At 72.6% G+C, this 178,259-nt stretch carries 151 protein-coding genes, 4 pseudogenes and 1 riboswitch (1 of these 156 running past the window's edge); of the genes and pseudogenes, 51 read left to right on the top strand and 104 right to left on the bottom strand.

The genetic code is table 11. The features are described from left to right. From ACFY3L_RS11750 to ACFY3L_RS11735, 4 genes and pseudogenes are all read left to right on the top strand, one after another. Positions 1-2,130, top strand: a pseudogene (locus ACFY3L_RS11750) (hypothetical protein); the annotation flags it as partial. 131 nt (positions 2,131-2,261) lie between these two features. Further along, positions 2,262-2,993 (top strand): ABC transporter ATP-binding protein, encoded by a 732-nt coding sequence (locus tag ACFY3L_RS11745; RefSeq protein ID WP_389321765.1) that lies wholly within the window; start codon positions 2,262-2,264, stop codon positions 2,991-2,993. A 1-nt stretch (position 2,994) separates the two neighbouring features. Further along, positions 2,995-3,732, top strand: coding sequence for an ABC transporter permease (locus ACFY3L_RS11740; protein WP_389321763.1), 738 nt, complete (start codon positions 2,995-2,997; stop codon positions 3,730-3,732). A gap of 29 nt (positions 3,733-3,761) precedes the next feature. Continuing rightward, entirely contained in the window at positions 3,762-4,376 is a 615-nt protein-coding gene (locus ACFY3L_RS11735) for a TetR family transcriptional regulator (protein ID WP_389321761.1), read from the top strand. A 46-nt stretch (positions 4,377-4,422) separates the two neighbouring features. On the opposite strand, the gene ACFY3L_RS11730 is transcribed toward ACFY3L_RS11735, so the two are convergent. The 3 genes from ACFY3L_RS11730 to ACFY3L_RS11720 all read right to left on the bottom strand — a co-directional run bounded on the left by ACFY3L_RS11730 (position 4,423) and on the right by ACFY3L_RS11720 (position 9,536). Next, positions 4,423-4,836, bottom strand: coding sequence for a hypothetical protein (locus tag ACFY3L_RS11730; RefSeq protein ID WP_389321759.1), 414 nt, complete (start codon positions 4,834-4,836; stop codon positions 4,423-4,425). A 229-nt stretch (positions 4,837-5,065) separates the two neighbouring features. Further along, on the bottom strand, positions 5,066-6,865 hold the full coding sequence (locus tag ACFY3L_RS11725) for an ABC transporter ATP-binding protein (RefSeq protein ID WP_389321757.1): 1,800 nt from the start codon (positions 6,863-6,865) through the stop codon (positions 5,066-5,068). 841 nt (positions 6,866-7,706) lie between these two features. Then, on the bottom strand, positions 7,707-9,536 hold the full coding sequence (locus tag ACFY3L_RS11720; RefSeq protein WP_389322606.1) for an ABC transporter ATP-binding protein: 1,830 nt from the start codon (positions 9,534-9,536) through the stop codon (positions 7,707-7,709). A gap of 123 nt (positions 9,537-9,659) precedes the next feature. On the opposite strand from ACFY3L_RS11720, the gene ACFY3L_RS11715 reads away from it, so the two are divergent. Both ACFY3L_RS11715 and ACFY3L_RS11710 read left to right on the top strand, forming a co-directional pair. Further along, on the top strand, positions 9,660-10,283 hold the full coding sequence (locus ACFY3L_RS11715) for a TIGR03085 family metal-binding protein (RefSeq protein WP_389321755.1): 624 nt from the start codon (positions 9,660-9,662) through the stop codon (positions 10,281-10,283). 154 nt (positions 10,284-10,437) lie between these two features. Continuing rightward, a complete protein-coding gene (locus tag ACFY3L_RS11710) occupies positions 10,438-12,279 on the top strand; it encodes an AMP-dependent synthetase/ligase (protein ID WP_389321753.1) in 1,842 nt (613 codons plus the stop codon). A 206-nt stretch (positions 12,280-12,485) separates the two neighbouring features. Here ACFY3L_RS11710 and ACFY3L_RS11705 read toward each other — a convergent pair whose 3' ends face one another. Then, positions 12,486-13,949, bottom strand: a complete 1,464-nt coding sequence (locus ACFY3L_RS11705) for a PLP-dependent aminotransferase family protein (protein ID WP_389321751.1) — start codon at positions 13,947-13,949, stop codon at positions 12,486-12,488. Between the two features lie 58 nt (positions 13,950-14,007). Here ACFY3L_RS11705 and ACFY3L_RS11700 point away from each other — a divergent pair, with 58 nt between their 5' ends. Further along, positions 14,008-14,676, top strand: coding sequence for a YitT family protein (locus ACFY3L_RS11700; RefSeq protein ID WP_389321749.1), 669 nt, complete (start codon positions 14,008-14,010; stop codon positions 14,674-14,676). Here the strand turns inward: ACFY3L_RS11700 and ACFY3L_RS11695 are convergent. Beyond that, a complete protein-coding gene (locus ACFY3L_RS11695) occupies positions 14,591-15,523 on the bottom strand; it encodes an EamA family transporter (protein WP_389321747.1) in 933 nt (310 codons plus the stop codon). The two genes, ACFY3L_RS11700 and ACFY3L_RS11695, sit on opposite strands and share 86 nt — an antisense overlap. Positions 15,524-15,595: 72 nt before the next feature. Between ACFY3L_RS11695 and ACFY3L_RS11690 the strand changes: the two genes are divergently transcribed. Beyond that, positions 15,596-16,522 (top strand): LysR family transcriptional regulator, encoded by a 927-nt coding sequence (locus tag ACFY3L_RS11690; protein ID WP_389321745.1) that lies wholly within the window; start codon positions 15,596-15,598, stop codon positions 16,520-16,522. 87 nt (positions 16,523-16,609) lie between these two features. Beyond that, on the top strand, positions 16,610-17,098 hold the full coding sequence (locus tag ACFY3L_RS11685) for a hypothetical protein (protein WP_389321743.1): 489 nt from the start codon (positions 16,610-16,612) through the stop codon (positions 17,096-17,098). A gap of 714 nt (positions 17,099-17,812) precedes the next feature. Here the strand turns inward: ACFY3L_RS11685 and hisF are convergent. The 9 genes from hisF to ACFY3L_RS11640 are packed head-to-tail and all read right to left on the bottom strand — an operon-like array spanning position 17,813 to position 24,112. Next, positions 17,813-18,574, bottom strand: coding sequence for an imidazole glycerol phosphate synthase subunit HisF (gene hisF / locus ACFY3L_RS11680; RefSeq protein WP_389321741.1), 762 nt, complete (start codon positions 18,572-18,574; stop codon positions 17,813-17,815). Continuing rightward, positions 18,571-19,302, bottom strand: a complete 732-nt coding sequence (priA, locus tag ACFY3L_RS11675; RefSeq protein WP_389321739.1) for a bifunctional 1-(5-phosphoribosyl)-5-((5-phosphoribosylamino)methylideneamino)imidazole-4-carboxamide isomerase/phosphoribosylanthranilate isomerase PriA — start codon at positions 19,300-19,302, stop codon at positions 18,571-18,573. The genes hisF and priA overlap by 4 nt, the downstream gene beginning before the upstream one ends. Positions 19,303-19,305: 3 nt before the next feature. Next, complete coding sequence (locus ACFY3L_RS11670; protein ID WP_389321737.1) at positions 19,306-19,620, bottom strand: hypothetical protein; 315 nt, start codon at positions 19,618-19,620, stop codon at positions 19,306-19,308. Further along, a complete protein-coding gene (gene hisH / locus ACFY3L_RS11665; RefSeq protein ID WP_389321735.1) occupies positions 19,613-20,236 on the bottom strand; it encodes an imidazole glycerol phosphate synthase subunit HisH in 624 nt (207 codons plus the stop codon). The genes ACFY3L_RS11670 and hisH overlap by 8 nt, the downstream gene beginning before the upstream one ends. Before the next feature lie 10 nt (positions 20,237-20,246). Then, entirely contained in the window at positions 20,247-20,396 is a 150-nt protein-coding gene (locus ACFY3L_RS11660) for a hypothetical protein (protein ID WP_389321733.1), read from the bottom strand. 43 nt (positions 20,397-20,439) lie between these two features. Continuing rightward, positions 20,440-21,054 carry an imidazoleglycerol-phosphate dehydratase HisB gene (hisB, locus tag ACFY3L_RS11655; protein ID WP_344503944.1) on the bottom strand — a complete coding sequence of 205 codons (615 nt, stop codon included), beginning with the start codon at positions 21,052-21,054 and terminating at the stop codon, positions 20,440-20,442. Then, a complete protein-coding gene (locus ACFY3L_RS11650) occupies positions 21,051-22,127 on the bottom strand; it encodes a histidinol-phosphate transaminase (protein WP_389321731.1) in 1,077 nt (358 codons plus the stop codon). Before ACFY3L_RS11650 ends, hisB begins: the two co-directional genes overlap by 4 nt. Further along, positions 22,124-23,416, bottom strand: a complete 1,293-nt coding sequence (hisD, locus tag ACFY3L_RS11645) for a histidinol dehydrogenase (protein WP_389321729.1) — start codon at positions 23,414-23,416, stop codon at positions 22,124-22,126. Before hisD ends, ACFY3L_RS11650 begins: the two co-directional genes overlap by 4 nt. Positions 23,417-23,446: 30 nt before the next feature. Next, entirely contained in the window at positions 23,447-24,112 is a 666-nt protein-coding gene (locus ACFY3L_RS11640; RefSeq protein ID WP_389321727.1) for a TetR/AcrR family transcriptional regulator, read from the bottom strand. 119 nt (positions 24,113-24,231) lie between these two features. Here ACFY3L_RS11640 and ACFY3L_RS11635 point away from each other — a divergent pair, with 119 nt between their 5' ends. Then, positions 24,232-24,972, top strand: a complete 741-nt coding sequence (locus ACFY3L_RS11635; protein ID WP_389321725.1) for an LON peptidase substrate-binding domain-containing protein — start codon at positions 24,232-24,234, stop codon at positions 24,970-24,972. Between the two features lie 1,063 nt (positions 24,973-26,035). Here the strand turns inward: ACFY3L_RS11635 and ACFY3L_RS11630 are convergent. Both ACFY3L_RS11630 and dnaE read right to left on the bottom strand, forming a co-directional pair. Next, a complete protein-coding gene (locus ACFY3L_RS11630; RefSeq protein ID WP_389321723.1) occupies positions 26,036-27,184 on the bottom strand; it encodes a DUF2567 domain-containing protein in 1,149 nt (382 codons plus the stop codon). 95 nt (positions 27,185-27,279) lie between these two features. Beyond that, positions 27,280-30,765 (bottom strand): annotated as a pseudogene (dnaE, locus tag ACFY3L_RS11625) (DNA polymerase III subunit alpha); the annotation flags it as partial. A 47-nt stretch (positions 30,766-30,812) separates the two neighbouring features. On the opposite strand from dnaE, the gene ACFY3L_RS11620 reads away from it, so the two are divergent. After that, positions 30,813-32,159 (top strand): transaminase, encoded by a 1,347-nt coding sequence (locus tag ACFY3L_RS11620; protein WP_389321721.1) that lies wholly within the window; start codon positions 30,813-30,815, stop codon positions 32,157-32,159. On the opposite strand, the pseudogene ACFY3L_RS11615 reads toward ACFY3L_RS11620, so the two are convergent. Both ACFY3L_RS11615 and ACFY3L_RS11610 read right to left on the bottom strand, forming a co-directional pair. Further along, a pseudogene (locus ACFY3L_RS11615) lies at positions 32,147-32,911 on the bottom strand (MinD/ParA family protein); the annotation flags it as partial. The gene ACFY3L_RS11620 and the pseudogene ACFY3L_RS11615 sit on opposite strands and share 13 nt — an antisense overlap. Positions 32,912-33,365: 454 nt before the next feature. Continuing rightward, positions 33,366-34,154, bottom strand: a complete 789-nt coding sequence (locus ACFY3L_RS11610) for a hypothetical protein (protein WP_389321719.1) — start codon at positions 34,152-34,154, stop codon at positions 33,366-33,368. Between the two features lie 98 nt (positions 34,155-34,252). On the opposite strand from ACFY3L_RS11610, the gene ACFY3L_RS11605 reads away from it, so the two are divergent. Next, positions 34,253-35,740 (top strand): glycosyl hydrolase family 18 protein, encoded by a 1,488-nt coding sequence (locus ACFY3L_RS11605; protein WP_389321717.1) that lies wholly within the window; start codon positions 34,253-34,255, stop codon positions 35,738-35,740. Between the two features lie 42 nt (positions 35,741-35,782). On the opposite strand, the gene ACFY3L_RS11600 is transcribed toward ACFY3L_RS11605, so the two are convergent. From ACFY3L_RS11600 to mraZ, 23 genes are all read right to left on the bottom strand, one after another. Further along, positions 35,783-36,706 carry an RluA family pseudouridine synthase gene (locus ACFY3L_RS11600; protein WP_389321715.1) on the bottom strand — a complete coding sequence of 308 codons (924 nt, stop codon included), beginning with the start codon at positions 36,704-36,706 and terminating at the stop codon, positions 35,783-35,785. After that, positions 36,699-37,265, bottom strand: a complete 567-nt coding sequence (lspA, locus tag ACFY3L_RS11595) for a signal peptidase II (RefSeq protein ID WP_389322604.1) — start codon at positions 37,263-37,265, stop codon at positions 36,699-36,701. Before lspA ends, ACFY3L_RS11600 begins: the two co-directional genes overlap by 8 nt. Continuing rightward, complete coding sequence (locus tag ACFY3L_RS11590; RefSeq protein ID WP_344503934.1) at positions 37,262-37,675, bottom strand: TraR/DksA family transcriptional regulator; 414 nt, start codon at positions 37,673-37,675, stop codon at positions 37,262-37,264. Before ACFY3L_RS11590 ends, lspA begins: the two co-directional genes overlap by 4 nt. A gap of 382 nt (positions 37,676-38,057) precedes the next feature. Further along, positions 38,058-39,560, bottom strand: coding sequence for a potassium/proton antiporter (locus ACFY3L_RS11585; protein WP_389321713.1), 1,503 nt, complete (start codon positions 39,558-39,560; stop codon positions 38,058-38,060). After that, positions 39,557-39,847: a DUF167 domain-containing protein gene (locus ACFY3L_RS11580; RefSeq protein ID WP_389321711.1), complete on the bottom strand. Its 291-nt coding sequence runs from the start codon at positions 39,845-39,847 to the stop codon at positions 39,557-39,559. The genes ACFY3L_RS11585 and ACFY3L_RS11580 overlap by 4 nt, the downstream gene beginning before the upstream one ends. Positions 39,848-40,007: 160 nt before the next feature. Further along, complete coding sequence (locus ACFY3L_RS11575; protein ID WP_389321709.1) at positions 40,008-40,766, bottom strand: hypothetical protein; 759 nt, start codon at positions 40,764-40,766, stop codon at positions 40,008-40,010. A gap of 195 nt (positions 40,767-40,961) precedes the next feature. After that, the gene (locus ACFY3L_RS11570; protein ID WP_389321707.1) at positions 40,962-41,750 is read right to left on the bottom strand and encodes a DivIVA domain-containing protein; all 789 of its coding nucleotides are present in this window, start codon (positions 41,748-41,750) and stop codon (positions 40,962-40,964) included. 49 nt (positions 41,751-41,799) lie between these two features. After that, the gene (locus ACFY3L_RS11565; RefSeq protein ID WP_344503930.1) at positions 41,800-42,105 is read right to left on the bottom strand and encodes a YggT family protein; all 306 of its coding nucleotides are present in this window, start codon (positions 42,103-42,105) and stop codon (positions 41,800-41,802) included. 18 nt (positions 42,106-42,123) lie between these two features. After that, a complete protein-coding gene (locus tag ACFY3L_RS11560; RefSeq protein WP_389322602.1) occupies positions 42,124-42,879 on the bottom strand; it encodes a cell division protein SepF in 756 nt (251 codons plus the stop codon). Between the two features lie 127 nt (positions 42,880-43,006). Further along, positions 43,007-43,708 (bottom strand): YggS family pyridoxal phosphate-dependent enzyme, encoded by a 702-nt coding sequence (locus ACFY3L_RS11555; protein ID WP_389321704.1) that lies wholly within the window; start codon positions 43,706-43,708, stop codon positions 43,007-43,009. A 92-nt stretch (positions 43,709-43,800) separates the two neighbouring features. After that, complete coding sequence (gene ftsZ, locus ACFY3L_RS11550; protein ID WP_389321702.1) at positions 43,801-44,901, bottom strand: cell division protein FtsZ; 1,101 nt, start codon at positions 44,899-44,901, stop codon at positions 43,801-43,803. A 226-nt stretch (positions 44,902-45,127) separates the two neighbouring features. Further along, positions 45,128-45,628, bottom strand: a complete 501-nt coding sequence (locus ACFY3L_RS11545; RefSeq protein ID WP_389321700.1) for a DinB family protein — start codon at positions 45,626-45,628, stop codon at positions 45,128-45,130. Continuing rightward, positions 45,625-46,389, bottom strand: coding sequence for a cell division protein FtsQ/DivIB (locus ACFY3L_RS11540; RefSeq protein WP_389321698.1), 765 nt, complete (start codon positions 46,387-46,389; stop codon positions 45,625-45,627). The genes ACFY3L_RS11545 and ACFY3L_RS11540 overlap by 4 nt, the downstream gene beginning before the upstream one ends. A gap of 17 nt (positions 46,390-46,406) precedes the next feature. Then, on the bottom strand, positions 46,407-47,858 hold the full coding sequence (gene murC, locus ACFY3L_RS11535; protein WP_389321696.1) for a UDP-N-acetylmuramate--L-alanine ligase: 1,452 nt from the start codon (positions 47,856-47,858) through the stop codon (positions 46,407-46,409). Further along, positions 47,855-48,961, bottom strand: a complete 1,107-nt coding sequence (locus ACFY3L_RS11530) for a glycosyltransferase (protein ID WP_389321694.1) — start codon at positions 48,959-48,961, stop codon at positions 47,855-47,857. Before ACFY3L_RS11530 ends, murC begins: the two co-directional genes overlap by 4 nt. Continuing rightward, positions 48,961-50,454 carry an FtsW/RodA/SpoVE family cell cycle protein gene (locus ACFY3L_RS11525; RefSeq protein WP_389321692.1) on the bottom strand — a complete coding sequence of 498 codons (1,494 nt, stop codon included), beginning with the start codon at positions 50,452-50,454 and terminating at the stop codon, positions 48,961-48,963. Before ACFY3L_RS11525 ends, ACFY3L_RS11530 begins: the two co-directional genes overlap by 1 nt. Positions 50,455-50,550: 96 nt before the next feature. Next, positions 50,551-51,672 (bottom strand): phospho-N-acetylmuramoyl-pentapeptide-transferase, encoded by a 1,122-nt coding sequence (gene mraY / locus ACFY3L_RS11520; protein WP_389321690.1) that lies wholly within the window; start codon positions 51,670-51,672, stop codon positions 50,551-50,553. Continuing rightward, positions 51,669-53,066: a UDP-N-acetylmuramoyl-tripeptide--D-alanyl-D-alanine ligase gene (gene murF, locus ACFY3L_RS11515; protein ID WP_389321688.1), complete on the bottom strand. Its 1,398-nt coding sequence runs from the start codon at positions 53,064-53,066 to the stop codon at positions 51,669-51,671. Before murF ends, mraY begins: the two co-directional genes overlap by 4 nt. Then, positions 53,063-54,559, bottom strand: a complete 1,497-nt coding sequence (locus tag ACFY3L_RS11510) for a UDP-N-acetylmuramoyl-L-alanyl-D-glutamate--2,6-diaminopimelate ligase (RefSeq protein ID WP_389321686.1) — start codon at positions 54,557-54,559, stop codon at positions 53,063-53,065. The genes murF and ACFY3L_RS11510 overlap by 4 nt, the downstream gene beginning before the upstream one ends. Positions 54,560-54,604: 45 nt before the next feature. Further along, a complete protein-coding gene (locus tag ACFY3L_RS11505; RefSeq protein WP_389321684.1) occupies positions 54,605-56,989 on the bottom strand; it encodes a penicillin-binding transpeptidase domain-containing protein in 2,385 nt (794 codons plus the stop codon). A 295-nt stretch (positions 56,990-57,284) separates the two neighbouring features. Beyond that, positions 57,285-57,842, bottom strand: a complete 558-nt coding sequence (locus ACFY3L_RS11500) for a hypothetical protein (protein ID WP_389321682.1) — start codon at positions 57,840-57,842, stop codon at positions 57,285-57,287. 35 nt (positions 57,843-57,877) lie between these two features. Continuing rightward, entirely contained in the window at positions 57,878-58,831 is a 954-nt protein-coding gene (gene rsmH, locus ACFY3L_RS11495; protein ID WP_389321680.1) for a 16S rRNA (cytosine(1402)-N(4))-methyltransferase RsmH, read from the bottom strand. A gap of 351 nt (positions 58,832-59,182) precedes the next feature. Further along, positions 59,183-59,614, bottom strand: a complete 432-nt coding sequence (gene mraZ / locus ACFY3L_RS11490; RefSeq protein ID WP_389322600.1) for a division/cell wall cluster transcriptional repressor MraZ — start codon at positions 59,612-59,614, stop codon at positions 59,183-59,185. Positions 59,615-60,054: 440 nt separating this feature from the next. Between mraZ and ACFY3L_RS11485 the strand changes: the two genes are divergently transcribed. Both ACFY3L_RS11485 and ACFY3L_RS11480 read left to right on the top strand, forming a co-directional pair. Continuing rightward, entirely contained in the window at positions 60,055-61,299 is a 1,245-nt protein-coding gene (locus ACFY3L_RS11485) for a MurT ligase domain-containing protein (RefSeq protein ID WP_389321679.1), read from the top strand. Beyond that, positions 61,289-62,002, top strand: a complete 714-nt coding sequence (locus ACFY3L_RS11480; RefSeq protein WP_389321677.1) for a type 1 glutamine amidotransferase — start codon at positions 61,289-61,291, stop codon at positions 62,000-62,002. Before ACFY3L_RS11485 ends, ACFY3L_RS11480 begins: the two co-directional genes overlap by 11 nt. A 68-nt stretch (positions 62,003-62,070) precedes the next feature. On the opposite strand, the gene leuS is transcribed toward ACFY3L_RS11480, so the two are convergent. Next, positions 62,071-64,908, bottom strand: a complete 2,838-nt coding sequence (gene leuS, locus ACFY3L_RS11475) for a leucine--tRNA ligase (protein WP_389321675.1) — start codon at positions 64,906-64,908, stop codon at positions 62,071-62,073. Positions 64,909-65,126: 218 nt separating this feature from the next. Next, on the bottom strand, positions 65,127-66,752 hold the full coding sequence (locus ACFY3L_RS11470; RefSeq protein WP_389321673.1) for a protein kinase: 1,626 nt from the start codon (positions 66,750-66,752) through the stop codon (positions 65,127-65,129). Positions 66,753-67,036: 284 nt separating this feature from the next. On the opposite strand from ACFY3L_RS11470, the gene ACFY3L_RS11465 reads away from it, so the two are divergent. Genes ACFY3L_RS11465 through ACFY3L_RS11455 form a run of 3 tightly spaced genes read left to right on the top strand, consistent with a single transcriptional unit; the run spans position 67,037 to position 71,882 of the window. After that, positions 67,037-68,092: an AAA family ATPase gene (locus ACFY3L_RS11465; RefSeq protein WP_389321671.1), complete on the top strand. Its 1,056-nt coding sequence runs from the start codon at positions 67,037-67,039 to the stop codon at positions 68,090-68,092. A 2-nt stretch (positions 68,093-68,094) separates the two neighbouring features. Further along, positions 68,095-69,393, top strand: coding sequence for a DUF58 domain-containing protein (locus ACFY3L_RS11460; RefSeq protein ID WP_389321669.1), 1,299 nt, complete (start codon positions 68,095-68,097; stop codon positions 69,391-69,393). Further along, a complete protein-coding gene (locus tag ACFY3L_RS11455; protein WP_389321667.1) occupies positions 69,390-71,882 on the top strand; it encodes a transglutaminaseTgpA domain-containing protein in 2,493 nt (830 codons plus the stop codon). Before ACFY3L_RS11460 ends, ACFY3L_RS11455 begins: the two co-directional genes overlap by 4 nt. Positions 71,883-72,470: 588 nt before the next feature. Here the strand turns inward: ACFY3L_RS11455 and ACFY3L_RS11450 are convergent. Both ACFY3L_RS11450 and ACFY3L_RS11445 read right to left on the bottom strand, forming a co-directional pair. Further along, positions 72,471-72,854, bottom strand: coding sequence for a DUF3040 domain-containing protein (locus ACFY3L_RS11450; RefSeq protein WP_363411903.1), 384 nt, complete (start codon positions 72,852-72,854; stop codon positions 72,471-72,473). Between the two features lie 151 nt (positions 72,855-73,005). Continuing rightward, positions 73,006-74,319 carry a DNA polymerase IV gene (locus ACFY3L_RS11445; protein ID WP_389321665.1) on the bottom strand — a complete coding sequence of 438 codons (1,314 nt, stop codon included), beginning with the start codon at positions 74,317-74,319 and terminating at the stop codon, positions 73,006-73,008. Between the two features lie 93 nt (positions 74,320-74,412). Here ACFY3L_RS11445 and ACFY3L_RS11440 point away from each other — a divergent pair, with 93 nt between their 5' ends. Continuing rightward, positions 74,413-74,829, top strand: a complete 417-nt coding sequence (locus ACFY3L_RS11440) for a hypothetical protein (RefSeq protein ID WP_389321663.1) — start codon at positions 74,413-74,415, stop codon at positions 74,827-74,829. A 7-nt stretch (positions 74,830-74,836) separates the two neighbouring features. On the opposite strand, the gene ACFY3L_RS11435 is transcribed toward ACFY3L_RS11440, so the two are convergent. The 9 genes and pseudogenes from ACFY3L_RS11435 to thiE form a co-directional block, all read right to left on the bottom strand. Next, positions 74,837-75,985: an alkaline phosphatase family protein gene (locus ACFY3L_RS11435; RefSeq protein ID WP_389321661.1), complete on the bottom strand. Its 1,149-nt coding sequence runs from the start codon at positions 75,983-75,985 to the stop codon at positions 74,837-74,839. Beyond that, positions 75,985-76,707 carry a class I SAM-dependent methyltransferase gene (locus tag ACFY3L_RS11430; protein WP_389321659.1) on the bottom strand — a complete coding sequence of 241 codons (723 nt, stop codon included), beginning with the start codon at positions 76,705-76,707 and terminating at the stop codon, positions 75,985-75,987. The genes ACFY3L_RS11435 and ACFY3L_RS11430 overlap by 1 nt, the downstream gene beginning before the upstream one ends. 20 nt (positions 76,708-76,727) lie before the next feature. Beyond that, positions 76,728-78,266 carry a phosphomethylpyrimidine synthase ThiC gene (thiC, locus tag ACFY3L_RS11425; protein ID WP_389321657.1) on the bottom strand — a complete coding sequence of 513 codons (1,539 nt, stop codon included), beginning with the start codon at positions 78,264-78,266 and terminating at the stop codon, positions 76,728-76,730. A gap of 119 nt (positions 78,267-78,385) precedes the next feature. Further along, on the bottom strand, positions 78,386-79,189 hold the full coding sequence (gene thiD, locus ACFY3L_RS11420) for a bifunctional hydroxymethylpyrimidine kinase/phosphomethylpyrimidine kinase (protein WP_389322598.1): 804 nt from the start codon (positions 79,187-79,189) through the stop codon (positions 78,386-78,388). Between the two features lie 207 nt (positions 79,190-79,396). Further along, positions 79,397-79,912, bottom strand: coding sequence for a thiamine phosphate synthase (locus ACFY3L_RS11415; RefSeq protein ID WP_389321655.1), 516 nt, complete (start codon positions 79,910-79,912; stop codon positions 79,397-79,399). Next, positions 79,906-80,652: a thiazole synthase gene (locus ACFY3L_RS11410; RefSeq protein WP_389322596.1), complete on the bottom strand. Its 747-nt coding sequence runs from the start codon at positions 80,650-80,652 to the stop codon at positions 79,906-79,908. The genes ACFY3L_RS11415 and ACFY3L_RS11410 overlap by 7 nt, the downstream gene beginning before the upstream one ends. A gap of 97 nt (positions 80,653-80,749) precedes the next feature. Next, entirely contained in the window at positions 80,750-80,956 is a 207-nt protein-coding gene (gene thiS / locus ACFY3L_RS11405; protein WP_389322594.1) for a sulfur carrier protein ThiS, read from the bottom strand. Then, positions 80,955-81,065, bottom strand: a riboswitch (TPP riboswitch). Its footprint overlaps the gene before it by 2 nt. Before the next feature lie 25 nt (positions 81,066-81,090). Next, a complete protein-coding gene (thiO, locus tag ACFY3L_RS11400; RefSeq protein ID WP_389321653.1) occupies positions 81,091-82,143 on the bottom strand; it encodes a glycine oxidase ThiO in 1,053 nt (350 codons plus the stop codon). Between the two features lie 443 nt (positions 82,144-82,586). Beyond that, positions 82,587-83,198: pseudogene (gene thiE, locus ACFY3L_RS11395) on the bottom strand (thiamine phosphate synthase); the annotation flags it as partial. A gap of 18 nt (positions 83,199-83,216) precedes the next feature. On the opposite strand from thiE, the gene ACFY3L_RS11390 reads away from it, so the two are divergent. Next, positions 83,217-84,191, top strand: coding sequence for an aldo/keto reductase (locus ACFY3L_RS11390; protein ID WP_389321651.1), 975 nt, complete (start codon positions 83,217-83,219; stop codon positions 84,189-84,191). Between the two features lie 64 nt (positions 84,192-84,255). Here ACFY3L_RS11390 and ACFY3L_RS11385 read toward each other — a convergent pair whose 3' ends face one another. Continuing rightward, positions 84,256-84,696: a hypothetical protein gene (locus ACFY3L_RS11385; RefSeq protein WP_389321649.1), complete on the bottom strand. Its 441-nt coding sequence runs from the start codon at positions 84,694-84,696 to the stop codon at positions 84,256-84,258. 247 nt (positions 84,697-84,943) lie between these two features. Between ACFY3L_RS11385 and ACFY3L_RS11380 the strand changes: the two genes are divergently transcribed. Both ACFY3L_RS11380 and ACFY3L_RS11375 read left to right on the top strand, forming a co-directional pair. Beyond that, entirely contained in the window at positions 84,944-85,309 is a 366-nt protein-coding gene (locus ACFY3L_RS11380; protein WP_389321647.1) for a hypothetical protein, read from the top strand. Beyond that, on the top strand, positions 85,302-85,700 hold the full coding sequence (locus ACFY3L_RS11375; protein WP_389321645.1) for a hypothetical protein: 399 nt from the start codon (positions 85,302-85,304) through the stop codon (positions 85,698-85,700). The genes ACFY3L_RS11380 and ACFY3L_RS11375 overlap by 8 nt, the downstream gene beginning before the upstream one ends. A gap of 15 nt (positions 85,701-85,715) precedes the next feature. On the opposite strand, the gene ACFY3L_RS11370 is transcribed toward ACFY3L_RS11375, so the two are convergent. From ACFY3L_RS11370 to ACFY3L_RS11350, 5 genes are all read right to left on the bottom strand, one after another. After that, positions 85,716-89,048, bottom strand: a complete 3,333-nt coding sequence (locus ACFY3L_RS11370) for an error-prone DNA polymerase (RefSeq protein WP_389321643.1) — start codon at positions 89,046-89,048, stop codon at positions 85,716-85,718. Then, on the bottom strand, positions 89,048-90,556 hold the full coding sequence (locus ACFY3L_RS11365) for a DNA polymerase Y family protein (RefSeq protein WP_389322592.1): 1,509 nt from the start codon (positions 90,554-90,556) through the stop codon (positions 89,048-89,050). The genes ACFY3L_RS11370 and ACFY3L_RS11365 overlap by 1 nt, the downstream gene beginning before the upstream one ends. A gap of 31 nt (positions 90,557-90,587) precedes the next feature. After that, a complete protein-coding gene (locus tag ACFY3L_RS11360; RefSeq protein ID WP_389322590.1) occupies positions 90,588-91,310 on the bottom strand; it encodes a hypothetical protein in 723 nt (240 codons plus the stop codon). 1,663 nt (positions 91,311-92,973) lie between these two features. Beyond that, entirely contained in the window at positions 92,974-93,504 is a 531-nt protein-coding gene (locus ACFY3L_RS11355) for an SAV_6107 family HEPN domain-containing protein (RefSeq protein WP_389321641.1), read from the bottom strand. A 404-nt stretch (positions 93,505-93,908) separates the two neighbouring features. Further along, positions 93,909-94,469 carry a helix-turn-helix domain-containing protein gene (locus tag ACFY3L_RS11350; RefSeq protein ID WP_389321639.1) on the bottom strand — a complete coding sequence of 187 codons (561 nt, stop codon included), beginning with the start codon at positions 94,467-94,469 and terminating at the stop codon, positions 93,909-93,911. A gap of 47 nt (positions 94,470-94,516) precedes the next feature. Between ACFY3L_RS11350 and ACFY3L_RS11345 the strand changes: the two genes are divergently transcribed. The 8 genes from ACFY3L_RS11345 to ACFY3L_RS11310 are packed head-to-tail and all read left to right on the top strand — an operon-like array spanning position 94,517 to position 101,562. After that, positions 94,517-95,416, top strand: coding sequence for a class I SAM-dependent methyltransferase (locus ACFY3L_RS11345; RefSeq protein WP_389321637.1), 900 nt, complete (start codon positions 94,517-94,519; stop codon positions 95,414-95,416). A gap of 42 nt (positions 95,417-95,458) precedes the next feature. After that, complete coding sequence (locus tag ACFY3L_RS11340; RefSeq protein WP_389321635.1) at positions 95,459-96,403, top strand: DMT family transporter; 945 nt, start codon at positions 95,459-95,461, stop codon at positions 96,401-96,403. 10 nt (positions 96,404-96,413) lie between these two features. Continuing rightward, the gene (locus ACFY3L_RS11335; protein ID WP_389321633.1) at positions 96,414-96,902 is read left to right on the top strand and encodes a YbaK/EbsC family protein; all 489 of its coding nucleotides are present in this window, start codon (positions 96,414-96,416) and stop codon (positions 96,900-96,902) included. Continuing rightward, positions 96,899-97,567: a monooxygenase gene (locus ACFY3L_RS11330; protein WP_389321631.1), complete on the top strand. Its 669-nt coding sequence runs from the start codon at positions 96,899-96,901 to the stop codon at positions 97,565-97,567. Before ACFY3L_RS11335 ends, ACFY3L_RS11330 begins: the two co-directional genes overlap by 4 nt. Beyond that, entirely contained in the window at positions 97,564-98,100 is a 537-nt protein-coding gene (locus tag ACFY3L_RS11325; RefSeq protein ID WP_389321629.1) for a GNAT family N-acetyltransferase, read from the top strand. Before ACFY3L_RS11330 ends, ACFY3L_RS11325 begins: the two co-directional genes overlap by 4 nt. Then, entirely contained in the window at positions 98,097-98,837 is a 741-nt protein-coding gene (locus ACFY3L_RS11320) for a carotenoid biosynthesis protein (RefSeq protein WP_389321627.1), read from the top strand. The genes ACFY3L_RS11325 and ACFY3L_RS11320 overlap by 4 nt, the downstream gene beginning before the upstream one ends. Beyond that, positions 98,819-100,114: a glycosyltransferase gene (locus tag ACFY3L_RS11315; protein ID WP_389321625.1), complete on the top strand. Its 1,296-nt coding sequence runs from the start codon at positions 98,819-98,821 to the stop codon at positions 100,112-100,114. The genes ACFY3L_RS11320 and ACFY3L_RS11315 overlap by 19 nt, the downstream gene beginning before the upstream one ends. Next, entirely contained in the window at positions 100,102-101,562 is a 1,461-nt protein-coding gene (locus tag ACFY3L_RS11310; RefSeq protein WP_389321623.1) for a phytoene desaturase family protein, read from the top strand. The genes ACFY3L_RS11315 and ACFY3L_RS11310 overlap by 13 nt, the downstream gene beginning before the upstream one ends. Positions 101,563-102,375: 813 nt before the next feature. On the opposite strand, the gene ACFY3L_RS11305 is transcribed toward ACFY3L_RS11310, so the two are convergent. Both ACFY3L_RS11305 and metF read right to left on the bottom strand, forming a co-directional pair. Then, positions 102,376-103,065, bottom strand: a complete 690-nt coding sequence (locus ACFY3L_RS11305) for a CDP-alcohol phosphatidyltransferase family protein (RefSeq protein ID WP_389321621.1) — start codon at positions 103,063-103,065, stop codon at positions 102,376-102,378. Further along, positions 103,046-103,963, bottom strand: a complete 918-nt coding sequence (gene metF / locus ACFY3L_RS11300) for a methylenetetrahydrofolate reductase [NAD(P)H] (protein WP_389321619.1) — start codon at positions 103,961-103,963, stop codon at positions 103,046-103,048. The genes ACFY3L_RS11305 and metF overlap by 20 nt, the downstream gene beginning before the upstream one ends. A 185-nt stretch (positions 103,964-104,148) precedes the next feature. Between metF and ACFY3L_RS11295 the strand changes: the two genes are divergently transcribed. Beyond that, positions 104,149-105,642 carry a hypothetical protein gene (locus tag ACFY3L_RS11295; RefSeq protein ID WP_389321617.1) on the top strand — a complete coding sequence of 498 codons (1,494 nt, stop codon included), beginning with the start codon at positions 104,149-104,151 and terminating at the stop codon, positions 105,640-105,642. A 440-nt stretch (positions 105,643-106,082) separates the two neighbouring features. Continuing rightward, positions 106,083-107,174 carry a polyprenyl synthetase family protein gene (locus ACFY3L_RS11290; RefSeq protein ID WP_389321615.1) on the top strand — a complete coding sequence of 364 codons (1,092 nt, stop codon included), beginning with the start codon at positions 106,083-106,085 and terminating at the stop codon, positions 107,172-107,174. Here the strand turns inward: ACFY3L_RS11290 and ACFY3L_RS11285 are convergent. The 4 genes from ACFY3L_RS11285 to ACFY3L_RS11270 all read right to left on the bottom strand — a co-directional run bounded on the left by ACFY3L_RS11285 (position 107,110) and on the right by ACFY3L_RS11270 (position 108,645). Continuing rightward, positions 107,110-107,445 (bottom strand): lycopene cyclase domain-containing protein, encoded by a 336-nt coding sequence (locus ACFY3L_RS11285; RefSeq protein ID WP_389321613.1) that lies wholly within the window; start codon positions 107,443-107,445, stop codon positions 107,110-107,112. The two genes, ACFY3L_RS11290 and ACFY3L_RS11285, sit on opposite strands and share 65 nt — an antisense overlap. Further along, entirely contained in the window at positions 107,442-107,774 is a 333-nt protein-coding gene (locus tag ACFY3L_RS11280; protein ID WP_389321611.1) for a lycopene cyclase domain-containing protein, read from the bottom strand. The genes ACFY3L_RS11285 and ACFY3L_RS11280 overlap by 4 nt, the downstream gene beginning before the upstream one ends. 2 nt (positions 107,775-107,776) lie before the next feature. Further along, positions 107,777-108,133, bottom strand: a complete 357-nt coding sequence (locus tag ACFY3L_RS11275) for an Rv2175c family DNA-binding protein (protein WP_389321609.1) — start codon at positions 108,131-108,133, stop codon at positions 107,777-107,779. 107 nt (positions 108,134-108,240) lie between these two features. After that, the gene (locus tag ACFY3L_RS11270; protein WP_389321607.1) at positions 108,241-108,645 is read right to left on the bottom strand and encodes a hypothetical protein; all 405 of its coding nucleotides are present in this window, start codon (positions 108,643-108,645) and stop codon (positions 108,241-108,243) included. Between the two features lie 170 nt (positions 108,646-108,815). On the opposite strand from ACFY3L_RS11270, the gene ACFY3L_RS11265 reads away from it, so the two are divergent. Then, positions 108,816-110,795: a PASTA domain-containing protein gene (locus ACFY3L_RS11265; RefSeq protein WP_389321605.1), complete on the top strand. Its 1,980-nt coding sequence runs from the start codon at positions 108,816-108,818 to the stop codon at positions 110,793-110,795. A 97-nt stretch (positions 110,796-110,892) separates the two neighbouring features. Continuing rightward, positions 110,893-111,753, top strand: a complete 861-nt coding sequence (locus ACFY3L_RS11260) for a deoxyribonuclease IV (protein ID WP_389321603.1) — start codon at positions 110,893-110,895, stop codon at positions 111,751-111,753. Between the two features lie 602 nt (positions 111,754-112,355). Here the strand turns inward: ACFY3L_RS11260 and ACFY3L_RS11255 are convergent. The 4 genes from ACFY3L_RS11255 to ACFY3L_RS11240 form a co-directional block, all read right to left on the bottom strand. Next, positions 112,356-113,396, bottom strand: a complete 1,041-nt coding sequence (locus tag ACFY3L_RS11255; protein ID WP_389321601.1) for a threonine aldolase family protein — start codon at positions 113,394-113,396, stop codon at positions 112,356-112,358. Next, a complete protein-coding gene (locus ACFY3L_RS11250; RefSeq protein WP_389321599.1) occupies positions 113,389-114,783 on the bottom strand; it encodes a class II 3-deoxy-7-phosphoheptulonate synthase in 1,395 nt (464 codons plus the stop codon). The genes ACFY3L_RS11255 and ACFY3L_RS11250 overlap by 8 nt, the downstream gene beginning before the upstream one ends. A gap of 125 nt (positions 114,784-114,908) precedes the next feature. Continuing rightward, entirely contained in the window at positions 114,909-116,300 is a 1,392-nt protein-coding gene (lpdA, locus tag ACFY3L_RS11245; RefSeq protein ID WP_389321597.1) for a dihydrolipoyl dehydrogenase, read from the bottom strand. Beyond that, entirely contained in the window at positions 116,297-117,262 is a 966-nt protein-coding gene (locus tag ACFY3L_RS11240) for a magnesium transporter CorA family protein (protein ID WP_389321595.1), read from the bottom strand. Before ACFY3L_RS11240 ends, lpdA begins: the two co-directional genes overlap by 4 nt. Positions 117,263-117,290: 28 nt before the next feature. Here ACFY3L_RS11240 and ACFY3L_RS11235 point away from each other — a divergent pair, with 28 nt between their 5' ends. Then, the gene (locus ACFY3L_RS11235; protein WP_389321593.1) at positions 117,291-118,079 is read left to right on the top strand and encodes a thioesterase family protein; all 789 of its coding nucleotides are present in this window, start codon (positions 117,291-117,293) and stop codon (positions 118,077-118,079) included. A 63-nt stretch (positions 118,080-118,142) separates the two neighbouring features. Here the strand turns inward: ACFY3L_RS11235 and ACFY3L_RS11230 are convergent, their stop codons facing one another. From ACFY3L_RS11230 to ACFY3L_RS11215, 4 genes are all read right to left on the bottom strand, one after another. Next, positions 118,143-118,466: a hypothetical protein gene (locus ACFY3L_RS11230; RefSeq protein WP_389321591.1), complete on the bottom strand. Its 324-nt coding sequence runs from the start codon at positions 118,464-118,466 to the stop codon at positions 118,143-118,145. A 53-nt stretch (positions 118,467-118,519) separates the two neighbouring features. Next, entirely contained in the window at positions 118,520-120,427 is a 1,908-nt protein-coding gene (locus ACFY3L_RS11225) for an endonuclease/exonuclease/phosphatase family protein (RefSeq protein ID WP_389321589.1), read from the bottom strand. Then, the gene (locus tag ACFY3L_RS11220) at positions 120,390-121,031 is read right to left on the bottom strand and encodes a winged helix-turn-helix domain-containing protein (protein WP_389321587.1); all 642 of its coding nucleotides are present in this window, start codon (positions 121,029-121,031) and stop codon (positions 120,390-120,392) included. Before ACFY3L_RS11220 ends, ACFY3L_RS11225 begins: the two co-directional genes overlap by 38 nt. Before the next feature lie 374 nt (positions 121,032-121,405). Continuing rightward, positions 121,406-121,822, bottom strand: a complete 417-nt coding sequence (locus ACFY3L_RS11215; RefSeq protein WP_389322588.1) for a hypothetical protein — start codon at positions 121,820-121,822, stop codon at positions 121,406-121,408. A 223-nt stretch (positions 121,823-122,045) separates the two neighbouring features. On the opposite strand from ACFY3L_RS11215, the gene ACFY3L_RS11210 reads away from it, so the two are divergent. Then, the gene (locus tag ACFY3L_RS11210) at positions 122,046-124,046 is read left to right on the top strand and encodes a diguanylate cyclase domain-containing protein (protein WP_389321585.1); all 2,001 of its coding nucleotides are present in this window, start codon (positions 122,046-122,048) and stop codon (positions 124,044-124,046) included. 252 nt (positions 124,047-124,298) lie between these two features. Here the strand turns inward: ACFY3L_RS11210 and ACFY3L_RS11205 are convergent, their stop codons facing one another. The 11 genes from ACFY3L_RS11205 to ACFY3L_RS11155 form a co-directional block, all read right to left on the bottom strand. After that, a complete protein-coding gene (locus ACFY3L_RS11205; RefSeq protein ID WP_389321583.1) occupies positions 124,299-125,594 on the bottom strand; it encodes an AAA domain-containing protein in 1,296 nt (431 codons plus the stop codon). Further along, positions 125,591-127,078: a hypothetical protein gene (locus ACFY3L_RS11200; protein ID WP_389321581.1), complete on the bottom strand. Its 1,488-nt coding sequence runs from the start codon at positions 127,076-127,078 to the stop codon at positions 125,591-125,593. The genes ACFY3L_RS11205 and ACFY3L_RS11200 overlap by 4 nt, the downstream gene beginning before the upstream one ends. Positions 127,079-127,081: 3 nt before the next feature. Beyond that, positions 127,082-128,209, bottom strand: coding sequence for a hypothetical protein (locus tag ACFY3L_RS11195; protein ID WP_389321579.1), 1,128 nt, complete (start codon positions 128,207-128,209; stop codon positions 127,082-127,084). Between the two features lie 34 nt (positions 128,210-128,243). Continuing rightward, a complete protein-coding gene (locus tag ACFY3L_RS11190; protein WP_389321577.1) occupies positions 128,244-129,038 on the bottom strand; it encodes a hypothetical protein in 795 nt (264 codons plus the stop codon). 133 nt (positions 129,039-129,171) lie between these two features. Then, positions 129,172-130,218 carry an acyltransferase gene (locus tag ACFY3L_RS11185; protein WP_389321575.1) on the bottom strand — a complete coding sequence of 349 codons (1,047 nt, stop codon included), beginning with the start codon at positions 130,216-130,218 and terminating at the stop codon, positions 129,172-129,174. A 130-nt stretch (positions 130,219-130,348) separates the two neighbouring features. Beyond that, positions 130,349-130,837 (bottom strand): DsbA family protein, encoded by a 489-nt coding sequence (locus ACFY3L_RS11180; RefSeq protein WP_389321573.1) that lies wholly within the window; start codon positions 130,835-130,837, stop codon positions 130,349-130,351. Positions 130,838-131,347: 510 nt separating this feature from the next. Further along, the gene (locus tag ACFY3L_RS11175; protein WP_389321571.1) at positions 131,348-132,430 is read right to left on the bottom strand and encodes an FHA domain-containing protein; all 1,083 of its coding nucleotides are present in this window, start codon (positions 132,428-132,430) and stop codon (positions 131,348-131,350) included. A 234-nt stretch (positions 132,431-132,664) separates the two neighbouring features. After that, a complete protein-coding gene (locus ACFY3L_RS11170) occupies positions 132,665-133,180 on the bottom strand; it encodes a DUF2199 domain-containing protein (RefSeq protein ID WP_389321569.1) in 516 nt (171 codons plus the stop codon). A gap of 55 nt (positions 133,181-133,235) precedes the next feature. After that, positions 133,236-134,072, bottom strand: a complete 837-nt coding sequence (proC, locus tag ACFY3L_RS11165; RefSeq protein ID WP_389321567.1) for a pyrroline-5-carboxylate reductase — start codon at positions 134,070-134,072, stop codon at positions 133,236-133,238. 39 nt (positions 134,073-134,111) lie between these two features. Then, positions 134,112-135,140, bottom strand: coding sequence for a 6-phosphofructokinase (locus ACFY3L_RS11160; protein WP_389321565.1), 1,029 nt, complete (start codon positions 135,138-135,140; stop codon positions 134,112-134,114). Between the two features lie 156 nt (positions 135,141-135,296). Then, complete coding sequence (locus ACFY3L_RS11155; RefSeq protein ID WP_389321563.1) at positions 135,297-135,947, bottom strand: MerR family transcriptional regulator; 651 nt, start codon at positions 135,945-135,947, stop codon at positions 135,297-135,299. Between the two features lie 97 nt (positions 135,948-136,044). Here ACFY3L_RS11155 and ACFY3L_RS11150 point away from each other — a divergent pair, with 97 nt between their 5' ends. Then, the gene (locus tag ACFY3L_RS11150; RefSeq protein WP_389321561.1) at positions 136,045-137,010 is read left to right on the top strand and encodes a hypothetical protein; all 966 of its coding nucleotides are present in this window, start codon (positions 136,045-136,047) and stop codon (positions 137,008-137,010) included. Next, a complete protein-coding gene (locus ACFY3L_RS11145; RefSeq protein WP_389321559.1) occupies positions 137,010-137,489 on the top strand; it encodes an ABA4-like family protein in 480 nt (159 codons plus the stop codon). Before ACFY3L_RS11150 ends, ACFY3L_RS11145 begins: the two co-directional genes overlap by 1 nt. 201 nt (positions 137,490-137,690) lie before the next feature. On the opposite strand, the gene ACFY3L_RS11140 is transcribed toward ACFY3L_RS11145, so the two are convergent. Together ACFY3L_RS11140 and ACFY3L_RS11135 are read right to left on the bottom strand one after the other, a co-directional pair. Further along, complete coding sequence (locus tag ACFY3L_RS11140; RefSeq protein WP_389321557.1) at positions 137,691-138,188, bottom strand: polyadenylate-specific 3'-exoribonuclease AS; 498 nt, start codon at positions 138,186-138,188, stop codon at positions 137,691-137,693. Positions 138,189-138,251: 63 nt separating this feature from the next. Next, positions 138,252-139,154: a phosphotransferase gene (locus tag ACFY3L_RS11135; protein ID WP_389321555.1), complete on the bottom strand. Its 903-nt coding sequence runs from the start codon at positions 139,152-139,154 to the stop codon at positions 138,252-138,254. Positions 139,155-139,448: 294 nt separating this feature from the next. Here ACFY3L_RS11135 and ACFY3L_RS11130 point away from each other — a divergent pair, with 294 nt between their 5' ends. Both ACFY3L_RS11130 and ACFY3L_RS11125 read left to right on the top strand, forming a co-directional pair. Continuing rightward, a complete protein-coding gene (locus ACFY3L_RS11130; protein WP_344506284.1) occupies positions 139,449-140,141 on the top strand; it encodes a Crp/Fnr family transcriptional regulator in 693 nt (230 codons plus the stop codon). Between the two features lie 91 nt (positions 140,142-140,232). After that, positions 140,233-143,865, top strand: a complete 3,633-nt coding sequence (locus ACFY3L_RS11125; RefSeq protein WP_389321552.1) for an AAA family ATPase — start codon at positions 140,233-140,235, stop codon at positions 143,863-143,865. 304 nt (positions 143,866-144,169) lie between these two features. Here ACFY3L_RS11125 and ACFY3L_RS11120 read toward each other — a convergent pair whose 3' ends face one another. After that, on the bottom strand, positions 144,170-144,871 hold the full coding sequence (locus tag ACFY3L_RS11120) for a lysophospholipid acyltransferase family protein (protein ID WP_389321550.1): 702 nt from the start codon (positions 144,869-144,871) through the stop codon (positions 144,170-144,172). A gap of 180 nt (positions 144,872-145,051) precedes the next feature. On the opposite strand from ACFY3L_RS11120, the gene ACFY3L_RS11115 reads away from it, so the two are divergent. Further along, positions 145,052-145,903, top strand: a complete 852-nt coding sequence (locus ACFY3L_RS11115; protein ID WP_389321548.1) for a DUF308 domain-containing protein — start codon at positions 145,052-145,054, stop codon at positions 145,901-145,903. Positions 145,904-145,965: 62 nt separating this feature from the next. On the opposite strand, the gene ACFY3L_RS11110 is transcribed toward ACFY3L_RS11115, so the two are convergent. From ACFY3L_RS11110 to ACFY3L_RS11085, 6 genes are all read right to left on the bottom strand, one after another. After that, positions 145,966-146,769 (bottom strand): alpha/beta hydrolase, encoded by an 804-nt coding sequence (locus ACFY3L_RS11110; protein ID WP_389322586.1) that lies wholly within the window; start codon positions 146,767-146,769, stop codon positions 145,966-145,968. Between the two features lie 32 nt (positions 146,770-146,801). Beyond that, complete coding sequence (locus ACFY3L_RS11105; RefSeq protein WP_389321546.1) at positions 146,802-148,205, bottom strand: flavin-containing monooxygenase; 1,404 nt, start codon at positions 148,203-148,205, stop codon at positions 146,802-146,804. Positions 148,206-148,487: 282 nt separating this feature from the next. Then, positions 148,488-149,162, bottom strand: coding sequence for an endonuclease/exonuclease/phosphatase family protein (locus tag ACFY3L_RS11100; protein ID WP_389321544.1), 675 nt, complete (start codon positions 149,160-149,162; stop codon positions 148,488-148,490). After that, positions 149,159-150,103, bottom strand: coding sequence for an ROK family glucokinase (locus tag ACFY3L_RS11095; protein ID WP_389321542.1), 945 nt, complete (start codon positions 150,101-150,103; stop codon positions 149,159-149,161). The genes ACFY3L_RS11100 and ACFY3L_RS11095 overlap by 4 nt, the downstream gene beginning before the upstream one ends. A gap of 26 nt (positions 150,104-150,129) precedes the next feature. Continuing rightward, on the bottom strand, positions 150,130-150,606 hold the full coding sequence (locus ACFY3L_RS11090; protein ID WP_389321540.1) for a hypothetical protein: 477 nt from the start codon (positions 150,604-150,606) through the stop codon (positions 150,130-150,132). Positions 150,607-150,691: 85 nt separating this feature from the next. Further along, positions 150,692-151,138: an SRPBCC family protein gene (locus ACFY3L_RS11085; RefSeq protein ID WP_389321538.1), complete on the bottom strand. Its 447-nt coding sequence runs from the start codon at positions 151,136-151,138 to the stop codon at positions 150,692-150,694. An 86-nt stretch (positions 151,139-151,224) separates the two neighbouring features. Between ACFY3L_RS11085 and ACFY3L_RS11080 the strand changes: the two genes are divergently transcribed. The 3 genes from ACFY3L_RS11080 to ACFY3L_RS11070 all read left to right on the top strand — a co-directional run bounded on the left by ACFY3L_RS11080 (position 151,225) and on the right by ACFY3L_RS11070 (position 155,343). Further along, positions 151,225-153,006, top strand: coding sequence for an AMP-dependent synthetase/ligase (locus ACFY3L_RS11080; protein ID WP_389321536.1), 1,782 nt, complete (start codon positions 151,225-151,227; stop codon positions 153,004-153,006). Positions 153,007-153,100: 94 nt separating this feature from the next. Further along, positions 153,101-154,642, top strand: a complete 1,542-nt coding sequence (locus ACFY3L_RS11075) for a GAF domain-containing sensor histidine kinase (protein WP_389322584.1) — start codon at positions 153,101-153,103, stop codon at positions 154,640-154,642. 32 nt (positions 154,643-154,674) lie between these two features. Further along, positions 154,675-155,343, top strand: a complete 669-nt coding sequence (locus ACFY3L_RS11070; RefSeq protein ID WP_033362529.1) for a response regulator — start codon at positions 154,675-154,677, stop codon at positions 155,341-155,343. Positions 155,344-156,408: 1,065 nt separating this feature from the next. Here ACFY3L_RS11070 and ACFY3L_RS11065 read toward each other — a convergent pair. The 4 genes from ACFY3L_RS11065 to ACFY3L_RS11050 all read right to left on the bottom strand — a co-directional run bounded on the left by ACFY3L_RS11065 (position 156,409) and on the right by ACFY3L_RS11050 (position 161,190). Beyond that, positions 156,409-157,548 carry a glycosyltransferase family 4 protein gene (locus ACFY3L_RS11065; RefSeq protein WP_389321534.1) on the bottom strand — a complete coding sequence of 380 codons (1,140 nt, stop codon included), beginning with the start codon at positions 157,546-157,548 and terminating at the stop codon, positions 156,409-156,411. Positions 157,549-158,211: 663 nt separating this feature from the next. Continuing rightward, positions 158,212-159,468 (bottom strand): M48 family metallopeptidase, encoded by a 1,257-nt coding sequence (locus tag ACFY3L_RS11060; protein ID WP_389321532.1) that lies wholly within the window; start codon positions 159,466-159,468, stop codon positions 158,212-158,214. A gap of 31 nt (positions 159,469-159,499) precedes the next feature. After that, positions 159,500-159,721 carry a hypothetical protein gene (locus ACFY3L_RS11055; protein ID WP_344506273.1) on the bottom strand — a complete coding sequence of 74 codons (222 nt, stop codon included), beginning with the start codon at positions 159,719-159,721 and terminating at the stop codon, positions 159,500-159,502. 71 nt (positions 159,722-159,792) lie between these two features. Then, positions 159,793-161,190, bottom strand: a complete 1,398-nt coding sequence (locus ACFY3L_RS11050) for an NYN domain-containing protein (protein ID WP_389321530.1) — start codon at positions 161,188-161,190, stop codon at positions 159,793-159,795. Positions 161,191-161,320: 130 nt separating this feature from the next. Between ACFY3L_RS11050 and ACFY3L_RS11045 the strand changes: the two genes are divergently transcribed. The 7 genes from ACFY3L_RS11045 to ACFY3L_RS11015 all read left to right on the top strand — a co-directional run bounded on the left by ACFY3L_RS11045 (position 161,321) and on the right by ACFY3L_RS11015 (position 170,850). Beyond that, positions 161,321-162,268 carry a GAF domain-containing sensor histidine kinase gene (locus ACFY3L_RS11045; RefSeq protein WP_389321528.1) on the top strand — a complete coding sequence of 316 codons (948 nt, stop codon included), beginning with the start codon at positions 161,321-161,323 and terminating at the stop codon, positions 162,266-162,268. 37 nt (positions 162,269-162,305) lie between these two features. Further along, positions 162,306-164,039 carry a DEDD exonuclease domain-containing protein gene (locus tag ACFY3L_RS11040; RefSeq protein WP_389321526.1) on the top strand — a complete coding sequence of 578 codons (1,734 nt, stop codon included), beginning with the start codon at positions 162,306-162,308 and terminating at the stop codon, positions 164,037-164,039. A gap of 2,128 nt (positions 164,040-166,167) precedes the next feature. Beyond that, positions 166,168-167,985 (top strand): RelA/SpoT family protein, encoded by a 1,818-nt coding sequence (locus tag ACFY3L_RS11035; RefSeq protein WP_389322582.1) that lies wholly within the window; start codon positions 166,168-166,170, stop codon positions 167,983-167,985. 18 nt (positions 167,986-168,003) lie between these two features. After that, the gene (locus ACFY3L_RS11030; RefSeq protein WP_389321524.1) at positions 168,004-168,519 is read left to right on the top strand and encodes an NUDIX hydrolase; all 516 of its coding nucleotides are present in this window, start codon (positions 168,004-168,006) and stop codon (positions 168,517-168,519) included. Beyond that, positions 168,516-169,361, top strand: coding sequence for an NDP-sugar synthase (locus tag ACFY3L_RS11025; protein WP_389321522.1), 846 nt, complete (start codon positions 168,516-168,518; stop codon positions 169,359-169,361). The genes ACFY3L_RS11030 and ACFY3L_RS11025 overlap by 4 nt, the downstream gene beginning before the upstream one ends. Positions 169,362-169,397: 36 nt before the next feature. After that, a complete protein-coding gene (locus tag ACFY3L_RS11020) occupies positions 169,398-169,685 on the top strand; it encodes an Lrp/AsnC ligand binding domain-containing protein (RefSeq protein ID WP_344506344.1) in 288 nt (95 codons plus the stop codon). A gap of 148 nt (positions 169,686-169,833) precedes the next feature. Then, entirely contained in the window at positions 169,834-170,850 is a 1,017-nt protein-coding gene (locus tag ACFY3L_RS11015) for an aspartate-semialdehyde dehydrogenase (protein ID WP_389321520.1), read from the top strand. A 55-nt stretch (positions 170,851-170,905) separates the two neighbouring features. Here the strand turns inward: ACFY3L_RS11015 and ACFY3L_RS11010 are convergent, their stop codons facing one another. Further along, positions 170,906-172,846 (bottom strand): alpha/beta fold hydrolase, encoded by a 1,941-nt coding sequence (locus ACFY3L_RS11010; RefSeq protein ID WP_389321518.1) that lies wholly within the window; start codon positions 172,844-172,846, stop codon positions 170,906-170,908. A 68-nt stretch (positions 172,847-172,914) separates the two neighbouring features. Here ACFY3L_RS11010 and ACFY3L_RS11005 point away from each other — a divergent pair, with 68 nt between their 5' ends. Next, positions 172,915-173,748, top strand: coding sequence for an alpha/beta fold hydrolase (locus tag ACFY3L_RS11005; protein ID WP_389321516.1), 834 nt, complete (start codon positions 172,915-172,917; stop codon positions 173,746-173,748). A 36-nt stretch (positions 173,749-173,784) separates the two neighbouring features. Here ACFY3L_RS11005 and ACFY3L_RS11000 read toward each other — a convergent pair whose 3' ends face one another. The 5 genes from ACFY3L_RS11000 to ACFY3L_RS10980 all read right to left on the bottom strand — a co-directional run. Beyond that, the gene (locus tag ACFY3L_RS11000; protein ID WP_389321514.1) at positions 173,785-174,081 is read right to left on the bottom strand and encodes a hypothetical protein; all 297 of its coding nucleotides are present in this window, start codon (positions 174,079-174,081) and stop codon (positions 173,785-173,787) included. Between the two features lie 50 nt (positions 174,082-174,131). Then, positions 174,132-175,766 carry a cytochrome bc complex cytochrome b subunit gene (locus ACFY3L_RS10995; protein WP_389321512.1) on the bottom strand — a complete coding sequence of 545 codons (1,635 nt, stop codon included), beginning with the start codon at positions 175,764-175,766 and terminating at the stop codon, positions 174,132-174,134. After that, positions 175,763-176,857, bottom strand: a complete 1,095-nt coding sequence (locus tag ACFY3L_RS10990) for a ubiquinol-cytochrome c reductase iron-sulfur subunit (RefSeq protein WP_389321510.1) — start codon at positions 176,855-176,857, stop codon at positions 175,763-175,765. Before ACFY3L_RS10990 ends, ACFY3L_RS10995 begins: the two co-directional genes overlap by 4 nt. Next, positions 176,854-177,720, bottom strand: a complete 867-nt coding sequence (locus tag ACFY3L_RS10985) for a c-type cytochrome (RefSeq protein WP_389321508.1) — start codon at positions 177,718-177,720, stop codon at positions 176,854-176,856. Before ACFY3L_RS10985 ends, ACFY3L_RS10990 begins: the two co-directional genes overlap by 4 nt. 76 nt (positions 177,721-177,796) lie before the next feature. Then, positions 177,797-178,259, bottom strand: partial view of a heme-copper oxidase subunit III gene (locus ACFY3L_RS10980; protein ID WP_389321506.1) — the 3' portion only. The gene runs 137 nt beyond the window's last position; only the last 463 of its 600 coding nucleotides appear in the window; its start codon lies beyond the right edge, outside the window; its stop codon occupies positions 177,797-177,799.

Genomic DNA, 178,259 nt, shown 5'->3' with positions numbered 1-178,259 from the left:
GCCGACCTCGCCGCCGAGGCCGCTGACGCCGAAGCTGACACCATCGACGAAGTCGCCGCCGAAGAGGTCGCCACCGACGACGAACCCGCCGCCGACCTCGCCGCCGAGGCCGCTGACGCCGAAGCTGACACCATCGACGAAGTCGCCGCCGAAGAGGTCGCCACCGACGACGAACCCGCCGCCGAAGCCACCGCAGACGACGACGCCGAAGGAGCCGAGACGGTCGAAGAGGTGGCAGCCGACGACGCCGACGACGCTGCCGGCGAGGCGGAGGCGTCCGAGGACGTGGCTGCTGAGGACGACGCCGCCACCGACGCCGTAGTGGAAGAGCCCGCAGCCGAGTCGGACTCCGACGACGAGCCGGAAGCCGTGGCCGATGAGGCCACCGACGACGAACCCGAGGCGGTTGCTGACGAGGTGGCTGCCGATGAGGAGGCTGCCGAGCCTGAGGCGGTCACCGAGGACGGGCCGGCTGCCGACGAGGCCGACGCTGCTGGCGATGAGGCCGACGCTGCTGGCGATGAGGCCGAGGCCGCCCTCGAAACAGAGGCCACGGACGACGAAGCCGGCGACGAAGCTGCCGAACCCGAGGCAGAGGCCACCGTCGAGGACCAGGCAGTTGCCGAGGACGAGGCCGCCGAGCCTGACGCGGAGGCCACCGTAGAGGACGAGGCAGTTGCCGGCGGCGACGAGGCCGACGAGCCCGACGCGGAGGCCACGGTCGAGGACGAGGCTGCCGATGCGGAGCCTGAGGCCGAAGCGGCGGTGGACGACGAAGCTCCCGCTGTCGAAGCGGCCGCCGAGGACGAGGCCGGCGAGGAGCCGGAGGCCGAGGCCGTCGTCGAGAGCGACGAGGTCGCGGCGGAGCCGGAGGCTGAAGCAGCCGCCGAAGAAGGTGCCGCTGAGGACGAGGCCGGCGGCGACGAAGCTGCCGAGCCCGACGCCGAGGCCGCGGTCGAGCACGTCGAGGACGAGGCCGTCGAGAGCGAGCCGGAGGCCGAGGCCGCCGCGGAGGACGCGGACGGTGACGGCGCCGAGGACGTCAACCTGGTCGCCGACGTCGACGAGGTGAGCGCCGACGAAGAGCCCGCCGCAGAAGCCGCAGCCGACAGCGACGACGAGCCCGCTGCGGAAGCCGACGCCGACAGCGACGAAGACGAACCCACCGCCGAGGCTGACGCTGAGGTCGAGGCTGACGCTGAGGTCGAGGCTGACGCTGAGGCCGAGGCTGAGGCTGAGGTCGAGGAGCCGGGCACAGTCGAGGAGGACGACGCCGAGGTCGAGCCTGCCGCTGCGGTGGAGGAGGCTGGAGCGGAAGACGCTGCGGGCGAGGTCGAGGAGATCGCGGCCGAGGTTGCGGACGGCGATGACGCTGAGGGCGAGACCCCGGCCGATGTCCTGGCCGACGCGATCGAGGCAGGGGTCGACAACACCGACGACGAGGACGGCAGCGCCGGTGACGTCAACCTGGTCGCCGACATCGACGAGCTGACCGCCGACGAGGTGAGCACCGACGAGGTGAGCGCCGACGAAGAGCCGGCCGCAGGGGCGGAAGCCGACAGCGGCGACGAGCCCGCCGCGGAAGCCGACGCCGACAGCGACGAAGACGAGCCCACGGCAGAAGCAGACGCGGACGCGGAAGGTGACGAGGACGACGACGAGCCCGTCGCGGAGGCCGACGCGGAGGACGAGGACGAGGACGCGGACGCGGACGACGAGCCGGTCGCGGAGGCCGAGGCTGAGGACGAAGGCGACGACGAAACCGTCGAGCCGGTGGCCGAGGTGGAAGCGGACGACGACGAGGAGCTCGAGTACGCGACCGCTGGGCCCCTCCCGCTCCGCCCCGGTGACCTCGCCGAGCAGCGGATCGTGCTGTGGAAGCCGAAGCGGGCGGACAAGTTCCGGTCGCGGCTGGTCAAGGCGGAGTCCAAGTTCGTCGACGACCCGGTGAAGGCGCTGACGCGGGCGTCGGCGGTGGTGAGTGACGCCATCGAGACACTTGCCGAGAAGTTGCAGGAGCAGCAGCTGGCGATCGACCCGCACCGGACGGCCAAGAACCCCGACACCGAGGCGCTGCGGGTGGCGTTGCGGCAGTACAAGGAGTTCCTGGAGCGCGTGCTCGCGTTGTGACGAGAAGCGCGAAACGGGGCGGACCGCAGACATCGGTCCGCCCCGTTTCGTGTTTGACGCGCGTTCAAGATTTCATCTACCGTTGAGTTCATCAACCGTTGAGTTCCAGGGAGTGACCGGAGGAATCCAAGATGGCCAACGCGATCGAGGTCGAACACCTCGTCATCGCGCGGGGCAAGCGGCGGGTGCTGCACGACTTCACCTGCACGGTGCCCAGCGGGAGCGTCACGGGACTGCTCGGACCGAGCGGCAGCGGCAAGACCACGTTCATGCGGGCGGTCGTCGGCGTGCAGAAGATCGTCAGCGGGACGGTGACGGTGCTGGGGCATCCGGCGGGGTCGAGGCCGCTGCGCGACAAGGTCGGCTACCTGACGCAGGCGCCGAGCGTCTACGCGGACCTGACCGTCCGGGAGAACGCGCGGTACTTCGCCTCGCTGTACGGGCTCGGCGCCGCCGCTGCGGACGAGGCCGTGTCCGACGTGGGGCTGAGCCAGGCCAAGGACCAGCTCGTCGGGACCCTGTCGGGCGGTCAGCGGGCCCGGGCGTCACTCGCCTGCGCGATCGTGAGCAAGCCGCAGCTGCTCGTGCTGGACGAGCCCACCGTCGGCCAGGACCCGGTGCTGCGAAACGAGCTGTGGCAACGGTTCCACGCCCTGGCGAAGGCCGGTTCGACGCTGCTGGTGTCGAGCCACGTGATGGACGAGGCGGGCCGCTGCGACCGCCTCCTGCTGATCCGCGAGGGGCTGCTCATCGCCGACGAGTCGCCCGCCGCCGTTCGGGAGCGGGCCGGCTCGGATGACCTGGAAGAGGCGTTTCTGCGACTCGTACAGGCGCAGGAGACGGAGAAGGAGAAGGTGGCCTGACATGTCCGCCCGTTTGACGTTCGCGACCGCCGGGCGCATCCTGCGGCAGCTCCGCCACGACCGGCGCACGATCGCGTTGATCCTCGTCGTGCCGACGGTGCTGCTCACGCTCCTGCGCTACCTGTACGACACCAATCCCCAGCTGTTCGACCGCGTCGGGCTCATCATGCTGGGCGTGTTCCCGCTGGTGATCATGTTCCTGTTGACCAGCGTGGCGATGCTCCGCGAGCGCACCACCGGCACGCTGGAGCGGCTGCTGACCACACCGATCGGCAAGGTCGACATCCTGCTCGGCTACGGCATCGCGTTCGCCGTCGCGGCCGCGGTGCAGGCGGCGATCGCGTCGGCCCTCGCGTACCTCCTCCTCGGCCTGGACACGCTCGGGCCGGCGTGGCTCGTGGGCGTGATCGCGGTCGGCAACTCCGTGCTCGGCATGGCGCTCGGCCTGCTGGTCAGCGCGTTCGCCAACAGTGAGTTCCAGGCGGTGCAGTTCATGCCGGCGGTGGTCCTGCCGCAGGTGCTGCTCTGCGGGCTGCTGCAGCCCCGCGACCAGATGGCCGGTTGGCTGCAGGCCATCAGTGATGTTCTTCCCATGTCGTACGCGGTGCAGGCGCTCACCGAGCTCGGTGCGCACACCGAACCGACCGGCGTCATGTGGAGGGACCTCGGCATCATCGTCGGGTGCGTGATCGTGGCACTCTTGCTCGGGGCGGCGACGTTGCGCCGGCGCACCCCCTGATCGAACACGGCACGACGGGAAGAAGGCTCATGGCACGCACCGGACGACGCCCCGGCAACCAGGACACCCGCCAGGCGATCCTGAGTGCCGCCCGCGAGGCGTTCGCCGAGCGTGGCTACGACGGGGCGTCCATCCGCCAGATCGCCACCAGCGCCGGGGTCGACCCGGCGCTGGTACACCATTACTTCGGGGCGAAGGACAAGCTCTTCCTCGCCACGATGGACGCGCCGATCGACCCCGGCGAGATCGTGCCCAAGGTCTTCGAGGGCGGCCTCGACGACGTCGGCGAGCGGCTCATCCGCACGTTCCTCGGCGTGTGGGACTCCCCCGCCGGCTCGTCCGCCGCGGCCCTGTTCCGCAGCGCGATGCAGCACGAGTGGTCGGCGCGGATGCTGCGCGAGTTCCTGGTGAGCCAGATCCTGCGCCGCGTGGTCGCGCAGCTCAAGCTCGACCCCGCGGAGGCCCCGAAGCGCGCCGCCCTGGTCGCGTCGCAGATGGCTGGCCTCGTCATGGTCCGCTACATCCTGAAGATCGAGCCGATGACGACCATGTCGCAGGACGAGATCGTGTACAGCGTGGCGCCGACCATCCAGCGCTACCTCACCGAGCCCCTGCCGGCCATCGCACCGGCCTCGAAGCGCTGACCGCCACGCCGGGCCTCGAAGCGCTGACCGCGGAGCGCCGGCTCGGCTACTCGTCGACGTCGGCGCAGTGGTACCTCGCCTGCGGGGTCAACAGCAGCGCCACCAGCACGCCGGCGCAGCAGACCGGCACGACCGCGAACGGCAGCGGGGCCGGCAGCAGCCACGTCAGCAGCGGCGCCATCGCCCCGACGAACGCCCAGAACACCAGGCTGGCCAGCCACGCCCAGTGCTCGCCCCGCTTGATCCGCATGCCGAGGAACACGAGCACCACCGCGAGGGGAAACAGGAACAGCACGGCGTTGAAGAACAGCACGAAGTCCAGGTAGCCGGTGCCGCCCTGGTTGGCCGGGTCGACCTGCATCCCGGACAGCAGCACGCCGAACGCCGTCAGCGCGAGGGTCAACATGACGCCCCCGATCGCGTTGAACCCCGTCACCGCGACCCGGACCTGCATCGGCACGTATCGACGCCTTACGGCTGGCACACCGCCACTCTAGGCCCTCCGCCGCAGTTCACCACCCCCGACGCGCGGCCTCCCGTCGATCCCCGGCAGCATGCACCACCCCCGGCGAACCCACCGCGACGAGCCGCGGGCCGCACAAGCCGCCGGGCACGACCCGCCGGGCCGCCAGGCGCGCGGCACACGAACTGGCGGGCCGCACGGCCGCACGAGCCGCGGGTGGCCGGTGTCAGCGGGTCTGTTCGAGCCACGACGCGTACAGGCGGCCGTAGATCGAGTCCGGATCGGCGACGAGCTCGGCGTGCGGGCCGCGCTGCACGACACGCCCCTTGTCCACCACGATGACCTCATCGGCGCTCTGCGCGGTCGACAACCGGTGCGCGATCGCGATCGTCGTCCGCCCCCTGGTGACCGCGTCCAGGGTCCGCTGCAGCCGGACCTCGGTCGCCGGGTCGACGGCGCTCGTGGCCTCGTCGAGCACCAGCAGGTCGGGGTCGGCGACGTACGCGCGGGCCAGCGCCACCAGCTGCCGCTCACCGACCGACAACGCCTCCCCGCGCTCGCCGACCTCGGTCCGCAGGCCGTCGCTGAGCCCGTCGACCCAGTCGAGCAGCCCGAGCTCGGTGAACGCCAGCTCCAGGTCCACGTCACTCAGGTCCGGCCGGCCGAACCGCACGTTGTCGGCGACCGTCGCGTCGAACAGGAACCCGTCCTGCGGCACCATGACGACCCGGCTGCGCAGCGAGCTGAACCGCACCTCGGTCAGCGGCACCCCGGACAGCAACACCTCGCCGGTGGTCGGGTCCATGAGCCGCGTCAGCAGCTTCGCGAACGTCGTCTTGCCGCTGCCCGTCTCCCCGACGACCGCGACCCGCGTACGGGCGGCGACCGTCAGATCGACGTCGGTCAGCACCTCCGGCCCGTCCGGGTACGCGAAGTGCACGTGGTCGAACCGCACGTCGACGGCGCCTTCGGGCAGGTCCCGGCCGTCGTCACCGGGGTCCGCGACGTCCGGCGACGTCTCGATGATGTCCAGGACACGGCGCCAGCCCGCGATCGCGTTCTGCGCCTCGTTGAGCACCTCGGTCGCGACCTGCACCGGCTGCACGAACAGCGTCGCCAGGAACAGGAACGCGGTCAGCTGGCCGATGGTGAGCTGCCCGTCCACGCCCAGCAGCGTGCCGACCACGACGACGCTGCCGAGCGCCAGCCCCGCCGCCAGCTCGCCGAAGCTCATGCTGACCACGTTGTTGGTCTGCGCCCGGAACTGCGCCCGCCGGCTGCGGTCGATCGCCGTGTCGAGCCGCTCCGCGGTGCGGTGCTGCACGCCATACGCCCGCACGACCGAAGCCCCGACGACGCTCTCCGCGATCGCCCCGAGCATCGCCCCGATGCTCTCCCGCACGTCCAGGTACAGCACGCTGAGCCGCCGCTGGAAGTGCCGCACCACGAACACCAGTGGCGCGAACGCGAGGATCACCACCAGCGTCAGCTGCCACGAGTAGAAGACCATGACGCCGGTCGTCACGAGGAGCTGCCCCAGGCTGATCAGGAAGATCAGCCCACCGAACTGCAGGAACTGGCTGATCTGATCCACGTCCCCGGTCACCCGCGAGACCAGCGCCCCGCGCCGCTCCGACTGCTGGTGCAGCATCGACAGATCGTGAATGTGCCGGAACGTCCGCGTGCGGACCCCCGCCAGCGCCGTCTCCGTGACCGTGAACAGCCGCACGTTCATCATCGCCGCGCTGAGCATCGTCAGGAACAGCACCCCGGCCGTGATCGCCACGATCGTGGTGAGCACCCCGACGTCGGGCCCACCCGGCGCCCGCAGCCCCTTGTCGATGCCCTGCTGGATGGCGACCGGCACCGCCACCCGGCCGGCCGTCGCCAGCACCGCCAGCCCGAGCGTGCCCGCCAGCCCGGTGAACAGCTCCGGCGACAGGCTCAGCCCGCGCCGCAGCACCCCCACCTTCGGCGCCCCGCCGGCCTTCGCCTGCTCCGCCGCCTCAGCAGTCGCCGCCGTCATGCCGACACCTCCGCCGTCCTTGAGCACCGACCAGACCCGAACCCGACCCCACGCACCCCAGCCCCTCCGCCGCGACCGCGCATCACCCCGGCCGCACGCCCGGCCCGCCGGGCGCGCCCCGGACCAGACACCCAACCCACCACCAGCCGAAGTCTCTGCCCAACCGACCCGCGACAACCACCACCGCCACGAAGCCCGCTCACAGACCCCGCCGAACACTCAAGGCGCGGGCCACGCCCCGGACCACACACCCCAGACTCGACGGCCCCGCATCGCTGACCTGCCAGGACGACGCTGCCCAGACGACCCTCGCGGCGCCCCCGGACCGGCAGGCCAGCACGGCCCCGGCCGGAACAACCGTGCGCCCTCATGGCGCCGCCGACACCGCGCCCGCGAACAGACCCCAAGCCGGCGACACCTTCCGCGCGACCGCTGACCGCAGCACCGCGTCCGCGAACAAGCCCCGAACCGACGGCGCCTTCGCAACGACCACCGACCGCAACGCCGTCGAAGCCCCGGTGATGCGGACGAGACCCGACCGCACGACCCGTCTCCCCGGCGACCCCCAAGCCCGTCACTTCACCGCGCTCCCGCACCCAGCCGCCCGCAGCCCGCCGCGCCGGCCACACCACCGGCCCGACCCGGTCGCCGGCACCTGCCGCAGACGGACCCGAAGCCTCAAGCCGTCCGACCGAACCGGCCAGACTGCACGCCGCCCCCTCCGGCACGTGCCCCCACCGGGACCAGCCAGCCGCCGGTGTCACCACGGCAAAGCCGGCGTCCGCGGCGACCACCGGACGAGCTGAAGCGCCCGGACGGGCCGGGGCGAGCGCGGAAACCATCATGCGGTCACGGACTCCTCGTCGTCGAAGACGTGCTCGCGTTCCTTCTCGGCCTCGGCCTTCTCATACGCGGTGACCAGGTCGGCGTAGCCGGGGACGGTGGCGAGGAGGTCGGCGTGGGTGCCGCGGGCGGCGACCCTGCCCCGCTCCAGCCAGACCACCTCGTCGGCCAGGGCGATCGTGGCCCGCCGGTACGCGACCACGAGGATCGACGCCTGCCGGTCGTCGTCGCGGCGCAGCGCGGCGAGGATCGCGGCCTCGACGCGCGGGTCGACGGCGCTGGTCGCGTCGTCGAGCACGAGCAGGCGCGGCGCGCCGGCCAGGGCGCGGGCGATCGTGAGCCGCTGCCGCTGCCCGCCGGACAGGGACGTGCCGCGCTCGCCGACCTTCGTGTCGAGCCCGTCGGCGAGCTGGTGGATGAACCCGTCGGCCTGGGCGAGGCGCAGCGCTGCCCAGGCCGCCTCGTCGTCGATGGCGTGGCCGGCGGTGGTGGTCCGGTCGAGCGTCACGTTGCCCCGGACGGTGTCGTCGAAGACGAACGGCACCTGGGCGACCAGCGCGACCGTGCCGACGAGCGCCTCCTGGCTGAGGTCGCGGGCGTCGACGCCGTCGACCCGGACGGTGCCGGTGTGCGGGTCGACCAGCCGGGCGGCGAGCGCGGCGATCGTCGACTTGCCGGAGCCGGTCGAGCCGACGAGCGCGACCGTGCGCCCCGCCGGCACGTCGAACGTGACCCCGCTCAGCACGTCGCCGCCCCGGTTGCCGTCGGCGTCGGCGTACGCGAAGTGCACGTCCTCGAACCGCAGCGCCGCCGGCTTGTGGACGTCCGGCAGCGTGGTCGTGCCATAGGCCATGTCGCCCTCGGCGTCCAGCACGTGCCGGATCCGCTCCCAGCCGACGACGCTGCGGGGCAGCTCGGCGAGCACCCAGCCGATCGCCCGGACGGGGAACGCGAGCACGGTGAACAGGAACGCGACGCTGACCACCTCGGCCACCTCGACGGCGCCCTGGCGGAACCGCAGGCCCCCGACGACGAGCACGGCCAGGGTGCCGATGCTCGGCAGCGCGTCGAGCACCGGGTCGAACATCGCCCGGACCCGCCCGACCTGGATCGTGGCGTCGCGCAGCTCGATGGTCTTCGCCGAGAACCGCTCGGTCTCCGCCGCCTCCCGGCCCATCGTCTTGACCACGAGCGCGCCGTCGAAGCTCTCGTGCGCGACCTCGCTCACCTCGGCGCGCAGCTGTTGCGCCTTCGCGACGCGGGGCGCCATGCGGCGCGAATAGGCGACGTTGACCCCGAGCAGCGTCGGGAAGATCGCGACGCCGACGAGCGCCATGGCCCAGTCGGTGGCGAAGAGCGAGACGATCGCGGCGACGAGCATGACGACGGTGCCGACCGCCATCGGGAACGGCGCGATCGGATACCACGCGGACTCGACGTCGGCGTTGGCATTGGACAGCAGCGTCCCGGTCGCGTGCCGCTGGTGCCACTCCAGGGGCAGCCGCAGGTAGCGCCGGGTGACGGCCTGCCGGTAGCGCGCCTGGAGGCGGAACTGCATCGCCCCGGCCCCGAGCCGCCGGCCGAAGATGCCGAGGATCTTGCCGAGGCTGACCGCGAGGATCGCGACGCCGCCGAGCAGCAGCGTGCCGAGCGTGACGTGCCGCTGGTCGATCGCGGGCAGCGCGATCTCGCCGACGACCCGCCCGGAGACGAACGCGGTCGCGATGGTCAGCAGGCTGAACACCACGCTGCCGGCCACAGAGATCGCGAACACGTGAGGCTCGTCACGGACGGCCCGGCCGAGCACCCACAGCCCCTTGAGGAGCACCTTGCCGCTGGTCACATCCGCCCTCCGTAGCGTCGGGCCGGTAAGTCGCCCCGACCGTCTGCAACCTTACCGACGGCGTACGACAGAAACCGGCTCTGCCGGAACCCGACTAGCGTTACGTGTATGACTTCATTCGCGCGGGCAGAGCGCCTGGCGCTCGCCGAGACGCTCCTGGCCGCGGGTCCCGACGCGCCGACCCTCTGCGACGGCTGGGCGACCCGTGATCTCGCCGCGCATCTCGTGCTGCGTGAGCGCCGCCCCGACGCCGCGGCCGGCATCCTGCTGAAGCCGGTCGCCGGGCACACGAAGAAGGTCCAGGACCGCCTCGCCGCGGGTGACTACGCGCAGCTGGTCGGCAAGGTCCGCAGGCCCGCGCTCTGGGTCAGGCCCGCCTTCGCCGAGGAGGCCGTCAACATCACCGAGTTCCTCATCCACCACGAGGACGTGCGGCGGGCCGTCCCGCAGTGGACCCCGCGCACGCTGGACGCGGCCTACGAGCAGGCCGTGGCGAAGCGGCTCAAGGCGGCCGCGAAGCTGTCCGCGCGACGGTTCCCGGCCGCGGTCACCGTGCAGGCCGCGGGCGGGGAGCCGTTCACTGTCGGTACAGGCGGAGAAGCGCTACGGGTGCACGGGAAGCCCTCGGAGCTGCTCCTGTTCTTCACCGGCCGCCAGGCGCACGCCGACGTGACCGTCACCGGCCCCGATGCGATCGCGGAGCGGCTCAGAACGGCGCGGCTGGGACTCTGAGTCTCGAATCTGGCCCCAGGCAACGGGATTCGGCGTTCCACTACGTTTCGGTTTCGGGTCTAGCCGGTAACACGACAGACCCTTTACCCTCCAGTAACCGACGGGACGTGATGCCAGTCACCGTTACGTCCACGCCAGCCCGGAGGCGCCCCACATGACCCAGACCCAGCGGCTCGAACTGCCCTACCGCTCGATCCCGGACATGTTCCTGCACCGTGTGGCCGAGACCCCCGACAAGCGCGCGTTCGGCAAGCCCGCGGCCGACGACGCCGGCGACCCCGCCTGGCTCACCTGGCGCGAGGTCGACGAGCACGCCCGCGCGATCGGCGCCGGCCTCACCACGCTCGGCGTGCGCCCCGAGGACCGCGTCGGCATCCTGGCCAACACCCGCCTCGACTGGATCCTCGCCGACCTGGGCATCATGCTCGCCGGCGCGGCCACCACGACGGTCTACCCGACCACCGAGCCCGAGGACGCCGTCTACATCGTCGCCGACTCCGGCTCGAAGGTCCTCTTCGCCGAGGACGCGGCGCAGGCCGCCAAGCTCGACGGCGCCGACCTGCCCGACCTGGCCGCGATCGTGCTCCTCGACGGCGTCCCCAACGGCGGCGAGCAGAAGAAGACCCTGTCCCTCGCGCAGCTGGAGGCCGCCGGTCGCGAGGCGCTCGAACAGGACCCCGAGCTCATCACCCGCATCGTCGCCGGCATCACCGGCGACCAGCTCGCCACCCTGATCTACACGTCCGGCACGACCGGCCGCCCCAAGGGCGTCGAGCTGATGCACGCCGGCTGGGTCTGGCAGGGCTACACGCAGGTCGACATGGGCCTGCTGACCGCCGACGACCTGCAGTACCTGTGGCTGCCGCTGTCGCACTCGTTCGGCAAGACGCTGCTGTGCGGGATCGTGTACGTGGGGCTCCCGACGTACGTCGACGGCCGCGTCGACAAGCTCATCGACAACCTCGGCAAGATCCAGCCGACGCTCATGTGCGCCGCGCCCCGCGTCTTCGAGAAGGTCTACAACCGGGTCGTCACCGGCGCGCAGGCCGACGGCGGCGCCAAGTGGAAGATCTTCACCTGGGCGATGAAGGTCGGCAAGCAGGCCTCGGCGGAGCGCCTCGCCGGCCGGCAGCCCGGCGGCATGCTCAAGGTCCAGGCCGGCATCGCCGACAAGCTGGTGTTCAGCAAGCTCCGCGCCCGCCTCGGCGGCCGGATGCGCGCCATGGTCTCCGGCTCCGCACCGCTGTCGAAGGAGATCGGCGAGTTCTTCTTCGCCGCCGGCCTGCCGATCCTGGAGGGCTACGGCCTGACCGAGACGTCGGCGGGCTCGTTCGTCAACCGTGAGGCGTCCCCCCGCATCGGCACCGTCGGCCAGGCCCTCGGCGACCTGGAGGCGAAGCTCGACACCGACGGCGAGATCCTGCTCAAGGGCACCCCGATCATGCGCGGCTACCACAACCTGCCAGACGAGACCGCCGCGTCGTTCACCGAGGACGGCTGGTTCCGCACCGGCGACATCGGCGAGTTCGACGCCGACGGCTACCTGCGCATCACCGACCGCAAGAAGGACCTCATCAAGACCTCCGGCGGCAAGTACGTCGCGCCGAGCCACATCGAGGGCCTGTTCAAGTCGGTCTGCCCGTACACCTCGCAGTGCGTCGTGGTCGGCCAGGCCCGCAACTACGTCACGATGCTCGTCACCCTCGACCCGGACGCCATCAAGGGCTGGGCCGACGGCACCCCCCTCGCCGGCAAGCCCTACGACGAGATCGCCGCGTCACCCGAGGCGAACGCCCTGGTCGAGGGCTACGTCAAGGAGCTCAACACCAAGCTCAACCGCTGGGAGACGGTGAAGAAGTTCACCATCCTCAGCCGCGACCTGTCCATCGAGGACGGTGAGCTCACACCGTCGCTCAAGGTCAAGCGCCGTGTGGTCGAGAAGTCCTTCGCCCCGGACATCGACCGCATGTATGCGGGGTCGCTCGCCGAACTCTGATCACACCCCACAGTGTCATGGCCTCCGGGAACCGCCATCCCGGAGGCCATGACGCTTTCCAGACCCGAAGAGCAGGACCAAGTGCAAGAGCATGGCTCCGGTCCGTCGTGCGCACGGCCGTCGCTGCCGTCAGCGCCCCCTCGTGATCCGGAAGACTTCTGGTCGCCAGAGCAGCAAGAAGTCTTCCGGATCACGGAAGCAGTGGGTCAGGCGACCACGACCGGGGACGACCAGGCGTGGCGGCGGGGGCGGTCCAGGTCGGCGCGCGCGGCGGCCAGCCTGCGGACCGCTTCGACGAGGTCGGCCTCCGGCAGCGTGTACGGCAGCCGCATGAACCGCTCCATGGTGCCGTCCGCACCGAAGCGGGGCCCGGGGGCGACCCGCACTCCGAGCTCCTCGGCCGACCGGGCCAGGGCGCTGGAGACCGGCGCGTCGAGCTCGACCCACAGCACCATCCCGCCGCCGGGCAGGACGAAGCGCCACTCCGGCAGCTCGGCGCGCAGCGCGGCGGCCAGGGTGTCGCGGCGGGCGAGCAGCTGCCGGCGGCGGGCCGACACGATCTCCGACCGGCGGCGCAGCAGCTGGACGGCGACGAGCTGGTCGAGCACCGGCGACGCCATGTCGACCCCGACCCGCGCCGCAGCGAGCCGCGCGATCAGCGGCGCCGCCCCACGGACCCACCCGATGCGCAGGCCGCCCCAGTACGGCTTGCTCATCCCGCCGATCGTCAGCACCCGGGCGCTGCGGTCGAACGCGGCCACCGACGACGGCAGCGGGACGTCGTCGAGGGCCAGGTCCACGAACGACTCGTCGATGATGAGGTCGGTGCCGGCGGCGTGCGCGGCGGACGGCAGCCGCTCCCGCAGCGACGCCTGCATGAGGTGGCCGGTCGGGTTGTGGAAGTCGGGGATCAGGTACGCGACCCGCGCCTGCGCCGCCCTGACCGTCGACAGCAGCAGGTCCTCGTCCCAGCCGTCGGGACCGATCGCGTAGGCGCTGATCCGGGCGCGGCTGGCGGTGAACGCGCTCAACGCGTTCGGGTACGTCGGCGTCTCGACCAGGGCCCGCTGCCCGGGCGCGACCAGCAGCCGCAGCAGCAGGTCGAGGGCCTGCTGGACGCCGCCGGTGACCATGATCTGGTCGGGGTCGGTCGGCAGGCCGCGCTCCGTGTAGCAGTGCGCGATCGCCTCGCGCAGCACCGGCAGCCCCATCGGCTGGTAGCCGGCGCCGAGCGTGTAAGGGCCGAGCTCGGCGATCGCCTCGGTGGCCGCCTCGGTGAGCTCCGCGGGGGCGGGCATCGCCGCGCAGCCGAGGTCGATGAGGTCCGCGTCGTCGCTCGGCGTCCACAGCCCGGACGTGCCGACGCGGTGGCCGGCGGGCAGCGCCGTCCAGCTGCCGGCGCCGCGGCGGCTGCTGAGGTGGCCACTGTCGCGCAGCTCACGGTAGGCGGCGGTGACGGTGGTCCGGCTGATGCCGAGCGCCGCGGCGAGCTCGCGCTCCGCGGGCAGGCGGACACCGAGCGCCAGCCGTCCGTCGATGAGCAGGCCACGGACCGCGCTGGCGAGCACCACGTACTCGGGGCGGCGGCCGGCCGGCCCGCGCACGCCGACGGCGACCTGCCAGGCATTGAGCATGCGGGCCAGTTGCGCACCCCGGACGATCGCGGACAAGGCCAGTCCCCCTCAATTGGCTCTTTGCTTGTGACGGATTGGCCCTAGGGTGGCACGCATGGACGCCCCAGGCAAGACCAATCCCATCCCACTGCGCCACCGCTTCGGGCGTCGCTTCGTGCAGCTGCAGCTGGGTCTGCTGGTGTACGGGGTGAGCATCGCCCTCCTGGTGCGGGCCCATCTGGGGCTCGATCCGTGGGACGTGTTCCAGCAGGGCATCTCGAAGCGCACCGGGCTGAGCCTGGGCACCGTGGTCTGCGCGGTCGGCGCGCTCGTGCTGCTGCTGTGGATCCCGCTGCGCCTGCGGCCGGGCCTGGGCACTGTCAGCAACGTGGTGGTCATCGGCGTCACCGCCGACCTGACCCTGCGGGTCGTGCCGGACGCCGGCGCGTGGTGGCTGCGGGGCGCGCTGATGGTCGCCGGCGTGGTCCTCAACGGGGTGGCGACGGCGCTCTACCTCGGCGCCCGCATGGGGCCCGGCCCGCGCGACGGGCTCATGACCGGCCTCGCCGCGCGGTACTCCTGGCTGTCGATCCGGGTGGCGCGCACGTCGATCGAGGTGACGGTGCTCGCCGCGGGCTTCCTGCTCGGCGGTTCGGTCGGCGTCGCCACCGTCCTGTACGCGTTCGGCATCGGCCCGCTCACGCAGCTGTTCCTGCCGGTGTTCGCGCTCCGGGACCCCCGGTTGCCGGACCCGCGGCCGGACCCGGCGGCGGCTCCCGCCTGACGCGCACCGCGCCGAGCAGCACCCCGCCGAGGATGGCGGCGCCGCCGGCGGCGTCGTACCAGTGCAGGCGCTCGCCCAGCAGGAGCGCCGCCGACAGCAGCGCGAAGACCGGGGCCAGGGCCGCGAACGGGGCCACCGTCGCCGCGTCGTAGCGGGCGATCAGCCTGCCCCACACGCCGAAGCCGAACAGCGTGCTGAGGTAGGCGATGTACGCGATCGCGCCGAGAGCGGTCAGGTCCAGGCCGCGCAGGCTGCGCCAGACCGCGTCCGGCCCGTCGACGGCGAGGGTCAGCACCACCAGCGGCGGGGTCGCGACCGCGCTGACCCACACCATGAAGTTCAGCATGTCGGCGGCCTGCGCCTTGCGCATCGCGATGTTCGCCAGTCCCCACGCCGCACCCGCGGCAACGACCAGCAGAAACGCGCCGAGCGGCCGGTCCAGGCCGAGCTGCGAGGCGATCAGCACGATCCCCGCCCCCGACAGCGCCACCCCGGCGAAGCGCCGGCGGCCCGGCCGGTCTCCCAGCAGTACCATCGCGAACATCAAGGTGAAGACCACCTGGCTCTGCAGGACGAGCGCGGACAGCCCCGACGGCAGCCCGGCCGCCATCCCGGCGAAGAGCAGCGAGAACTTCACGACGCCGAGCGCCACCCCGGTCGCGATCACCCACCGCCACGGCACCTTCGGCCGCCCGACCAGCAGCACCGCGGGCAGCGCCGCCGCCCCGAACCGCAGCGCGCAGAACAGCAGCGGCGACATGCTGTCCAGCCCCACGTGGATCACCACGAAGTTCACGCCCCAGATCGCCGAGACCAGGATCGCCAGCGCGACGTCACGATGTTTCATGCGTCGATCGTCTGCCCGCATAACCGTGAAGCACCATCGAAAGGTTCTACATGGTTGTTGTAGCATCGCTTCATGCTTGATCTGCCGAGGCTGCAGGCGTTGCGGGCCGTCGCCGTGTTCGGCACGGTCACGGCCGCCGCGGGCGCCCTGCACTGCACCCCGTCGGCGATCTCCCAGCACCTCGCCAAGCTCGAGCGGGAGACCGGAAGCACACTGGTGGAGAAGGACGGCCGGCGGCTGCGGCTCACCGAGGCCGGGCGGGTCCTGGTCGAGCACGCCGGCCGGATCCTCGCCGTCGTCGAGGAGGCCGAGGCCGCGCTCGCCGCCCACCGGGAGACGGTGTCCGGGCACCTGAGCATCGCCTCGTTTCCGACCGCGTGCCGCGGGCTGCTGCCGCACGCCCTGCGCAGCCTCGCCGTCGACCATCCGCAGCTGGAGCCGACCCTGCAGGAGGGCGACCGGGAGTCGTCGTTCGACGGCATCCTCCGCGGCACCGTCGACGTCGCGCTCATCGACGAGTGGCTCGACATCCCGGCGACCTACCCCACCGGCGTCGCCAGCGTGGAGCTCGGCCTCGACGTCGGCGACCTCATCCTGCCCGTCGACCACCCGCTCGCCGGCTCGTCCGGCCCGGTCGGCCTCGACGCGCTGCGCGGCGAGCGGTGGATCGCCTCCAAGCCCGGCACCGTCTGCCACGAGTGGCTGCAACGGATGCTGCCCGGCGCCCGCCCCACGATCCTCGTCAACGAGTTCGAGACGCAGCTGACCTTCGTCGCCGAGCGCCTCGGCGTCGCGTTCATCCCCCGGCTGGCCCGCAGCACCCTCCCGCCGGGGGTCGTCGCGCGCCCCATCACCCCCGAGGCCGCCCGCCGTGTCAGCGTCGCCTGGCGTGCCGCCGCCGGCGGCCGTCCCGCGATCGCCGCGACCGTCGCGGCCCTGCGCGACGCCTGGTCACACCGCGACCACTGGCCCGCAGACCACGGCATTCACGTCGTATAACCGCAGCTCAACATGCTTTTGGCGAGTTAAACGCTCACTCACTCATTCATTTCTGCGAGTTTTCCCGGCGCCCCTTACATTGATGCTATGGCCATCTTCGGACGCACCCGTACTGCCACCGGCGCAGGCGTCCTGGCGACGCTGCTCCTCGTCCTGCTCTTCGGCAACCAGATCTTCTCGGAATGGGCCGACCGGCACGCGGACACCAGCACCGTGTGGGGCTGGTTCCTGCACCTGCTCACCTGGCCCCGCTGGTGGCTCGTCCCCCACGACGACTCCGGCAAGGCCGCCCGCGAGCTGCTCGCGAACGACCTGAAGGCCCTCCTCCTCGTCCTCTTCACCGCCCTCATCCTGGCCATCGCCGGCCGCTCCATCGTCACCGGCGGCGGCGCCTTCATCCTCGGCTGGGCATCGCTGATCTTCGGCGCCGCCCTCGCCGGCTTCGCCACCGACTTCCTGCTCTCCGACCCCACCCTGCTCGGCGCCTTCAACGCCGCCGCGACCGCCGCCGGCTACGGCCTCTTCGTCGGCTGGCTCGTCGGCATCGCCGTCACCACCGGCAAACGCGGCGACTGACCCGGCCCACGACGCGTGTGCGATCCACCCCGGTAGATCGCACATCGCCGCTCGAACGTCGAAGCCGGGCCGCTCGACCAGCCCTCATGCGCGCAGCGCAGGTCCGGAGCAACGCCGTGGTGCGCGGTCCACGGCCACCCGCTGGGGCACGCCGCGCGACGCGGACCACAGCAACCAACGGCTCTGGGGCACCCGCCGCAACCGCGACCTGGCAACCGCCCCTACGCCGCCCATCGGGCCGCTGCCGCCAACCACCCATGGTCCGGAACACTCCGCGCAACCACGGGCACAAAACCCCAGCCGGACCACGGCAATCCACAATCGGCCACCCGCCGTGGGAACGCCCCCGCCCAACCCGCCCCACGCCGATCCGCCAACCACCGGCGCAAACCCGACCGGACCGTGGCAAACCACAACCCGCCGCTCACCCCGGGAACGGCCCCGCCACTTCCGTGGAGGCGACCGACTCGCCCATCCGGCAAGGCCGTCCGCCCGCACCGCCAACTCCGTGGAAGCTGCCACTACGCCCCGGGAACGGCCCCGCCACCTCCGTGGAGGCGACCGACTCGCCCACCCGGCACGGCCGTCCGCCCGCGCCGCCAACTCCGTGGAAGCGACCACCACGCCCCGGGCGCGACCGGACCGCCCGGGGCGGTCACCGGCCGGCGAACCGCCGGGCGGTCGCCGGCGGGCCGGGCTCGCCCACCGTGGTCGTCAGCGGACGGGGTGGCCGGCGTCCCGGAGGGTGGTCTTGACGTCGCCGATGGAGAGGTCGCCGAAGTGGAAGACGCTGGCGGCGAGGACCGCGTCGGCGCCTGAGGCCACCGCCGGGACGAAGTGCTCCAGGGCGCCCGCGCCACCGCTGGCGATGACCGGGATCGTCACGACCGCGCGGACGGCCTTGATGAGCTCCAGGTCGAAGCCGTCCTTGGTGCCGTCCGCGTCCATGGAGTTGAGCAGGATCTCACCCGCGCCGAGCTCGGCGACCCGGGCGGCCCACTCGACGGCGTCGAGGCCCGCGCCGCGGCGGCCGCCGTGGGTGGTCACCTCGAAGCCGCTCGGCTGACCGGCGGCCCGGCGCACGTCCAGCGACAGCGTCAGCACCTGGTTGCCGAACCGTTCGGCGATCTCGGCGATCAGCTCCGGCCGGGCGATCGCGGCCGTGTTGACCCCGACCTTGTCCGCGCCGGCGCGTAGGAGGGTGTCGACGTCGGAGACGGCGCGCACGCCGCCGCCGACGGTGAGCGGGATGAAGACCGTCTCCGCGGTCCGGCGGACCACGTCGAGCATCGTGGAGCGCCCGTCGGACGAGGCCGTCACGTCGAGGAAGACCAGCTCGTCGGCGCCCGCGGCGTCGTACGCGGCGCCGAGCTCCACCGGGTCGCCGGCGTCGCGGAGGTTGACGAAGTTGACGCCCTTGACGACCCGACCCGCGTCGACGTCAAGACACGGGATGACCCGCACCGCGACGGTCATGACGGCTGCTCGGCCAGGACCTTGAGCGCCTCGGTGACGTCGAAGGCGCCCGCGTACAGGGCCTTGCCGACGATGACGCCCTCGACGCCGGCGGGTTCGAGCGCGGCGAGCTGGCGCAGGTCGTCGAGCTTGGAGACGCCGCCGCTGGCGATGACCGGCCTCTTGGTGCGGCCGGTGACCTCCAGCAGGAGGGTCAGGTTGGGCCCGGTGAGGGTGCCGTCGCGCATGACGTCGGTGACGACATAGCGGGCGCAGCCGGCGCGCTCCAGGCGGTCGAGCACCTCGAACAGGTCGCCGCCCTCCTTGGTCCAGCCGCGCGCGGCGAGCTGGTGGCCGCGGACGTCGAGCCCGACCGCGACCTGCTCGCCGTACGTGGCGCAGACGTGGTCGCACCAGTCCGGGTTCTCCAGGGCGGCGGTGCCGAGGTTGACCCGGGTCGCGCCGGTCGACAGGGCCGCCCGCAGCGAGGCCTCGTCGCGGATGCCGCCGGAGAGCTCGACCTGCACGTCGAGGCGGCGGACGACGTCGGCGAGGAGCTCGGCGTTGGAGCCCCGGCCGAACGCGGCGTCGAGGTCGACGAGGTGGATCCATTCGGCGCCCTGCCGCTGCCAGGCGAGGGCGGCCTCGAGCGGGTCGCCGTAGGTGGTTTCGCTGCCGGCGGCGCCCTGGACGAGACGGACCGCCTGGCCGTCGGCGACGTCGACTGCGGGCAGGAGCTGCAGGGCCATGGGTCAGATCCTTCGGTCCAAGACGAGCACGGTGAGCGCCGGGGTGGCGACGATGACGAGGGCACTGAGGCCGATCCGGGCCGCGACGGTGTCGACGAGCAGCCAGATGAGCGTGAGTGCCACCAGGACGAGCAAGATGATGACGGAGCGCTGGCCGCGGGAACGACGTGCGAAAAGCTTACCGGTCCGGCCGATCTTGACCTTCGGCACCAGCCGCCGGGCGGCGATCCGCCGGCGGCGGCGGCGCTCGGCCTTGAGCAGGCGCTCGGCCCGCTCCGCCTCCAGCACCGCCCGCCGGCGGGCGCGTTCCTTAGACAAGGCTGCCGAGCCAGTTGGACAGCAGCGTCGCCCCCGCGTCGCCGGACTTCTCCGGGTGGAACTGGGTGGCTCGCAGTACCTCGGACTCGAACGCGGCGACGAACGGCTCGCCGTGCACCGTGGTCGCGACCTGGATGCCCGCGGCCCGCTGGGCCTCGACGGGCGTGGGCGCGTAGGAGTGCACGAAGTAGAACCGGGTGTCGGCGGGCAGGCCGGCGCCCAGGACCGTGCCGGCGGGCCAGGCCACCGTGTTCCACCCCATGTGGGGCACGACCGGGGCCCGCAGCACGGTCACCGTGCCGGGCGCGAGGCCGAGGCCCTTGGTGACGACGCCGTGCTCCTCGCCCTCCTCGAACAGCACCTGCATGCCGACGCAGATGCCGAGCACCGGCGCGCCGACGCGGACCCGCTCGGCGATCGTCGGGCCGGCGCCGAGCTCGTCGATGCCGGCCATGCAGGCCGCATACGCCCCGACGCCCGGCACGACGAGCCCGTCGGCCCGGGCCGCCTTGCCCAGGTCGGACGTGACCTCGACCTCGGCGCCGACCCTGGCGACGGCCCGCTCGGCGGAGCGCAGGTTGCCGGAGCCGTAGTCGAGGATGACCACCTTCTTCATGCCGTCCCCTTTACAGCAGCCAGAGCAGCCCGCCGGCCGCGGCGACGGCGGCGAGCAGCAGCGTGATCACGAACGGCACCTTCGACGTGCTCTGCTGTCGCAGCGACAGCGCGCCACCCACCAGCAGCCCGGCGAGTGCGAAGAGCAGGACGCTCACCATGGGCCGGCCACCGGCCCGGCGCCGCGACCGGACAGGACACGGCTCACAGGGCGCCCTTGGTGCTGGGCACCACGCCGGCGTTGCGGGGGTCGAGCGCGCACGCCTGGCGCAGCGCCCGGGCGACCGCCTTGAACTGGGCCTCGACGATGTGGTGCGCGTCGGGCTGGGCGCCGTGCCGGCCCGCCCGCAGGATGCTGACGTGCAGCGTGACCCGGGCGGAGTGGGCGAACGACTCCCAGATGTGGCGGGTCAGGCTGGTCGGGTAGTTGCCGCCGATGTGCGGGGCGATGTTCGCCGGCTCGTCGTGGACCATGTAGGGCCGCCCCGACAGGTCGACGACGGCGGATGCCAGGACCTCGTCGAGCGGGACCTGGGCGTTGCCGTAGCGGGTGACGCCCGCCTTGTCGCCGAGCGCCTCGGCGAACGCGGCGCCGAGCGCGAGCGCCGTGTCCTCGACCGTGTGGTGCGCGTCGATCTCGAGGTCGCCGACGGTGTGCACCCGCAGGTCGAACCCGCCGTGCTTGGCGATCTGGTTGAGCATGTGGTCGTAGAAGCCCACGCCGGTCGAGATCTCGCCGACCCCGGTGCCGTCGAGGTCGAGCTCCACGGAGACCTTGGTCTCCTTGGTGACCCGCTCGATCTTGGCGGTGCGACTCACAGCAACTCCTCCAGTGCGTTCAGGAAAGCGTCGGTCTCCTCGGGCGTACCGGCGGTGACCCGCAGCCAGCCGGGGACGCCGACGTCACGGATCAGCACGCCGCGGTCGAGCAGCGCCTGCCAGACGCCCTTGCTGTCGCCGCGGGGCGCGCCGAAGAGCACGAAGTTGGCGTCGCTGTCGGCGACCGTCAGGCCCCAGCCGCGCAGCGTCCCGACGATCCGGTCGCGCTGGGCCTTGACCACGTCCACGGTCGACAGGAGCGCGCCGGTGTGCGCGAGCGCCGCCCGCGCGGCGGCCTGGGTCAGCGCCGAGAGGTGGTACGGCAGCCGCACCAGCTGCACGGCGTCGACGACGGCCTCGCCGGCCGCGAGATAGCCGACCCGCCCGCCGGCGAGCGCGAACGCCTTGCTCATCGTGCGGGTGACGACCAGCCGCGGGAACTGCTCGATCAGCGACAGCGCGAACGGCGTGCCGGGGCGCGCGAACTCCGCATACGCCTCGTCGACGATCACCATCCCGGGCGCGGCCTCCGCGACGGCCCGCACCACGTCGAGGGGCAGCGCGGTGCCGGTCGGGTTGTTGGGCGAGCAGAGGATGACCACGTCGGGCCGGTGCTCGCGGACCTTCGCGACGGCGTGCTCGGCGGTCAGCGTGAAGTCGGCGTCGCGCCGCCCGTCGATCCACGCGGTGCCGGTGCCGGCGGCGAGCAGCGGGTGCATCGAATACGACGGGGTGAAGCCGAGCGCGGTGCGGCCCGGCCCGCCGAACGTCTGCAGCAGCTGCTGCTGGATCTCGTTGGACCCGTTGGCCGCCCACACGTTGCGCCAGGTCAGCCCGTGCCGCAGGTATGCGGCGAGGTCGGTGCGCAGGGCGACGGCGTCGCGGTCCGGGTAGCGGTTGAGGTCGCGCAGGACGGCGGAGAGCGCCTTCTCCATCTCCGCGACGGCCTCGTCAGGCAGCGGATACGAGTTCTCGTTGGTGTTGAGCCGCACGGCCACGTCGAGCTGGGGCGCGCCGTAGGGCGTCAGCCCGCGCAGCTCGTCGCGGAGCGGCAGGTCCTGCAGGCCGGTCACTGTGCGAACCTCACCTTCACGGCGGCGCCGTGCGCCGGCAGATCCTCGGCCTCGGACAGGGCGACGACGTGGTCGGCCACCTCTGCGAGGGCGTCGCGCCCGTATTCGATGAGCTGCACGCCGCGCAGGAACGTCTGCGTCGACAGGCCCGACGAGTGCCGGGCGCAGCCACCGGTGGGCAGCACGTGGTTGGACCCCGCGCAGTAGTCGCCGAGCGACACCGGCGACCAGGCGCCGACGAAGATGGCGCCCGCGTTCCAGACGCGCTCGGCGACGGCCCGCGCGTCGCGGGTCTGGATCTCCAGGTGCTCGGCACCGTAGGCGTCGACCACCCGCAGCCCCTGCTCCAGGTCGTCGACGATGACCGTGGCCGACTGGATGCCGGTCAGCGCCTCGGTGACCCGCTGCAGGTGCTTGGTCGCCGCGACCTGCCGGGCGACCTCCGCTTCGACGGCCTCGACGAGCTCCAGCGACGGCGTGACGAGGACGCTCGCGGCGAGCGGGTCGTGCTCGGCCTGGCTGATCAGGTCGGCGGCGACGTGCCGCGGGTCGGCGGTGTCGTCGGCGAGGATCGCGATCTCGGTCGGCCCCGCCTCGGCGTCGATGCCGACGACGCCGCGGAGCAGTCGCTTGGCGGCGGTGACCCAGATGTTGCCCGGGCCGGTGATCATGTCGACCGGCTCGCAGCCCTCCTGGTCGCCATAGCCGAACATGGCGACCGCCTGCGCGCCGCCCACCGCGTAGACCTCGTCGATGCCGAGCAGCGCGCACGCCGCCAGGATGTTGACGTTGGGCAGGCCGGTGTCCTTCTGCGGCGGGCTGGTGACCGCGATCGACGGCACGCCCGCGACCTGCGCCGGCACCACATTCATGATCACGCTCGACGGATACACGGCGAGACCGCCCGGCACGTAGAGCCCCACCCGGCGGACCGGGATCCACCGCTGCGTGACGGTGCCGCTGGTGCTCAGCAGCGTCGTCACCTCGGTGCGCCGCTGGTCGCCGTGGACCTTGCGGGCCCGCTTGATCGACTCGAGCAGCGCGGCGCGCACGGCCGGGTCGAGCCCGGCCTCGGCCTTGGCGATCGCCTCGGCCGGCACCCGCAGATCGGTCAGCTCCACCCCGTCGAGCCGGCGGGTGGCGTCGCGGACCGCGCTCGCCCCATGCTCGCGGATCGCCTCGACGATCGGGCGCACCTGCTCGGTGGCGACGGAGACATCCAGGGCGGCACGGGGCAGCAGACGGCGGGGATCCGTGGTGGAGCCGCGCAGGTCGATCCGGTTCAGCACCCTTGGGAGTCTAGGCGGAACCACTGACAATTATTCGGTCGCATCCCGCTGTGCGGGCTGTCGGGATTGCGCCCAGCGCCAGTTCAGCTCCGCCGCGTCCGGTGGCGGCCCGGGCAGCACCGACCGCAGGTCAGCGGCGTCCGGCACCCGCATCCCGTCCAGCAGCAGGGCCAGATGGCGGCGGCGCAGCTCCGCCGTGCGGTCGCGGTCCGGCACGCGGATCGCCGCGCACCCCTCCAGGATCAGCGTGACGTCCGCCACCACGACGTCCGGGCGCAGCCCGCCGTCCTCGTGCGCCCGCCGCACCAGGTCACCCGCGAGCGCGCCCGCCAGTACCGCATCCGCGCGCATCTCAGGGGTCGAGGTGAACGTGCCGGCGAGGTGCACGGTGAGCGAGTGCACGTCCGCCTCGACGACGCCGCGCAGGAACCGCACCAGCGCCGCCCACCCGTCCGGCTCCTCGGCGGCCGCCTCCGCCTCGGCGACGAAGGTGCGCAGACCGTCGTGGCACAGCGTGCGGAGCAGGTCGTCCTTGCCCTTGTACCGCCGGTACAACGCGCTGATCCCGACCCCGGCCCGCTCGGCGACGGCGGCGATCGGTGCCTTCGGGTCCTCCAGGAACACGTCGCGCGCCGCGGCGAGGATCACACCGTCGTTGCGGGCCGCCTGCACGCGCCGGCCGGACAGGTTCGTCATGCCGCCACTGTACCGCCTGAGCGGAACGGACCGTTCCGGTCTGGCCCGTTCGACGCCCGTCTGTTTCGCAGTGGCCGTCGCGGTGCGGCAAACGGGGTCCGCTCGGCTAGGCTTCGCCCGTGGAGGAAGCGAACGAACCCGAGCGGACCCTCCTGCCGCTGTTCCCCCTCGGCACGGTGCTGTTCCCCGGCCTGGTCCTGCCCTTGCACGTGTTCGAGCCCCGCTACCGCACGCTCGTCCAGCACCTCGCCGAGCTGCCCGCCGACCTCCCCCGCGAGTTCGGCGTGATCGCGATCCGCCGCGGCTGGGAGGTCGGCCGCGTCGAGGGCGAGCAGGGAGAGACCACCGACGCGTCGATCACCGCCGGCGAGGCCCTGTCGCTGTACGAGATCGGCTGCGCCGCCGAGATCCGCCAGATCACCGAGCTCGCCGACGGCCGCTTCGACCTCATGACCGTCGGCCGCCGCCGCTTCCGCCTGCTCGGCCTCGCCCGCAACGACGCCCCGTACCTCACCGGCGAGATCGAATGGCTCCCCGAGCCGAAGGGCGAGCCCGACCGCGAGGAAGAGCTGGCGGCCGGCGTCCTCGCCGCGTTCCAGCAGTACCTGAAGGCGGTCCGCAGCGACGAGGACGGCGACGGCGAGCAGCTGCCCGACGACCCCACGGTCCTGTCCCACCTGGTCGCGGCCACGGCGTCGCTGACCCTGGAGGACCGGCAGTCACTGCTCGCCGAGCCCGACACGACCAGCCGCCTGAAAGCCGAACGCGCCCTGCTCCGCCGCGAGGCAGCCCTCCTCGGCCAGGTCCGCGCAGTCCCGGTCGCCCTGTCGGACCTCGCCGTGCCCTCCAGCCCCAACTGACCCTCGCCGCCGTCACGTCGCCGGCACAGCGCAGCCCCCGCCTTGCCTCGCCGCGCCGCGAACACACCGGCCCGCCCGCGCACAGGAACACCCCACGACGCCCGGCACTCACGGCTCCGGTGGCCAGGTTCACCCTGAGGACGCGGGCCACTCTCAAATCCGCGCCTCGCTCCGCAAGCTGTCTCACGGCCGGAAACGTGGCCGCACCTGGGGCTGCGCATCGGCCGCACCAGGACGGCGCCCGCCCGCGACCGAACCACGCCGCCTCCGAGACGGGTCCGAGCACAAGGCCAGGGCAGCGCTCAAGCCGGGCCACGTCGAGCACGGGACAGGAATGAGCCCGGCCGGAAGCATGGCCACTCCCGAGACCGCAGACGGACCTGAACCGCGTTCGAAGACAACCCCGAGCGCGAAGACCGGGGCGGAGCCATGCCCAAACCACAAGCGGACCCGAACCGCGACCGAACACGGACCCAGCGCGAAGACCGCGCGGAGCCACGCCCGGGACCACGGACCGGCCCGAACCGCGCCCGCACCCGGGACAGGGATGAGCCAGCCCGGAGGCAGAGCCGCTCCCTGAAAACCGCGAGCGGCCCGAATCGCACCCCAGGGCGGAGCCGGATGCGAGTGCGAGGCGGGGCAGTTCCTGAAGACGGGGCCGAGTTCGAGAACAACGACGGGGCTGGGCCGGGGCCGCGTCTGGGGACGCGATGGGCCGGGGCCGGAGGCGGGGCTGCTTCCGCGGCCGCGGACGGATCCGGGCCGCGTCCGGGACCGAAGCCGGAGACCGCGCCTGAGCCCACGACCGAGGCTGAGGGACCCGGGCACGACCGAGACCACAGTCGGAGACCGCGCCGAGACCGCGGCCGAAGACCAGTGCGACCGACAGATCGGCACGACCGACGACCGGCACGACCGAGAACCAGTACAACCGAAGACCGGCGCGGCCGAAGACTCGCGCGGCCGGAGACCGGCGCGATCGGAGAGCGGCGTCGCCTTCCGGAGGGCGGGGTCGCGCTCTCGGGTTGTGTCACGAACTGGGTCGGGCCGGCCTGGTCGCGGGTCAGGGCGTGCCGGGTGGCGGTGGGGTCGGTGTGCCGGGGATGCCACCGTCGTGCTGGCCCGAGGAGGGCGGTCCACCCGCACCAGTGGCGCCGGACGTGGGCTTGCGGAGATCGGGGCGGCCGGGTGCCGGGTCACCGTATGGCTGGCCGGACGCGGGCTGGTCGCCGGTGGCCGGGTTGCCGGCGCTGGACCGGTCGCCGGTGGGCGGGCCGGGCCATGGCGGAAGGCCGGCCGAAGGGTTGCCCTCGGCGATGGGTTGCCCGAAGGGGGCGGTGCCGCCGCTCGGTGGGCCGTATCCGGACTGGCCGTGGCCGGGATGCGCATACCCAGGATGCTCGTGACCGGGCCCGGACTGGGCGGACTGCTCGAAGCCGGGCTGGGCGTGGCCAATGCCGGGGCCGGGCTGGGCAGGGCCGGGATAGACAGGGCCGGGCCGGCTGGGGTCGAGGGAGCCGAACGCGGGATGGGCGGGCCCGGCGTACGGGCCGCCGTCGTGCGGGTAGCCGGGGAAGTACGGGTCGCCGGTGGGCACGTCGGGGTCGGGGTCGTGGGTCAGGGTCGGCGACGTGTGGAAGCCCGCGAGGCACGTGTAGATCACGGCGGCCACGAGCGCCTGGATGAGCAGGGACCCGCGGACCCACGGGACGAAGCCGAGCCACAGGCCGGCCTCGCCGGCGCGGACCTTGGCGGGCCGGAAGATGTGGGTGTTGACGGGGGCGTGCTCGGCCAGGTCGAGGTAGTGCGCATAGCCGACCTTGTTGCCGAGCCACGCGGCGAGCGCCGCTGCCGCTGCCGAGCCGATGACGAGGCCGGCGAGGATGAACGGGCCCCGGTAGCGGCGCAGGACGATCCAGGCGGCGACCGCGAGCAGGATTCCGGCCGCCGCCCCGAGGATCATGAACCAGCCGTCGTCGGCGAAGTAGCCTTCGGGCGCGGCCTCGATGGGAGCGGGGCCATACGGCGTCTGGACCAGCTCCACCTTCGGCGCGACCCACGACCACAGCAGGCCGACGGGGGCGCCGAAAGCGACCACCACAGCGGCGACGACCAGGCCGAACAGGGCCTCCAGCCCGAGCGACCGGCGCCGCCGCGGGGACGGCTTGGGAAGCTCCGGCTGGTCGATCGGCTCGATCGGGGCGATGCTCACGATTCCATCCTGCCAGGCCCGGCGCCGGCGCCCCGACCCGCGCCGCCGCCGGAAGTCACACCGCCGGATGGACCACCGCCGGATGGACCACCGCCGGGCACCGCGGCCGGCCCCAGCAGCGACGTGAGCTCCCGGAGCAGCTCGGCGGTGACCGTGACCCGCTGCGGCCCGATCGAGATGAGGGTGCGGCGGGGGCCGTTGACCAGGTCGACCTGCACCTCGGTGGAGCCTGGATGCCGGCCGACGACCTCCCGCAGCCGCTCGACCACCGGCGTGGTGCATTGGTCCGGCGGCAGGGAGAGCACCAGCGGCCCGCCGGCCGGAGCGGTCAGGTCGGGGACGGCCAGGTCGCTGGCCATCAGGCGGGGCGCCTCCTCGCGGCGGTCGACGCGGCCCTTCACCGCCACCACCGCGTCCTCGGCGATGTGCTGCTCGACCAGCTCATACGTGTTGGGGAAGAACATGACCTCGACGGCGCCGTCGAGGTCCTCCAGCGTCGCCGACGCCCACGGGCGGCCCTGACGGGTGACGCGGCGCTGCACGCCGGAGAGGATGCCCGCGAGGATCACGGGCGTGCCGTCGGGCACGGTCTCCTCGTCGGCGAGGGCGGCCACGGAGCGGTCGGCGGAGCGGCGCAGCACCTCCTCCAGCCCGCGCAGCGGGTGGTCGGAGACGTAGAGGCCGAGCATCTCGCGCTCGAAGGCGAGCCGCTCCGCCTTGTCCCACTCGATGGCGGGGACGGGCGGCGACGCGACGAGCGCCGCGGAGCCGAAGAGGTCGAACTGCCCGATGGCCTCGTTGCGCTTGGTGGTCATGACGGACTCGACGGCGTCGGCGTGGACGGCGATCAGGCCGCGCCGGGTGTGGCCGAGGGAGTCGAAGGCACCCGCCTTGATGAGCGACTCGATCGTCTTCTTGTTGCACACGACCTGGTCGACCTTGGCGAGGAAGTCGTAGAAGTCGGCATACGGCCGGGCGCGCACGATCGCCGCGACGACCGCCGGCCCGACGTTGCGCACGGCGCTGAGGCCGAAGCGGATGTCGGCGCCGACGGCGGAGAACCGGCCCTGCGAGGCGTTGACGTCGGGTGGCAGGACGCGGATGCCCATCCGCCGGCACTCGGCGAGGTAGAAGGCGGAGCGGTCCTTGTCGCCGCCGATCGAGGTGAGCAGCCCGCTCATGTACTCGGCGGGGTAGTTGGCCTTCAGGTACGCGGTCCAGTAGGCGACGAGCCCGTAGGCGGCGCTGTGCGCCTTGTTGAACGCGTAGTCGGAGAAGGGCACGAGCAGGTCCCACAGGGTGCGGATCGCGCCGTCGGAGTAGCCGCGCTCGCGCATGCCGGCGGAGAACGGCGCGAACTCCCGGTCGAGGATCTCCTTCTTCTTCTTGCCCATGGCGCGGCGCAGCAGGTCGGCGGCGCCGAGGGAGTAGCCGGCGACGCGTTGCGCGATCGCCATGACCTGCTCCTGGTAGACGATCAGGCCATAGGTGTCGCCGAGGATGTCCGCCAGGGGCTCGGCCAGCTCGGGGTGGATCGGGGTGACGGGGCGGCGCCCGTTCTTGCGGTCGGCGTATTCGTTGTGCGCGTTGGCGCCCATCGGGCCGGGCCGGTAGAGCGCGCCGACGGCGGAGATGTCGGCGAACGTGTCGGGCGCCATGGAACGCAGCAGGGCGCGGACGGGGCCGCCGTCGAACTGGAAGACACCGATCGTGTCGCCGCGGGACAGCAGCTCATACGTCGCCTTGTCGTCGAGCGGCACGGTCTCCACGGCGAGGTCGACGCCCCGGTTCTGCCGGATCGCGTCGAGGGCGTCGTCGAGGATGGTGAGGTTGCGCAGGCCGAGGAGGTCCATCTTGAGCAGGCCGATGTCCTCGCACGCGCCCATGTCCCACTGGGTGATGATCGCGCCGTCCTGCTCGCGGCGCTGGATGGGCAGCACGTCGAGCAGCGGCTCGCGGGACAGGATGACGCCGGCGGCGTGCACGCCCCACTGCCGCTTGAGCCCTTCGAGGCCGCGGGCGGTGTCGACGACGGTGCGGACCTCCTGCTCGCTCTCGTAGAGCCGGCGCAGCTCGGCGGCCTCCTGGTAGCGCGGGTGGGCCGGGTCGAAGGCGCCGCTGAGCGGCATGTCGCGGCCGAGCACCGGCGGCGGGACGACCTTCGTGATCCGCTCGCCGACGGAGAACGGCAGGCCGAGGACCCGGGCCGAGTCCTTGATGGCGGCCTTGGCCTTGATCGTGCCGAACGTGATGATCTGGGAGACGCGGTCGTCGCCATAGCGCTCGGTGGCGTAGCGGATGACCTCGCCGCGGCGGCGCTCGTCGAAGTCCATGTCGATGTCGGGCATGCTGACCCGCTCGGGGTTGAGGAACCGCTCGAAGAGCAGCCCGTGCTCCAGCGGGTCGAGCTGGGTGATGCCGAGCGCGTAGGCGATCAGGGCACCGGCGGCGGACCCGCGGCCGGGACCCACCCGGATGCCCTCGCCGCGGGCGTATGCGACGAGGTCGGCGACGACGAGGAAGTAGCCCGGATAGCCCATGCTGCTGACCACCGACAGCTCATACTCGGCCTGGCGGGCGTGGTCGGCCGGGATCCCCGCCGGGAAGCGCCGGGCCAGGCCGCGCTGCACCTCGGCCCGCAGCCACGAGTCCTCGGTCTCGCCGTCGGGCACCGGGAACCGCGGCATGAGGTCGCGATGCGCGAACACCGACGCATAGGACTCGATGCGATCCGCGATGGAAAGGGTGGCGTCGCAGGCGCCGGGGACCTCGGCGTCCCACAGCGCGCGCATCTCCCCGGCCGACTTGAGGTAGAAGTCGCGGGCGTCGAACTTGAACCGCTTCGGGTCGGCGAGGGTCGTCGCGGACTGCACGCACAGCAGCACCTCGTGAGCGTCGGCGTCGCCGGGGTGCGTGTAATGCAGGTCGTTGGTGGCGACCGGGGTCAGGCCGAGCCGCTTGCCGAGCCGCAGCAGGTCCTGCCGGACGCGGGTCTCGATGCCGAGGCCGTGGTCCATCAGCTCGAGATACAGGTTGCCGGGGCCGAAGATGTCGCGCAGCTCGGCGGCGGCGGCGCAGGCCCGCTCGAAGTCGCCGATGCGCAGCAGCGTCTGCACCTCACCGGACGGGCAGCCGGTGGTGGCGATCACCCCGCGCGAATATTCAGCCAGCAGCTCGCGGTCGGCGCGCGGCTTGTAGAAGTAGCCTTCGATGCTGGACCGCGACGACAGCCTGAACAGGTTGCGCAGCCCGGTCTCGTCGGCGGCGAGCATCGTCAGGTGCGTGTAGGCGCCGCCGCCGGAGACGTCGTCCTCGCCGCCGGCCGCCCAGCGGACCCGGGTGCGGTCGCCCCGGTGGGTGCCTGGGGTCAGATACGCCTCGATGCCGAGGATCGGCTTGACCCCGGCGGCGACGGCCTGCCGGTGGAAGTCGTAGGCACCGAACATGTTGCCGTGGTCGGTCATGGCGAGCGCGGGCTGGCCGAGCCGGGCCGCTTCGGAGAACAGGGACCCCAGCCTCGCGGCCCCGTCCAGCATCGAATACTCGGTGTGCGCGTGCAGATGTACGAACGACTCCCCCACGTCGCAGAACCTATCCCCGGGGTACGACACTTTGCGAGACTCGCAGCATGATCGACCGTGACCGTCTGGGCGCACTGCTGCGCCGTGAGCGAGCCGCCTTCGCCGACCGTAACCCACGCTCCGCCGAGGAGTACGCGAACGCCGGGAACCTGTTCGGCCGCGTCCCGATGACCTGGATGAACAAGAGCGCCGCCGGCTTCCCGCTCTACCTGGCCGCGGCCCGCGGCGCGACGCTCACCGACGTCGACGGCCACGAGTACACCGACTTCTGCCTCGGCGACACGGCCGCCATGGCGGGTCACGCCCCGGAGGCGACCCGGGACGCGGTGCAGGAGCAGTTCTCGAACGGTGCCTGCGCCATGCTCCCCACCCCGGACGCGGCCTGGGTGGGCAAGGAGCTCACCAGGCGGTTCGGCGCCACCGAGTGGAGCTTCGCGCTCACCGCCACCGACGCCAACCGCTGGGCGATCCGGCTGCTGCGCGCGGTCACCGGCCGACCGAAGATCCTCTTCAACAGCTACTGCTACCACGGGTCGGTCGACGAGTCGCTGATCGTCACGAGCGACCAGGGCCCGCGCAGCCGCGAAGGCAACGTCGGCGCCCCCTGCGACGTCACCAGCACCAGCCGGGTCGCGGAGTACAACGACCTCGAAGGCCTCGAACGCGAGCTCGCGCACGGCGACGTCGCCGCGGTCGTCATGGAGCCCGCCCTGACCAACATCGGCATCGTGCTGCCGGAGCCGGGCTACCTGGAAGGGGTACGGGAGCTGACCCGCAGGTACGGCACGTACCTGGTCAACGACGAGACCCACACGTTCTCCGCCGGCCCGGGCGGCGCCACGAAACGGTGGGGCCTGGAGCCGGACGTGGTCACCATCGGCAAGGCGATCGGCGGCGGCATCCCGGCGGCCGCATACGGGCTCTCAACCGAGATCGCCCAGCGGATCAGCCGGAGAACGGACCTCGACCTCATCGACATGGGCGGCGTCGGCGGCACCCTGGCGGGCAACGCGCTGTCCATCGCCGCCACCAGAGCGACGCTGGAGCACGTCCTGACCGACGAGGCGTTCGCCAGGATGGAGGCCCTCGCGGAGCGGTTCGAAGCCGGGACGAAGCAGGTCATCGACGCGCACGGCCTGCCGTGGTCGGTGAGCCGGCTCGGCGCGCGCGTCGAGTACCGCTTCGTGAACCCGGCCCCGCGCAACGGCACCGACAGCGCGAAAGCCGCCGACGCGGACCTCGAGGACTACCTCCACGTGTACCTGGCGAACCGGGGCATCCTGCTCACCCCGTTCCACAACATGGCGCTCATGTCACCGGCCACCACGGAGCACCAGGTGGACCGGCACGCCGGCGTGTTCGCCGCGGCGATCGAAGAACTTCAGCGCGCGTAGGGGTCCATCATCACGGCCGCCGCCCGCAGCCACGCGCGCTTCGTCGCCGGCGCCAGCATCGTGTACTCGATGTTGGAGCCGCTCTCGAGCGCCGGGTCGTACGGCACGACGACGACGGCTCTGGTCCGGGAGCGGAAGTGCCCGGCCAGGTCGTCGATGAGCGGCGTCGGGTTGGGCGTCGGGCAGGACAGCAGGGTCACCGCGTTGGCGACGAGCTCGTCCATGCCGGCCTCGTCGAGCAGGTCGAGCATCCAGTCGGCCGTGAACGCCGCGTCCTCCCGCGGGACACTGGTCACGACCAGCTGGTCCGCGGCCTGCAGGACGGTCTGCCAGTTGGGGCTCTCCACGTTGTTACCGGTGTCGACGCAGATCACGTCGTGGGTGCGGCGCAGCAGCTCCAGGACGCGGCGCACCGTGTGCGGGTCGAGCCGCTGCGCGAAGCGTGGGTTCTCCTCGCCGGCGAGGACGTCGTACGAGCCGTCCGAGGCGTGCCGCAGGTAGTCGTCGAGCTGGTCGTACAGGTCGTAGCCGGAGGCGTTCTCCACCCGGACGAGGTCGGCGATGAGGTGCCGGATGGTGCGGGCGTGCCTGGCGCTGCCGGCGCGCAGGCCGAGGGTGCCGCGCAGCTCGTTGTCGTCCCAGGCGATGACGCCCTTGCCGCGCACGCTGCCGATGGTGGCGGCGGTCAGCACGGTCGCGGTGGTCTTGTGGACCCCGCCCTTCGGGTTGGCGAAGGCAAGGACCTTGGGGGCCGGGATCTCCTGGCGCAGGATCTGCACCATCTGCTCGGCCGGGTCCGCTGGGCGGGCCTGATATTCCACCTGAGGACCTCGACGACTCTCATAGGGGTCGACCCGACGCTGCGGCGGAGCGTCGGCGAGGGGGCGCGTGCCGTTGGGATGCATTGGCTCGTCATCGTAGGGCCGCGCGGGCGGATATGGGGCGCTGGGGCGCTCGAACCTTCCGTCGTAATCCAGATCACCCGGGCTTGACCGGCCGAGCAGAGCCCGGTCCAGCAGCGAGCGCCAACGGGCGGGCGGCTCCGAAGACCTGTCCCACCTGGCATCGGCCCGCTCAGCCACGCTGGCCCTCCCTCCGCACCGCAGCGTCCACCCGTACCCCAGGCTACGGACCGAACACTATTCGGACCACACCTGCGGGAGCATCCCCTGCATCAACTGCACGACAGGCCGAAGAGATATCGCCTCAGGGCGGACCGGGCGACGCGACAGGCCCCGCGACCTGTGCCTGCTCGGGCAGCGGCGGCAGGAACACCGTCCGGTCGAGGCGGCGCAGGTCGGTGATCGGATCGACGGCGCGGGTCTCCGGACGGGCCGCGACGGCCCGTAACCCGGCCGGTGCGGCATAGATCACCGCGGCGTAGACGCACGAGCAGTGCTCCCGGTACGCGGTCGCCTCCTTGTCGGCGATGATCGCCCCGTCGAGGTACACGGCGCGGACGTCGCTGGGCTGGTTGCCGGCCTTGTCGAGCAGCTGCCGGTAGCGCGCGGCCTCCTCGGCCTTGCGGGCGGCGGTCGCGTCCATCGCCTTCACCACGTCGGCCGGCACCTCGTAGGCGCCGAGGCGGACCAGCTCCGTCTGCTCGCCCGGCAGCGGCACCCGCGCGAAGACGCTCGACAGGGCGACGCCGGACAGCACCGGGGGCAGCCGGTCGGGGCCGAGGTACGCGGTGAACGACACCAGCGCGTACACGGACTGGTCACCCGTGAGCGCGGCCAGCTCGTCGGCGGAGCGCCGCACGTACGCCGGGATCGAGCCGCCCTCGTCGACGCCGACGCGCAGGACGTCACCCAGGGACGGATCGCTGCGCTGGTGCTGCTGCGCGCCGTGGACGACCAGCAGGGTCGCCGTGACCGCGACCAGCGCGACCACGGCGGTGAAGACGCGCAGCCGGACGGCGCCCCGGAACAGCCGGGCGAGGACATTGCCGGCGGCGGGGAGGAGCCGCTGGTCGAGCCGCTGGAAGAAGTTCATCGCGCGTCGAGCGTCGCACAGGCAAGTTGCACACCTCTTGACAGGGTTGCCAGTGAAGACTATCTATCAGGAAGGTTTCCTAATAGAAAGGTGCCTTCGTGAGAGCTCCCGCCATCGCGACCGCCGTCGCCGTGCTCGGCGCCGCCGTCGCGTTCATGGTCGCCGCCCCCGCCCGGGCGGCCGCCACGCTCCCCGCCCACGTCTTCGCCCCGTACTTCGAGGCGTGGACCGGCGACAGCCTCAACGGGCTGTCCCAGCAGTCCGGGGTCAAGCACCTGACCCTGGCCTTCGTCCAGACCGCGACCCGCGGCTCGTGCACCGTCTACTTCAACGGCGACACGTCCATGCCGATCGCGAACTCCACCTTCGGCGCCGACATCGCCGCGATCCGCGCCCGGGGCGGCGACGTCATCCCCAGCTTCGGCGGCTACGCGGCCGACAACGGCGGCACCGAGATCGCCGACAGCTGCACCGACGTCAACCAGATCGCCGCCCAGTTCCAGAAGGTGATCACCACGTACGACGTGACCCGCATCGACCTGGACATCGAGGACAACTCGCTGACCAACACCGCGGGCATCGACCGGCGCAACAAGGCGATCAAGCTGACCCAGGACTGGGCCGCCGCCAACGGCCGGACCGTGCAGTTCCAGTACACGCTGCCGACCACCACGACCGGGCTCGCCCCCAGCGGCCTCGCCGTGCTGCGCAACGCCGTCACCAACAACGCCCGGATCGACTACGTCAACCAGATGACGTTCGACTACTACGACAACCAGCCGCACCAGATGGCCCAGGACACGATCACCGCGTCCAACGGGCTGCACACCCAGCTCGGGCAGCTATGGCCGGCCAAGACGGCGGCGGAACGGTGGGCCATGATCGGCGTCACCGAGATGATCGGCGTCGACGACTTCGGCCCCGCCGAGACGTTCACCCTCGCCGACGCGCGGACCGTGCTCAACTGGGCGAACCAGCAGGGCATCGCGGCGCTGTCGTTCTGGGCGCTGCAGCGCGACAACGGCGGCTGCCCCGGCGGCGCGGCGGCCGACAACTGCTCCGGCATCCAGCAGCAGACCTGGGAGTTCTCCCACATCTTCAACCCGTTCACCAGCGGCGGCAGCGGCCCCGGCTCGCCCAGCCCGTCGGTGTCGAAGAGCCCGAGCGCCAGCCCGAGCACCAGCCCGAGCACCCCGCCGGGATCGGGGATCGTCAACGGCGGCTTCGAGACCGGCGCCCTGAGCCCGTGGACGTGCGCGCTCGGCAGCGTCGTCACCACCCCCGTGCACAGCGGCACGAAGGCGCTCAAGGCGGCCGCGTCCAGCTCGGACACCGCGCAGTGTTCGCAGACCGTCGGTGTGTCGGCGAACCGCACGTACACGCTGAGCGCCTGGGTGCAGGGCAACTACGCGTTCCTCGGCGCCACCACCGGCACCGGCGACGTGAGCACCTGGACGCCGGGCGGCTCGACCTGGACGAAGCTCACCGTCACGGTCAACACGGGCAGCTCCACCTCGATCAAGGTGTGGCTGCACGGCTGGTACGGCACGGGCGCGATCTACGCCGACGACGTCACCCTCGTCTAGGCGCTCCGCGCAGACGCCTGACCGCCGTGCGCGCCACGGCGGTCAGGCCGCGAGGATCTCCAGGGCGTTGCTCAGGTCCGGCGGGTAGTCACTGACGAACGACACGTACTCACCCTCACGCGGGTGGATGAAGCCCAGCTCCCGGGCGTGCAGCCACTGCCTCGTGAGGCCCAGCCGAGCCGACAGCGTCGGGTCCGCGCCGTACGTGGTGTCACCGACGCACGGGTGCCGCAGGGCGGAGAAGTGCACCCGGATCTGATGGGTGCGCCCCGTCTCCAGCTTGACGTCGAGAAGGCTCGCCGACGGGAACGCCTCGATCGTGTCGTAGTGCGTGACGCTCGGCCGGCCGCCGGAGACGACCGCGAACTTGTAGTCGTGCCCGGGGTGCCGGTCGATCGGGGCGTCGATGGTGCCGCGCAGCGGATCCGGGTGCCCCTGGACGACCGCGTGGTAGCGCTTCTCGACCTCGCGCTCCTTGAACGCCCGCTTCAGGGCGCTGTAGGCCATCTCGCTCTTCGCGACGACCATGAGCCCGGTGGTGCCGACGTCGAGGCGGTGCACGACCCCCTGGCGCTCGGCGGCGCCGCTGGTCGCGATCGTCAGCCCCATCGCGGCGAGCCCGCCGATGACCGTCGGACCGGTCCAGCCGGGGCTGGGGTGCGCGGCGACGCCGACCGGCTTGTCGACCACCACGATGTCGTCGTCGCTGTGCACGATGCGCAGGCCGTCGACGGGGATGGCCTCGACGGCGACCATCGACGGCGGCGCGGGCAGGGTCACCTCGAGCCAGGCGCCGCCGGTGACCTTGTCGGACTTCGCGCGGATCTGCCCGTCGACGGCGACGTCACCCGCCTCGACCAGCGCCGCGGCCACGGTACGGCTGAACCCGAACAACCTCGTCAGCGCCTGATCCAACCGGCTGCCGTCGAGACCGTCGGGGACCGGCATCGACCGGGTCTCACGCATCGGGGTCGGCGTCCTTCCCCGTCACGCGCGCACCGTCGCGGCGCCGGCCCGTGAACTCCAGCAGGATCGCCAGAGCCACGCCGATCGTCAGCGCCGAGTCGGCGATGTTGAACACCGGGAAGTGCCCGGCGTGGTCGTCGAGGAAGCTGAACATGTCCACGACGTGCCCGTGGAACGGCTTCGGCGCCCGGAAGATCCGGTCGCCGAGGTTGCCGGCGGCGCCGCCGAGCACCAGGCCCAGGGCGACCGCCCACGGCACCGACACGGTCGTGCGGACCATGACGAGCAGCCAGCCGATGACCCCCAGCGCGATGATCGGGAAGACCCACGTCAGGTCACTGAACATGCTGAACGCGGCGCCGCTGTTACGGGCGTAGATCACGTAGATCAGGCCGCCGAACAGCTTGACCGGATCGCCGTGCGCGATGACGGAGGTCGTCCACTCCTTCACCGCGAGATCGATGCCGATCACCACGACCGCGACAGCGCCGAAGAGGCTCCAGGCCTTTCGCCGGCTGCCGCGGGGGGTGGTCGTGGTGGTGTCGTCCTGGGTGGTCAGCGTCGCTCCTCCAACTGCTTGCAGGTGACGCAGAGCGTAGCCGACGGGAACGCCGCCAGCCGCTCGACCGGGATGGCGTTGCCGCACTTCTCACACCAGCCGTAGCCGCCCTCGTCGAGGCGCTCCAGGGCCCGCTCGACCTGGTTGACCCGCTCCAGGATGTTGTTGGCGAGGGTGATCTCCTGCTCGCGCTCGAACGTCTTGGTGCCGGTGTCGGCCTGGTCGTCGCCGGCGGAGTCGGTGAGCCGGTGCTGTTGCAGCTCGGCGATCTCGGCCAGGGTCTGGTCGTGCTCCGCCTTGAGCTCGTCGCGCCGCTCGATCAGCGCGACGCGGATCTTCTCGGTCTCCGCGGCGGTGCGCGTGCCACGGGCCTTGGCGGCGGCGGTCTTCGGTTCGGCGGTCTTGGCCATCGTGGCTCCCTTGGCCGCACGAGCGGCGATCGGCGACGTGTTGGATGTGGTGCCTGAGCCGCCCGCGTCGTCCGCAAGCCCCCCAGTGTTGCCGCGCTTGCTCTGCGCCGACGTGGTTGTGCTCCCCCGAGCCGCCGCTTGCCGAGTGCCGCGTTTCTGTGCTGTTGTCACAGTGGTCACACGCGTCACATCAGCGGCGTCATGCTGCCCGGCGGTGCTCGCGGACGCGCCTCTCGGCACGCCACCCGCTCGCTCGGCCATGGCTTCCCCCAGATGCAAAACGGGCGCGCGACGCGCGTCGCGCACTCCAGTGGCTGGCAAGAATACGGAATGTACACGCGTCCGACAAACATGCCACACGCATTCCGACCAATTGGATCAGTTATTGGCGCCGATCCTCGCCATGTTCGGCAAACCAGCGCGCAAGTCTTCCTCGCCGGCTGACCGCTCGCAGCCTGCGCTCCGCCGCGTCACGCACCTGCTCGGTGGCGACGATCAGCAGACTGTCGCGGGTCTTGAGGCGGGTCTGCGACTCCGGCACGAACGCGCCACCGTCGCGAAGCACCAGCGTCACGACCGCGCCGAGAGGCAATCGTAGCTCGTCCACGTGCACGCCGTTGAGCTTCGAGCCGACCGGCACCTCCAATTGCAACAGGTCGGCCCCCATCCGCTCCAGCGGCGCCGACTCGACCTGCAGGTCGGTCGTCTCGCCGGGCGCCGCCACGCCGAGCCGCTTCGCGACCGGTGGCAGGGTTACCCCCTGCACCGCCGTGTAGACCACGACCAGCACGAACACGACGTTGAACAGCTTCTGCGCCCCTGGCAGGCCGGCCGACAACGGGATCGTGGCGAGCACGACCGGGACCGCGCCGCGCAGCCCCGCCCACGACAGGAACGCCTGGTCACGCCAGCCGAACCGGAACGGGGTGACACTGACCAGCACCGACAGCGGCCGCGCGAGCAGGATCAGCACCAGGCCGACGACCAGGGCCGGCAGCACCGCGACGCCGAGCTCGCGCGGCGAGGCGAGCAGGCCGAGCAGCACGAACAGCCCGATCTGGGCGAGCCACGCCAGCCCGTCCGCGAAGCCGAGCATCGCCCGCCGGTGCGGCAGCCGCGCGTTGCCGAGCACGACGCCGGTCACGTACACCGCCAGGAAGCCCGACGCGTGCGCGACCGATCCCACCGCGTACGCCAGCACGGTCAGGCCGACCGCGGCCAGGGGGTACAGGCCGGCTGACGGCAGCGCGGCGCGGCGCAGCGCCCAGGCCCCGCCCAGCCCGACGACGAGCCCGATCACGGCGCCGGCGAGCAGCTCGTAGCCGACCAGGCCCAGCTGCTCCCACCACGGGCCGGTGACCCCCTCCGGCAGCGACAGCAGCACCACCAGGATCACCACCGGCGCGTCGTTGATGCCGGACTCGGCCTCCAGGATCGCGGCGAGCCGCGGCCGGACCGGCATCCTGCGCAACGTGGAGAAGACCGCCGCGGCGTCCGTGGAGGACAGCACCGCCCCGTACAGCAGCGACTGCTGCCAACCGGCGCCGAGCGCGAAGTGCGTGATCACGCCGACCACGGCCACGCTCACCGCGACGCCCACCGTCGACAGCACCACGGCCGGCCCCAGCACCGGACGCAGCGTCGACCAGCGAGCCGTCAGACCACCCTCGGCGATGATCACCACGAGTGCGCAGATGCCGAGGGTACGGGTGAGCTCCGCGTTCTCGAAGTCGATGCCGAACCCCGCCTCGCCGATCACGACGCCCAGCAGCAGGTACACCAGAAGGCTGGGCAGGCCGAGCCGCACCGACAGCCGCACCGCGCCCACACAGACCAGCAGCACCGCCGCACCGATGAGCAGCGCCAGGTTGAAGTCGTGGCTCAACGCGAGGTGTCCATCAGCGCGGCGAGCCGTGCGGCGTGCCCCTCCGGCAACGTCTCGGGCAGCTCGACGAGCTTGTCCCGGCTGGCGGCGCCCGCCTTGAGCCGCAGCGCCGACGGCCGCAGCCCCAGCGCGCTCGCGAGGGCCTTCAGCGCGGCCTCGGTGGCCTGCCCGTCGACGGGGCGGGCGCCGACCGCGACGATCAGCGCTGGGCCGTACGGTCCGGCGTGACTACCGCCGACCGCGGTGCGCGAGGCACCCGGCTTGACGCGGATCGCGATGGTGGGCATGCCCCATTGTGAAGGTTCACCCGTTCGTGGGCGATGGACCGGATCGGTGGATCATCACCCGGACCGGTCACCTCACCACCATCAGCACCCGTAGTGATCCGTTCGCCACGGATGGTAGTAGGCTGGGCCGGAAGCGAGGGCAGACTGCCGAAGGCGCGGGTCAGGCGCGGCCGGCGAGGACGGCGTCGTTCGGTTCGCAGACGCTGCACGGGGTGAAGCCGAGCTCGACGGCCTCGCTGATCGGCAGGGGTTCGCTCTCCCGGCCGAGCAGGTGCACGCAGCCGCGCACGTGGTAGCGCGGGCGGCCGTCGATGACCAGGACCTCGTCCTGCATCGTGGCGACGCGGGCCATGTCGGCGGGCGACGACGCCTGGATCGGGGGCTCGTCCTCCGGGTCCTCGTCGTCGAACTCCTCGCCGTCGACGGACCATTCGCCGTCCGGGGCGGCCGGGTAGTCGTCGTAGGGCTGCTGCGGCACGGCCGGCTCGTCGCGGACGGGCGTCGTGATCGCGGTCTCGTCGACGGGCGGCAGGTTGGCCTCGGTCCGGCCGCTGTCCCCCAGCCGGGGCGCGCCACCCGAGCCGGCGCCGGTCGTGGAGGTGGTGGCGCCGCGGCCGTACGTGGTGCCGCCGGTGGATCGGGCGCCGGCGCCGACCGGCTGGCGGGCCTCGCGGACGCTGTCGGCGTCCAGGTGGGACTCGAACGGGTCGTAGCGCTCGTCGTTGGGCACCTGCCGGCCGGTGCGCACGGTGCGCGACGAGCGGGCGGCGGCGGCCTGGCGGCCGCCGACGATGAGGGCGACGGCCGCGAGGAGGCTCGCCCCGATCGACGCCACCAACAGGGCGTCGGCGCCTTGCAGCAGGCCCACCACGAGCAGGCCCACGGCCACGACGATCAGCAGCAGACTTCCGACGATCACGGCCTACCCCTCCGCATAGCGATCCCGGCTGATGCTGCGCACGGTCCCGGGCGAGTGTCTCTCAGCCCGTACAACGAACGAGACCCCGGATAGCGACCGGCGCCCCAGCCGAATTTCGGCTGGGGCGCCGCGTGTCGCATTGACCGGCGTGTCGGATCAGTGCTCTGTGCTGGTCACCTGCAAGAACCGGGAGGACTAGCGTCCCGCGCCCTCGTAGCCACCCGAGAGGCCCGCCGTGGCGAGACCGGTGCCGCCGGTCGCGGCGCGGGGCGCGGCCTCGTTGCGGGCGGCCATCTCGGCCTCGAGGCTCTGCTCGCGACCGGTGAGGTCGCGCAGCTGGCTCTCCAGGTACGCCTTCAGGCGGGTCCGGTACTCCCGCTCGAACTGCTTGAGCTCCTCGATGTGCTTCTGCAGCGCGGTGCGCTTGGCGTCGAGGCCGCCCATCGCCTCCTGGTGCCGCTGCCGGGCGTCGCGCTCCAGCGCGTCGGCCTTCGCCCGCGCGTCGCGGGTGACCTCCTCGGCCTTGGTGCGGGCGTCGGAGAGCAGCTTGTCGGCCTCGCGGCGGGCGTCGGACACGTGGTCGTCCGCGGTGCGCTGGGCCATCATCAGGACGCGGAGCGCCTGCTGCTCGCCGTCGCCGCCGCTCGGGCCGCCCTGCGAGCGGATCTGGTCCAGCTCCTGCTGCATGCCGCGAGCGGCCTGCTCGGCGGACTGCTTCTCCCGCTGGACGCGCTCGAACTGCGTCTTGAGGTCGGCCAGCTCCGAGGCCAGGCGCGGGTCGCCGCCGCTGGGACCGGCGGGGGCGCGACCGCCACCACCGCGCTCGAGCTGCGCGCGCAGCTCGTTGTTCTCCTCGATCAGACGGGCGAGCTCGCGCTCGACCTCGTCGAGGAAGGCGTCGACCTCCTCCTCGTCGTAGCCCCGTTTACCGATGGGGGGCTTCTTGAAGGCGACGTTGTGGACGTCGGCCGGGGTCAGCGGCATCGAAACTCCTCGGGTCAGTTGCGGCCGCGTGGCCGCCGATCGGGGCGAGTCACGAGAACACCTCGATCAGTTGCCTTACCACGACGTTCATCAGCACGAACAGGATAACCAGCAGCACAAGCGAAGACAGGTCCACGGCCACGGTACCAATACGCAGCGGACGGATCACCCGCCTCAACGCTTTGAGCGGCGGATCGGTGACGCTCCACACCACCTCGAGCGCTGCCGCCGCGCCCCGGCCCGGTTGCCAGCGGCGGCCGAACTGCATCACGTAGCCCATGACAAAGCGAGCGAGGAGCACTACCAGGAACAGGTAGAGCAGCAGGTACACGATCTGCAGGGTGATGGACACCACGGCCGTTGAGTCCTCGCATCAGCTCTGGTTGAAGAACCCGCCCTCGGCGATCTTAGCTTTGTCCTCTGCGGTGACCTGGACATTTGCCGGAGAGAGCAGGAAGACTCGGTTGGTCACCCGCTCGAAGTTACCACGCAGGCCAAATACCAGTCCTGCCGCGAAGTCGACGAGACGCTTCGCGTCGGCCTCGTCCATTTCGGTGAGGTTCATGATCACCGGGTGGCCGTCACGGAAGTGCTCGCCGATGGTCCGGGCCTCGTTGTACGTGGTGGGGTGCAGCGTCGTGATCGCGTAGCGGCGGTCGTCGGCCTCTTCCTCGACCACTGGCCGCTCCCTCGTCAACGGCTGCGGCGCGATCGCCAGGTTGTCTCGTGTCGGGTAGCTGACCGTGGTGGGCCGAGTGATCGAACGCACGGTGCTGCGGCTCGCGGCGGCGGCGTCCCGCTCCGCCGCGGAGAGGCGCTCCGAGGTCGTCAGCCGCTCGGCCGCGGCGAGGCGCTCGGAGGCGGTCAGGCGCTCGGATGCCGTGAGGCGCTCGGAGGCGGTGAGCCGCTCGGACGCCGTGAGCCGCTCCGAGGAGGAGGTGGAGAGCCGGTCCGACACGGAGAGCCGGTCGGAGGTCATGCGGGCGCGCGGCGCCGGCACCTCGTCGACGTCGTCCTCGTCGTCGGCGAAGTCGTCACCGTAGCCCCGGTAGTGACGGTCGTCGTACCCCCGCTCGTCCTCGTCCTCGACGAGCCCGAGCCATACACCCGCCCTGCGCAGAGCACCCATGCGCGCTCCTCCGTCCACCGCCATGCGGCACTTCCCCCCGTTGTCGGTGCCACCGATCACGATGGTGTGACACCGCCCCGCCGGCGCAGAACCACACCCGTGTAGTTTTTCCGTTCCCGCGGCCAGGCTACCCCAGCGGGGGTCGATTTCCGAGCAATGCGCTACCGACACGAACATGTGTCGAGCCGTGCGAAATCGCGGATTCGAGGTCGCCGCTCATGCCCGCGGAAATCCAGTCCGCGTCCGGAAAGGAGATCCGCAGGCGGGCGGATACGGCGGCGAGTCGCTCGAATGCCTCGTCCGGATCCCATCCGAGCGGCGCGACGGCCATCACACCTTTGAGCGTCAAAGCGGGGCTCGCCGCGATTGATTCGGCCACCTGTTCGATCATTCCGGTGACGGCGCCGCCGCGGTGCTCGTCGTCGTCGAGGCTCACCTGCACGAGCGCGCCCAGCGGCGTGCTCCGCTCCGCCCTGATGGCGGCATCCGCCAGGGCGTCCACCAGCCGCAGGCTGTCCACCGAGTGCACGACGCCGGCGTACGAGGCGACCGACCGCGCCTTGTTGCGCTGCAGCTGCCCGATGAAGTGCCAGCGCAGCTCAGGAGGGCACGCGACAGCCTTGGGGGCGGCCTCCTGGTCGCGGTTCTCCCCCACGTCCAGCACGCCCAGGGACGCCAGGCGGGCCACATCGTCGGCCGGGTACGTCTTCGTGACCGCGATCAGCGTGACCTCCCCGGGGTCCCGGGAGGCGGCCTTGCAGGCGTCGGCGACACGGGAACGGACCACGGCCAGGTTGCGTGCGATCTCCTCGGTCCGCGCGTCGTTCACAGGCACTCCAGTTCGAAGCTCCGTGCGTCGCTCACAGACACCTCCAGCTCGAAAGAGAATCGGGTGGGTCCCGAGGGACCCACCCGATTCTTTCAGGCGCCGTTCTTCAGGAAGTCCGGCACGTCGACGTCGTCGAACAGCACCCGCCGGGGCGGCGGCGGGGCCTGGCGCTCGACCGGGGCCGGCTCCTTCGGCTGGTGGTGCTGCGGCCGCGGGGCGCGGGCCTCGACCGGCCGGTAGGCCGGCGCGCCGCCGTCGAACCCGGCCGCGATCACCGTGACGCGCACCTCGTCGCCGAGCGCGTCGTCGATGACCGCGCCGAAGATGATGTTGGCGTCGGGGTGGGCCGCGTCGGTGACCAGCTGCGCCGCGTCGTTGATCTCGAACAGGCCGAGGTCGGAGCCGCCGGCGATGGACAGCAGCACGCCGCGCGCGCCGTCCATGCTCTGCTCCAGCAGCGGGCTGGAGATCGCCGACTCGGCCGCCTCGACGGCGCGGTTGTCGCCGCGCGCGCTGCCGATGCCCATGAGGGCGCTGCCCGCCCCGCTCATGACGCTCTTCACGTCGGCGAAGTCGAGGTTGATCAGGCCGGGCGTGGTGATCAGGTCGGTGATGCCCTGAACACCGGAGAGCAGCACCTGGTCGGCCTGCCGGAACGCGTCCATCATCGAGATGCCCCGGTCGCCGAGCGCCAGGAGCCGGTCGTTGGGGATCACGATGAGCGTGTCGCACTGGTTGCGCAGCTCCTCGATCCCGGCCTCGGCCTGGACCTGCCGGCGCTTGCCCTCGAACGAGAACGGCCGGGTGACCACGCCGATCGTCAGCGCGCCGAGCTTCCGCGCGATGTTCGCCACCACCGGCGCGCCGCCGGTGCCCGTGCCGCCGCCCTCGCCGCAGGTGACGAAGACCATGTCGGCGCCCTTGAGCACCTCTTCGATCTCGTCCCGGTGGTCCTCGGCGGCGTTCTTGCCCACGTCGGGGTTGGCGCCGGCGCCGAGCCCGCGGGTCAGTTCCCGGCCGACGTCGAGCTTGACGTCGGCGTCGCTCATCAGCAGGGCCTGGGCGTCGGTGTTGATCGCGATGAACTCGACGCCCTTGAGGCCAACCTCGATCATGCGATTGACGGCGTTGACCCCGCCGCCGCCGATGCCGACGACCTTGATGACCGCGAGATAGTTGTGCGGATGTGTCATCGGACTGCCTTTCCTTTCGAGGTTGGCGAGCGCCGATCCTTCCCGGAGCCGTCAGACTGGTGAAGCCCGGCCCCGCGACGGGCGGCGTCCGCCATGCAGACGCACTGGATGCGGGTCCCGCAAACCCTCACCCTTTACTAGAGGCTTATAGTTATGTCAACTAATGCCTTATCGCAAGGTAAGGGCCCGACTGTCGCGATCCAAGGACCGCCGCCCGGCGTGTCGCCTATTCCCCGACGACGCCGTCGACCAATTCCCTAACGGCGTCGAGGTGTCCGTTGTGACGGGCGGTCTCCTCGATCATGTGCAGAAGCACCCAGCGGACCGAAACGGGCTCGCCGTGCCGCAGTCCCGCGGCCGTCCCGGCGAGATCGACGTCACGCATCAGGGCGCGGGAGACATCGCATTGGCGCCGGTACCGGTCGAGGTTGCCGGCCAGGGTGGCGCCGGGCACCCGGCGCCAGTCGGCGTCGTCGTCCCCGGCGCTCCACGGCACCGGCACGTCGAGACCGGCGACGACCCGCTCGAACCAGTACGACTCGACCGCCGTGAGATGCGACACCAGCCCGGCGGCGCTGGTCAGCGGTGACGCCGGCAGCGGGGTCCGCCAGGCGTCCTCCTCGGCGAGCCCGGCGCACTTCACGTGGACGGTCTCCCGGTGCCAGTCGAGCCACCCCAGCAGCAGCGCCCGCTCGTCGCCGAGGAAGGGGACGTCGGAACGGGTCACCGCTCCAGCACCGCCCCGGGCGCGCTCACGTCGAGGGTCTTGTCCGGCTGGAGCTTCGCGAGCTGCAGCACCCTGACCTTGGCCTCGTTCTGGGTCGCGTCGCCCCACACGACCGTGCGGCGCTCGGTGAGCTCCAGCCGGACCCGCGTCGGCGTGTCGGCGGCCAGGGCCACCATCTGCGACCGCAGCCACGGCGGCAGCGCCGCCAGGACGGTCAGCGCGGCCCGGGTGGCTGGGTCGCCGGGGGCGGGCGTGGCGAGGCGCACCACCGGCAGGCCCGCCGGCACGGAGCCGACCGGGAGGTAGGCCACGCCGTCGGCGTCCAGCAGCACGAACCCCAGGGCCGCCGGCACCGCGGCGATCGCCGTCCGCTCGCGCACGGCGAGCACCAGGGTGCGGGGGTAGTCCTTGGAGGCGCTGACCGTCCGTACCGGCTTCAGCGCCCGCACCCGCCGCTCCACGGCGGCGAGGTCGAGCCGGGCCAGGGGCGTGCCGGTGGCGACCCCGGCCGCCTCCCGGACGTCCTGGGCCGCCAGCGCCGACACGCCGGTGACCCGGATCCCGTGGACCCCGAACACCGGCGTGGCGTAGACGACGGCGACGGCCCCGCCGAGCAGCGCGGCGACGCCGAGCCCGACCAGCCAGGACAGCGCGGCGCGGAGGCGGTGCCGCCGGGCCCGCTGCGCGAAGCGCCGCTGCGACGAGCCGGCGGGCGCCGAGCGGGGTGCCAGGACCAGCCGCCAGCCGCGCGTGGACGTCAAGGGCGGTCAGTCCTCGATCATTCGCCGTCGGGCCGGTTGTGCCGGCCGACGTATCCGTCGCCGGTGTTCTTGAGCGCGGCGAGCAGCTCGTCACCCATGAGGGAGATCGGCGGCGCGCCCATCGTGACGACGACGTCGCCCTCCCGGACGCGGGCGACGACCTCGCCCGGGACGTCCTCCCACGACGGCACGAACACCTTGCGGTCCTCGGGCAGGTCGACGGCGGCGGTCAGCGCGACCCCGCCCTCCCCCGGCTCGCGGACCTCGCCCGGGCCGAACACCTCCATGATGATCGCCTCGTCGGCCAGGGACAGCGCGGCGGCGATCTCGGTCAGGTAGTCGCGGGTGCGGTACATCCGGTAGGGCTGGAACACCACGATCAGCCGCCCGTCCCCGGCGACCTCGCGCAGGGTGCGCATCGCCGCCTCGATCGGGACGTGGTGATACGCGTACTCGTCGTAGATCCGCACGCCGGCCTCGGCGCCCTTGAACTCGAAGCGCCGCCGCACCCCGGGGAACGTCGACAGCGCCTCGATCGCCGACTCGGCCGGGATGCCGAGCCGCAGGGCGGTGAGCAGCGCCCCGGCCGAGTTGAGGCCGAGGTGCGCGCCGGGGACCGGCAGGTGCACCTCGCCGAGCGGCACGCCGTCGTGGTGCGCCACGTAGCGCACACCCTGCGCGGAGGAGCGCACCTCCGACAGGCGCAGGTCGGCGTCGGGGGCGGTGCCGTAGGTGACGACGTCGCCGCCGGCCTCGCGGACCCGCACGATCATCCGCTGGGCGCCGGGGTCGTCGGCGCAGGTGACCACGAAGCCGCCGGGCTCGACGCGGGCGCAGAACTCGACGAACGCGTCCTCGAGCCCCTGCAGGTCGCCGTACGTGTTGAGGTGGTCGGCGTCGATGTTGGTGACGACCGCGACGTGCGGGTTGTAGAGCAGGAACGACCGGTCGCTCTCGTCGGCCTCGGCGACGAACAGCTCGCCGCTGCCGTGGTGGGCGTTGGAGCCGACCTCGGAGATCTCCCCGCCGATGACGAACGACGGGTCGAGCCCGGCGTGCTGCAGCATCAGGGTGATCATCGACGTCGTCGTCGTCTTCCCGTGGGTACCGGCGACCGCGACGCTCCTGCGCCCGACCATCGTCGCGGCGAGGGCCTCGGAGCGGTGCATGAGCCGCAGCCCCCGCTCCCGGGCGGTGACGAGCTCGATGTGGTCCTGCGGGATCGCGGTCGAGTAGACGACCGTGTCGACCCCGTCGAGGTTGGCCGGCTGGTGCTCGCGGAAGATCGTGCCGCCGAGGGCCTTGAGCGCCGCCAGCTGCGGCCACTCGCGCAGCTCGCTGCCGGACGTGGGGATGCCCCTGGTGAGCAGGAGCCGGGCGAGCCCGCTCATGCCGACCCCGCCCACCCCGACCAGGTGCACCCTGCCGAGGTCCTCGGCGGTGAGCGCCGGCTGTGTTTCCGAGGTCATGCTCCAACCACCTTCAGCAGGTACCGGCGAAGGGCCTCGTCGCCGTCGCGGCGACCGTAACCGGCGGCGGCGCGGCTCATCGCCGCGAGCCGGGCGCCGTCGCGCACCAGGGGCACCACGGTGTCGGTGACCCACTGCGGGGAGAGGTCGCCGTCCTCGACGATGAGGCCGCCACCGGCCTCGACGACCGGCAGCGCGTTGCGGCGCTGCTCGCCGTTGCCCCACGGCAGCGGCACGTAGATGGCCGGCATGCCGACCGCGGCGGTCTCCGCGCAGGTCATCGCGCCGCCCCGGCACAGCGCCAGGTCACCGGCCGCGTAGCCGAGCTCCATCTCCGACAGGAACTTGACCTTCACGTACGGCGCGGGTAGGCCGGTGGGGACCTCGACGTCGTCGTTGCGGGCGCCGATGATGTGCAGCACCTGCACCCCGGAGCCGGTGATCTGCTTGGCCGCGCCGGACACCGCCAGGTTGATCGAGCGGGCGCCGGCCGACGCGCCGAAGACGAACAGCGTCGGCAGGTGCGGGTCGAGGCCGAAGTGGGCGCGGGCCCGCTCCCGCAGCGCGGCCCGGTCGAGGCCGGCGATGCTCTGCCGCAGCGGCACCCCGACGACCTCGGCGTGCGCCACGGCGGGGATCTGCTGCGCCTGGTGGGGGAAGCCGAGCACGATGTGCTTCGTGAAGCGCATGCCCATCTTGTTGGCCACGCCCACGGGCACGTTGACCTCGTGGATGACCGTGGGGGTCTTGCGCCGCCACGCGGCGATGTAGGCGGGCACGGAGACGTAGCCGCCGAACCCGACCACCGCGTCGGCCTCGACCTCGTCGAGGATCTCGCGGGTGGCCCTCGCCGCCTTGTACATCCGGTCCGGGGTGCGGACCAGGTTCATGTTCACGGAGCGGGGCAGCTGGAAGGCCGGGACGTGGCGCAGGTCATAGCCGCGCTGGGGGATGATCTCACCCTCCATCCCACGCTCCGAGCCGATACAGGTGATCCGCAGGCCCGGGTCGTGCCTGCGGAGGCAGTCGGCGAAGGCGAGCAGCGGGTAGATGTGCCCGCCGGTGCCTCCGCCGGCCAGCACCACGGAGCGCAGCGCTGCCATCAGGAGCTCCTTCCGCGGGTCCGCCCTGGGCTGCCGCCCTGCGGCGTCAGTGGACGGCCCGTCGCGCGTGTCGAGGGGACGTCACCGTCGCTGTCGGCGCGGGCGCGCGGCAGCGGCGGCAACGGCGCCCAGAGTAGTCGCACCCACTTTCGCGGCGGACGGGCGTGCATGGCTCTGGCACAGTCGGGCTCGGCGCGGGCCGCGGAGCTGAGCATCCCGGCCGCGCCGAGGGCCACGACCAGGGCGGTGCCGCCGTCGGAGATGAACGGCAGCGGCAGGCCGGTGATCGGCATGATCCCGACCACGCCGCCGATGTTGATGATCGCCTGCCCGACGAACCAGATGGTGATCGCGGCGGCGACGAGCCGGCGGAACGGGTCCTCGACCCGGCGGGCGATGCGCAGGCCCGTGTAGGTGAGCATGCCGAACAGGACGAGGACGACCAGGCAGCCGACGACGCCGAGCTCCTCGGCGACGATGGCGAAGATGAAGTCGTTGTGCGCGTTGGGCAGCCGGCCCCACTTCAGCTGGCTCTCGCCGAGGCCGACGCCGAACCAGCCGCCGTTGCCGATCGCCCACAGCCCGCGCAGGTACTGGTAGCGCCCGTTCCGCGCGTCGGGGTCGATGGACGGGTCGAAGAACACCTTGATGCGGGCCAGCCGGTAGTCCTTCTCGGCCGGCAGGAGGATCAGCGCGAGGACGCCGGCGGCGGCGAGGCCGCCGAGCCAGGCGAAGACCGGCAACCGCGCGCCGGCCGCCCACAGCAGCCCGGTGAAGAGGACCACGAGGCAGATCATGGAGCCGAGGTCGTTGTAGCCGACGAGGAGCAGCAGCGCCACCGTCACCGGCAGCAGCGGCATGAACAGCTCCCGCCACGACAGGATCGTGCGCCCCTTGCGCACCAGCAGGTCGGCGCCCCAGACGACGAGGGCGACCTTCGCGAGCTCCGCCGGCTGCACCTGGACGCCGCCGAGGTGCAGCCACAGGTCCTCGGCCCAGATCGGGCCGAGCCGGATCGCCTTCACCTTCTCGCCGGGCGGGGTGCGGCTGGCGGAGAGCCAGCCCATCAGGTCGACGAAGGCCATGAGCACGAACGCGGCGATGAGCAGCGGCATGGCGATGGCCCGGAACGTGCGGACCGGCAGCCGCTGGCAGACCCAGAACACGACGAGCCCGACCACGGCGAAGATCGTCTGCTTGAACACCGGGCCGAACGGGTCGCCGGTCTCCGCGACGCCCTCGATGCCGGTGACGGAGAACACCATGGCCAGGCCGATGAAGACCAGCAGCCCGACGCTGGACAGCAGCAGGTAGTAGGAGGCGAGCGGCCGGTCGAGCAGGCCGCGCAGCGCGTCGAACCAGCCGAGGATCCCGCTGCCGGGCGGTGCGGGCGGCGACGCGGGTGCCCCCGGCGCCGAGGTCGTCTGGTTGGCCGGCGCCGGTGGCACCGCCGCGGCCGCCGCCGACGTGTCCTGCTCCCCATCGCCCCGCATGGGGACCATCATGCCGCCGGGACCCGCGAGGTCTGGCGACCACGGGGTCCCGGCGTGTCGGACCGGCTCGATGTCCGGCGCGGCCGGCGGGCGGGATCAGCCGGAGCCGCTCATCACCCGCAGGAAGTCGGCGGCGAACAGGCCGAGCGACGCGGCCATGCCCAGGCCGGCGATGATCCAGAAGCGGACCACGATGTTGACCTCGCTCCAGCCGGCGAGCTCGAAGTGGTGCTGCAGGGGCACCATCCGGAAGATGCGCTTGCCGGTCGTGCGGTAGGAGCCGATCTGCATGATCCACGTCACGACGATGATGAAGAACAGCAGGCCCATCAGCGGCAGCAGCAGGACGGTCTTGGTCGCCACGGCGAGGCCGGCGATGAGCGAGCCGAGCGCCATGGAGCCGGTGTCGCCCATGAAGATCCGCGCCGGGGAGGTGTTCCACCACAGGAAGCCGACCAGCGCGCCGACGGCCGCGCCGGCGATGAGCGCCATCTCGAGGGGGTCGCGGACGTCGTAGCAGTAGCTGGCGGTGTACTCGGGGTCGGCGCACCAGTGCCGGTACTGCCAGAACGCGATCGCCATGTAGCTGCCGATCACCAGGATCGACGTGCCGGTCGCGAGGCCGTCGAGGCCGTCGGTGAGGTTCACCGCGTTGGACATCGACATGACCACGAACACGAAGAAGACGACGGCGCCGATCTTGGTGATGTCGAGCCAGTCGATGTCGTGCACCCATGACAGCTTCGGGCTGGCGACCGTGGTGACGACCGAGTCGCCGGTCTGCTTCGCCGGCACGTACAGGGCGATCGCGCCGAAGATCGCGCCGATCAGCGCCTGGCCGATGAGCTTGCCGCGCTTGTTGAGCCCGTCGCTGTTGCGCTTGGCGACCTTGAGGTAGTCGTCGAGGAAGCCGAGCAGGCCGGTGAAGACGAACAGGCCCAGCAGCACCACCGCGGTCGCGGTCGGGCCGCTCGGGCGCAGCTGCTGGTCCGGCAGCGTGGTCAGCGCGATGTGCCCGCCGGTGTAGGCGATGAGCGTGGCGAAGATGAACACCACGCCGCCCATCGTGGGCGTGCCCTTCTTGCCCAGGTGGCCCTGCGGTCCGTCGGTGCGGATCGGCTGGTCGGCCTTGAGCCTGGTGAAGTACTTGATCGCGATCGGGGTGCCGAACAGCGAGATGAGGAACGCCACGAACGCGGCGACGAAGACGGCCCTCACCTGGCGCCCGCCCGCAGGGCGTCGGCGATGTCCCACGTCCGGTATCTGGATCCCTTGACCAGGACCACGTCGCGGGGCCGCAGCTCGGCGCGCAGCAGCGCGACGGCGGCCTCCTGATCGGTCACGAGCACCGGGTCTCCTCCCCAACTCGCCACGACGGACGCACCGTGCAGGATCGGCGCGGCCTGCTCGCCCACGGCCACGAGGCGGTCGACGCCGAGCTCAGCGGCGAGGCGACCGACCTCCTCATGTCCGGTTCGCTCATACTCACCGAGCTCTGCCATGGAGCCGAGCACGGCGATCATCCGCCGCCCGCCGGCCACCGCGACGAGCGCCCGGAGCGCCGCCGCCATGGACGCCGGATTGGCGTTGTACGAGTCGTCGATGACCGTGACATCGTCGGCACGGTCGAAGACATCCATCCTTCGGCTCGACAAGCCCTCTAGATCGCCGAGTGTGGCGGCGATCGTGGCCGGATCCACACCGGCGTGCGACGCCACGGCAGCGGCGAGTGACGCGTTGCCGACCTGGTGCCGCCCGGCGACGTCGAGCCGCACCTCGACCGGGTCCGCGCCGGGCAGGTGCAGCGTGAAGCCGAACCGGCCGCGGCCGAGGTCCACGACGTCCGTGGCGCGCACATCCGACAGTTCTGACTCGCCCACGAGGCGCACCGGGGCGGCGCTGCGCGACGCCATCGACCGGACCCGCTCGTCGTCGGCGTTGAGGATCGCGAGACCGTCCGGGCGCAGCGCCTCGACGAGCTCCCCCTTGGCGAGGGTGGTGCCCTCCAGGGAGCCGAACTCGGCGATGTGCGACGTGCCCACGTTGACGACGACCGACACGTCTGGCGGCGCGATCTCGCACAGGTACCGCAGGTGCCCGGCGCCGCGGGAACCCATCTCCAGCACCAGGTAGCGGGTGTCCGCGGCGACCTTCAGCACGGTGTACGGGGTGCCGAGCTCGTTGTTCTCCGACGCGGTGGTCGCCACGGTCGGCCCCGCGGTGCGCAGCAGCGCGGCGATGAGGTCCTTGGTGCTCGTCTTGCCCGACGAGCCGGTGACCGCGACGACGGTGATGTCGTCACGCCGCTCCAGGACGGCCCGTGCGAGCAGCCCCAGGGCGGCGCGCGGGTCCTCGACGACGATCGTGGGCACGCCGTCGACGGGCCGGCTGCCGAGGACCGCGACGGCCCCGTCGGCGACGGCCTTGGCGGCGAAGTCGTGCGCGTCGACCTTCGCGCCGGCGAACGCGACGAACAGCCCGCCGGGTCCCACCTTGCGGGAGTCGTACTCGACCGGGCCGTCGACGACCGCCGCGCCGGCCGCCGGGAGGTCGGTCGCGTGCAGGGTGCCGCCGACGACGGCGGTGATCTCGGCGACGGTGAACGGGATCATGACGCCGCCCGCAGCGCCGCGGCGAGCTCGACCCGGTCGTCGAACGGCAGGACCTCGCCGCCGATCTCCTGGCCGCGCTCGTGGCCCTTGCCGAGCACCGCCACCACGTCGCCGGGCCGGGCCTCCGCGACCGCCTGGTCGATGGCGGCCCGGCGGCCGTCCACCTCGACGACGGTGGCCGCGGCGCCGGCGGTGCCGGCGAGCACCTCCGACCGGATGAACGCCGGGTCCTCGGTGCGGGGGTTGTCGTCGGTGACGATCACCAGGTCGGCGCCTTCCGCGGCGGCCCGCCCCATCAGCGGCCGCTTGCCCCGGTCACGGTCGCCGCCGGCGCCGACGACGCAGATGACGCGCCCGCCCCGGGACGCGGCGAGGGTCCGCAGCGCGGCGAGGACCTCGACCATCGCGTCGGGCTTGTGCGCGTAGTCGACGACGCCGAGCACGTCGCCGGGGGCGTCGACCCGCTCCATCCGGCCGGGCGAGCCGGGCGCCTCCGCGACGGCCTTCGCCGCGACAGAGAGGTCGACGCCGACGGCGACGAGGGCGGCGATCGCGAGCAGCGCGTTGGCGACGTTGTGCCGGCCGGGCAGGCCCACGCCGGACGCCACGGAGGCGTCGCGCCGGGTGACGGTGAACCGCTGGCCGTAGCCGTCGGGCGTGACGCCGGTGGCGCGGAAGTCCGCGGCCGGGTCGCCGGCCGCCGAGTAGGTCCACGTCGCCGGCTTGCGCAGCCGCATGACCCGCTCGTCGTCGAGGTTGAGGATCTCGGTGGCGGCGCGGCCGTCGAACAGGCGGGCCTTCGCCGCGTAGTACGCCTCGACGTCGGGGTGGAAGTCGAGGTGGTCCATGCCGAAGTTCGTGTAGCCGGCGGCGGCGAACCGGACGCCGTTGACCCGGCCGAGCTCCAGGGCGTGGCTGGAGACCTCCATGACGACGGCCTCGACGCCGCGCTCCAGCCCGGCGGCGAACAGCGCGTGCAGGTCCGTCGCCTCGGGCGTGGTGCGGGCGCTGTCGACGGTGAGGTCGCCGAGGCGGGTCTCGACCGTGCCGATGAGTCCGGTGACCTGGCCGGCGGCCCGCAGGCCGGCCTCGACGAGGTACGCCGTGGACGTCTTGCCGGCGGTGCCGGTGATGCCGATCGTGGTCAGCTGCCGGGTCGGCTCGCCGTACACGTGCGAGGCGACGGCACCGAGCGCCGCGCGCGGGTCGTCGACGACGATCGCGGGCAGGTCGCTGATCTGTGCGAGGCCGGCCGGGTCGGTGAGCACGGCGACCGCGCCGGCCTCCCTCGCCTGGCCGGCGAACTGGGCGCCGTGCACCCGCGCCCCGGGCAGGGCCGCGTACAGGTCACCGGGGCGCACCGCGGAGCTACTGTGGGTCACGCCGGTGACGGCGACCTCGCCGTCCTGCGCCACCATGGGCGCACCGGCGAGGGCCGCCAGCTCGACGGCGAGCACGGGGCGGACACTCCTCGGTCGGGGATAGCCGGGCACGGGGTCAGACCCTACCCGTCCCGCCGGGAAGTGGCAGAGCCGGTGTCACGGGTAGATCGTCAGCTTCGGCGGCTCGGTGCCCGTCGGCACCACTCCGAAGCTACTCAGGGTGACGGCCATCATGTCCTTGAACAACGGCGCGGCGACGGAACCTCCCGCACCGCTGGGCACGTGCGCGGTGACGGCGACCACGTAGCGTGGCGCCTCCGCCGGCGCCATGCCGATGAACGACACCACCTCGCCGGGGGCGTAGCCGCCGTCCTGGGGCAGCTTCGACGTGCCGGTCTTGCCCGCGATCCGATAGCCGGGGATCGCCGCCTGGTGGCCGGTCGCGTCGCCGAGCGTCGTGACACCCTCCAGCATGGTGCGTAGCTCCTGCGCGTGCACCGGATCCAGCACCCGCCGGGTCACCTGCGCGGGTGGCTTCGTCTCCGTGCCGTCCGGCGCGATGATCTTCCGGACCAGCGTCGGCTGCACCCACAGGCCGTCGTTGGCGATCGCGCCGTAGACGGCGGCCATCTGGATCGCGGTCGTCGCCACGCCGTTGCCGATCGGGATCGAGCCGGGGCTGGAGCCGGTCCACTCCCCCGGCGGCAGGAGCTGCCCCGGCGACTCGTTCGGCAGGCCGACGCCGGTGCGCTGGCCGAGACCGAACTTGCGCTGGTACTCGTACAGCTTGTCCTTGCCGAGCATGTCCGCGACGGCAATCGTGCCGACGTTCGACGACAGCGCGAGGATGCCCGGGATGGTCATCGGCGTGCCGTCCTTCTGTGGCGGGTGGTCGGTGTAGGTCGTGTCGCCCTTCTTCACCTTCGAGTTGACGACGATCGTCGACGAGGGCGTGATCAGCCCCTCCTGCAGCGCGGCGCCCATGACGATCGCCTTGTGGACCGAGCCCGGGTCGAAGACCGTCGCGGTGCACTGGTCCTTGAGATCCTCGGGGTCCGACTTGCCGGGGTCGTTGGCGGGAAAGGACGGGTAGCTCGCCATCGCCATGACCTCCGCGGTCTGACGGTCGAGCACGATCGCGGTGCCGAAGGTCGCGCCGAGCGCCGCCATCCGGGTGCCGAGCGTGTTCTGCACCAGGTACTGCAGGTCGGCGTCGATGGTCAGCTCGACCGAGCTGCCGGGCCGGGCCGGCTTGAGCTCCTGCACGCCCTGCGGCAGCGGCTTGTTGAGCTCGCCCTGGCCGCGCTCGTACGTGTGCATACCGTCGATGCCGCGCAGCTGCTGGTCGTACGCCTTCTCGATGCCGAGCTGGCCGGACAGGTCCGACTTCCTGGTGTAGCCGACGATGTTGGACGCGAGGTCGTAGCTGGGCGCGTGCCGGCGCTCGTCGCGGCCGATCTCCAGCGCGCCGGCGAAGCTCAGCTTCCCGATCCGCTCGCCGTCCTCGATCGAGATCTGGTGCGCGACGTACTCGTAGCGGACGTCGGTCTTGCCGTCGGCGCCCTTGTGCGGGGTCAGCTTGCGCACCAGGTCGGAGCGCAGCACCCCGTACTTGGCGAGGACCGCGAACAGGTCGTCCGCCGCCTTCTCCGGATCCTTGATCACCATCGGGTCGGCGGCGACGTAGCGCGTCTCGACCGAGTGCACGATGATCTTGCCGGTGCGGTCGAGGATCGCGCCGCGGGACGCGGGCAGGACGTCGTGCACCAGCCGGGCATTGAGGCCCTGCGCGGCGTAGGCGCTGGCGTCGGTGAGCTGGAGCTGGACGAGCCGGATGCCGATCGCGGCGAACATCAGCAGCGCCAGGACCGTGGCCAGCCGCAGCCGGCGGCGTGGCTCGGCGAGCTTCGGCGCGCGGTTGGTGCGCGGCAGGCGTGGGACCCGGACCCGGCTCTGCTTGCGGGGTTTGCGCACCGGAGTGGTTTTTCTCGCCGGTGTACGGGTGGCGCCGGTGCGTTTCAGCGGCTGCGCGCCGGTCCTGGCCTGGTTGGTCCTCGACGTGCCCGTCCGGACCCGCGGGTCCGCGGCCCGCTCGTCCGGTGCGGTGGGCGCCTCGCGCGCGACGGACCGCAGGCGGGGCTGCTCCCGGTCGATGCCGACCCTCGCGGCCCGCTGGCCCACGGCGCCGCGCGGATCGCCCGTCCTGCGTGGATCGCCTGTCCTGCGCGGTTCCGCCGTCCTGCGCGGTTCGGCCGCGCCACGCCGGTCGGTCGTCCTGCGCGGGTCGGTCGCTCTGCGCGGGTCGGTCGTCCTGCGCGGGTCGGTCGCCCTTCGCGGGTGGGACTCCGCGGCGGTGTCCGGATCGGTGCCGCGCGGGCTGTCGGCGGCCCGGCCGGCGGCCCGGCGGCCGGTGTCGGTGCGGCCTCCCTGCAGCACCTCGAGCGCCGGCCGGAACGGGTCGCCCCGCCCCGTGCCGGCGTGCTCGACCGACGCGTCGCGGACGGAGCGCCCCCGGGGCGTGTAGCGGCGCGCCTCGGACATCGTGCCGCGCACCGGCGGCTCGGCCCCCGATCCGGCCGTCGGGCCGGCCGCGGGGTCGCCGCCGGCACGGGAACGGGCGGCCGCACCGGCACCCCCCGCGCCTGCGCGACCGCCCGTCCGCTGCCGGCCGGCGTCACTGCCGCGACCGGCCTCCCGTCCGGCGCCCCCGCGCCGCTCGGTGCTGCTCCGCCGATCAGGAGTGTCGCCAGCCATCGTCCTGCAACTTCCCGTTGTTGAGTTTGGCTTCGTCGCTGTGCCTGAGAGGTGCCTTGGATGGGCCGGGGATGTGCCTGCGTTACTTGCTCGGACCCGGCATCTCGAGCTTGCTGCCGTCGGGCAGCAGCAGGTACGCCGGCGTGCGCGACGGCACGAGGCCCAGCCGCTTGGCCCGCGCCGCGAGCGTCACGGGCGACTCCTTGTCGGCCAGGTCGCTGCGGAGCCGCGCCTCGTCACGGTCGAGGGTGCTCTGCTTCGTCCTGAGCGCGTCGAGCCGGAACGCGTTCTCGGCGATCCGCGTGTTGAGCACGAGGATGCCGACCACGCCGATGAGCACCAGCACGAGCACGAGCGCCACGAACGGCGCGCGCGGTGCGGTGACCGGCGCCGGTGGTGCGACGCGCAGCCTTGGCCGCTGCTCGTCCCGGGTCTTCTCGTGCGGCGTCCGCCGCTCCCTCGCCGGCCTGTCCTGCGGTGCAGGCTGGGTGGTCCCCCGCTCCGGCTGGAGCGCCGTCGCGCCGATGATCGGCGCGTCGCTCCGCTCGTCAACCTGGCGCGCCGTGGTCCGGCCCCCCGACCGCGATGCACCCTGCTGACTTCTGCGCGGCCGGTCGGCCGGCAGTGTCGTCACGTTCATCTCACACCTCCCCCAGAGGTTGTGCCTTGTTGCAGTTACTTGCTGTCCGCGGGTTCCCTGCGTTCGACGGCTCTGAGCCGCACGGACGCCGCCCGTGGGTTGGCCGCCACCTCGGCCGCGTCGGGGAGCTCCGCTCCCCTGGTGAGGACTCTCAGCTCCGGCTCGCTGCCCGCCGGCTCGAACGGCAGCTCGACCGGCACCGTCGACCGCGACCGCCCGACGATCGCCTGCTTGACCAGGCGGTCCTCGAGCGAGTGGTACGACAGCACGACCATCCGGCCGCCCGGCTTCAGCGCGTCGAGCGCCGCCGGCAGCGCCCGCTCGAGCACGGCGAGCTCGCCGTTGACCTCGATCCGCAGCGCCTGGAACGTGCGCTTGGCCGGGTGCCCGCCGGTCCGCCGCGCCGGCGCCGGGATCGAGTCCCGGACCAGCTCGGCCAGCCTGGCGGAGGAGTTCAGCTCCCCCTTGCCGCGCTCGCGGAGGATCGCCTGCGCGATCCGGGAGGCGAACTTCTCCTCCCCGTACACCCGGAGGACGCGGGCGAGATCGCCGTGGCTGTACGTGTTGACCACCTCGGCCGCGGTGATGCCCCGCGTCTGGTCCATCCGCATGTCCAGCGGCGCGTCCTGGGCGTAGGCGAACCCACGATCGGCCTCGTCGAGCTGCATCGACGACACCCCCAGGTCGAACAGCGCACCGTCGATCCCCGCACCGTCCAGCACCTCCTCAAGCTCGTCGTAGACGGCGTGCACGAGGCGGGTCCGGTCCGCGTACGGCGCCAGCCGCTGCCCGGCGAGGCGCAGCGCCTGGGTGTCGCGGTCCAGCCCGAGCAGCCGCGCCCCCGGGTGCGCCAGCAGCACGGCTTCGGCGTGACCGCCGAGGCCGAGCGTGGCGTCCAGGTGCAGCGCGCCCGCGCGGTCCAACGCCGGGGCGAGCAGCTCGAGACAGCGCTCGAGCAGCACGGGAACGTGAATGTCCCGCTCCCCCATCGTCGACCCCCTACCGCGGCGGATTCGCGGCCCGCCGTCGTGCTGAACGTTGCTGTTCCCTGTGCTCCGGTGAGCTGAAACGTGATTCACGTCCTGCTTCGCGGGTCGTCGTCGGCGGTTTCCGGTGCGCTGCCGCGCGTTTCCGTGCGCCACCGCGCGTTCCGTGCGGTGCGTACTGTGCGGTGCGTGCTGTGCTGTCGGTGCTGCTGTTCGGTGCGGTAGTGCACGAGCGCCGTACCGCCAGCTCCCCATCCGCCCACTCCGCCCTGGCGCCGGGGAAGTGGCGTCAGGACCTTGGAGCGGCTGGAGAGCTCGCGGCACGGCGTTCGACTGGGTGCCTGCAGATGGACCTCACAGCCCGCCCGGCAGCACCCCCTCCTCGATCCCGGCGAAGTCCTCTTCGCTGTCGGCGAGGTAGGTGTCCCACGCCTGGCGGTCCCAGATCTCCACCCTGGTGCTCGCGCCGATCACGACCAGCTCGCGGTCCAGCCCGGCATACTCGCGGAGATGCTGCGGGATGGTGACCCGACCCTGACGGTCGGGGACCTCGTCGTGAGCGCTTGCGAAGAACACCCTGCTGTAGGCCCGGGCGGCCTTGTGGGTCATCGGTGTCGCACGAAGCTGTTCGGCGATCCGGGCGAACTCGGCGCCGGGAAACACGTAGAGACAGCGCTCCTGCCCCTTGGTGATCACGACACCTCCCGCCAGCTCATCCCGAAACTTGGCCGGCAGGATCAACCGGCCCTTGTCGTCCAGGCGGGGAGTGTGGGTGCCGAGAAACATCGACATCCACCCCTTCCCACCGCGAACGGTCCCCCCGGGGCCGGCCGAGCCCCCCGGCTCCGCCATCGCGCTCCACTGTACTCCACTTCCCTCCACCGTCAACGCGAAAACACCGGAAGTGACATCGGCGTGCGTGAAGAAATCCCACGTCAAACGGGGTGCGTCGAGGTGGAGGGCGGTTGGCCGACCGGTCACCCGTACGGTCGGTTCGGCCGATCGTAAATATGGACGAACCGCTCATCAGGTCGGACTTCGCCGGTGCTTTATGGCTCCGTTAAGGTCCCCGGCGGGCGCGGCCCGGCGTTGGTGGAGGGAAGTGGAGGGTTCCGGGACGAGCGGTGGAGTGAGCCCGCGGTCGGTTGTCGGACGGTGGACGGCGTTGGGCGCGTGATCCGTGGCAGGTAGGGTCTGCGGCATCGCCGGAAGACAGTGGAAGTGAGATGACGGACCACAAGCTCCCGATGCGGGCGAAGCTCGCCACATCGTTGTCGCGCGGCGCTGCCGCACTGTCCCGCGCCACCGGCCGGGGCGACGGCTCCGTCATCGGCGGCCGGATCGCCCTGATGGTCGACCCCAACCTCCTCGCCGAGCTCGCGGCGGGCCGGGAGATCGCCCTGATCTCGGGCACCAACGGCAAGACCACCACGACCCGGCTCACCGCGGCCGCCATGGGCGTGCTCGGCGACGTCGCCACCAACAGCCTCGGCGCCAACATGCCCACCGGGCACACATCGGCGCTGGCCAAGGCGGGCGCCACGCCGTATGCGGTGCTCGAGGTCGACGAGCACTACCTGAAGCAGGTCCTCGACGCGACCCGCCCGAAGGTCGTCGCGCTGCTCAACCTCAGCCGCGACCAGCTGGACCGGGCCAAGGAGGTCGCGATGATGGCGGCCCTGTGGCGCGACGCGCTGCCCGGCCGCGACCTGCACCTCGTCGCCAACGCCGACGACCCGATGGTGGTGTGGGCGGCGGGCAAGGCGGTCGCCTCCGGCACCGGCGTGACCTGGGTCGCCGCCGGCCAGCGCTTCCACGACGACTCGTGGGTGTGCCCCGAGTGCGGCTCGTCGATCGAGCGCAACGGCGACCAGTGGGCCTGCGTCGCCGGCAACCTGAGCCGGCCCGTGCCGAGCTGGGCCGTCTCCGGCGACGGGGTGGTCGACAGCACCGGCACGTATCACCACATCGAGCTGCAGCTGCCGGGCCGGGTCAACCGCGCGAACGCCGCGACCGCCCTCGCCGTCGCCGCCCACTTCGGCGTCCCCCCGGCGAAGGCCGTGCCCGAGCTGGCGAAGGTCGCCTCGATCGCCGGCCGGTACGCGGTGGTCGAGCGCGACGGCAGGGTCGTGCGCCTGCTGCTGTCGAAGAACCCGGCGGGCTGGCTCGAGGCCTTCGACATGGCCGACGACGTGCCGACGCTGCTGTCCATCAACGCCCGCGACCCCGACGGGCTGGACACGTCGTGGCTCTACGACGTGGACTTCTCGCCCCTGCGCGGGCGGCGCGTCCTCGTCACCGGTGACCGGGCCATGGACCTCGCGGTCCGGCTCGAGGTCAACGAGGTGCCGTTCGAGCACGTCAAGTCCTTCTCGCAGGCGCTCACGCTGATCCCGCCGGGCCGGCTCGAGGTCATCGCCAACTACACCGCATTCCAGGACATCCGAGCGGAGCTGGACCGTGTCAACTGAGTCGCGCCTGCGCCTGATCTGGCTGTACCCGGACCTGCTGTCCACGTATGGCGACCGGGGCAACCTGCTGATCCTGGCCCGCCGCGCCGATCTGCGCGGCCTGCCCGTCGAGTGCGCCGAGGTCCGCGCGGACCAGGCCGTGCCGTCCGACGGCGACGTGTACCTCATCGGCGGCGGCGAGGACGGCCCGCAGGCCCTGGCGGCCCAGCGCCTCATCGCCGACGGCGGCCTGCGCCGCGCCGTCGACCGCGGCGCCACCGTCTTCTCCGTCTGCGCCGGCTATCAGCTGCTGGGCAACTCCTTCTACGCCAAGGGCGCCAAGTGCGCGGGCCTGGGCCTGCTCGACCTGGACTCCGACCGCGGCGAGACCCGCGCCGTCGGCGAGCTGGCCGGCGAGTGCGACCCCGCGCTGGGCCTGCCGACCCTCACCGGCTTCGAGAACCACGGCGGCCGCACCCACCTCGGGCCCGGTGTCCGCCCCCTGGCCCGGGTCACCGCCGGCATCGGCAACGACGGCCGCTCCGAGGGCGCCTGGCACGGCCGGATCCTCGGCACGTATTCCCACGGCCCGGCCCTCGCCCGCAACCCCGGCATCGCCGACCTGCTCCTGCGCTGGGCCACCGGCATGACCATGGAGCCGATCGACGACCGCTGGCCGACCCGGCTGCGCGACGAGCGCCTCTCCGCCGTCCTCGACAAGTAGCCACCGACCGCGAAGGGCGCCTCCGGAGAACCGGAGGCGCCCTTCGCCGTGCTGTGTCACACGAAGGCCTAGACGACGATCGAGACCATGCGGCCCTTCACGACGATGACCTTCTTCGGGGTCTTGCCGGTCAGCTGCGCCGCGACCTCGACCAGGGCGGCCTCGCGGACCGCTTCCTCGGACGCGTCGGCGGCGATCTCGAACGTGCCGCGGACCTTGCCGTTGACCTGCACGGGGTACTTCACCGACTCCGCGACCAGGAACGCCGGGTCGGCGACCGGGAAGTCGGCGTAGGCGATCGACGACCCGTTGCCCAGGCGCTGCCACAGCTCCTCGGCCAGGTGCGGCGCGAACGGGGAGACCATCCGCACCAGCGGGTCGACGACCTCGCGGGGGGCGCCGGCCGGGGAGACCTGCGTGGCGCGGTTGGTCAGCTCGATCAGCTTCGCGATCGCGGTGTTGAAGCGCATCTCCTCAATGTCGACCCGGACGCCGTCGATGACGCGGTGCAGCAGGCGGCGGGTCTCGTCGTCCAGGGCCTCGTCGGTCACCCGGGTGGCGTCGGTCTGCTCGTCGACGACCAGGCGCCAGACGCGCTGCAGGAAGCGCTGCGCGCCGACGACCGCACGGGTCTCCCACGGGCGGGACACGTCCAGCGGGCCCATGGACATCTCGTAGACGCGGAAGGTGTCGGCGCCGTACCGCTCGCACATCTCGTCGGGCGTGACGACGTTCTTCAGCGACTTGCCCATCTTGCCGTACTCGCGCTTCACCGGAGCGTCGTTGTAGAAGTACTGCCCGGGTGAGCGCTCCTCGACCTCCTCGGCGGGCACGTAGACGCCGCGCTCGTCGGTGTAGGCGTAGGCCTGGATGTAGCCCTGGTTGAACAGCTTGCGGAAGGGCTCCTCGCTGCTGATGTGGCCCAGGTCGAACAGGACCTTGTGCCAGAAGCGCGCGTACAGCAGGTGCAGCACGGCGTGCTCGACACCGCCGACATACAGGTCGGCGCCGCCGACGTCGCCGGGCTGCTGCGGGCCCATCCAGTACCGCTCGTTGTCGGCGGCGACCAGGTCGTCCTTGTTCGACGGGTCCAGGTAGCGCAGCTCGTACCAGGACGAACCCGCCCACTGCGGCATGACGTTGGTCTCGCGGGTGTAGGCCTTCGGCCCGTCGCCCAGGTCCAGCGTGACCTCGACCCATTCCTTGGCGCGCGACAGCGGCGTCTCGGGCATGCTGTCGGCGTCGTCGACGTCGAACGTCCGCGGCGAGAAGTCCTCGACCTCGGGCAGCTCGACGGGCAGCATCGAGTCGGGCAGCCCGATCGGCAGGCCGGTCTCGTCGTACACGATCGGGAACGGCTCGCCCCAGTACCGCTGCCGGCTGAACAGCCAGTCCCGCAGCCGGTACGTGATGGCGCCGACGCCGTGCCCCTCGGCCTCCAGCCAGTCGATGATCCTGGCCTTCGCCTCGGCGACGCCCAGGCCGTCCAGGAAGGAGGAGTTGATCGCCGGGCCGTCGCCGGTGAAGGCTTTCCCGTCGAAACCGTCGGTGGGCTGCACCGTCCGGATGATCGGCAGGTCGAAGACCTCGGCGAACTCCCAGTCGCGCTCGTCCTGGCCCGGCACCGCCATGATCGCGCCGGTGCCGTAGCCGGCCAGCACGTAGTCGGCGATGAAGACGGGGATGCGCGAGCCGTTGACCGGGTTCACCGCATACGCGCCGGTGAAGACGCCGGTCTTCTCCTTGGCGTCGGCCTGCCGCTCCACGTCGGACTTCCCCGCCGCGAACGCGCGGTAGGCGGCGACCGCCTCACCCGGGGTGGCGTGCCCGCCGGTCCAGACCTCGGGGATCCCGTCCGGCCAGGCGGCGGGGACCAGCGAGGAGACCAGCTCGTGCTCCGGGGCCAGCACCATGTACGTGGCGCCGAACAGCGTGTCGGGCCGGGTGGTGAACACCCGGATCGCGGCACCGCCGTCGGTGGCGAAGTCGACGTGCGCGCCCCGGGACCGGCCGATCCAGTTGCGCTGCATGGTCTTGACCTTCTCCGGCCAGTCCAGCCGCTCCAGGTCGTCCAGCAGCCGGTCACCGTACGCGGTGATCCGCATCATCCACTGCCGCAGGCTCCGCTTGAACACGGGGAAGTTGCCCCGCTCACTGCGCCCGTCGGGGGTGACCTCCTCGTTGGCCAGCACGGTGCCCAGCCCGGGGCACCAGTTGACCGGCGCCTCGGAGATGTACGCCAGCCGGAACCCGTCGACGACCTCGCGCCGCTCGACCGGCGTCAGGTCGGCCCACGCGCGGCCGTCCTCCAGCGCCCGCGCGCCGGAGGAGAACTGCTCGATCAGCTCCTCGATCGGGCGGGCCTTCTGCGCGTCGGTGTCGAACCAGGAGTTGAAGATCCGCAGGAAGATCCACTGGGTCCAGCGGTAGAACTCGGTGTCGGTGGTGGCGACGCTGCGACGGTCGTCGTAGGCCAGCCCCAGCCGGCGCAGCTGGCCACGGTACCGCTCGACGTTGGCCTCGGTGGTGACCCTCGGGTGCGTGCCGGTCTGCACCGCGTACTGCTCGGCGGGCAGGCCGAACGCGTCGAACCCCATCGGGTGCAGCACGTTGTAGCCGGCCATGCGGAAGTACCGCGTGTAGCAGTCGGTGCCGATGTAGCCCAGCGGGTGACCGACGTGCAGCCCCGAGCCGGACGGGTACGGGAACATGTCCATCACGTACAGCTTCGGCGCGCCCGCGCGCGGGTGGCTCGGGTCGCTGAGCGGGCCGGTCGGGTTCGGCGCGTAGAAGGTGCTGTGCTCCGACCAGTAGTCCTGCCAGCACGCCTCGATGTCCGCCGCCATCGCCGCCGTGTAACGGTAGGGCGGGATGTCGACCGCTCCGTCGGTCACAGCCTCACTCATGACTTCTCGCCGCCTTAGGTCTCGGGTGTCCAACATTGTCCGGGCATGAAAAAACCCCTCACGCAGGAGGGGTCGCCGTGCGGACGCAGTCAGTGCGTCAGCACGGCTCGCTAAGAAGCCGGACAGCCCATGTCATGCTTCGGAGTGTACCGCAGGGTCCGCGGCCGCTCGCAGCGCGTTTCGGCCGCCCCCGCGTGCGGCGCGTTCACCCGCGTGGTTCAGGCGCGCACAGCGGCCGGTACACCACCGGCGCACCGCACCTCGAACCGCAGCCGCTCCCCGCCCAGGGCGAACTCCACCCGCGACTTGTTGCGCGGCCCCGCCTGCAGGGAGACCAGGCTGCCACCGGCGGCGGGCTCGGCGCCGGTGACGTTGACCCGGTCGCCGGCGCACGCCGCGACGACGACCCCACCGGCCGTGCCGAGCCTGACGGACGGCCCCGCCGCGGGTGCGGTCTGTCCCTTGCCGGTGTTGCCGGTGTGTCCGGGGTTTCCGTTCCCGTTCGCGGCGTCTGTACCGACCGGGCCGCCGCCGCCCGATCCGCCGGCTGCGCCGCCCGCGCTGGCACTCTGGCCGGTGCCCGGCTGAGCGCCCGGCGGACTGGCCGAGGCGTCCGGCGAGCCGGCCGCGGCCGGCGCGCCGCGGGCCACCGCCGCCCCGGTGGTGACCTGCGGTTCGCTGGTCGGGCGGCTCAGCGCGAACGTCACCAGCACCGCCGCCACCGTCACCACCACCGCCAGCCCGGCGAGCACCCGCCGCCGCTCACCCGCGTCGTCACCGACCGCGTCCGTCGCGCGCTCACCCGTGACCGGCGCGACCCGGTCGGACTGCACTGACGCGTCCAGGCCGGGCTCCGCCGGCGCGACCCGGTCGGGCTCCACCGGGGCGGGGCCGACCGGGGCGGTGGCGGCGCCGAGGGCCGTGGTGCCGTCCGTCCGGGGCGCGCTTCCCGCGGCGGTCAGGGGCGTCGGCACCTCCGGTACAAGATGCGGCTCCTCGGCACTTGGACGGGGCGACACGCCCGCCGCCGCGGCGAGCACGGCCGCCGCCTCCTCCGCGGACGGGCGGGCGGCCGGCGCCTTGACCAGGCAGCGCATGCACAGGTCCCGGACCTGCGGCGGCACTCCGGGCAGGTCGGGCAGCGGATCGGGCGCGACGGTCACGTGCGAGCGCAGCATCTGGGCGGTGGCCTCGCCGTCCCACGGCAGGCGGCCGGTGAGGCACCGGTAGAGCAGCATCCCGAACGCGTACACGTCGCTGGCGGGCACCGCCTCGTCGCCGACCAGGCGCTCCGGCGCGAGATAGGCGGGCGTGCCGAGGACCAGGCCGGCGGCGTCGAGACCGCTGTCAGGATCACCGAGGGTGCCGACGATGCCGAAGTCGAGGAGCTTCGCCGCGCCCGGGGTGAGCACCACGTTGCCGGGTTTGACGTCGTGGTGCACGAAGCCCTCGGCGTGCGCGGCGGCCAGGCCGGCGGCGATCTCGGCGCAGACCCGGATCGTCACGGCGGGGCTGAGCGGTCCCGCGGCGAGCCGCTCGGCGAGCGTCGGCCCGCGCAGCAGCTCCATGACGACGAACGGGTTGCCCCCGGCGGTCTCGCCGAAGTCGTAGACACCCGCGACGTTCGGGTGCGAAAGGCTCGCCGTGGCCCGCGCCTCGATCCGGATCCGGTGGCGCCAGGCGGGATCGGCGGCGAACGGGCCGGCGAGGACCTTGACGGCGACGGCCCGTCCGAGGATCTCGTCGTGGGCGCGCCACACGACCGACATGCCGCCCTCGCCGAGCCGGTCGGTGAGGCGGTAGCGACCGTTGAGGAGCTGCCCGACGTTCTGCCCCTCTTGCATGGGTCCCAGTCTGCCGGAATCGGCGCGGACCGCATCCCGGGAGATCCGTTTGTTGGACATTTGCGGGGGTACGTGCGGCTCGCCGCGGGCCCGCGGAAAAAACGTTGCAGACAGTCACGACCGTGATGTCCTGAATGACGTTTTCCGGTGCGGCGCGGTGTGCGATCCCCGGCTAGCCTGAGGGGATACAAACGGCTCGGCTTGCCAACGTTTTCGTGCAACCGGGCGGTTCACCTACGGGTCTATCACCTAACGGTGGCCACAGCAGGACACGAGGAGGCCAGTTGACCAGGCACCGCACGTTCGAGGAGCTCGGGGCCCCACTCCCCAGCCCGGAGTTCCGCGCCGCGACCGATGCGATCGTCGCCAACATCGAGCAGGTCATCGAGGGCAAGACCGCCACCGTGCGGCTCGCGCTCGCCGTGCTGCTCGCTGAGGGCCACCTCCTCATCGAAGATGTTCCCGGCGTCGGCAAGACCAAACTCGCCAAGGCCCTGGCGAAGTCGATCGACTGTTCGGTCCGGCGCATCCAGTTCACGCCCGACCTGCTGCCCAGCGACGTCACCGGCGTCAGCGTCTACAACCAGGAGACGCGCGACTTCGAGTTCAAGCCGGGCGCGGTGTTCGCCAACATCGTCGTCGGTGACGAGATCAACCGGGCCTCGCCGAAGACGCAGTCGGCGCTGCTGGAGAGCATGGAGGAGCGGCAGGTCACGGTCGACGGTGCGACCTACCCGCTGCAGGTCCCGTTCATGGTCATCGCCACGCAGAACCCGATCGAGATGGAAGGCACCTATCCGCTGCCGGAGGCGCAGCGCGACAGGTTCACCGCCCGGATCGCGATGGGCTACCCCGACATGGGTGCCGAGCTCGCGATGCTCGACGTGCACGGCCGCCACGACGCGCTCGACGACATCCTGCCCGTCTCCGACGCCACCCAGGTCCGCCGCATGATCGCCACCGTCCGTGACGTGCACGTCGCCGACGCGGTGAAGCAGTATGCGGTCAACATCGTCACCGCCACCCGCGAGTCCGGTGAGCTGCGCCTGGGCTCGTCGCCCCGCGCGACGCTGCAGCTGCTGCGCACGGCCCGCGCCGTCGCCGCCCTCGAAGGGCGCGAGTTCGTGCTCCCCGACGACCTGCAGGCCCTGGCCGTGCCGGTCCTCGCGCACCGGGTCATCCCGACCGCCGAGGCGCAGCTGTCCCGCCGCACCACCGACGCGATCATCGCCGAGCTCGTCCACCGGCTGCCGCTCCCCTCGGACCGGCAGCCGCGTTCGCCGTACGACAGACCGGCCGACCGCACCCAGCCGCGCGGGCAACAGTTCGGGGGTCGCTGAGCATGCGGGAGGCGCTGCGGGGGCTCACCACCCGGGGCCGTAGTTTCCTGGCCGCCGCCGCAGCGGCCCTGATCGCGTCGCTCATCCTGGGCGAGCGGGACCTGCTCCGGGTGGCGGTGCTGCTCGCGGCGCTGCCGCTGCTGTCCGCCGCGTATGTCGGCCGCACCCGGTACCGGCTGTCCTGCAGCCGCACCCTGGACCCGCACCGGGTGCAGGTCGGCGCCAGCGCCCGGGTGATCCTCCGCCTGCAGAACCTGTCCCGCCTGCCCACCGGCACGATGCTGCTGGAGGACCGGCTGCCGTATGCGCTCGGCAGCCGGCCGCGGCTGGTGCTGGAGAAGCTGGGCGCGCACCAGGCGAGCTCCGTGGCCTACACGGTGCGTGCCGACGTCCGCGGCAGGTATGAGGTCGGCCCCCTGGTCGTGCGACTCACCGACCCGTTCGGGCTGTGCGAGCTGACCAGGGCGTTCCCGTCGGTCGACCGGCTCACCGTCATCCCGCAGGTCGTGCCGCTGCCGTCGGTGCGCCTCGCCGGCGAGTTCGCCGGCTCCGGGGAGAGCCGCGCCCGGTCGGTGGCCGTGCACGGCGAGGACGACGCCGCGACCCGCGAGTACCGCTACGGCGACGACCTGCGCCGGGTCCACTGGCGCTCCACCGCCCGGACCGGCGAGCTCATGGTGCGCCGCGAGGAGCAGCCGTGGGAGAGCCGGGCGACGGTCGTGCTCGACACCCGCTCCACCGCCCACCGCGGCGAGGGACCGACCGCCAGCTTCGAGTGGGCGGTGTCCGCCGCGGCCAGCGTCGCGGTGCACCTGCGCCACGCGGGCTACAAGATGCGCCTGGTCACCGACGCGGGGGTCGACGTCGACGCGACCGAGATCGACGGCGACGGTCCTCTGCTCGATCAGCTGGCCGATGTACGACTGGCGCAGCGCGGCGACATCGGCACGCTCATCGAGCGGGTCCGCCGGCGCAGCGACGGCGGGCTGATCATCGGCGTCTTCGGTCTCCTGTCGTCGGCGGAGGCCGAGCTCCTGGCCGGGTTCCGGTCCAACAACGCGACCTGCGTCGCCCTGTTCATCGACTCCTCGACGTGGCTCAACCTGCCGACGGCGGCCCGCGAGGAGGCCGACAAGGCCCATGGTGTCGCCTCCCTCGCGCTGCTGCGCAGCGGATGGCGGGTCGTCGAGGTGCCGCACGGTGCGAAACTGCCGGCACTGTGGCCACAAGCCGGACGGGGGTCGCAGGGCTTCGCCTGGCGGGCCGCGTCGGCCGAGAGCGTCGCCGGAGGCGTGCGGTGAACCAGCGCAAGCACCTGACCCTGATCGCGGCGGGGTCCGCCTACCTGTCGGCGCTGCCGCTGTTCAACGTCTTCGAGGAGATCACCTGGGCGGTCCGGGCGTTCCTCGTCGTGGCCGCCATGTGCGGCGTGGCGGTGCTGGTCCGCAGCCTGCGGGCGCCGACGTGGGCGCCGAGCGCCGCGATGGCGGTCGCCGCGCTGTTCGGGCTGACCTGGCTCTACCCGAGCTCCAACGAGTACCTCGGGATCATCCCCTCCCCCGGCACGATCAAGCACTTCGGCTCGCTGCTGAGCACCGCGTCGACCGAGATGAGCGAGTTCGCGACGCCGGTCGGTGACCGGCCCGGCTTCCTGTTCCTGGCCACGCTCGGCGTCGCGGTCGTCGCTCTCGTCGTCGACCTGTTCGCCGTCGTGCTGCGCCGCCCCGCCCTCGCCGGGCTGCCGATGCTCGCGATCTACTCGGTGCCGGTCACCGTGACCGTCGAGAGCACCAGCTGGTTCCCGTTCGCGCTCGGTGCCATCGGGTTCCTGTGGCTGCTGGTCACCGACAACGTCGACCGGGTCCGCCGCTTCGGCCGCCGCTTCACCGGCGACGGCCGCGACGTCGACCTGTGGGAGCCTTCGCCGCTCGCCGCCGCCGGCCAGCGCCTCGGCGCGGTCGGTGTGATCGCGGCCGTGCTGCTGCCGCTCGTGCCGTTCGCGATGCCCGCCGGCGTGATCGGCTCGATCGGCGCCGGCGCGGGTGGCGGCGGCGGGATCGGCCCGGGCGGCAAGAGCGGCCGGCAGGTCAGCATGTTCGCCCTGCTCTCCGGCCAGCTCAACCGGGACAAGTCCGTCGACATGGTCAAGGTGACCAACGTCAGCAACGACCCCGACCCGTTCTACCTGCGCTTCAACGTCCTGGAGGAGCTCACCAGCAAGGGCTTCAACGCGAAGCCGATCACCGGTGGCAAGAGCGTCAGCGCCGGCCTGCCCGCCCCGGGCTGGAGCGGGCCCGTGAAGACCACCACCCACAAGGCCAGCATCGAGATCACCAACGACCTCGCGATCTACTTCCTGCCGATCTACACCTGGCCGACGAAGCTGGAGAAGATCGACAGCAACTGGTCGTTCGACCCGAACACCGCCGTCGTGTACGCCAGCAAGCAGACGACGGCGAAGAAGAAGTACACGGTCGAGTACACCCGCCCCGAGATCAGCCCCGACGAACTGCGCAAGGCCGCGCCGGTCAAGGAGAACGACCCGGCGGTGCACGGCGCCCTGACCGTCCCGGCCAACAACACCGTCAAGGACAAGGTCGCCGAGCTCATCAAGGGCAAGACCACGGAGTACGACAAGGTCGTGGCGATCTGGGAGTCCTTCTCGCTGGCCAACGGCTTCGTCTACGACACGAGCACCGGCTTCGACACCAGCGGCTCGGCCATCGTCGACTTCCTCAAGAACAAGCGCGGCTACTGCGCCCAGTACGCGGCCGCCTTCGGCTGGCTCCTGCGCGAGGCGAAGATCCCGGCCCGGGTCGCCTTCGGCTTCGCCCGCGGCGGCACCCGCCAGGGCCAGACGATGACGCTCACCAACTTCAACCTGCACGCGTGGACCGAGGTGTACTTCCCGGGCTACGGCTGGCTGCCCTTCGACGCCACGCCCCCGCAGTCGATCGGCGGGTCGGTGTCCCCGTCGTACCTGCCCAACACCACCGGCGAGCAGATCGACCCCGCCGACGAGAACCTCCGCAACCGCGGCAGCGCCAACCCGAACAGCAGCGCCGAGGCCGCCCCCGCCGGCGACAGCGGCAACAACCCCGGCAACGTCGGCACCGGCGGCGGCACGGTGGACAGCACCCCGGTCCTCGTCACCCTCGCCGTGGCAGCCGGATGGCTCCTGGGCGGCCTGCTCGTCGTCGCCCTCCTGCTGTCCCCGGCCCTCATCCGCGGCCGGACCAGGCGTTCCCGGCTCCAGGCGGCGACCGGCCTTCCACCGTCACCCCCGCCGTCGCCCTCGCCTTCGCTGGAGGACGCCCCACCCGGCGTCATGGTCCTCGTCGCCGACGACCCCGTGGCCCGCTCCCAGGCGCACCACGCCTGGGACGAGCTCGTCGACACGATGATCGACTACAACGTCCCCGTCGACGACGCCGAAACCCCCCGCGCCACGGTCAACCGCCTTGTCACGAAGGAACGCCTCCGCGACAAGGCCGAGCAGGGCGTCCGCCTGCTGAGCACCGTGGAGGAGCACGCCCGCTACGCCAGGACCCCGCTGACCGGCGGCCAGCTCCGCTCCGCCGTCGACGACGTGAGGACCGCGTTCGCCGCCCGCTCCAGCCGCAAGACCCGCATCCTGGCGGTCCTCCTGCCCCCGTCGGTCCTGCGCCGCTGGCGCTCCGCCACCAGCCAACGCTCCAGCGCCGCCACCCTCGCCCTGGGCCGAGCCTGGGACAAACTCATGCGAGCCATCAGCGTGCGCCGCTTCGTGGCCCGCCGCGTCGACCGCTGACCTGCCTTTCCACCAGGCGCCCCCGGACGCTTTTTCCCCGTCCGGGGGCGCCTGCCCTCTTCACGCCGCCCACCCGACTCACCCTGCGACCTGCCCACCGGCACGCCCACCGTCGACCCCGCTGTCCCGTGCCGGCCTGATCCTTGTCCGCATGCACAGCACATGACTCACCACAGCCGCGCCGCCAGCCGCCTCCCCGCCCTGACGCCGCCAGGGGAAGCACCGCCACGACCCATCGCGACAGCCCAGCGGCGCGACGCAGCACAGGCGCGACGCGGGCAAGGCGGGACGGCGGTGAACGGCCCCTCGCCGTGGTCGCGAGACGACGTCGCAGGCACGTCGCAGGCACGACGCAGGGACAAGGGCAAGGCGGGACGGCGGTGAACGGCCTCTCGCCGCGGTCGCGAGACGATGTCGCAGGCACGACGCAGGCACAGTGAAGCGAGGCAGCCGGCGGTTGAGGGGTGAGGCGGGCTGGGTCAAGGTGTGGAGCGAGGCGGCCGACGGAGGAAGCCGTCCATCAGCGGGCAGACGGGTGGGCGCGTCGACGAGGAACATGTCGACGCGCCCTTGCCGTGCCCGGGTGGGTCAGGCGTCGCCTTCAGGGCGGCGGCGCCAGCGTTCTTCCAGGCGGTCGACCAGTCCGCCCCTGCGCTGCCGGGTGCGGCGTGTAGCGGTGCCCCCGACGGCGTGCAGGTCGGTGCTCTGTCCGCGGCGGTATGCCTGGACGCCGAAGACGAGGGCGCCCAGCATGACGACGAAGCCGCCGACGCCGAGGGGTGGGATTGAGATGGCGACGCCATAGACCAGTAGCGCCATGCCGGCGAGTAGGAGCACCGCGGCGGCGATCATCCGACGCTTGGCATGGAACCGCGGGTCGGTGGCTCGCACCGCCGAGGCAAACTTGGGGTCCTCGGCTAGCGACCGCTCGATCTGCTCGAACAGCCGCTGCTCGTGTTCCGAGAGCGGCACGGCACTCCTCCCCGGTCGCGAAGGTCGACCCTGATGGACCGACAGTCCGGCACAGCCCGTCGGGCTGCGTACTGGCAAGTTTACGAGGGGCTCACCGGGTCGGAAAGCGGGACGATGGTCCGGCCGTGCCGATTTTCCGTCGAGTCGGGCTCTATCTGCCCCCATTGTGGCGTGTCGGGGGTCCGGAAGGTGAGTCGGGGGCGGGTGCGGCGCCGTTTCCGTCGCGGCGGAGGCCGTCGCCGCGCAGGAGGCTGGCGGGCTTGACGAGGCCCGCGCCGAAGCGGGCGGCGACCGCGTCGGCGGCGCGCTCGGCGTCGCGCCAGCCGTGGTCGCGCTCACCGAGCGTCATCTGGCGTGGCGCTCCGTCAGCGGAGGTGAGCCCCTCGACGCGGACGCCGATGAGGCGGATGCGCTCGCCAGGGCGGGCGGAGGTGAACAGGGCCCAGGAGATCTCGAAGATCTCTCGGGCGACGTCGGTCGGGATGTCTACGGTGCGTGATCGACTGAGCGTCTGGAAGTCGGCGAGCCTGATCTTGACCGCGATGGTGCGGCCGGCCTGGTCGGCATGGCGCAGGCGCTGGGCGACCTTGTTGGACAGGGCGAGCATCGTGCGTCGGATGATTGACAGGTCGCTGACGTCGACGTCGAACGTGGTCTCGGCGCCGATCGACTTCTCCACATGGTCGGGAATCACCCGTCGGGGGTCACGCGCCCACGACAGCTCGTGCAGATGATGGGCGGTGGCGTCGCCGACCGCGGCGCGCAGCATGCCGAGCGGAGCGGCGGCGAGGTCGCCGACGGTCTTGAGGCCGAGCCGCTGGAGGGTCTCGGCGGTCCGGTCGCCGACGCCCCACAGGGCGCTGACGGGCAGCGGGTGCAGATACCGCAGGGCCAGGGCGGTCGGGACGACGGCCATGCCGTCGGGCTTGGCGCGGGTCGAGCCGAGCTTCGCCATGAACTTCGTCGAGGCCACCCCGACGGAGCAGGTCAGCCGCTGCTCGGTGGCGACCCGGCGGCGGATCAGGGCGGCGATCTCGGCGGGGCGGCCGAGCAGTTTGCGGGCGCCGGCGACGTCGAGGAACGCCTCGTCGAGCGACAGCGGCTCGACCAGCGGCGTCACGTCGCGGAAGATCGCCATGACGGCGCGGGACGCTTCCGTATACGCGGCGAAGTCGGGCGGCAGGAAGACCGCGTGCGGGCAGAGCCGCTGGGCCCTGCTGCCGGGCATGGCGCTGTGCACCCCGAACCGGCGGGCCTCATAGCTGGCGGCGGACACGACGCCGCGCGGGCCGGCGCCGCCGACGATGACGGCCTTGCCGCGCAGCTCCGGGCGGCGTCGGATCTCGACCGACGCGTAGAACGCGTCCATGTCGACGTGCAGCACCGTGCAGCCGGTGTCGTCGGCGTCGGGGCCGAACTCCCCCGCGCCCGAACCGTCCCTCGGCACCACCTGGCTCCGCCCCATGCCCGCACTCTAGCCAGACCCCCCGACAAAAGGCGCGCTACAAAGCGGCAAGCCGCGTTTGACGGGAAGTTAGGATTGCCTTACCTTCCTGGCATGGCCCTCCTCGCGCTGACGTCGCCGCTGGCGCCCGTCGTCGCGGCCGTGGAGGGCCTGCGGCTGCAGCATCCGGACCTCGTCCGCTGCGTCGCGCAGGGGTTGGTGACCAGCGGCGGCGACGGGTGGCGGCCCGGCACGGACCGGTGCGCCCTCGCCGTGCTCCTGGTCGCGGGCTGGACCAGGGCGCGGAGGGTGCCGCTGCCGGCCGGCGGCGAGACGTTCCTCAACCGGGCCGGCCAGCTCGGGATCCGCCGGGCGCGGGTGGCGGTCCTCCAGGACGGCCCCGTCGCGGGAGCACCCGGCGTGGTGGTCGCCGCGTCGAGGCACGAGCTGCTGCAGATCGTCCTCGAGCACGCGGTCGAAGTGGGCCCCGAGCTCCAAACGATCATGCGGAAGCTGACACACGGCAGCTGACGACGGTCTAGCTCCGCACCACCAGCAGCGGGATCTGCATCTCCGCCGCCGTGCTCGACCCGTGGAACGCCACCATCTTCGTATACCGCAGCGGCTCGTGCTCCGTCGCCATGATCGCCCACCGCTCGTGGCAGATGACGACCACGTCGCCGACGCGGGCGAGGTGCTGCTGCGGGATCGGCCCGAACCAGCCGCCCGCGACCGCCTCCTCGCGGCTGAGCACGGTGGCCCGGTCCCCGAGGACCCCCTGCCAGGTGGCGATGACGTCGTCGTGCGCGCCGGGGATGGCGTGCAGATACCGCACCCGGGGCTCACCGGCGACGACCGCCACGCCGGAGCGCAGCCGGGCGTCCTGGTCGAGGTCGAGGCGCCGGTCGGCGGGGATGTCGAGCTGCCCGTGGTCGGCGGTCACGACGAGCGCCGAGTTGGGCGGCAGCCCGTCGACGAGGCGGGTGAGGAGCCGGTCGGCGTCGGCGACGGCGGTCCGCCACTCGCCGGTCCCGATGCCGAAGTCGTGGCCGGCGCGGTCGATGTCGGGCAGGTACCCGTACACGAGGCGCGAGGTCTGCAACGCGGCCAGCATCGAGGCCGCGACCTCGTCGAAGGCGATCCCGGCGCCGAAGCGGGCGCCCCGGTAGGCGGACACGGACAGGCCGGTCCGCTCGAACTTGGGGTTGCTGACGACGGTGGGGGCGAGCCCCGCGTTGCCGGCCCGGGTGAACGCGGTCGGCAGCGGCTGCCACTGCGCCGGGTCGGGCTGGTCCTCCCAGTGCAGGTGGTTGACGAGCTTGTCGGTGCCGGGCTGGTTGAGCACGATGCCGACGATGCCGTGGGCGCCGGGCGGGGCGCCGGTGCCGAGGGTGACGAGGCTGACCGGGGTCGTCGACGGGAAGCCGGCGGTGATCGAGCGGGCGGTGCCGAGCCGGCCGCCGAGGAAGTCGGTGATCGTGGGCGCGTGGGGCGCGGCGACGCCGAGCTGGTGCCAGCCGAGCCCGTCGAGGAGCAGCACGGCGACCCGGTCGACGCCGGCGAGGGCGGCGCCGAGGCCGAGGGCGTCCCGCTCATACGGCATCCCGAGGACGCTCAGCACGCTGGGCATGATCTCGGCGAGGCTGGCCTGCCCATAGCGGGGCGCGACGGGGTCGAGCGGGCCCATCAGTGTTTCCTGCAGAGCAGGTGCAGCTGGGTGGCGATGTCCCGGTAGGGCGGGGTGCCGGCGAGGGCCAGCTCGAACGCCTGCAGCGCCTCCGGCTCGCTCTCCGCGACAGTGCCGGGCACGAGGTCGGTGATGATCCGGACGCCGTGGATCTGCTCGACCTCGAACCCGCCGCCGGTCAGCAGGGCCGTGGCGGTGCCGGCGTCATATCGCCGGCTGAGCCGGTCGCGGCTGTCGCCGCGCCCGTCGGGACTGGCGACGAGCAGCGACGCGGCGGCGAGGTGCCCGCCGATCGCCTTGGCAAGGACGGCGGCGGCCCGGTTGGCGACGACGACGCTGGCGGCGCCGCCGGGACGCAGGGTCGCGGCGAGCGCGGTGACCACCTTGTGCGGGTCGTCGACGACCTCGAGCATGCTGTGGCACAGCACGAGGTCGACGCTGCCGGGCGGGACGAGGTCGGCGAGTCCGTCGCCGTCGCCCTGCACGGCGGTGATCCGGTCGGCGACGCCGGCTTCGTCGGCCCGCCTGGTGAGCGCGGCGAGGGCGTCGGGGCTGGGGTCGACGACGGTGACGGCGTGCCCGGCGCGGGCGAGCGGCACGGCAAACCCGCCGGTGCCGCCGCCGACGTCGAGGGCGGTCAGGGGGTGGTCGGCCGCGGCGATCTCGCGTCGCAGGACCTGCCAGACCACCGCGGTGCGTGGCGACGCCACTGAGGACTCCACCCCCCGACCTTAATACCCACCTACGACACAACCGGCAGGTATACCTGCCCGCCCGACGCGACGAACTCCTCGGACTTCGCCTGCATCTCCAGCGACAGCGACTGGCTGATCTTCATGGAGCAGAACTTCGGGCCGCACATCGAGCAGAAGTGGGCGGTCTTCGCGGCCGAGGCCGGCAGCGTCTCGTCGTGGTACGCCCGGGCCGTGTCGGGGTCCATGGCCAGGTTGAACTGGTCCTCCCAGCGGAACTCGAACCGCGCCTTGGACAGCGCGTCGTCCCACGCCTGCGCGCCGGGGTGCCCCTTGGCGAGGTCGGCGGCGTGCGCCGCGATCTTGTACGCGATGACGCCGGCCTTGACGTCGTCGCGGTTCGGCAGCCCGAGGTGCTCCTTCGGCGTGACGTAGCAGAGCATCGCCGTGCCGTACATGGCGATCATGGCGGCACCGATGGCGCTGGTGATGTGGTCGTACGCCGGCGCGACGTCGGTGGTGAGCGGTCCGAGCGTGTAGAACGGCGCCTCGTGGCACCACTCCTTCTGCAGGTCCACGTTCTCTTTGATCTTGTGCATGGGCACGTGCCCGGGGCCCTCGATCATCACCTGCACGTCGTGCTCCCACGCCACCTTCGTCAGCTCACCCAGGGTGCGCAGCTCGGCGAGCTGGGCCTCGTCGTTCGCATCGGCGATCGAGCCCGGGCGGAGCCCGTCGCCGAGGGAGAAGGCGACGTCGTACCGGGCGAAGATCTCGCACAGGTCGGAGAAGTGCGTGTACAGGAAGTTCTCCTCGTGCCGCGCCAGGCACCAGGCGGCCATGATCGAACCGCCGCGGGAGACGATGCCCGTCACGCGGCCGACGGTCATCGGCACGTACCGCAGCAGCACCCCGGCGTGGACGGTCATGTAGTCGACGCCCTGCTCCGCCTGCTCGATGATCGTGTCGCGGTACGCCTCCCAGGTCAGCTTGAGCGGGTCGCCGCCGACCTTCTCCAGGGCCTGGTAGATCGGCACGGTCCCGATCGGCACCGGCGAGTTGCGCACGATCGCCTCGCGGGTGGCGTGGATGTGCTTGCCGGTGGACAGGTCCATGACCGTATCCGCGCCCCACTTCGTCGCCCAGGTGAGCTTCGCGACCTCCTCCTCGACGCCGGAGGAGACCGCGGAGGTGCCGATGTTGGCGTTGACCTTCACCAGGAAGCGGCTGCCGATGACCATCGGCTCGCTCTCGGGGTGGTTGACGTTGTTGGGCAGGATCGCCCGGCCGGCCGCGATCTCGTCGCGCACCAGCGCCGGTTCGACGCCCTCGCGGATCGCCGCGAACTCCATCTCCGGCGTGACGATCCCCTGCCGCGCGTAGTACAGCTGCGTCCGCTCTCCTCCATGATCGCCACCGCGTGATGCGATCCACGGGGCGCGCAGCGGGGGGAGGCCGGCCGGCGGGTCGTTCAACGGGCCGCTGGTGTCGTAGAGGCGCACCGGTGGGTTGCCGCCGCTCAGTTCGACCTCCGCGAACGGCACGCGGATGTCGCCCCGCGACCCCTGGACGTGGACCTTGCGCTTCATGGCGGATCCTTTCGTGGGGACGGCGAAGCGGGCACGCCCCGGGCGCACCTGTTCGCGTTTCGGCAGATGTACTGCGTGAGCGGGCCGGACCGGAGAATCCGCGGGCCGGACCTGGTGGGTTATGGAAGCGGGCCGGAGAAGGGGCCCCACGCCAGCGGACCGTGCCCGGCGCCGAGCCGCCAGCCGGCCGACGCGGCCAGGGCCGACTGCACGTACTGCTTCGCCCCGGCGAGCGCCTCGCCGAGGTCCTCCCCGAGCGCGAGCCTGGCCGCGGTCGCCGCGGCGAACGTGCACCCGGTGCCGTGGTTGTTCGCGGTGTCGACCCACGGCAGTGACAGCAGCTCGACCGTACCGGCGACGCAGACGACATCGACGGCGTCCCGGCTGCCGCGGAGGTGGCCGCCCTTCACCACGACACACTTCGGTCCGGTCGCGGCGAGGTCCTGGGCGGCCTTGACCGCGTCGTCGACGTCGGTGACGTCCCGGCCGAGCAGCACCGACGCCTCCCGCAGGTTGGGCGTGACGACGGTGGCGTGCGGGAAGAGCAGGTCGAGGTACGCGCGTTCGGCGTCGCGGGTGAAGAGCCGGTCGCCGGACGACGCGACGAGCACCGGGTCGACGACGAGGCCGGGCAGCCGCGGCGCGTACGACGCGACGAGGGCGACCGTCTCGGGGGTGGCGAGCATGCCGGTCTTGACGGCGGCGACGGGCAGGTCGGCGAGTACCGCGTCGAGCTGCGCCCCGACGAACCCGGGGTCGACGGCGGAGATGCCCTGCACGCCGATCGTGTTCTGCGCGGTGAGGGCGGTGATCACGCTGGTGCCGAAGACCCGGTGCGCGGCGAACGTCTTCAGGTCCGCCTGGATCCCCGCGCCCCCGCCGGAGTCGGACCCCGCGATGGTCAGGGCGACGCTCGGGTTCACGCCGCCACTTCCGCTCCGCTCCGGGGCGGTCATGCCGCCACCTCCGCTGCGCTCCGGCGTCGGCCTGACCGACGAACTGCGCCCATGGTGCCCACCCCTCCGCTGCGCTCCGGGCCGGTCACGCCGCCACCTCCGCTGCGCTCCGGCGTCGGCCTGACCGACGGACCGCGCCCATGGTGCCCACCCCTCCGCTACGCTCCGGGGCGGTCACGCCGTCATCAGCTCCTTGACGAACCTCGCGGGGTCGTCGGCGCGCATGACGGCGCCCATGACGGCGACGCCGGCGGCCCCCTCGTCGAGGCAGTCCCGGACCCGCGCCGGCGAGTCGACGCCGCCCAGCGCGTACACCGGCAGCGGGACGACCAGAGCCATCCTGGCGAGGGCGGCCAGGCCCAGCGGGGGGCCGTAGCCGGGTTTGGACCGGGTCGGGAAGATCGGCGACAGGGTCGCGAACCCCACCTTCGCCTCGGCCGCGGCGAAGAGCTCCGCCTGGTCGTGGCACTTGCGGAACGCGGTCGTGTCCTCCGCCAGCACGAGGCGGCCCTTGACGCCGTCGAGCATGCCGCGGAGCCGGTCGGCGAGGGCCGCGCGCTCGCCGTCGGGCAGGTCCTGCTCGCCGAGGACGACCAGCCGCGCGCCCCCGTCGATCGCGCGGTTGACCACCTCGTCGAGCGGCCGGTGCGCCTGCCGGCGGTCGGTGAACAGCACCAGCCTCGTCACCATGGCAGTCCCCCCATCGGGCTCGAGGCGGTCGCGTACAGGCGGCGCGGGATCCTCCCGGCGGTGTGCGCGAGGCGGCCCGCTTCGACGGCGAGCCGCATCGCCTCCGCCATGCGCGCGGGGTGCTCGGCGCGGGTGACCGCGGTCGCGAGCAGCACCCCGTCGCAGCCGAGCTCCATCGCCAGGGCCGCGTCGGAGGCGGTGCCGATCCCGGCGTCGAGGATGACCGGCACGGCCACCTTCTGCCGGATGAGCGCGATGTTGTGCGGGTTGCGGATGCCGAGGCCGGAGCCGATGGGCGCGCCGAGCGGCATGACCGCGGCGCATCCGGCGTCGGCGAGCCGCTGGGCGAGCACCGGATCGTCGGTGGTGTACGGCAGGACCGTGAACCCGTCCTCGACGAGCCGCTCCGCGGCGGTGACCAGCTCGACCGCGTCGGGCAGCAGCGTCTCCTCGTCGCCGATGACCTCCAGCTTGACCCACGCCGTGTCGAACGCCTCCCTGGCCAGGTGGGCGAGCTTCACCGCCTCGGTCGCCGTGTAGCAGCCGGCGGTGTTGGGCAGCAGCCGCACGCCGCACCGTTCGACGACGTCGAGCAGCGACGGCGCGCCCGGGTCGAGCCTGCGCAGCGCGACCGTGACGAGCCCGGTGCCGCTGGCCCGGATCGCGGCCTCGAGCGCGGCGTGGCTGGTCGCCCCGCCGGTGCCGAGGATGAGCCGCGACGGCAGCTCCACCCCGGCGATGGTGAGCGTCGCGCCGTCGCCACTGCCGATGCCGGCGGCGCTGCCGATGCCGTTGCCGGTAGCGGTGCCAATGCCGTTGCCGGCGCTGTTGCCGAGGTCAGCCACCTTGGACCGCCGTGAGGACGTCGATGGTGTCGCCGTCGACCGGCCTGGTCTCGGCCCAGTTTGCTCTCGGCACGACGGACCCGTTCAACGCGACGGCGACGCCCCGCGGGTCCTCGACCCCGGCGAGGCCACGGACGACGTCGGCGACGGTCGCGGTGTCGTCCACATCGGCGGCGACCGCGTTGACCACGAGCTGCATACGGCTCACTCCTGACTCCCTGCGCCGGCATGATCCGGATCAGGTTCGACGGTCGGGGGCTGACAGCCCCCCTCTCAGCCCGGTCATACCGGACTCCCGTGGGGTACGAGCTGACCATAACCCCGCCGCGGTCCTCAGGTAAAGCGGCTCACCCCGTACGCACTGATGTCCACATCCGTCGATCCCTTGGTGACCAGGTCGGCGATGGCGTGCGCGGTGACCGGTGCGAGGAGCACTCCGTGCCGGTAGTGGCCGCCCGCGACGTACACGTTGTCGTGCGTCTGCCCTTCGAGCCGGCCGAGGATCGGGGCGTTGTCCGGGGTCCCCGGCCGCAGTCCGGCGAGGGTCTCCGCGAGCGCCAGCTCGGCGACCCCCGGCAGCAGGTCCGCGGCCGGACGCAGCAGGTCGAGCACCCCACCGGCGGTCACCGTCGTGTCGGCGCCGCGCTCCTCCTCCGTCGCCCCGACGACCAGCTCCCCGTCGGCGCGCGGCACCAGGTACACGTGACGCCCCAGCGCGACGCCCCGCACCACGTGCGTGAGCAGCGGCTCGGCACCCCGCAACCGGAGCAGCTGTCCCTTCACCGGCCGCACCGGCAACCCCGTCACCCGCGCGATCCCGGCACCGGTCGCGATGATGATCACATCGTCCCGCAGGCTGGACGGATCCTCGACGTCCCGCTCCACCCACGTGACCGGCAGCCGCTCCGACCGCAGCGCCGCGAGCAGCAGCCGCGGGTCGACCTGATGATCCCCGGCCGCCTTCGCCCCGCCCCGGACCCGCGGGCTGAGCATCGGCTCCAGCTCCCGGAGCTTCCGCCCCTGCAGCGGCTCGACCGGCAGCCCCGCCCGCAGGTAGTAGTCGACGAGCCGCCGCACCTCGGTGAGGTCGTCCTCGGTGAGCGCGACGAGCAGCGTCCCCTCCGTCCGGTACCCCAGCGGCATCCCGGTCGCCGCGCTCAGCTCCGCCGCGAACGCGGGCCAGCGCCGCATCGACTCGAGCATCAGCTCCTGCAGCGCCTCCTCCCCGAAGCTCGCCTCGGCCGCCGGCGCCAACATCCCCGCCGCGACCCGGCCCGCCCCGCGCCGCGGGTCCCGGTCGTACACGGTGACCTGCTCCCCCCGCCGCGCCAGCTCCCACGCGATACTGAGCCCGACGATCCCTCCCCCGACGATCCCGACCTTCACGCGACCCCTCCAGCGGAAATCTGCCCCCGCCCCGACGGCGCAACATGGCCGCTGGCACGGAAACCACCCGGCGATTGCACCCGCAGCTCACCACCTCCCCCGGACGGGTGAGACCCGCCTCCCCCGGATGAATCCAGGCGCAAGCGCCCGGATTTATCCGACATTTCGCATTTGTCGGGCGAAGAGAAGGCGGTCGAGTTGGACGTGGAGGGGGTGGTTGAAGAGGGCGCGGCCGGCGAAGGCACAACCGGCGAAGGCGCGACCGACGAAGGCGCGACCGACGAAGGCGCGACCGACGAAGAGGTGGAGGTCGAGGTGGTCATGGAGGCGGCCGGGTGAGCATTCCCGGAAGCCGCCCCGAAGCCGGTTGCGGGAGCCGTCGCGGAATCGGCATGGGAACGGAGCACCGGGACCGGTGATGCCGGCGACGGAGGGGCGGCGGCGAGGACGGCGGCGAAGGCGGCGGCCGCCGCGGCGGGGTCGGGGGCGGTGCTCATCGCGCCGACCACGGCGACGGCATGGGCGCCCGCCGCGAACAGGGTCGCGGCGCGGGACGGTGTGACGCCGCCGATGGCGATGACCGGGACGTCGACCGCCTCGACGACGGCGCGCACGCCGGCAGGGCCGATGGCGGCGGGGAGGCCGGTCTTCGTGGTGGTCGCGTACGCGGGGCCGACGCCGAGATAGGAGGCCCCGTCGGCGACCGCCTGGCGGGCCGAGACGGGGTTGCGGGCGGTCGCGCCGAGGATCGCGTGCGGGCCCAGGACGCGGCGGGCGGCGGACACGGGCAGGTCGTCGGCCCCGACGTGGGCGCCGTCGGCACCGGCGGCGAGGGCGATGTGCAGGCGGTCGTTGACGAGGCAGACGGCGCCGGCGGCGCGGCAGAGGGTGATGACGCGCAGGGTGAGTTCGTACGCCTCGCGGTCGGTGACGCTGTCCTCCGGGCGGACCTGGACGACGGTGAAGCCGGCGGCGAGCGCGTGCCCGACGACGCCGAGGACGTCGCGGCCGGGGCGGGTGTCCGTGATGAGATGAAGGCGTCCGAGCGTCTGCACCGCGATAGTTTTTCAGACATGAAGCAGGTGCGACTTGGCCGGACCGGGCTGAAGGTCTCCGAGATCTGTCTCGGCATGATGAGCTACGGCGATCCGTCGTGGCGTGACTGGGTGCTCGACGAGGAGGCCGCGGACCCGTTCGTGCGGCGTGCCGTCGAGGCCGGGATCACGTTCTTCGACACCGCCGACGTCTACTCACTCGGCGCCAGCGAGACCGTGACGGGGCGGCTGCTGGCGAAACACTTCCCGCGCCGCGACGACTACGTGCTGGCCACGAAGGTGTTCGGCGTGATGAGCGACCGGCCCAACGACTCCGGGCTGTCGCGCAAGCACATCCTCGCCGGCATCGACAACTCGCTGCGGCGGCTCGGCGTCGACCACGTCGACCTGTACCAGATCCACCGCTTCGACCCGGAGACCCCGGTCGAGGAGACCATGGCGGCGCTGCACGACGTCGTGCGGTCGGGGAAGGCCCGCTACATCGGCGCTTCCAGCATGTACGCGTGGCAGTTCGCGAAACTGCAGCACACGGCCCGGGTCAACGGCTGGACCGAGTTCGTGTCGATGCAGAACCACTACAACCTCGTGTACCGCGAGGAGGAGCGGGAGATGCTGCCGCTCTGCGCCGACCAGGGCATCGGCGTCATCCCGTGGAGCCCCCTGGCCAGGGGCATGCTGGCCGGCAACCGCGGGCGGGGCGACGAGCGGCGCACGACGAGGGCCGCGAGTGACGCGTTCAGCTCCATGTACACCGACGACGACTTCGCCGTCGTGGACGTCAACGCGGAGGTGGCCGGCGAGCGCGGGGTCGCTCCGGCGCAGGTGGCGCTCGCGTGGCTGCTGTCCAAGCCGGTCGTCACGGCCCCGATCGTGGGCGCGACGAAGCTGTCGCACCTGGAGGACGCGATCGCCGCGACCGAGCTGACCCTGGACGACAAGGAGATCGAGCGGCTCGAGGCGCCGTACGTGCCGCACCCCGTCCTGGGCCACTGAACGTCCCGGACCCGCCGCAACAACGAAAGGCCGGCCCGGGAGGGCCGGCCTTTCGTTGCGGAACTCAGTTGGAGGCGACACCCAGCGCGGCGCCGCCGCCGTCGGCGTGCAGCTGCGTGGTCGAAGCGAACGTGCTGTCGAGGCGGGCCTGCAGGGCCTCGAGCTCGCTGTACTCCGACACCGACGCGTGCTCCTCGCCCTCCGCGGCGAACACGTGGTCGGCGTTCACCTCGTTGTGGTCGTACGAGGTGAAGTCCGACTCGTGGTACTCCACACCCGCCGGCGTGCTGTACGAGACCTCGTGGCCCTGGTCGAACGACGTCGACTCGGCCGACTGGGAGTCCTGCTCGTACACGCCGAAGTTCGAGTCGTAGTTGCTGTCAGCCGCGTTCACCTCGTGCAGCTGGTTCAGCGACTCATGGTCCGCGCCGGCCTCCGCGTGACCGTAGTCGGTGCCGCCGTCGTAACCGTGGTCGCCGGTGTCGCCGCTGTCCCACTCGCTCATGTCATTCCCCCAGCTCACTGATGTCCGTGTTGCCTTGCTGTCACCCATGACGTTAGGCGTTCTCGGAAAGCATTGAATCCCCGAAACGTGCCACCGCCCAGCGCAGTGCCAGGTAGGCGACAGTCCCGAACCGGCGGCGCGCCGCGGGACGTGTTCCCCGGCAGCTGGGGGCGCCGTTCGAACCCGATGTCCCCAGTGTCATCACCCGGGGCGGGCGCTCCGGGCCCGCGGCATTACGCTGACGGCCGTGATCGGGCCTCTGGCAGTCGCCGTGTACGTGCTGTCGCTCGCCCTCGCTGCCTGGGCGTTCGCCGAGTTCTTCCGGCACCGCGAACCGACCCGCCCGCTGTTCCTGGGGCTGGGTGTCGTCGGGCTGCTCGTGCTGGCGCAGGTCGTCGCGCTCGGCATCGGGCTCGCCCGCGGGCACGGCCCGGAGGAGGGCGGCGAGGTCGTCACCCTCGTCGGGTACATGCTGACGGCGGTGCTCCTGCCGCCCGCCGGTGCCGTCCTCGCCAGGATGGAGCCGACCCGCTGGGGCTCCCTGCTCATCGGCAGCGCCGCCGTCATCGTGCCGGTGCTCATCCTGCGACTCGGACAGATCTGGAATGGCTGACGACACCACCATCCGCAAGGGGCCCGGCCGGGTCCTCGTCGCGATCTACGGCGTGTTCGCGCTCGCCACGTCCGCCCGCGCGAGCGTGCAGATCGCGACGAAGTTCGGTGACGCACCCCTCGCGTACACGCTGTCGGCGCTCGCCGCGGCCGTCTACATCGTCGCCACCGTCGCCCTCGCCCGCGGCGCCCGCCGGGTCGCGCTCGCCGCCTGCGGGTTCGAACTGCTCGGCGTCCTCAGCGTCGGCACGCTCAGCGTGGTGGACAGCGAGGCGTTCCCGGACGCCACCGTCTGGTCCGACTACGGCCAGGGGTACGGCTACGTCCCGCTGGTCCTGCCCGTCGTCGGCCTCTGGTGGCTGCTGCGGACGAAAAAGAACGAATCCACATAAAATCCCCAGCGGGGGTCACCGGAAGTCGCGGGACGCCGACCGGATCGGCAGGCTCAGCGCCGCCAGGTGGTCGGCCCGCAGGTTGAGCACGCCCTCGACCTTCTCGAGGACACCGCGGACGACCATCGCGTTCGCGGTCCGGGCGACCCTCCGGTACCGCTGCCACAGCCCCGGCGTGCAGGTGACGTTGAGCATCCCGGTCTCGTCCTCCAGGTTGATGAACGTGACCCCGGCCGCGGTCGCCGGGCGCTGGCGATGCGTGACGATCCCGCCGACGGAGACCCTGCGCCCGTGGTCGACGGTGTGCAGCCGCTCCACGGGCAGCGCGCCGATCCGGTCGAGGTAGTCCCGCGCGAACTGCGCCGGGTGCGCGTCCGGCGCCAGGCCGGTCGCCCACACGTCGGCGATCATGCGCTCCACGGCGTCCATCCCGGGCAGCATCGGCGCTTCGAGGCCGCCGGTCGTGCCGGGCAGCCGCCCTTCCGTCTCCCGCGCCGCCGCGCCCGCCGCCCACAGCGCCTCCCGCCGGCTGAGCCCGAGCCCGGCGAACGCGTCCGCGGTGGCGAGGGCCTCCAGGTGCGGGGTGGTGAGGCCGGCCCGCCGGGCGAGGTCGCTCATCGACGTGAACGGCCCGCCGCCGGCGCGCACCGCCTCGATCCGTTCGGCGACGGCGTCGCCGAGGGACCGGACCGCGGACAGCCCGAGCCGGACGACCGGCCCGCCCCGCCCCCAGCCGGCGGGCCCGTCCACGGAAACCTCCGACGGCAGGGGCGGCTCCAGCGTGGCCCGGGCGTCGCTGAGGTTGACGTCGGGGCGGCGGACGGTGACGCCGTGCCGGCGGGCGTCGTCGACGAGCGACTGCGGCGAGTAGAACCCCATCGGCTGCGCGTTGAGCAGTGCCGCGCAGAACGCCGCGGGGTGGTAGCGCTTCAGCCAGGCGCTCGCGTACACGAGATAGGCGAAGCTCATCGCGTGGCTTTCCGGGAAGCCGTAGTTCGCGAACGCGGACAGCTTGTCGAACAGTTCGTCGGCGAGCGTGCCGGTGATCCCGTTGCCGGCCATTCCTTCGTACAGGCGCTGACGAATGCGACGCATGCGCTCCATCGACCGTTTCGACCCCATGGCGCGGCGCAGCTCGTCGGATTCGGCGGGGGTGAACCCGGCGACGTCGATCGCCATCTGCATCAGCTGTTCCTGGAAGAGCGGCACGCCGAGGGTCTTCTTCAGCGACGGTTCCAGCAGCGGATGCGGATAGGTGACCTTCTCCTGTTTGTTCTTGCGGCGGATGTACGGGTGGACCGAGCCGCCTTGGATGGGTCCTGGACGGATCAGTGCCACCTCGACGACCAGGTCGTAGAACTCGCGCGGCTTGAGCCGGGGCAGGGTCGCCATCTGCGCGCGGCTCTCCACCTGGAACACCCCGACGGAGTCGGCCCGGCACAGCATGTCGTAGACCTCGGGGTCGTCCAGCGGCATGAGGGAGATGTCGAGCTCGCCGCCGATCATCTCGAACGCGTAGCGCAGCGCCGACAGCATGCCGAGGCCGAGCAGGTCGAACTTGACGAGCCCGGCGGCCGCGCAGTCGTCCTTGTCCCACTGCAGGACGGTGCGGCCCGCCATTCTCGCGTGCTCGACGGGGCACACCTCGATGACGGGCCGGTCGCAGATGACCATGCCGCCGGAGTGGATGCCGAGGTGCCGCGGGAAGGTCTGCAGTTCGTTGGCGAAGTCGAGGACCGGCCGCGGGATGTCGTCGACGTCGGCGGTGCTCACGTCACCCCACCGTTCGACCTGCCTGCTCCACGCGTCCTGCTGCCCCGGCGAGTGCCCGAATGCTTTCGCCATGTCCCGGACCGCGGATTTCGGCCGGTACGAGATGACGTTCGCGACCTGGGCGGTGTAGCGCCGGCCGTACTTCTCGTAGACGTGCTGGATGACTTTTTCGCGCTGATCGGACTCGATGTCGATGTCGATGTCGGGTGGCCCGTCGCGTTCCGGGGACAGGAACCGCTCGAACAGCAGGCCCCATTTGACGGCGTCGACGTTGGTGATGCCGAGCGCGAAACAGACCGCCGAGTTCGCCGCGGATCCGCGGCCCTGGCAGTAGATGTTGTTCTCCTTGCAGAAGGTGACGATGTCGTACACGACGAGGAAGTAGCCGGGGAAGTTCAGCTCTTCGATCAGGGCCAGTTCGTGCTCCAGCTGCGCGTACGCCTTCGCGTTGCCGCGGTAGCGGTCGGCGGCCTTCGTCATCGTCAGGTGCCGCAGCCAGTCCATCTCCGACATGCCGGGCCGCGGCACCGGGTAGTCCGGCAGCCGCGGCGCGACGAGCTGCAGGTCGAACGCGAGCTCCCGGCCGTACGCGGCGGCTCTGGCGACGGCGCCGGGCCAGGCCGCGAACCGGGCCGCCATCTCCGCGCCGCCGCGCAGGTGGGCGGTGCCGGCGGCGGGCAGCCAGCCGTCGATGTCGTCGAGGCCGCGCCGGGCGCGGACGGCGGCGAGCGCGGTCGCCAGCCGCCGGCGGCCCGGGGTCGCGTAGTGGACGTTGTTCGTCGCGACCGTCGGCAGGTTCCTCGCGTCGGCGAGGTCGGCGAGGGCGTCGTTGCGCTCGTCGTCGTGCGGGTCGCCGTGCGACGTCAGCTCCACCGCCACCGATTCGGGGCCGAACAGCGCTACGAGCCGGTCCAGTTCGCGCGCTGCCTGCTCCGGACCGTGCTCCAGCAGCGCCGCCGGGACATGCCCCTTCCGGCAGCCGGTGAGGATCAGCGCGTGGTCCTTGAGGGTCGCCGCGGTCTCCTCCAGGTCGTACACCGGCCGGCCCTTCTCACCGCCCCGGAAGTGGGCCTCGCTGATGGTGCGGGCGAGCCGCGCGTACCCCTGCGGACCCCGCGCCAGGACGAGCAGGTGCCGGCCGAGCGGGTCGGGTTCGCCGTTCTGCGGGCCGGGCAGCCCCAGCGACAGCTCCGCGCCGAACACGGTCCGGATGTCGAGCTCCCTGGCCGCCTCCGCGAACCGGACGACGCCGTAGAAGCCGTCGTGGTCGGTGATCGCGACGGCTTCCAGGCCGAGGCGGGCCGCGGTCTCGGCGAGCTCTTCGGGGTGGCTGGCCCCGTCGAGGAAGCTGAAGTTGGTGTGGCAGTGCAGTTCGGCGTACGGGACCGCGTCGGTGGGCTTTTCCAGCGGGGGTGCCGTGTACGCCTCGCGTTTGCGGGTCCACGCCGGCGAGTCCCCGCCGTCGCCGTCGTCGGCGGCGAGGACGTCCGGGTGGTACTCGCCTTTCCCGGCGCCCCTGCCGGTCAGTTTCCGTTCGAACTCCCGCCAGGGGATGTCGGGGTTGCTGAATCCCATCAGTCGTAGAGCCCTTCCACGCGCCAGGCGCCGTCCTCGAGGACCGCCAGGATCGCCCGCTCGTCGGCGAGCCGGAGCTGGAACCGGACGCGGCGGCTGGCCCCTTCGTCGTCCCACCAGCGTTCGTCGACCGGCCACGGCCCGGCCCACGCGATCACCTGCTGCGGCTCCCCGCCTGTCTGGATGTACGCCGGGGCGCCGCTGAGCTCCAGGCGCCCGCCGACCCGCACCACCTGCCCGTCCTTGTCGGTGACGGCGGCGGGCAGCGGCTCCCGGTACACGGTCGCCGGCGACGGTGACGGCAGCCGCCCCGGCCACGGCGCGTCGGCGCCCCGCGCGACCCGTTCGTCGCCGAACGCCACGAGCCGGATCCGGCTGCTGTCGGCGCGCCCGCCGTCGAGGACCGCGGTGAGGACCGCGTCGGGGCCGAGGAGCCCCTGGACGCGGGTGAGGGCCCGGTGGGCGCGGTCGCGTTCGTCGCCGGCCTCGCCCCACAGCCCCGGCTGCAGCCCGAGGTGCTCCACCACGCCCTCGGGGACGAGCCGCAGCCGCGCGATGCCGCCGGTCGGGGTGTGCCTGCTCTTGAGCCAGCCGTCGAGCTGCCAGCGGACCCGGTCGGCGATCGCGTTGACGCTCAGCAGGCCGTCGTGCCGCCAGGTCCGCCACAGCTCCTGTCCCGTGACGGTGACCGCCTCGATCCCGAGCCGCGTGCAGGCGAGCCCGTGCCGCTGGAGCCCTTCGTGCAGCCGCTCGGCGAGGCCCCGGGCCGCGAACGCGGCGGCGTCGACCCGCTCGACCGGCTCGTCGAACGTCTCCGTCACGTCCAGGTCCGGCGGCGGCTGCCGGGGCGCGAGCGGCCGCTCGTCCCGCCCGCCGGCGAGCCGGTGCGCGAGCGCCGCGTCGAACCCGAACCGTGCCAGCACGTCCGGCCCCGGCAGCGCCGCGAACTCCTTGAGCGTGTGGATCCCGAGCCGCCGCAGCAGGTCGGCCAGCTGTGGCCGGCCGAGCGCGCTGATGCTCAGGTCCGCGAGGAACTGTGGGGTCTCCCCCGGCGGCACGAGCACCCCGGCCCGCGCGGCCAGCCCCGCCGCGAACGTCCCGTCGGCGACCCCGACCTGCGCCTCCACGTCGCACCGCTGCGCGATCTGCTCCACGAGCCGCTCGGCCGCGGCGGCCTCACCGCCGTAGAACCGCGCGGGCCCCCTGGCCGCGAGCGCGCACGCCCCCGGCCGCAGCGTCTCCACCCCCGGCGCGACCTCCTCGACGGCCGCGAGCACCGGCTCGTACGCCCGCATGTCCCGCCCCGGGTCGTGCTCCAGCACGATCAGGTGCGGGCACCGCCCCTGCGCCTCCCGTTTCCGCAGCCCCCGCCGTACCCCTTCCTCCCGCGCCGCCGGCGACGTGGCCAGGACCCTGTTCGCGTGCAGCACCGCCACCGGCTGCTCCGCCGGATACCCGTCCACGATCTCCGCCGCCACCACCGGCCAGTCGGGGCACCAGATCACCATCGTCCGCTGCGCCTGCTCCGGCGCCGGCACGTCAGCCGACCCTTCGCAGGGTGGTGGCGGGGGCGGTGCGCGGCATCTTCGCGTCGCGGACGGGTGGCAGCGGCCCTTCCAGCGCCGGCAGCCACAGCGTCACCTCACGCGCGGCGCTCGCCGCGCCCCGGCCGCGGGCCTGGATCGTCAGCTCCCGGCAGCGCAGCCGGCCCCGGCCTTCGCCGAGCCCGCCCCACGTCTGCTGGACCGGCGCCACCGTCACGTCCGCACCGGCCCACACCCCGGCCGGCATGAGCACGCTGCCCCGCTGCCTGGCCCGCGCCGCCAGCCGCCCCGCCACCGCCGGCGCGACCGACCCCGGCACGGCCGCCACCACGATGTCCACCCCGTCCAGCAGCGCGGCGACGATGCTCGCCCACTCGGCTCCCGGGTCCGGCACCAGCGCCAGCCGCTCCAGCGCCACCCCCATCTCCGCCGCCGCCGCCGGGTTCAGCGACGGCATCCCCACCACCGCACACCACGACCCGGCTCTGCTCGCCGCCGCCAGCAACGCCAGCAGCACCGACGACGTCTGCACCGCGATCGTCGCCCCCCGCCGCAGCCCTCCACCCGGCAGCAACGCCCGCAGCCCCGCCAGCACCGGCAGCACCTTCCCGGCCCCGGCCCCCGCTCCCGCCGCGTGCTCGCTGGCCGGCCGCACCACTCCCGCACCGACCAGCCCGGCCAGCCCCCGCCCGGCCCCGCCCCCCGCCGCCGGCCGCACCGCCCCCGCACCGGCCGGCCCCCGCTCGGCCCCGGCCCCCGCGGCGTGTTCACCGGCCGGGCGCACCACCCCCGCACCGGCCGGCCTCCGCCCGGCTCCTGCCGCGTGCTCGCCGGCCGGCCGCACCACCCCGGCACCGACCAGCCTCCGCGCGGTCTCCCCGGGCTCCCGCCGGTCCCCGACCGTCCGCAGCTGCCCCGCCGCCGCACCACCCCGTGCCGCGCGGCCGTCCTCCCCGCTCTCCCGGCCACCGACGATGCCGAGGACGCCCCGCACCTCCCGGGACTCGCGAGCCGAGTCGTGAGCCGGTTCGAGGGCGGGGTCGAGGCCGGGTGCGGGGACGGACCGCGGCCCCCGCCGGAGGGCAGCGTCGCTCGCGCCGGCGGCCCCGCTCACACCGTCCTCGCCGACGCGCGTGTCGTAGGACTCGGCGGCCGCCGAAGCCGACATGCCAGCCACGGCACCTGCTCCCCCACTACCGTTCTCCCCCGCCGCGCCCCGGCCCACCACTCCGGCGGTCCCTGACACGACGCTGTCCCCACTGCCCTGCCGTCCTTGACCCGGGCCGGTCCTGCGAACCCGCTACCCCAGGTCAGCGCACCCGCCGCGCCATCGATGCCGCGCTGCACGCTCAGCTCGATCGCCGCTCCACGGAAGATCGCGGAGCGCCGCTCCACGCCGCCGCCCAGCACCGACCCGGCACGACCCGGACCGGCGGCCCGCTCACCTTGTCCGCTGCCGCCCGGTCCACCGACCGCGCACCATGATCGAAGGCCGGATCCGGCGACGCTGGCAGCCGGATCCTTCCTTGGATCACGCCGGGCCCGCGAAGTTCATCGTCCGGAGCGTCGTCCGCCCCGGTCCCGCATGCGAACCCCCTCGCCGCCCCGACCGGCGGCGCTGCGCCCCGACCGGGCGAACACCCCGGCAACCCCCGATCAGGCGAGGACGCCGACCTGAACCCGGCCCCCCGACCACGGCACGGACCCCAACCCGAACGCAAGCCATGCCTCGACCCCGAGCCCGCACTCGCATCTGGACCTGGACTCGCACCTGGGCATGAACCTGGGCATGAACCTGGGCATGAACCCGGACCCGAACCCGGACCAGGCCGCCTCCGACCCACAACCGGCCGCGACCGAGCACGACCACCCGGCAGGGCGACGGACCGGACCATGCCGGGCTCGGGCAACAGGGGCTTCGTGCACCACGACGGCGGACGCGACCGGCCCGGCGCCGGCCCGGCGCCCGCGGCACGAACGCCGAGCCTCGAGGCCCGCGGAGCGCGGACCGAACGCCGCAGCTCAAGGGAGTCGTGGTTCACAGGCTTCACCGGCCGGGTTCTTCAACGCCGGGCCCTCACCGCCTCCACTTCGGGAACCGGCAGGGCATGGGCGTACCGAGGCCATCCGTGGCCAGTTGCAAAGGAAACGACAAGGCGGGCGATCACCCACCGGAAACCCCATCCACCGGGCAGCACAACCGCCCCGGCCGGTCAGCCCGGTCCGGATGGCCTCGCCGGAGCGGCGGCTCCCGGTGGGCCAGCTGGTCCGGCTGGTCCGACCGAACCGGACAGGCCGGGCTGTGGATCGGACCGTGGGCCGGGCTGCGGCTGCGGCTGCGGCCGACTGGTCCGGCGGTGCTGTCCTGGCACGGCCGCGGGTCAGCTGGCGAGGCCCTCGATCCTGGGCTGATACGAGAAGCCGAGGCCGACCTCGACGACGGCGATGAACTGCTCCGCGGAGCGCATGAGGTCGTCGGCCTCCCGGGCGGTGACCACCCGCGGGATGCCCGCCTCCGCGGCGGAGCGCTTGCTGGCGCCGGCGGCGAAATAGGCCGCCCAGTCGCTCAGCTCGGGCGCGACGAGCACCAGCAGTGACCAGACGCTCGTCACCTTGCTGCGGCGGCCCGGCGCGGCGGGCACGGCCCTGGCGGCGAGGACCGCCGCGGCGGCGCGGAGCGCGGCGAGGTGGGCGGTGGCATAGCGCATGCCGTCGGTGCGGATCTCCGCCGCCTCTTCGAGGCCTCGGCGGGCGAGGGTCAACAGCTCCCGCGGCGTGCGGTGGGGAAGCGCATGCGCGGGAACCGGAAGCTGCTGCCGGGACGCACCACCGGCCGCGGCGACCGGAGCGGTGGCCGGGGCGGTCGGGAATCGACTGACGTTGGACGGCTGGGTCGAACGGTTCGCCGGCATGTGTCTCCCTCTGTGGTGCGTCGGTGGGCCCCGCTTGGGTCCCCGTGGTGCGTGCGGGCCGTCGCTGGGGGAGTAGCGGCGACACGCGGGCCGGGCAGGTGTGACGGTCGAACGGCGCGACGTCGCCGGCCGGGCGTGGAGCTTCCCCACACCACCCCCGGCCGGCGGGCCGGCTGGGCCGCTGCCCGCCGCCCGGGGGTCGTGGGCGGCGAGCAGCGACCCCACCTGAGGCCAGACCCGCGAAAATCCGGCCTCCGCGGTGTCGCGGACCGCGCTCGGGAAGAACGCCGCGAATCGCCTTCCCGAAGCAGTTCGAACACTCGTTCGACTGAGACAAGACTACACCCGGGGGCCGGGAAAGTCGCAACGACGCGAGCAGATTTTTCGAACATCCGTTCGCATGATCACTCGTGCAGGTGACTGCGCTGGCCGTCGTGGTCGAACACGCAGAGGATCTCCGCCGGCCCGTCGTGGGCGCCGAACGCGTGCGGCGTCATGGTGGAGAACGCGGCCGCCTGACCCGGCTCGACCAGGATGGTCCGCTCCCCCAGCCGCAGCACGACGGTGCCCGACAGCACGGTGAACCAGTCCTTGCCCGGATGCACCCGCAGCTCCTCCGGCACCGCCCGGGTGATGCGCATCTTGGCCACCGAGACGCCGTGCGGCCCCGGCTCCCGGGTCATCATCCAGGTGGTCACGCCGTGCGCCTCGTCGCGCCGGGGGCGGATCACCACGTCCTCGTCGTCGACGGACTCCACCAGCTGGTCGAGCGTGGTCCCGAGCGCGCGGGCGATCGGGGCGAGCTGGTCCAGGGCGATCCGCCGGTGGCCCGTCTCGATCCGGCTCAGCGTGGAGGGGCTCAGGTAGCAGCGCGAGGCGAGGTCGTCGAGCGACCAGCCCTTGGCCACCCGCAGGCCGCGGATCCGTTTGCGAACGAGGCCGTCGAGCTCACCGTCTTGCGTCATACGCAAGATTGTATGCCGCGACAGCAAAGCGCGGCTATGGTCGAGCCATGACCCAGAGCCACACCCACGACCACGTACACGGCCACACGCACGGCCACGCCCACAACCAACCGCACGGCCACGACAAGGCCCACGACCACGCCCACGCCCACGGCCATGCCCATCAGCACGATCACCAGGACCTCGCCGACATCCTCGACCTCGACGCCGAGGTGCTGCACGACCACCTCACCGAGGTCATGGCCTGGGTCCACGAGCAGACCGGCGACGTCGCGACCGTGCTCGACCTCGGGGCCGGCACCGGCGCCGGCACCCTCGCGCTGGCCCGCCGCTTCCCCGGCGCGACGGTCACCGCCGTCGACGTGTCGCCGCAGATGCTGCAGCACCTGCGGCACAAGGCCCAAGCCGCGGGGCTCGCCGACCGGATCCACACCGTGGAGGCCGACCTCGACGGCGCGGACGGTACAAAGGCCGCCGACGCCGACCTGGTGTGGGCGGCCAACTCGCTGCACCACCTGGCCGACCCCGTCGCCAGCCTGGCCCGCATCCGCGGCGCGATCCGCCCCGGCGGCCACCTCGTGGCGTTCGAGATGGACGCGTTCCCCCGGTTCCTGCCCGGCGACGAGCTCGAGACCCGCTGCCACGAGGCCGTCACCGCGATGCGCGCCGGCGACATGCCGCACCTCGGCGCCGACTGGGCCCCGCTGCTGCGCGCCGCCGGGTTCACCGTCCAGGCGCAGCGTCGCTTCGAGATCGACCTGGAGCCGCCGCTGCCGGAGGCCACCGGCCGCTACGCGCAGACGTCCCTGCGCCGCCTCCGTCAAGGACTCGAAGGAAGGCTGAGCCCCGAGGACCTGGCCGCACTGGAGGCGTTGGCGGAGGCCGTACCGACGCGGCCGGACCTCACCGTGCGAGCACGGCGAACCGCCTGGGTCGCCACACCGTAAGGGGCGTTACCGCTTCCCACACCTGACCTGTATCTTCTGCGGGTGACCCCCCAGCCAAGGCCCGCCACCGGCGTCGCGATGGTCCTCGCCGGCAGCGCCCTGTTCGCCGTCAACGGCACCGTCGCCAAGCTCGCCGCCGGCACCGGCATCGACGCACCGCAGCTCACGACGCTGCGGGCCGGCGGCGCCGCGCTGGGGCTGTTCGCGCTCGCGCTGGCGTTCCGGCCGTCCCGGCTGCGGATCACCCGGCGGGAGGTGCCGGTCCTCGTCGCGTACGGGCTGGCCGGCTTCTTCTTCGTCCCCATGCTCTACTTCGTCGGGATCGGCCGCCTCCCGGTCGGCATCAGCCTGCTCTTCGAATACACCGCGCCGGTACTGGTGGCGCTGTGGGCCCGCTTCGTCCAGGGGCACATGGTCCGCCCCCGGCTGTGGGTGGGGCTCGCCGCGAGCCTCGGCGGGCTCGCCTGCGTCGCGGAGATCTGGGGCGAGCTGCGCCTCGACGCCGTCGGGGTCGCCGCGGCGCTCGGCGCCGCCGTCCTGCTGGCCGTCTACTACCTGCTCAGCGCCCGCGGCGTCGCCAGCAGGGACACGCTGTCGCTGACCGCGTACGCGTTCGCGGTGTCGGCGCTCGCCGGCTCGGTGGTCCGGCCGTGGTGGGACTTCGACTTCGCCCGCACCACGGTCACCACCCACGGCGTGCCCGTCTGGCTGCTGCTGATCTACGTCGTCGTCGGCGGGTCGATCGCACCGTACCTGCTGCTCGCCGCTGCCATGCGGCACCTGCCGCCGACGAGCGTCGGCATCATCGGCATGTCCGAGCCGGTGATCGCCACCGCCGTGGCCTGGCTGGTCCTGCACGAGCACCTGAACACGGCGCAGATCTGCGGCGGCGCCCTGATCCTCGCCGGGGTCGCGCTCGCCGAGACCGCCCGCGTCCAGACGAAGGCGGCGCCGCGCCGCCCCGAAACTGTCGGTGCCCCGAACTAGAGTCGGTCGCATGCAGCTTCATCCCAACGTGCAGGCCATCCAGGACGCCCTCGACGCGGCCGGCGCCCGCGACGCCGCCGGCGGCCCGTGCCAGGTCAGGGTCCTCACCGAGCCCGTCCACACCGCCGCCGCGGCCGCGGCCGCCGTCGGGGTCGAGGTCGCCCAGATCGCCAACTCGCTGATCTTCGAAGCCGGCGGCGACCCGTTACTGGTCCTCACGTCCGGCGCGCACCGCGTCGACACCGCCAAGGTCGCCGCGCTGCTCGGCACCGGCAAGGTCAAGCGCGCCACCGCCGAGTTCGTCCGCGAGCACACCGGCCAGGTGATCGGCGGCGTGTCGCCGCTGGGGCACCCGAAGCCCGTGCGCACCCTCGTCGACGTCGACCTGGCCCAGTTCGGCGAGGTCTGGGCCGCCGGCGGCATCCCCCAGGCGGTGTTCCCCATCACCTATGACGAGCTCGTCCGCATCACCGCCGGCACCCCCGCCGAGGTCGCGTGACCGTCCGGCTGCACGTGTGGCGGGTCCGGAAGCGGGCGGTGCCGCTCGCCTTCTGGGGGATGGCCGCCGACCGGGGGGCGCTGCGGCGCCGGGCGGAGTTCGTGAAGCTGCTCGGCACCGGGAAGGGCAGCGACTTCGGCGCGGGCAAGGCGGACCTGACCCGATGGGCGGCGATCATCGTCGGCGACCCCTCCGTGGCACCGCCGATGCGCGGCGCCACCGCGACCTGCGCCGTCACGCTGGAGCCGATCGCGAGCCGCGGCACGTGGGCGGGGCGGGCACCGTTCGGCGACGACGGTGACGCGGCGCCGCCCGTACACGCGAACAACGGCATCGTCGCGGTGCTGACGCGGGCCAGGTTACGGCCCCGGAAGGCGCCCGCGTTCTGGAAGGCGATCGACCCTGTGTCCCGCGCGCTGCCCGGCGCCGACGGCATGCTCTGCGCGTTCGGCGTCGGGGAGGCACCCGTAGGATTCCAGGGCACGATCAGCCTCTGGCGCAGTGCGGCGGATGTCGTGCGTTTCGCGTACCGTCAGCCCGAGCACGCCGCCGTCGTGGACCGCACGGCCCGCGAAGGCTGGTATGCGGAGGAGTTGTTCGCCCGGTTCCGTGTGCTGGACGTCACCGGCGACCGCGAGGTGATCGGTTGGAGGGACCGCCCGTGAGGCTCGTGCGGTGGCGCGGTGAGGACCTCCTCGCGCGACTCGACGACGTCATCGCCGTCTATGGGGAGGCGATGGGCTACTCGGTGCAGCTCCTGCAGACCCGCCGCGGGTATGTGGCCGGCCACACCAGGCGCGAGTCGTTCCAGGCCGTCGCGACCCTCGACGACGAGGACAACCTGCTCGGCTTCGGCTACGGCTACCGCGGCACGTCCGGCCAGTGGTGGCACGACCAGGTGCGCAACGCGCTGCGCCGGGAGCAGCGCAAGTTCTGGCTCGGCAACTGCTTCGAGCTCGTCGAGCTGCACGTCCGGCCGCACGCGCAGGGGCACGGCCTCGGCGCCCGGCAGCTGCACGACCTGCTCACCCAGGCCCCGCAGCAGACGGCGCTGCTGTCCACCCCCGAGGCGCCGGAGGCGACGTCCCGCGCGTGGCGGCTCTACCGGCGGTTCGGGTTCGTCGACGTCCTCCGCCACTTCAACTTCCCGGGCGACGACCGCCCGTTCGCCGTCCTCGGCCGGCAACTGCCGCTGTGAAAGCACTCTGGGCGCTGCTCGCGGCGCTCGTCCTCACCGAGATCGCCTACCCGCTCGTGCACGGCGGCACCCGTGCCGCGCTCACCGTCGCCACCGTCGCCGCCGGCTTCGTGCTGTCCGTCGGCCACGCCTGGCTGTCCCGCGGCCCGCGCGCCGCCGCCGTCCTCGTCCTCGTCACCACCGGCGGCGGGTTCGCGGTCGAAGCGGCCGGCCGGTCCACCGGCTACCCCTTCGGCGACTACGACTACACCGGTTCGCTCGGGCCCAGGCTGCTGGGCGTACCGCTGACGATCCCCCTCGCCTGGACCTGGATGGCGTGGCCGGCGTGGGTCGCCGCGGCCCGCCTCACCGAGCGGCGATGGGCGCGGGCCGGGGTCGCGGGGCTGGGCCTGGCGACCTGGGACCTCTTCCTCGACCCGCAGATGGTCGCCGAGGGCCACTGGCACTGGTCCTCCCCCGGCGCCGCGCTGCCCGGCGTCCCCGGCATCCCGCTCACCAACTACCTCGGTTGGCTGGTGGTCGCGTCGGTACTGGCGGCGGCGCTCACCCTCTGGTTACCCGCCGCGGCCGCCACCGATGACCGGCCGATGTACGCGCTGTACCTGTGGACGTACGCCTCGAGCGTTCTCGCGCACGCGGTGTTCCTCGGCATGCCCGCGTCGGCGGCGTGGGGTGCGCTGGGGATGGGGCTGGTCGCGGTCCCCTTGGCGGTGACGCTGTGGCGGGCGCGGTCCTGACCCTGCTGGTGCTGCTCGTGCTCGCGCTGACCGTGCACACCGTGGTCAACGCACGCCTGCTGCGCTCCCCCCGCGTGCCGGGCGCTGCTGTTCCTCCTGCCGGCACGGGTCTTATCGACGGCGCGGCTTCGCGGGACGGCGCGGGTTCGCGTGACGACGCGGGTTCGCGTGACGACGCGGGTTCGCGTGACGGCGTGGTGCTTCCTCACGGCGGGGGCCTTGCCGGCGGCGGCGCTTCGGGGGCCGGCACTCCGGGTGACGGTGCTTCGGGGGCCGGCGCTTCGGGTGCCGGCCGGGTCGCGGTGCTGCTGCCGCTGCGGGACGAGGCGGCGCGGGTCGAGCCGTGCCTGCGGGCCTTGCTGGCGCTGCGCGGCGCGCCCAGGATCCTGGTCCTCGACGACGGCTCCACCGACGGCACCGCCGACCTCGTCCGGTCCGTCTGCGGCGACCGCGTCACGCTCCTGGCGGGCAGGCCGCTGCCGCCCGGCTGGCTCGGCAAGCCACACGCGTGCCAGCAGCTCGCCGACGCGGCCGCGCTCGCCGGCGACGTGGACCTGCTGGTGTTCCTCGACGCCGACGTGGTCCTGGCCCCCGACGCCGTCGACGCGTCCGCCACGCTGCTCGGCGACGCGGGGGTGCAGCTGCTCAGCCCGTACCCACGCATCATCGCGGGCAGTCCGGGCGAGCGGCTCGTCCAGCCCCTGCTGCAGTGGTCGTGGCTGACGTTCCTGCCCCTGCGCGCGATGGAACGCTCCCCCCGCCCGTCGCTCGCCGCGGCCGGCGGGCAGTTCCTGCTGGTCACACGGGCCGCCTACGAACGTGCCGGCGGGCACGCCGCGGTCCGCGACAAGGTCCTCGAGGACATCGAGCTGGCCCGCGCGGTGAAACGCACTGGCGGCCGGATCGCGCTCGCCGACGGATCGGGCCTGGCCACCTGCCGCATGTACACCTCATGGCGCGAGGTCGTCGACGGCTACAGCAAGTCGCTGTGGGCGTCGTTCGGCTCCCCGCCCGGCGCCACGGCCGTCGTGTCGCTGCTGCTCGGCCTGTACGTGCTGCTGCCCCTCACCGTCCTCGCCGGATGCTGGCAGGGGCTCGCCGGCTACCTCCTCGGCGTCGCAGGACGGGTCGTCAGCGCCCGGACGACCGGCGGCCGCGCCTGGCCCGACGCCCTCGCCCATCCCGTGTCCGTGCTGCTGTTCGCGTGGCTGGTCCTGCGGTCCTACCGCCGCCGCGGCCGCGTCTCCTGGAAGGGCCGCCCGACATGGCAACCGTGACCGTCATCGGCGCCGGCGTCGGCGGCCTCGCGACAGCGGCCCGGCTCGCCGCGGCCGGCCACAAGGTCACCGTGTTCGAGCAGGCCACCACCGCCGGCGGCAAGCTCGGCCGGCACGAACGGGTCACCGGGGCCGGCACCTTCCGCTTCGACACCGGCCCGAGCCTGTTCACCCTGCCACAGATCGCGGCGGAGCTGTTCGCGCAGACCGGCGGCCCCGCCCCCGGGCTGGACCTGGTCGCGCTGGATCCCCTGGTACGACACCACTTCCCCGACGGCACGACCCTCGACTCCTGCGCGGGGGCCGGATTCGAGGACCGGATCGCGGCCGCGTTCGGCGCCGAGGCCGCCACCGACTGGCGGCGCCTGTGGCAGCGCGCCGCCCGCGTCTGGGAGACCTCGTGGCGGCACGTCCTCACCGCGCCCGTCGACAGCCCGCTGCAGCTCGCCGGCCTGGCGTGGCGGCTGCGCGACCTGGCCGCGATCGCCCCCGGCCAGACGCTGCGCGGCCTGGGCCGCCGGCACCTGCGCGACCCCCGCCTGCGGATGCTGCTGGACCGTTACGCCACGTACACCGGCGCCGACCCCCGCCACGCACCCGCCGCGCTGCTCGCGATCCCCTACGCGGAGCTGGCGTTCGGCGGCTGGTACCTCCAGGGCGGCCTCGGCACGCTCGCCGACGCGCTGCTCGCCCGGTGCGCCTCGCTCGGCGTCACCGTCCACCTCGGCACCCCCGTCGAGTCCGTCCTCGTCGAAGGCCCGCGAGCCGCCGGCGTCGTCCTCACCGGCGGCGCCACCGTCCGCTCCGACCTCGTCGTCGCCAACACCGACGCGCTCCACCTCTACCGCGACCTGCTCCCCACCCCACGCCGCGCGGCCCGCCTCACCCGGCGCAGCCTCGGCGGGTTCGTCCTGCTGCTCGGCGTCCGCGGCACGACGCCACAGCTCGCACACCACACCGTGTTCTTCCCCCGCGACTACGACGCCGAGTTCGACGCGATCTTCGGCTCGCCCGCCCGCCCCCCGGCCGACCCCGCCGTCTTCGTCACCTCGGCCGACGACCCCACCGCCCGCCCCACCGGCCACGAGGCATGGTTCGTCCTGGTCAACGCCCCACCGCACGGCGAGTTCGACTGGCGCGCCCCCGGCGTCGCGGACAGCTACGCCGACCGCGTCCTGTCGATCCTCGCGTCCCGCGGCGCCGACCCCCGCGACCGCCTCCTCTTCCGCGACGTGCTCACCCCCGCCGACCTCGAGGCCTCGACCCGCTCCCCCGGCGGCGCCATCTACGGCACCGCCAGCCACGGCCTCACCGGCCTCCTCCGCCCCCCGACCCGCGGCACCCTCCGCGACCTGTTCCTGGTCGGCGGCTCCGTCCACCCCGGCGGCGGCCTGCCCCTGGTCATGCTGTCCGCCAAGATCGTCGCCGACCGCATCGGCCCCGCTTAGCGCCTGTTTCGCAGAGGGATCGAGGCGAGGCGAGGTCCCGGATCCGCCTGGGTACGCACCGTGGCCGTCCGGATAGCGGGGTGACGCCCGGATGACCGCGGCATGCGACCAGCGCCTGACCTGGCCCGGTTCGAGCAAGGCCACGCCGGGCCGGGCCGGTTCGGCCGGTTCGGGCCAGGTCACGCCGGGCCAGGCTGGTGCCCGGGCCAGGCTGGGCGAGGCGTTTGGGCCCACCGCAGCCCAGCCAGCCCAAACGAAACACGCCGGGCCGGGCTGGTCAGGTTCGGCCGGTTCGGGCCAGGTCTCGCCGGGCCATGCTGGTGCCCGGGCCAGGCTGGCGCCCGGGCCAGGCTGGCGCCCGGGCCAGGCTGGGCGAGGCGTCGGGGCCCGCCGCAGCCCAGCCAGCCCAAACGAAACAGGCGCCGGCCCCGGTTCCCGCAGATCACGCGTGCGAGGGCGGTCCCTGCACGAGCCGCGCACCCGCGGGCCGGCGGGCCTCCGACGGTAGCCCGCTGCGGGTCGACGGCGCACGAGTCGCGCACCCGCGGGCCGGCGTCGGCGATGCCACCACGGACGTGCACTCGGCCGCTCGCCCCCTGCGAGGCGCGCGTGGCACAAGGCCCGGGCCGTTCAGCGTTCGATTCGCCGAGCCGCAGACACCGCCGTTGCGTGTTGTCCGAGCAGGACAGGAGGCAGTCGGCGGCGGGCTGACCGCTTCACCAAGCGACCTTACAGCAGCCGCCGAAATCGCCATCCGGCGTCGTCACCGATGGTAATACCTCGCGGTCACGGCCTCGGATCGCTGTCACCGGGTCATGACAGGGCGCGACGGACGGCGATGGCGAGTTGCGTAAAGCCGGCAAAACTCAGGGCGGCGAGCACCGCGAGCACCGCGAGGGCCGTCGCGGCTTCCCACCGGCCCAGGGCGGTCGCGCCCGCGACGGCCAGGAGGCCGAAGATCGTGACGAGGACGCGGGTCGGGCGTTCCCCGACGGTGACGGTGCCGATGTCGGACATGCCGGCGACGGTGGCGCGGGCGCGGACGTACTCGTGCAGCCACATCACGCCACCGCAGCCCACCGCGAGCCAGGCCGGCCCGCCGAGAAGGACCAGCGCCACCAGCCAGCAGGCCTCGGCGACCCGGTCGGCGGTGGAGTCGTAGACCTGGCCGAGGCGGCTCGCCCTGCCGGTGACCACGGCCAGGACGCCGTCGACGGTGTCCGCGACCGCCGACAGCAGGACCAGGACCGCGCCGGCGAACGCCCATCCGCCGCCGCCGGTGACGGTCAGCGGCACCGCGACGGACAGCAGCAGGCCCAGGACCGTGACGGCGTTCGGGCTGCGGACACCCATGCGGACGAGGGCGGCGCCCAGCTCGTACGAGATGCGCAGCCAGCCCCGCACGAGCGGCGGCGCGGACCTCGGGTCGTAGCCGCCGTGTGCCGCCGCCCACCGCTCGGCGTAACCGTCCCAGTCGCGGACGTCAGACGCGGGCGCCGACACCGAGCTGCTGCCAGACCTCCCGGGTCGCCGTCGACCGGTTGAGGGTGATGAAGTGAATCCCCGGCACGCCCTCGTCGAGAAGCCGCTGGCACATCTCGCTGGCCAGGTCGATGCCGAGGCGCCGCACCGCCTGCGGGTCGTCGGCGACCTGCTCGAACCGGGCGGCGAGCGCCGGCGGGAAGGGCGCGCCGGACAGCTGCTGCGAGCGGGCGATGGTGCCGATCGCCGTGACGGGCATGACACCGGCGACGATCGGGGTGTCGCAGCCGGCGGCCGCGACCCGGTCCCGCAGGCGCAGGTAGTCGTCGGCGTCGAAGAACATCTGCGTGATCGCGAAGTCGGCGCCGGCCCGGCACTTGCGGACGAAGTTGGCCGTGTCGGATTCGATGTCCGTCGACCTTGGGTGCTTGTACGGGAACGCCGCCACCCCGACGCTGAAGTCTCCCGACTCGCGGACGAGCCGGACGAGCTCCTCCGCGTACAGGACACCTTCCGGGTGCTGGACCCACTCGCCCATCGGGTCGCCGGGCGGGTCGCCGCGCACGAGCAGGAAGTTGCGGATGCCGGCGCCCGCGAGCTGGCCGATGACGTTGCGCAGCTCGGCCACCGAGTGGTTGACCGCTGTCAGGTGCGCCATCGGCAGCAGCGTCGTCTCCGTCGCCACCCGCTCGGTCACGGCGACGGTGGTGTCCCTGGTGGTGCCGCCCGCACCGTACGTGATGGAGACGAACGACGGCCGGAGGGGCTCCAGCTCCCGGATCGCCTGCCACAACTGGCGCTCGCCCTCCGGGGTCTTCGGCGGGAAGAACTCGAAGGAGAACGTCGGCGCCTCCGCCGCGATCAGGTCACCGATCGCCGCGGGCCCGCCACCCATCACAGAAGGAAGTCCTGAAGCCACGCCCCGACTGTAGTGCCCCCGGCACCGCGGCCGGGAGGTCGCATCGGCGAATCATGTCGTACCCCTGAGGTAGAAAGACGTTGGACGGTTCGACGGCCGCGGGCATCGCGAAGGCCTGCGGCGCGCCGGGCGTCCTGCTGGACCGCGAGAGGACGGGGGTCGCTGGTTCCAGGAGGTCGTGACCCATGTCCCAGAGGATCGACCCGCCCGCACACCCGGGCGACTCGCTCGGCGTGCTGCTGACCCGCCTGCGCCAGGCACAGGGCAAGTCGCAGGTGCGGCTCGCCGGGCTGCTGTGCGCCGCGTCGGGTCTGCCGACGCTGACCCGCCACGAGATCTCCCGGTGGGAGCGGGAGGAGCGCATCCCGAGCCGGGTCTGGCTGTGCTGGCTCGCGCTCGTGCTCGACACCCCGCTGGACGACCTGGAGCGTGCCGCGGCCAACACCCGCCGGCGAAGGGAGCCGACCATGACCATGACCATGACCGTGCCCACGACCTCGATCTCGACCAGCACGGAGGCCACCCGGCCCACGCCGCGCCTCACCGTCGCCACGACCGGCCCGCGTCCACCCGGCCCCGGCCCCGGCCCCGGTCCCGGCGCTGGCACAGGCACAGGCACAGGCGCCAGCACAGGCGTTGGCCCAGGTGCCAATGCGGGTGCCGGCGCAGGCACGGGCACGGCTCGCTGGAGCGAGGCGGATGACGTGGGCGGGCGGATCGCCGGGTTGCGGCGCATGGACGACCTGGTCGCGGGGCCCGAGCTGGTGGCGCTCGTGCTCGCCGAGCTGCGGTCGGCGGTGCGGGCCGCCGGCGCGGGGTGCGGGTCGGCGGCGGCGGTCGCCGAGCTGGTGCAGCTGCATGCCTGGGTCTCGGCCGACGCGGGGCGGCCCGTGCCTGACGGCGCTGTGCGTGGTGGGGTGCGGGCGGCGGTCGCCGGCGGTGACCGGGCGCTGGCGGGTCACCTGCTCGGCTGTGTCGCGCAGGCCGCCGGGGAGCGTGGTGACGCCCGGGCCGCCGTCCGGGCTGCGGTCGCGGCCGAGCGGGTCGCGGGCGCGTGCGACCCGGCGACGGCGACGGTCCTGGCGCTGCGGGTCGCGTTCGCCGCCGCGGGGGCCGGCGATCGGCGGTCGTGCGACGGTGCCCTCGCCGCGGCGGAGCGTGCGCATGCGCTTCGGGGCTCCGCGGTCGGGCCGCCGTGGCTGTACTGGCTGGACGACGCCCACGTGGAGGCCATGACTGGCCTGTGCCTGGCCGCGGCGGGACGGCCTGCGGCGGCGTTGCCCCGGCTCGGTGCGGCGCTGCGGGGGCCGAGCGTCCGGTTCCGCGCCGCTGGTCTGGTCAGCGCGGCGCTGGCCCGCGCCCACCTGGCCGCCGGCGACCTCGACGCCGCCTGCGCCGCGGCCGCCGAGACGCTGCTGGCGTGCGCCGAGTCCGGGTCGTTCCGGGTGCTGCGTCAGCTCCGGCACCTGGAGACCGCGCTGCACGCCGCCGCGGGGGCGGGGCGCAGTCCCGCGCCGCTGGTCGCGTACACGGAGCTGGCCGAGTCCGCCGCCGGCTGCCTGCCGGGCGCCGCACCTCCACCGGCACGCCAGGGGCACGCCCGCCCTGGTTCGTTCGCCGCGCCGGCCGGAGCTCGGGCGGCCGGGTCGGACCGGCTCCCGGGAAGGGTGGCCAGCTGAACCTCGCAGCCGTCCCCACCGCTCCGGCAAACCTCGACCGGCAGCGGGGTGCCCAAGGTGGCACGCCAGGCTGCCTGTGAGTCAGCCACCGAAGGGCTCCAGACGCCACAGGCCGGGGTGCCGCCGGGCACCGCCGCACCGTCGACGCGCCAGGGAGGTGCACGCGCCGGTTCGCCGCGTCACCCGCGACCGGGCCGGGGCAACCAGGCGGAGGCGAGCCGGGGCAACCAGGCGGAGGCGAGCCGGGGCAACCAGGCGGAGGCGGGCCGGGGCAACCAGGCGGAGGCGGGTCGGGGCAAGCAGGCGGGGGCGGGTCGGGGGTGGTTGTAGTTCGGTCGTACGGTGGGTGAAGAAGTGATTTCGCAGGGTGGAACGGTCCGTCGGATGGGCGGGGCGGGAGGCGGGACGGATGACAGGGGTGGGTCCCGAAGCGGCGGTCCATGCGGATTCGGGCTAGCGTCTCTGCCGTGACGCACCCCTTCCTCGACCGGGCCGACCTTCGCACGCGGGTGCGGCAGGCACTCGACGACTTCCTGCGGCTCCGGCGGAGCCGGCTCGCGGAGATCGAGCTGGAAGCCCTCGCCCCGGTCGCCGACGCGATCGAGGCGCTCGTGCTGCAGGGTGGCAAGCGGCTGCGGCCGGCGTTCGCGTACTGGGGGTACAGGGGCGCGGGCGGGGTCGATGACGACGCGGTGGTGGCGGCGGTCGCGGCGCTGGAGCTGGTGCAGGCGAGTGCGCTGATCCACGACGACGTGATGGACGGGTCGGAGACGCGGCGCGGGGAGCCGGCGGTGCACCGGAGGTTCGCGGCGCTGCACACGCGCGCGGGGTGGCGGGGTGATCCGGGCGGGTTCGGGACGGCGGCGGCGATCCTGCTCGGGGACCTGTGCCTGGTGTGGTCCGACGAGATGCTGCACGCGAGCGGGCTCGGGGCGGACACCCTCGCCAGGGCGCGGCCGGTGTTCGACGAGATGCGGACCGAGGTGACGATCGGTCAGTACCTCGACGTGCAGACGCAGGCGACCGGGGACACGTCGACGGCGCGGGCGAGCCTGGTGGCGCGGTTCAAGTCGGCGAAGTACACGATCGAGCGGCCGCTGCTGCTGGGGGCGGCGATCGCCGGGGCGCCGGAGGAGCTGCGCAAGACGTACGAGGGGTACGGCCTGCCGCTCGGCGAGGCGTTCCAGCTGCGCGACGACGTGCTCGGCGTGTTCGGCGACCCGATCGTGACGGGCAAGCCGGCGGGCGACGACCTGCGCGAGGGCAAGCGCACCTACCTGGTCGCCGCGGCCATGGAGGGCAGCGGGGGCGACGACACGTGGAAGCTGCTCGGCGACCCGGAGCTCGACGCGGACGGGGTCGGACGGTTGCGGGAGGTCATCGTCGGGAGCGGCGCCCTGGACCGTACCGAACGCCGCATCGCCGACCTGACGGCCGAGGCGCTGGGGGCGTTGGACGGGGCGCAGCTCACGGCGGAGGCGCGGGAGGTCCTGACCGGTCTGGCCCAGGCGGCGACGCAGCGGACAGTCTGACCCACAGCGACAGGGTCAGCACGATCAGCGCGAAGCCGAACAGGAGATCCTCGACCGGCGCGTACACGAGCCGCAGCCCCAGAATGTCGGCCGGGTTGTACAGGACGACGCCGCGGCCGGTCAGGATCCCGTTGGACAGCAGCTGGAAGCCGAAGATGATCGGGTAGGTGCACCAGAACACCTTGCCGAGCACGACCCGGCTCCGGATCATGAGGACGTCGATGAGGACGGCGGCGACGACCCCGGTCACGGCCGCTGCCGTGTACGTCATGGACGTCGCCTCGCGGCGAGGCGTTGCAGCGTGAGCCGGGTCGCCTCGAAGCCGAGGATCGCGCAGACGGGCACGACGAGGAAGAACAGCACCTCTTCGAGAGGTAGCCCGCCGGGGAACACGACGCCGGCCATCTGCGCCGGGTCGAACGTCCAGTGTCCGGCGCGGATCGCGAGCAGGTCCCAGACGATGAAGACGGCGGCAACCGGGGCGATGGTCAGGGTGAGCCGCCGTACCTGCCGGAGCACGCCGACCTTCAGCAGCGGCTCGAGCCACAGCGCGCCGAAGAGACAGCCGGCGAGCACCAGCAGGTACGTGAAGTGGAGCACCGCTAGAAGCCCAGGGCCTGCGCGCGGCGCTTGACCTCGGTGGCCCGGTTACCGCGCAGCGCGGCCGCGGGGGTGCCCGGCAGGGTGTCGTCCGGCGTGTACAGCCACCGCAGCGCCTCATCGTCGTTGTACCCAGCGTCGTGCAACACCGTGAGGACGCCGGGCAGGTGCTTCACCACACCGTCGTCGCTGATGAAGTCGGCCGGCACGCGCAGCACACCGTCCTTGCGGACGGCCAGCAGCTTGCGCTCCCGGACGAGCTGGTGCACCCGGTTGACCGGGATGCCGATGCGTTCAGCGACGTCCGGCATGGTCAGCCACTCGGCGGGGCCCACTGGTTGTTCGGTCACAGGGAACACAGTGCCATGTCGCTGGACGCATACCGACGGAGGGGAACGGCTGTGGGGCTCTGGCTCAAGGTCCACCGTGAGGTCACCGGTGCCTGGCGTTCCGCGCGCTACGACGTCTACCGGCAGGTGAGCCGCCGGAAGCTGACGCAGCTGCTGACCGCGGAGACGGCGGAGTTCACCGGGTTCGCCTCGCGGCACCGGGCCGTCCCGCGCGGTGGGCAGCCGCGCCGGGTGGCGGCGACGAGCGGGGTGGCGCTGCTCGTCGCGGGTGGGGCGGCCGGTACGTACCTCGCGGTCGCCGGCAGCCTGACGGCGCTGCGCACCCCGCCGCCGCCGTCGTCGGTGGCGGCCGCGGCGGCGGAGCCGACGTTCACCGTCCCGGGGACTCTCACCAGCGCGCCGGAGACCCAGAAGGCGTCCCCGCGGCCGCAGGTGCGGCGGTCCGCGCCGCCCCCCGTCCTGGCGATGCCCGCCGCGCCGCCGCCGGCGGTGGTGCCGACGACGAAGACGGTGGAGAGCACGCCGTCGCCCTCCGCGAGCCCCAGCCCGACCGTGACGGCCAGTCCGTCACCCTCCGCATCCGCGCCATCGCCAACCAGTACGACCTCAAAAGCCCCGAAACGGGGACAAACCAATGGTGGTATGGCAGGAGGCTGAGGAATCCGGTTCACCAGCCGTACACTCGCAGCCAATGGATACCACGGTCGCCGATCCCCTGCTCGGTGCGCTTGTAGACGGGCGCTACCGCGTTCGCTCCCGTGTCGCCAAGGGCGGCATGGCGACGGTCTACACCGCACTCGACGAGCGACTCGAGCGCACCGTCGCCCTGAAGATCATCCACTCAGGACAGTCGCACGATCCACGGTTCGTCAACCGGTTCACCGACGAGGCGAAGACGATCGCGCGGCTCACCCATCCGAACGTCGTCGCGGTGTACGACCAGGGCACCCACCACGGGCTGCCGTATCTGGTCATGGAGTTCGTGCGGGGGCGCACGCTGCGCGAGGTGCTCGCCGAGCGCCGCCGCCTGCAGCCGCAGGAAGCCCTCGCGATCATGGAGCAGATGCTCGCCGCGATCGCCGCCGCGCACCGCGCCGGTCTCGTCCACCGCGACGTCAAGCCGGAGAACGTACTGGTCGCGGAGGCCCCCGGCGACACGCACAACATCATCGACGGCGTGGTCAAGGTCGCCGACTTCGGCCTGGCCCGCGCGGTCGAGGCCAGCGCCGACGAGACCGGCTCGCACCTCATGGCCACGGTCGCCTACGTCGCGCCGGAGCTCGTCACCGACGGGCACGCCGACCCGCGCACCGACGTGTACTCCGCCGGCATCGTGCTCTTCGAGATGCTGACCGGCCGGGTGCCCTACGAGGCAGACCGCCCGGTCGAGGTCGCGTGGCAGCACGTCGACCGCGACGTGCCGTTCCCCTCGCGGTACGTGCCGGGGCTCCCGCCGGCCCTCGACGACCTGGTGACCCGCGCGACCCGCCGCGACCCCGGGGCCCGCCCCACCGACGCCGGCGCGATGCTCGCCGAGGTGCAGGCCGCCCGCGAGAGCATCGGCGTGGAGCTCGCCACCCGGTCGCGGCCCCTCGCGCAGCCGACGGTGATCGTGCCGCAGGTCGAGTCGGTGCCGCAGAACGTGTACCGCACCGGCGCGATGGAGCCGGCCCGGCCGTCGTGGGCGAAGCTGCCCAGCCCCTCCCCCGCGCAGCCGCCCGCCCGCCGGCGCCGCGCCGCCGAGCCGGAGCCCGCCGGTCCCGCCGCCCGGCTGGCGGAGCTGCTCGCCCAGATCAACGCCAACCCGCGGACCCGCCTCGCGGTGATCGCCTCGATGCTGACGCTTGGCCTGCTGGTGGCGATCGGTGGGTACTGGATCGGCGTCGGCCGCTACACGGACGCACCCGACCTGACGACGATGACCAGCGACATGGCCGGCCAGCAGGCCAGGGCCGCCGGGTTCAAGGTGAAGTTCGGCCCGCCGAGGTTCGACGCGAAGATCGCCAAGGACAAGGTCCTCGCCCAGGACCCCGCCGCGCACTCGCGGATCCTGGACGGCGGCACGATCACGCTGACGCTGTCGCTCGGCCCCGAGATCCACAAGGTGCCCGACATCGCCGGTAAGGAGTACGACCTCGCCCTCGTCGACATCCAGGCGACCGGGCTGCAGGCGACCCGCGCCGAGAAGTTCGACGACGCGGTCCCCGCCGGCTACGTGATCGAGACCGAGCCGAAGATCGGCACCGAGGTCAAGCCCGGCCAGACGATCAAGATCCTGGTCAGCAAGGGCCCCAACCCGGTGAAGGTGCCGCTCGTCATCGGCAAGAACATCGAAGAGGCCAAGCAGGCCCTCGCCAAGGTGAAGATCGCCATCGGCAAGGTCGAGCCGGTCGACAGCGACAAGCCCAAGGACGAGGTCGTCTCGCAGAGCATCGGCGACGGCAACAGCGTCACCGACGGCATGGTCATCGACCTGCAGATCTCCAAGGGCCCGGCGCTGCTCACGGTGCCCGAGGTCCGCGGCCTGCAGCTCGACCAGGCCCGCCAGCAGCTGGAGGGGGCGGGGTTCGCCGTCGACGTGCAGGGCTTCGGCACGGTCCGGCAGATGGACCCGCAGCCCGGCACGCAGGTGCCGCCGGGCACGCACATCCGCCTGCTCGCGTACTTCTGAGTGGTCCGTCTTCGCCATGGTCTGCCAGCTTCCAGCGGGTCCGCCTTCCAGTGGCCTGTCGGCTCCCGGCGGCTTGCCGGCTTCCAGTGGTCTGTCAGTGATCGCTGAGACACCGGTCGGCGGGCACGCGCTCGTCGCCGGTGGCCTGGCCAAGGCGTCGCAGCGCTACGTCGAGCAGACCGGCGCGACCGCGGTGCAGATCTACGTGTCCAACCCGCGCGGCTGGGCGCTCGCCGAGGGCGATCCCGCCCAGGACGCCGCGTTCCTCGCCGGCTGCGGCGAGTGGGGCGTGTCCGCGTACATCCACGCCGCGCTGCTGGTCAACCTCGGCTCCCCGACCGAGGCCACCGTCGAGCGCTCCGTGGCCACCCTCGAGCACGCCCTGCGCCGCGGCAAGGCGATCCGCGCGCGAGGCGTGGTGTTCCACGCCGGTTCCGCCGTCGACGCCACCCATGCGGACAAGGCCCTCGACGTCGTACGGAAGGTGCTCCGGCCGCTCCTCGACCGAGCCGCGCTGGAGGGCTGGCCGCCGCTGCTGGTCGAGCCGAGCGCCGGAGGGGGCCGGTCGCTGGCGTCCAGGGTCGAGCACCTGGAGGCGTACCTGGCCGCCGTGGACCACCACCCGCAGCTCGGCGTCTGCTTCGACACCTGCCACGCCTGGGCCGCGGGCCACGACCTGGCCTCCCCCGGCGGCATGACCGCCACGCTCGACGCCCTGGTCAAGGCGGTCGGCCCGGGCCGGCTGCGCCTGATCCACGCCAACGACTCCAAGGACGCCTGCGGCTCCACCCGCGACCGCCACGAGTCACTGGGCAAGGGCACCATCGGCCCGGCGGCGTTCGCGGAGCTGGTCCGCCACCCGGCCGCCGCCGGCGTCCCGCTCATCGTCGAAACCCCCAGCGGCGACCTGTCAGCCGACCACGCCGCCGACATTGCCCTGCTCCGCGCCGCCCTCTGAGTACATGCTTCCAGCAGGTAATACTACGGTGAGCGACCTTCCTACTCCGCGATTAGAGATCGATTAGTGCGTGGATGCTAAGGTGCAGTAGACCGGCGTCGCACCGCCCAGCAGGTCCGTCATCCAGCGCTCCCACCCGCCACGTCCGGCGGGCCGCCAGGACGAAACGCCGCCGCCCGGTCCCGCCTCCTTCGCGCGCCCGCAAGCGCGCGGAACCCCGCACCGCCCCAGCCCCGACGGCAGCCTCGACCTGCCCGTGCGCCTGCAAGCGCACGGAACCTACCGCCGGCAGACCGCCTCGCCACGCACAATCCGGCGAGAACACGAACCGCCCCGTCCGCACGATCCGGCGAGCCGCCCCCGTCCGCACGATCCGGCGAGAACGCAAGCTGCCCCGTCCGCACGATCCAGCCAGTGCACAAACCGCGCCGCGATCCGGCGAGTGCACAAGCCGTCCCTTGAGCTGGCGAGTACACAAAACGTCCCCGTGAACCGGGGGTACACAAAACGCCCCGTGAACCGGGGAGTACACAAACGTCCCCACGTGAGCTGGCGAGAACGGCGGTCAGGCACGTCCCCGCGTGAGCCGGCGAGGACGGCGGTCAGGCCAGGAGCTTCGCCAGGACGGTGGCCGCGGCGGAGACGGCGTCGTCGGTGAGGTCGAGGTGGGTGGTGAGGCGGACCGTCCGCGGGCCGAACGGCGACACCAGCACGCCCTGCGCGGCGGCCGCCGCCGTCAGCTGCGCCGCGTCCAGCGGTGCCTCGCGCAGGTCCAGCATGACCAGGTTGGTCTCGACGCGGGCCGGGTCGGTGGCGCCGGTCGGGGCGAGCGCCGCCGCCAGGTGCTGCGCCTTGGCGTGGTCGTCGGCGAGGCGGTCGATGTGGTGGCGGAGGGCGTACAGGCCGCCGGCGGCGAGGATGCCGGCCTGGCGCATGCCGCCGCCGAGGCGCTTGCGGATCAGGCGGGCCTCGGCGATGCGGGCGGCGGAGCCGATCACCAGGGAGCCGACGGGCGCGCCGAGGCCCTTCGAGAGGCAGACGGAGAGGGTGTCGAAGAGCTGCCCGTACGTCGCCAGGGGGACGCCGGTGGCGACGTGCGCGTGCCAGATGCGGGCGCCGTCGCAGTGCAGGAGGAGGCCCGCGTCGTCGCAGACGGTGCGCAGAGCCTGCAGGGTCTCCAGCGGGATGATGCTGCCGCCACCGCGGTTGTGGGTCTGCTCGACGGCGATCGCGCTGGTGGCGACGGTGTAGCCGCCGGGCTGGCGGATCATTCCGGCGACCGTGGCCACGTCGAGAGAACCGCCGGCGAAGGGCCACGTGCGGGTGGAGATGCCGCCGTACGCGGCGGCGGCGCCCATCTCGTAGGTGACGACGTGCGCGTCGGCGTCGCAGAGCAGCTCGCCGGCGCGCGGGACGACGAGCTGCAGGGCGATCTGGTTGGCCATGCAGCCGGACGGCGTGAAGAGGGCCGCCTCGTGGCCGAACAGGGAGGCGGCGTAGGACTGCAGCTCGTGCAGCGTCGGGTCCTCGTCGAAGACGTCGTCCCCGACCGGCGCCGATGCCATGGCAGCGCGCATGGCCGGCGTCGGCCGGGTGATGGTGTCCGAGCGAAGATCCGCGACCACCGACGGAACGTCAGCCACGCAGCATCTCCGCGACGAGGAACGCCAGCTCCAGGGACTGCTGCGTGTTGAGCCGCGGGTCGCAGGCCGTCTCGTACCGGCCGGGGAGGTCCTCGTCGACGATCGCCTGGGCGCCGCCGAGGCACTCGGTGACGTCCTCGCCGGTGAGCTCGACGTGCAGGCCGCCCGGGTGGGTCTCCAGCTCGCGGTGGACCTCGAAGTAGCCGAGGACCTCGTCGACGATCCGGTCGAAGTGCCGGGTCTTGTACCCGTTGGACGACTCGTGGGTGTTGCCGTGCATGGGGTCGCACTGCCAGACGACGCGGCAGCCGGCCGCGGTGACCTTCTCCACGATCGGCGGGAGCGCGTCGCGGACCTTGTTGCTGCCCATGCGGGCGACGAACGTGAGCCGGCCCGGGATGTTGTCGGGGTTGAGCTTCTCGAACAGCTCGAGGGCCTGCTCGGGGGCGGTGGTGGGGCCGAGCTTGACGCCGATCGGGTTGGCGATGCGCGACATGAAGTCGACGTGGGCGCCGTCGATCTGACGGGTGCGCTCGCCGATCCACAGGAAGTGCCCGGACAGCCCGTACGGACGGCCGCCGGCGATCCGGGCGAGCGGCCGCTCGTACTCCAGGGCGAGGGCCTCGTGCGAGCAGTACAGGGTGACGGTGCGCAGCGCCTCGTCGTCGTTGACGCCGCAGGCCTGCATGAAGCGCAGCGCGCGGTCGATCTCGCGGGCGATCGCCTCGTAGCGCTGGCCGGCGGGCGAGGTGACGACGAAGCCCTTGTTCCAGTCGTGGACGGCGTGCAGGTCGCCCATGCCGCCGCCGAGGTAGGCGCGGAGCATGTTCATGGCGCTGGACGAGTTGGCGTAGGCGCGGATCATGCGCTGCGGGTCGGCGACGCGGGCCTCGGGGTCCTGGTCCAAGGAGTTGATCATGTCGCCGCGGTATGCCGGGAGCCCCAGCGAGTCGAGGGCCGCGGAGCGCGGCTTGGTGAACTGGCCGGCGACCCGGCCGAGCTTGATCACGGGCAGGGACGCGCCGTAGGTGAGGACGACCGCCATCTGCAGCAGGGTGCGGGCGTTGCCCAGGACGTGCGCCTCGGTGTTGTCGGCGAACGTCTCGGCGCAGTCGCCACCTTGCAGCATGAACGCCTTGCCGTCGGCGACGAGGGCGAGCCGCTCGCGGAGCTGGTCGACCTCGTAGGGCGCGACGATCGGCGGCACCGACGCCAGGAGCTTGCCGACCTCGTCGACCGCCGTCTGGTCGGGCCACGGCGGGGTCTGCGCACGGGGCAGGGCGCGCCAGTGGTCGAGACCGAACTCGTCGTCCTCGGAGTTGCCCGCGACGGCCACTCGGGAGATCTCGGGACCGGGGTATGTGAAGTGGTGCCACTCCTGCCGCATACGCAAAAGCGTACCGACCTTGCGGACCGGGCGGGTGTCGCCATCCCGCCCGGTCCCGGAGTACGGAACGCGTGGACCGGTCCTCGGGAACCGAGGCGCAGCCCGCGGCGCCGGGAACCCGTCCGCTACATATTGATCATGTGGCCGGCGAGGCCGTGGATCGCTTCCTTGACGGCCTCGCCGAGGGTCGGGTGGGCGTGGACGTTGCGGGCGACCTCGTGCACCGTCAGGTCCCACTGCTGCGCCAGGGTCAGCTCCGGCAGCAGCTCGGTGACCTCCGGTCCGATGAGGTGCGCGCCGAGCAGCTCGCCGTACTTGCCGTCGCTGATGATCTTCACGAAGCCGGTCGCGTCGCCAAGGCCGTGCGCCTTGCCGTTGGCGGTGTACGGGAACTTGACGACCTTCACGTCGTAGCCCTGCTCGCGGGCCTGCGCCTCGGTCCAGCCGAAGCTGGCGATCTGCGGCTGGCAGTACGTCGCGCGGGGGATCATGACGTAGTCGAGCTCCATCGTCTCCGCGCCGGCGATCGTCTCCGCCGCGACGATGCCCATCGACTCGGCGGCGTGCGCGAGCATCAGCTTCGCGGTGACGTCGCCGATGGCGTAGATGTGCGGCACGTTGGTGCGCAGCCGCCCGTCGACGGCGATCGCGCCGCGCTCAGTGAGCGCCACCCCGGTCTTCTCCAGCCCGTAGCCCTCCACGCGCGGCTGGAAGCCGATCGCCTGCAGCAGCTTGTCGGCCTCGAGCACCTTCGACTCGCCGTTGGACGAGACGGTCACCTGCACCCCGGTGGCGGACTCCGCGACGGCGTCGACGCGCGTCGACGTCAGCACCTGGATGCCGAGGCGCTTGTACCGCTTCGCCAGCTCGGCCGACACCTCGGCGTCCTCCAGGGGCACCAGGCGGTCGAGGAACTCGACGATGGTGACCTTGACGCCGTAGTTGTGCAGCACGTAGGCGAACTCGACGCCGATCGCGCCGGCCCCGGCGATGATGATCGACGACGGCAGCTCCTCGGACAGGATCTGCTCCTCGTACGTGACGACCCGGGACGACAGCGAGGTGCCGGGCAGCAGCCGGGTGGTCGCACCGGTGGCGATGATCGCGTTGGCGAACGTCACCGTGTCGTCACCGACCTGCAGGGTGTGGTCGTCGAGGAAGACGCCGCGGCCGTGGTACTGGCGGATCTCGTTCTTCTTCATGAGGTAGTGCACGCCCTTGACCCGGCCGTCGGCGACCTTGCGGCTGCGCTGGAACGCCGCGCCGTAGTCGAAGGTCACCGAGCCCTGGATGCCGAACGTCTTGGCCTCGGCGGTGAAGATGTGCGCCAGCTCCGCGTTGCGCAGCAGCGCCTTGCTGGGGATGCAGCCGACGTTGAGGCAGACGCCGCCCCAGTACTTGTCCTCGACGATCGCGGTGCGCAGGCCGAGCTGCGCGGCGCGCACGGCGGCGGTGTAGCCACCGGGGCCCGCGCCGAGGACCACAACATCGAAGTTGTCGCTCTGTTGAGAAGTCACAACCAGTCCTTGCGTTTGAAGGTGACGTACAGCCCCACGGACAGCACCACGATCAGCACGGCGGAGATCACGAACCCGGAGCGGTGCTCGTAACCCGGAAAAGGAAGATTCTGCCCGTAGTAACCCGTAACAGCCGTGGGCACCGCGATGATGGCCGCCCAGCTGGTGACCTTCTTCATGATGTTGTTCATCCGGTTGCCCTGCACCGCGAGGTTCGACTCCAGGATGGTCGCGACGAAGTCGCGCAGGCCCTCCGTCCACTCCGTGACCCGCAACACATGGTCGTAGAGGTCCTGGTAGTACGGGGCGATCTCCTCGTCGACGATCTTGGCGCGGGTGAGGCCGTTGACCACCTCGCGCATCGGCAGCACGACCTTGCGCAGGTGGCTGAGGCTGCGCCGGAGCCGGAAGCTGCGCTGCTGCACCTCCCGGACCGCCTGCGGGGTCTCCTCGAAGAGCTTGTCCTCCAGCGCTTCGAGAGCGTCGTCGAGCGCCTGCACCGCGTCGAAGTGCCCGTCGACGACGACGTCGAGCAGCCCGTGGACGAGGTACGCCACACCGTGCCGGGCCAGCTCGGACGTCGCGTCCCACCGGCGCACCACGGCGTCCACGTCGAACCCGTCGCCGTGCGCGGTGATCAACGCCCGGCCGGTGATGAACGCCGCCACCGGGCACACGGTCAGCTCACCGCCGTCCCCGTCGAAGCTCGCCTGGTACGCGCTGAGGAACAGGTGCCCGCGGTAGTGGCTCAGCTTGGGCCGCTCCCGGGGCGACGACGCGTCCTCGACCGCCAGCTGGTGCAGCCCGAACTCTTCCTGGACCCGCACCCAGTCCTGCGCCGACGGCGACGCGAGATCCAGCCACACCACCGTGTCCTCGGCGGCGAGGTGCTCCGAGATATCGTCAAGCGGGAAATCCTCGGCCACCAGGTCACCGTTGCGGTAGAGCCGCGTGCGCGCCATGCCGTCATCCAACCAGAAGGAGGCAGGCGTGGCAGCGTTCATCGAGGCGACGCAGGTCCGGCCCGCCGGCGACGGCTTCGACGCCGAGCTCGATCCACTGTGGACCGTCGGCGGCAAGCCCAACGGCGGCTACCTCCTGGCGATCCTCGCCCGCGCCGCGATCGAGACCGCCGGCACGCACCCCGACCCGCTGTCGGCGAGCGCGGTCTACCTGTCGCCGCCGGACCCCGGCCCGGCCACCGTCACCGTCGAGGTGCTGCGCACCGGCCGCACCGCGAGCCAGGTGCGGGCGCGGCTGTGGCAGAAGGACCGCGCGCGCGTCGAGGCGCTGTTCACCCTCGGCACCCTCGCGGCGGCCGGTGCGCCGCGCTGGGTGGACGCCGGGCCACCGCCGGTCGCCGCCGAGGAGGGCCTGTTCCCGACGCCGTCGGAGGCGCCCGGCACGGGGCTGCGCATCGACATGCTGGACCAGTTCGAGCAGCGCATCGACTGGCAGGCGGTCGGTGACCCGCCCGGTGAGCTGCGCGGCTGGCTGCGGCTGCCGGACGGCGCGGCGTGGGACCCGGTGTCGCTGCTGTTCGCCGCGGACGCGTTCCCGCCGGCGACGTTCACCCTGGGCAGCAACGGCTGGACGCCGACGCTGGAGCTCACCGTGTACGTGCGGGCGATCCCCTCCCCCGGTCCGCTGCGGGTCCGCCAGCGGGCCCGGCTGCTCACCGAGAGCCTCGTCGACCAGGTCTGCGAGATCTGGGACGCCCAGGACCGGATCGTCGCGCAGGCGACCCAGCTCGCCGCGTACCGGATGCCGGCACCCTGAACCGTCGCGGAACGCGTCGCGCCCCGCACCTGACGGTGCGGGGCGCGACAGTGGGAGAGGAGGTTACCGCTTGACCCGTTTCCGCACGCTCTTGCTGGTGCTCCGCCACGCGTTGGTAGCGGCCTTGACGGCCCGCTGACGCGGCGTCTGCTTCCGGCGGCTCCGCACGACCGTGACCACCGCGACAACCACGGTGGCGACACCGGCCGCGGCGGCGGTCACCAGCGGAACGGGCCGACGGCGTGCCACGTCCTTGCCCTGCTCGACCAGGTCGGTCGCGCGCTGCTCGGTCTTGGCGGACATCGTGTCGACCGTGTTGCCAAGGTCGTCGCGAGTGTCGATGGCGGGGCCACCGACCTTGCTCCCGTTCGCATGTGTGACGCTCATCGCTGCCCCTTTCTCTCTCTGAGAGCAGGTTGCCCACCCGCCGCGGTGCTCAATCACCGCAGTGTTGTGACGATCGGCGCATGGTCGGACGTCACTGCCGTGCCGACACTGACATCGGCGCAGGTCAAGCCCCTGACAAGGACGTGGTCGATCTGCTTGACGGGCTTGTCGGCGGGGAACGTGCGCACCGGCCGGAACGCCGCGAACCCGTCCGCGTAGCCGGCGTCGGCGAACGCGCGCATCGCCGCGTCGCCGGGCTCGATGTTGAGGTCGCCGGCGATGAACGTCGGTCGGTCGCCGCCGAACCGGGTCGCGAACGCGGCGATCTCGCCGACCTGCACGAGCGGCTCGGCGTCCGGCGGCGGCTGGATGTGCGTCGACACGACCGCGATCTCCCGCCCGCCGAACCGCACGACGACGCCGAGAGCCTGGGCGCCGGTCGGCGCGCCGACCGGCGACAGCCGGACCGTCTCGGCGGCGGCGACCGGCAGGTTCGTCAGCACCGCGTCGCCCCAGACGGCGTCGGCGGCCGGGGCGAACCAGTACCGCATCCCGAGCCGCGTCGCGAGGGCCCGCAGGCCGTCGTGGCCGCCGTTGAGCACCCACGCCCGGTCCACCTCCGACAGGACCACGACGTCAGGGTCCGACGCGGCGATCGCGCGGGCCGTCGCGGCCGGCCGGAAGGTGCCGTCGAGCCCGAAGCCCATACGGATGTTGTACGCCACCAGCCGCAGCCCCTGATCCGCACCGGCCGCCGCGCCGACCTGTTTGACCGGCGGCGTCGTAGTGGCCCCGAGCAGCGGCACGAGCAGGCACACCGCGAGGGCCGCGAGGCCCGCCCGCCACGGCACGCCGGTCGACGGCGTCCCGGCCCCGGACCGCAGCAGGACCCAGGCGGGGGCGAGCGCGACCGCGACGGGCACCCACTGGTTGGGGTAGCCGATGTCGTAGGCGGCGTAGTAGGCGACGGCGGCGACTGCGAACACGAGCATGCCGGCGAGCGCGGCGTACCCGGACCGGGCGCCCCGGCCGGCCTCGGGCTCGGGTGGCGTGTCGGCGGCCGCGGCGCGGAACGCCCAGCCGAGCGCGCCGCAGCCGAGCAGCAAGGCGACGAACAGCCCGCCCGGCCCGTCCGACAGGCCGAACACGATCGCGGCCGCGACGATCGCCAGCGCTGAAGCGACCCGTTCGAGGCGCCCCCTGAGCGGCCCGGTCGCCCCGGCGAGGAAGCCCACCACGGCTAGGCCGAGCAGCAGCTCGGGCACGGTGGGCGGGGGTGTGGTGGCGACCGGGTCGAAGCGGTAGGACAGGGCGACCGTCGCGACCGCCGGGGACAGCGCGAACATGCCGGCCAGGAGCATCGCCGGCCCCGTGAGGAACCAGGCGGCGGCGGAGGTCCTTCCGGGTGCCGTGCGCCGCTGGTACCAGATGAACAGCAGGCACTCGGCGGCGACGAGCGGCGCGGCCCACCACCGCGACTGCCACGTCAGGTCGACGGTGCGCAACGCGGCGTGCTGCAGGGCGGCGGCGGCGAGGCCGACCGGGACACCGACCGCCGCGGGTCCGCCCCGCACGGCGGTCGCCGCGAGCCACGACAGCCCGGCGAGCAGGCCGATCGAGGCGGCGTACAGCTGCGGCTGTCCACCGTGGACGAACAGCAGCGCGAACCGGGCGGCGGCGAGCCCGGCGGCCCCGGCGAGCGCGATCTTCGCCGCGTGCCGACCGGAGTCCCACCGGGCGGCGAGGGGCACCACCGCGAACGGGGCCAGGAACCACAGGAGCGCGAACGCGCCCATGAGCTCGGCCGGTGTCGAGGCGGCCTGCCCGAAGATCGTGATGATCGACGGGAGCCAGACCCGGAGCAGGTCGACCAGGAGCAGGGTCCCCGCGGCGGTGCTCACCAGCGGGGCGGAGATGCGGGGGTCAGTCCTCGCGAACGACAACCTGGACGGCGGCGTCATCGTCGAGACGATAGCCGACGCCGCGCACGGTGGCGATGATCCGTGCGGCCTCACCGAGCTTGACCCGCAGGCGCCGCACGTGGACGTCGACGGTGCGCTCGGTGCCGACCATGTCGTAGCCCCAGACCTGGCGCAGCAGCTGCGCCCGGCTGAACACGCGGCGCGGGTGCTCGCAGAGGAACAGGAACAGGTCGTATTCGCGGCGGGTCAGCGGCACGGGCGCCCCGTCGCGCAGGACGAGCCGGGAGCCGGTGCACAGGAAGAGCGACGGGGCGTCCGGCGTGGCCGCGCCGATCCGCTTGACCTTCGCGGCGTCGGCACCGCCGACGACGGTGTCCGGGGTCTCGACCAGCCGCAAATTGCGGCCGGTGTGCTGGGACGGCCCGTGCTGCAGCGTGTGCGCCGGCGCGGCGGCGCGCTGCATCGGGGGCTGGGGCTGGGTGCGCTGGATCTGCTGCTTGGCCTGGCTGGCGGCGAGCGCCTCGAGGTCGCTGATCAGGCGGGAAGCCTCCGGTGGGAGCTCCTCACCGTTGAGGGTGATGTGCACGGTGATGGTGACCACCGAGGGCGCCACCTCAGGCGCACCGACGACCGAAATGGCCATTTTCAATTCCTCTCGAAAAGCCTTTGCAATGACGCCGAATCAACGAACCGTCACTCGACAAAGGCCGTCGAAATGGTGTGCACGTCGCGAGACCCACATCGGGTCAAGGTGTACCTCAAGGCACATGAGACCGACCTTACCAGCATCGTCACCCATAGCGACAGAGCTGTAACCTGCCGCACAGAATTGATCGATGACAATTCGTCTGATGTTTTCGGCCGACATTCACCGGCCATTCACGACACGTCTACGAGTCCAGCCTGGTCACCGCACGCCGACGGGTCAATCCCTTCCCGTATGATGGGATCGTCAAGCCTTCACCGACCTCCGGAACCATGCCGAAGTGCGCACATGTTGACGACAAATCCTATCCACTAGATAGAATCTCGCCGTCCACCATATGGGATCGACGCGCGCAACTCGCCAGGGCTGACAATACTCGCACCGAGCTCGCGCACCCGTTCGCGGAGCTCCCGGTCGGCGGTGACCACCACGACAGGCCGGTGACCGACATTGTCGGCGACGAGCGCGACGATGTGGTCGTCACCGGATCGCGGCGCGGCTTCCACGTGCACGCCCGCGACCGGCGGCACGCCACGGGCGGCGCCCTCCACCACCAGGGTCACCGCGCCGAGCAGCGGCGGGGGCAGCGTGGCGGCGTCCCGCACGGCCAGGGCGTCCCGCAGCCGGGTGGCGGCCCCGCGGCGGTCCCGCCACCAGCCGTCGGGCACGGATCCGACGACGTTGGCACCGTCGACCACGATCAGCGGCTCTTCCCGCCCGCCGTCCACGTCCGCCGACCGCTCGTCACCCACGTCCGCCGGCCGCCCGCCGTCCACGTCCGCCGACCGCCCGCCACCCACGTCCGCCGACCGCCCGCCATCCGCATTCGCCGGCCGCTCGTCACCCACGTTCGCCGGCCGTTCACCATCCATGTGAGCAGTCTTACCCAGTCCTTGCGGGGAACGCCTCAGCCGCACCCGCACAGCGCCGATGTCGAGCACCGGAGGCGCCATGGAACAGATCCGCGAGACGGCCGGTGTCACCCTGCGCGCCATCCTGCGGTACGTGCGCGCCAGGGGCGGCGACACCGCGGTCACGCACGTGCTCAACCTCGCCGGCGAACACGAGCCGCCCGAGGCGTACGACGACGCCCGCCGCTGGTGGTCCTACGAGACGAAGATCAACGTCTTCGCGGCGGCCGCGCAGGCCCTCGGCGACGAGTCCGTCGGGCTGCGCGTGGGGCAGAGCATCCTGTCGTACACCGTCAACACCCCGCTGCGGCTCGGCCTGCTGCTGCTCGGCAGCCCCACCCAGCTCATCCGGCTCATCGCGACCACCAGCGCCAAGTTCAACTCCGCCGCCGACATGTCCACGCTCTCCACCGGGCACGGCACGGCCGCCGTCCAGTACCGGCTGCGCAACGGCTATCAGCCCAGCCGCTACGACTGCGACTACACCCGCGGGCTGCTCACCCAGCTGCCGGCGCTCTTCGGCCTGCCCGCCGCCACCGTCACCCACGACGTGTGCCAGGTCCGCGGCGCCGAGGCGTGCGTCTACACCGTCCGCTGGCGGCAGCGCCGGCTGTTCTCCTGGCTGTGGCGGGGGCGCCAGCGCGAAGACGCCGCCGACGACATCCTCGCCGGCCGGATGGAGCTGCTGCAGCGCACGGTCGCCGAACTGGTCGCCGCCGAGCAGCCGGAGCGGGCCCTCGCGCTCGTCGCCGACCGGGCCGGCTACGCGGTGAACGCCCAGGCGTTCCTGCTGGTCGCCTCCCCCGCGCCGGACCAGCCGCGGCAGGCGCACGGCTACGGGCTCACCGACGCCGAGATCGCCGTGCTCACCGACGCGCCGCCGACCAGCTTCGCCGGCACGCTCGTCGCCGACATCGCCTCACCCAACCGGTACTACGGCTACCTCGTCGCGTACTGCGAGGACTTCTTCGACGCCGAGCGCCGCATGCTCGACGCCTACGCGAACCTCGCGGCCGTCGCCCTCGACGCGCTGTCGGCCCTGGAGACGGCGGCCGAGCGGCAGCGGACCGCGGAGAGCCTCCTGGCGCTCGCCCGCCAGCTCACCCTGGCCCGGACCTCGACCGAGGTCGCCGAGGTCACCGCCGGCGCCGTCAAGTCCGTCATGGGCGCCGACTCCGCCTCGGTGCTGCTGCACCAGCGCGGCAAGCTCCGCCTGGTCGCCAACGCGGGCGCCGGCGCCGGCCGGCTCCGCAAGGCGCAGAACCTCACCGTGTCCCCGCAGGACACCACCCTCTTCGACCGCTTCCGCGACGGCAGCGGCCAGCCCCGCGTCTACGACGGCACCAGCGAGGAGCCGTTCATCCGCGCGATGCTCGACACCTTCGGCCACGACACGATGATCATCGTGGACATCGCGCTGCCGGACCACCCGTACGGCATCCTCGTCGCCGCCTACGACACCCCGCAGGCCACCGGCCGGGCCCGCGAGATCGTCAACCGGATGGCCGGCGTCGCCGACCAGGCCGCCACGGTCCTGCGCACCTGCGAGCTGCTCGACGAGACGTGGCGCCTGGCCCACGTCGACGCCCTCACCGGCCTGGCGAACCGCCGCGCGTTCATGTCGGCGCTGGACACCGCCCTCGGCGCCGGCGAGGGCGCCGTGCTCTTCATCGACCTCGACGGCTTCAAGTCCGTCAACGACACCCTCGGTCACGCCGCCGGCGACGAGCTGCTCACCGCCGTCGCGGGCCGCCTCGGCGCCTGCGTCCGCACCGGCGACCTGGTGGCCCGCCTCGGCGGCGACGAGTTCGTCGTGCTCACCCACGGCACGCTGGGCACCTCCGGCGTGCCGGAGCTGGCGGAGCGGATCCGGGCCGCCTTCACCGAGCCGATCGCCGTGCGCGGCACCTCGTCCGTCGCCGCCCGCGCCAGCGTCGGCGGCACCCGCTTCCACCTCGGCGAGGAGCCCCAGCACGTCCTGCACCGCGCCGACATCGCCATGTACGAAGCGAAACGCCTGCTCACCACCGTCTACAGCTGAAGCCCGAACCAGCCCGTCACCAGCGCACCACAGTGAGTGACATGGTCCAGATCAATTAGATCGACCGTGCTACGGTGCAGAAGCTGTCCGGCACCACCGGACGTACCCGCTTCCCGTCGCCACGCCAGCCAGATCGGGCTTCGAGCTCGGCCGCCGCCGACCACCCCCTCGCCCACGGAACGCGCATCGGCCGCGCGCGACGCCCGCCCGCCCGTGTACCGGCGCTGGCGCAGCGAGCCCGGGCCGGCCTTCTCAGGGCTGGTGGCTGTCCTGCAGGTGGGCGAGCATCGCCTGGTTCGCCTCCCAGCCGTCGGGAAAGCGGACGGGGACGTTCAGGTGGACGGGCTCCGCGGACGGGTGGGTGTCGAGGAGCTCGGCGATGCCGGCCCGGGCGACGACGACGCAGGCGTGGCGGTGGCGGGAGGCGAGCACGCACAGGCGGCCCGCCTCCAGGTGGAAGGCGCTCGCGTCGCGACGGCCGGAGAGGGGGTGCAGGATGACGGTGACGTCGTACTCGCGGCCCTGCAGGCGGTTCGCGGTGTCGACCGTGACGTCGTTGGCGGCGGTGCCGGCCAGGGCCTGGCGGATCGCGGCGACCTGGTCGCGGTGGGCGGCGCCGACGGCGATCCGGTCGACGGTGACGGGGCGGCCGTCCGGGGCGTGCTCGGAGTAGGCGACGGGGCCGCGCTGCAGCAGCCGGTTCACCAGGCCGGCGATCGCGGCGACCGCCTCCCGGTCGGTGCGCACCGTGTGCCGGGCCGGCAGCTCGTGCAGCGCCCAGCCGGTCCGGCGGGCGGTCTCCAGGGTCGCGTCGAGGCCGTGGTCGCCGCCGAGCGCCCGGGCGGCGAACTCCAGGCGGCGGTCCGGCGGCTTCGTGCCCGCCTCGAACGGCGTGAACGGGTAGAACGCCGAGGACACCACCGACGCGGCCGACGGCGGGAGGCGCCACGACACGGGCAGCCGGTGCACGGGCAGGTCGGGGTTGTGCCGCAGCAGCACCGCGACCGCGCTCTGCATCGGGTCCCAGGACAGGCCGGCCCAGCGCTCCACGGCGACGACGGAGAAGGGGTCCAGCTGGCCCGGGTCGCCGACGAAGAGCGCGCGGGAGAACCGGCCGGCGACGCGTAACAGCATGTCGGAGCGCATCTGGTACGCCTCGTCGACGATCGCCCGCTCCCAGCTGCCGTCGGTGACGGTGGCCCACTTCGCGGCGGTGCCGATGGTGACGGCGCTGGCGTTCATGTCGCTGACGGCGCCGCTGACGGTGACGGTGCCGTGCCTGATGACGCGCTGGGCGGGCACGTAGGTCGACGCGGACAGCCGGCCGATGGCGATGGTCGGCGCGGCGGTGGCCAGCCGGTCGATGAGGTCGTCCACCTGCTCGTTGGTCTGGGCGACCACCATCAGCCGTTCACCGGATTCCGCCAATGTACGAGCGGCGCGCACCACCAGCGTCGACTTCCCGGCACCCGGCGGGGAGTCGACCACGACGCCACGTCCGGCGGCCGAGCCGAAGTCGTCGAGGATCCGGGCGATCACGTCGGTCATGACCAGTCCTCCACGGCGTCGTTCTCGCTGGGGCCGTACTCGACCGCCGGTGGCGGGCCGCCGTGCGTCCACGGGGTGTCGTCGCGGCTCGGGAAGCGGCCCGGCGGCTGGTACGCGTCGGTGACCGGGCCGTACGTGACGCGCTCCCCCACCTCCGGCACCGACCCCGGCGCCGGTTGCTTCGTGGAGCGGCCCATGCCCTTCGACAGCTCCAGCGTGACGTCCACACTGGACACCTCCACGACCATCGCCTGCTGGGCGAGGCGCGCCGGGGAGACCAGCAGCGCGCCCGGCTCCAGCCGCACCGGGTCGTCCGTCTGGACGGTGATGTGCGGGCGCAGCGCCGCCTTCTTGCCCGTCGTGTCGACCCGGTTCGGCGACGCGGCGACGACGGTACCGGTGAAGGCCTCCCCCGACAGCCGGAACTCGGCCATGACGAGCGGGTCGTCGAGGGCCCGCTGCGCGTCGAACCGGGCCTGCTCGCGTTCGAGCCGGTCGAGGCGGCCGGCGGCGGCGACCGCGCTGTCCCGCCGGGGCTGCGGCAGCGCGGTCCCGTCGGCGAGGGCCATGTGGTACATGGTGAAGACGTCGCGGTCCATGGCCCAGCGGGTCTCGACGGACGCGCCGGCGGGCCGGGCCCGCAGGAGCCGGACCGCCCGCCAGGTCAGGTCCCAGGTGGGCCGCACCTGGTCGGCGACGGCCGCGGTCAGCGCGGCGAGGGCCCGCTCCCGGGCGAACTCGTCGCCTTCGGAGCGGGCGACGGCGGCGAGCGCCGGGGCGAGGATCTCGTTGTCGAACGTCGGGTCGGTGCTCGGCCCGGCCGGCGGTGAGCGCAGCGGGTCCTCGGCGAGCGCGGCGGCGGAGGCGCCGTCCAGGCCGCCGGGCGGGTCGATCCAGCCGAGCAGGGCGGCGAGGTTGGCGTCCTCCAGGCCGCTCTGCCCGGTGGCCCAGTGGTTGCCGAGGACCTCGGTCATCGCGAGCAGCATCGACGAGCCGGGGTGGTCGGCGCGTTCGCGCAGGAACGTCAGCCACTGCCCGAGGATCGGCACGGTGCGGTGCACCGGGAACGGGCCGAACGGCCGCCGGAACCGGGTCGAGCGGCCCAGCAGGCGCACGAACTCGATCCCGCCCCGGTTGGGGACGATGACCTGCGGGGCCTCGGCGTACCGCAGCTTCGTGCCGGACGCGCCCGAGTCGACGCTGCGCGCGCAGCCGTCCACATAGGACAGCACGACGCGGGCGAGCTCGGCGACGAAGTCGAAGCGCTGGGTGCGGTCGCGCGGGTTGGCGACGACGAGCAGTCGCGGCTCGGCCGGGTCGGTGCCGACGATCGCGGCGAGGGGCGCGGCCGCCTCACCGGCGAGGCTGAGCGGCACGAGGACGAGAGGGTTCGCGGCGATGTGCGTGTGCCGGACCGTGGTCAGGGGCTGGGCCTTCCCCGACTCGACCGCCTCCGCCCTGGCGAGGGCCGTAAGGATGCTCACGTGCTACCCGATGCCGTCGAGGCACTCGGTGCGCAGCTTGTGCGCGAAGCGCAGCAGGCCGGCGATCTCCTCCTGGCCGGCGCCCGGCGTCAGCGTCCCGCGGGCCAGGCCGAGGACCGTGCCGATGCTCTCCACCCCGCCGAGGTCGTCGCGGACCGAGCGGCCCAGCGCGGACGTCGACCCGGCCGCCTCGTCGCGGCAGAAGAACGCCATCTCGCACGTGCCGAGGCAGTCGGGGCTGTACCGGGCGTCGATCGTGCTGACGGCCTTGCGCAACTCGTCGGCCGGGCGGGTGGCCTGCTGGTCGCTGTCGTAGGCGAGGTCGAAGGTGAGGCCGGCCGGCAGCGCGTCGAGGATCGCCTCCAGGCGGGTCAGCCGGGACAGCTGCCGCCGCAGGACCGTCAGCTGCTTGCGGACGTCGACGAGGGTGGCCGTCGGCCGGTTCGCGAAGTTCTCCGGGCAGACGAGCACCACCTCGTGCGACACCGTCTCCGGCGGGTGGCCGAGCTCGGCGAGCAGCTCGCGCATCGCCATCACGTACACCGCGGACTGCGTCGCCGCGGCGGCCGTCTTCCCCGGGTCGGCCTGCCCGTCGATGACCGCGAACGACTTGATCTCCACGACGTGGAACTTGCCGCCGGCCCGGAACGCGATGAGGTCCGGTTCCAGGTACGCGTAGTAGCCGGCGATCTCCAGCCGCAGCATCGGGTGGTCGAACAGCGTCCCGGCGTCGTCGCGGTCGGCGGCGGCCCGCGCGAGCAGGGCCTTCGTCCGCGCGTACCGGACCTCGCGGCTGGCGTTGCCGCCGACGTTGGACAGGTCGTCGTATGCGACCTCGGGGATCGCCAGGCCGAGCCGCTCCCGGAGCAGCTGCAGCAGCTCGGCGGCGCCGTCGGCCTTCACCTGCGCCTCGAACGCGTTGCCGCGGGCGATCGCGAACCGGGACTGGCCGAAGCCGGCGGGGAAGCCGAGCTGCCCGGCGACGGCGCCCTTGTTGACCCCGGCGGCGTCCATCAGCCCCCGGCGGCCACACCCCGGGTTGCTGGTGAGCGCCGCGATGGTCCGCGCGTTGTGGTTGCGCGGCGCCACCGTGCCGCGGATGCGGTCCAACCGGTCGACCAGTGGGTCCATGAGCGGTCTTCTTTCGGGGAAGCAGTTCGCGGTTTCATGCCTTGCTCGCTGTTCGACGGAGACGCTGCAACCGGGCGCCGAAGAGCGCCTCGGATCCGTCCAGGCGTTCTGCCGCCCTGCCGGCCGCCGCGGCGCGGTCCGCGGTGTCGGCCTCCAGGTGCACGTCCAGCTCGGCCTGGGCCAGCGCGGCGACCGACTCGGGGGTGATGCCGGAGGCGCCGGCGCCGGGGATGCTCGCGGCGAAGCGCCAGAGCAGCCGGCGGGCGTCGTGGGCGTCCTCGGGCAGCTGCGCCACCCGCTGGGCGACCTTGATCGCGCCGATGAGGAAGTCGACGCGGGCACTGAGCGGCCCGACCACCCGGGTCTCGAGCGGCCAGGTGGACAGGGCGAGGAGCCCGCGCGCCGGTGACAGCAGGTCCGCGGTCAGCGCCGGGCAGAGGTAGTACGGCCGGCCGAACGGCTGGACGCGGAACGAGCGTTCCTCGTCGCGCCGCAGGCTGGTGAGGCGCGCCGCGACCAGCTCGCCCGGGAAGAAGGCGTCGTGGACGGCGATGATGAGCTTCGGCGCCGCCGGCACCGTGAGCAGGGTCAGCGCGTGATGCACCTGTTCACGGATCGACAGCATCGGCTTGTGCACCGGCTGCGGTGCCGGCCGGGCCTGGTCCTCCAGGTCGGCGAGGGCGTCGTCCCAGGCGTGCTCCGCTTGGCGCAGCTCGGCCCGCAGGGCACGGGCCTGCATCCGGTCACCGGTGGTGGCGGCCCTTCGCAGCTCGCCACGTAACCGGTCGATCCGCCGCTCGAGCATCTCGATGGTGATCGGTTCGGACACGAACGGCACGGTAGCTGGTTCCAGCAACTTCCAGCAAAGACCAGTGTCGGCGTGTCGCCTTGCAATTTTCTGTCTGTACTGGTCGCCACTGTTCGACGCGCCGCCTGGCGTGCCGCCGTGCGGGCCGGTGCCGTTATGCGGGCACCGGCTGCCGCCGGTCGTCGAGCCGGCCGGCCGGGGCCCTATCGGGCAACGGGATGAGCTTCGGCCTGCGCCTGGCGGCGAGGTCCTCGACCCAGCCGAGCGCCAGGACCACGAGTGCGACCAGGGCGAACACGAGCACGACCTGGAGCAGGCCGCCGTACGGGCCGAGCAGCGACACGCCGGCCGCGACCGCCGCGAGCCGGACGGCGGTGATGACCGCCTCGTGCCACAGGTAGATGGTCAGCGCCCGCCGGTTGATCGCCTCGACGGCCGGCTCGGCCGCGCCCAGGCTCAGCGCGGCGGGTGCGGCGTTCAGCATCACCAGCAGGAACGCGGTCGACCACAGCACGTCGGCGACCGGAAGGTCGTTCATGTCGTACCCGCGCGGCCCGGGGTTGCTGTAGAGCATGAACAGGCCGATGCCGCCCATGACCAGGCAGGCCGGCCAGAGCACCTTCTTCGAGATCCGCTGGAGGGTGCCGTCGTGGTGGGCGAAGCCGAGCATCCACATCGGCGCGTACATGAAGAAGTCGCGGACCATGCCGCCGCCGCCGTGCCCGGTCTCCCAGAGCGCGACCAGGATGCCGAACGGCACGAGTACGGCCGGGACCGGGGCCTTGCGGAACAGCCACAGCAGGACCGGCGACGCGATGATGAACCAGAGGTAGGACCGGACGTACCAGATCTGGCTGAACCAGACGCCGCCCTTCTCCGACGTGGGCGGATCGTCGAGGGGCACGAACCACAGCAGCAGGCGCCACGTGTGCTCGAGCCCGCCCATGAACGACATGAGCACGACGGCGAACGCCCCGAGCACCCAGAACGGCACGACGATGCGGCGCACGCGGCGCCCGATCGCCTTCAGCCCGAAGCCTTCGGATCGGTCGAGGGAGGCGGCCATGAGGGAGCCGCCGAGCGCGAACATCAGGCCCATGGCCGGGAACGCGACGGTCAGCCACGCGAAGCCGAGCGTGTGGTAGGTCACCACCCGGACGATCGCGACGGCTCGCAGGAGGTCTACGTACCGGTTCCGCATCCCCTACAGGTTGCCCTGACCGTCTTAGCGGCAACCTTCGTTCAGCTCAAAATTGGCTGTGTTTATTCTCAAAGATCCTAGGCAGGACAACCCGTAACTCTTCCGGCAATCGACCTTGTTCACCCTGATCTCACCCGTTTACCCCCTTCTCGACCGCCTCAACCAGGGAGCCGAAGTCGAATCCGCCCTCGTGCGGGACGCCGTTCACGAAGAACGCCGGCGTCCGGGTCACCCCCGCGGCGCGACCGGCGGCCAGGTCGGCGTCGACACGTTCGTAGTGCACGCGGGTGCCGCCCATGCCGGGAAGGCCGAACTGTTCCGCGTACCTGGACAGGTCCGGGTCCTCGAGGTTGTTCTGGTGCGACAGGAGCAGCGCGTGCATGCCCCAGAACGATCCGGCGTCGGCGGCCGCCTCCGCGAGCAGCGCCGCCGGCATCGCCCGCGGGTGCTGGTCGACCAGCGGGAAGTGCCGGAACACGAAGCGCAACCGCTCGGCGAAGTGCAGCTGGAGGCGCTCCACGACACCGAACGCCCGGCCCGTGTTCGGGCACTGGTAGTCCCCGTACTCGAGCAGCGTGAGCGGTGCGTCGGCCGGGCCCTGCGCGTGGTCGTTGTCCATCCGACGCACCTGCCCACCACGGCATGCTCTAGTCGACCCGATCCACCCACAACCCCCGGGCCTGTGCCGCACACCGCCCAGCTCACAGCTCGCGCGCCGCGCCCGGCTCTCCGCTAGCTCCTGCCCGACAAATGCGAAATGTCGGATAAGTCCGGTGCTTGCGCCTGGACTTATCCGAGCAGCGGCCCTCCGAGCAGCGGCCCTCCGAGCAGCGGCCCTCCGAGCAGCGGCCCTCCGAGCAGCCGCCCTCCGAACAGCCGCCCTCCGAACAGCCGCCGTCCAAGCAGCCGCCGTCCAAGCAGCCGCCCGTCCAAGCAGCCGCCCGTCCAAGCAGCCGCCCGTCCAAGCAGCCGCCCTCCGAGCAGCGGCCGTCCAAGCGCCCAGGCCCCGAGCGGCGGCCGTCCGGCAGCCACCGTCCGGACACCAACCACCCGAGCAGCAGCGCTCCGAGCAGCCGCCCAGCAGCGGTCGTTCGAGCAGCGGTCGTCCCGGTGGCAGGTGCCGGGGTGGCTACTGCTTGGGCAGGCGGAGGGCGATGGTGGGGGCGTCGGCCATGACCGAGTTGGTGGCGCCGCCCCTGGCGACCGAGGACGGTGGGCGGTCGGCGCGGCCGACGGTGACCTCCGGGTACAGCTCGACCTCGTCCCACTCCCCCATCGCCTTCGGTTCGCCGCGGTGGAGGTCGACCTCGCGGGGCGGGACCGAGGAGCCGGTGCGGGCGAGCAGGCCGGCGCCGTTGGTGCTGACGTCGGTGACGAGGACCATGCCGTCGCGGAGCTCCAGGCGGACGTGGTTGCGGCTGACACGGCGGGTGGACTGGTCGTCGAGCCAGTTGCCGATGGTGATGCCGCCGGGCTCGTCGGGGGCACGGCCGACGACGACGGGGCGGGCGGAGGTGAGGGGGAAGCGGGCGCGGACGGCGCCGTTGATGCGGACCGCCATCGTCATGGCGACGGGGCGGGGGCCCGCGTCGATGAGGCGCTCGCCGTGGCGCGGGCAGACGGGTGCACCGCTGGGCAGGGCCGGGGGTGGCTGGCCGGCGCCGGCCGCGGGCTGGCGGCCGAGGGTCGGGCAGTCGGCGGCGGCGCAGCGCCAGTACCGGCTGAGCACGGGATGCGGCCGGGGCGACGAACCCGTGGACGGGGCGAGGGTGAGCTCCATCCCGCCGGACGCGCCGGTGGTGAGGTACACCGGGCCGGGGTGGCCGGGCAGGGGCGTGCGGCTGATCAGCGGCAGGCCGGTCAGCGCGGCGACCTCCCGCGCCCTGGCGGCCGGCCGGGCGCCCGGCGGTAGCATCTCGATCAGCCCGTCGTCGGACCAGCGGCGCAGGACCATGCGCTCGTTGGAGGTGAAGTCGGTGTCGGACATGGCGCCGCGTTCGGCCACGGCGTACAGGCCGACGCCGCCGTCGCCGAGCTGCCGGCTCAGGGCGTCGACGAACAAGCCGAGGCGCAGCAGGGCGGCCGGGCGGCCGCCGTCGAGGTCGACGCTGCGGGCAGCCTCCACCAGGTCGATGACCCCGCCGGCTGCGAGGGGGTCGACGCTCAGTCTCCGCTCGATCGCGTCGAGCGCACGGCTGGTTTCGAATCGCACCCGGTTATCATGCCGCAAAGCCGCCGCCGACCACCTCTGCGGCCGACGGCGGGCTTCACGCCGCGCTCGCCGGCTGGGGAAGAGCGCCGAGCGCGGGACCCGCGACCGGAGGGGGGCCACCCGGTCGCGACATGCACAAGCTTCACTGCATGTAACGGTACGGGCACTGGATCACCCTAGATACGGGTGAATACTTGAATGAACCAACTGTCAGCCGCAGGCGGCGGACACACCTCAGCCGCCGCAGGCGGCCGCGACGGCCGGCAGCTCGTGCGCGGGGATGCCGTCGCGCTGCCACACCGCGAGGGGGTGGTCGTGGGCGCGGATCTCGACGAGGGGGCGCAGGCCGGGCGGGCGGGTGTGGACCCGCACCCGCAGCCGGAGCGTCTCGGGGTGGCCGGGGATGCGGTTGGCCAGCTGGCCGAAGAACGGCGGCTCGGCGGCGCGGCCGGGGTCCTCCCACTGCTCGACGGCACGGGCGAAGCCGGCCGGACTGAGGCTGACCCAGACGCTGTACGTGAGCGCGCCCGGCTCCGACGGGGAGCTGCTGGCACGGACCGGGACCTCGATCAGCGCCCGGAGGAAGAAGTGCTGCTCATCGAGGTCGGGCAGCTCCACGAAGCAGAGCTCCTCCTCCAGGAAGGACGCTCCGCCGATGCCGGGGACGCCCCAGGTGTCAGGGGCGGAGAACGACCACATGCTCGGCACGTCGCCGAGCTCCGTGCCGCAGCACGTACAGGTGACGGTCACCGGCAGATTCAACCACTCTGCGCGGCGAGTTCCCGGGCGCGGTCGCGGGCGGCTTTCAGCCGCTCTGCGCGGCGAGCTCCCGGGCGCGGTCGCGGGCGGCTTCGAGGGCGGCGAGGAGCGCTGCCCGTACACCGTGGTTCTCCAGCTCACGGATGGCGTTGATGGTGGTGCCGGCCGGCGAGGTCACGGCCTCGCGGAGCTTGACGGGGTGCTCCCCCGACTCGCGCAGCATCACCGCGGAGCCGATCGCGGTCTGCACGATGAGGTCGTGCGCGACCTGGCGCGGCAGGCCGAGGAGGATGCCGGCGTCGGTCATCGCCTCGACGAGGAAGTAGAAGTACGCGGGGCCGGAGCCGGACAGGGCGGTGACGGCGTCCTGCTGCGACTCGGGGACGCGGATCGTGCGGCCGAGGGGGCGGAACATCTCCTCGGTGAGCGCGAGGTGCTCGGCGGTGGCGTGCGAGCCGGCCGAGATCGCGGTCATCGCCTCGTCGACGAGGGCGGGCGTGTTGGTCATCACACGGACGACCGGGGTGCCCTCGGGCAGGTGCTTGGCGAAGAACGAGGTGGGCAGGCCGGCGCAGAGCGACACGACCAGCTTGCCCGGGGGCAGCTGGGGGCCGAGCTCCGCCAGCAGCGTGCCGGCGTCCTGCGGCTTCACCGCGATGGTGAGCACGTCGGCGGTCTGCAGCGCGGTGGCGCTGTCCACGACCTGGATGCCGTAGCGCTCCTGCAGCTCCTTGGCCCGCTCGGGCCGGCGGGCGGTGGCCAGGAGCCGCTCGGCGGGCCAGCCGGCCCGCAGCAACCCGGACAGCAGCACCTCACCGAGCTTGCCGGCACCGAAGACGGCGATGGTCCGCACGAACCCACTCCCCAGTTTCAAGAAGGACATGATGCGGGCCCGGTCATGACGACCGGGCCCGCGACGGGCTCAGGAGCCGAAGAAGACCTCGGCCTCGGTGTAGCGCTCGACCGGGACGGTCTTGAGCTCACGGGTCGCCTCGGCGAGCGGCACGCGGACGATGTCGGTGGACTGCAGCGCCACCATCTTGCCGAAGTCGCCCTCGTGGACGGCGTCGATCGCGCCCAGGCCGAAGCGGGTGGCGAGGACCCGGTCGAACGCGGTCGGCGTGCCACCGCGCTGGATGTGGCCGAGCACGACGGTGCGGGCCTCCTTGCCGGTCTTCGCCTCCAGCTGCTCGGCGAGCCACTGGCCGATGCCGCCGAGGCGGACGTGGCCGAACGCGTCGAGCTCCTGGTTGTGCAGCACCATCTGGCCGTCGAGCGGCTGGGCGCCCTCGGCGACGACGACGATCGGCGAGTACTGCGTCTGGAAGCGCTTCTCGACGTAGCCGGCGACCTGGTCGACGTCGAACTGCCGCTCCGGCAGGAGGATGACGTTGGCGCCACCGGCGAGGCCGGCGTGCAGCGCGATCCAGCCGGCGTGGCGGCCCATGACCTCGACGACGAGGGTGCGGTGGTGCGACTCGGCGGTGGTGTGCAGCCGGTCGATCGCCTCCATCGCGATGTTGACGGCGGTGTCGAAGCCGAACGTGTAGTCGGTCGCACCGAGGTCGTTGTCGATCGTCTTCGGCACGCCGACGACGTTGACGCCCAGGTCGGTCAGCTTCGCCGCGACACCGAGGGTGTCCTCGCCGCCGATCGCGACGAGCGCGTCGATGCCGAGGTCGGCCAGGTTCGACTTGATCTTCTCAACGCCGCCGTCGATCTTGAACGGGTTGGTCCGGGAGGAGCCGAGGATGGTGCCGCCGCGCGGCAGGATGCCACGGACCTGAGCGATGCCCAGCTCACGGGTGTGACCCTCGAGGGGACCACGCCAGCCGTCGCGGAAGCCCACGAACTCGTGACCGTAGGTGGCGATGCCCTTGCGGACCACGGCCCGGATGACCGCGTTGAGGCCGGGGCAGTCGCCGCCCCCGGTCAGTACGCCGATACGCATGCTAGATCTTGCCTTCCTGGTTGCGGTGCTGCTCGACCACCCTGACGGGGCACGGCCGAGCCGGAGGGTCCCACTCGATGGCGACGCTGCCGATTCACAGCGACTGTAGTCGCTCCTCCTGAACGCGCCGACGTCGCACCAGTCGGCACATCCGTCCTAACAGCCGTCGTCACAGGAGTCGTCGCGGATGCCGAACATCTTGGCCGACTCGTGCTCCTGCGCCATTCGCCGCAGGGCCGCGAGCAGGGAGTCCCCGAGGATCGAGCCGACCACGGCGGCGTGCAGCTTGCCCTCGTTGCCCTCCGCCTGGGCGACGAAGCGCAGGTCGTGCACGGCGATCCGCTCGGCGAGATCAGCGTACTGCTCCAGCAGGTGCTCGACATCGGCGCCGACCTGCTGAAACGCGGCGACGACCTCGGCCGCGGCCTGCCGGGTGCGGGCGTTGTCCGACACCAGCCAGCCGCGCTGCTTGACCAGCGTCCTCACCCGCTCGTGCGCCGCGGCGAGCATCGCCGGGTCGCTGGTCTCGCGGGTGCCGGCAGAGGCCGGCAGGGCCCGGCCGAGCACCTCGTGCACGTCGGGGTCGGGCTGGTCGAGCTCAGTGAGCAGGTCGCGGATGGTGGCGATCGGCAGCCGCCCGATGTCGAGCAGGACCCGCACCAGCCGCAGCCGCTGGACGTGTCGATCGTCATACCTGGCCTGGTTGGGGCTGGTCAGCTCGCCGGCCGGGAGCAGCCCCTCCCGTAGGTAGTACTTGATCGTCGGCACGGGCACGCCGGTCTTCTGGCTCAGCTCAGCGATGCGCATCAGGGTCCTCTCAGGGTTGACACGGATAGTGTAACTCTCCAATAGTGGAGAGTGCCGCTATCGATAGTTCGACTATCCAAATTGCTGGGAGCCTCTGATGCGTCTCGCACAGCTGCACCGCCCCCTCGTCATCAGCGCCGCGGGGCTGACCGTCCTCGCGGTCCTGACCGGCGCAGGCGTCTTCCTCGACGACCGCGAGCTGGTCGGCGCGCCGCTCTGGCTGAAGCCGTTCAAGTTCTCGGTCTCCATCGCCGTCTACTCCGTCACCATCGCCTGGATGCTGTCGCTGCTGGACCGGCGGCAACGGCTCGGCTGGTGGCTGGGCACCGTGTCCGTCGCCGCGCTCACCACCGAGATCGTGATCATCGTCGCGCAGGCGGCACGGGGGCGGCAGAGCCACTTCAACAACCAGACGCCGCTCGACTCGACGCTGTACAGCGTGATGGGCGCCACGATCGCGGTCGCCTGGGTGTGCACGCTGATCCTCGCGGTCCTGCTGCTGATCCAGCGGCTGCCGGACCGGGCGAACGCCCTGGCGGTCCGCTTCGGGCTGGTCGTCGGCCTCGCCGGCATGATGGTCGGCTTCCTCATGACCATGCCGACGAAGGCGCAGCTCGACCTGCCGGCGGGCGAGTCGCCCACGGTCGTCGGCGCGCACAGCGTCGGCGTCGCCGACGGCGGCCCGGGCCTGCCCCTGGTCGGCTGGAGCACCACCGGCGGCGACCTGCGCATCGGGCACTTCATCGGCATGCACGCCCTGCAGGCATTGCCGCTGCTCGGGTTCCTGCTGGCGCTCGCCTCGCGGCTTTTCGCGCGGCTGCGCCCCGGCCAGGTCCGGGCGCGCCTCGTGACGTTGGCCGGCCTCGCGTACGCGGCCCTCACCGGCCTGCTCGTCTGGCAGGCGCTGCGCGGCCAGTCGATCGTGGACCCGGACGGGCTGACGCTCGCCGCCCTGGGCGTCGTACTTCTGGCCACCGTCGCGGGCACGATGTGGGCGCTGGGCGGCCGCCGTACCGTGGAGCCCATCGCCGCCGAGGCACGGATGCTGAGCGAGGTCCACTGATGGCAGACACGCTGTTCCAGCTCGCGTTCCTGGTCGTCGTGCCGTTCTGGGCGCTGATGATCGTCGCGCCGGGGTGGCGCTGGTCGGAGCGGATCGCCGGGTCGGTGCACATCGCCCTGCCGGCACTGGTGGTGTGGGCGTTCGCGATCGCGCCGGTGCTGCGGGAGTTCGCCACGGAGATGCTCAACCCCGACCTGGCCGGCGTGCGGGCGCTGTTCGCCGACGACGACGTGGTCGCCGCCGTGTGGGCGCAGGTCCTCGCGTGGGACCTGCTCGTCGGCCGCTGGATCTACCTGGACAGCCGGGAGCGGCGGGTCCACCCGCTGATCATGGCGCCGCTGCTGATGCTGACGATCCTGCTCTCGCCGATCGGCCTGCCCCTGTACCTCGCGTTACGCACCCCGCTGACGAGGCGGCCCGTCACGCCGGGTGCACGCCCCCGCCAGAGCGACCAGGACGCGCTCACGCGGAGTACATGACCCGCCGGCACGGCCCTGGACGCGCTCACGCGGGGGGTACATGATCCGCCGGCACGGCCCGGGACGCGCTCACGCGAGGGGCGCATGACCCGCCGGCGCGACCTGGGACGCGCTCACGCGAGGGGCGCATGACCCGCCGGCACGGCCCTGGACGCGCTCACGCGAGGGGCGCATGACCCGCCGGCGCGACGCGGGACGTGCTCACGCGGGGTGCATGACCCGCCACCTGGCGAGGTTGTGCTTGGCGTCGACGAGCGCGTCGTGCCGCCCCTCCGCCGCCGGCAGGGGCGGCCGGCCCGTCTCGTCCCACAGCTGGCGCAGGTCCTTGGTGAACCGGGGGATCTCCCGGGGCAGCGTCGGCATCGGCCCCCACAGTTGGGCGAGGGCGACGTGGTCGTAGGCGGCATACCACGCCCACAGCTCCAGCTCGTCGGCCTCGCCGGCGCGCAGCGGCTCGACGAGGAACTCGAGCAGCTCGTCGCGGATCCGCTCGCGGGAGCGCCATGCCTTGTCGGCCGGCGACGGCAGCTTGTCCAGGACGTTGCGGCGCACCCACGGCACGGCCCGCGACCCGTCGAACTCCGTGGAGACCGCGTAGTACTCCCGGCCGTGCTCGTCCACCACCCCGATGGAGACCAGGTCGATCAGGCGACCGTCCTCGATGAACTCACAGTCGTAGAAGTAGCGATATGCCGACACCGCTCCCATCCTGCCCCGTCGCCGCCCGGCGGTGCGGCGGCAGGGTAGGGCCGTAAGGTCGGCTCACAGCAGCAGCGCGGCCATCCTGGTCAGCTCGGCGTGGTCGCGGGGTGTGCCGCCGCCGGCGTGGATCCTCTCGGCGACGGCGGCGGCGCGGGTGGCGGCGCGCAGCGCGAGCATCGCCGGCAGGACCGCGACGCACTCGTCGGCCGGGACCGGCCCGGCCCGCACGTACGCGTCGACCAGGGCCTCCGTCCCGGCGTCGCCCGCGCAGAGGACGGCGTGGGCGAGGTCGTACAGCAGCGGACCGGTGCCGGCGGCGGCCCAGCCGACCAGTCCGACCCGCCCGGTGCCGGCGTCGAGGCGGAAGCGGGCGGCGGCCGGCGCGCCGTGCCGGACCCCGTAGGTGAGCTGGTCGGTGACCATGATGCGGCGCACCACGGCGGCGGTCTCGGTGACGACCGGGCCGAGCCACGGCTCCATCGCCAGGTGCGGCGCCGCCGCCGGCACCGCCGCGGCCTGGAACTTCGCCAGGTCAGGGTGCACGAACCGGCGCAGGCTGCGATGGGCGGCGCCGAGCGCGCCACCCCACCACGACTGGTCGAGCGGGTCGTCGGCGCGCAGCGGACGGCCGGGGACCAGGCACATCAGCGCGAGGACGCCGTCACCCGCGCGTGAGGAGAGCGCCGTGGTGAGCGCGCCGTCGGCGGCCCGGACCGGGCGTCCGGCGCAGACGCCCGCCGCGTCGACGTGCTCGGCGGCGCTCAGGCCGGCCTCGAAACCGTGCCGTGCGGCCGCCGGAGCCCATTTCACCACGAACTGGGCCGCATCGCGCGGAGTCACATCGAATTGGCCACCGTCGATCTTGACCTGCCAGGCGGCGTCGCCGAGAGGAATGCACTGACCGGGGTTGCACTGCCAACTCCTGCGCAGTGCCGTGTGCACCTGGTCGGCAGCGGGGGCCACGTTGCGCATTATGCGCCCACAACCGCGTCGATGCCCGGTGAACGGCAGACACCCGGGGAGCGGTGCTCGCACCACCGTCCCCCCGGGCATCCGACACCAACCCCGCCCCCCAGCGGTTCGCGTGCTGGCACTAGCCTGCCTGCGGGCTCATGCGCGGGCTGTCAGTGAGCCGATGCGGGGGATGTACAGACTCCGACACGCGCGTCATGATCTGGTAGAAGTTTCCGTACTGTGCCCGCGATCACCTAGGGTGATCATGGGACCGATCAACGCTGCACCGGGAGGGGTTTGACCGTGGAGGGTCGGCTGCCAGATCCCGGCGACGCTCTGACCGGCGTGGATATGTTCAGTGGCCTGGATCCCGATGTGCGTCAGCGGGTCATCCAGGCGGCAGTGCCACGGACATACCGCAAAGGCCAGCTGCTGTTCGTCGAAAACGATCCGGGCGAGTCACTCATCGTGCTCAAGCGCGGTGCCGTGATGGTGTTCCGGACCGCGCCGACCGGCGAGCGCGCGGTCCTGTCGGTCGTCCGCCCGCCCGACACGCTCGGCGAGGTGTCGCTGCTGGACGGCGCGGCCCGGTCCGCGTCCGCGGAGGCGATCGAGGACTGCCAGGCCCTGGCGCTGTCCCGGCACGCGTTCATCGAGCTCGTCCACGCCAACCCGCGCATCCTGGACGCGGTCATGCGCTCGCTCGGCGCGCTCATCCGGCGCCTCACCGAGCAGAACGCCGACCACGTCTTCCTCGACCTGCCCGGCCGCGTCGCCAAGACCCTCGTCCGGCTCGCCGGCGAGACCAACGCGCCGATGGTGACCATCGAGCTCAACCAGAGCCAGCTGGCGGAGATGGCCGGCGGCTCCCGGCAGAGCGTCAACCAGGCCATCGGGTCGTTCGCCAGCCGCGGCTGGCTGCGCACCGAGGGCCGGCGGATCGTCGTGACCGACCTCAGCGCCCTGCGCCGCCGCGCCGGGATGACCGACCGCTGACCTGCGTGTCGCACCACCGCGTTGCGTGTCGCAACGCGGTGGTCGATCGGGTCCCCGGCGTGTGAGGATGTGCGGGGATCCGAATCAGGGAGTGTCGGCGATTTCCAGTCAGTGCGCACGCTGCGGCCGCCAGTCAGGCGATGGTGACCGGTTCTGCGGTGGATGCGGCGCCGAGCTGAGCCCGGCCTGCGCGACGTGCGGCCGCTCGCTCGCCCCGGACGCGTCGTTCTGCACCGGCTGCGGCACCCCCCGCGCCGCCACCGGCGCAGGCAGCGGCCCGGCGGGCCGCGCCGACCGTGGCGGTGGCCACATCGGCCGCGCCACCGTGCCGATCCCCGCCACCCGCAGCGAGGACCGCCGGCGGATCAGTGTCCTGTTCGTCGACCTGATCGACTTCACGCCCTATGTCGAGCGCGCCGACCCCGAGCTGGTCCGAGAGCTGCAGAAGGGCTTCTTCTCCACCGCCCGCGAGGTCATCGGCCAGTACGGCGGGGTCGTCGAGAAGTACATCGGCGACGCCGTCATGGCGCTCTTCGGCGCGCCCGTGGCCACCGAGACCGACGCCGTGCGCTGCGTGCGCGCCGGCCTGGAGCTGCAGCGGGTGCTCGCCCGGTATGCCAGCACCGGCGAGGGCGAGCGGGCGCTGCGCTTCCGCGTCGGGGTCGCGACCGGCGAGGCGCTCGTCGACGTGGCCGCGGCCCGCGACGGCGGCCAGGCGATCGTCGCCGGCGACGTCGTCAACACCGCCTCCCGGCTGCAGTCCCTCGCCCCGCCCGGCGGGGTCCTCGTCTGCGGCAGCACGTATGCGCTGACCAAGTCCTCGATCCGCTACGAGGCGCAGCCCCCCGCCACGCTGCGTGGCCGCTCCACCCCCACCGAGGTGTGGCTGGCCCTCGCGCCGCTGCGGCGCAACCACCCCGACCGGGAGGCCGGCTCCACGCCCCTGGTCAACCGCACCCACGAGCTCAGCCTGCTGGTCAACGCCCTGCACCGGGGGCTGCGCGAGCGCACCCCGCAGCTGGTCACCGTCATCGGGCACGCCGGGATCGGCAAGAGCCGGCTCGTACATGAGCTGTTCCTGCACGCCGAGCGGCTCTTCGACGCACCCGTCGCGTGGCGCACCGGCCGCTGCCCCCCGTTCGGGGAGAACGTGACCTACGCCGCGCTCGCCGACATCGTCAAGGCGCAGGCCGGCATCCTCGACACCGACAGCGCCGAGACCGCCCGCGCGCGGCTCGACACGGCCCTCAGCGTGATCGTCACCCCGTCGGAGGCGGAGCGGCTCGCCGACGCGCTCAGCCCGCTCGTCGGCCTGCCCGGGCCGAAGCTCGCCCCCGACGAGACCGAGTCCGCCTGGCGGCGCTTCGTGGTCGCGCTCGCCGCGCACCGGCCGACCGTCCTGGTCTTCGAGGACCTGCACTGGGCCGACGAGTCGATGGTGCGCTTCGTGGAGCGTCTCGGCGCGTCGGTGCGGGACGTGCCCCTGCTCCTGCTGTCGACCGCCCGGCCGGAGTTCCTGGAGCGCAACGCCAGCTGGGCCGGCGCCATCGCCGGCTCGGTCACGATCACGCTGCCGCCGCTGCGCGACGCCGAGATCGCCACCATGTACGCGCACCTGCTCGGGCAGGCCGCGTTCCCCGGCCACTCGCTCAACTCACTCGTCGAGCTCGCCGACGGCAACCCGCTGTACGCGCTCGAGTACACCCGCATGCTCGCCGAGCAGGGCAACGTCCGCACCTCCGACGCCCTCAATCGGGTGCTGCCGATGCCCGACAGCGTCCACGCGGTCATCGCCAACCGGGTCGACCTCCTCGAGGCCGCCGACCGGGCGGTGCTGCAGGCCGCCGCGGTCGTCGGCATGAACTTCTGGCCCGGCGCGGTCGCCGCCGCGATGAGCCGCCCCGCCGACGGCATCGAGCGCTCCCTGCGCCGCCTCGAGCAGCGCGACCTCATCCACGAGCAGGCCGCCTCGACGATGGAGGGGCAGACGGAGTACCGCTTCGGCCACGTCCTCGTCCGCGACGTCTGCTACCAGCGGCTCCCCCGCACCGAACGGGTCGCCCGGCACGAGCTGACCGCCGCCTGGCTCGACAGCGTGGCCGCCGACCGCGACACCGACCTCGCCGAGGTCGTCGCCAACCACCGGTACACCGCCTACGAGATCGCCGGCTCGCTCGGCCTCGACGCGCCCCGCTACAGCGTGCCGGCACGGGAGGCGCTGTACCGGGCGGCCCGCCGCGCGTACGCGCTGCACGCCCTCGACGCGGCCGCCGCCCACGCCGGCAAGGCCCTCGCCCTCTGCGACGACAGCACCGACCAGGGCGAGCGGCTGCGGATCGAGCTCCTGGCCACGGAGATCGCCTTCTACGCCGACCCGGAGTCGTTCCTCGGTACGGCCGGCGCCGGTCCGGCGGGCACTGCCGGTACAGCGGGATCCGGCGGAACCAGAAACCCCGACGCGGGCAGGGCGGGCACGGACCAGCTGGCCAGCCTCGCCGAGCGGCTCTACGCGGCCGGTGAGCAGGCCAGCGCCGCCCGGGCCTGGACGATCCGCGGGCAGGCCGCATGGCTGCGCGCCGACCGGCTCGGCGCCCTGTCGTGCCTGGACCGGGCCGTGGAGCTGTTCGACGAGCTGCCGGACGCGCCGGAGAAGGCCGACGCGTACGCCGAGCTCGGCCGCCTGCACATGTCCAACTTCGAGGTCGAGCCCGCCGTGGCCGCGGCCAGCGCCGCCGCGGAGATCGCCGACCGGCTCGGCCTCATCGAGGTCGCGACCAGCGCCCGGATCACCATCGGCACCGCGCTCTTCCAGGCCGGCGACCGGTCCGGCCTGGTCGAGCTGCAGGCCGCCCTCGAGGTGTGCCGGGAGCGGCGGCTGCTGTCGGAGCACCGGGCGATGCGCAACGTGGCGTGGGCGCTGCTCGAGGACGGCGACTGGACCGCGTCGGCGGCGATGTACGAGAGCACCCGGAATACCGTGCCCGGCAGCCACACCCTCGCCACCGGCTACTCCAACGTCGCGCAGGTCGCGTACTTCACCGGCGACTGGGCCACCCTCATCGGCGTCGCCGAACGCGACCCCGCCTCCGAGTGGGACCTGCAGGTCCGCGGCGCGCACGCGTGGATGAAGATCCTGCGCGGCGAGCCGTTCATCAACGCCGACGAGATCGAGGACCTCCTCGCCGCCGGCCAGCGCAGCGGCTTCTACCGCCTGCAGTGGACCGTCCTCGGCCACGGCGCCCTCTGCCGGGCGCTGCAGGGCCGTTCACGGGACGCCGAGGCGCTGATCGTCGAGCTCGCCAAGACCTGGCGGGAGGTACGGGCGATCGCCAGCGGCGAGTGGATCGACGCGACCGCCCACGCCGCCGTCCTCGCCGGCCGGGTCGCGATGCTGGCGATCCGCGACATGCTCGCCGACGTGCCGCACCGCACGCCGTGGGTCGAGGCGGCGCTGCGGACGATCACCGGGGCGATCGCGTTCGTCGACGGGGACTTCGCCCGGGCCGCCGACATGCACCTCGCCGCCGCGGAGCTGTACGGCGAGATCCCCAACGCCTCCGCCCGCATGCTGTCGCTCACCTGGGCCGTGCAGGCGCTCGGGCGGCTGGGCCCGTCCGCCGCGGAGCGCCTCGAGCCGTGGCGCAGCGAGCTGGTCGCCTTCGCCACGCAGGCCGGCGCGCCGATGCTGCTGACGCTCGCGGAGCTGCCGCCAACGCCGTTGTAGGGGCGCGGCCCCGGCGGCGGCGGCTGCCTGCGCCGTTGTAGGCGGAGCTGCCGTCCACGCGCTTTTGGAACGCTCGCCTGCGCCGCTGCTGAACCACCTGCCTGCGCCGCTGCTCGGTTGCCCGCCAGCACCGCTGCTGGGTCGCCCGACTGCGCCGCTTGCGCCGCTGTTGAGGGTGCCCGCCTGCGCCGCGTCCGGCTCGTCTGCGATGCTTCCGGCTCGTCTGCGATGCTTCCGGCTCCCCTACGCAGCTCCGGCGCGCCTGCGCCGGTCGAGGTGCCGCCTACGCCGGTCGAGGTGCCGCCTACGCCGCCACAGGCTGCTTCTCCGGCTCCGGCGCGCTCTTCACCTTCTGCGCGTACATGTCGATGTACTCGCGACCGGAGAGGGTCATCAGCTCGTACATGATCTCGTCGGTGACGGCACGCTCGATGAAGCGGTCGCCGGCCATCCCCGCGTACCGGGAGAAGTCCAACGCCGGCCCGAAGCGGATGTGCACGCGCTTCAGGTTCGGCAGGATCTGCCCGATCGGCTGAACCTTGTCCATGTTCATCATCGCCACCGGCACGACCACGGCGCCGGACTCCAGCGCGAGCCGGGCCACGCCGGTCTTGCCCCGGTAGAGCCGGCCGTCCGGCGAGCGGGTGCCCTCGGGGTAGATGCCGAAGATGCCACCCTCCCGGAGGATCTTGAGACCGACCTCCAGCGCGGCCCGCGCCGCCTTCCCGCCGGAACGGTCGATCGGCACCTGCCCCGTGCCGGCGAAGAACAGCTTGATCAGGCGACCCTTGATGCCCTTGCCGGTGAAATACTCTGCTTTGGCCGGAAACGTCACCCGCCGCTTGACACTCAACGGCATGAAGATCGAGTCCGCGAACGACAGGTGGTTGCTGGCGATGATCACGGGCCCCTCGGCGGGGACGTGCTCCAGCCCCTCCACCCTTGGACGGAAGATGAGCTTCAGCACAGGCCCGAGGACGATGTACTTGAGGAACCAGTAGAGCACCGCTCAACCTTCCAAGATCTGCCAGACAATCGGTGATGACCGTCGCAAAGAGCCTACGAACCAGTTCGGCACACCACAACGCACTCCCGGAACCGCCCGTGCGCGTGTCAGGATTTCGGTCAGCGGTTTTTTCGCGGCGGACCCGGTCGTCGCGGTGTCGGCCGCGGGGAGGGGCAGGCGGTGCCAGGGGGTGGGGCGCGGCGCGGCCGGCGCGACAACGGCCTGGTAGCGCAGGAGTACGCGATCGTCGGTGACGTCGACCCGCGGGTCGGCGAGCACCTGCTGGACGTCCTGGCGGCGGGCGGCATCGCCGCCTATCTGCAGCCCGCCACCGACCTGCACCCGGTGACGCGCACCACGACCCTGCCCGTCAGACCCACCGACCGGCTCTACGCTGATCGTGACCACCTCGCCACGGCCCGCGACTATTTCACCCAGCTTACCGCCGTGCCCGAGCAGCACACCCCACCCGCCGAGGCCCCCCAACCCGCCACGGCACCGCCATCCCAGCCATCCCAGTCATCCCAGGAGGCCAAGACGAGCCGCAAGTCGGACGACGAGGCGTTCGCCAGCATCATCGCCGGCTTCCATACCACCGTCGATCCGACCAGCGCCCCCTGGCCCGCCGCCGAGGACCTCGACTCCTCCGGCTCCACCGCCGCCGACATGGACACCGAGCCGGCCCCCCGCACCCCGCTGCGCCGCGCCTCCGACGCCGTCGACCGCTCCCTGCTGGACAGCCTGGACTCCTTCGGCGCCGACCTGCCCGACGACGAGGACGAGGACGCCGGCTACACCCCGCCTCCCCCACCCCCGCTGCCACGGATCGCCCCGTCGACCGTCCTGGCGGTCCTGGCCCTGGTCGGCGGCCTGATCCTGCTGATCTGGCCCGACCTCCTGCCGGTCTTCGGCCCCCAGTCCACCCTGTTCCTGGGCTTCGCCCTGCTGCTGAGCGGCTTCGTCACCCTGATCCTGCGCCTGCGCCCCGGCGACGAAGAGGACGACGACCCCGACAACGGCGCCCGCGTCTGACCCCGTCCGCCCCTCCCCCGGCAACGGCCCGCCGCACCTGCCAGCGTCGGCACCGCATGCGGTCAGGTGGGCTTCTCCAGCCAGTCGAGGATGGCGTCGATGGGTTCTTGCCAGCGCGCGTCGAGCATCAGGTTGTGGCCCATGCCCGGGAAGAGGAGCGGGGAGCCGCCGTACCTGCGGGCGACCCACTCCAGCGCCGAGACGGAGACCACCCGGTCGTCGGGGCTGCCGGCGACGAGGACCGGCGGGGTGCCGACCGGGGGTTCGGGCTCCTGGCGGCGGATGAGCTGGCGCTGCGCGGCGGCGGGGACGCGTTGGAGGCGGGCGGCGAACGACTGGGCCGCCGAGGCGGGCAGCGAGCGGCTGAACAGCTGCGCGGGGCGCAGGCTGACGTGGCCGCCGAAGAGGCCGGGGAGCGTGCCGACGGGGTTGCGGCGCAGCAGGCCGAAGGCGGTGCCCAGGCCGCCGAAGACGGGGGCGACGAGGACGCCGGCGCGGGCCGGGTACCGGGCGAGGGCCATCGCCACGACGAGGGCGCCGGTGCCGTGGCCGACGAGGATCGCCTGTTTCGGCAGGCCGGCGGCGACCTGGGTGACGTCGTGGACGTAGTCGCGCAGGCGGGCGTCGGGGTCGGGGCCGCTGCCACCGTGGCCGCGCAGGCTCATCGCCGCGGCGGGGAAGCCCCGGCCGGCGGTGTGCTCCAGCCAGTGCTGGGCGAAGGCCCAGGCGCCGTGGCCGTACCCGGGGACGAACAGCACCGGCGGGCGGTCGTCAGCGGCCAAAGACGACGAAGTCGAGGCGGCCTCCTCGAACAGGACCTCGCGCCGGACCGGCTTCGGCGGGGACGACCACTCGTCGGAGCGCATGACGCGGGTCGTGGCGGACGGGGCACGGGTGGTCAACGGACCGCCTCCAGCTCGTGCAGGGACTTCTCCAGCTCCTGCAGGTACACGAAGTGGCTCACCTCGAACCAGTGCCGGGTCGAGTCGGTGACCTTGCCGGCGGTGAAGCGCCGGTCGCCGTCCTGGCGCAGCTTCGCCCACAGGGCCTGCGCGCGGGTCGGCGACGCGTCGAGGACACGCAGCCACTGGGCGATGAACACCGCCTGCCAGTGGGCGAGGGTGAACACCCCCGAGTCGGGCTGCAGCAGTCCGGCGACGGCGAGGGTCGGGTGGGTGCGTGACAGCATCTGCAGCGCCAGCCGGGGGCGGCCGGACGAGTCCGTCGACAGCAGCTCCGGGGCGAGGAAGTCGAAGTTCGGCAGGTACCCGGTGGCGAAGACGACCAGGTCGGGTTCGATGGTGCGGCCGTCGGACAGGACGACCTCGGTGCGGTCGAAGCGTTTGACGTCGGGCAGCGCAGTGATCCCGCCGTGTCCGAGGTAGTACGGCAGCTGGCTGTTGACGAGCGGGTGCATCTCGAGCAGGCCGTGCTCCGGCTTCGGCAGGCCGAAACGGGTCAGGTCGCCGACGGTCATGTTGATCGTGCGCTGCAGCAGCCACTGGCGCAGCCGGAACGGCAGCCGCATCGCGAGGATCCGGTCGTTGACCTGGTCGGCAGGCTTGCCGAGGGCGTATTTCGGCGCGTACCAGTAGCCGCGGCGGGTCGAGTGCCAGCACTTCGCCGCCTGCTGGGCCGCCTCGACCGCGATGTCGCAGCCGGTGTTGCCGGCCCCGACGACCAGCACCTTGCGTCCTCGCAGCTGGGAGGCGTCCTTGTACTGGCTGGCGTGGATGACCTTGCCGCGGAAGTCCTCGAGCCCTTCGTACTCGGGCATCTTCGGCCACCAGTTGTGCCCGTTGGCGACCACGACGGCGGCGTAGCGCATGGTGCGTGGCGCCCCGCCCCGCGAGCCGCGGACGGTGACGTCCCACCGCGGCAGGCCGCCGCCCGGGTCGCCGGCGGGTTCGACCCGGGCGACCTCGGTGCCGAACCAGATGTGCTCCCGCAGCGAGAAGTGGTCGGCGTACCGCTCGAAGTAGGCGAGCAGCTGCGAGTGGTGCGGGTAGTCGGGCCAGTCGTCGGGCATCGGGAAGTCGGGGAACTGCGTGAACGGCTTCGACGAGATCAGGTGCGTGCTGGAGTACACGGGGCTGCGGTCGTGCCGCCAGTTCCACCCGCCGCCGACGCCGGTCTCGCGCTCGTAGCAGTCGACGCCGAAGCCCGCCTCGCGGAGGTTCTTGATCGCGGTGAGGCCGGTGCCGCCGGCGCCGATGACGCAGACGGTGTCGCCGCGGTCGTAGACGGGTTCGCCGTCGCGCCAGTGGGTCGCGCCGCCGGCCAGTTCGTCGAAGCTCGTCACCCGCGTCGTCTCCCCACTGCACCGCGTCCCCACTGCACCGCGCGCGCTCCGGTCGCCGCGCACGCCCTGTCGCGGCCAGATCCTCGTCCGCTCGGCGCTGGTTTGTCCAGTCCCGCACGTCACGCGAGCGCTCCCTCCGCCATGATCCGGAAGGGTTCTTGCTGCTACGACGACAAGAAGTCTTCGGGATCATGAGGGGGCCGTGACGGGTTGTCGCGACCGCAGGTCGCGTCGGCGCAACTATCCGCGGGCCGGTCGGCGGAAGGCGGGGCGGGAAGCGGGCTACTCGGGCAGGTCGAGCTCGACGACGACTGGGAAGTGGTCGCTGGCCTGGCGGGCGGCGGGGGTGTCGACGACCTCGTAGGACAGGACGGTGATGCGGGGGTCGACGAAGACGACGTCGAGGCGTTCGCGGGGGGCGGAGCACGGGAACGTGTGGCGGGCGTCGGTGCCGGCGCTGTCGACGAGGCCGTCGGCCAGGGTGCGCCAGGCGGCGCCGCCGGAGTTCTCGTTGAGGTCGGCGGCGAAGATGACCGGCTCGGCCAGCGAGTTCAGGTGCTGTTTGAGCAGAGCGGCCTGGCTGGGGCGTTCGGTGGCGTCGGTGGACAGGTGGGAGCCGGCGACCGCGAACGCCGACCGCCCGACGCGGCCGCGGACGAACGCGGCGCCGCGCATGTGCCGGCCGGGGGTCAGCGGATAGCGGATGTCGAAGGCGTCGACGGGGCGGACGCGCAGGTTGACGAGGATGAGGTTGCCCAGGGACGGCAGGCCGCCGCCGCCGATGACGAGCTCGAAGTCGCGGGCGAGGGCCGCCGACTTCTGCCGCCACCGGAAGCGGCGGGGCGCCTCCTGCAGGATCGCCACGTCGGGCGCGATCTCCCGCACGACCTGCGAGAGGGCGCGACGGTCGTCCTTCAGGCTGTGCAGGTTGTACGAGAGGACCCGGAGTTTGCTCATACGCGCGCCAGGTCGGCGGCTCCGACCACTCCCGCGAGGTTGCCCATGAGGGCGGGGCGGATCTCGGCGACGGGGAGCCGGCCGCGCTGGGCGAGCTGCTCCTCGTAGCTGGCCCGGGCCGGCTTCATGAGCAGGTCGCCGGCGTCGATGACACCGCCGCCGACGACGATGACCTGCGGGTCGAGGATCTGCACGATGTCGGCGAGGGCGACGCCGAGCCAGCGGCCGATCTGCTCGAACGCGCCGGTCGCGACGGCGTCGCCGAGGCGGGCGGCCTCCGTCACGAACTGCCCCTTGATGGCGTCGGCGTCGCCGCCGACGAGGCCGAGGAGCTGCTCGGCGAGCTCCGGGTGCTTGCGCGCGTCGGCCTTGGCGAAGCGGACAAGGGCGTTGCCGCTGGCGTACTGCTCGAGGCAGCCGCTGCGCCCGCAGCCACAGGGGTGGCCGTTGGGGACCATCGTCATGTGGCCGAGCTCGGCGGCGATGCCGTTGGTGCCGCGGATGAGGCCGCCGTTGATGACGACGCCGCCGCCGATGCCGGTGCCGACGGTGAAGAGGACCATCGAGCTGTCTGCGTCGTGGCCGGCGCCGAACTGGAACTCGGCCCAGGTGGCGGCGTTGGCGTCGTTCTCCACGACGACGGGCAGGCCGACCGCGGCGGTAATCTTCTCGCGCAGCGGCTCGTTGCGCCAGGCGAGGTTGGGGGCGAACTGCACGATCGAGCGGGTCGCGTCGATCCAGCCGGCCGCGCCGATGCCGACGGCATCGACGGGGTGCGCGGCGGCCAGCTCCTGGATCACCTCGATGATCCGGTCGGCCGTCTGCGACGAGTCCTGCGCCGGCGTGTCGCGCCGGGTCTGCGCGAGGACGTCACCCGCCGAGTCGACGACTCCGCCGAGGACCTTGGTTCCGCCGATGTCGACTCCGATGGTCAATCCCACCGCGTCTGTCTCCTCTCGCACAGGCGCTATGCCTCGGGATCAATCTTGGGTTTGACGGCCTTCTTGGCCATCGGTTTCGGCGACTTCGGTGTCTCCGCTGTGGCGTCCTGCCACACGTCTCCTGTCGCGTTTCCGGATGATGTACCGGCAGGGCCCGCCGACCCGGCCGCATCGTCTCCACGGTCGCCGGGGCCGGACCCCGTGTCGCGACCCTCGGTGGCAGACCCTGTGCCCCGGCCGCCAGGGCCGCTCCCTGCGGCGTGGCTGCCGAAGGTCCTCAGGATGCCGGCCAGGCCGACGGCCAGGTCGCCGACGCCGCCGGCGAGGCGCTCGGCGAACTCGGGGTCGGGGTCGCGGGCGGCGGCGATGGCCTTGCAGACGGGGCAGACGCAGCACTCGGCGGAGCCGGTGGCGAAGCCTGCGGTGCTGTTCGCGGCGACCGACAGCGCGGCGAGTGCGGTCGCGACGAGGCGTTCGGCCTCCTCGCGCGGGTCGCGGCTCATGTCGTCACCTCCGCTGCGCTCCGGCGCCGGCCGGAGCCGGTCACTGCGATCCTGGTTCGCAGCCCTCCGCGACGCTCCGGGCCGCTCATGTGGCCCCCTCGACTCGCCGCTTGAGCTCCTTGAGCGCCGTGTCCATGATCATTTTCTCGGCCTTGCGCTTGAACATGCCGAGCATGCCGATCGCGAGCTCCACGGCGAGGGAGTAGGTGACCGTGGAGGTGCCGTCGCCGTTGGCGGTGATGTCGTAGGAGCCGTCCTGCTGCTTCTGCATCTTCGACGGCGCGACCAGGCTCCACTCGATCCTGGTCAGGTCCTCGGCATACTCGTACTGCAGCGTGTACTCGTCCGACACCGGGCCGGAGTCCAGCGCGAAGCGGACCTGACTGGCGTAGCCGTCCTCGTACTCCTCGACCACCTCGACCGACTTCACCGCGGCGACCCACTCGGGGTATCGGGCGAAGTCGGCGATGACCTCGGCGATGCGCTCCGGGGGCGCGTCAATGACGATCGACTGAGTCGAAGTGTCGGCCATGCGTGGCAGGCTACCTCTGCGGTGCGCCTGACGATCCGTCGGCAGGGTAGGTTCCCGAATACGGGTTGAAACGAAGGAGTCGGAACGTGCGCGAGTTCACCGTGCCCTCAGCGGTCACTGTCGGCGACCACGCCACGCTGACCGACCCCGTGTGGGACAACGCGGTCACCGCGCCGAACGCGGTGCAGTTCCAGCGTCAGCTCGCGGGCGAGTGGCAGGATGTGACCTGCGCCCAGTTCCACGACCAGGTGCTGACGCTCGCCCGGGGCCTGCTCGCCGCCGGTGTCGAGCCGGGTGAGCGGGTCGCGCTGATGAGCAAGACGCGCTACGAGTGGACCCTCATCGACTATGCCATCTGGTCGATCGGCGCGGTCACCGTGCCGATCTACGAGACGTCCAGCGCGGAGCAGGTCGCCTGGATCCTCGAGGACTCCGGCGCGGTCGCCTGCTTCGTCGAGAACGACACGCACCGCGATTCCATCGCTGCGATCCGTGACCGGCTGCCGGCGGTCGAGCACGTGTGGCAGATCGACGGCGCGCCCGGCGCGGTGGACGTCCTCGGCGCCGACGGCGCGGCCGTGCCCCGCGAGGACGTCGAGCGGCGGCGGGCCGCCACCAAGGCCGATGACCTCGCCACGATCATCTACACCAGCGGGACCACCGGCCGGCCCAAGGGCTGCATGATCACCCACCGCAACATGCTGTCGGACATCGTCAACGCGATCCCCGAGCTGCAGTCGCTGTTCCACCAGGGCGCCCGGACGCTGCTGTTCCTGCCCCTGGCGCACTCGTTCGCCCGGCTGATCCAGATCGGCGTCGTGCAGGCCCGGGCCACGATGGGCCACACCGCCGACACGAAGAACCTGGCGGCGACCCTGCAGAGCTTCCGGCCGACGTTCGTGCTGTCGGTGCCGCGCGTGTTCGAGAAGGTGTACAACACGGCGAAGCAGCGGGCCCACGCCGACGGCAAGGGCGCCATCTTCGACCGGGCGGAGCGGGTGGCGATCGCGTTCAGCTCCTCGGACCGGCCCGGCCCGCTGTTGCGCGCACAGCACGCGGTGTTCGACCGCCTCGTGTACGGGAAGCTGCGGGCCGCGCTCGGCGGGCAGTGCGCGCGGGCGATCTCCGGCGGCGCGCCCCTCGGCGAGCGGCTCGCGCACTTCTACCGCGGCATCGGCGTCACCATCTTCGAGGGGTACGGGCTGACCGAGACCTCCCCCGCCACCAACGCCAACCGCGACACCGGCGCACGCATGGGCACCGTCGGGCGCCCGCTGCCCGGCGTCACGATCCGTATCGACGACGACGGCGAGATCCTCGTCCAGGGCGACATCGTGTTCAAGGGGTACTGGAACAACCCCGCCGCGACGGCGGAGGCGATCGACGCGGACGACTGGTTCCACACCGGCGACATCGGCGAGCTCGACGACGACGGGTACCTGCGCATCACCGGCCGCAAGAAGGAGCTCATCGTCACCGCCGGCGGCAAGAACGTCGCCCCGGCCGTCCTGGAGGACCGGGTCCGCGCGCACCCGCTCGTCAGCCAGTGCATGGTCGTCGGCGACCGGCAGCCGTTCATCGCCGCCCTCGTCACCATCGACCCCGACGCGCTGCCGGCCTGGGCCTCCGCGCACGGCAAACCGGCCGACTTCTCGTTCGTCGACGACCCCGAGCTGCGCGCCGAGATCCAGACCGCGATCGACGACGCCAACGCCGCCGTGTCGAAGGCGGAGGCGATCAAGGTGTTCCGGATCCTGCCGCAGGACTTCACCGAAGCGACCGGCACGCTCACCCCGTCGTTGAAGGTGAAACGGAACGTCGTCCTGAAGGAGTACGCCGGCGAGATCGCCGCCATCTACGAGCGCTGATGCTGCCACCTACGGTAGGGAGGACCATTCGTTGACCGAGCTGACGGTGCTGGGCGACCGCCCCAGAGGCGCCGTGATCACGGTTCGAGTCCTGATGCTCGCGCTCGTCGCGGCGCTGCTGTTCATCGACGGCACGCGCGCCGCGGAGCTGCTCTGGCTCGCGCTGCTGCTGGTCGCCATGGCGATCGCCACGGTCGCGCCGCCCGTACACCGGATCGCGCACCTCGGTCGCGCGGCCGAGGTGCTCGTCGTCGCGCTCGCCGCGTCCGGTGTGGACACCCACTTCCTCGTCTACCTGCCGGTGCCTGTCGTCGGCGCGGCGCTCGCCTCGGGGATGGTCGTCGCCGCCGGGTACCTCGCGGCCGCGGCGGGGCTCCTCGCGGCCGGCGGCGCCGTCGACGGGGTGCTCGACGAGCGCCGGTACCTCGGCAACTGCCTGCAGTGGCTGGTCGTCGCCGGGGTCGCCGCGTATCAGGCGGGGGTCCTGCAGCGGGCGTTCCTGGCCCGGCGCACCGACGAGACGCCGCAGCCATACGTGGAGGCGACCCGCCTGCTCACCCAGCTGCGCAGCGTCGCCCGGCAGCTGCCCGGCGCCACCCTCGACCCCGGCGGCCTCGCCGAGCACCTCCTCGACGAGGTCCGGGCGATGGTCCCGTCGTCCCGCGGCGCCGTGCTGTCCGGCAGCGGCGGCGGCCGGCTCGTCGTGCTCGCCCAGGCCGGCGTGGAGCGCCTCGACTGGGAGACCGCCCTGGACACGGAGAGCTCCGTCGCCGACGCGTGGGCGACCCAGCAGCCGGTCGTGTCGGGCCGCTCGCAGGCCCGGTCGGTCGCGCCCAGCCGCGACATCTCGTCGATGGTCGTGCCGCTCGTCGCCGGCGTCCGCACCGTCGGGCTCATCATCCTGGAGAGTGACACCGCCGGGGCGTACCCGCCGGCGGTCCTCGCCCGCGTCACCGGCCTGACCGGCGCGGCCGCGCTGCGCCTCGAAGCGGCGCTGCTCTTCGACGAGGTCCGGTCCCTCGCCACGACCGAGGAGCGGCAGCGGCTCGCCCGCGAGATCCACGACGGTGTCGCCCAGGAGCTCGTCATGGTCGGCTACGGCATCGACAACGCGGTCGCCGCGCTGCCCGACGCCGCCGCGGCCGAGGAGGAGCTGCGCATCCTGCGCGCCGAGGTCACCCGCGTCATCACCGAGCTGCGGCTGTCGCTGTTCGAGCTGCGCAGCGAGGTCGACCGGTACGGCGGCCTCACCGCGGCGATCGCCGACTACGCCCGCACCGTCGGCGCCTCCGCCGGGCTCCGCGTGCACCTCTCGCTCGACGAAACCACCGCCCGGCTGCCCGCCGCGGTCGAGGCGGAACTGCTGCGCATTGCCCAGGAAGCCATCACGAACGCGCGGAAACACGCCGGCGCGGAGAATCTTTGGGTAACGTGCGCGGTCGATCCACCGTTCGCACAGGTAGAAATCTCCGACGATGGAAGCGGCATCGGTGAGAACCGCCCTGACGGGCGCTATGGTCTTGCGATCATGGCCGAGAGAGCGGAACGTATCCGAGGCCGGTTGGAGATCACACCGCGCGTGCCGAATGGGACAACAGTGGCGGTTGTGCTCGGAACCGCACCGCGTGCGCGGTAGCGTGAAGGCACCAGAGGGAGAGAGCACCGGGAATGTCGACTACCGCGACGCCGACGACACGCACCAAAGTCCTGCTCGTCGACGACCACGATCTCATCCGCCGAGGACTGCGGCACGCCTTCGAGCGTGACCGGCAGTTCGAGGTGGTGGGCGAGGCCGCGACGGCCGCCGAGGCGATCCGCCAGGCCGGCGCCCTGCAGCCCGACGTGGTCATCATGGACCTGCGCCTCCCCGACGGCAGCGGCCTGGAGGCGACCCGCGCCCTGCGCAAGACCAGCAACACCATGGGCATCGTGGTCCTCACCATGTACGCGGGCGACGACCAGCTCTTCGGCGCGCTCGAGGCCGGCGCCTCCGCGTTCGTGCCGAAGACCGCCCCTGCCGACGAGGTGGTCGCCGCCGCCCGTCACGCCGCGTCGGCGCCTTCCGCGTTCACCGCCGCGGACCTCGCCGAGGCGATGAAGCGGCGGCTGGCCCCGAGCGGCCCGCAGCTGTCCCCCCGCGAGGGCCAGGTGCTGCGCCTGCTCGCCGACGGCATGAGCGTCGCCGGCATCGCCAAGCAATTGTTCGTCTCCGAGTCCACCGCGAAGACGCACATATCGAAGCTGTACGAGAAGCTCGGCGCCGCCAACCGCGCCCAGGCCCTCATGACCGCCCTTCGGCTCGGCCTCCTCGAAGCCCCGGACGCCCCGAAGTTCTGACCCGCGACCCTGCCGTATCTCGACTTTTCGATAGGCGCTGGCCGATCTGCCCCCAACCCCCAGAACGGCCAGCCTGTCGTTTTTCCACCTCCCATGGCCCTGCTTCGGCCATTGACCACCATCGCGCTCCTCCCAGCCGCGCCCGCACGCTTTCCGAGCCGAACGCACCAGGGGAAACCTCCACCCCGCCGCAGCGTTCACCTCTGATCGCCCCTTGAGCGAGCTCGACCACCGCCAGGCACGGGATGCCAAGCCAGCACCCCGCCGGCGGCACCTCCGATCACGGACCGCCACTCCTGAGCAGGCTCGGCACACAACCGCTACGGCGGTCGCCTTCAATCGCGGACCGCCACTGCCGAGTGAGCTCGCCACCGAAGCGGGGCTGACGCGCGGCCGGCACCGCGCCGCCCTCGCACCCGCAATGCCTTGAGCACTCCGCCCAGATCACGGCGCGCCGCTCTCCACCCGACCGTCGCTCTCCACCCGACCGTCGCTCTCCGCCCCTGCCGCGCCATGGCATGGCAGCGACACGACCGGCCCGCACCGCGTTCGTGCACCTGCCCCGCAGCACATCGTGCTCCCCCACCTGCCCCGCAGCGCACCGCGTTTCGCCCACCTGCCCGCAGCGCACCGCGTTTCGCCCACCTGCCCGCGCACACCGTGCTCGCCCACCTGCCCGCAGCACACCGTGCTCGCCCAGCTGCCCCGCAGCGCGCCTCCTGCGACCAACTGCCCCGCAGCACGCCGCGCTCGGCTGCCCCGGCGTACCTCATCCGGCCAGTTGCCCCACCGCGCTGGCGAATCGTGCGGCGACACGACGGCCCGGCTGGCGCGCCCGCCCGTAGTCCCCACGGGCCGCACTCCCCACGGGCCACACGCCGCACGAACCACAGGCCGCCACTCCGCACGAACCGCACTCCGCGCGGGCATGCCTGGGCTCGGGCGGCACTGCGCCGCACACTGCTGCGGTCACCACCCTGGCAGGGCCTTATCGCGCGCTTCGCTCATCACCGTCCTCCCCCGGTTGTCGTCGGCATCGCTCTTCGCCGCCGTTCGTGGAGCGGGTCAGGGTAAGCCGGGCGTGGGTGCGGTGAGCATGGTGCGGAGCCGGTCCGCCTGGGTCTCCCAGCGCCATTCCGACTCGACCCAGGCCCGGCCCGCGGCGCCCATCCTCGCGGCGAGGGCCGGGTCGCGCAGGAGGGTCGTGACGCGGTCGGCGACGGCGGCGACGTCGCGGCCTGGGACGACGAAGCCGGTCTCGCCCTCGCGGACCGCGTCGGGCGCGCCGCCGGAGTCGCCCGCGACGACGGGCAGGCCGGTCGCGGAGGCTTCGAGGTACACGATGCCGAGCCCTTCGACGTCGAGGCCACGGCGGCGGGTCCGGCACGGCATGGCGAACACGTCACCGGCGGCGTAGTGCGCCGGCAGCTCCGCCCACGACACGGACCCGGTGAACACGACGTCCCGCTCGACCCCGGCCTCACGCGCGAGCCGCTCCAGCGCGGGCCGGTACGGCCCACCACTGACCACCAGCAGTGCGGCGTCGGGAACCGCGCGGCGGATGAGCGGCAACGCCCGGATCAGCACGTCCTGCCCCTTGCGCGGCACGAGCCGGGACACGCACACGACCACCGGCCGGTCGGCGAGGCCGTGACGGGCGCGGATCAGCTGCCGGTCGACCTGCGGCGAGTACGCGTCCACGTCGACGCCCGGCGCCAGCCGCTGCAGCGACGTGAGCCCGTCCAGCGCCTTGGCGAGCCGGGTGCGGGTGTACTCGCCGAGGTACGTGACGACGTCCGCGCCGCGACCGATGCGCCGCAGCAGGCTCCGCGCGCCGGGCAGCGCCGCCCAGCCGACCTCGTGCCCGTGCGTGAGCGCGACGACCCGCTCCACCCCGGCCCGCCGCCGCAGCCCGCCGGCCAGCAGACCGAGCGGCGCCGCCGCCCCGAACCAGACGCTGTCGCACCCGTGCGCCCGTGCCAGCTCAGCGGCCCGCCGCGCGACCCCGGCCGTGGGCAGCAGCATGCCGGTCCGCTCCCGCACCACCTCGAACGGCTGCTCCGCGTCGAACTTCTCCGCCCCCCGGAACGTCGAGCAGTACACGACGACCGACCCCGCGGGCTGACGCACGGCAAGGTTGTGCACGAACTGCTGGATGCCACCCGGCCGCGGCGGAAAGTCATTGGTCACGAGCAGCGTGGTCATCGCGCCCCCACCCCTCCGGCAACCGCCCGGCCGCCACGACTCCGGACAGCCCCGCCGAGGTGAGCCGCGGTGCGACCACACGTCCCGGGTGCCGACCAGGTCCTGCGCCGCCATGCCCGGGGGCGACGGGCAGGGCGCGCATCGCAGCCCCGCACCTTCGCCGACCACCCGGGAACGGCCGGAACAGGCCCACTCCCCCACTCCACCAGACCCGACGGCCGAACGCCGTCACGGCACGGCAACACGCGCTCGCCACCTACCCGGCCGCCGCCAGTGCGGGACATCTCCCCTGATCCCACCAGGCCGAGCCACCGGCCTCCGCCACGGCCCGCCCGAACACCATCACGGGTGACGAGCAACATGGTCATCACTCCGGCACTCCGAACAAGCCGCACCGAACCCGCCGACCGCCGCCACGGCCCGGCAGGACATCAGTGACGGCGAACGGGCGGCTCGTCGCCCGCCCCGGCCGAAGCCGCTCTTGGCCCTCCCCCATGCCGAACCCCCGAACACCGCCAACACCCAGCAGCACGTCACGGGCCGCATTCGAGCCGGTCACCGCATGCCCCGTGCCCCGGCGGAACCGCGCACGACACCCCACCGTGGCGAAGCGCCGGACACCGCCGGCGACCGGCAGGACGCCACGGGCGATGGGCGGGGTGGTCATCGCTCGCCTCGGGCCCAGGCACGCGCCTCGGCCATGCGTTGCACGGCGGTCGGGTGGGAGCCGAACAGGAACTGCTCGACGGGATTGGGGTCTGGGTCGCCGAGGTTGACCAGGGAGAGCCGGCCCTGCATGGCCTCGAAGCCGGCCGGGTCGGCGGTGAGCTGCAGGGCATGCCGGTCGGCGCGCGCCTCGACGCGGCGCGACACGAACGCCTGCGCCGGGCCGGCGACCAGCCCCGCCACGGTGGCGACGGCGAGCAGCAGGGCGACCGCCCGCGGCTCCCCGATCGCGTCCACGCCCGCGCGGCGCAGCAGGGCTCCCCACGAGCCGAGCAGGTACAGCGCGCAGACGGCGGCCGCCGCGCCGAACGCGCCGAGCAGCGTGCCGGTGAGCACATCGCCGTCCTTGGCGTGGCCGAGCTCGTGCGCGACGACCGACTCGACCTCCTCCGGCGGCGCCTTCTCCAGCAGGGTGTCGAAGACGACGATGCGGCGGGTCGGGCCGAGACCGGACACGTACGCGTTGACGGCCCTGGTGCGGCGGGACGCGTCGGCGATCAGCACGTCGCGGACGGGGACGCCGTCACGCTCCGCGAGCGCCATGAGCCGGGTCCGCTGCTCCCCCTCGGGCATGGGGGTGAACTTGTTGAAGACCGGCTCGACCAGGACCGGGAAGATGAACGACAGCAGCACCGTGAGCAGGGCCGCGCCGACCGCGCCCCACACCCACCACCAGCGGGGCACGAAGTGCGTGACGGTGAAGAAGCCGACGAGCACGACCGCGCCGATCACCGCGCTGACGGCGTAGCCCTTGAGCATGTCGACCGTCCAGGCGGACCAGTCCTGAGTGGAGAGCCCATAGCGCCTGAGGATCGACTGGCGCCAGGCGGCGAGGGGCAGCGCCGCCACCTCACCGGCGAAGACGACGGCGAGCCCGCCGAGCAGCGCCCGGGCGAGCCAGTGGCCGCCGAACGGCCGGGACACCTGCTCGACGATCCACGCGCCGGCCGGGGTCAGGCCGAGCAGGAGCGCGACGACCAGGCCCAGGCCGATGGACAGATAGATGCCGGGGCGCAGCGCCGCGTGGAACGCCCGCCCCTTGGCGACGGCGTCGGCGGGCAGCGTGTCGAGCGCGGCGAGCTGGTCGGCTCGCGGCGCGGGCGGTGCCGACCAGGGCACCCGCAGCGCCGCGACCACCACGACCGCGACGAGCAACGCCGCGAGGGTGATCGCCGCCCATGCGCGAGGGGTCACGCCGCACCTCCTGGTCGGAAACTCCGCAAGCTTATGCGGCGCGGTGCCGTCTCGACCGGCGCGGTGCGGCCGGCTCGACGTGGGTGGGGTCGAGCACGGTGACCTCGAACCCGGCCCGCTCGAACACCTCGATGGCGCGGACCTCGGCCGCGCCGAGCTGGTGCAGGGCGGGTGGCGTGTCGAGCAGCAGGGTCACCACGCAGCCGCCGCAGGCGGTGCCGCGCACTGAACAGGTCTCGCAGTCGACGAGCATCGCTCCTCCTCCGTTGACCGTCTGTAGCTCCACGGTAGGCGGGGGGTATGACAAAAATGCGTTTCCGCAGGTCAGGAGCGTGAAAGTCGGCGGAGGAGGGTGTCGTTCCCCAGCGGGTACGCACCATGACGGCGCACCCCGTCGATGACCTCCTTGTCGGAGGAGATGACGACGACCGGGCGGCCGGCCGGCTCGGCCCTGACCAGGCGCCGGATCAGCTCGTCGGCGGTCTCGCCCTTCTTGGAGAACAGCACCCGCACGCCGCGCGGCGCCGGCGGCAGCCCGACGACCCGCTCGGCGCCGTCGAAGACGACGGTGACCTCGGCCCTGGTCTGGGCGACGAGACCGCCGACCCCGGCGACCAGGCGGTTGCGCTGCTGTTCGAGGGAGAGCTCCCCGTAGCCCTTCTTCGTGACGTTGTACCCGTCGACGATCATGTGCGCCTTCGGCAGGCTCAGCAGCTGGTCGAGGCGGGCGGGGTCGTCGGCGTCGAGCGCGCGGGCCGCGCCGGCGCCGGGCGCGTTGTCGGGGCGGTCGGCGTCGTGCTCGGCGACGAAGTCGGCCGGCAGCCGGTCGGTGGGGTCGAGGGCCAGCTCGCGGCGCAGGCCCACGGCGGCCTGCCCGATCGTCTCCAGCAGCAGCCAGAGGCGGGCGTCGTCGACGGCGCGGGCGTCCTTGGCGCTCTGCCGCTGTGCGCCGGCCGCGGTCTCCGCCTCAGCGAGCTTGGCGCGCATGCGGCGCAGCTCGGCGTCGTGGTCGGCGGTCGCCCGGGTGGCGCGGCCCTTCTCGCTGGCGAGCATCTCGGTCGCCTTGCGCTCCTTGGCCTGGCTCTCCCGCAGCGCCTTGCCCAGCGAGCGGACCTCCTCGCGGAGGCCGGCGGTCTCGTCGCGGAGACGGGCCAGTTCGTCGCGGAGCTTGTCGGCCTCGACCCGGGCGACGGCGCGGTCGTGCTCGGCGCGGGCGAGGCGCTGCTCGACGTCGCGGATGCGCTCGGACGTGGCGGCGTCCTCGGCCTCGGCGCGGACCGTGTCGGTGGCCCGCTCGACCAGGTCGCGCCAGCCGTCGGGCCGGGCGAGGTAGGCCAGCGCGGCGACCTCGACGGGGTCGGCGGCCGGCGGCGCGACCCCTTCCAGGATCGAGGCGCCCAGGTCACCGGCGTCATTGACGACCCTGGTCGCGAGGCGCTGGCGCAGCAGCGGGTCGCCGGACAGCTGCATCGCGATGACGGGTCCGCCGAGGCGGGCCCGTCGGTTGGGGGCGAACTTCGCGACCCGCCGCAGCGGCATCGGCAGCTCGTCGAGGGGCAGGCCGGTCATGGCGCCGGCCGCGAGGGAGATGACCCGCTGGCGGATGATCTCGGGCAGTGCGGGCTCGGCCCCGCCGTCGGAGTCCGGCAGGTCGACGTCCTCCGGCGCAGACGTCACCGCGGCCTCGTCGTCGAGGTCGTCGGGAGCATCGTGCGCGGGCATCACTCCAGTGTCGCATTGTCGACCAGATTCGCCCCGGATGGTCTCCAGGACCGGCGGCTTCCCTCGAACGGCTAAAAGCTGACATATCCTTAATTCACCCGATTGGGTACGCCAGCGAGGAGGCACCGATATGCAGCCGCCGGTACCCGAGAACGAAGCGGAGCGAATCTCGACCCTGCGAGGGCTGGCGGTCCTCGACACCCCGCCGGAGACGGACTTCGACGACATCGTCAGGATCGCGTCGGAGGTCTGCGGAGCCCCGATCTCCCTGGTCACCCTGGTCGACGCCCAGCGGCAGTGGTTCAAGGCCAAGACCGGCCTCGACGGCATCAACGAGACGCCCCGCGAGGTCGCCTTCTGTGCCCACGCGATCATGGGCCGTGACCTGATGGTCGTCCCCGACGCCACCGCGGACGCGCGGTTCGCCGACAACCCGTTCGTCAGAGCCGAGGACGGCATCCGCTTCTACGCCGGCGCCCCCCTGCTGACCAGCGAAGGCGCGGCACTGGGCACCCTGTGCGTGGTCGACCACGCGCCGCACCGGCTCAACCTGGACCAGATGCGGGCGTTGCGGGCGCTCGCCAGGCAGGTCACGGAGCTGCTCGAGCTGCGGCGCCTCGTCGACTCCCCCGCGCTCGACGGCCAGCCTGAGTCCAGGTCGGTCGACCTCACCTACCTGACCGAGGCCCGCATCCGCGAGTTGCGTCCCATCGCGGACGCCCGAAACATGGCCATCACTCTCGGTGTGACCGATGCGGCATCGGTACAGGCTGATCCCGGCCGGCTGTCGCGGGCGCTGGACTATGTGGTCTTCTCCGCGTTGAAGATCGCGCCGGCCGGAGGCAGGGTCGCGGTCCGGGTGCTGGGTTCCCCGGTACCGACGGTGGAGATCAGGCATGCGGGCGGCTCGATCGCCCCGGAGTGGCAGGCCGACCTCGACGGCACGCGGGAGGCCGACGAGCTGGTCCCGCGGGCCGTGGCGGACATCCTGCGGTCCCACGGGGCGACCGTGGCCAGGACCAACGCGGCCGTCGGTTCACCGGACGTCCGGTTCGAGCTGCGCTTCCCGCCGCACTGAGCGATTTTTTGTCACACCCTGGTCGTAGTGTGCGCGCGTGGCCGACTACCACCAGGAAACGCTCGATGCCCTGTTCGACGACCCGCGTGCGGCGACGCTGTTCGCCTCGACGTTCGTGGTCGTCGACCTGGAGACGACCGGCGGCGCACCCGACGGCGGCGGCATCACCGAGATCGGCGCGGTCAAGGTCCGCGGCGGTGAGGTCCTGGGCGAGTTCGCCACGCTGGTCAATCCCGAGGAGCGGCTGCCGGCGTTCATCACCGTCCTGACCGGCATCACCGAGGCGATGCTGGTCGAGGCGCCGACGATCGACACGGTGCTGCCGGCGTTCCTGGAGTTCGCCGCGGGTGCGGTCCTGGTGGCGCACAACGCTCCTTATGACACCGGGTTCCTCAAGGCGGCGTGCGCCAAGCACGGCTATGCGTGGCCGAAGCCGATCGTGCTGGACACCGCCGCGATCGCCCGGCGGGCCCTGGTCGCCGACGAGGTGCCCAACAACAAGCTGTCCACCCTCGCCCGGCACTTCCACGCGAGCACCCAGCCGATCCACCGGGCCCTCGACGACGCCCGCGCCACCGTCGACGTCCTGCACGGGCTGATCGCCAGGCTGGGCAGCCACAAGGTGCACACCATCGGCGACACGATCGAGTTCGTGAAGGCGGTCAGCCCGTCCCAGCGGCGCAAACGCCACCTCGCCGACGGCCTGCCCGACGCTCCGGGGGTCTACGTGTTCCGCGGGCACAAGGACCGCCCGCTCTACATCGGCACCAGCTCGTCGATCGCGACCCGGGTCCGCAGCTACTTCACCGCCGCCGAGAAGCGCGCCCGCATCGACGAGATGATCAACGCGGCGCAGCGGGTCGAGGCGATCCTCTGCGCCCACTCCCTTGAGGCCGAGGTCAGAGAGCTGCGGCTGATCGCCGCGCACAAGCCGCCGTACAACCGCCGCTCCAAGTTCCCCGAGCGGGTGATGTGGCTCAAGCTCACCGCCGAGGCCTATCCCCGGCTGTCGATCGTGCGCGAGGTGCAGCCCGACGGCGCGGCATATCTGGGGCCGTTCGGCTCCCGCCGTGCCGCCGAGCTCGCCGCCGCCGGCATCTATGACGCGCTGCCGCTGCGCCAGTGCACCCACAAGCTGTCGCTGCGCACGAAGACGCCCGCGTGCGCGCTCGCCGAGCTCGGCCGCTGCCCGGCGCCGTGCGAGCACCGCATCTCCCCCGGCGACTACGAGGCCGCGGCCGCCGAGCCGTTCCGCACCGCCACGACGGGCGACCCGGGCCCCGTCGTCCGCGGGCTCATGGCCCGCATCGAGGCGCTGTCCGCCGCCGAGCGCTTCGAGGACGCGGCCACGATCCGCACCCGGCTGATCACGTTCCTGCGCGCCGCGATCCGCATGCAACGGCTCGCCTCGCTGACCAGCCTGCCCGAGCTGATCGCCGCGCGCCCCTCCGCGAAGGGTGGCTGGGAGCTCGCGGTGGTGCGACACGGCCGGCTCGCGGCGGCCGGCGTGTCACCCCCGCGGGTACATCCACAGCCGACGCTGGATGTGGTTCTCGCCACAGCCGAGACGGTCCAGCCGGGTCACGGGCCGACGCCGCGCGCGTCGCCGGAGGAGACCGAGCGGATTCTCGCCTGGCTCGAGCGGCAGGAGACGCGGCTGGTCAAGGCCGATATGGGCTGGTCATCGCCGGCCGCTGGGGCCGGCCGGTGGCGCCCGTTCCTGGCCCGGGCGGAGGCCGCCGCGTCGGTCCGAATCGATCTGGAGGGCTAAGCACATCGGACGATCGCACATACTCAAATGACCGATCGGATGCCACGAGGGAAACTAGGCTGGAACCTACCCAAACCCAGGCCCGCCCGGCCCGTCGGTGAGGAGGTGCCGCATGGAGCCCGGTCTGCATCAGTCCGGCGCGCCCCTGGATGCTGGCCCCTCCACGGTCACCGGCGCCAGCGGGGCCAACTCCGGGTCCACGTCCGCGCACAGCGAGTTCATGTTGGACCCACTGACGCCCGGGGGCAAGCCCACCGAACCGGCGGGTTTCGTGCACCCGCTGGCGACGGGGTTCACGACCGGCGGGGCATCGCCGCCGACACCCGGCACCACGGAGGCCCACCAGCTCCTGGACGCGGTGGGCGAGGTGCTGCTCGGCCCGCGTGGGCTGCCGACCGCGTCGATCAGCGTGCCCGAGGCTCCGCCGCGACGCCGCCCTGTCCCGGGCGGCCGCCATCCGGAGCGCCAGACCCGGGACAGGGTGCAGCGGACGTACGTCGACAGGACCCCCACCGACCATGCCGGCCCCGGCCGCCGGGACCTGCCCTCCCCCGCCAGGTCTCCCCAGGACACCGCGCCGCAGGACAAGCACCCCGAAGCCACGGCGCCACAAGGCACGACCCCACAGGACAAGGCACCGCAGGACAAGGCGCCACAGGAGCGCTCGCCACAGGAGCGCTCGCCGCAGGACGGCACGTCGCAGGACCGGGCCTCGCACGACAAGGCACCGCACGACGCCACGTCACAGGACACCGCCTCGCAGGATGCCTCGTCACAGGACAGAGCCTCGCGAGACCGGTCCTCACACAGCGGGCACCCGCACGACAAGACACCGCACGGCAGCGCATCGCAGAGCAGCACGTCACAGGACGCCACGTCACAAGGCAGCGTCACGCAGGACCGGGCCGCACACAACGGGCGCCCGCACGACGGGGCACCGCACGACGAGGCACCGCAGGACAGCACGTCACAGGGCAGCGTCTCGCAGGGCCGGGAAGCTCAGAGCAACGGGCCGCAGGACGAGGCGGGACGCGGCCGGGCGGCGCGGGGTGAAGGCGCCCAGGACCCGGGGGCCCAGGACGGCGCGGCACAGGGCCGGGAGCCGGAGGCCGGGCGGTCGCGGGACGCGGTACCCCAGGACGGCGCGGCGGCGGGGCGGGGAGTTCGGGACGGCTGGTCCCAGGACGCGGCGGCGCAGGACAGTGCGGGGCAGGGCTGGGAGTCGCGGGGCGAGGGGTCCCTGGACACGACTTCGCAGCGCGAGGCGACGAAGCAGGATGGCGACGGCGGCGCGCGGGTAGGCCGGGACGCGGGGACGGTGGAGAGTCAGGCTGCGATGGTGGCCGCGCGGGGCGAGGTCGCGAGCGACGCGACGCCCGGGCAGCGGATGCCGGTGGACGGGACGAACTGGCAAGGAGCGACCGGGGGGCGGAGCGCCACGGCCGCGGGGCACGACAGAGCAGGCGGCTCCGGCCACGACAGCGGCGCCGGGGTACAGAACGAGCAGCAGACACCCGCGCCGTGGGCCGGACAGCACGGAGCGGGTGGCTCCGGGCACGACAGCGGCGCCGGGAAACGGGACTCCTCGCGGCGGGCCGGACAGCACGGCACGGGCGGCGCCGAACACGACAGGGGCGCCGGGGTACAGAACGAGCAGCAGACACCCGCGCAGTGGGCCGGACAGGGGCAGCGGGCGGGGCAGGGGCAGCAGCGGGCGGCGCAGGACCAGGGTGACGGGCGCAGGGACTGGCCGGCCAACGAGCGGCCGCCGGCGCCGCGGGGCAACCCCGGGAGTGCCGCCGGTGGGCGGGTGCGCAACGAACGGGCCGCCGGTGAGCGGGCAGGGTCGCACGCCGCCGCCGGCGATGAGCGGGATGCCGCGGGCAGGGGCACGGGCGCGGACGCGGACGGTGCCGCCGGGCAGCCGGGCGTGGACACGGGCACCCGGGACGCCACGGCCACGGACAAGGACACGGCGACCGCAGGCAAGGGCAAGGACAAAGGCAAGGACAGGGCGGCCCGCAAGGGTGGCAAGAACGCGGCGGTGAGGCGGGCGGCGCCCGTGGACGACCGGTTCGCGGCGCCGCGGGCCAGGCTCACCGCGCCGCCCACCGAGGACTCGCCGGCGGTGCCGCCGCCGCCGTCGTACTCGGCGCTGGTCGGTGGGGCGGTGCCCGGCGACCCGACGTCGACGTACTCGGCGATCATCGGGTCGCGGCTGCGGGCGATGCTGCCGTGGCAGTCGGCCGAGGACCCGATGTCCAACGTGCTGCGGTCGCATCGGACGATCCACCCGACGGGCGACGTGGCGTTGCTGCGGCGGGCGTACGCGACGGCCGAGCAGATGCACCGCGGGCAGATGCGCAAGAGCGGCGAGGCGTTCATCTCGCACCCGCTCGAGGTGACGGAGATCCTCGCCGACCTGGGGATGGACACGACGACGCTGGTGGCGTCGCTGCTGCACGACACGGTCGAGGACACGGACTACACGCTGGGCGCGCTGGAGCGGGACTTCGGCGGCGAGGTGGCGCTGCTCGTCGACGGCGTGACGAAGTTCGACAAGATGTTCTACGGCGCGGACGCCGAGGCCGAGACGATCCGCAAGATGATCGTCGCCGCCGGGCGGGACGTGCGGGTGCTCGTCATCAAGCTGGCGGACCGGCTGCACAACATGCGCACGCTCGACGCGCGGTCGATCAAGTCGCAGGTGCGGATCGCGACCGCGACGCGGGAGGTGCTGATCCCGCTGTGCGAGCGGCTCGGCATCCAGGCGCTGAAGCGGGAGCTCGAGGACTGGGTGCTGCGGGCGGTCAGCCCCGGCGGGTACGCGCTGATCGACGAGTACGTGCGGCAGCGCAAGGGCTGGGACGGCTACCTCGAACGGGTCATCGCGGCCGTCAACACGGACCTGAAGAAGTTCGGCATCGACGCGCAGGTGTCGCCGCGGCCGAGGCACCTGTACTCGATCTGGAAGGACACCGTCGACGGCAACTACGAGCACCCGCACGACATGCCGCGGGTCGTCATCATCGTCGACGGGCCCGAGACGGACTGCTACGCCGCGCTCGGCGCGGTGCACGGCAAGTGGCGGCCGGTGCCGGGGCGGTTCAAGGACTTCATCGCCACGCCGAAGGGCAACAACTACAAGTCGCTGCACACCACGGTGCTCGGGCCGGAGGGCCAGTCCCTGGAGGTGCTGATCCGCACCGAGGAGATGCACCAGGCCGCCGAGTACGGCATCGTCGCCAACTTCCGGTATCCGCACGCCGCGGCGCGCTTCGGCCCGGCGTCGAAGGCGGAGCAGCTGACCTGGCTGCGGCGGCTGCTGGACTGGGAGGCGGCGGCGTCGGACCCGTCGCAGTTCATCGCGTCGCTGCGGTGCGACCTGGCCGAGGACCAGATCCTGGTGCTCGCCGAGGGCGGCGGCCGGCCGGTGCTGCTGCCGCAGGACGCCACGCCGGTCGACCTCGCGTACATCCTCGGCGCGGACGTCGGCAACCGATGTATCGGCGCGAAGGTCAACGGCCGGCTGATCGCGGTGTCGTCGCCGCTCGCCGACGGTGACACGGTCGAGATCATCACGCGGACCGGGCAGCGCGACGAGTTCGACTTCGACGCCGACGCCCCCGCGCGCGGGCCGTCGCCGGAGTGGCTGGAGTTCGTGAAGACGCCGCACGCCCGGCTGCACATCAGCCGGTGGTTCGAGGCGCACGAGGCCCCCGCGATCACCGTCGCCAACAAGGTGCGGCTCGGCCGGCTCGCGATCGGTCTGGCGCTGCGCCGGCAGGGCCGCGGCCTGGCCAGCGACCTGCCGCTGGTGCGGCTCGCGACCCGGCTCGGCTACCCGGACCTGGAGACGCTGCTCGTCGCCGTCGCCGACCACAGCCGCACCGCGGACGAGGTGGTCGAGGAGTTGATCGCCCTGGTCGACCACTCGCCCCGGTAGGCCGCTAGCCTTTCGGAGATGGCGGTAAAACAACAACTGCGCATGGTGGCGTACCGGACGTTCTACCGTCTCCCGGCCCGCTGGAAACGCAGGATCGTGCGGACGTTCCAGCCGACGTACACGATCGGCGCTGTCATCCTGGTCCGCGACCCCGAGGCGAGCAGGATCCTGCTGCTGCGGCAGCCGCCGGGCGCGGGCTGGTCGCTGCCGGCGGGGCTGATGGACCGCGGCGAGCGCCCCGTGCAGACCGCCGCGCGCGAGCTCGCCGAGGAGACCGGGATCAAGCTGCCGCTGGAGCGGTTCCGGCCGGCGAACCCCAACGCCGTCGTGCACACCCGCGGGCAGTGGATCGACATGGTGTTCGAGGTGGACGCCGACCCGTCCGCCGACCTGGTCGTCGACGCCGCCGAGGTCCTCGAGGCCGCCTGGCACCGTCTCGACACGCTGCCGCCGCTGACCGTGTCGACGTCGCAGCTGCTCGCGCACTACGGGATCGGCCCGTACAAGGACTACCCCGAGGTGCTGACGAAGTGACCGGCATCTGCGCGGTGATCCTCGCCGCCGGTGAGGGCCGCCGGCTGCGGCCGCTGACCGAGCACCTGCCGAAGGCCCTGTGCCCCGTCGGCAACGTGGCGCTGCTCGACCGGGCGATGGCCAGGGTCGCCGCGCTCGGCATCGCCGGCCCCGCCGACCTGGCGGTCAACGCCTGCTACCTCGGGGAGCAGGTCGTCGCGCACGTCGGCGACAGGGCGCGCCTCTCCGTGGAGCCGGGCGATCCGTTCGGTACCGCGGGCGGCGTCGCGCTGCTGAAGGACTGGATCGGCGGCCGCGGCGTCCTGGTGGGCAACGCCGACGCGTACCTGGCACCGGACGAGACGTCGGAGACGTCCGAAGACGGTCCGGCCGCCGACATCGCGGAGCTGCTCGACGGCTGGGACGGCACCACCGTGCGGATGCTCGGCGTTCCCGGGCCGCCGGACGAGTTCGGGGCACACCGGTTCGCCGGGTTCTCGCTGCTGCCGTGGGACCTGGTCGAACGGCTCGACGCCGTGCCGTCCGACCTGGTGAGGACCACGTGGCGGCCCGCGGAGCGGGAAGGGCGGCTCAAGGTCGTCGAGTACCGGGGCACCTACCTGGACACCGGCACCCCCCGGGACTACGTGCGGGCGAATCTGCACGCCGTACACCACGAAACCCTGATCGGTGAGGGCGCCGTGGTGACCGGGAGCGTGGAGCAGGCCGTCATCGGCGAGGGGGCCGTCGTCGCCGGTCGGGTGATCCGCGGGGTGGTGTGGCCGGGTGGGGAGGTCCGCGCGGGCGAGACGCTGTGCGACGCGGTCCGGGTCGGCCGGGAGCTCACCGTCGCGGCGGATTAGCATGACGATGCCCACATGCTGGAAGGAGCACCGCAGGTGATCACCGCGATCGTCCTCATCGACTGCGCGACCGACTCGATCCCCGAGGTGGCCGAGAACATCGCCAACCTTCCCGGGGTCAGCGAGGTGTACTCCGTCGCCGGCAACGTCGACCTGATCGCGATGGTCCGCGTGCGGCAGTACGAGGAGATCGCCGAGGTCATCGCCGGTGGCATCTCCAAGGTGGCGGGCGTGATCGACACCGACACGCACATCGCGTTCCGCGCGTACTCGCAGCACGACCTGGAAGAGGCGTTCTCGATCGGTCTTCCGGACACGGACTAATTTCCAGCAAATTTGCCGCCCCTTGCAGCAAGCCGTGCGCCGCAGCTGTCGGCAAGCCGCAAGAAACCGGGAAAACCGCTGGTAAGGGCCCCGACAGTGCCGCAAATCGCATCGAGACCGCCTCGGTGACGCGGTAACCTCGACGCCCATGAGGATCGGCATCGTCGGAGCCACGGGTCAGGTCGGCAGCGTCATGCGCCACATCCTGGCCGAGCGTCAGTTTCCTGTAGACCAGTTGCGCCTGTTCGCGTCCGCCCGCTCCGCGGGCCGGCCGATCGACTGGCAGGACCAGCAGATCACGGTGGAGGACGCGGCGACCGCCGACTACTCCGGCCTGGACATCGTGCTGTTCTCCGCGGGCAAGGGCACGTCGAAGGAGCTGGCGCCGAAGGTGGCCGCCGCCGGTGCCGTCGTCGTCGACAACTCCTCCGCCTGGCGGATGGACCCGGACGTGCCGCTGGTCGTCGCGGAGGTCAACCCGCACGCGATCGCGAACCGCCCGAAGGGCATCATCGCCAACCCCAACTGCACCACCATGGCCGCGATGCCGGTGCTGCGCCCCCTGCACGAGGAGGCCGGCCTGGTCGCGCTCGTCGCCGCCACCTACCAGGCGGTGTCCGGCGCCGGGCTCAGCGGCGTCGCCGAGCTCGACGAGCAGGTCCGCAAGGTCGCCGACGGCGCCGCCGCGCTCGCGTTCGACGGTTCGGCCGTCGAGTTCCCGGCGCCGAAGCAGTTCGCCCGGCCGATCGCCTACAACGTGCTGCCGCTCGCGGGCTCGATCGTCGACGACGGCTCGTTCGAGACCGACGAGGAGCAGAAGCTCCGCAACGAGAGCCGCAAGATCCTCGAGATCCCCGGCCTGAAGGTGTCCGGCACCTGCGTGCGCGTGCCGGTGTTCACCGGCCACTCGCTGCAGCTCAACGCCCGGTTCGAGCGGGCGGTCTCGGTCGAGCGGGCCATCGAGCTGCTCTCGGCCGCGCCCGGCGTGGTCCTGACCGACGTGCCGACGCCGCTGCAGGCCGCCGGCGCCGACCCCAGCTTCGTCGGCCGGATCCGTGTCGACGAGACCGTCGAGCACGGCCTGGCGCTGTTCGTCTCCAACGACAACCTGCGCAAGGGCGCGGCGCTGAACGCCGTCCAGATCGCCGAGCTCCTCGTCAACTGACCAGTCAAGTGACCAGCCGTGGGGGCGGTTCGCGACAACCGCCCCCACGGCCGGCTCACACGTACCGGCCGAACCACTCCAGGATCGCGTCGAAGCGGGCGACCCGGTGCGACGGCCGGCCCGAGCGGGACAGCTCGTGCCCCTCCCCCGGGAAGAGCAGCAGCTCCACCGGCGTCCCGCGCCGCTTCAGCGCCACGAACAGCCGCTGGGCCTGCTCGACCGGGCACCGCCAGTCCTGCTCCGAGTGGATGATCAGCATCGGGATCTCGATCTTGCCGGCGTAGGTGAGCGGGCTCTGCTGCTCGAACGAGCCGCCGTCCGCACCGTAGAGCGAGTCCGCGAACAGCCAGCCGATGTCGGAGCTGCCCTGGAAGCTGTCGATCGCGTTGACGGCCCGCTCTGAGATCGCCGCCTTGAACCGGTCGCCGTGCCGGGCCGCCAGCCAGGTGGTCATGAACCCGCCGTGCGACCCGCCGAGCACGCCGACCCGGTCGCCGTCGAGGTCGTCGGCCTCCAGGGCCGCGTCCAGCAGGGCGAGCAGGTCCCTGGCCGAGACCTCGCCGACGTTGCCGCGGACCGCCCGGCCGTGCGCCTCGCCGTAGCCGGACGAGCCGCGCGGGTTGCCGTAGACGACCGCGTAGCCCGCGCCCGCGTAGACCTGCGCCTCGTCGAAGAGGCGCCACCCGTACTGGGCGAACGGCCCACCGTGGATCATCAGCAGCACCGGGTGGGGGCCGTCGCCGGCGGGCCTGACCACCCAGCCGTGGACCGGGTAGCCGTCCGGTGCGGTCGCGGTCAGCTCGACCTGCTCGAGCGCGGTGACGCCGGCGGAGAAGCCGGTGAGCCTGGTGTCGCCGGCGTAGACCTCGCCCCAGTCGGCCGGCCCGGCGATCGTCGTCACCAGCGTGCCGTCCGCGGCTTCCGAGAAGCCGGCCACCTGGCGGGGCCCGTCCACCACGATCTCGGGGGTGCCGCCGTCGTACGGGACGCGCAGCAGCTGCACGGCGCCGCGGTGCTCGTTGGTGAACAGCACGCCACGCTCGGTGGCGGCGATGTCACCGCCGGGCGAGGCGAGGGTGTACGCCTCGGCGTCCAGCAGCTGCCGGGCCGCCCCGCCCTCGACCGGCACGGACCACAGCGACTCGTTGCGGATCACCGGGTCGACGCGGCCCGCGCCGGCCAGGTTGGCGGTGAAGACGACCGACCGGCCGTCCGCCGCCCACCGGCACAGCCCGGCGCTGTACGTGGTGTCCGTCAGCACCCGGACCTCGCCGCCGCCGGCCGGCAGCACGCACACGTCGGACGCGAAGTCGTCACCCCACGTGTCGTGCCGCTCCGACACGAACGCCAGCGTCCGCCCGTCGGGGCTCCAGTCCGGGTCGCCGTGGCTGAGCTCCCCGTCGGTCAGCTGCGTCACGGTGCCGTCGAGGTCGGCCACGTACAGGTGGGCGGGCCGGTCCAGGAGGAAGCCGAGGCCGTCCACCCGGTAGAAGTACTGGGTGATCCGCCGGGGTGGCTCGCCGTCGGCGCCGATCGTCTCGCCGTCGTCGGTCTTCCCCGTGCCGTAGCGGCCGTCCTGCGGTACACGGGCGGAGAACGCCAGCCGGGCGCTGTCCGGCGACCAGGCGGGCGCGCCGGCGCCCAGCGGCAGGTCCGTGAGGCGGCGCGGCTCGCCGCCGGCCAAAGGCATGACGCACAGCTGCGGCGCGCCGTCGTGCTCGGCCTTCGGGCCGCCCGCGCGGCTCCCCGCCGCCTTCGTCGCCCGGAGGAACGCGAGCCACCGCCCGTCCGGCGAGATCCGCGGCGCGCTGTCGTGCCACCCGTGGGTGAGCTGGGTGGGTTCGGCGCCGCCGCCGGTCTTCACGAGCCAGAGCTGGGAGGTGTACGAGTCGGCGGCGAACTCCAGCCGGGACACCGGCACGACGGCGATCGTGCCGTCCGGGCTGACCGCGGGCGCACCGGGGACGCGCATTTGGGACAGATCGATTGGCTTCACGCCCCGCACAGTAGTCTGAGTCACACTTCTTACTCGCCAGTAACCTCCTACCTCTACCCTACGAATCCATGGAGTTTCTCGATCGCGGTGCCGATCGCGTCGCCCTGCACACGTATCCGGTGGACGACGCACCGACGCTCGCGGTGCTGTGGCCCGCGATGGGCGTGCCGGCCCGCTACTACCGGCACTTCGCCGCCGCGCTGAACGCCACCGGCATCGAGGTCGTGGTCGCCGACCTGCGCGGCACCGGCGACAGCACCCCGCACCCGTCGCGGGCCTCCCGCTACGGCCTCACCGAGCTCACCTCCGACGTCGAGGCCGTCCTGGACTTTCTGAAGCCCCGCCGCGCCGGCCGCCGCACCTTCCTCGTCGGCCACTCCCTCGGCGGCCAGGTCTGCGCGCTGCACCTCGCCACCCGCCACGCCGCGGGCCTCGACCCGGGCGTCGACGGCCTCGCCCTGCTCGCGGTCGGCCTGCCGTACTGGCGCCGCTACCCCGGCTTCAGGGGTGCCGGCACGCTCGCCTTCACCCAGGCGATCGCCGGCGCGTCGACCCTGCTCGGCGTCTGGCCCGGCTGGGGCTTCGGCGGCCGCCAGTCCCGCCCGGTCATCCAGGGCTGGGCGCACACCGCGCGCACCGGCCGCTATCCCGACCTGGCCGGAGTCGACGTCGAGGCGGCGCTGGCAGGTGTACGACTGCCGGTCCTGGCCGTCGACATGGAAGCCGACCAGTACACGCCCGCGCCCACCGTCGACCACCTGACCGCCAAGCTGTCCGCGGCGACGGTGGTCCGCGAGCACTACTCCGCCGCCGACGCCGGCTCCCCGATCGACCACTTCACCTGGGCCCGCCACGGCGCTCCCCTGGCCACCCGCGTCGCCACCTGGGCCACCACCGTCTGAACCACGGCCCTTCTCCGGCCTTTCTTCCGCCTCTCTTCAGCCCGACCGGCGCGCGGCCTCGCTCAGGGCCCGCGCCGTGCCGGCGGTGAGCGGGGCGCCGTGACCGAAGCAGGCGACGGCCGGCTCCAGGAGCGCCTGCTTCCTGAACGACTCGGCGGCCCGCTCCGGGTCCGCGTTGAACACCCCGAGCATGACCGTGCCGTCGGGCGTCCTGGCGATCGTGTCGCCGGCGAACCCCGCAGGCGTCTTCCATGATCCGGAAGAGTTCTTGCCGCCATGACGACCAGAAGTCTTCGGGATCATGAGGGGCCGCGCCCACGACGGACCGGACATGACGAAACCCCCAGCGCCGCGAGGGTGTTGGGGGTTTCGCGCGGTCGGGGTCAGTGGCCGCTGGTGATCTCCTCGCGGTCACGGTCCTCGGAGACCGGGCGCGGCTTGGGGGCCGGGCCCGCCTTCTCGATCGGGTAGAAGAAGCCCTTCACCGTCGGGGCCAGGGCGCCGAGGCGGTTCATCTTCTTCGGCACGACCCAGCCGGCGTAGTCGAGGCCGTGGGCGTGCGCCTCTTCCTCGGCGGGGGCGTGGCCGTTGCCCGTGGGCAGCGGCTGGTGGATCTCGACGAACTTGCCGTCGGGGAGGCGGCGGATGATGCCGGTCTCCACGCCGTGGGCGAGGACCTCGCGGTCGTGCTGCTGGAGGCCGAGCGCGATCCGGTACGCCACGTAGTACGCCGCCGGCGGGAGCACCAGGATGCCGATGCGGCCGGCCCACGTCATCGCGTTGAGGCTGATGTGGAACTTGTCCGCGAGGACGTCGTTGCCACCGGAGATCAGCAGGACCACGTAGAACGCGATGGCCATGGAGCCCAGGGCGGTCCGCAGCGGGTTGTCGCGCGGGCGCTCCAGGAGGTTGTGGACCGCCTTGTCCTTGCTGAACCTGGCCTCGATGAACGGATAGAAGATCGGCAACATCGTCAGGATGCCGGGTAGCACCACCGTCGGCCAGAAGATCGGCGGGATGGTGTAGCCGTCACCGTAGAAGAAGTCGAACCGGATCTCCCAGGCCGGGAAGAGACGGGTCGAGCCGTCGAGGAACATGACGTACCAGTCGGGCTGGCTCGCCGCCGAGACGACCGCCGCCTTGTACGGGCCGAACAGCCAGATCGGGTTGATCTGGAACAGGCCCGCGAGCGCCGCGATCATGGCGAACACGATCATGAAGAAGCCGCCGGCCTTGGCCGCGAAGCCGGGGAACATGCGGACGCCGACCACGTTGTTGTTGGTGCGGCCGGGGCCGGGCCACTGGGTGTGCTTCTGCTTCACCAGCAGGCCCATGTGCACGCTGATCAGGCCGAGCAGCGCGCCCGGGACGAGCAGCACGTGGACGATGTACAGGCGGTCGAGGATGACCTCGCCGGGGAACTCGCCGCCGAACAGCGACGTGGTCACCCAGGTGCCGACGATCGGGATGGACAGCATGATCGCGCTCGCGATGCGCAGACCGGTGCCGGACAGCGCGTCGTCGGGCAGCGAGTAGCCGCCGAAGCCCTCGAGGAAGCCCATCCAGAAGAGCAGGACGCCGACGATCCAGTTGGCCTCGCGGGGCTTGCGGAACGCGCCGGTGAAGAAGACGCGGAACATGTGCACCACGATCGCGGCCATGAACAGCAGCGCGGCCCAGTGGTGCATCTGGCGCATGAAGAGGCCGCCGCGCACGTCGAACGAGATGTGCAGCGCCGTGTTGTACGCCTGGGACATCTCCACGCCGCGCAGCGGTGCGTAGCTGCCGTCGTAGACGACCTCGCGCAGCGACGGGTCGAAGAACAGTGAGAGGAAGATGCCGCTGAGCAGCAGGACGATGAACGAGTAGAGCGCGATCTCACCCAGCAGGAAGGACCAGTGGTCCGGGAAGACCTTGTTCATCAACCGCCGCAGCGGGGTGGCCGCCTGGAACCGCTCGTCGAGGGCCTTCGCGGAGTTGGCCGGGAGGGCCCGGACATCGATCTTACGCCGTTTCATGGCCGCTCCCAGAAGGCCGGTCCGACCGGAATCTTGTAGTCCGAGGTCGCGATGAAGTACCCCTCATCGTCCACCGTGATCGGCAGCTGGGGCAAGGCGCGGCTGGCCGGACCGAAGATGGGCCGCGCATTGTCGGTGATCTGGAACTGCGACTGGTGGCACGGGCACAGCAGGCGGTTGGTCTGCTGCTCGTACAGGCTGGCGGGGCAGCCGGCGTGGGTGCAGATCTTCGAGTAGGCCACGAAGTTCTGCCACTGGGAGCCCTTGTTGACCTCTTTGACGTTCTTCAGCGTCGTCTCGGCGTCCGTCTCACGCAGGTGGATGAGCAGCGTCGGCGAGTCGGCCCACTTGTTGGTGGCACCGTGCGGGATGCCCGGGAAGACCGTGATCTGGCCGCCGACGCTGACGTCGGCGGGGCGGATCGGGGTGCCGTCCTCGTGGGTGAGGCGCACCGGCTTGCCGTCGTTGTGCTTCGGGTCCCAGCCGGTGTTGAAGAAGACGTTCTCGCCGTCCTGCGTCGGCGCCTTGATCAGCGAGCCGACCAGCAGCGCGCCCGCGACCGCGCCGAGCGGTGCCGCGCCGGCGAGGAACGCCATGCCGACGAAGCGGCGGCGCTTGAGGCCGAGCTCGTCGCCCATGTTCATGATCGTCGCGGCGGTCAGGACCTGCTCGGTGCTGTTGGACGGGCCGTCGTGCCGCTCCTGGATCGAGACCTCCTCGGGCAGGAGCTTCTTGCTCCACACGACGATGCCGAGGCCCAGGGTGAGCAGGGCCAGGCCGAGCGTCGCGCCGAGGACCGGCGTGTAGTACGGGTACAGGTTGCGGTAGGTCGAGTCGCCCTCGCCGTACTTCCACGGCCAGGCGATGTAGGCGACCACGAAGGCGGTCGACGCCAGGCCGGTGAGCAGGAACAGGAATGCCAGCAGGCGCTCGATGCGGCGCTCCGCGCGGGTGCCCGGGACCGGGAACCGCGGCGCGTAGTGCACGATCTCGACACCGTCGCGGCGGGCGCCCTCCCTGACCAGGTCGAACCTGGTCAGGGACGCGTCACTCGCGTCGAACTCGTCCTCGGACGGGTGGTGGGTGGTCATGACTTCCCTGCAATCCACAGCGTGGCGAACACGAGCGCCGCGATACCGACGAGGAAGATGACGAGACCCTCGGGCACTGGGCCGTACCGGCCGAGGTTCCAGCCGCCCGGGTCGCTCGCCTGGCTCTTGTTGAGGTTCTGGATGTAGGCGATGATCGCGGCCTTGTCGTCCGGGCTCAGCTGGTTGTTGCCGAACACGGGCATGTTCTGGGGGCCGGTCAGCATCGCCGCGTAGATGTCACGGTTGGTCGAGTGCTCCAGCGACGGGGCGAACTTGCCGGAGGACAGCGCGCCGCCGCCGGTGGAGAACGCGTGGCAGGAGGAGCAGTTGACCCGGTACAGCTCGCCACCGTGGGCGAGGATCTTGTCGTCGCCGCGGGCCTGCTTGATCTGCTCGTCGAGGCTCGCCGCGCTGGGCAGCTGCGGGCCGCCGCCGAGCTCCTGGATGTAGGCGCCCAGCTGAGCGGCCTGCTCCGGGTTGAACTGCGGGTGCTTGCGCTCGGCCTGCGCCTCCTGGCGCGCGAGCGGCATGCGGCCGGTGTTGACCTGGAACTCCACGGCGGCGGAGCCGACGCCGATGAGACTCGGTCCGCGGTCCTCCACACCCTGGGCGTTGCGGCCGTGGCAGGTGATGCAGCTGACCTCGTAGATCGCCTTGCCCTCGGCCGCCGCGTCGGACAGCTTCACGGTGTCCTCGGCGCGGCTGACGCCGGGCGCGTATGACGTGTAGAGGCCGCCGACGATCGTGAGCGCCGCGACCAGGCGCACAGCCGCCGACAACCGCCGGCGCAGCTTGCCCCGCGCCGCGCGCGCGCCACCCGGCACCAGCCGGGCAAGCGGCCGCTTGCTCTGCTCAGAAGTCATGGCCTCACCTTTGTGATCATCACCTAAGTCGTGGAGGAGAAGTGGTGGTCCCGGGAGCGTGACGCGGCCCGGACTCCTACTGCAGGAAGTAGATCATCGCGAACAGTGCGATCCACACCACGTCGACGAAGTGCCAGTAGTAGGACACGACGATCGCCGCGGTGGCCTGGGCGGGGGTGAACCGGCCCATGGTCGTGCGGATCAGATAGATGATGAAAGCGATGAGCCCGCCCGTGACGTGCAGGCCGTGGAAGCCGGTCGTCAGGTAGAACATCGAGCCGTAACCATCACCGTTGATCTTCACACCCTCGCCGGTCAGGGTGACGTACTCGTTGGCCTGGCCGAGGACGAAGATCAGGCCCATCACGAAGGTCAGCGCGAACCACCGGCGCAGGCCGTGCACGTCACCGCGCTCGGCGCGGAACACGCCGATCTGGCAGGTGATGGACGACAGCACGAGGACGGTGGTGAAGGTCAACGCGTACCAGACGTTGAGGACCTCGGTGTGCTCGTGCCACAGCTCAGGAGCCGCCGCACGG

It is taken from the genome of Dactylosporangium sp. NPDC000521 (assembly GCF_042898305.1).
Classification (GTDB): domain Bacteria; phylum Actinomycetota; class Actinomycetes; order Mycobacteriales; family Micromonosporaceae; genus Dactylosporangium.
The sequence above is the reverse complement of the archived record's forward strand: the minus strand, read 5'-3'. Positions and strand labels throughout refer to the sequence as shown.

Coding starts and splice junctions, on each gene's coding strand:
- ACFY3L_RS11745 (WP_389321765.1), top strand. CDS start 2,262: ATGGCCAACGCGATCGAGGTCGAACACCTCGTCATCGCGCGGGGCAAG.
- ACFY3L_RS11740 (WP_389321763.1), top strand. CDS start 2,995: ATGTCCGCCCGTTTGACGTTCGCGACCGCCGGGCGCATCCTGCGGCAG.
- ACFY3L_RS11735 (WP_389321761.1), top strand. CDS start 3,762: ATGGCACGCACCGGACGACGCCCCGGCAACCAGGACACCCGCCAGGCG.
- ACFY3L_RS11725 (WP_389321757.1), bottom strand. CDS start 6,865: ATGACGGCGGCGACTGCTGAGGCGGCGGAGCAGGCGAAGGCCGGCGGG.
- ACFY3L_RS11715 (WP_389321755.1), top strand. CDS start 9,660: ATGACTTCATTCGCGCGGGCAGAGCGCCTGGCGCTCGCCGAGACGCTC.
- ACFY3L_RS11710 (WP_389321753.1), top strand. CDS start 10,438: ATGACCCAGACCCAGCGGCTCGAACTGCCCTACCGCTCGATCCCGGAC.
- ACFY3L_RS11700 (WP_389321749.1), top strand. CDS start 14,008: ATGGACGCCCCAGGCAAGACCAATCCCATCCCACTGCGCCACCGCTTC.
- ACFY3L_RS11695 (WP_389321747.1), bottom strand. CDS start 15,523: ATGAAACATCGTGACGTCGCGCTGGCGATCCTGGTCTCGGCGATCTGG.
- ACFY3L_RS11690 (WP_389321745.1), top strand. CDS start 15,596: ATGCTTGATCTGCCGAGGCTGCAGGCGTTGCGGGCCGTCGCCGTGTTC.
- ACFY3L_RS11685 (WP_389321743.1), top strand. CDS start 16,610: ATGGCCATCTTCGGACGCACCCGTACTGCCACCGGCGCAGGCGTCCTG.
- hisF (WP_389321741.1), bottom strand. CDS start 18,574: ATGACCGTCGCGGTGCGGGTCATCCCGTGTCTTGACGTCGACGCGGGT.
- priA (WP_389321739.1), bottom strand. CDS start 19,302: ATGGCCCTGCAGCTCCTGCCCGCAGTCGACGTCGCCGACGGCCAGGCG.
- hisH (WP_389321735.1), bottom strand. CDS start 20,236: ATGAAGAAGGTGGTCATCCTCGACTACGGCTCCGGCAACCTGCGCTCC.
- ACFY3L_RS11660 (WP_389321733.1), bottom strand. CDS start 20,396: ATGGTGAGCGTCCTGCTCTTCGCACTCGCCGGGCTGCTGGTGGGTGGC.
- ACFY3L_RS11640 (WP_389321727.1), bottom strand. CDS start 24,112: ATGACGAACCTGTCCGGCCGGCGCGTGCAGGCGGCCCGCAACGACGGT.
- ACFY3L_RS11620 (WP_389321721.1), top strand. CDS start 30,813: ATGATCGACCGTGACCGTCTGGGCGCACTGCTGCGCCGTGAGCGAGCC.
- ACFY3L_RS11610 (WP_389321719.1), bottom strand. CDS start 34,154: ATGAACTTCTTCCAGCGGCTCGACCAGCGGCTCCTCCCCGCCGCCGGC.
- ACFY3L_RS11600 (WP_389321715.1), bottom strand. CDS start 36,706: ATGCGTGAGACCCGGTCGATGCCGGTCCCCGACGGTCTCGACGGCAGC.
- ACFY3L_RS11590 (WP_344503934.1), bottom strand. CDS start 37,675: ATGGCCAAGACCGCCGAACCGAAGACCGCCGCCGCCAAGGCCCGTGGC.
- ACFY3L_RS11580 (WP_389321711.1), bottom strand. CDS start 39,847: ATGCCCACCATCGCGATCCGCGTCAAGCCGGGTGCCTCGCGCACCGCG.
- ACFY3L_RS11570 (WP_389321707.1), bottom strand. CDS start 41,750: ATGCCGCTGACCCCGGCCGACGTCCACAACGTCGCCTTCAAGAAGCCC.
- ACFY3L_RS11560 (WP_389322602.1), bottom strand. CDS start 42,879: ATGGGTGCTCTGCGCAGGGCGGGTGTATGGCTCGGGCTCGTCGAGGAC.
- ftsZ (WP_389321702.1), bottom strand. CDS start 44,901: ATGACACATCCGCACAACTATCTCGCGGTCATCAAGGTCGTCGGCATC.
- murC (WP_389321696.1), bottom strand. CDS start 47,858: ATGACCTCGGAAACACAGCCGGCGCTCACCGCCGAGGACCTCGGCAGG.
- ACFY3L_RS11530 (WP_389321694.1), bottom strand. CDS start 48,961: ATGGCAGCGCTGCGCTCCGTGGTGCTGGCCGGCGGAGGCACCGGCGGG.
- ACFY3L_RS11525 (WP_389321692.1), bottom strand. CDS start 50,454: ATGCGGGGCGATGGGGAGCAGGACACGTCGGCGGCGGCCGCGGCGGTG.
- murF (WP_389321688.1), bottom strand. CDS start 53,066: ATGATCCCGTTCACCGTCGCCGAGATCACCGCCGTCGTCGGCGGCACC.
- ACFY3L_RS11505 (WP_389321684.1), bottom strand. CDS start 56,989: ATGTCCGAGGCGCGCCGCTACACGCCCCGGGGGCGCTCCGTCCGCGAC.
- ACFY3L_RS11500 (WP_389321682.1), bottom strand. CDS start 57,842: ATGAACGTGACGACACTGCCGGCCGACCGGCCGCGCAGAAGTCAGCAG.
- rsmH (WP_389321680.1), bottom strand. CDS start 58,831: ATGGGGGAGCGGGACATTCACGTTCCCGTGCTGCTCGAGCGCTGTCTC.
- mraZ (WP_389322600.1), bottom strand. CDS start 59,614: ATGTTTCTCGGCACCCACACTCCCCGCCTGGACGACAAGGGCCGGTTG.
- ACFY3L_RS11485 (WP_389321679.1), top strand. CDS start 60,055: ATGACGGACCACAAGCTCCCGATGCGGGCGAAGCTCGCCACATCGTTG.
- leuS (WP_389321675.1), bottom strand. CDS start 64,908: ATGAGTGAGGCTGTGACCGACGGAGCGGTCGACATCCCGCCCTACCGT.
- ACFY3L_RS11470 (WP_389321673.1), bottom strand. CDS start 66,752: ATGCAAGAGGGGCAGAACGTCGGGCAGCTCCTCAACGGTCGCTACCGC.
- ACFY3L_RS11460 (WP_389321669.1), top strand. CDS start 68,095: ATGCGGGAGGCGCTGCGGGGGCTCACCACCCGGGGCCGTAGTTTCCTG.
- ACFY3L_RS11445 (WP_389321665.1), bottom strand. CDS start 74,319: ATGGGGCGGAGCCAGGTGGTGCCGAGGGACGGTTCGGGCGCGGGGGAG.
- ACFY3L_RS11440 (WP_389321663.1), top strand. CDS start 74,413: ATGGCCCTCCTCGCGCTGACGTCGCCGCTGGCGCCCGTCGTCGCGGCC.
- ACFY3L_RS11435 (WP_389321661.1), bottom strand. CDS start 75,985: ATGGGCCCGCTCGACCCCGTCGCGCCCCGCTATGGGCAGGCCAGCCTC.
- thiC (WP_389321657.1), bottom strand. CDS start 78,266: ATGAAGCGCAAGGTCCACGTCCAGGGGTCGCGGGGCGACATCCGCGTG.
- ACFY3L_RS11415 (WP_389321655.1), bottom strand. CDS start 79,912: ATGGTGACGAGGCTGGTGCTGTTCACCGACCGCCGGCAGGCGCACCGG.
- thiS (WP_389322594.1), bottom strand. CDS start 80,956: ATGCAGCTCGTGGTCAACGCGGTCGCCGCCGATGTGGACGACACCGCG.
- ACFY3L_RS11390 (WP_389321651.1), top strand. CDS start 83,217: ATGAAGCAGGTGCGACTTGGCCGGACCGGGCTGAAGGTCTCCGAGATC.
- ACFY3L_RS11385 (WP_389321649.1), bottom strand. CDS start 84,696: ATGAGCGAGTGGGACAGCGGCGACACCGGCGACCACGGTTACGACGGC.
- ACFY3L_RS11375 (WP_389321645.1), top strand. CDS start 85,302: ATGGCTGACGACACCACCATCCGCAAGGGGCCCGGCCGGGTCCTCGTC.
- ACFY3L_RS11370 (WP_389321643.1), bottom strand. CDS start 89,048: ATGGGATTCAGCAACCCCGACATCCCCTGGCGGGAGTTCGAACGGAAA.
- ACFY3L_RS11365 (WP_389322592.1), bottom strand. CDS start 90,556: ATGGTGATCTGGTGCCCCGACTGGCCGGTGGTGGCGGCGGAGATCGTG.
- ACFY3L_RS11355 (WP_389321641.1), bottom strand. CDS start 93,504: ATGCCGGCGAACCGTTCGACCCAGCCGTCCAACGTCAGTCGATTCCCG.
- ACFY3L_RS11350 (WP_389321639.1), bottom strand. CDS start 94,469: ATGACGCAAGACGGTGAGCTCGACGGCCTCGTTCGCAAACGGATCCGC.
- ACFY3L_RS11345 (WP_389321637.1), top strand. CDS start 94,517: ATGACCCAGAGCCACACCCACGACCACGTACACGGCCACACGCACGGC.
- ACFY3L_RS11335 (WP_389321633.1), top strand. CDS start 96,414: ATGCAGCTTCATCCCAACGTGCAGGCCATCCAGGACGCCCTCGACGCG.
- ACFY3L_RS11310 (WP_389321623.1), top strand. CDS start 100,102: ATGGCAACCGTGACCGTCATCGGCGCCGGCGTCGGCGGCCTCGCGACA.
- ACFY3L_RS11295 (WP_389321617.1), top strand. CDS start 104,149: ATGTCCCAGAGGATCGACCCGCCCGCACACCCGGGCGACTCGCTCGGC.
- ACFY3L_RS11290 (WP_389321615.1), top strand. CDS start 106,083: ATGCGGATTCGGGCTAGCGTCTCTGCCGTGACGCACCCCTTCCTCGAC.
- ACFY3L_RS11285 (WP_389321613.1), bottom strand. CDS start 107,445: ATGACGTACACGGCAGCGGCCGTGACCGGGGTCGTCGCCGCCGTCCTC.
- ACFY3L_RS11265 (WP_389321605.1), top strand. CDS start 108,816: ATGGATACCACGGTCGCCGATCCCCTGCTCGGTGCGCTTGTAGACGGG.
- ACFY3L_RS11250 (WP_389321599.1), bottom strand. CDS start 114,783: ATGCGGCAGGAGTGGCACCACTTCACATACCCCGGTCCCGAGATCTCC.
- ACFY3L_RS11240 (WP_389321595.1), bottom strand. CDS start 117,262: ATGGCGCGCACGCGGCTCTACCGCAACGGTGACCTGGTGGCCGAGGAT.
- ACFY3L_RS11230 (WP_389321591.1), bottom strand. CDS start 118,466: ATGAGCGTCACACATGCGAACGGGAGCAAGGTCGGTGGCCCCGCCATC.
- ACFY3L_RS11225 (WP_389321589.1), bottom strand. CDS start 120,427: ATGACGCCGCCGTCCAGGTTGTCGTTCGCGAGGACTGACCCCCGCATC.
- ACFY3L_RS11220 (WP_389321587.1), bottom strand. CDS start 121,031: ATGGCCATTTCGGTCGTCGGTGCGCCTGAGGTGGCGCCCTCGGTGGTC.
- ACFY3L_RS11210 (WP_389321585.1), top strand. CDS start 122,046: ATGGAACAGATCCGCGAGACGGCCGGTGTCACCCTGCGCGCCATCCTG.
- ACFY3L_RS11205 (WP_389321583.1), bottom strand. CDS start 125,594: ATGACCGACGTGATCGCCCGGATCCTCGACGACTTCGGCTCGGCCGCC.
- ACFY3L_RS11195 (WP_389321579.1), bottom strand. CDS start 128,209: ATGGACCCACTGGTCGACCGGTTGGACCGCATCCGCGGCACGGTGGCG.
- ACFY3L_RS11185 (WP_389321575.1), bottom strand. CDS start 130,218: ATGCGGAACCGGTACGTAGACCTCCTGCGAGCCGTCGCGATCGTCCGG.
- ACFY3L_RS11180 (WP_389321573.1), bottom strand. CDS start 130,837: ATGGACAACGACCACGCGCAGGGCCCGGCCGACGCACCGCTCACGCTG.
- proC (WP_389321567.1), bottom strand. CDS start 134,072: ATGTCCTTCTTGAAACTGGGGAGTGGGTTCGTGCGGACCATCGCCGTC.
- ACFY3L_RS11160 (WP_389321565.1), bottom strand. CDS start 135,140: ATGCGTATCGGCGTACTGACCGGGGGCGGCGACTGCCCCGGCCTCAAC.
- ACFY3L_RS11155 (WP_389321563.1), bottom strand. CDS start 135,947: ATGCGCATCGCTGAGCTGAGCCAGAAGACCGGCGTGCCCGTGCCGACG.
- ACFY3L_RS11150 (WP_389321561.1), top strand. CDS start 136,045: ATGCGTCTCGCACAGCTGCACCGCCCCCTCGTCATCAGCGCCGCGGGG.
- ACFY3L_RS11145 (WP_389321559.1), top strand. CDS start 137,010: ATGGCAGACACGCTGTTCCAGCTCGCGTTCCTGGTCGTCGTGCCGTTC.
- ACFY3L_RS11110 (WP_389322586.1), bottom strand. CDS start 146,769: ATGCGCTCCGACGAGTGGTCGTCCCCGCCGAAGCCGGTCCGGCGCGAG.
- ACFY3L_RS11100 (WP_389321544.1), bottom strand. CDS start 149,162: ATGAGCAAACTCCGGGTCCTCTCGTACAACCTGCACAGCCTGAAGGAC.
- ACFY3L_RS11090 (WP_389321540.1), bottom strand. CDS start 150,606: ATGAGCCGCGACCCGCGCGAGGAGGCCGAACGCCTCGTCGCGACCGCA.
- ACFY3L_RS11085 (WP_389321538.1), bottom strand. CDS start 151,138: ATGGCCGACACTTCGACTCAGTCGATCGTCATTGACGCGCCCCCGGAG.
- ACFY3L_RS11075 (WP_389322584.1), top strand. CDS start 153,101: ATGCTCGCGCTCGTCGCGGCGCTGCTGTTCATCGACGGCACGCGCGCC.
- ACFY3L_RS11070 (WP_033362529.1), top strand. CDS start 154,675: ATGTCGACTACCGCGACGCCGACGACACGCACCAAAGTCCTGCTCGTC.
- ACFY3L_RS11065 (WP_389321534.1), bottom strand. CDS start 157,548: ATGACCACGCTGCTCGTGACCAATGACTTTCCGCCGCGGCCGGGTGGC.
- ACFY3L_RS11055 (WP_344506273.1), bottom strand. CDS start 159,721: ATGCTCGTCGACTGCGAGACCTGTTCAGTGCGCGGCACCGCCTGCGGC.
- ACFY3L_RS11050 (WP_389321530.1), bottom strand. CDS start 161,190: ATGCCCGCGCACGATGCTCCCGACGACCTCGACGACGAGGCCGCGGTG.
- ACFY3L_RS11045 (WP_389321528.1), top strand. CDS start 161,321: ATGCAGCCGCCGGTACCCGAGAACGAAGCGGAGCGAATCTCGACCCTG.
- ACFY3L_RS11030 (WP_389321524.1), top strand. CDS start 168,004: ATGGCGGTAAAACAACAACTGCGCATGGTGGCGTACCGGACGTTCTAC.
- ACFY3L_RS11015 (WP_389321520.1), top strand. CDS start 169,834: ATGAGGATCGGCATCGTCGGAGCCACGGGTCAGGTCGGCAGCGTCATG.
- ACFY3L_RS11005 (WP_389321516.1), top strand. CDS start 172,915: ATGGAGTTTCTCGATCGCGGTGCCGATCGCGTCGCCCTGCACACGTAT.
- ACFY3L_RS11000 (WP_389321514.1), bottom strand. CDS start 174,081: ATGTCCGGTCCGTCGTGGGCGCGGCCCCTCATGATCCCGAAGACTTCT.
- ACFY3L_RS10995 (WP_389321512.1), bottom strand. CDS start 175,766: ATGAAACGGCGTAAGATCGATGTCCGGGCCCTCCCGGCCAACTCCGCG.
- ACFY3L_RS10990 (WP_389321510.1), bottom strand. CDS start 176,857: ATGACCACCCACCACCCGTCCGAGGACGAGTTCGACGCGAGTGACGCG.
- ACFY3L_RS10985 (WP_389321508.1), bottom strand. CDS start 177,720: ATGACTTCTGAGCAGAGCAAGCGGCCGCTTGCCCGGCTGGTGCCGGGT.